Genomic DNA, 230686 nt, shown 5'->3' with positions numbered 1-230686 from the left:
CGCTCCCCCGGTGAACAGGAACCAGAATCCGTAGTCCATACGGTACAGCCACGAGCCGATCGCCAGGGCGAACAGCCGGATCCCCCAGGCCCGGTGCCGGGCGAATGCTCCGGCGCGCGCGTAGCGGATCGTCTGCACCGCGGCCAGGCCCGTGAGCAGCCCGTAGCCCGTGAAGGCTACGTCCATGAGCCACCCGCCGATCGTCCCCTTTGCCGCGATGAAGCTCAGGCCACCCAGGGCCGTCAGCAAGGCCGCCACCACGTAGACGCGCCCCAGCCAGCGGTGAGCCAACGGGTAGCGCAGCCGTATCGCCGGTACCAGCTGCACGCAACCCAGGATGAGGATGATGCCCCCCGCCGCGAAGTGCAGCCCGATACCGAAGGTCGCCGACCGGGTATTGGCATCGTACAGGCCGGGCAGTACCTCGTTCCACTGCCCCGTGTTGCCCGACAACAGCCCCACGAAGTAAAAAGCAAGGATATAGAGGCCGAAGATGACGGCGCTGCTCCAGACGGTCGCCACCAGTACCCGCCCCGCGACACGCAGGTGGCGATCGGCCAGGGTAGGGGAGTGTGGTATGGACATAGGCCTTCGTTCGTTCCCTAAGATACCGCCGGGGGGCTCATTCCCGTAGGGTGGTGACGGTCAGGCTTAGCCCCGCTTTCGCCCGCTGCCAGGGGAGCGCCCTGGATTCACGGTGGTAGAGGCCGGCGGTCAACAAACCAGCGGAAAGATGAAGGACGTCCCGTTCCCGTCTTGACCAGGTTTCGACGATCTCTACCGAGAGGAAGATGCGTTCCCGGGCGATCACTGCTTGGGACACCTGCGCCTTTATCCAGCCGTTGTCGCGGTCCGTCTGAACAAGCCACGAATGGGAAGGCTCCCTGGCAATTTCCCCCTCGGGCACCGAATACAGATTGAAGCGAAGCCGCAGGCTGTCGTAGGTAGAATGTGCAATATGAATTCCGATCTCCTTCAGCAGGTGGTCGCGGCCAGGTTTCAGGCGAATAAGCGCTCCCCGTTCCGCACCGCTCCGGGCCCGCACGGCCCAGCCGGATACGATGTTGCTCGACTCAGAAGTATTACCGTAAGTCTTCTGGTCACGGAAACGTTTGCTGGCCACCGTGACCTGTGGTACGTCGAGTGGTACGGGAAAAAGACAGGGTGCGGCAGGTGACGACTGGATTGCCTTACCTAGGGTATATTCCTCGGACGCAAACCCTACGCTGGAGATGGTGAACGCGCAGTCGTCGAGGGAATCGGCCGGTAGAGACAGGTTGAAATTTCCGAGGGAGTCCGCCACGGTGCCGAGCATCAGCGCGCGCGAATACAGATTGGCGTATGGGATGCCCGTTGTATCGCCGCAGTTTACCACCCGCCCCCGCAGGAGGGTCTGTGCGATTCCGGCTTGAGCACCCAAAAGACAGATGACTACCGGCACGACTAGCCAAAGGCTTTCCTTCGCACATCGGATGTGGTGCACTAACTGGCGGTCCGCGCCCTTGCTGATGGTTGTAGTTGGCATCGCTGCGGATTGATTCCTGTTTAAGGTACGACGCCTTGCGTCCGCTACGGATATCGGATGAGGCCTCCTACGTCGGCTCACATCCGATATCCTCCGCTGCCTCTACCGAGAGCGCAGCGACCGGCAAGAGCCGCGCGACTACAGAACTACCGAACTACAGTACTATTCCTCCCTACCACTGCTTGGCGATGTAAGGATACGTCTGCTGGTATTCCTCCTTCACCATTTCCGTGAGGCGCTGGCGCAGCTCGTTGATGTTTTCCTTGGTCTGGGCACTGACGAGCATGGCCTCCTGCCCGAACTCAGCTTTGAGGCCCTTGGCCAGGTCGCCTTCTACCTCTTCCCGGCCGGCGGCGTCGAGGTACATGTCGTAGTTGCGCTCGCGGAAGAGGTCGATCTTGTTGAAGACGAGCAGGGTGGGCTTGTCCTGGCAATTCATCTCCTTAAGCAGGCCCTGGACGGTGCGGATCTGGTCGTCGTACTGGGGGTGGGCGACGTCGACCACGTGCAGGAGGATATCGCTCTCCTTGACCTCGTCGAGGGTGGAGCGGAACGACTCGATGAGGTGGTGGGGCAGCTTGCGGATGAAACCTACCGTATCCGTCAGCAGGAAGGGAATACCCTCGTAGGCGACCTTCCGTACGGTCGTGTCCAACGTGGCGAAGAGCTTGTCCTCGGCAAAGACGTCGCTCTTCGTGAGCAGGTTCATGAGGGTAGATTTGCCCACGTTCGTGTAGCCCACCAGCGCCACCCGGACCATGGCATCGCGGCCCTTGCGGCGGGTTTCGGCCTGCTTGTCAATCTTCTCAAGGTCCTTCTTCAGCTTGGAGATTTTATCGCGCACGATCCGGCGGTCGGTCTCGATTTCCGTCTCACCGGGGCCGCGCATGCCGATACCGCCGCGCTGCCGCTCAAGGTGCGTCCAGAGGCCGCGCAGGCGGGGCAGGAGGTACTGCATCTGGGCCAGCTCCACCTGGGTCTTGGCCTGGGCCGTCTGGGCGCGGCGGGCGAAGATGTCGAGGATAAGGGTGGAGCGGTCGATGATCTTGACCTTCATCAGCGTCTCCAGGATGTTTACCTGCTTGCCGCTGAGGTCGTCGTCGAAGATGACCATCGAGACGTCCTCGTGCTGGTCCACGTAGTCGGCGATTTCCTGTGCCTTGCCGCTGCCGACGAAGGTGCGGTTATCGGGGTGATCCAGTTTTTGCACGAATCGCTTGACGGTCTTTGCACCTGCGGTCTCCGCCAGAAACTCCAGCTCGTCGAGGTGCTCGGTGACCAACTCTTCGGTCTGGTCGCGTAACACAACGCCCACCACGACGGCGTATTCCGTCTCCTGTACTAATCCATTGGCCTTCTGGCCTACGTTCCATTCATTCGCCATAGATTGAAATAACCCGACGCTTACGCGATTAGTTGCCAATACCCCCTTCCCTTGCTCTCCCAACTCTTCGAATACCACCGCAGCACCAACGACCGCGTCCTCTATGAGCTGGACAGCCACGGCCACGAACTGCCCGAACGAACCTACCCCCTCTTCTGCCACCTGCTGAACGCCCACCAGGTTTGGAACGCCCGTATCCTGCGCCGTCCTGCCTTTGGGATACGGGATATTCATACCTACGAGGACTGCGCGCAGATCAACCACGATAACTACCGGGATACCCTGGAGATCCTCAAGCAATTCTCCCCGGAAATGGAAGTCGCCTACGTGAATTCGCAGGGCGATCCGTTCGTAAATACCGTGGAGGATATCCTGCTGCACGTAGCCAACCACACCGCCCACCACCGCGGGCAGATCATCGCCGATTTCCGCGCCAGCGGCCTGGAACCCCCGAAAACCGACTATATCTTTTACCGGCGGGAATAGCATCCATCCGCATACGCCCTCAGCCATGGAACGCTCGGAAGCCTACCACCAACTCAGCTACTACACCCTCAACCACCCGCAGCCGGACCGCTTCGTGCACCAGCACAGCGTCGATGCGCAAACGGCATAGACGGCCAAGCCATACGACCGGCCCATCGGCCTGCTCTACGCCCTGGTCGGGCTCTATCTGGCCCTGGAGAAGGGCTACATCGGCCGCGAGGTGCAGCTGGCCCACGTCGAGCTCGCAAGGGACAAATCCGAATTTCCGCCCCTCGTGCTTCCCGAAGACCGTGGAGACGTTACGGCCAATGAGGTCCTCGACATCTTACCCGGCCCGGCCCGGCCCGGAGCGCGACGCCATGATCCTTCGCTGGTGCGCCGCCGTGTGGCGGACCCACGCCGTTAATCACGCCCCCACCGTCGACTACTGCAGGATGCGGCTGAGCAGCGCCGCCGCCCCGAGGCGCTCCTCCACGGTGGGCAGGAAGTTGTGCTGGTAATCGTAGCCGAGGTCGGGGAGGCCGGTTTCGCGGTCGGTACTGTCGTAGAGGGTATTGTAGATGCGCTCGCGCAGCACCACCGACTCCTCCATCCAGGTTTGCGGTGCGTCCTCGCACGCCTGGCGGGCCGCATCGTTGAGGTTCTCGTCGGCGATGTGGGCCACGATGCGGTGGCCGTGGGCGCCCCAGGCCGGGAACCGCTGAGGGAGATCGCAGGAGAAGAGCAGCAGGAGAATTTTTACAATGCCGTAAAGGCAAGGCGTCTCCGGTAGCTGGTGGAGCGAGTGCCAAGTCGGTAACCGGGGGGTATTCCTTTTTTGGTTCAGTCCCTGCACCTGCGTCCGCGCCTCATTAGGGATATACAAATCCCGTAATTTTCGTCAGTAACCCTATTTGATCGATGGCACAACTTGCAGATCGACCCGCGATCAGATACCGCGCACCTTTACGAGCGGTGTGCTGTTCGCGGTTGATGTGGCCTCCTATCCAATTGACTGACAAGTGCCGATAATCCTACTTCACACCAATATTGCTGCGCCGATTGAGGTGGTATTCGACCTAGCACGCAGTGTTGATCTGCATCAGGTGTCCACCGCCCATACTCAGGAGGAGGCCATCGCCGGCCGGACGTAGGGTTTGATTGGAGCGGGCGAGTCGGTCACCTGGCGGGCGCGCCACTTCGGCATCTACCAGACCCTGACGGCCAGGGTAACCGACTACGATCGGCCCACTTTCTTTGCGGATGAGATGGTCCAGGGGGCATTCCGCCGCTTTCGCCACGAACACCGATTCGGGAGCATAGCCACGGGTACGCTTATGACAGATGTTTTTGACTATACTGCCCCCCTGGGGGTGCTGGGTAGGCTGGCTGATTGGCTGTTTCTGGAAGCTTACATGACCCGCCTGCTTCACCGCCGGAACCTGGTAATCAGGGAATTTGCGGAGAGCGACCGGTGGCGGGAGGTGTTGCGGGAGACATAACCAGGTCCCGGGTAGCCTATATTTGGTGGTCAGCGATCCCCCCCACCATGCCGGAATTAGAGCGCATCCAAATCGAATCCACGGAAGAACTCCGCAGTTGGCTGGAGGCGAACCACGCCACCTCGGGCAGCGTATGGCTGGTCCGCTACCGCAAGCACACCGGCGAACGGCACGTCTCCTGGAGCGAGCTAGTGGACGAGCTGCTCTGCTACGGCTGGGTGGACAGCCTGCCCCGCAAGCTGGACGCCGACCGGACCATGATCCGTATCAGTCCGCGCAACCCGAAGAGCAACTGGTCCGGCATCAACAAGGAGAAGGTGGCGCGGCTCCGCGGGGAGGGGCGCATGACCCCCGCCGGCGAGGCGCTGGTGGAGATCGCCAAAGCGAACGGCTGCTGGACTTTCCTGGACGATGTCGAAGCGCTGATCGTGCCCCCCGACCTCGAGGAAGCCCTGGCGGCTACCGACAGCGCGGCCTTCTACTATGACCGTTTCCCCGCCTCTGGCAAGCGCCTCATCCTGTTCTGGATCAAGAGCGCGAAAACGGAAGCGACCCGCCGGAAGCGCATCCGGGAAACCGTGGAAAAGGCCGCGCGAAACGTGAAGGCTTACCATCCAAAGGGCCGCGACTCCGGCCCCGCCCCGCCCGACGATATCCCCTAGCGGTGACCCGGGTCAAATCCCCCGGATTTGGCTACAAGCTTCCAAGATTCGGCTACATCGGTTGGGCTCACGTCCCTGTTTGATAATCAACAAAACCAACCGAATATGGAAATCGTACTAACGGGCTCGCTCGGCCACATCGGGCAACCCCTCACTGAAAAGCTGACCCAGCGCGGTCACCAGCTGACCGTCATCACCAGTACCCCCGAGCGGGCGGGGGCCATCACCGACCTCGGCGCCACTCCCGCAATCGGCGAGGTGCAGGACGCGGCCTTTCTATCCCGCACCTTTGCGGGGGCCGACCTGGTCTATTGCATCATCCCGCCGGACTACACCGTGCCGGACATCAACGCCTACTACCGAAACATCGGCCAGCAGTACGCCGCTGCCATCCGGCAAGCGGGGGTGCCGCGGGTGGTACTGCTCAGCTCCTTCGGAGCGGAGCTCGACGCCGGCACGGGCGTCATCCTGGGCAGCCACTTCGTGGAGGAGGAACTGAAATCGCTCGACGGGGTGCAACTCACGATCGTGCGGCCCACCTACTTCTACTACAATCTGCTCAATCTGATCGGCAGTATCCGGGCCACAGGCCACATCATGACGAACTACGGCGGTGACGATCTCCTTTACCTGGTGGCCCCAAGCGACATCGCCGAGGCCGTCGTGGAAGAGATCGAGCGACCGGCGGAACCCCGGCGGGTACGGTACGTGTACAGCGACGAACGTACGGGTAACGAGATCGCTACCGTGCTCGGCCGCGCCATCGGCAAGCCCGACCTGCAGTGGCGGGTGATCCCCGACGGTGCGGTGCGTCAGGCCATGGTCGATCACGGCATGCACGCGCGTATGGCTGATGACCTGACCGCCCTCAACCGAAGCCTGCGCGACGGTCGCCTGGCCGCCGACTTCCTGCGCCACAAACCGGAGCGGGCCGGGCGGGTTAAACTGGAGGACTATGCCCCCACCTTCGCCGCCGCCTACGCCGGGAAAAAGTAATCGCCATGGCCGACACCATCCGAATACCAACCATCAGTGCCTACCACGCCATGCGCGGTCTGCCGCCACCCGATCATCCGCTCGTGAGCGTAGTACGCTTCGAGGAGATGACCGTCAACGCGTCCGAGGAATTGCTCGTCAACGACTTTTATGCCATCGGTCTGAAGCAGCACGTCGGGGCCGACGTGCGCTACGGCCGCCAGCTGATCGATTTCGACCGGGGTACGCTCTTCTGCATGGCTCCCGGGCAGGTGTACCACGTAGGGATAAAGAAATCGGCCTCCCACGGCGGTTGGTACCTGATGGTGCATCCTGACTTTCTGTGGGGCAGCGAACTGGCAAACCGGATCGGAGGGTACGAATACTTCGGCTATTCCATCCGGGAGGCATTGCACCTCAGCGCGCGGGAGGAGGAGACCGTCGTCACCGTCCTGCGTACCATCCGGCAGGAAGTCGCAGGTAACCTCGACGAGTTTAGCCAGGATATCGTCGTGACCCACCTGGCGGTACTGCTGAGTTACGCCGAGCGGTTCTACCGCCGACAGTTCCTGACGCGCAAACAATCCAATCACGAAATACTCGATCGCCTCGACCGGGTGCTCGACGAAGCCCTGCGCGAAGAGGTGCTGGCAACGACCGGGGTGCCGGCCGTGCAGGACGTCGCCCGGTCCCTCAACGTAAGCCCCAACTACCTGAGTGGTGTACTGCAGACCCTTACCGGACGCAGCACCCAGGACCATATCCACGAACGGCTCATCGCCCGGGCCAAGACGACGCTGTCCACTACCCACCATTCCGTCAGCGAAATCGCCTATGCGCTGGGTTTCCGGCACCCCCAGTCGTTCAGCAAGTTATTCCGGTCCAAAACCGGGCAAACGCCTACGGCCTTCCGCGCGGCGTTTTCGTGATGTCCGCGGCGCGAGGAGTATGCCGCGTGCAGCGACCGGGTGTTCCTCAGGCGGTACATAACCGAGCTACTCGAGCGACGCAATGCCGTGTTGAAGGAGGTGGCGGAAGATGGCCGCTGGCGCGAGGTGCTTGCCTAGGCTCAGGCCGGGTCCGGGCTTCCGGTTGTATATTGTTACGTGAATCTCCTTCTGATCATACTCTCACCCCATGAAGGCCAGTAACCGCCCACTCATGCGCTTAGCCGCGCTTCTTACCCTTATACCCGCCGTAGCCATCCTGATGGACTTGATGGGGTGGATTTACCTACCAAACTGGGCGGAGGGGGTCTGTTATTTACTGATCGCCATTTCCATGGGTGCGTCTATCTATCTGAGGCGTGACGAGCAGCGCGCCAGCCAGAGATCGTAGCCGAACCCCGGTCACCCGCCCGAAGGACCCCCTGGGCTAAACTTTCCCCCGACGCTCACCTTTACCACGGATGCAGAACCCGGACGCGTCCAAACTGGGGTGGCCGCTGTGGTTGTTCGTGACCGCGACGCTGGTCTCCAACATCGGTACCTGGCTCTTTACGGTCGGCTCGAGCTGGCTGATGACGGAGCTTGACGGTTCGGCGCTCATGGTTTCGCTGGTGCAGACGGCCACCATGGTGCCGCTCTTTCTCTTCGCGCTGCCCGCCGGCGCCCTGGGCGACGTCTTCGACCGCCGCCGCAGCCTGCTGATCACCCAGGCCTTCCTCATCGTGAGTACGGCCGTGTTCGCCTGGATCGTGATGACCGACCGGGCCACCGTCTTCCTGCTGCTGTTGTTCACCTTCTTCAACGGACTGGGCGCGGCCTTTGCCCGGCCGATGATGGCGGCCATCATCCCGCAACTGGTCAGCAAGGATCTCCTGCGCACCGCCGTCAACCTGGGCGGCATTTCCTTCAACCTCAGCCGGGCCATCGGTCCGGCCCTGGGCGGCTACCTCATCACCCGCTACACGCTCTCGCTGCCCTACTGGGTGGATGCGGTAAGCTTCCTGACGGTACTCGTCTACATCTGGTACTGGAACGACGACCGCGAGAACCTGGAGGCCGGCCGCCAGCCGCCGCTCACCCTGGCCATGGCCGATGCGGTGCGCTTCTACCGCCATTCGCCCGCGCTGCGGCACAGCACGCTGCGGGCCCTAAGTTTCTTCTTCGCCGCCAGTGCGCTGTGGGCCCTGTTGCCGCTCATCGCGCGCGACCGCTTATCCGGCGCGGCCGACCTGTACGGCTATCTCGTCGGGGCCGCGGGTGCGGGGGCCGTACTGGGCGGCCTGCTGCTCAGCAAGACCTCCTGGAACGTAGAGGCCAATCGCCTCATCTGGCTGGCCGGTGCGGTGATGGCCGCCGGCCTGGCGGTTCTTGGCTTTTCCTATTCCGTCCCCCTGAGCTTCGCGGCCGTACTGGCCTGTGGGGCATCCTGGCAGGCCGGATATACGACGCTGATGACGAGCACCCAGTACGCCCTGCCGCGGTGGTTCGGGGCGCGGGGCATGGCGTTTTACCTCATGGCCACCTCCGCCTGCCTGGCCGTGGGGTCGGCGGCATGGGGCTGGATCGCGGATCTTACCACCCTCTCCATCAGTCACTACGCTGCCGCCGGCACCCTGCTCCTGCTGTTGCTACTGGGGCGGAGGTTACAGCTGGACCAGGCCCGCGAAAGCGACCTTTCCGCCGCCCATCCGCTCTTCACGGTCGAGTACGCCTCCGGGGAACAGGAAGCGCACGTGCGTCTGCTGCGGACCACCTATACCTTCCCACCCGACCTGCGGGAACCGCTGGAGAAGCGCCTCGATGACCTCGAGGGAAGCCGTTACCGCTCGGGGGCCCTGCGCCGGCAGATCAGCCGCTATCCGGACGCGCCGCGGATTGAGGAAGACGTTTGGCTGATCCTGGACGCGCCCTACACGCCCGCCCGGCTGCAAACCACGCGCCACGACGCCGATCTGCAAGACAGTTTTGAGCACTGGCTGGCCGAGAACGGCGCGGAGTGGCGGCGCGAGGTGCTGGTGATCGAGCACGCCTGATGCCGTAGGGACCGGCTTACAAGCGAAAAACCGAAAGCGAACGGGTCGCTTCCGGTTTTTGCTCCGAAGAATCGGCAATCCGGGGGATTACTTCTTCTTGGTGTCGGGCTTCTTCATGTCGGGTTTTTTGGAACTTCCACCCTTCATGTCACCGCTTTTGGGAGCGGTCTTGCCGCCGGCGGCGGGCTTAGTGGGAGCCTTCTTCTTATCATCAGTTTGCTTAGCCATGGTACATAGTGTTTTTGATCGACGGGTAATTCCGTCTTTCGTTAGATTGTAAGGCTAAAACCTGGGGCAAAGTGAATATGTTTTACAAATCGTTCCCGCCACAAACGTAAATTTGGAATTTTTTAGTTAAAATTTTACTCTTCGTGGTCGCGGTTCGCTTCGGCGATCCGCATGGTTAGCAGGATGTCTACCCGTTTTGGGCGGACGTTCCGGCACGGATACTGCGGTGAGGTTTCGCCGGCTGGGCCGGAACGTATAGCAGGGGAAGGCACGGCCAAGGTTATAATTGTCATAAAAACAATTAATTCGTTTGCCATTGTGCCCCCGGCCTGTATCTTCCCCAGCTCAATTCATATCCGGGCAACGCGACCCCCGCACTCAGCGGCCAAACCACGATCATGCCATACCTGCGATTCTTTCTCTTCCTATTTGTACTCAGCAATTGTGCGACGGCGCAGCCACGTACTCAGGAATCTTCGGAACCCTCCTTCGACAACCCCCTCGCCGAGCAGCGCGCCGATCCCTGGGTGTACAAATCCGACGCCGGTACCTATTACCTCATCGCCACGGTACCCGAGTATGACCGCATCGTGATGCGCGCGGCCGACAGCATCAACGGCCTGAAGAACGCCGAAGAAAAGACGCTTTGGAACAAGCACGATTCCGGACCGATGAGCTACCACATCTGGGCACCCGAACTGCACCGGGTCGACGGCAAGTGGTACATCTACTTCGCCGCCGCGGAAGCCGAAGACATTTGGAAGATCCGCATGTGGGTCCTCTCCAACGACTCCGAAGATCCGCTGCAGGGGGAATGGGAGGAAGAGGGGCAGATCACCACCGACCGCGACGGCTTCGCGCTGGACGCCACCACCTTCGAGCACGGCGGTAAGCGCTACCTCATCTGGGCGGAACGCGACGGCGACGGCACCAGCCTGATCCTTTCCGAGATGAGCGACCCGACCACCCTCACCGGTCCGCAGATCGTCATCACTAAGCCCGAATACAGCTGGGAGCGCATCAAGTATAACGTGAACGAAGGGCCGGCCGTAATCAAACACGACGACCGCCTGTTCGTCACCTACTCCGCCAGCGCGACCAACGACCACTACGCCGTCGGACTTCTCTGGATAGATCAGGACGCCGACCTTATGGACCCGGCCAACTGGAGCAAGTCACCCGCCCCGGTCCTCGCTACCAACGAGGAGACCGGCCGCTACGGTCCCGGCCACAACTCCTTCACGACCACCCCCGACGGGCAGACGGTCATGATCTACCACGACCGCGACTACAAGGAAATCGAAGGCCCCGAGCTCGAGAACCCCGACCGCGGTACCCGCGCCCGCCTCGTCCGCTGGACGAAGAGCGGCTTCCCGGATTTCCACCTGGCTGAGTAAGTAAGCTTCGGCACAATCAAATCGCCACAACGGATCGCTGCGGAGGCCGGCTTAGCATCTTTGTGCTGTCCGGGTACGGCGCTACGGCGTGGCGGAATCCTGCTAGTGAGAGCCGGGCGGGCGGGTTGCGCGCGCCGCTCGTTTTAATCGAGGGGTTCGCCAGCTGAGAAGTTCCCGCGCGTCAGGCCTGGCAGTCGCTGGCGCGGGGGATAGTTTACCGTTATAGTGTCAAATAATTCTGCATGCTATTCGTTTCTGAAAGCGGTAGCGTCATGCTGTGCCGGTTTGCCGGTGGGTTGGAAAATGTAGCCAATGCGGGCACATTTTGCCGTTGAGTTTTTGCTCAGCCTTTCAGTTGAAGACCGCTCCAACCTGCAACTAGCGACCAGCAATCAGCAACTATGGAAGACAATTACTACCTGAAGAAAGAGCTTTATGAGCTGATAAAAACGGATGAAAGCATTTTTGACTTCATCCAGGAATCTTCGCTAGATGGTATGTGGTACTGGGACCTGGAGAAGCCAGACGAAGAATGGATGAGTCCCAAATTCTGGTCTGTTCTGGGCTACGACCACACCGAAATGCCGCATACTCCATCCGCCTGGCAGCATATTGTCCATCCCGAAGACCTGAAACTTGCCACCGAAAACTTCGTAAAGCACTGCGAGAATCCGGATTACCCTTACAGCCAGATGGTCAGGTATACCCACAAGGACGGGTCCATAGTATGGATCAGGTGTCGTGGTGTGGTGATCAGGAATAAAGATGGAAAACCCATAAGGATGCTGGGGGCGCACCAGGATGTTACGAGCCTTAAGAAAGGTGAATTGCTGTTCACCAAGAATTCCTCCCTGCTTCAGAGCACCCAGAAGATTGCCAAGATCGGTAGTTGGGAGCTTGATCTAAAGTCGAATGAGGTACTGTGGACGGAGGAGCTCTACAAAATGTATGGATTCGATCCTACGCTTCCTCCGCCACCCGTTGACGAACACATGAAGCTGTTCACTCCAGAGAGTTGGGAGGCGTTGGAGGCTGCCCTGGCCCTGGCTAGCGAACAGGGTATTCCCTACGAAATGGAACTAAGAACCCGCCGGGGCAACGGAGATAACGGGTGGATGTGGGTACGCGGAGAGGCGGTATTTGACGAAAACAAGAATATAGTCGGCCTCCGGGGAGTAGCACAGGATATCACCTGTAAAAAAAGAGAAGAGCTCGAAAAGGAAGAACTGTCCAAACGGTTAAACTATGCGCTAGATGCTTCGGGCGATGGTATCTGGGACTGGACTCCTGCTACCGGCAAAACGGTGTTCTCCAAGGCCTGGGTAGAAATGCTGGGCTATGAAGTTGGTGAACTTCCCTCCCTGGCGAGTGAATGGGTGGATAGGTTGCATCCCGACGACAAGGATTGGGTTTCGGCAGAAATAACTAAAGTCACCCAATCGGATAAAAACGGTGACACCTTTGGTTTCGAATACCGGTTCAGAAACAAGGAAGGAGATTACCTGTGGATATTGAATAAGGGTAAAGTTGTCGAAAGAAACGACGTGGGGGAAGCCGCGAGAGTGGTAGGCACCCATACCAATATAACCGCCAGAAAGCGAGCCGAACAGGCCCAGAAGGAGAGTGAGCTGCGCCTGAGCTTGGCCACCCAGGCCGGGGGAGTAGGCGTTTGGGACTGGGATATTGTAACGAACTCCATGATCTGGGACGATCAGATGTATTCCCTGTACGGAGTAGAGCGGGAAGCGTTTCCTGATGCGTACCAGATTTGGACCAATGGATTTCACGGACCCGACGGAGAGCAAATCAACCGGGAAATCGAGTTGGCGGTAACGGGTGAAAAGGAGTTCAATACCGAGTTCCGCATCGAACGTCCAAACGGACAGATCAGAAATATAAGGGCCCTGGCTACGGTGGTCAGGGATCGACAGGGAAATGCCATCAGGATGATCGGAACGAATTGGGATATCACCAAGGAGAAAGAAGTCCTGAAACAGATTGAAGACAGCAAGGAACAGGTAGAAAAAGCCAGCAAGGCAAAATCGGAATTCCTGGCCAATATGAGTCACGAAATTCGTACGCCCCTTAATAGTGTTATTGGCTTCACCGACCTGCTCAAAAAGACTTCGCTTTCTTCCGTTCAGCAGCAGTACGTGAACAATGCCAACGTATCAGGGCATGCACTACTCAGTATTATAAATGATATCCTCGATCTTTCGAAGATTGAAGCAGGGATGCTGGAGCTCGAAATTATCAAAACCGATATGATCGAGCTGCTGAGTAATAGCTTCGACATCATGAAGTTCAGTGCGGCCGAGAAGGGACTTGAATTGCTACTGGATGTCGACCCCACCATGCCACGCTTTGCCAACGTTGACCCTATTCGCCTGAAGCAGCTTTTGATCAACTTGTTGGGCAATGCAGTCAAATTTTCCAGAGAGGGGGAGGTGGAATTAAAGGTCCGCTATCAAGCGCTTGACAACCAGCAAGGTAAGCTTTCCATTGCGGTACGGGATACCGGTATCGGCATCAGTGACGAGCAGAAGGATAAACTCTTTAAGCCGTTTTCTCAGGGTGACAGTTCGACTACGCGCAAATTCGGTGGTACGGGTTTGGGGCTCGTCATTTCGGAAATGATTGCCAATAAGATGGGCAGTAAGATCGGTATCGACAGCACCGTAGATGTCGGAACCACTTTCTATTTTGATATGGTTACCCGTTTCGAGGAAGGAAGGAAGCTGGATACCACCCAGATTGCGGGCGTTGAGCGTTGCCTGATCATTGATGATAATGCCAGTAATCGCCTGATTCTGGAGCAGATGCTGAATGAGTGGCAGATAACGTCCGACTGCTGCGAAAACGGACTGGAGGCGCTGAAGCAGCTAGAAACCTCCGAGCCCTATGATGTAATCATCTGTGATTACAACATGCCATACATCAACGGCGTAGAAACCATAAGTATGATAAAGGACAAACTGAAGGTAGACACCGAAAGGCAACCGATCATCCTGCTGCATTCTTCACTGGACAACCTGCAACTGAGCCAGCAATGTGATGAATTGGGCGTCCGTTTCCGCCTGAATAAACCCGTAAAGAGCGATGACCTGTTTAGTTACCTCTGTAATTTACCTCAGGTAGCCGCAGCCACGCCACGGAAGGAAACCGAACCGCGGGTAAAAGAAGAGGGCACGACTCAGAAAGCAAAATTCATAATTGCGGAAGATGAGCCGTTCAATATGCTCCTCAGCAAAACCGTGCTATCGCAACTGGTGCCGGATTGCGAAATTTACGAAGCGAAGAATGGAGTGGAGGCTATCGAGCAGTACGGAAATACCCTGCCGGACTTAATTTTCATGGATATTCATATGCCGGAACTGGACGGTATCGAAGCAACCAGACAGATCAGAGAGATTGAAGTACGTACGGGAAATAAGGTTACGATCGTTGCCCTTACAGCAGGCGTGTTGAAGGAGGAAAAAGATAAGTGCCTGGCTGCGGGAATGGATGAATTTCTGACCAAGCCCCTAAAGCTGGAAAAGATTGAAGCAGTACTGGGTAAGTACTTTCATAACGCGGTAGGGTCACCTGCCGGGTGACCGCCGACCAGATGAACGTCCAGTCTCCTCTCCAAACTCTGACATGTACGGCTCGCGCGAAACTCTCCCCCATCCGCCGAACCGCATAACGCATTGGTCGATCAAAGGTGTGGCGACACGCGTCGGGGCCGAGGTTGGCGGCACAAAGTTTTTCCGCCATGCGTATCCGCAATACAGCCACCCTTGCTCTTTTGATCGCCGGCCTCGGCATTTCCGTTATCGCCCGCCTCTTTACCCTCGTCACCACCGGACCGGAGGCCGGTATAGGCGCCATCACGGGTGTCGGCCTCGGCTTGCTGTTTGCAAATCATACCGATTAAAGGATAAGTTTTACACACTATATCAATAATTATAATAATATTTAATAATACAATAAGAAGCAAGGCCTGCCCTTGGCAAGATATAATAAAGCGGGATCTTGAGAGTCATTCAAATATATAGTTTAAATATACGATAGATACATATATAGCTAGCAGGAATTTATTTTAATCAAGCCCCTGTACTCTAATTAGCCTACACATCATGTCCTCGAGTTACATCGTGCCTTATATTGTATGTGCCGGAATACTCGCGCGGCCCTACTAAACTTAACTGACTTCTTGATACGGAATGATTCGCACTTAGCCGATTTCTACGCCTACATGGCGCAATTTACGGTCTAAACGATTGACTGATGTCTGGTAATTGAGAAAAGGTTAGTTCGCCGTTAAATTGGGCAAAAGTCGGCGCCTATTTTCTGGTCATGATTCTGTATATAGAAGAAATCCAATAAAAATAAATTTACGACTAGGATCAGCAGGTTGCTGACGGCAATGTTAGACTCGGAAAACAATCTTTAGGGCCGGGGGGATAGTTTAAATTATTAAGACCGTAGTCACTTATTGTTTTACGAATTTTTTGAAAATTATCCCTTCCTTAGTTAAAAATTGAATAACGTACATGCCATTAGGTAAATTTGCCAAATTAATCACCGTGGGGAGATTATTTAGATCTCCTTCTTGAATTACCGCACCACGAATATTTCTGATGAAGAAATAGTTTGGATGAACGATTTGATTCCCCGCTATTGACACATTGAGGTGATTAGTGGATGGATTCGGATAGAGATGAATTGCTTGTTGATAATTGGCTTTGGGAGAAAGTAGACCTGTTGGATTTTCACCAAAACTCTTTACCGCGCCCAGAGTATAGTAGCCGTTAAAAAGCAAATCATTCGGTACGTTATAAGAAACGCCCTCCTCTGATACAGTCGGATTGACATCGACAACAGTAAAATTATATGGCCTCTCGCTTTCACTAAACAGTAAATAATATTCGTCATTCAGATCAGGACTGCCTGAAATGTCAAGTTCCGTATAGTTAAATAAGATTGTTGCGTCAACGGAGTTTGTTTTCTCTAGAGCCCAAACTCTACTCAGTCGACCACCTACTGAATCAGGAATATGATGTTGAGACATTCCATTTTCCTGGTTTAGATGGCCGACGAAGAGATAATCCCCGTCATCTATTGATTCAGAGTAGTCTGAAATGTGAAAACCAGAAGAGGAATTGCTGCTCAGCAGGCCGCCATTTTGGCCTCCGATGCCGGCTACAAAAAAGTCATATTCACCTTTAGATTCAGTATCGAAATGGTAAAAGTCTTGTTCAGGGACAATCCCAATATTGTACTTTGAACTTAAATAATTGTCTATTACTGTACGCCAAGCATCGTTGATTTTGATGTTTTTATAAACAATCACTTCAGCAACTTTGGTCGTACTTAGGTTGCTTCCGTTTCCCCTTTGCGCCAGATATGCACTTCGATCCGGTGAAGTGAACGGAGATGGTCTACCAAATACCGACAAAGTGTTTGAACTTGCTAATCCATTGACATACAAACTCATGTCTGATGGTTCAGATCCATATTTTCCAGAAGTGATAACAAATGGGAAATCGCCCCAATTATTCTCGTCCGCAATTGAAGTGTAGTTTGCAGCTCGGGTCTGATGCACCATAGCTTGAGATCCAAAGAAATATTCGTCATCCCAACTTCCTGGTTGAGCGATAGCCATCACGCTAGCCCCTGGTGTCGATTTTGCGTTTATTGCGACTGTAAAAAAGGACGCTGAGGTGAAATTTAATTCATTTCTTCTAACTGTTCCCATACCTCCGGCACCATCAAATGAAACAGCTGGTAGACCATTAAGCGTATCTGAACCGTACTGAATGAGGTCAGGATTTCCATTGCCTAATACTCGGAATTGAAAGCTGTTTTGGGTTTGATCTACCCAACATCCAACTTCGGCTCCGATACTCCCACCCTCCCCGCTGCATAAAACGCTTTTGGTAATTCCCTGTTGAGACGAAATCCAAATGGTAAGGCTATCAGTAGGAATTTGACCTTGAAGACCAATCATAAAGGGGGTCAGAGAAAGGGCGATGCAGAAAAAATGTTTCATCGATATTGATTTTAAAGTCACTACGACATTGCTCTCAAAAAGCAGCGACTTAAGTAAAATACCGTCTTTCGTCAAGATCACCAAGTCGATTTTATGATTTATTCCTTTTTTTCCAGACATCAGGAACTGCTCACGGTTGTTTTGCAATAAAATGTGTGATATTAACGATGAATTGTAATTGGAAAATCTAAGTTTACTTATTGTATTCTGACTAACAGCTATCAAAGCTTGGGGTAAGCAGTGCCCACTTATTATCTATGTCTGCGCTTAGTTTTCACTTTAAAATCGTCTCAAATTTTGACCATTTTTTAAAAGCGATTGATAGGTTGATGTTCGTTACGAAATGATGCGGTATAGTGAGTAGCTTGATGCTCTACCGACCGAAAGGTTGATATCAATAGTGGTCAAATGTATGTCTTCTGCCTTTTGGAATTCTTCATAAACGAAAAGGTTTCGCACCTAAATTTCTTGTAAGTTTTGTAGTCTTCGAATCGACCGTTCTTATTGGATTCCGATCGATGCTGCTTCTTCGCTTTGCATCGGGTAAGCCACGCGGATATCATTGGCTCAAACGGCTCACGTCCTGTTTTAAGACGGTTGGACGTGCTCAAGAAAGTGGACAGTGACTTCGTCACCGGACGGCCAGGCGATTGCTTGCATTTTTTGCTCGTAAGCCTGGCGTACCGTCAAGCCGCGGAGCGTTGTGTGGATTCGGTTGGTGTTGTACCAGCCCTCGATGTAGTCAAAAATTACGCTCCAGGCCTGGTGAGGGGTAGGGAACTCGTGGAGGTCGATGCACTCGGTCTTGAGGGTCTTGAAGAAGGACTCCGCCACGGCGTTGTCCCAGCAGTTACCCCGGCGCGACATGCTCTGGGTCGCCCCGATGGCCGCCAGTTCCTCGCGGAAGCTGCCGCAGCTGTACTGCACCCCACGGTCGGAGTGGAAGATCAAATCGTTCCCCGGTTTGCGGCTGGCCACGGCCCGGCGCAGCGTGGCAACCGTGGTCGACTCCGCCGACAGATCGTCGCTGATCACCCAGCTGACGATGCCGCGGTCCGCCAGGTCCAGGACGATGGTCAGGTAGCACCACTGCTGATCGACCGCGAAGTAGGTGATGTCGCTGACCCACTTGGCACCCGGACGGTCGGCGGCGAAGTTGCGCTCCAGCACGTTGTCGGCCACCGGTAGGGCATGGTCGGACTCCGTGGTGGCTATCCAGCGTTTGCGGGGACGGCAGCGTAAGCCCTGCTGACGCATGCGCCGGCCGACGGTGGCCCGGGAGACGCGCACCCCCTGCCGCCGCAGGTCGTAGTGTACGCGGGGACTGCCGTAGGTACCCCGACTGCCGGCGAATGAGGCCTGGATCAGTCCATCCAGGTGGTCGGCCCGCTGCGCGTCCTCCGCCCGTTGCTGGCACCAGCGGTAGTAGCCGCTGCGGCTGACGGCGAGTACGGCACACATCTTCTCAACGGGAAATTCCAATCGGTGATCCATTATGAATTGGAAGATTTGCCGTCGCTCTTGGAGAAGATGCCGATGGCCTTTTTTAGGATGTCGCGCTCCAGTTCGGCTTCCCGCAACTGCTTGCGCAGGCGGGCAATCTGACGCTCCTCATCCGTCAGGGCCTTGATACCCTGCCCGACGGGCTCCAGTTTGTTTTCCAGGCGGAGCTCCTGCCGCCAACGGGTAATGGTATTGGGCGCCAGACCAAACTTACGGGCGATCTGGCTGACTACGGCACCGGCCTCGAGGCTCTGCTTGACGATTTCCAGGCGTTCCTCCCGGCTGTAGCGTTTGTGAGGTTTTGACATGACGTCGGATTGAAGTATTGAAAGATACCTAACCTTTCAGGCCAAAGCCACTGTCCATTTTGGTGAGCACCTTCAGGTTCTTGTTGTTGAGCACACACACTCATGATCCTTATTCCACCTTAAATGGTAATCAAAACACCTTTGTGCTAACCACACTCCGAGCATGCCGCGGTTTTCCGGCATTGAGCCATTTTCAGAAATATCGACCGCCGGCCAGATAAACGTCCAGTCTCCTTTCCAAACTCTGACATTTACCGGTCGCGCGAAACCCTCCCCCATCCGCCGAACCGCACAAAGCATTGGTCGATCAATTATGCGGCGACACCGGTGGCGGCCGAGCTTCCCGCCACAAAGTTTTTTCGCCATGCGTGTCCGCAATACACCCACCCTTGCTCTATCGGTTGCCGGCCTCGGCATTACCGTTATCGCCCGCCTCTTTACCTTCGTCACCACTGGCCCGGAGGCCGGCATAGGCGCAATCACGGGCGTCGGCCTCGGCTTGCTGCTGGTCGGGGTCATCATCAACCGCCGCGGCATGGCCACCCCACATCACCGGTAGGCCCCGCGTTGCGCAACTGCACCGCCAGCCCGATCTTTGGACGGGACCGTACAATACCATGGCCAAGCATCGCATCTTCACTACCGCCTTCGCCGGCGTTTACCCCCACTACGTCACCAAGGCGGAAAAGAAGGGCCGCACGCGGGAGGAGGTGCATACCATCATCACCTGGCTGACGGGCTACAGCAACGAGCAGCTGGAAGGCATCCTGGCCGACCGCACCGACATCGAAACCTTCTTCTCCGGGGCGCCCCGCCTTAATCCGAACGTCGACAAAATCACGGGCGTCATCTGCGGCCACCGGGTAGAAGAGATCGAAGACCCGCTGATGCAGAAGATCCGCTACCTCGACAAACTTATCGACGAGCTCGCACGCGGCCGGTCCATGGAGAAGATCCTGCGGCAGTAGCGTGGGGGAAAGCGATCTTTGCACATCACCAGATACAAAGAAGCTCCATGCAAAAAGTGATCCTCTTCCTGCTGCTAACCGGCTGCCTGGGGAGCGGAATGGCCCAGACCAACCGCGTGTTCAACCTATTTCCCGCGGGGACGCAGCTCCACGCCGACCTGCCGTACCAGGACGATACCCTGCACAAGCACCTGCTGGACATCTACCTCCCGCCCGAAGCCGACGGCCGCCTCCCCCTCGTCATCTGGATCCACGGCGGCGCCTGGATGGTGAACGACAAGTACGCAGATATGAGCTATATGGGCGAAACCATCCGGGAGATCATCAATGCGGGCTACGCCCTGGCCTCCATCGATTACCGCTTCAGCACGGAAGCGGTCTTTCCCGCCCAGCTGCAGGACTGCAACCAGGCCATCTCCTGGCTCTACCACCACGCCGACGATTACGGACTCGACACGGCCCGCTTCGCACTCATGGGCTTTTCCGCCGGCGGCCACCTGGCGTCGTTGGTGGGACTCTCCAGCAACGCCGCCGTCCCCGAATTCTTCACCGGAGGAAGTCCCCAACGCTTCCCGCTGCGTGCCGTGGTTGACTTCTACGGCCCCGCCCAGTTAATTCTTTTCCCCGGGGCCGACGACCCGTCCTCACCGGAGAGCCTCCTCCTCGGGGCAAGCCCGCTGGAACGCCCCGACCTGGCGGAGGCGGCGAGCCCGGTCACCTACGCCGATGCGGGTGACCCACCCTTCCTGATCATCCAGGGAGAAAAGGACGAAAGCGTGGATCCCAAGCAGTCGCGCCTCCTGAGTGCCTGGCTGTCGGTGCGGGACGTGGAGAACGAACTGCACATCGTGCCGGGGGCGCCGCACTACTGTCAAATGTTCGACGCCCCGGTGGTACGGGCGAGGGTGCTGGCGTTCCTGGGCCGGCATTTGAAATGAGTGGTCGCATCGCGGCCCGGCCCGGCTCGGCCGGTCGCCATTACAGCTTTCCGAGCAACTCTCGCGCGCGCCGGCCGGCATCCCCCGCCGGATCCAGGGCGATGGCCCGTTCCCAGGCGGCAGCGGCCTCCCGGCGGTTGCCGGCCTTGCCGTACGCTTCGCCCAAGCTGGTCCAGGCAACCGCGGACTCGGGAAACAACTCCGTCGTCATGCCGAGCACGAATACGGCGGCCTCCACTTATCCCTGTCCGAGCAGGTTGTAGCCCACGCTACCGAATCTTTCCTCGAACGGATAGTAGCGGAAGTGCGGATCTTCCACGAATTTCCTCGCCTCGGTCTTCACCTGTTCCATTTTGCCCGCTTCGAAGAGCTCAGTGAGGCGGTCCATCGGATCTAGGTAGGACAGCTCGCCGTCGTACGCGAGTGCGGCTTCTAGGGCGGGGTCGACGTTGTCGCGGTAGTCCTCAAAAGACATATCCGCGGCCAGGTGGGGCGCCAGCCAGTCGTCGTTCTCCCACTGCGGCTTATCCTGCCACCAGGCGAAGGAGAGGCGGGCTACGACCGCGGTACCCTGCAGGATCGGCTGGAACAGCGTACGGATTTTATCACCTTTTTCGCCGAAGCTCCGCGACTGCATCCCAACGTGAGCAAAATCACCGGCTTGATCTGTGGGCACCGGGTGGAGAATATCGAGGATCCGCTGATGCAGAAGATTCGTTACCTGGACAAGCTGATCGACGAGTTGGCCCGGGGGAAAGCGATGGAAAAGATTCTGCGGGCGTAGCAGCCGTTAGCGGAGAAGAGACGGCCCCGCGGCGTACAAACCGGATACGGATCCTCTTCCCGGGTGCCGGCCGCCGCGAGGCTTCGGAATGCCTGCTGTTTGGTACGCCGCGGTTGCAGCATTCCGATCCGGGGCGGGTGTTCCGCACTGCGGTAAGGCCCTCAACGCTCCGTGGGGCCTGACCCGTATCTTGGCGTATGCACGATCACCTGGACTGATGCCTGGCGGCGGGGTAGGGCGGCCCATGAACTAAATATTCAAATGGCTATTTAAACCACGTACCCCCCAATAATTCACTATGAAATACCTATCTCTGTTCCTGTTCGCCCTGCTCCTGGCAGCCTGCGACAGCTCCGAATCCACCTCTGAGTCTACTACCGACGGTATGGAAGCCGGCGACACCGACACGATGGAGGCCGACAACCCCACCGCCTTGCTGCAGTCTACCCAGGAGGCCGTCCAGGCCAATGGCGGCGACATCACGGCCCTGCCCGCCGATGCGGCTGTCTCCAACATCGACAACTGGATGGACCAGCTGGACGGGATGGACGGCACCGATGCCGTCACCGGCAACCTCGAAGCCCTGAAGGCCACCCTGACCGAATCCCCCATCAACGGCCAACTCGCCGGGATGCAGCTCATCAGCCTGGCCGAGGATACTCGCAAGGCGGGCGGCAGCACCGTCTCCGCACTGGCTTCGGCCCTGCAGTCGGGAGGCGAGAAACTCACCGGATCCTCCTTCCAGGGAAGTAGCCTGCTCGACCAGACCCTGAGCGCCGCCAAGGGCAAGGCCGCCGACATCACCACCCTGCCCGTAAGCGCCGCCACCCAGAACATTGACGGCTGGATCGCGGAACTGCGCGGCATGGACGGCGCCGATGGACTGGTGGAGGACCTGGAAAGCCTGAAAACCGAACTGGGCGCGCCCAGCATCGACGGCGAGAAAGTGTCCGATCTCCTCTTCGAAATGGCCGAAAGCACCCGCTCCATGGCCGGCGACAACCAGGGCCTGGCGGTACTGGCGTACCTGCTGGAATCGGGTGGCTGGCGCCTGGAAGGTATGTCCGACGACATGAAGTAGACCTCAACCCCCACCAAACCAAGCATCGATCCGCCGGCCGCCTGCAAAGGGGCCGGCGGTCGTGTTTTTGGAAGTACACGGCACCCGCGCTCCGACGCATGATTATGCTATGTTACTTTAATAATAAAAGTTCTTTGCATTATATTTGCCGAAAGCTACCGTGCCATGTCGCTTTCGCAGTCCCTCGACGATCTTCACGCCCGCGCCCGCCGCAACCGCTGGCTTGGTCTTTTTACCCTGTTCAACCGGGTTGCCCTGGCCGCGGGCTTCCTCCCGTCCGGAATGGTGAAGGTGCTGGGCGAGCGCTTCACCGACCTGGCCGCCAACCACCCGATGGGGCACTACCTCAATGCTTTTTTCCAGACGGGGTACTACTACACCTTCGTGGGGGTATTGCAGGTGACGGCGGCCGTACTCCTGCTCATCCCGCGGACGGCCCTGCTGGGGGCGATCATCTATCTGCCCATCATCCTGAATATTCTGGTGCTGTCGCTGTCGGTCCGCTTTCAGGGGTCTTTGCTGACCGCGCCGCTGATGCTGCTGGCCAACCTGTACTTGCTGTGCTGGGATTACCACCGCTTCCGGCTCATTTTTCCGTGGAACCGGGCGGAGGCGGATGCCGCCCTACCGGTTGCCGAAGCACGTTCGTGGCGATTCCCGTTCCGCTTCGTCGGGGGAGTTATCCTGGCCGTCGGGATCGTGTTTGCTTCGGTTCTCTTCGCCATGCAGACCGCACTGATGCCCATGAACCGCATCGGTGACTGCCGTGCACGCTGCGCCGCCGGACCGGACGAAGCCGCCTGTCTGGAGTTCTGCGCATGCGTGCACACCCGCGGCGAAGCGCTCGGCGGATGCGTGGACACGTACTACGAATTGCTGGAAGGGTAGCGCGCGTTTCGTATTATATGGCCCCAAAGCCCCGGAGACTATGCGTCCTATATCCCTGTTTCTACTGCTGTTCGTGCTGGCGGCCGTACTTCCCGCGCAGGATTCGCTCACCTACGATTTTGTCGTCGACGGCTCCGGTGGCGGTGATTTCGTGCGGGTACAGGACGCCATCGATGCGGTCCCCGCCCTGCGCAAGAACCGAACGCTCATCTTCATCCGCAAGGGTACGTATAAGGAGAAACTGGTGCTGCCACCCACCGCGACGAACGTGACCTTCGTGGGGGAGGACGTAGCGGAAACGGTCCTGACCTACGATGACTACGCGCAGCGGGAGAATCGCTACGGAGAGGAGATCGGGACGTCCGGCTCCTCCGGATTTTTCGTGTTTGGTGACGGCTTCACCGCCCGCAACATCACCTTCGAGAACTCCGCCGGACCGGTCGGCCAGGCCGTTGCCGTGCGGGTAGATGGTGACCAGGTGATCTTCGAAAACTGCCGCTTTCTCGGTAACCAGGATACGCTCTACCCCCACGGGCGCGGCAGCCGGCAGTACTACCGCGACTGCTACATTGAGGGGACGGTCGACTTCATCTTCGGATGGGCCACGGCGGTATTCGATAACTGCGAGATCTATTGCAAATCCCCCGGCTACATTACGGCTGCGTCTACGGAAGAAATGGATTCGGTAGGCTTTGTCTTCCGCGACTGTACTATCACCGGTAATGCTCCGGCCGGCAGCGTATACCTCGGGCGGCCGTGGCGACCCTACGCACAGACCGTCTTCCTGGATTGTAAGCTGGGTGAGGTGGTACACCCTCTGGGCTGGCACAATTGGGGAAGCGAGGAGAAGGAGGGTACGGCGTATTATGCCGAGTACGGCAGTACCGGTCCCGGCGCGGCCACCGGGGAACGGGTCGGCTGGTCTCACCAGCTCAGTGAGGACGAGGCGCAGCGGTATCGCTCCCTGGATGCACTCTTCGGCGGGTGGGATCCCACTCGATAGCAGTCATACATCTACCAGGGCGCAGCCATGATCTCCAATAATCCCGGAGTTATACGGGGCGGTGCAGCCGCAAACCCGTGAAGTCATTCTGCGGAATCCTTGGTAAAAACCCCTTCGTCCCTTTGTCTTGATACAAAAGGACCAAAAGATCAAGCCTGTGCACCCGGCCGATTCGTCCCGGGCAACCATCGGGGGCGGAAATGCACAAACTCGCCTCCCACCTGTTCTTCCACTCCTAGGTCCACCGGCAGCCAGCGATCCATTTTCCAGTTCTAGAACCTGTGTAGGCTCAAACAGTGTGCCTTTCTATTCGCCCCCGGTGGTCCCCCGAGCCGGCCGGCTGCAAGGGCGGTTCGTCGTGACGGGCTTGATGTTATAATGACCTAGCGTGTACTGGTAGCACGGAGTAAGCTGAATCGCGGGAAAATCCGCCGCAGCGCAGCTGTGATCCGGTTACATCGCGAAGCTATGCGCGGTGGCGCAGCCACGAATCCGTGCCAAATCCGTGAAGCAAATCCGCGAAATCCGTGGTAAAAAATCAACGTCTTCTCAAACGGCGCAGCGGCAAATCCGTGTACCGCGAAGTAGCGACGAAGTCAATCCGTGATAAAACCCACGAAAAAGGGGCAACCCCAATGGAGCAGCCCCTTACATCGTAGCGGCCAAGCCGCCAGGTAGATTTACCGGTAAACCTAAGCCAGCTGAGCAGCCGTACGCTGCTGCTGCTTCACGTCAAAGCGGTCGGCGTTCATGACCTTGGTCCAGGCCTTCACGAAGTCGTTCAGGAACTTGTCGGTAGCATCGTCCGCGGCGTACACCTCGGCGAGGGCCCGCAGTTCCGAGTTGGAACCGAAGATGAGGTCGGTACGGGTACCCTTGAACTTGGTTTCCCCGGTACGGCGGTCCTTACCCTCGAAGTGGGTCTGCTCGTCGCTGGTAGCCGACCACTTCGTGCTCAGGTCCAGCACGTTGTCGAAGAAGTCCTGCGTCAGCTGTCCGGGCCGGTCGGTGAAGGTGCCGTGGTCGGAGTCGTCGTAGTTCATGCCCAGGGCACGGAAACCACCGTAGAGTACCGTCATTTCGGGAGCGGTAAGCGTCAGCAGCTGCGCGCGATCGACCAGCAGTTCTTCTCCGGTTGCGTTGATGGGATTCTTGCGGTTGATGTAATTGCGGAAACCGTCGGCGTAGGGCTCGAGGGCCTCGAAGCTCTCTACGTCGGTCTGTTCCTCCAGCGCATCCACGCGGCCGGGGATAAAGGGAAGGGTAATGCCCTTTCCGGCGGCCTTGGCTGCCTTTTCGATGGCGACGTTGCCGCCCAGTACGATCAGGTCGGCCAGGGAAACATGCTTGTTACCGGACTGCGAGTCGTTGAAGCCCTTCTGGATGTCCTCCAGTACGGAAAGCACCTTCTTCAGCTGCTGCGGCTTGTTCACTTCCCAGTTGCGCTGGGGAGCGAAGCGGATGCGGGCACCGTTGGCCCCGCCGCGCTTGTCGGAGCCGCGGAAGGTGGCGGCGCTCGACCAGGCGGTGTAGGCCAGTTCCTGGACTGTCAGATCGCTCTCGGCAATCTTCTGCTTCAGGTTGGCTTCGTCGTTGTCGTCGATCAGGTCGTAATCGCGCTCGGGCAGGGGATCCTGCCACAGCAGTTCTTCGTTGGGTACGTCCGGACCGAGGTAGCGGCTCAGCGGTCCCATATCGCGGTGGATCAACTTAAACCAGGCACGGGCGAAGGCATCCTTGAAGGCCTCGTTGTCGTCGCGGAAGCGCTTGGAGATCTTCTCGTAGGCGGGGTCCACGCGGAGGGCTATGTCCGTGGTGAACATGGACGGGTGGTGCTTCTTGTTCGCGTCGTGGGCATCGGGGATCAGGTCCGCACCCTCGCCGTTCTTCGGGCGCCACTGCCAGGCACCGGCCGGGCTCTTGTAGAGCTCCCAGTCGTACTGGAAGAGGAAGGTAAAGTAGTCGTTGCTCCACTTGGTGGGCGTACGGGTCCAGGTCACTTCCAGTCCGGAGGTGATGGTATCGGGACCGTGGCCGCTCTGGTAGCTGCTGTTCCAGCCCGTGCTCATGTCCTCAATGGGGGCACCGGCGGGCTCGGCGGCAACGTATTTCTCCGGATCGGCGGCACCGTGCGCCTTACCGAAGGTGTGACCGCCGGCAATCAGGGCCACGGTCTCCTCGTCGTTCATGGCCATGCGGCCGAAGGTCTCGCGGATGTCGCGGGCGGCCTTCATGGGGTCGGGCTCGCTGTTGGGGCCTTCGGGGTTGACGTAGATGAGTCCCATCTGCACGGCGGCCAGGGGACTCTCCAGCTGGCGGTCGCCGGTGTAGCGCTCGTCGCCGAGCCATTCGCTCTCCTTGCCCCAGTAGATGTCGCTGGCGGGTTCCCAGACGTCCTCGCGGCCGCCGGCAAAGCCGAAGGGCTCCACGCCCATGGTCTCCAGGGCGATGTTGCCGGTCAGGACTAGCAGGTCGGCCCAGCTGATCTTGCGGCCGTACTTCTTCTTGATGGGCCACAGCAACAGGCGGGCCTTGTCGAGGTTGGCGTTATCCGGCCAGCTGTTCAGGGGGGCGAAACGCTGGTCGCCCGATCCGGCGCCGCCGCGTCCGTCCTGGATGCGGTAGGTACCGGCGCTGTGCCAGGCCATGCGGATAAAAAAAGGACCGTAGTGGCCGAAGTCGGCGGGCCACCAGTCCTGGGAGTCGGTCATCAGGTCGCGCAGGTCCTGCTTCAGGGCTTCCAGGTCCAGTTTCTCAAATTCCTTGGCGTAGTCGAAAGCCGCGCCCATCGGGTCGGTCTTTTCGGAGTTCTGCCGGAGAATGGATAGGTTCAGGGCGTTGGGCCACCAGTCGCGGTTGCTGGTGCCGACGCTGGCCGTAGAGTGTGTTCCGCTTAGGAAAGGGCAGCTGCGGCTGGACTCATTTACTTCCCAGACCTTACCGTTGTCGTGATCGTTGTCCTGGTTCTGAGATTGGCCGTGGCTGTGGGCCTCCTTTTTGATTCCTGAATTATTGGTGTCTGCCATAGGTGCTGATATAATTATTGAGGCCGAAAACCGGCTCCGATTAAGGTTGAAGTATGAACTAAGAAAAGGGTTAGGCGGGGGGCTTGGTTCAATTTGAGTACCTCCAAACACGGATTCGTGTAGGTACAGGCATCGGGCGTGGACGCAGGTGCGGGGGTTCCGTCCGCGAGTAGAGTAGCAGGCTGGTTTCGTTCCGGAAGGGGAAAGCCCGTTTGCCCAGGGGGGCGGCCGGGTCGCGGTGGAGCAGCATACCCGCAGCGCTTATGCCGGTAGCACTGGCCCGCGACGACTTTCACGTATAGAAACCGACGCGGTCATTGAGGAGGTATCGGCGTGCTGCCATTGGCCCTGCACCTGCGCGCCGCCGCCTAACAGGCTGTTCGCATATTTGAGAATAATGCCTGCCGGCAGAGCACCAATGCCCCCAACAACGGTTTTAGTTACACGCCCTGCTGGGTGCGTGCCCGTCACGTCCCGGCGAACCGGCCCTGCCGGCCAGGTTAGGACACCTGATTTACCCAACTAAATCAAAACAAGTATGCCTACTTCTGCAAATGGAAACGGCTCCGCTTCCCGCAACGGCTCCGTGTCCGAAGGCGCCAAGTCGCAGTCGCTGGACGCCTTTCGTACCGACGCCACCGACCAGCCCATGACCACCAACAACGGTCTCAAGGTTAATGACGCCGGAAACTCCCTCAAGGCGGGCATCCGCGGAGGAACGCTGCTGGAAGACTTCTGGCTCCGCGAAAAGATCAACCACTTCGACCACGAGCGCATCCCCGAGCGGATCGTGCACGCCCGCGGCAGCGCCGCACACGGCGTTTTCGAGCTCTACGAAGCCATTCCCCAGTTTACCAAGGCCGGTATCTTCAACGACACCTCCCGGAAAACGCCGGTCTTCACCCGCTTCTCCACCGTAGCCGGCTCTAAGGGGTCGCCCGACCTGGCCCGTGACGTACGCGGTTTCGCCGTCAAGTTCTACACGGAAGAAGGGGTGTGGGACCTCGTCGGCAATGACATTCCCATCTTCTTCATTCAGGACGCGATGAAGTTCCCCGACCTCATCCACTCGGTGAAGCCGGAACCCGACCGCGAGATCCCCCAGGCCCAATCGGCCCACGATACCTTCTACGACTGGGTGTCGCTGACCCCCGAGGCGCTCCACAACCACATCTGGGTGATGAGCGACCGCGGCATCCCCCGCAGCCTGCGCATGATGCAGGGCTTCGGTATCCACACCTTCCGGATGATCAACGACGAGGGCGTCGCCCACTTCGTCCGCTTCCACTGGAACCCGGTGCAGGGTACCCACTCCGTGACCTGGGACGAGGCCGTAAAGATCAACGGCGCCGATCCCGATTTCCACCGCCGCGACCTCTGGGACGCCATCGACACCGGCCAGTACCCCGAGTGGGAACTGGGCCTGCAGATCATCCCCGAGGAAGACGAACATAAGTTCGACTTTGACCTGCTGGACGCCACCAAGCTCATTCCCGAGGAAATGGTGCCCCTGAAGGTCGTCGGGAAGATGACCCTCAACCGGAACCCCGATAACTTCTTCGCCGAAACCGAGCAGGTCGCCTTCCTGCCCACTCACATGGTACCGGGCCTGGACTTTTCTAACGACCCGCTGCTGCAGGGCCGCCTGTTCAGCTACCGCGATACGCAGCTGAGCCGCCTGGGCAGCGTCAACTTCGAGCAGATCCCCATCAACCGCACCCTGGCCAATGCCCACAACGACCAGCGCGACGGCCACATGCAAATGTCGATCCCCAAGGGAAAGACCGCCTACTTCCCGAATACCCTTGGCGGCGGCTGTCCCTTCCTCACCTCGATGAAGGAGGGTGCCTTCGAATCCTACACCGAGCGCATCGACGGCAACAAGATTCGCGCCCGCAGCGAGAGCTTTGTCGACTACTATAGCCAGCCCGCGCTCTTTTACCGCAGCCTCACCGACTGGGAGAAAGCGCATACGGCCGATGCCTACACCTTTGAGCTGGGCAAGTGTACCTACCAGCACGTGCAGGAGCGGATGCTCTACCAGATCAGCCAGATCGACGAGGACCTCGCGATGAAGGTAGCCGAAGGCCTCGGCCTGGAAGTACCCGACAGCGTAGACGGGCCCGTCAACCAGGCCATCAGCGCCGACGCCGACGTGGAGCAGATGCAGCCCCCTAAGAAGAAAATCTACCTCGAGAAATCCGCCGCCCTGAGCCTGACCCACCGCATGGGTAAGGGCATCGCTACCCGGCAGATCGCCATTCTGGCGGCCGACGGCTTCCACGGTGCCGACCTAAAGCCCTTCATGGAGGCGCTGAAGGCCGAAAACGCCGTGCTGAAGATCGTTGCGCCCCACGGCGGCACCATCAAGTGCGATAAAGGCGATGAGCACGAGGTATTCTCCGGTATCATGATGACGGAGAGCGTGCTCTTCGACGCCGTCTTCATCCCCGGCGGACAAAAGTCACTGGACGCCCTGATGAAGAAGGCCAAGTACAAAAAGTTCGTCGACGAGGCCTTCATGCACTGCAAGGCCATCGCCGTTGCCAACGAGGGTGTCCAGCTCCTTGAAGCCACCCACGTCGGGGAATACATGGACGACGATAAGGCCGTCTTCGTGGATGGTAAGCCCCAGGAACTCATCGACGCCATCGCCCAGCACCGGAATTACGACCGGATGGAGGTGGCCAAGATGGTCCCGGCGTAACCCAAGATCGTCAACAGGAAGTTTGAATCAGACGGGCGTCGCGGGTTATACCTGCGGCGCCCGCTTTTTATGCCTGGCAGCCTGGTGGTGGGCGCTAGTTTATGACCGCTTCAGAGCAGTCGTGAGGTCACTGGGTACTACTGTGGCGGTCCCGAGCGGTCTGGGGGAGCGACGTCGCATTTGGAAAATGCTTCGAACGGCGCGGTCGGAGACCGCATTTTACACCGCGGTTGAAAACCGCCTTTTACATCGCGGTTGGAAACCGTGTTTTAGTTGTGGGGGCGACTGGTGGCTTCGTCGGCGGTAGGGAAGTCGTTGGGGATTTCCTGGGAGACTTCCCCCGTAGCCGCCCACTCCACGCCCCGCAGGAAGGAGGTAATGAAGCCTACGCCCTCCATCGACTCGGTATCGTGACCGAGAGTAGTGTGGAAAATCCGCCCGTCCCCGTAGGTAAGCACCATCAGCATCGGCTCGTGGCGGTCGGTGGGGGCGGTCTCGGACAGGTCCTTGCCGGTGGCCAGCACGGTCAGGTTTTCGGCGGGGCCGCGCAGCATGGCGTAGCATTCGTCGGAGGTGGTCATCCAGGTTTCGGGCATGCCCCGGGTGATGGGGTGGTCCTTCTCACGAATGGTGATCGGAAACTCGTGCTGGGCACCGTGGATGCCTGCCCGGCCCGGCGTGGTGTCGCGCACCAGCTTGCCGTAGTTGTCGTAGTACAAGTAGGGGCCGTTGCTTTCGTCGCGGTCTGCCCAGCCGCCCAGGCCGATCATCTCGTTGTACGCCGCCCACTCGGGAAAGGAGTTGTCGGCGGCGTGGACAGAAACGAAGCCGCCACCCTGGCGCACGTATTGCTCGAAAGCCGCCCGCGTTGCTTCGGGCCAGGGGGCTGCCTTCCACCCGAAATTGGAGACGACGACGTCGTAGGCCGCGAAGTCGGGGCGGAAGTCCGGATCGGACTTGGGCTCATTCAGGTTCTCGGTAGCGCCCACCCCGGCCAGCGGCAAATAGTCGGCCTCCTCCTGTGCGTTCCAGGTGAAGGCGCTGCGGGCAATATCGACGGTGAAGAGCCCGGTATCCTCGAGGTACTGCTTCATCATGATGGTGGTCTTTGGCCACACCACGTGGTTGTTCTGGCCATCCACGATGAGCACCTTGGTCTGGGCGGAAGCTGCAAGGGAGAGTGCCATGATTAGAGGAAATAGGATAGTGACACGTTGCACAATCGATGATTGAACGGTCGGCGCGACGGGGCATCCGGTCCGTTGATGGTAAATGCGCTATGAAGTGATAAGGTAACTGCTTGCCGGGAAATTTGCGCCACGGGTTGAGCACCTCTGGTGCGATCCATGCGGCCAGGTCTTGGTGCCGATCGGACCGGAGGTCCTCCACCCGTGTGCCGGGTAGCCACGAGCTAATCAGTTCTGGTGCGATTTAACCACGGGTTGAGCACCTCTGGTGCGATCCATGCGGCCAGGTCTTGGTATCGATCGGACCGGAGGTCCTCCACCCGTGTGCCGGGTAGCCACGAGCTAATCACCTCCGGTGCGATTTAACCACGGGTTGAGCACCTCTGGTGCGATCCATGCGGCAAGGTTTTGGTATCGATCGGACCGGAGGTCCTCCACCCGTGTGCCGGGTAGCCACGAGCTAATCATCTCCGGTGCGATTTAACCACGGGTTGAGCACCTCTGGTGCGATCCATGCGGCCAGGTTTTGGTGCCGATCGGACCGGAGGTCCTCCACCCGTGTTCCGGGTAGCCACGAGCTAATCACCTCCGGTGCGATTCAACCACGGGTTGAGCACCTCTGGTGCGATCCATGCGGCCAGGTTTTGGTGCCGATCGGACCGGAGGTCCTCCACCCGTGTTCCGGGTAGCCACGAGCTAATCACCTCCGGTGCGATTTAACCACGGGTTGAGCACCTCTGGTGCGATCCATGCGGCCAGGTTTTGGTGCCGATCGGACCGGAGGTCCTCAACCCATGCGCGGGGTAATCACCTCTGGTGCGATCCATAACGTCAGATCAAGCGTTAACCAACCGCACCCCCTCTTCCTCACTAACGTGAATCACCCGCTCCGGCACCGTCCGGTAGCCCGCGTCCACCCCGGAGTTCTCCAGCCGGAGCACACCACGGGGACATACGGCCGCGCACACCCCGCAGCCCACGCAACTGGCCCGCACGATATCCTGTCCCTTCTGGGCGTAGGCGCGCACGTCGATGCCCATCTCGCAGTAGGTGGAGCAGTTGCCGCAGCTGATGCACTGTCCGCCGTTGGTGGTGATGCGGAAGCGGCTCTGGAAGCGCTGGACCAGGCCCAGGTAAGCGGCCAGCGGGCAGCCGAAGCGGCACCACACGCGATTGCCCATGAGCGGGTAGAAGCCGGTACCCACCACACCCGCGAAGCCCGCCCCGATCAGGAAGCCGTACCACTGCTGTACGTTGCCCGTCTGCAGACCGAGGATCTCGTTCGCCCCGGTGAAGTAGGTGTACAGCGTCATCGCCGTCATCACGATGGCCGCCACCAGTACGCCGTGGATGATCCAGCGCTCGAATTTCCAGGCCCGCAGGCTCTTGTCGCTGAGCTGCCGCCAGGGGTCGCCCATGGTTTCGGCCAGTCCGCCACAGCCGCACACCCAGCTACAGTACCACCGCTTGCCCAGGAAATGGACCATCAGCGGCACGCCCACGATGATGAGCAGGATGCCCCACACCAGCATGAAGATGCCGATGGCCCCCGCACTCTGGAACTGGTCAAGCTGCCAGCCGAAAAAGAAGTCGTAGTTGAGCGGCCAGATGTCCTTGAAGTCGTACCACGGCTTGTTGAGCGCCACCAGGATCTCGGGGATTAGGAAGGCGAAGGCCGTCTGGAAGAACATCACCGAGCCCGTCCGCAGCAGCTGGTACTTGTTGTGGCGGTACTTGGCAAACATCCGCACGCCCATCACCAGGATGATGAGGGTGTACATCAGTCCGTACAGGAACCACTGGCTCGCCTCGCCGCCACTCAGCATGCGGCTCAGCGGGTCGACCATCTCCACCCAGGCCACTACGTGTTGGTTCGCCCAGTACAGGAGGACGTAGAAGAACATGAAGTAGATCCCCGCCAGGATGCCGAAGTAGGCGCTCAGTGTATCCGGCCCGGCGTCGCGGATATTCCGCCCGCGTGATTTCTCTACGAAGAAGACCAGGCACACGATCACCGCCGTAATAAGCAGCGATACCGCCGGCCAGAACCACTGCTTGTCCATGTACCAGAAGCCGTAGACGATGATGCCGATCACCGCCCCCCACAGGAAGAGGTCGCGCCAGTCGTAGTGCAAGCCCCGCGTCAGTGAGCTGTGGTAGATGTGGTCGTTCTTGATGCCGGCGTGGCCCCGAAACTTGGGTATCATGTACAGGATGCCCCCCAGGGTACCCAGCCCGATGGTCAGGCAGAACCACAGCCAGGGGTTGCGCTCCACCGGCCCGGTAGCCGCCGCCTTGAGCCAGGTCACCCGCTGGCTCTTGAACTGCCAGTCGGGCAGCTCTACTTCCCAGCGTTGCTTGCCCTCGGGTACGCCGTTGGCGTCGATATCGGCGTTGACGATCCGCTGGGCGTCGCGGAAGGTCTCCTGCAGCGCGCTCATCCCCGAAAAGGTGGTCGCGTAGGTCTGCTCGAACAGCCCGTTTTCTTCGGCGGCCTGCCGCAGGGCTTCCTGGTGGACCTCCGAATCGAAGGGGGCCGTCAGCATCTCCGCGTCGAAGCGGTAGTTGTCGAGCCCGAGCATCGCGGTGAAGATCACCAGGCTGATCGCGAACAGTCCCAGGCCGACGTACTGCAGGACGGTCTTGTGGGTGCGTTTATCGGACATCGGGGGTCGAGATGGCGCGCGGGGCGCGGGTTTTGAAATTCAAAAAGCGCAGTACAGCGTCGAGGCCGCGTTTCTGTTTCAGCTGCAGGTTGCTACCGGTCTGCCGGTTGTACAGGGACACGATGTCCGCCTCGTACTGGGCGTAGAACTCGGGGTCGAAGTTGGCCAGACCTAGGGTCTGCAGGACAGACTCGATGTGTGCTTCCCCCCGGATCCACTTCTCGCAGACCTCCTGCCGGTAGCGCACGCCCATCAGGTTGAAGCCCCGGACCGCCCCACCGTTCTCCTCGTAGTTGATGCGGACCGACTTTTCGCCGTCCGGGTGCTCCCAGTACAGCGTGGCCAGGCCCTCGCGCCCGTGGGCGGGCACCTCACCGTACACCTGGTACTCGATGTCGATGAACTTGGCGGAGTTGAACCAGATGCCGGGGTCGTAGGCTACCGGGCGGCCCAGGATCGTGTAGGCGGCCGTTTCGCCCATCATGCGGCCGGTGTACCAGACGGCCTCGATGGCCTTGCGGCCCGGGCGGGGATTGCGGACCTCGGCGCAATCGCCGATGGCAAAGACGTTCGGGGCCGAGGTGCGCAGGTATTCGTCTACCAGGATTCCCTTGCCGATTTCCAGGCCGGGGGTATCCCGCAGGAAGTCCACGCTCGGACGTACACCCGCCGTCAGGCCTACGTACTGGCAGGCGATCTTTTCGCCGGCCGTTGTCGTGATCGCCGTGGCCGACCGCGTGTCGTCGCCGTGGATCTCGGCCAGTTCGGTGTCGTGCCGCAGGCCGATGCCGTGCCGCACGATGTGACGGCTCACCATCTCGCTCTCTTCCCGCGGCAGGGTATTGCTCCAGTAGCTACCCTCGCGGACCAGCAGGGTCACGGGGATGTGGCGGCTATGCAGCATCTCGGCCAGTTCGATACCGATGAGGCCGCCGCCCACTACCACGGCGCGCTTGATCTCGGGAGTGACTTCCTCGAGTCCCTCCAGGTCCTGAATACTTACCAGCCCCCCGACGCGGCGTAGGTCCTGCCCCGGCCACCCGAAGGTGTTCCAGCGACTGCCGGTGGCCAGCACCAGCTTATCGTAGTGCAGCGACTCGCCGCCGGTGAAGGCGAGGGTAGCGGCCGCGGGATCGATCGATTCCACGTACCCCCGCCGGAGGTCGATGCGGTTCTTTCGCCAAAAGAAGGGCTCGTAGGGCTGCAGGTCCTCCCACCGCTGGTGACCCATGTACACGTACATAAGGGCGGTACGGGAAAAGAAGAAGTTGGACTCGTCCGAGATCACGGTAATGCGGACCCCGTCGTCGAGCTTCCGAAGCCAGCGGGCGCAGGTGATGCCGGCAATTCCGTTACCGATGATGGCTACGTGCATGGTCTGTTTTTGGTGGGCGTAAGCTGGGCATTACCTTACAGCATGTCCCGAAGATACTTTGTTCAACTCGCCTACCGCGGTACGGCTTACCGGGGCTGGCAGCGACAGTCGGGTAAGGTACGTACGGTACAGGCCACTATCGAGGCGGCGCTGACGCGGGTGCGGGGCAATGCCCGTCAACCGGAAGCGGAGCAGGCTCCGGTCCGCGTGGTCGGTTGCGGCCGGACGGACGCCGGGGTCCACGCCTCCGACTACTACCTCCACTTCGATACCGAAGAGGCGCTGCGCGACGACTGGCTCTTCATAATGAACAAGGTACTGCCCGACGACATCGTTCTCTACCGCGTTTGGGAGGTGGATTCCGGCGCCCATGTCCGCTACGACGCCACGGCCCGCACCTACGATTACCACCTGCACACTGCGGCAGATCCCTTCCTCGCCCCCTTCAGCAGTTTCATCGATCTGCCCGACTTCGATACGTGGGCGGTGGAGATGTCCCTCCGCTCCCTGACCGGGCAGCACGATTTTCGCGCCTTCTGCCTCACCCCCGACCGCCACAACACCACTACCTGCGACCTGCGCGAGGCCACCCTCCATACGGAAGGGGAGGGGCGATACCGCTTCCGGTTCGTGGCGGATCGCTTCCTGCGGGGCATGATCCGGATCCTGGTCTACCAGCTCCTGCGCGTGGGCAAGGGCGAACTTCCCCCCGACGAGCTGGAGATCGCGCTGGAAACCGGCCAGCGCATTTCCGTGGGGCAGGCACCGCCACAAGGGCTGTTTCTCAGTAAAGTGGACGGCCTGAAAGGTAGGTTTGACGGGAAGCAATAGACTTCCCTGAACGCATCCATCAGCCCCTTACCCCCTCAATCCTTCACTCCATTAATCCCTACTCCCGATCCTTGGAGTCCATCCAGATTGTGACCGGTCCGTCGTTCACCAGGGATACCTGCATGTCCGCGCCGAACTCGCCCGTCTCGACCGTTCGTCCGGACACCGCGCCCAGGTAGGCCACGAAGCGTTCGTAGATCGGGTCGGCCACCCGGGGCGGGGCACTACGCGTGAAGCCCGGCCGGTTGCCCTTCTGGGTGCTGGCGAAGAGGGTGAACTGCGACACGCAGAGGATACCCCCGTCGACGTCGGTCACGCTGTGGTTCATCTTGCCCTCGTCGTCGTTGAAGATGCGCAGCCGGCTGATCTTGCCGGAGAGCCATTCGATGTCTTCCTTGCCGTCTTCTTCCTCGATACCGACGAAGAGGAGCAGTCCGTGACCGATCTCGCCGGTCACGCGGTCACCAACCCGTACCCGGGCTTCGCTTACGCGTTGAATCAATACTCGCATGCCGTGAAGATAGGCAACGCGAAAAAGCCCCCGATGCGCGAAGCAAGGGGGGCTCTGAATTTTGCAACCTTCCGGGAGTCACTCCGGTGGTATCAGTTATTTCTTGTAGGTGTCGTCGCTGACGGTCAGCTTGTAGCGACCTTTGGCGCGGCGACGGGCGAGGCACTTGCGGCCGTTCTTGGTAGACATGCGCGAGCGGAATCCGTGCTTGTTGACACGCTTACGCTTGGAGGGTTGGAAAGTCCTTTTCATGCTTTATTTATTTGTAGGCGCTCGTTACCGGGCCGGAAGTTCTGCAAAAGTCGGGCAAAGGTAAGGCTTTGCCGGTTAACCAACAAACGCAGGGTTGAATTTATTGCCGCCGCAAATGCGCCTTACCTTTCGGCTACAAGCCTTCCGCATGTTTCGTCGCGTTTTCCTCGCCGCTACCCTGTTGCTGTTCACCCTGCCCTGCGTTATTGCCCAGCACTCGCTTTCGCGGTCGGCCCTGGCGCAGGTCCCCGTGCTGGAACTGCCGCGACAAAACAACGACAGCCTCCTGGCCCGGGAACGGATCAACCGCCGCCCCGGCCGCCCCGAGACCTTCGCGGTGACCCTACCCGTCGACCTGCGGCCCGCCACCGCGGGTGCCTGGTCCGCCAGTGGCACCCTCGACCGGTGGCACCTGCGAATTCACAGCCCGGGGGCCCGCTCCCTCAACCTGGGATTCCGCCGCTTCCACCTGCCCGCGGGCGCGGCGCTGTACCTCTCCACGCCGGAGGCCCGCTACGGCCCCTTCACCGCCGACGACAACGCGGACCACGCCGAGTTCTGGTCTCCGGTGCTGGCCGGCGACGAGCTGGTGGTCGAAGTGGAGGTGCCCCGGGGGCTGCGGGACAAGCTCGACCTGGCGGTTTCCTCTGTCAATCACGACTTCGAAGGAGTGCTCGACCTGCTCAGCGCACCCTGTCACCTCGACGTGGCCTGCGGCGGCGCCGACGGCTACCCGGAGGTCGATCCCTACCGCCAGGTGATCCGCAGCGTAGCGGCCTACACCGTAGGTGGCGTGGACCGCTGTACCGGCTTCCTGGTCAACAATACCAATCAGGACGGTCGTCCCCTCTTTCTCACCGCCAACCACTGCGGCGTCGATGCGGACGACGCCGCCAGCCTCGTGGCCTACTGGAACTACGAGAACGACCGCTGCCGGACGCCGGGCAGCGACGCCAGCGGCCGGCCGGGAAACGGCAGGCTGGATGTTTTCAACACGGGCGCCCGCGTGCTCGCGGCCTCCTCGGCTACGGACATGACGTTGCTGGAGCTGGACGAGCCGGTGAACCCGCGCGCCAACGCCTACTTCGCCGGCTGGTCGGCCGAAGCCGAGCTGCCCGTCGGTAGCGTGGCCATCGTCCATCATCCCAACCTCGACGAAAAGCGCATCTCCTTCTCCGATCAGCCGGTCACGATCTCCGACGTGGCCGGGGAACCAACCGCGACCGGGGGCTTCCTGCGTGTCCCCTCCTGGACGATCGGGTCGACCGAGACGGGCTCCTCCGGCGCGCCGCTGTTCGACGCGGCGGCCCGCGTCCGCGGGCAACTCTTCGGCGGCCGCGCCCGCTGCGGCAACGAAGCCGAGGACATCTTCGGCTGGCTGGCCCGCAGCTGGACCGGCGGCGGTACCCCGGACAGCCGCCTGAGCGACTGGCTTGATCCCTGCCAGACCGGGCTGCGGGTACAGGACGGGCTTGCCGCCGCTGCGCTTGCCGGCCGCCTCGTATCCGAATCCGGTTGCGGGGTTACCTGCAGCAGCACCACCACCGAATTCCGCTTGCGCCTCGGGGAAGACTTCCCGCTCTCCACCCGTATCTCCGTCGTGGACGACGCGGGTCTTACCGTCCGGGCGCCCGCCCGCGCCGACGGGGGCAGCAGCTTTACCGTCGAAGTGGCCCCCGGGTCCGCCGCGGCCGGGACCTACACCGTACGCTTGGCCGCTGCCGGCGGGAACCTGAGCGACGTACTGGAGCTCCACCTCACGCTTGTTGCCGGAGTGCCGGCCGCGGTCACCCTGCTGCAGCCGGAAAACAACAGCGGGGGCATCGATCCCTTCCTGCAGCTAGGCTGGGCACCGCTGGAGGGGGCTACCGATTACGACCTGCAGTTTGCCCTGGCCCCTGACTTTGCCGCCCCGGTAGTGGACGTGCGGGGGCAGCCCGGCACGGAGTACGTCCCCGACTACCCCCTGGCGGGCAATACCACCTACTACTGGCGCGTCCGCGCGCGTAATGCCTGCGGCTCCGGCGACTGGTCGGCCCCCCGCACCTTCACGACCGCCGACCGGACGTGCCTCCTGCGGCGTTCGGGTAGCCTGCCGGTGCCGATCAACGAGGTCGAGCCGGGGGAATCGGTCGCGGAGGTGATCCTGACCGAGGACGTCGACCCCGCCTTCCTGGAAGTTATTGTTGGTATCGAGCACACCTTTATCGGCGACCTGCGGGTCGAGCTGGTCAATCCCGCGGGTACCGTCATTACGCTCATCGATCCCCCCGGTGGGGGTGCCTGTGCCGCGACCGACCTATACGTGGTGTTCGCCGGGGATGCCGAGCTGTCGGCAGCGAACTTCAGCGAGGGGTGTTTCGACGGCAATGCCGAAAACTATCGCCGGGTACAGCCTGTCGGTGACCTGAGCGCGTTCGCGGAATCCTCTACCCGGGGTACCTGGCAGCTGCGCGTGACCGACGAGGCTGCCGCGGACGGTGGGGCCATTACCGATTTCCGGCTGCGCATCTGCGCGGACCGGACGGATAATCGTGACCTCACCGTGGAACTGATCAGCGGTCCCATCCTGGCCTGTGCCAACGCCGGCGGCAGCGCCCGCCTGCGGCTGGGAGCCGACTACACCGACGCGGTATCCCTCCGGGTCGAGGCCGACGACCTGCCCCTCGATAATTATTCGTTCACCTTCGATGCCGACAGCCGAATGCTGGACGTCTCCTTCAGTGCCTGGACCCTCGCGGGAACGGGCCGGCACGAACTTTCGCTGGTCGCGCTCGCCAATGACGGCACCGAACGGCGGGCCGTGACCACGCTCACCGTCCTGCCGCTGCCCACGCCCGTCGTACCGCTGCCCGCCCGCGTGGCGGAGGATGTCATTGATTTTCGCTGGCAGTATTCCAGCGTTGCCGACGCGTACGCCCTGCAACTCGCGTCCACCGGGGACTTTGCAGATACGCTGATGACTATTACCACCACCGGCCGCCAAGTGACCCTGCCGCGCGCCGACCTGCCCGACTCCTTCCACTGGCGGGTGGTCGCCAGTAACTCCTGCGGTACCTTTCCCGGCCCCGCCCGCGACATCGGCCGTGATACGGTGAACGCTACCTACGTACTCGAGGCCGGCAACCGCCTGGCTATCTACCCCAATCCCACCCAGGACCTTCTGACCCTGGAATGGACCGCCGATCGGGGTGCTGCCGCCCTTCATGCTACCCTCTTCACCGCCGCGGGGCGGCAAGTGGCCGACTGGTCGGAACTGCGGGGCGGGCGGCAGCAGCTGTCGCTGGGTGCCTTTCCCGACGGCGTGTATTATTTGCGGGTAACCAGCGCCTTCGGAGGCCTGACCGAACGAATATTGCTCCTGCGGTAAGCCCCGGCACCCGCGGGCCCGCCCCATAACCTGTTGCAGCTATGTGCCTACGACTCTTCTCCCTTTTGCTCTTGTTTTCCCTGCCGGTCGCCGGCCAGCGCGCGCTGCAGCAGGTCGTGGCCGATTTTGCGGGTAAGCAGGTGCTGCGCAACGCCCAGGTGGGAGTGGATGTACGCGACGTAAGCGACGGGCGGCAACTGGCCGGGCACCGGGCCGGGCACGCCCTGATCCCCGCGTCGACACAGAAGCTGATCACGACCGGCGTGGCCATGGACGTGCTGGGGCCGGATCATCGCTTCCGTACCCGGCTGGTCGCCGGGGGGGCGGTGGAGGACGGTACCCTGCGCGGTAACCTCTACATTGTAGGTGGTGGAGATCCGACCCTCGGCAGTTCGTCCATGGACGGGGCCGAGGAGCTGGAGGACGTGGTGGCGGCGTGGGCCGCGGCCGTCCGGGCGCGCGGTATCACCCGGATCGCCGGCGCGGTGATCGGCGACGGCAGCTACTACGGCACGGACGGTACCGGCCGCGGATGGTCGTGGTCGGACCTCGGCAACTACTACGGTGCCGGCGCCTACGGCCTCAACCTGAACGAGAACAGCTACACCCTCACGTTCGCCCAGCGCACGCGGGAGGGGGATACCCCGCCGATCCTCCGGACCGATCCGGAGATCCCCGGAATCGTTTTCCGTAACGAACTGGTGAGCGGACCACGGGGTAGCGGCGACCAGGCGTATATATTTGGGGCGCCCTTCAATTACGAGCAATACGTGCGCGGGAGTATCCCGGCGGGGACGGGCAGCTTCAGTATTCGTGGCTCGATCCCCGATCCGGCCCTGTTAGCGGCCCGGCTGCTGGATACCCGGTTGCGGGCCGCCGGCGTGACGATCAGCGGCGTACCGGGCACCGACCGGACCGTCGACGCAGCCCCCGCCGACGGGCAGGTACTCGACGAGCGCTACTCGCCCTACCTGAGCGAGATCGTGGACCGGACGAATATGCGCAGCGTCAACCTTTACGCCGAGGCCCTGCTGCGGGAGATCAATAAGCGGGCGGGGCGGTCCGCGGCGGAGACGAGCGAAACGGAGGTCATCGAGGACTGGCTGGAACGCCACGGCATCGCCACCGACGGGGTGCAACTGCGGGACGGTAGCGGACTTGACGCCCGTAATTTCTTTCCACCGGAGATGCTGACGGCCTTCCTGGTAGCGCGGGCGGACGACGAGCGGTGGATCGAGAGTATCCCGCTGGCCGGCCGCAGCGGAAGCATGCGCAACGTCCTGCGCGGCACGGCAGCCGAAGCACGGGTCCGGGGCAAAAGCGGCACGATAAACGCGGTGCGGTGCTACGCCGGCTACGTAGACCGGGCCGATGGCCGGCGGCTGGCCTTCAGCATCGCCGTCAACAACCACACCCTGCGCGGCAGCCAGGTCAACACCCTCATTTACGGGCTGATGCGCGACCTGTGCACGGCGCGCCTGTGACCTGCCGTTCGGGGGGCGGAACGTATCTTGCCCGCGGCCAGAATCGATTGCATGCGCGTTTCCTTTTTCCTGTTTGTTGCCTTGCTGATTACGGCATGCGAGCAATCTGATGGCCCCAGGCCCCCCTCGGAGGACGTGTACGTCCGGCCGGGATCGGCGGAACAGGACCGCGAGCGGCACGTCTGGCAGAAGCCCGGCGTGGTGATCGACGTACTCGGGGACATCGAAGAGAAGGTCATCGCCGATATCGGTGCCGGAGAGGGGTTCTTCGCCCGCCGCCTGGCCCCCCTAGCGGACCGCGTCATTGCCGTGGAGATCGACCCCCGCTGGATCGCTTACCTGGATACCGTGCGCCGGACGGAGCTGCCGGCTTCCCTACAGCCCCGACTGCAGCCCCGGCTCGCCAAACCCGACGACCCGATGCTGGAATACCGGGAGGTGGATATCGTCCTGTTCGTCAATACGCTGTACCTCATCGATGAGCCCGAGGCCTACCTGCACAAACTTATCCCCGCCCTGCGCCCCGGTGGTCGCGTGGTCATCGTAGACTGGAAAAAACAGGACACCGCCCTCGGCCCCGACCCCTCGGAACGCATTGGCCTTTCCGACCTGGCGGCCATGCTGGAACGCGCGGGCTTCGAGATCGTCTCTACCAATAATACCGAACTGGACTACCAGTACATCATGGTGGCGGAGAAGAAATAACGCCGCCTACCGCTCCAGCCAGCGCAGGAGCAAGGGGATCAGCAGCAGGTCGCTGACGAGGGCACTCGCCAGCGTAAGGCTGATCAGCAGACCGATGGTCACGCTCGGCGGGCTGATACTGAAGAGCATGACCAGGAAGCCGAAGAAAAGCACTACAGAGGTCAGGACAATGGCCTTGCCCGTCTCCCGAAAGGTCAGGTGGATGGCTTCGGTGACGCCCAGGCCGCGGCGGCGCGCGAGCTTGTACTTGGACAGGAAGTGGATGGTATCGTCGACGGCGATGCCGAAAATGATGGCAAAGACGATGCTCACGCCGGCCTCCAGTTCGATCCCGAGGTAGCCCAGCATGGCGCCGGCGATGAGGAGCGGCAGGAGGTTGGGAATGAGGCTGATCACAAGCATCCGCCAGCTGCGGAAGAGGAGCGCCATGAGAATACAGACGATCAGAATGGCCAGGCCCAGGCCCTGGAGCAGGTTGCGGCGGATGTACTCGGCGTTTTTGTCGATAATCAGTCCCGTACCGGTGGAGCGCACCTCGACCAGGGAAGTGTCCACGTTGGCGTTGATCCAGGCGTTGGTATTGTCCAGGAAGACCTTGATGCTGTCGGCCCCGATGTCGTCGAGGCGGCTGGTGATGCGGGCCTTCTGCCGGTCGCGGCTCACCAGCAGGTTGAGGTTCACGTCGGGTACCCGCTCGGCCAGCGTGCGGTACTGCCGGTAGCGGGCCTCGGTGGCGGGCAGGACGTAGGCGTCGGCCCGGTTGTTATTGAATGCCTGGTTGATGCTGCGGTAGACCGCCGTGATGCTGGCGGTGCTCTGTACGAAGGGGAATTGCCTGACGTGATCCTCGATCTTGCCGATCTCGGTGAGTACGTCGAAGTCGGTGACGCGGCTGCTGTCGCGCGTCGTTACCGCCAGCTCGAAGGGGCGAAACCCGCTCAGCTCCCGCTCGAAGAAGCGGAAGTCTTCCGTCACCTTCCGGTTGTTGGGCAGCGTCGACTCGATGCGGTAGTTCGTGGTGATTTGCGAGATGCCGTACGCGCAGAGCGCGACGGTGGCCAGCGCCCCGACGAGGATCGCCCGTGACCGCCGCTGGGTAAACTGGTAGGTCCGCTCGAGGAGGCGATCCCAGAACGCCTGCTGGCGGCCGATCTTGACGATCTGGTCGACCGACAGGTAGCTCAGCAGCGAGGTCGTGAACAGGATCACCGTCAGGTAGGCGATCATCACCCCGATGGCGGCGTTGATGCCGAAGTCGCGGATGGGATTCACCCGGCTGGTCAGCAGGGTAGCGAAGCCCACGGCCGTGGTGAGGGAGGTCAGCAGGGTAGCCAGGCCGATCTCCTTGATCGAAATACGGATGGCTTCCTCCTTGGGGTGCCCCTTGCGCAGTTCGTCGATGTATTTCGACATGATGTGGATCACGTCGGAGGTGCCCACGATGATCATCAGTACCGGATACAGGGCGGCGATCGTGTTCAGTTCGCGCCCCAGGACGCCCAGGGTGCCCATAAAGAGCAGCAGGCCCAACGCGATACTGACCAGGGCCACCGCGATGCCGAGGGGGCGGCGGAACAGGAAGAACATCACCAGCGTGACCAGCAGGCCGGATACGATGGCCGAGACGGCGACTTCCCGGATCTGCACGTCCACCAGCTCCTTCTGAAAGTAAGCGGGCCCGAGGTAGTGGTAGGCGGGAAAGTCGTAGGTAGCCACCAGGCTGTCGAGTCCGGCAACGAGGGCGCGGCTCTGATCGAGGGTGATCAGGCTGGGGGTCTTGAGGACCGTGACGAGGGCGGTGCCGCGGCGGTTGATGAGATTGCCCACGAAGCGCTCGTCCTGCATGATCCGGGCGCTGTCCGCGGCGTACCGCCCGGGCTCGTCCAGGTGAATGGCGGGGATCGTCGTGATCGCAAAGGGCGTCTTGATCGGGTAGCCGAAGGAAGTCAGCGACTGGGCGGCCTCCACGCCGGGCACGTCACGGACGGCGATGGAAAAGTCCTGTACCTGCGCCAGGAAGCTGCTGTCGAAGACCGATGGCTCCCGCTCCAGCGCCACCAGCAGGAAGTTGTCGTCGCCCTCGAACTCCTCGATGAAGTCCAGAAAGAACTCCAAATCCTCGTCGCCCTGCGGGAAGAACTGCTGAAAGTCGAAGGAGAAGTTCAGGCGGAAGCAGCCGTAAACGGCCAGGGCGGCGTAGAGTGCAAAGAAAACGAGGACCGGTAGACGGTAGCGGCGCATGTAGGGGAGTAAGTTCCCGTAGTAAAGCCCGGTCCGCCGGGATTGTTGGACCTGGCCGGGGAATCTTTACCGCTTGCCGCCGCGCCGTCCTTTCGCGCCGGATCGGCCGCCGGATTTACCCTCCGATTTCTCCGAACGGCCCTTGCGCTTGTACACCAGGTGCATCCGGCTTTCCAGGGGGTTGGCGGTATCCTCCAGGTAGCGCGCGCGGTTCTGGTGGGTTTCCCGGGCGAGGAAGAGGGCGGCCAGGAAGGAATCGGGGCTGGCACTGTCCTGCCCGACGCGGTCGTAGGCAGTACCGTGGTCAGGAGACGTGCGGATGGCGGGCAGGCCGGCGGTGAAGTTGACCCCCTTTCCGAAGCTGAGTGCCTTGAACGGGATGAGTCCCTGATCGTGGTACATCGCCAGCACGGCGTCGAATTTCCGGAAGTTGCCGCTGCCGAAAAAGCCGTCGGCGGGGTAGGGGCCCAGGGCCATGATGCCCTCCTCCTTGGCCTGCTCCACGGCGGGCCGCACGACCTTCTCGTCTTCGGTGCCGATGCGGCCTTCGTCGCCCGCGTGGGGATTGAGGGCCAGTACACCGATGAGGGGCTTCACGATGCCGAAGTCGGCCCGCAGGCTGGCGTCCATGATCTTCAGCTTCTCGAGAATCTTGGCCTGGGTGACCTGGCCGGCCACCTCGGAGACCGGGATATGATTGGTGACCACGCCGACCCGCAGGTCGTCGGTAACGAGAAACATCAAACTTTCCCCGGCCTCTAGGCGGGTAGTAAGCATCTCCGTATGGCCGGGGTAGGGGAAGTCGTCCTGCGGCATCACCGACTTGTTGATGGGGGCCGTCACCAGCGCCTCCAGCGTGCCGTCCTTCAGGTCGCTGACGGCCCGCTCCAGGGCCCGGGCCGCGGCGCGGCCGCCTGCGGCGGTGGCCTGCCCGGGGGTCAGCTCTACCGGCGCATCCCAGCAGGTGATCAGGCTCACCGCACCCTCCTCCGCCTCCGTGGGGGTCGCAATCTCGTTGACCTGAAAGCTGCCGTCTTCGGGGAAATAAGGGGTCAGTACGTCCTCGGCACCGTAAATGATCGGGGTGAACAGGTCGGGGATACCTTGCCGCCGCAGGGCCTTTACGATCACTTCGGGCCCGATGCCGTTCACGTCGCCGACCGTTATACCAATGCGTAGGGGATCCATGCTGGGGGAGCTTGATTTGGTTGCGAAGGTAGGCTGCCCCGGGCGGGGAACGGTAAAGCCTCCGTAAGTTTGTCCGGTGAAGTCACCCCGTCCGCTCCTGCTTTCCCTGTTCCTGCTGGTCTTTGCCTGCGGCGATGAGGACCCGCTGCGTATTCAGCTGACCCCCGAGCAACGCGACGCCTACCACGCGATCGCCCTGGCCCGCATCGACTCTCTGCGTCCGATCCTGGACAGTTTATGCTCGGCCACGTTCGAGGACCGCGTCGCCATTGCTACCGACAGCATCGTGCAGCGGCGCCTGGAAGAGGAGGCCCGGCTGCGGTCGCGCATTCCCCAAATCTCCCGCCAATGAGGTGGGCGGTGCTTCTCGGGGTGTTGTGGCTGACCGCTTGCGGGCCGGAAAAGATCGATCCGGCCCAGATCATCGAGGAGCGCGCCGCTGCTCAGGTAGCGGCCATACAGGCAGGCATGCTCCGGAACTGTGAACGGGATGTTCTCGAAGCCGCGGTGATCCGCGCGGATTCCCTGCTGCTCGAGCGGGCCCGCCGGATGCGCCGCATCGCCGGTCGGCCGCCGCGGCCGGGCCGGCCGGGGGAGCCGCCCCAGCAGGAACTATCCGGACCCCTTCCCCTGCGGCCGCTGTTTCCCTTCGAAATACGCTTTGATACGTTACTGCGCGACAGCCTCTTTCGCGATAGTCTGCAACAGGACAGCCTGCTTCGCGACAGTCTGTTTAGGGATAGTTTACGGCTGCTGCCGTCCCCGGAATAACGGTTTTTGTCCCCGCGTAACGGGTATGCGATCCCCGGGTTTGTGTCACTTATACACTTACAAAAAGCATTTAGTACGCAATTTTGTAAGCGATCTGTTTTCTATCTCCCCCGTGGAACATATATTTGCGATACGTAGGCGCTCGCCTCTCGTTTGATGAAGGCTTTTGTAGCCTCCGACTCAGGAATTTTATTTTTTGCAATTTATTCGAAGCCGGGGCAGCCCGGCTTTTTTTATGCCAGGATACTGGCGGCGTAGCCGTAGTGGCGCACGCCCTCGGTCTCGTCGCGGCTATCGTGGACGTCGGCCAGGAAGAACGTTCCTTCGCCGTGTTCCGTGACGTTTTCGGGCAGGTTGCAGCGGTGCAGTTGCTCGTAGGTAGCGTAGTCGATCCGCTGGCGGTTGTCGAGGCGCAACTGCAGATCGAATTCCCCGGCCTTCTCTTTCCAGTCCTGCTGTACGGTGGCGCCGAAGACCTTGGCCTTGGACCCGCTGCCGTAGGCAAATACGAGGATCTCCCGGCCCTCCAACTGATCATCCCCCCGCAGACCGGCCTCGAGAATAGCCATCATGCTGAGGAAGACACTGCCGGAATACAGGTTGCCGACCCGCGAGCTGGCCCAGTCGCCCGGGGCCAGGTGGGTCTCCACGAAGTCTTTGTAATCGTCAGTCTTGGTGACGGCCCGCAGGAATTCGCTGCACTTGGTCAGGTACTTCTCGCGGTCGTTGTAGTCGTCGGCGCAGGGCACGTCCAGCTGATTGCGCTCGGTAAAGTCCACCCACTGCCCGGTGGCCTTCAGTTCTTCCATGTAGATCTCGGAAAACATCCGCCGCGCCTGGTAGGCGTAGGGGAGGTGGAAGGCCAGGGCGGCGTAGTCCTTGACGAGGGTGCCGGCCTTGCGCCCGTGGCGGCGGCGGTAGTCCAGCAGGGCTTCGCGGATGCGGGCCTGGTAGGCCTCGTTACTGTACGGTCCGTCGAAGACCGGGGTGTCCTTGTGTATGGTCAGGAACCGCTCGTTGCAGTCCAGAATACCGTCGACGGTGAGGCCCTGGGTCAGCTTTTCCTCGAGCTCGGCGAGCCGGAAATCCTCCGCCGACAGGTCGGGCAGTAGGTTGATGACCTCACGGATGATCTCCCGCTTGCTCACCTTGCGCTTCGGTTTGAAAAAGTCGTGGGCGGGGCGGGTGGCCACGCCGAAATCCGGATCGATCGCCAGTAGTTTCGGGTCCTGCCGCACCAGCATGGCTACCGCGCCGGCTCCCTGGGTATACTCGCCGGTGGTCGCCATCTCGTACTTGGCGCTGTCGCTGCTCACCACGATACCTACGCGGCCTTCCTTGGCGGCGGCCCACTCCAGGGTGTTCTGGAGAGCGTCCACGCCCCCGATGCATGCGAAGGTCAGGTCCACCACGTCGCAGTGAAGAAAACAGTTCGGCCCGTAGGCATCGGCGAAGTGGTCGGTCAGCATGTCGAGTACGTAGGTCGCCGTGGGCTTGGCTCCGTCGAGGGCGCTTTCGGTGCCCAGGTAGAGCCGGCCGAGGTCGCAGGGCTCCAGGTCGTTCTTGTGCATCAGGTCCAGCACGGCGTTGGCGGCCATGGTGGCGGTGTCTTCCCGGGCGTCGGCCAGGGCCATCTCCTGCAGGCCGAGACCGTGCTTAAGCTTTTCGTACGGAAGCTTCCGGTGCTCGGCCAGTTCCTCGATGGGCAGGTAAAGCTGGGGAAGGTATACGGAGAAATCGTCGATGCCGACGGTAGGGGTGGCCATGTTGCGATAGGTTGGTAGCTATCGTATCCAACGGCGGCGGGCGGCGCATGGTTTTACCCGCGGCGGCTTTCCCCCCTTACGGAGTTACGTGGCAGTGGCGCAGGTACTCGAGTACGAGGGCGGGTACGAGTTCCCCGGTGAGGCTGTGGCCGCAGTCGCGGGTGGTGATGAGGGTCGACCCCGCCCAGTTCTCGTGCATCAGGTAGGCGCTGGCGATGGGGGCCAGGTCGTCGCATTCGTCGTGAATGATCAGTCCCGGCACCTGCAGGTTGCGGGCGTAGTTGACAAAGGAGATATCGGAATAGCTTACGTCCAGTTTCCGCCGGAACTGATCGTCGATCCCCTTTTTCACCTTTTCGTGGACGCCCAGAAAATCGCAGAACTTGTCGATGAAGTGCTCCAGCTCACCCGGCACGGCCATACTCACCAGCTGGCTGGGTACGTAGCGGGCCTCCATCTCGGTCAGGTAAAGGATCGCGGCCATCCCGCCCGCCGAGTGGGCGATCCAGTAGTCGGGCGCAAACTCATGGTAGCCCAGGTAGTCGGCCAGGGCCTCGGCGTAGATGAGGGCGCTGAACCGGCTGCCGCCGCTCTTCCCGTGGGCGGGCGCGTCGAAGGCGTAGATGGAATAGCCCGCCGCCCGCAGTGGCTCGAAGAAGGCGAACCACCGTCCCGTATGGCTTTCCCAACCGTGCAGGAGCAGCACGCTCGGCCCCTTGCCCGGCCAGTGAAAGCACTGCACCTTGGTACCCGCCGCATCGATGGTGTAGCGTTGTGCCTGCTCCATAAAGGCGGTGCTCAGGGGCTCGTCGGCCGCCCGCCGCGGCTTGCTCAGCAGGTAGTATCCCAATGCACCGGCCTGGCGGCGCGACATGCGTGCCGTACCGTTGAGCAACCTGCGGATGCTCCCGATGACGAACTTTTCTTTCCTGCCGGCCATGGCGGTTCGGGCGATTTGTAGGGACAAACTTAAAATTCATTACGGGAACTTGTGCACGGAACGGGTCGTTATCTCCCTCCTTAGCCCCGCGTCATGATCCCTCTGCTGCCCCGCGTCCGCCGGTTATACGTCCGGTCCTTCTCCGGTTTGCCCCGGAAAGTATGGCTGTTGTCCCTGGTGATGGTGATCAATCGCAGCGGTGCCATGGTGATCGCCTTCCTGTCGGTCTACCTGGTCAACGCCATGGGCTACTCGGCCACCGACGCCGGCTGGGTCATGGGGGCCTTCGGCGCCGGCGGCATCGTCGGCAACTACGTCGGGGGCCTGCTCAACGACCGCTACGGTTCCTGGCACATCATGGTCTTCAGCCTGATCATTGCCGGGGGCTTGCACATCCTCATCGGGCAGGTTACTTCCTTCTGGCCGCTGTGTATTCTGGTTTTCCTCACCTCCCTGACGGCCGATGCCTTCCGCCCCGCCAACCGGGCGGCGATCGCGGTGTACGCCCCGCCCGATTCCCTCACCCAGTGCTACGGCTTGCAACGCCTGGCCGCCAACCTTGGCTTCTCGATCGGCCCCGCCCTGGGTGGCCTGCTTATCGCCGTATACGGCTACGAAAGCCTGTTCTGGGCTGACGGGCTCACTTTCTGGCTGGCGGCCGCGCTGTTCCTGGTGGCGCTTCCGGCCGACGAGACGGCGCGGCCCCTGGCATCCACCGCACCTGCGACCCCGCCGGAAGGTGCTCCGCTTGCCGAAACACGGTCCGGGATGCGGCAACCCTGGTTGATCCGCATGGTCCTGGCCAACGCCTGCGTCATCACCTGCTTTTTCCAGATCTTCAGTACGGTGCCGGTCTACCTCACCCAGCAGGGCTACACCGAGGGGCAGTTCGGCCTGCTGCTCACCATCAGCGGCGTGACCATCGTGGCCGTGGAAATGCCCATGGTATACGTGGCCGACCGACGCTACCGCCCGCTCTACGTCATGCTGGGCGGTACGGTGCTGATCCTGGCGGGCTACTTCATTCTGCCGCTGGCCGTACTCACGGGCTACGCGCTGCTAATTGTCTGGATACTCCTGATCACTTTCGGGGAGATCCTCTTCATGCCCTTTACGAGTACCTACGTCGCCAAGCACGCGCCGCCGGCCCGGCGGGGCGAGTACCTGGGGTTGCTCTCGGCCAGTTTTTCCCTCGCGTTTATCCTCACGCCCCTCCTGGGCTTCCAGTTGGCGGAATACTTCGGCTACGCCGTCTCCATCTATGCCGTTTCGGGCCTGGGCGTGGTGGGGTTGTTATACTTGCTCACGATCGACGGGGCGCGGGAGGCCCGGCAGCGGGAGCTCGCCTTCAGGTAAGTACGTCGATCACCGTCTTCAGGGTCACGAAGAAGGGCTCACGGGCCTCGGCGGAGATAGCGTTTTCTTCGTCTTCCGACAGGGTGAGGTCCTCCACGAAGGCCAGCAGCTCTTCCTCGTCGCTGGCTTCGAAGAAGGGGGTCAGCCAGTCGCGCAGGGTGGGGGCCTTGCTGGCGGCGAAGATCTCGTAGTTGCGCTCCTCGGCCTGGGAAATGGCCTCGCCGCTGACTTCGCTCAGGCCGGATCGCTCGTCGTCGACCGCCTGAAAGATGACGAGGGCCGCGAAGAGCAGCAGGTCGCGCTCGTCGTCGGTGAAGGCCTCGACGTCTTCGTTGGTCAGGTACTCCATCAGCTCCGGCTGGCTCTCCGCGAAGTCGCGGATCTGGGCCTCGTATTCCGCTCCGTCGTTTTCCAGGCGGTCGAGGGTGCGGTCAATGGTGGCTTCTGAAATCATGGGCGGGGCCGCGGGTGCGGGGTTCGGGGCTAGAGCTGCCCGATCTTTTGGTTTACGAATCCAAACCGTCCGCCGGCCTCGTCGATGATGAGGAAACAAAAGGCGTCGGGGTGCTCCTTATAGACCTTACGGAAGGGGTCGACCTTTTCCCGGTCGATCACTTGCCGGGCCACGAGCTCCTCGAGGGTGGTCACGTTGATGGTCCAGACCAGGGCCCGGGGCGTGGGAACCTCCAGCACGAAGATACCGGGCAGGCTCTCCAGGTCCTCGCCGGCGTAGGCCACGAAGATGGGATAGTTACTGACCTTTTCGTCCACAACGGTAGTGGCCGCCTCGTGGAGCGGGGCGTGGTAGGGGGTGATGTCGGTCTGTAGCTGTAGCCAGTTGGCGTCGGTCTGCATAGTCGGCAAAGTTAGGGAGCGAGGCGGACGCGCGTCCATTCGGTGCCGTCGGCGTCCGTGCGCGTGTACGCCAGGCGGTCGTGCAGGCGGCTGCTGCGCCCCTGCCAGAATTCAATGAGGTGGGGGATGACAACGTAGCCGCCCCAGTGCGCGGGTTTGGGCAGGGCCTCGGTATCGGCGAAGCGCTGCTCGATTTCCTCCTTGCGGTTATCGAGGAACTCCCGGTCGGGGATCTCGTCGCTCTGCGGGCTCGTCCAGGCTCCGATCTGGCTCTTCTTGGGCCGGCTCTGGAAGTACTCGGTGGAGGCGGCTTCGTCGAGCTTCTCGACGCGGCCCTCGATCCGGACGGACCGCTGTAGCTCGAGCCAGTTGAACACCATGGCCACGTGGGGGTGGGCGTCGATCTCGTGGCCCTTGCGGCTGTCGTAGTTGGTGTAGAAGATGAAGCCGCGGTCGGTCACTTCCTTCAGCAGGACGGTACGGGCGGCGGGGTGGCCGTCGGCGTTGACGGTCGCCACCACCACGGCGTTGGGTTCGGGGTCGTCGCTGTCCTTGGCCTCCTTGAACCACTGGTCAAACAGGGGGAAGGGGGCGTCCGGAGCGTCCTTTTCGAGGAGTACGTCGGCCTGATAGTCGACTCGCAGGTCTTGTGCGTCAATGGCCATAGGGAAGGGGTTTGCCGCCGCGGGGGCGGGTCGGGTGTACGGTGCGGCGGAGCAACGGTGCCCGCGCCGCATGTGAGACAGCGGAAGGGGCCGACACGTTCATTGTGCCGCTTAAAACCGGTGGGGGGAACGGGCTAGGCCGCCGCCTTCAGTACCTCCAGCATGCCGCCTTCCAGCTTGGACTTGGCGTAGACGGTATCGATGGTGTAGTGCTTCACGTCCTTGCGGCCGGGTAGATCGAACATGGCGTCCGTCATGATGGCTTCGCAGATGGAGCGTAGGCCCCGTGCGCCGAGCTCGTATTCGAGGGCGGTCTGGGCGATATACTCGATCACGTCGTCGCTGAAGGTAAGGTTGATGCCCTCCAGGCGGAACAGGTGCTGGTACTGCCGCAGCAGGCTGTTGCGGGGCTCGACGAGGATGCGCTTCATGGCGTCGAGGTCGAGGGGGCGCAGGAAGGAGATGATGGGCAGGCGGCCGATCAGCTCGGGGATCATCCCGTAGCGCTTCACGTCGCGGTGTGTGATGTACTGGAGCATGTCCTCCTCCCGGATCTGCTTCTTGTTGGCGTTGCCGTAGCCGATGACCTTGGTGTTGGTCCGGCGGGCGATGATCTTTTCGATACCGTCGAAAGCACCGCCGCAGATGAAGAGGATATTCTGGGTATTAACCTTGACGAGCTTTTGCTCGGGGTGCTTGCGGCCACCCTGGGGGGGTACGTTTACGTCGGTACCCTCGAGCATCTTCAGCATGGCCTGCTGTACGCCCTCGCCGCTTACGTCGCGGGTGATACTGGGGTTGTCGCTCTTGCGGGCCACCTTGTCCATCTCGTCGATGTACACGATGCCGTGCTCGGCGGCGCTCACGTTGTAGTCGCAGACCTGCAGGAGGCGGGAGAGGATACTTTCCACGTCCTCGCCTACGTAGCCGGCTTCGGTAAATACCGTGGCGTCGACGATGGCGAAGGGGACCTGCAGCAGTTTGGCGATGGTCTTTGCCAGCAGCGTCTTGCCGGTACCGGTGCGGCCGACGAGGAGAATATTGCTCTTCTCGATCTGCACCTCATCGTCGCTGGTGGAGGGGTGGGAGAGGCGTTTGTAGTGGTTGTAGACGGCGACGGAGAGGATCTTCTTGGCCTCGTCCTGGCCGATAACGTATTTGTCCAGATGCTCTTTGATCTGGCTGGGGATGATATTCTTGGGGAGCTTGAACTCGAATTTGCCCGCCTTGGCTTCCTTCGGCGGTGCGTCCTGGGCTTCGGGGTTGAGGCCGCCGTAGAGTTCCTCGGCGACGATTTCCTGGGCCTGTTCGACGCAAACCTCGCAGATGTGGGCGTCCAGCCCGGCGACCAGCACCAGGGCGTCGCTCTTGTCGCGGCCGCAGAAGGAACAGCGGAAATCTTGTTTTTTACCTCGCATCATGAAGTCGGGGGTGTGTATAAGTGGGTATAGCGTAAAAAGCGGGCGGGCCGGAAGACGTTACGTCTGTACGGCCCGCCCGGTGTGTCGTAGGGAGAAAAGGGGAGAGGTTACTTGTCCTCGGCCTTTTCCCGGTTCAGCACTTCGTCGACCAGGCCGTAGCTGACGGCCTCGGTCGCCGTCATCCAGTTGTCGCGGTCGCTGTCCTTCTCGATCTCCTCGAAGGAGCGGCCCGTATGGTTGGCCAAGATAGTGTACAGCTCCTCACGCAGCTTCGAGATCAGGCGGTAGTTGATCTCCATGTCGGAGAACTGACCCTGCATGCCACCGCTGGGCTGGTGGATCATGACGCGGGCGTGGGGCAGGATGGAGCGCTTGCCCTTTTCGCCGGCGGCGAGCAGGACGGAGCCCATCGAGGCCGCCAGTCCGGTACAGATCGTGGCCACGTCGGGGGTTACGTACTGCATGGTGTCGTACATACCCATGCCGGCGATCACGCTGCCGCCGGGGCTGTTGATGAACATCTGCACGTCACGCTTCGGATCCACCGATTCGAGGAAGAGCAGCTGGGCTTGTACTACGTTGGCTACGTAGTCGGTCACGGCTACGCCCATGAAGATGATGCGGTCCATCATCAGGCGGCTGAAGACGTCCAGGGCGGCTACGTTCATCTGCCGCTCCTCGATAACGTTGGGTGAGAAGCCCGTGACCTGCGGCGGCGCCATGCCGCCGATGGACTGGGCGTATTTCTCCAGGTGCATCGTACTCATACCCATGTGGCGGGTAGCGTACTTCATGAATTCATCCTGGGGGACTTGGGGAGTCATATCGTTCTAATTTTTAAGAGTTCTTCTCCCCGTAAACGGCACCGGGGGCGCTAGGGTTGAAGCGCCTACTCCTCCTCGGCGGCCGGCGGGGTATTGGCCTCGTTGAACGCCTTGATGGTATCGTTGAACTCTTCTACGGAGAGGGGCTGCTCTACCAGGTTCATGTCCTCGCGGATGGCGGCCATGACCTTCTTCTCCATGGCGTTGCTGCTGAGCTCCTCGCGCTGCTTCTCGTCCTTGAGCATATTCTGGATGTAGTTGTCCAGGAACTCGTCGTTGAGGAAGGCCGGACGCTGGCCGCCGAGCATCCGCATCAGCGATTCCAGGGCTTCGGCGCGGACGTCCTCGTACTGCAGCTCGATCTCTTTTTCGGTGGCGACCTTGTTGCGGATCAGCATCCACCGGACGCCCCGTTCGAAGAGCTCGAAGTTGCTTTCCTGGTCGTCCTTGCTCAGCTTGTGCATGAGGTCGATGGGCAGTTCGAAGTCGTTGCCCTCGACCAGCGCGCGCTGGATCTCGAAGTTGGCCATCGAGACGCCCTGGGCGTTGAAGCCCTTGGCATTCTCCTCGGCGAGCCGCTCTCGCAGCTCCTCCTCGTTGGTGACGTTGCCTTCGGGGTCGAACTGGATATAGAACTCCTCGTTCAGCTCGGCCGGCACGAGGCGGCTGATCTTGTTGACGGTGATAGTGAAGGACTTGCCGCTGAGGTCGGTATCCTGCTGCTCCTCGTCGAGCTCCAGCAGGTACTTGCGTACGTGGCTCTCGCTGCCGTTCTCTTCTACCTGGCTGAGGTCATCGACGGTAACGGTAGTACCGATGTTCTGGCCGGAGAGTTGCTCCTTGACGCCCTCGCGCAGGTTGTCTACATACAGCTTGGTTTCGTTGGTCAGCTCACCGTCCACTTCCTGGATGGTCACGTCGAGGATATCTTCCGCTTCGATGGGGCCTTCCTCGATCTCCTTGGTTTCGCCGCGCTGCTTGCGCAGGTTCTCGACGAGCTCGTCGAGGAATTCATCGTTGGTGTCGAGGACGTACTTCGTGAACGACTGCTCCGGCAACTGGAGCTCGAAGGTGGGCTCCAGGCCGAGGTCGTAGGCCAGGCGCAGATCCTTGATGTTGCCGGCACTGATCTGCTCGACGGGCTCACTTTCGTCGGGCAGGGGGCTGAAGATGAGTTTGAGGTCGTTCTCTTCGATGTAGGTGTAGAGCTCCTGCTGGATGCTGCGGTCGAGCAGCGGGCCGAAGACCTGGTTGCCCATCAGCTTGCGCAGGGCCGACAGGGGGGTCTTGCCCTTGCGGAAGCCCTTGATGCTGACGCGCTTGCTCTCTTTCTTAAGTTCTTCGTTGAGTTTCTTGCTCAGTTCTTCTTTCGGAAAGAAGAGTTGGATGCGACCCGTGACCGGTCCGGTCTTCTCGTACGTTACTTCAGCCATTTGCTTATACTTTATAAAGAAGGCCTACCGGGTGGCAGGCCGTCCGATTCGCCCTGAAGGGCGGAAAAGGTGTGCGGGTGAAAGGACTCGAACCTTCACGCCTTGCGGCACTAGATCCTAAATCTAGCGTGTATACCAATTTCACCACACCCGCGGAAAAAGGACCGCAAAGGTACAATCTTTGAATTTATTGCGCAAGGGGATGAAAAACGGGAGCCACCGGCCCGCTCAGCCGGGGCACGGCACGTCCGGTTCGCGGTTGCCTGCTGGCCAACTGGGGCAAGTATCCGCGTACCGCATCGGAGGAGGCCGGTGGGGAGGGATTATCCCGGCATCTCGTAGATGAAGCGCTCTTCCACAATCTGGCCGTTGTGGACCCGGTACACGCACATCTCGTGTTCCTGCACGCGGTTGCCGTCTGCGCGGGTGACATCGATGCCCATGCCCACGGTGAAGTAGTTTTCGTAGACCAGCGGCTCCGTACAGGTAAGGGCGTGCACGGTCATGCCTTCGTCGTAGGCCTCGCTCTTGGCGATCAGGTGATCAAGGCCGAATACGTCGCCACCGGGAACGCCGGGCATTTCGTGGCTACTGGCATTCTGAGCGAAAAGTTCCCGGTACGCCTGGGTGGATTGTTGCTGGCGGCAGAGTTCGACCAAACGGTCGGCAAGTTGCTGGGTAGTCATAGCAGTTGGTTGAGGCTACTAAATTAGGGTCGGCTGGAAAACGAAACAAATAATAGTTTAAACTATTTCAGTTAAATGAATTGTGTTTAATCCAAGTTGGTGGATGAACGCGCTTGGCCCCGCACCCGCGTCCCGCCGCCCTACCTTTGCCGCATGTCCGACGCCCTGCCTACTTTCTGGACCACTACCGAACGCGCCGTGCAAGACGGAGCGCTGGTCAAACTCACGCTCAGCAAGCCCCGCCGCAAGGATCCCGCCACCCCCCGGAATCTTTACGCGCGCCCCGTGGAGATCCGCGACGAGCGCCTGCTGCAGGTCACCCACCGCTACGCCGACCGGGAGGAAGCCAAGAACTACGACTACGACAGCGGACTGGCCTACCTGCGCGAGCAACTCGTCACCGTTTACTACAACGGCGACCTCTTCACCACCGACGCCAAGCTCTCCGTCATGCAGAGCCGCAAAGGCAACGCCCGCCTGCGCGGCGACGCCGTGACCCACGCGCCGCCCGTGCTGGCGCACAACCGCGACAAGCACCGCGACGTAGCCGCCGACCGCCCGTACCTGCACGCCCTGGGCATCACGACCGCGGAGGGGCGGGTGACCGCGGCCGGTCGCCGGAAGTACAAGCAGATCAACAAGTTCGTAGAGATAATCGACGGCCTCGTGCAGCAGCACCCGCTACCCGCCGGTGCCCACGTGGTGGATATGGGCTCCGGCAGCGGTTACCTCACCTTCGCGCTGTACGACCACCTCGTCAATACGCTGGGACTGGACGTGCGCGTCACCGGGGTTGAACTGCGTCCCGCGCTGGTGGAGCAATGCCGGGAGATCGCAGCCGAGAACAACTTCACCGGGCTGCACTTCGTGGAGGGCTACATCGACAGCTACCAGCCCGAGCGCCTGGATATGCTTATCGCCCTGCACGCCTGCGATACCGCTACCGACGATGCTCTCTTCCAGGGCCTGCAGGCGCAGGCGGAGATCATGATCGTCGCCCCCTGCTGCCAGAAGCAGGTGCGCCGCGACATGGAGGTACCCGCCGACCTCCGTCCCCTGCTCGACCACGGCATCCTGCTGGAGCGGCAGGCGGCCATGCTCACCGACGGCCTGCGGGCCCTCTACCTGGAGGAGCAGGGCTACGCGACCAAGGTATTCGAGTTCATTCCCCTGGAGCACACCGCCAAGAACGTCATGATCACGGCCGTAAAACAGCCCGGTGCTACCGGCGGCGGCGCGCAGGTGCAGCGGGAAGCCCTGAAGGAACGCTTTGGGGTTCGGCGCCATTACCTGGAGGAGTTGCTGGAAGGGCGTTGTTGAGTTGGTGCGTTACCCTACTGATATTTCTCGCTTGCTGCGCGCGGCCGTACGGGCAAACGCAGCAACGCAGTAATGCAGCAATTCACCAACCCCACCCACTACCGTACCTTCGCACCATGCCCATGCGCTGCCTGATCATCCTGCTACTGTTGCCCCTGGGGGGTATCCTTGCTCAGCAAAGCACCAACCGGACCGTCAATGCCCGGGCCGAACTGGCACGCAAGGAAATCACCATCGGCGACCAGATCTACCTCAGCGTCAACATTTCCGCGCCGCCGGGCACCACGGTGTACCCCCTGTCGGGCGCGGCCATCGATGACCTGCCGGGCGCCGAAGTGATCCGGGAGGAGGACCTGCGCACCGTCGCCGAAGCCCCGGAACTGCTGTTGGAGCAGCGCTTCCTGATCACCAGTTTCGATACGGGCTACGTGACCATACCCCCGCTGCCGGTCTTCTTCGAGACTGCGGCCGGCGTACGCGATACGACCTACACCGACGACCTGTTGCTGACCGTGAAGGGGGCCGTTGTTTCCGCCGAGGACGATATTCTCCCCATCAAGCCCATCATCGAGGAGCCGCGTAACCTCCTGGACTACTGGTGGGCCTTCGCCCTGCTGTTAGTCGTGCTGCTCGGGTTGGGCTACCGGGAATCGCTGCGCCGCCGGACGGCCGCCGCACCTGCGCCCCCGCCGCCGCCCGCCCCCCACGAAACGGCCCTGCGCCAACTGGACGAACTGAAAAAGCAGGAACTGTGGCAGGCGGGCCGTACCGACGCCTACTACGTGGAGCTGACCCGCATCCTGCGTACCTACCTGCAGGCCCGCTTCCACGTGCCGGCCCTGGAGATGACGACGCGGCAGATCACGACGGCCCTGGACACCCGGGCGGACTTTGACCGGGAGCAGCGCAGTGAACTGGGTGAACTGCTGCAGCTTTCCGACCTCGTGAAGTTCGCGCAGGCCACCCCGGCTGAGGAACTGCACCCCCGCAATTTGGCACGGGTACGGGAGTTTGTCGTGGAAACGAGGCCCGCCCCGGAAATCGAAACCGGGGACCTCGCCGAGGCGTCTTCCCCCAAAGACCTCTCCTGATGGGCTGGTGGAACCAATTCAATTTCGTGTATCCCTGGCTGCTGCCCCTCGCGGTGGTGCCGGTGCTGCTCTACCTCTGGAACCAGCGGCGCGCCGGCGAGCGGATCGTGAGCCTGCGCCTGCCGAGTACCCGGTCGGTGGACGGACTGACGAGCTGGCGGAGTACCCTGCGCCCCTTCCTGCCCCTGCTGCGCGTAGCTGCCCTGGTGCTGATGATCGTGGCCCTGGCCCGCCCCCGCCTCGACCTGAGCGAGGAGTCGGTCACCGCCGAGGGCATCGATATCGTGCTCACCATGGACCTGTCGACCAGCATGGGCGCCCAGGATTTTCAGCCCAACCGCCTGGAGGTGGCCAAGCAGGTGGCCCGCGACTTCGTCAGCCGCCGCGAATACGACCGCATCGGGCTGGTGGCCTACGCCGGGGAGGCCTATACGAAGGCGCCGCTGACGGTGGACAAAGAGATCATCGACCGCTTCATCGGCGAGCTGCAGATGGGCGAGATCACCGACGGCACCGCGATCGGTCTCGGTCTGGAGACGGCCATTAACCGCCTGAAGGACAGCGAGGCCGCCTCGAAGATCATCATCCTGCTCACCGACGGGGAAAACAACGCCGGCGACCGCCACAAGCCAGAAGTGGCCGCCGAGATCGCCAAGCAGTTCGGTATCCGGGTGTACACCATCGGGGTGGGCAGCGGCGAGGAGACCCTGATGCCCTCCGCGCCGATCGGGGGCGGCCGCTACCGCTTCAAGCCTACGCGCGGCACGGTAGACGACAAGTTGCTGGCCTACATCGCCGAGGAGACCGACGGCCGCTACTTCCGGGCCCGCGACACCGAAGAACTGGAAAGCATCTACGACTACATCGACGAACTGGAGAAGACCGAGATCGAGACGACCGTCTTCAAGCGCTACGAGGAGCAATTCGGCCGCTTTCTGTGGCTCGGCTTCGCGCTGCTGCTGCTGGAAACCCTCCTGCGGTATACCGTGTTACGTACGATCCCTTAACGACGTATATGAGTTCGCTTTCCTCCCCCTCTTCCGGCCCGGGCAGCGCCGCACGGCAGCAGCTCGCCGTGATCTACAACCTGATGAACATCGAAGGCAAACCCGGCTACGAGCAGGTGTCCTTCGACGAGCGCATGTTCGCGCAGCTGTCCGACCTCCTGGACCTGCTGCCCGCGGCGGGCGTCACCGAACTGCTGTTCCGGCTGAGCGAGGGCGTACCCGCGTTGAAGGTGGCGGAGCTGTACAACATCCTGATCTGGTCGGCCGACGCCCGCGGCGCCATCGACGCCGAGGAACTGCAGGAATGGTTCTACTCGAAGCAGCGCCGCCGTATCGAGATCGCCGCCCAGGTCGACCTCTTCCCCAGCAATAGCATGGACGAGAGCGAGCGGGTCGTGCAGGACCTGATGAAGCAGTTCCCGGACCTGCACCACCTGTTGCGCCCACTGCAGAAGGAGATCAAGGCGCAGGTAAAGGAGGAGCGGGCCTGGTCGGACTACCGCCGCGACACCTTCGAGATGCCGAAGGAGATGACGCCGGACATCCTGAAGATCATCAAGGACATCAAGCTGCGGTAGGGCCCTGGAAGGCTCCCCGGACAAGCCGTACCTTTAGCTTCCTTTCTACAACGATTACCCATGTTTAGAGTAGAACATCCCGATTACCTCTGGCTCCTGCTGCTGGTACCGATCGTCGTCGGGCTGTTCTTCTGGTACTGGCGACAGCGGCGGGCGGCGCTGGACCGCTTCGCCGACCGGGAACTGCTGGACTACCTGGCCCCCGGCGTAAACCGGCGGCTGCCGTGGACGAAATTTATCCTGCTCGCCATCAGCCTGCCCCTCCTGGTCATCGCCCTGGCCAATCCGCAGTGGTCGGCGCAGCGGGAAGAGATCAAGCGGCGGGGCATCGACCTGGTCGTGGCTCTCGACATCAGCAACTCCATGCGGGCCGAGGATGTGAAGCCGAGCCGGATGGACCGCGCGCGCTTTTTCACCAATACCCTCATCGACGAACTAAAGGGCAACAACATCGGCGTGGAGCTCTTTACCTGCACTGCCGTGATGGCCGCCCCGCTGACCACCGACTACGCCTTCGTGAAGAGCGTGGTGAGCACCGCCGCCCCCTACCAGATCAGCGCCCAGGGTACCAACCTGGCCGAGGCCATCACTACCGCGGAGGCCGCCTTCGACCCGGAAAGCGCCAACCACCGTGCGCTGATCATCGTCTCCGACGGCGAGGATCACGCCGGGGCCGCCGCTTCCGCCGCCGCCGCGGCCCACGAGGCCGGATTGCTGGTCTACACCGTAGGCGTAGGACAAGCCAGCGGCAGCCTGATGCCGGTGCAGCTCAATAACGGGCGCAGCGACTACATCCGCGAGCCGGGTGGCGGACCCGCCACGACCAATGCCGACGCGGCCACGCTCGAAGAGATCGCCAACAGCGGCGGGGGTGCCTATTTCGCCCTCAGCGGCGACAGCGAGAACCTGGCGCAGGCCCTGCGCGCCCAGGTGGACCGCATCGAGAAGCAGGAATTCGAGACGCAAGAGTTCAGCAGTTACGACAGCTACTTTTACTGGTTTCTGGCTCCGGCCGTGCTGCTGCTGCTGATCGATGCTACCCTGGGGCGCAAGGACCGGCGGGTAGCGGAGCGGTACGAGGTGTAGTACGATGCTGCCTCCTGGCAGCGCCGGTACAGTGCGGCCTCCGGCCGCGATGACCCGAAGCCCCCCGAGGTATCCCAAGCCAGTACACCTCCCAGATATAACGATGAAAACGTACCATACCACCTTCGGCTCCGAAGTCGACAACGACGGGTATTACCTTGAATTTCGCGATGACCCCGCGGACCCGTTCGCATTCCTGACCTTCTGGGTCGATGACGACGCCAAACTACACGCCGCCGTGGGCAAAGGGGAGAGCGCCGTCAAGCTGGGGGTAGAAGAACTGAGAACCATGATCGAAGGGGCAAGCAAGCGGTTGTCCGAGGCCAAAGCGAACTGGGATATCGCCCGACGGAAGTTCGATCGCGAATAAGTCAGCGGAAAAAAGATTAGCGCTTTCGAAGGGTCGGAAACAGCCATGCCCGAAAAATCGTTAGTTTTATACCCATGGCCGACCACACCGACAAGACCAAGCGCCAGACGACCTTCTGGCACTCAGATCCCCCGCTCATGAGCGAGCGGGTGCGCGAGATCGTGAGCCACCCGGTCAACGCCGAGCGTCTGATGGATGCGGTCCTCGCTTTGCAGCGGGGCGACCTGGAAAATGCCCGCTTTCGTACCGTGCAGTACGAGCGGGAAAACGGATTGGAGGAAGGCCAGTAACTTACGGGGATGAGCCTGGCGCTGTCTACCGTTGTTCTCTTCATCCTTCTGTTGCCTGGCATCGCATTCCGACGACTGTACTACAGCGAGGAATTTTCACAGCAATATTTTCGGGAGAATCTCTTTCTGGTCTTCACGGCTACCATCGTGCCCAGCCTGATGTTTCAATTGGTCTGGTACTGGCTCGGGCAGCTGTTTACGCCGGCACCGAGCCTTTCCGCCCTTGGCGAATTGGTTTCCGGCGACTCCGTAACCGCAGCACTGGCCGGAGTCGAAAACGACCTACGCTGGATCGTCCTCCATCAGGGTAGTCTCTGCCTGCTGGCAGGACTGACGGGTTTCGCCGCCCGCAAGGTGGTGCGCAGCCGGAAGTGGGACCGCCGCTACAAGCTCTTCCGCTACCGCAACAACTGGCACTATACCCTGAAGGGCGAATTCTTCGACTTCCCCCGGGCCGAATACAACCTGGAGCGCGACACGGTAGAGGACATCGAACTGGTCAGCGTAAATGCCGTGCAGGATACGGCGGCCGGGAGCTACCTCTACATGGGACTACTGGTTGACTACGAACTGGCCGCCGACGGTGGGTTGAAGACGATCAGCCTGAAGGCCGTCCGCCGCCGCCCGCTCACGCAGGACGCTCCGCCATCTGACCCCCACGTCGATCGCTTCTACCGGATCAAGGGTCACATGATGGTCCTGAAGTATGATGAGCTGAAGAACCTGAACCTGACCTACCTGAAACTGGTGGAGGGGGAGAATGGCTACCGCTCGCCGGTGGAGGTGTATTAGGAGGAGGTGGCTTCCGGCCGCGGGGAGCATCGCGCTCGGAGAGCTCGTCTTACTTCGCGGTTGGAAACCTCGTTCTACTGCGCTGCCGGAGGCAGCATCGTACTTCCGCTGCCGGAGGCAGCGTTGTACGGAGGCGGCTACAGCTCGCGTACGATGCGCCAGTAATTCCCGTGCTCCAGCCGCAGTACCCGCTCGGCGATCTGCTCCGGTGAGTCGTCGGGATCGAGGCGCACGGCCGCCTGGTAGATGATGCTGCCCTCGTCGTAGTTCTCGTTGACGTAGTGGATGGTGATGCCGCTCTCCGTTTCTCCGGCCTCCTTCACCGCCGCGTGTACGTGCTTGCCGTACATCCCCTTGCCGCCGTACTGGGGGAGCAGGGCGGGGTGGATGTTGACGATCCGTTTCGGGTAGGCCTGTACCAGATAGGGCGGGATCAGCCACAGAAAGCCGGCGAGTACGATCAGGTCGACCTTGTATTCCTCGAGGGCCCGGAGCAGTTCCCCGCCCGACGCCCAGTCGCTCCGCTTCACCACGAGGCTCGGCACCCCGCGCTCCGCCGCCACCGTGAGGCCGCCGGCCGAAGCCTTGTTGCTGACGAGCAGTACCGCCTGCACGCCGTCCTCGGGATACGCCTGAAAGCGGTCGATCATCACGCGGGCGTTGCTGCCCCCGCCGCTGACGAAGATGGCTATGCGTTTGCTCATGGTTGCAAGAACGGAAATTCGTTGGTGAATTGGTGCGTTGCGCATTGGTGCGTTAGCCCGCATGGCCCCACCCGATCACAGCGAGGGGTAGATGGCATGCGGGCCAACGCACCAATGCAGTAATTCAACAACGCGCCAATCAAGCGACCGCCCGAATCCGCCGCGCGGCGAACACCGCCACGATGCTCATGAGAATAGTGAAGTAGCCCAGCACTTCGTAGTGCTCCAGCTTTCCGTCGGGGCCCTCGGTGATGATGAAGCCCGCCACCGCGCTGCTGAAGAACAGCGCCAGTTCGTTGACCGACTGCCGGATGCTCATGAAGCCGCCGCGGTTCTCGGGGCGCACTACGGAGGTGACCATGGTCGTGGCGGGTACGTTGCGGCCGCTGGCCACCACGAAGAAGGAACTGGTCACCAACAGGGCGATCGGGATGGAGTCCGTATCCAGGTTGGTGATCGCGAAGATGCTGAAAAGCGCCAGTACTGAGGCGATCGTGAATACCCGCAGCCGCCCGTAGCGGTCCGCCAGCCGGCCGAAGAGCGGCAGCAGCACCACCGTCAGCAAGCCCCCGATCAGGTAGATCAGGCTCACCTGCTTGTCGGCGAAGCCCACGTTGATCTGCATGTACGGCGCAATGAAGGGGATGATCGTGAAGTGGCCCAGCATCAGGGTGAGGGTGAAAAGCAGGGCCGCACGCTGGTTGGGGTTGGTGAAGATGGCGCGGAAGGGAGCCGCGATCTTGCTGCTCACCGAGCGGGGTTGCAGGAGCTGCGCCTCGGGGTCGTCGCCGACTTCGCCCATGTCTCCCCCGGGCACGATGGTCTGCTCCACCAAATGACCGCGCATGGAGGGCACGAAGAAGAACGCAACGGTGACGAAGGCCGCCGCCAGCGCGGCCGTAGCGAGGAAGGGGGTGCTCCAGCCAAACTCCGCTGCGATCCAGATACCCGCCGGTACCCCGACGACGCTGGCCGCCGAAAAGGCCGTCATCACCCAGCCCATGGCCGAGGCACGCCGCTCCAGCGGGATCACGTCGCCCACGATGGCCAGCACCAGCGCCCCGAGCGTACCCCCGAACAGGCCGGTACCGAAGCGGGCCGCCAGCAGGAAACCGTACGTAGGCGCGAAGGCGCACGCCAGGGTACCCACCGTGAAGCAGGAGAACAGAAAAAGCAGGGCCGCGCGCCGGTCGAAGCGGTCGATCACCACCGTACTCACCAGGTTGCCGAGGAAGGCCGCCAGGGCGTATGAGCTCACCACCCAGGCAAACTGACCCGGGGCGATGGAGAATTCCCGCATGATGGTCTTGCCCAGCGGCATGACGATCATGAAGTCGATAATGTGACAGAACTGCACGGTCGCCAGGATCAGCAGCAGGCGCTTCTCGTGGATCATTCGCGGCGGGTTTGACAGATCTCGACCAGCACGCCGTTGGTGCTTTTGGGGTGGAGGAAGCAGACGAGCTTGTTGTCGGCCCCCTCGCTGGGCAGTTCCTGCAGTAGTTCGAAGCCATCGTCCTTCAGCCGCCGCATCTCCGCGGCAATATCGTCAACCTCGAAGGCCAGGTGGTGAATGCCGGGGCCGCGCTTCTCGAGATACTTCTGGATTGGACCGGCCGCCCCTTCCGGAGCGACGAGTTCGAGCTTCGCCTCCCCCGATCCGCCCGTGAAGAAGCTGGTGGTCACGGACTGCTCGGCCACGGTTTCCCGCTTGTAGCTGCCGCGGCCGAGGAGGCGCTGCAGAAGGTCTTCGCTTTCGTCGAGGTGGGTCACCGCGATGCCGATGTGTTCAAGTCGCATGGGGTTTTCGTTTGGCGGGGACGCGGGTGCGCGGGGCGTCCGTAGGGTAGGGCTTTCGGGTGGGGCAATCGGCCGCGTCGGGGTTAGCGGTACTTGTCCGGTGGACAACGTCTTTTGGGGGGTGGGGGTTGTCGGGGTGCTGGGTGCTGGTTACGGGTTAGCGGAGGTCATCGGATGCGAGCCAAGCGCAGCGAGGCCTCATCCGATGCCCGGAGTGGGGGTGTGGGTTGTCAGGTTGCTGGTTAGCTGGTTGCAGGCTGAATCCCCTATTTTTGACCGTCCAAGTAACCCGAGGAGCACCATGACCGATACCCAGACCCCTACCGATATACGCGGTGAACTGCAGCACCTGCGCGCCGCCGCCGCCCTTCTCAACCGCCTCTCCCCGGACCGCCTCAACGCCTGCCTGTGCCGGCTGGCCGATCTGGCGGAGTCAGAAATGGAGGACTTGCTGGCCGCGAACCGCGCGGACCTGTCACGAATGGACAGCAACAACCCGAAATACGACCGCCTGCTGCTCAACGAGGACCGCCTGCGGGCCATCGCCGCCGACTTGCGCCGGGTGGCCGGCCTGCCCTCGCCACTGGGCCGTACGCTCGAGGACCGTATCCTCGCCAACGGCCTGCAACTGAGCCGGGTGAGCGTACCGATCGGGGTAGTGGGCATCGTATTCGAGTCGCGGCCCAACGTCACCTTTGATGTATTCGCCCTCAACCTCAAGGCCGGCAACGCCACCGTACTCAAGGGGAGCCGCGACGCCGCCGACAGCAACCGCGCGATCAAAAAGCTCATCGACCGGGCCCTTGCCGATACCGATCTGCCGCCCGCCTGCTACCTGGCCCCCGCCGAGCGCGGGGCCCTGCAGCCCATCCTGACCGCCGACGGACTGGTCGACGTGATCATCCCCCGCGGCAGCCAGGGACTGATCGACCACGTGCGGGCCAACGCTACGGTGCCCGTCATCGAAACCGGTGCCGGTATTTGTCACACTTACGTGGATGCGCCGGCCAATCTGGACTGGGCCAAAGACATTATTACTAATGCCAAGGCGCGCCGCGTGAGCGTGTGCAATGCCCTCGACTGCTTGCTGCTGCACCAAGCGCAACTCGGTAAGCTGCCCTTCCTGCTGGAACCGCTGGGGAGTACCCACCGCTGTGAAGTGTACGCCGACTCCGATGCCTACGCGGCGCTGGAAGGCCAATACCCCGCCGACCTGCTCAAACACGCCAACGAAGATTCCTTTGGTACCGAATTCCTCCGTATGGCGATGTCCGTGAAGGTGGTGGAAGGTATCGAGGAGGCCATCGCCCACGTGGCCCGGTACGGCAGCCGCCACAGCGAGAGCATCGTGAGCGACGACGAGGTAAACCAGGAACGCTACCTCCGCGAGGTGGATGCGGCCGTGGTGTACGTGAACAGCAGCACCGCCTTCACCGACGGCGGCCAGTTCGAGCTCGGAGCCGAGATCGGCATCAGCACCCAGAAACTGCACGCCCGCGGGCCGATGGGCCTGGAGGCGCTGACCAGCTATAAGTGGCTGGTGCGGGGTGGGGGGCAGGTGCGTTAGTGCATTGGTGAATTGCTGAATTGCTGCGTTGACCCGCACCCACCCGAGCGCAGCGAGGGGTATGCACCACATAAACGCGCCAATGCAGTAATGCAGTAATGCACCAACCCACCACCTCAGTAACGCACCAACTACCTTTACCCCATGGCCCGCCGCTTTTCCGGACTGAACCTTTCCTCCAATGCCCTGGACCTGCGGCTGGCGGTCGTACTGCTCATCCTGACGATGGGGGTCGGTACGCTCGGGCTGATGCTGATCGAGGGGTACACCGCGCTGGAGGCCTTTTACATGTCGGTGATTACGATCTCGACGGTGGGCTTTGGGGAGGTGCGGCCGCTGTCGGACGCCGGGCGGCTGTTCGTCTCGGGACTGGTGGTGGTCAACATCGGCATCGTGGGCTACGTGCTGGCGGCCTTTTCCTACTACGTTTTTGACGGAAGATTATTCGAGACCATGCAGTACAACCGGATTCAGTCGAAGATCGCCAAACTTGACGGGCATACCATCGTGTGCGGCTACGGCAAGTACGGCCGCGAAATCGTGAGCCACCTGCAGCTGCACGGCGAGCCGTTCGTGATCATCGAGCAGGACCCCGAGAAGCTACAGCCCCTGCTGGAGGAAGACGACGATATCCTGTACGTTTTCGACGACGCCACCCACGACGATGCCCTCTTCGCCGCGGGCATCGAGCGGGCCGATTCCCTCATCACCGCCCTGAACGACGATAGCGACAACCTCTTCATTGTCCTGTCGTCCAAGGACCTGAATCCAAAACTCCGGATCGTGAGCCGGGCCAAGGAGGTGCGGGGGCGGCAGAAGATGATCAAGGCGGGAGCCAGCCACGTGATCATGCCGGAGCAGATTGGCGGCTTCTACATGGCCACCCTGATCTCCAAGCCCGGGGCGATCGAGTTCTTCAGCTTCATCACGAATGAGCTGTCGGCCGATATCGGCTTCGAGGAACTGCGCTACGACCAGATCCCGGACCAGTACCGGGGCAAACCCATCGCCGACCTCCACCTGCGGGCGAGCACGGGCATCAACATCATCGGCCACCGCCTGGGGGGCGGCAAATACCAGGTGAACCCGGGCCCCGAAACGGTGCTGGAACCCGGAGGAAGCTTTATCGTGGTGGGCAACCCCGAGCAGATCGGCGCCCTCCGCCAACTCTTCGACCTGCATAGCTGATGCGCGCCATGGACCCCGCCGCCCTCTTTGCCGACCTGCAATCGCCGCGCCACCGGCGGGCCCTGGGCAGGGCCATCACCCTGGTGGAGAGCAGCCGGCCCGCGGACCGTGCCGCCGCCGCCGAGCTGATCGCGCTCGCCGAGCGCCGCCCGCCCGTGCGGCCGACCTTCCGGCTCGGCATCAGCGGTACGCCAGGGGTGGGGAAGTCAACCTTCATCGAGGCCTTGGGGCTCGAGCTGCTCCGCCGGGGCCACCGGCTCGCGGTGCTGGCGATCGACCCGACCAGCAGCCTCAGCGGCGGCAGCATCCTGGGCGACAAGACCCGCATGGAACTGCTTACCCGCGAGCCACAGGCATATATACGGCCCAGCCCCAACGCCGGTGAACTGGGCGGCGTGGGCCCCGCCAGCCGGGCGGCCGTACTGCTCTGCGAGGCGGCGGGCTACGACTATGTGATCGTGGAAACCGTAGGCGTGGGCCAGGCCGAATGGCAGGTGCACGGGATGACGGATGCCTTCTTGCTGCTCGGACAGCCCGCCGCGGGCGATGACCTGCAGGGCATCAAGCGCGGCATCCTGGAACTGGCCGACCACCTGATCGTGAACAAGGCCGATGCCCTGCCGCGGGAGGCGCGGCTGGCGGCGGCCGAGCTGCGCCGGGGCCTGCACCTCGCCCCCGCCCGGCCCGACGGCTGGACGGTAGAGGTGGCGATCGCCAGCGCCCTGACGGGCGCCGGCATTCCCGAGGCGGCCGACCGGCTGGAACGGTACCGGGAACGGCTCACGCGGGAGATCGACCGCCGCCGCGCCGACCAGCGCGTACAGTGGCTGCGCGAGCAGGTGCGGCGCGAACTGCTAAGAAAGCTTGACGTTTACCTGGATGCGGGCGGGGCGGGAACCGACGAACTACGCCACCGACTCGACAAACACATCACCATTCCAGCGGCCGCCGGTGTTATACTGGCGGAGTTTTTAAAATCAGAGAAACCATGAGATCATTTACTACCCTCGCCGTTGTCGTAGGCATACTGGCCATCCTGCTCATCGCGGGCTGCAGCAGCTACAACGGCTTCGTGGACGCCGAGGAGAACGTGGAGCAGGTATGGTCCGACGTAGAGACCCAGTACCAGCGCCGTTCTGACCTGATCCCCAACCTGGTGAACACCGTCAAGGGGGCCGCCGAATTCGAGCGAGGTACGCTGGAGGCCGTGACCGAGGCCCGCGCCAAGGCCAGCTCGATCAACATCAACGCCAACGACCTCTCGCCCGAGATGCTGGAACAGTTCCAGGCCGCCCAGGCCCAGGTTTCGCAGGGGCTCGGACGCCTGCTGGCCACCGCGGAAGCCTACCCGCAACTGCAGTCCAACCAGCAATTTCAGGCCCTCCAGGACGAGCTGGCCGGTACCGAAAACCGCATCGCCGTAGCCCGCAGCCGCTTCAACGAAACCGCCACCGAGTACAACAAGCAGGTGCGGCGCTTCCCCGGTGCCGTCTTCGCTACCGTCTTCGGATTTGACCAGAAGCCGCAATTCCAGGCCGAAGCCGGCGCCCAAAACGCCCCGACGGTAGAATTTTAATGGTCCGATTTTTCAACAAGGAGGAAGAAAGCCGCATCGTCGGCGCCATTCGCGAGGCCGAGCTCGCTACTTCGGGGGAGATCCGCGTACACGTGGAAGTCGGTGCGCGCAAGCCCGCCCTCGAGGTGGCCAAGCGCCTCTTCCACGAGCTCGGGATGGACAGCACACAGGACCGCAATGGCGTCCTGATCCTGCTGGCCGTCGACCGCCGGGAATTTGCCATCCTCGGAGACGAGGGGATCAACAAGGTGGTGCCGAAGGATTTCTGGGACAGCGAGCGCGACCTCATGCAGCAGCACTTCCGGCGCGGCGACTTTGCCACCGGCATCGAGCTGGCCATCCAGCAGATCGGCCGCAACCTGAAGGAATACTTCCCCTACCAGACCGACGACGTAAACGAGCTACCCGACGAAATCAGCTATAACAAGTAGGCGCCCCGTGCCCTGCGCTACAAGTCCATCCCGTGAACCAGTACCTACGAAAAACGAATTTCAGGCTAGCCCGCTGGGCGGCCCTGCTGGTACTGGTGGTGACCTCCCTGTCGCTGCTCGCCCAGCCCAAGGTGCCGCGGAGCACGAATCAGCTGGTCAACGACTTCGCCGGCCTGATGACCTCCGCCCAGCAGGCGCAGCTGACGCAGGCGCTCAATGCCTACGCCGCGGAGACGTCTACCCAGATCGCGGTGGTGACGGAAGCCTCCCTACAGGGCCAGCCGGTCTTCGACCGCAGCCTCGCCATCGCCGAGTCCTGGGGTATCGGTGGTTCGCCGGAGAAGGACAACGGGGTGCTGATCTACGTAGCCCGCGACGACCGCAAGATCTACATCCAGACCGGCTACGGGGTGGAGGGCTTTCTGCCCGATGCCCGGGCGGGCCGCATCATCCGCAACATTATGACGCCGGCTTTCCGTCGGGGAGACTACTACGCCGGAATCTCCGGGGCCGCCCAGGCCATCATGGACGCGGGTAAGGGAGAGTATACCGCCGACGAGGTACCGGAGAACAAACCCGGTATCCCGCCGATCTTCGTATTCATTTTCATCTTCATCATCTTTATGCTGATCAGCCGCTTCGGTAACCGGCACGATGACGACGATGACGACGACGGCGGCTACTGGCGGGGCGGTCCCTACGACGGCCACAAGCGGCGGCGGCGCGGCGGCGGCTGGTTCATCCTGCCTGGCGGCTTCGGCGGCGGTGGCGGTGGTGGTGGTGGCTTCGGCGGCGGCGGCGGTGGTGGATTTGGCGGCTTCGGTGGCGGCGGCTTCGGCGGCGGCGGTGCCGGCGGTGGCTGGTAGCCGTGGCCTTAACGCTTTGTTGACAGCCCTTTGCTCCGGCAGGGCGTTAGGTATATCTTCGTCCAACCCTTTCTCTATGCGCTACCTGTTCCTTCTCAGCCTCTTCATTTCCTCCGCAGTGGGCTACGCCCAGTCCGCCCCGGCTTCCGTGTGGCAGGACCTGGCCAAGGTCAGCTTCGAAAAGAAGTACGACGAACTCCTGGGCTTCAAGGTCGACGTGCCGGTCTTCGGCAAGGACGTGCGGGCCATGGAGGGGGAGACCATCGAAATAAGTGGTTATATCGTCCCCGTGGAGGGCTATAAAAGCCACAACGAATTCGTCTTCAGTGCCTTTCCCTACAACATGTGCTTCTTCTGCGGGGGCGCGGGTCCGGAGACGGTGATGGAAGTGACCGCGTCCGAGCCGGTCAAGTACCGCACCGAGCGCATCACCCTGCGCGGCAAGCTGCACCTGAACGACGAGAACATCAACCAACTGATGTACGTTCTGACGGACGCCGAACTGGTCACCAAGTAATTCCGGGTACCCACCGACCTCCCGGGTCCGCATAAAATACTGACGTTTTGCAACGATTTTTGCTACTTCTGTGCGTGCTGATGCTGGCCGCCTGCGCCAACGATGCCAAACAGCCGATCGAGGACATGGCACCCGCGCCCCCGCCCAGGGAGGCGAAGCCGGTGCCGAAATTCGACCGCGACAGTGCCTACGCCTACGTGGAGCAGCAGGTGGCCTTCGGCCCCCGCGTCGTGAACAGCGAGGCCCACGCCCGGACCCGGAAGTGGCTGGTGGACAAGCTGGAATCCTTCGGCGCCGAAGTGCGCGAGCAGAACTTCGAGGCCGTGGCCTTTGACGGGACGCCCCTGAGTGCCACGAACATCATCGCCCGCTATTCGCCCGAACTGGAAGACCGTATCCTCCTTTCCGCCCACTGGGATACCCGCCCCTTCGCCGACAGCGACCTTGAGGACGACCCGAACGCCGTGGTCAACGGGGCCGACGACGGCGGCAGCGGGGTAGGGGTACTGCTCGAGGTAGCCCGGCAGCTGGGGATGAACAAGCCCGACATTGGCGTGGACATCGTTCTTTTCGACGCCGAGGACTACGGAAAGTCCGGGGGTGGCGGCGGCAACAGCTGGGGACTCGGTTCGCAGTACTACGCGAAAAATGTCCAGGCGCCCAAGCCCCGCTTCGGTATCCTGCTGGATATGGTGGGGGCCCGCGACGCGAACTTCGCCGTGGAAAGCTACTCCGAAAAGTACGCGCCGACCATCGTCGGCAAGGTGTGGCGGCTCGCCAACAGCATGGGGTACGGTAGCTACTACGTCAACGAACGCGGAGGAGCGGTCATCGACGACCACTATTACGTCAACACCATCGCCAACATCCCCACCATCGACATCATCAACCTCCCCAAGGACGCCGAGGGGCAGTTCGTCGACCACTGGCACACCGGTAACGACAACATGGACGTGATCGATAAGCGTACGCTGCGGGCTGCCGGGCAGGTGGTGCTGGCTACTGTGTTTCGGGAGGCTGCTGGTACGCTGTAGAGATTACTGAGGGTGGCAAAGGAGTAGGAGGTCTACCGCAGAGGGAAGGAGTACCGCCAAGGTTCGCGGAGCTATGCCTTGGTTCTGCGCACCTTAGCGTCCCTTTGTTTCTCTGCGGTGAACCTCCCTGACCTTCCTTTACCTCCGGACACTCTCTACTGAGCGGAGCGAAGTAGCGACCCCATATCCACCTTAGGCCCGATCATCCCGGCCAGGTCCTCCTTCTTCACCCGCACTTGCTCCAGCGTATCCCGGTCACGCACGGTGACGGTGCCGTCCTCGAGGCTGTCGAAATCGACGGTGATGCAGAAGGGGGTGCCCACGGCGTCCTGGCGGCGGTAGAGCTTGCCGATGGAGCCGGTATCGTCGTACTGCACTTCAAAGCGGAAGCGGAGGTCGTCGAAGATCTCTTTGGCCATGCCGACCAGCCGGTCGTCGTTGCGCTTGAGGGGCATGATGGCGGCCTTGATCGGCGCGAGCGCGGGGTGCAGGGCAAGTACGGTACGCGTGTTGTTCGGGTCGTCCTGGCCGGGTACCTGCTCGTCGCGCAGGGCGTGGGTGAGGGTGGCCAGGAAGAGGCGGTCGGCACCGATGGAAGTTTCCACGACGTAGGGCACGTAGCTCTCCTTGGTTTCGGGGTCGAAGTACTGCAGTTTCTTCCCGGAAAGCTCCTGGTGGGCGCCGAGGTCGAAGTCGGTGCGGCTGTGTATGCCCTCGAGTTCCTTGAAGCCGAAGGGGAATTCGAACTGGATATCGACGGCCGCGTCGGCGTAGTGTGCCAGGTTGTCGTGGTCGTGGAAGCGCAGCTTGTCGGCGGGGTGCAGGGCACGGTGCCACTTCATGCGGGCCTCTTTCCACTGCTCGTACCACTCCTGCTGGGTGCCGGGCTGGATGAAGAACTGCATCTCCATCTGCTCGAATTCCCGCATGCGGAAGATGAACTGGCGGGCGACGATCTCGTTGCGGAAGGCCTTGCCGATCTGGGCGATGCCGAAGGGCAGCTTCTGGCGGGTCGTCTTCTGAACGTTGGTGAAGTTGACGAAGATGCCCTGGGCGGTCTCGGGCCGGAGGTACAGCTTGCCTTCCTCGCCGGCGATGTTGCCGAGCTGGGTGGAGAACATGAGGTTGAACTGCCGCACGTCGGTCCAGTTCTTGCTGCCGGTATCGGGCTCGCTGATACTGAGGTCCTCGATGATCTGCTTTAGCTCGGCCATGTCGCCGTCGGTCATGGCGGTGGCGAGGCGCTTGGCTACGCCGTCGTACTCCTTCACGTAGCGCTGCACGTTGGGGTTGGTCGCGCGGAACTCGGCCTCGTCGAAGGCGTCGCCGAAGCGTTTTTGCCCCTTGGCGACTTCCTTGTTGATCTTGGCCTCGATCTTGTCCAGGTAGTCCTCGATAAGGACGTCGGCCCGGAAGCGCTTCTTGGAGTCCTTGTTGTCGATCAGCGGATCGTTGAAGGCGTCGACGTGGCCGGAGGCCTTCCAGGTCTTGGGGTGCATGAAGATGGCCGCGTCGATGCCCACGATATTGTCGTGCAGCTGCACCATGCTGCGCCACCAGTACTCCTTAAGGTTGTTCTTCAGCAGTACGCCATTGGGGCCGTAGTCGTAGGCGGCGGCCAGTCCGTCGTAGATCTCGCTGCTCTGGTAAATGAATCCGTTCTCCTTGGCGTGGGACGTGAGGGCTTTGAAGTCGATCTCGGTGGCCATACATGCTAAAATTTAGGGCGCGAAGATAGGCATTGGGCGGCGGGGCGCGGGTGCCGGGCCGATGGCGAAGACGGAAGCCTGGGCTGAGGGCCTCCGGCCCGGTCTGCTGAATCGGGTCGCGCGGGGCCATCGGGCCTGGAGGCCCTCAACCCGGGAGCCTAGTACGCAGGAACCGTACCGCAAAAACCCGTGAAACCGGCGCCAACGGTACTAATCACCAAAAATTCAGCCTTTTATATACTTGCCCTGCACCTGCGGCCCCGCCACCGGTTACAGCGGTGTACCTTGAGCGCCAACACGACATACCCATGGGAGAAGAGAAAGTAAACGTACCTACCCAGGAGAGCCACTCGGCCTTCACGCACCACCTTCTCCAGGACGTGCAGGCGCTGGAGTACATGCTCCGCCACGAGTGGTTCGAGACCGACACGATCCGGATCGGGGCCGAGCAGGAGATGTGCCTGGTCGACAAAAAGACGCTGAAGCCCACGCCCAAGAACATCAACGTGCTCAAGAAGCTCAAGGAGTACCCCTGGGCCACCACGGAGATCGCGCGCTTCAACCTGGAAACCAACTTCACGCCCCGCGTCTTCAAGGGCGACGCCCTGCGCAAGATGGAGGAGGAAAACATGCACCAGCTGCGCATCGTGAAGGAGGCCGCCAAGGGGCAGAACGCCCACCTGGTCCTTACCGGCATCCTGCCTACCCTGCGCAAGTTCGACCTCGCCCTCGAGAACCTCACGCCCAAGCCGCGCTACCTCGCCCTGATCGAGGCCATCAAGGCCCAGCAAAAGAACGAGCGCGGTTTCGAGCTCAACCTGCAGGGCATCGACGAGCTGCACATCCACCACGACAGCCCCCTGCTGGAGGCCTGCAACACCAGCTACCAGGTGCACCTACAGGTGACCCCGGATACCTTCGTACCGCTCTACAATATCGCTCAGGCGGTGGCTGCCCCCATCCTGGCCATCGCCGCCAACTCGCCGCTGGTCTTCGGTAAGCGGCTGTGGCACGAGTCGCGCATCGCCCTTTTCCAGCAGTCGCTTGACGTACGCACCAGCAAGGAACACATGCGGCAGAGCGAGCCGCGCGTAAGCTTCGGTACCCGCTGGCTGGAACACAGCCTCATGGAGATTTACAAGGAGGACATCGCGCGCTTCCGCGTCCTGCTCGGTACCGACATCGACGAGGACAGCCTGGAAACCATTGCCCAGCGCAAGATTCCCAAGCTGCGCGCCCTGCAGGTGCACAACGGTACCGTATACCGCTGGAACCGCCCCTGCTACGGCATCAGCGACAACGGCATGCCGCACCTGCGCATCGAGAACCGCGTACTGCCCGCCGGACCCACCGTACTCGACCAGACGGCCAACGCCGCCTTCTGGCTGGGCCTGATGATGGGTATGGCCCACAAATACAAGGACATCCGCGAGCACATGAGCTTCGCCGACGTGAAGGACAACTTCAGCAAGGCCGCCAAATTCGGTATCGATACCCAGTTTACTTGGTTCAACAACCAGAAGATCAGTTGTCGTGACCTCATCCTGCAGGAACTGCTGCCGCTGGCCTACGACGGGCTACAGGCCCAGGGCATCGACCAGGCCGACATCGAGCGGTACCTGAGCGTCATCCAGGGGCGGGCCGAAGTACACCAGAACGGCGCTCGCTGGCTGCTGAAGTCCTTTACCCACCTGACCGAGCGGGTCAACCGCGACGAGGCCGTGACCATCCTGACCTCGCATATGGTGAAGTGCCAGCTGGAGCAGGAACCGGTGCACCGGTGGCCCATCCCCAAGGTGGAAGACCTCAAGCATTACCGCCCGGTGGGGTTGCGCGTGGAGGAATTCATGGAGACCGATCTGTTTACCGTCCGGGAATCGGACCTCCTGGAACTCGTGGGCGACCTAATGGACTGGCGCAAACTGCGCTACCTGCCCGTCGAAGACGAGGACGGTCACCTCTGCGGCCTGGTGACCACCCGCAAGCTGCTGCGCTACTACATCCAGAAGGGGCGCATCAACAACAACATGAACGACTACCGGACGGTCGGCGACCTGATGATCTCGAATCCGGTGACGGTAACGCCCCAGACCACCATCAACGAAGCCATGGAGATTATGCGCGGCGGCCGGATCGGCTGCGTGCCCGTGGTCAAGGACGATGAGCTGGTAGGTATCATTACGGAGATGGACTTTCTGCGGGTGGCTGGCCGGTTGATTGAGCGGCTGAAGTAGGGGTAAGGGATTTAAAATGTAAGATTTACTAATTACCATTTGTGGGGATGCTCGCTTTGCTCGTGGAGGGGGATATACGATTTACCAATTACCATCTGCTAATTACCATTTGCGGGGATGCTCGCTTTGCTCGTTTGACGGCTCAGCTTGCTTCGCTCGTGTAAGGATGTTCGCTGCTCTCGTGGAGGGGGATATACGATTTACCAATTACCATCTACTAGTTACCATTTGCGGGGATGCTCGCTTTACTCGGTTTAGGGCTTTGCTCGTTTCGCTCGGGGGAGTAGGGTCAGCTTCGCTCGTAGGAAGAAGCTACCTAAATTGTATGGGGTCACTTACTCCCGGACCGAGTGGTGGTTTGCTTCGCCGCGGAGGAATGAGAGTCGCGAAGTCGCGCAAAGCCGGGTAGAGGGCCTCCGGCCCGATGGAGGGTTATTTCACCACAGAGGCTATAAACCCTTTGCGGCGTACCCTCCGTGGTGCAGACTTACAGCACCCGGTACCCGATAGATTTTCGGACCTTCGTACTTCCTGCCTCGCCCTTCCTAAATCATACGTCATCATGTCGCACAAGCCTCGCCTCACCCCCATGAACGAAAAGGTCACGCTGCTGTCGGTCACGACCAGCCAGTACCTGTCCGAACAGATCGCCGAGGCGTACGGTCACGAGCTGGGGCAGTTTAGGGTGGCGCGCTTCAGCGACGGGGAGATGCAGCCCATCATCGAGGAATCGGTGCGGGGGGAGTACGTATTCATCATCGGCAGCACCTTCCAGCCCAGCGATAACCTGATGGAGATGCTGCTCACCATCGATGCAGCACGGCGGGCGAGTGCCGGCTACGTCTGCGCCGTGATGCCCTACTTCGGCTATGCCCGGCAGGACCGCAAGGACCGGCCGCGGGTACCCATCAGTGCCAAGCTGATCGCCAACCTGCTGGAGGCCGCGGGGGTCGACCGCATCATGACGCTGGACTTCCACGCCGACCAGATCCAGGGCTTCTTCGATATCCCCGTGGATCACCTGCAGAGCCAGGCCATCTTCTTCCCCTACTTCAAGGAGCAGAACATGAGCAACGTCATCTTCGCCAGCCCCGACATGGGCGGGGTGAAGCGGGCGCGGGCCTACGCCAAGTACTTCGAGCGCGACATGGTGATCTGCGACAAGTACCGCAAGCGCGCCAACGAGATCGCCGGCATGACCCTGATCGGCGACGTGAGCGGAGCGGACGTAATCCTGGTCGACGACCTCATTGACACGGCGGGTACCCTCTGCCGCGCCGCCGACCTGATCATGGAAAAAGGGGCGAAGAGCGTGCGGGCCGTAGCGACCCACCCCATGCTCAGCGGCAACGCCTACGATAATATCGAGAACAGCCAGCTGACCGAGGTGATCGTCTCCGACACCATCCCCCTCAAGCGGCAGAGCGACAAGATCAAGGTGATCTCCAGCTCAAAGCTCTTCGCCACCGCGATCCAGAATACCCACGATAATGCCAGTATTTCACAGCTGTTTGTGAACTAGCGGACGCTGTGCGGCGGGCCCTTCGCCTCGCGCAGCGATAAGTAGCCATCCGACGCCCGTATTACAGGATCCGTATCTTTCACAGGTGTTAGCTACCAGGGTGAGGTTATTCTTGGTTTTCGCAGCGGCAACGGCCACAGTACTGAGCTTGGCACTATTCGCTATAAGCACGCTCGACGATGCGTATCACGTGAAGTGCGGTAGTCAGGATAATCGTGGGATAGCGTGCCTTTCAGGGTATTTCCTCTACTGGGTCCTTCCTTACTGGTGGCTTCCCCTGGCTTTGTGCAGTTTGGCGGGCGGGGGGATTGCTGCTCTGATGAGCAAGCACCGCGTACAATAAGAGATCCACTGTAGGTTTTGATTTGAAATCCGCGGGTTGAGGGCCTCCAGGCCCGATCAGTGAGTTAATTATTTCTCTGAAGCATTTTTAGGATATCCCCGGCCAATGTGGGATGCTGATACTTCCCGACCTTGGAAGGAGGCATAAAACTTAGCGCCTAATCGGGCCGGGAGGCCCTCAACCCACTACGCGCGGGTAATGGGACGGATAGGATGATCTGCGGCCGCAAAAGCGCGTATATACCTATTCGCAGGCGACCAAAATCAGACTGACAAGCAGCAGGCCCGTAAGGTGAAAGGCCCCCACCAGCGCCCCGTACCGCAGCGGCTGCGGCATATTCGGGTTGATGGCGATGTTCACCGTATTCGCCACCAGATAACCGACGCCAATCATCAGGGCAAACGCCAGGGCCGCCGCGTAGGTACGGATGCCCAGGGCCTGCATCAGCCACGCCGTCGTGACGGTGATGACCAGGGAACATACGGCCGGACCGGCCATGTAGATCGGAGAAGTATTATTCAGGGTGTCAGGGGTCTTGCCCAAGTAACTGGCGTAAGCACGTTTGAAAAACACCGTGAACCAGAGACCGCCGAGTACGGAATAGGCCAGGAAGGCCAGCAAGACGCCGAACCACTGGATGTTGGAAAGGTAGGTAAGCTTGGGGTTGTCGTTTTTGTTTCCCCAAAGGTGGAGGGGGGTGGTGACAGCCCTATGTCAGGGGTAAAATCAATTAGTGGTAGCGGTCGAAGTATTCCTGCAAGGTCATGCCGTGGGGATCGAATCGATCCTTGTGTACCCGCAGCCTGGTGATGCGGTCGAGGCGGAAAAAGCGGAATTCGACACGCAACCGGCACCACGCAATGAGCAGCCAGTTCTCGGTGCTCAACAGGGCGAATGGCTCGATCATGCGCTCGGTTAATTCTCCCGATTCATTGGTATAGTTCATCTCGACCACGAATAAATTGGTGAGCGCGTACTGTAGGGCCGAGAGGTTGTCGCTGGTGCGCGGCTGTTCGGTATTTCGTCGGTAGGTAGTGCGCTCCTGCAGCAATTAGGCCTTGGATTTGTCCTCGTACCGCAACGAAGCCCTTATCTTCTCCATCGCCGCGCCGTAATCCCTGAGTAAGGAAGCGTCTTTGGTCTTTTGCACGAGTTGTTCGGCCATAATGAGTGCGTTCGCTTCGGCCTCGGTAAACATGACGGGGGGCAGCCGGTAATGTTCCATGAGGCGGTAACCCTTTCCTTCTTGCGTACTGATCGGGACGCCCGCTCGCTCCAGGCTGCGGAAATCGCGGTAGATCGTGCGGACGCTGACCGAATACTTCGCCGCGAGTTCGCTGGCGGTCACTATGCGCTTCGTCTGCAGCTGCGTAAGGATGGCGGTAAGGCGGGATAGTCGGTTGGTTTCGGAAAATTCCATGCAAAACGGTTATTCGTACCCCACCGGTGCTGAAGCTTCCACAGCGCTTTCAAGGCACGGTATATTACGGACGAGTTGCCAGATCGCGTACTCCTTACGCCCGGCTCACGCCACCTTGGGAGAGGTTTAAGCCGGAGGCCCTCCACCCGTAGCCCCCGTATCTTCGCCGATCCAGCAACCCGCAATCAGCAACCCGCAACCCGCAATCAGCCTTGCCCACCCCCCGCCTCTACGACTATAACGCCACCTTCCGCCGGGAGCTCGCCCGACTCAACGCGCGGCAACGCGAAGCGGTGGAAGCCGTGGAAGGACCCGTCATGGTGCTCGCCGGCCCCGGCACCGGCAAGACCCACCTGTTGGCCGCCCGCATCGGTAACATCCTGCTGAAGACAGACGCCGGTGCCCAGAACATCCTGTGCCTCACCTTCACCGACGCGGGCGTGAAGGCCATGCGCGAGCGGCTGCTCGGCTTTATCGGGCCGGAGGCCCACCGGGTAAGCATCTATACCTTTCACAGTTTCTGCAGCAACGTCATCCAGCACAACCTGCATTATTTCGGCCGGCCCGGACTGGAGCCGCTATCCGAACTGGAGCGTATCCGCATCATCCGTGACCTGCTGGACGGCTTGCCGCAGACCGACCCCCTCCGGCAGGGCTACCACGAGAGCTACCACTACGAGGACCACCTGCAGGATCTCTTCGCCCAGATGAAGGCCGAAAACTGGACGGAAGACGAGATGCAGCAGCGCATCGCCACCTACGTCGACGGGCTGGAGTCCCATCCCGACTTCATCTACAAGCGCAAGTACAAGGACAAGCAGGCCGGTGACCCGAAGGAGGGACAGATCGAGGAGGAGCGGCTGTCTATGGCGCGGCTCTCGTCCGGCGTCCGCCTCTTCTCCGCCTACCAGGAAGCCCTGCGGCGGCAGCGGCGCTACGATTACGGCGATATGATCGGCTGGGTATTGCGCGCCTTCCACGACCACCCCAGCCTGCTGCGCAGCTACCAGGAGCGCTACCGCTACCTGCTCGTCGACGAGTTTCAGGACACCAACGGCAGCCAGGAGCGGATCATCCGCCACCTCACCGACTACTGGGATAACCCCAATGTCTTCATCGTCGGCGACGACGACCAGGCCATCTACGAATTCCAGGGCGCACGGCTCAACGCCATGATCGACTTCCACAACCGCTACCAGAATGACCTCACGGTGGTCACCCTGACGGATAACTACCGCAGCGTGCAGCCCATCCTCGACGGGGCCGGCAGCGTCATCGACCGCAATACCCTGCGCATCGGGGACCGCCTGCCGCACCGCGGGATCGACAAGCGCCTCAGCAGCCGGACGGGGGGTGGCGCGGACGCAGGTGCCGGGCAAGTGGCGGATTCGAAGCCGCCCGGTATCACCTATCTGAGCTTCACTGACCACCGGCAGGAGACCGGCTCCCTCATCGATCGACTGGAACGGTGGCACGGGGCCGGGGTGCCGTGGTCGGAGATGGCCGTGATCTACGCCAAGCACAGCCAGGCCGGCCTGCTGCGCCACCTGCTGGAGCGGGCCGGCATCCCCTACCGCAGCAAGCGGCGACCCAGCGTACTCGACGGCCGCCCCGTGCGGCAGCTGCGCGACCTGCTGCGCTACCTGCAGGCGGAGTACCAGCGGCCGGGGACGGGAGAGCACCTGCTGTTCCGCGTGCTGCACTACGGCTGCTTCGGCCTGCTGCCCCACGACCTGTCGCTGGTCAATCTCGGGCGCATCGAATCGGCCGACCGCAACGGAAGGTTCCCCGACTGGCGCGACTACCTGCGGCGCCCCGACCTCTATCCGGTGGGCGTGGAGAACCCCGAAGCCATCGGTCAGGTAGCCGCCTGGCTCGAAGAATCGATCGGCCAGATCGGTAATTTGCCGCTGCCCGAATACGTGGAATGGGTGCTGAATCGCTCCGGTCTCCTCGCTGGCGTACTACGGGACCCCAACCGGGCCGAACTGCTGCAGCACGTCGCCACCTTTACCGATTTTGTGCTGCGGGAGATCGCCCGCCGGCCCCGCCTCACGCTGCGCGACCTACTGGATACCCTCGACCAGATGGACGGTAACCGGATCGAGTTGCCGCTGCGCTCCCACCTCGACCAGGCGGACGCGGTGCTGTTGGTCACCGCCCACAGCGCGAAGGGGCTGGAGTTCGAGAAGGTATGGATGCTGGACTGCTCCGAAAGGAACTGGGGCGCCGGCGGCGGACGCGGCCGCAGCCGTTTTTCGCTACCCGACACCCTGACCTACGCGGGTACCGAAGACGAAGAGGAGGCGCGTCGCCGCCTCTTCTTCGTGGCCCTTACCCGGGCACGGTCGGAGGTGATCCTCTCCTGCGCCGAGCTGAGCGCCAAGGACAAACTGCAGCAGCCCGTCGCCTTCGTCGATGAGCTCATCGAGGGGGGTAGGGTGGACGTGGCGGAGGCGAGCCTCGATGCTCCCACGCTCGGCCGGCTCGCGCTCCTGCAGCTGACGCCGAAGGACCCCGGCCGCTTCCCCCTCCTCGAGCGCAGCGCCGTTGCGGAACTGCTTACCGACTTCCGGCTCAGTGTGAGTGCACTCTACGCCTACCTGGACTGCCCGCTGCGCTTCTACTACGAAAAGCTGCTGCGGGTCCCCGACCGGGAGCGGGACCGGACGGTCTACGGCTCGGCGCTTCATGAGGCGCTGCAGGACTACTTCCTGCGTATGAAACGGGACGTGGACAACGCCTTCCCCAGCCGCGAGGAACTGGTCTACAACTTCGAGATCGCCCTGGCGAAGCGGCGTGGCATGCTCACCCGCGAAGATTACGACAACCGGCTGGAACAGGGGAGGCGGGAGCTGGCGACCTACTACGATACCTTCCGCGCCGACTGGGTGCAGGACGTGGAGGTCGAGTACCTGATTCGCAACTCCGAAGTCGACGGCGTCCCCCTGACGGGCGTGATCGACCGGGTGGACATCCTCAGCGACGCCCACGTGCGGGTGGTGGACTACAAAACCAGCAGGGCAAGCAGCAATAAGTTGCGCCGCCCGACGGAACGCTATCCACACGGAGGTGACTACTGGCGGCAGCTTACCTTTTACAAGTTACTCTACGACAACCGCCCCGGAAACCTGCGCCGCGTGAAGGAGGGCCGCATCAGCTACCTGCTCACCGACCCGAGCGGACAGCAGAGCGAAGAGCGGATCGAAATTCTGCGCAAGGACGTCGACGCCCTCCGCAAGATCATCCGCGAAACCTGGGACGCCATCCAGGAGCAGCAATTCACCGGCTGCGGCAAGCCCGACTGCGACTGGTGCCGCTTTGCCTATGACCTGACGGACGAGGTGCCCGCGGAGGATACGGAGGCGGTTTTTGGGTTGGATGACTCGGCTTAGGGAGGTGTTGGGTCTGGGGGTTGTTGAGTTGTTGGGGTGGCCCGCCGGGCGCTTGTCCCTCACTTCGCTCGGGTGGGTGGGGGTCTTTTTCCCTCGCTCGGCTCGGGGCGCTTGCAGGGTACTCGCCCCTCGCTGCGCTCAAGCTACTTCGTGACGCTTCTGGCTCGCGCTGGTAAGCGGGCGTGAGGCCCGACTTGGATCAGATAAGTCTACAGGAAGGGATTTTCCCGCCGCTCTTCGCCGATGGTGGTACTGGGGCCGTGGCCGGGGTAGACGACCGTGTCGTCGGGCAGGGGCATCAGCTTGGTGAGGATGGAGCCGATGAGGGCGTTGTGGTCGCCCAGGGGCAGGTCGGTACGGCCGATGGAGCGGCGGAAGAGGACGTCACCGGCGATGACGTAGTTCTCCGCCCGGTTGTAGAAGCAGATGCTGCCGGGGGAATGGCCCGGACAGAAGAGCACCTCAAAGGTGGTATCGCCCAGGGTGACGGTATCACCCTCGTTGATGAAGTAGTCGGGCGCGGGGGAGGGCGTCATCGGCGGCATGCCGTACATCTCCACGAAGCGGGGAGCCGACTCGAGGATCTGCTGCTCCAACGGGTGAATACCGAGCTCCAGTCCGTAGGTGTTCTTCACGAAAGCATTGCCGAACACGTGGTCGAAGTGGCAGTGGGTGTTGATGAGCTTGACCGGCTTGAGGCCCAGTTGCTCGATCTTGTCCGCCAGTTCGCGTTCCTCCTGGTTGCTGAAGGCACCGGGGTCGAAGATGATGGCCTCCTTCGTGTCGTTGTCGAAGACGAGGTAGGTGTTTTCCTGGACGGGATTCTGGGTGAGGGAGACTACGGTGGTCATTATTAGTTCTGTAGTTCTGTAGGTGGGTATGCTCGCTTCGCTCGCAGTTGGCATAAGAACGATTGTAGGAAGGTGTACCTGGCCAGATAAGTTTGATGAAATGCAAGCGGGCCCGTTTCCCGAAGGAAACCGGACCCGCTTGGCGATTCGAAAGATCCTTGCACCTGCGCCCGCGCCAGAGCTGTACGCGCAGCGTCAGGCAGCCGGGCCACGCAGTAATGCACCAACCCAACAATTCAGCAATTAGCTGTTCATCGTAGCCAGGAACTCCTCGTTGCTGGTCGTATTCTTCATGTGGCGCATGAGGAACAGGAAGGCCTCTTCGGGCTTCATGTCGGCCAGGTGGTTGCGGAGGATGAACATCCGCTGGAGCATATCGCGGTCGAGCAGGAGGTCGTCGCGGCGGGTGCTGGAGCGGGTGAAGTCGATGCTGGGGTACATGCGCTTGTTGGCCAGTTGGCGGTCGAGCTGCAGTTCCATGTTGCCGGTACCCTTGAATTCCTCGAAGATGACCTGGTCCATCTTGGAGCCGGTGTCGATGAGGGCGGTAGCCAGGATGGTCAGCGAGCCGCCGCCGTCGATGTTACGGGCGGCACCGAAGAACTTCTTGGGCTTCTGCAGGGCGTTGGCCTCCACACCACCGGAGAGCACCTTGCCGGAGCTGGGCTGGACGGTGTTGTAGGCGCGGGCCAGACGGGTGATCGAGTCAAGCAGGATACAGACGTCGTGTCCGCTTTCGACCAGGCGCTTTGATTTCTCGAGGACGACGTTGGCCACGCGGACGTGGTTCTCGGCGGGCTCGTCGAAGGTGGAACTGATGACCTCGGCCTTGACGCTCCGTTTCATGTCGGTCACTTCCTCCGGGCGCTCGTCGACGAGCAGTACGATGAGGTAAGTCTCGGGGTGATTCTTGGCGATGGCGTTGGCCACGTCCTTGAGCAGGAAGGTCTTACCGGACTTGGGCTGGGCGACGATGAGTCCCCGCTGTCCCTTACCGATGGGGGCGAACAGATCGACCAGGCGCATGCCGTAGTCGCGGCCGCCGACCGAACCGGAAAGCGTGAACTTCTCGGTGGGGAACTGGGCGGTCAGGTAGTCGAAGGGTACGCGGTCGCGCACGTCCTTCGGGTCGAAGCCGTTGATCTTCTCGACGTCGAGTAGTGCGAAGTACTTCTCGCCCTCCTTGGGGGGCTTGACGGGGCCGCGCAGGGTATCACCGGTACGGAGGCCGTAGGACTTGATCTGCTGCTGGCTGACGTAGACGTCGTCCGGGCTCGTCATGTAGTTGTAGTCCGGCGAGCGCATAAAGCCGTAGCCGTCGGGCATCATTTCGAGGATACCGGTGGAGCTGATGATGCCGTCCAGTTTGAATTCCGGGTTGCGGCCACCGCGTCCGCGGTCGTTATTGTCATTGCGACTGCCCCGGCCGCGGTCGTTGTTGCTCCGGTCGTTATTTCCTCCCCGGTCGTTGTTGTTGCCGCGATCGTTGTTGTTGTTGCTCCGGTCGTTATTGCCTCCGCGGTCGTTGTTGTCGTTGCGGCTGCTGCGGCCTCGGTTGTTGTCGTCGCGCTCTTCCGTGCGTCCCCGGTTGCCGTAGCGGTCGTTGCGCTGGTCGTTGTTGTCGCCGTCGTTGTTGCGGCCCCGGCCGCGGGAGCGGCTGTTGTTGTTGTCCTGGTCGCCGCCGTCCCTGTTATTGTCCTCCGAAGAATCGGAGTTCGACTTACCGCGTCCGCGCGAATCGTCCTTCTGGCTGCTTTCCTCGCGCACGCTGCGGCGGCCCCGCTGCCGGGTACGGCCGCTGGAGCGGGTCTTGTTGCCGTCGTCGTCGTTGGAGTCGTCGCTCTTCTTTTCGGTTTTGTCGTCCGAACTGTCGTCGCTGGACCGGCCGCGGCCCCGGACGGGGCGCTTGGGCTGGTCGTCGCCGCCCTTGTCGGAGCGGCTGCTGCGGCGGCCCCGGGTACGGCCGGAGGACTTGTCCTCCTTGTCGTTGCCGGAGTCGCTGTCTTTGTCACCGTTGGCGCGGGCGGCGGCGCGGCGGTTGGGGACGCGGTCGGTGTCCGAGGCGGCGGGGGGCTCGCTGGCGTCGCCGGTTCCCTTCACGGCCTGCTGCTCGAGCAGGGAGAGGATGAGGTCTTGCTTGTTGAGCTTTTTGTAAGACTTAAGGCCTAGTTTTTCAGCGTAGTCCCGGAGTTCGGGAACCAGCATGCCCTGTAATTGCGCTATGCTAAACATCTATAGGTATGGTACGTAAAGGGAGAATGGTAGAAAACCGAGGATTGCAGGCCGGCTTCCCGAACGGAAGCATGATGGTGGGCCATATATTCGGAAAACGTGAAGGTCGACCGGAGGGGAGGGCAGAAATGCCGCTACCAGAGTCTGCACGCGGAATCGCTTGCCGCGCAAACCTACGACCAAATTTCGAAAGATGGACGAAAGGCGGCGGTAGATTTGCAACTTAGTACAAAATGAAACACATAAAAGTTCGTCCGGCGGGGACAATCGCCCCGCCACCGGTGACGGCGGGAATCCCTGTCGGTTCCGTTACCTTTGCCGGCCACTAAAAAAGACCAAGAAATATGCTACAGGTAACCACGCTGCGCAACGAGCGGGAGCGCGTTCTGGAAGGCTTGCGGAAGCGGGGCCTGGACGCGGCCGCGGACGTCGACCGCGTCGTCGAACTCGACGACCGTCGCAAGGAACTGCAGTCCCGCACCGAGGACCTGCTGGCCGAGCGCAACAGTCTCTCCCGCGAGATCGGCGACCTCTTCAAGTCGGGCCGCAAGGAGGAAGCCACCGCCAAGCGCGAGCGCGTCAATGAGATCAAGGAAGCCACCGGCCCGCTCGAGGAGCAGCTGGACGCTACCGTTCGGGAGCTGGAAGAGGCTCTCCTGCAGCTGCCCAACGTGCCCGACCACCGGGTACCCGCCGGAGCCACCGCCGAGGACAACGAGGTCTACCGCCCGCACGCCGGCGAACTACCCAAGCCCGGTGCGGAGGCGCGCCCCCACTGGGAGCTGGCCGATACCTACGGCATCTTCGACTTGGAACTGGGGGTACGGACGACCGGCAGCGGCTTTCCGGTCTTCACCGGGCAGGGCGCGCGCCTGCAGCGCGCGTTGGTCAACTTCTTCCTCGACCGCAACACCGCCGCCGGCTACACCGAGTACGCCCCGCCCCTGCTGGTCAATGAGGATACGGCCCGTGCCACGGGGCAGCTGCCCGACAAGGAGGGACAGATGTACTACGTGCAGGCCGACGATCTCTACCTCATCCCCACCGCCGAGGTACCCCTCACCAACCTGTACCGGGGCGAGCTGCTGGACGCCGACGCCCTGCCCGTAAAGCTCACCGGCTATACGCCCTGCTTCCGCCGGGAGGCCGGCAGCTACGGGGCCCACGTGCGGGGGCTCAACCGCGTCCACCAGTTCGACAAGGTCGAGATCGTGCAGCTGGCCCGCCCGGAAGAGAGCTATGCCAAGCTCGACGAGATGGTCGACCACGTCGCCGGGCTGCTCGAGGAGCTCGGCCTGCCCTACCGCGTGCTGCGCCTCTGCGGCGGCGATATGGGCTTCACCTCCGCCATGACCTACGACTTCGAGGTCTGGAGCGCCGCCCAGGAACGCTGGCTGGAGGTGAGCTCGGTAAGCAACTTCGAGACCTACCAGAGCAACCGCCTCAAGCTCCGCTACCGCACCGACCGGGGTACCGAACTGCTGCACACCCTCAACGGCAGTGCCCTGGCCCTGCCGCGGATCATTGCGGCCCTGCTGGAGAACAACCAAACGGAGGACGGGATTCTACTACCGGAAAAGCTGCACGGCTACGTCGGAAAAGAACGCCTGCTGCCCGTCCGCTAAATACTCTTCTCTATGCTCTCCGGTGGCTACGGCATCTACATTATCATCACCCTGGTCTTCGCGGGTATTGGCGGGCTGGTCAGCAACCGGCTGAAGAGCAAATTCCGCCACTACAGCCAGGTTCCCATGACCAACCGCATGAGCGGGGCGGAAGTCGCGGAGCGAATGCTGGCACACTACGGCATCCGGGACGTGAAGGTCGTCGCCGGCGAGGGCATGCTTACCGACCACTACAACCCGAGCACCAAGACGGTCAGCCTGAGTCCCGACGTATACGAGGGGCGCAGCGTTGCCGCCGCCGCCGTGGCCAGCCACGAATGCGGGCACGCCGTACAGCACGCCGAGGGGTACGCCTGGCTGCAGTTTCGCAGCAAGATGGTGCCGGTCGTGCAGGTGGCCTCCAAATTTCAGAGCATCCTGCTGATGCTTGCCGTCGGGGGCATTGCCGGTGGCTTCGGTGGGCAGACGCTTTTGCTGATTACGATTGCGGTCTTCGGGGTCACCACCCTGTTCAGCCTGCTTACCCTGCCGGTCGAATTCGACGCGAGCAACCGGGCACTGGCGTGGCTGGAGAGCAGCGGCACCGCGCGCGGCGAACTCCACAACGGTGCCAAGGACGCCCTCTGGTGGGCTGCCATGACCTACGTGGTCGCCGCGCTGTCCGCCCTGGCGATCCTGTTTTGGCTCATCCTGCGGTACATGGGCCGCCGCGACTAGGGGGCTTACCCCCATTGTGTACTTTTGCAACAAACTACTCTGTAATGGAAGATTTGCTTAGCGACCAGCTGGAAGAAACGAAGATGCTCATGGACGAATCCATCGAGCACCTCGAGCGCGAACTCGTAAAGGTGCGTACCGGCAAGGCCAGCCCCGCGATGCTCCACGGAATCAAGGTGAACTACTACGGTGCACCTACCCCCATCGCCCAGACGGCCAACGTGAGCGCCGCCGACTCCCGTACGCTTGTCATTCAGCCGTTCGACAAGTCCAACCTCCAGAACATCGAGAAGGCCATTTTCGAGGCGAACCTCGGCGTGACGCCCCAGAACGACGGACAACTCATCCGGATCAATATTCCGCCCCTAACCGAGGAGCGCCGGCGCCAACTTGCCAAGGTCGTGAAGTCCGAAGGGGAGGACGCGAAAATCTCCATCCGTAACGCACGCCGCGATGCCATGGACAGCATCCGCAAGGAAGTAAAGAACGGCTACCCCGAGGACGCCGGCAAGCGCATGGAAGAGCGCGTACAGGGCTGGACCGACGCCAGTATCAAGAAGATCGACGAGATCGTCGAGAACAAAGAGACGGAGGTAATGACCCTCTAAGGCCCTCCGGCAGCGTCCTTATTATTCTTCCCTCAAGTAGCGATACGCCCCGTCCTCTCCCGTCAGGTGGGCGGTGGGGTAGCTGTCCCGCCACTCCTCCGTGCGGTAGGGTGGGTTGGATCCGTCCACCACGATCGGCAGGTTAGCGAGCGGGGCCGGCAGCCGATCGGCCCGGTATCCGTTGCGGACGAGCACCAGGTCGGCGGCGGGCCACGCCACCGGCGCCGGGTACCGGCGGTCGCCGTCCAGTACGATCACCCGCCGGTCCAGCAGCCGCATGAGCGGGTAGGCCACGGCCGCGGCTGGCGTGAGCGTATCCGCCGCGAAGGGCAGGGCAGGGGTGAAGGCCACGCCCAGGGATTGCCGCAGCGGCATCACCTGGTAGTCCAGTTGGCTGGAAGAAACGCTGTCGCCGATCACCATGCCCCTCCGTCCGTCGTATACGTCGATCAGGCTGGCGCGCGGGAGGTGGTAGATCGTAAACTGCGGTACCGTAGGCTGAAGTACCGGCCGTAAGATCCAGTACCCGCCCAGTCCCGCCAGCAGGGCGAGGGCCACCCACCGGGCCCGGTGGCTCGGCCGGTACGCAAGGTAGGCCAGGCAGGCGACCAGGAAGAGTAGCCCCACGGCGGACGGCAGTCCGAAATCAGATAACTCGAGCGTAGCGCCGGGCAGCTGCCGGCAAAAGAAGATGAAGGCGTTCTGCACCTCCACGACCCCGTTTAGCAGCGTGCCGGTGGGCCAGAGCCAGCCGCCGGACAGTCCCACACCGGCGAGGAAGCCATGCAGCAGCCCCAGTCCCAGCACGAGGTAGGCAAAAACGATCACCAGCGTACCGCTGAGCAGGAAATAGACCGGGAACTGCCCGAAATAGTAGAGTGAAAAGGGCAGGGTGCCCAGCTGGGCGGCGGTAGACACGCTGATGGCGTCCCACCCACGGCGCAGCGGGCCGGGCAGATACACCCATTGCTGGATGGCCCGCGCGAACAGGGCAATGCCCGCCACCGCCGCGAAGGAGAGCTGAAAGCCGACCTGGAACAGCTGCTTGGGTTCCGCGACCAGCATCACCAGGGCAGCGATCGCCAGCAGGTTGAAGATGCCGTTGTTGCGGTTGAGGGCCTTGCCTATCAGCACGACCGTGACCATCAGCGCGGCCCGCTGTACCGACGGACTGAGGCCGGTGACCAGCGCGAAGAACCACACTACACCTACCGTGAGCGCCGTACGTACCGCTGCCCACCGGGACGGCAACCACCCCAAAAGCTGCAGGACGATGAGTGCCAGGATACCCACGTGTAGGCCGGATACCGCCAGCACGTGGATGGCCCCGGTATCGGCGTAGGCGGAGCGCACCTCGGCGCCCAGCAGGTCGCGCTTGCCCATGATGAGGGCGGCGGCTACAGCGAGGTTATCGCCCGACAGGTAGGGCGTCAGGCTGCCAAACCACGCCGCGCGTGCCCGGTCTCCGAGGGCGGCCGGGCCGGTCACGCGATCGGTGCCAAGGCGCGTCCATTCGTCCGCATCCGCGTACGCCCGCTGGTAGATCGACTGGCTTGCCAGGTAGGCGGCGTAGTCGAACACATCGGGGTTGAGGGGCGGCGGCACGGTTTCCGGCGCGGCCGCCAGCAGGAGCTGCTCGCCGGGCAGGAGGGAATCTCCGTCGGCGAGGTAGGTCAGCAGCCGGCCCGTGGCGGGCAGGGTGGAATCGCCGCGGAGGAGTCCCGTGACGTTAAGTTCCACGGCCGGCCGGTAGGTGCCGGGGCGTACGGCCGTGACCGTGCCCGTGACGTAGTCGCCGGGGGCGTATCGGTGCGCCACGTGATTCGCGTGGTTGAGGGGGTGGCGAACGCCGGCGTACCAGCCCCCGAAGGCGAACAGGGCCAGCAGCAGGAAGGCCGCCGCCGGAAACGCAAGCCGGGGGCGGGGCCGCAGGTGCAGGGCAAGCGCGACAACCAGGGCGCTCAGGCAGGTAATCAGGAAGTAAGCGCGGAAGCTATAGTCGAGGGCGGCCGCGAGGGCAACACCCGCGCCCAGGGCGGCAACGGGCAGCAGCAGAGGCGCCGCGGCCCAGGGTATCGGGGGCCGTTCGGGGTCGGATAGCGGAGTCACCACGGGAAAGGTAGTATTTTTGGCGTTTCCCAATCCCCAGACCGGCATGAAACCACTCCTCCTGCTACTTGCGCTCCTGCTTTGCACCTGCGCCACGGCGCAAACTACCTCCGCCCCCGGGGAGGGGGAACCGCTGACCCTCAGCGACGCCATCCAGGAGGGACTGGAGAACAACTACCAGATCCGCATCGCCGCCAACGAACTCGAGGTAGCCCGCAACAACAATGACTTCGCCCTCACCGAGAAGTACCCCCTCATCACGCTGGGCATCAATCCCGGAGTGGGGTACCGGCGGCTCAACAACCCGGCCAGCGTCGTTGTGCAGAGCGCCACGACCAACTATACCGTCGGGCCTTCGGCCAACGTCAACTGGGTGATCTTCAACGGCGGGCGGATCAAGGTGAACAAGGAGCGGCTGGAAACCCTCGCCGACCTCAGCGCCGGGCAGCTGCAACTGCAGATCGAGAATACGGTGCAGGACATCATCAACGCCTACTACAACGCCGTGGTGCAGCGCGAGCAGATCGACGTTCTCGCCCGCGTACTGACGCTGAGTCGCGACCGCATCGAGTACCAGCGGGTACGCGCGGAGTACGGGCAGGGCGGCACCTTTGACGAGCTGCAGGCCCGCGATGCCTACCTGACGGATTCCATCTCCCTCACCCAGCAACGGGTGGATTACCGCAACGCCGTTCGCGACCTGCTGCAGGTGATGGGCAGCGACGACCTGACCCGCAATGTCGAACTGACGGACGAACTCACCTACGACCCCACCAACTACGACCCCACCAACTACGATCCCGCCATCCTCGAGCAGCGCCTCCTGGTGGCCAACCGGAACCTGCAGAACCTGCTCATCAACCGCGACCTGGCCGCGCTGCAGACGCAGCTGGTCCAGACGGAATACGCGCCCACCGTAGGGATCGGTGCGGGGGTAGGGTACGATTTTGGCGTGTCGGTAGGTACCCAGACCTTCGAATTCGGGGGCGACCAGCCCGGTCGGGAGCAGGAATTGCCGGGAATTGCCTCGCGCACGCTCTCGGGTAATCTCGGCTTTACGGCCAGCTACCTCCTCTACGACGGCGGCAACCGGCGCGTGCGCGAGCAGACCGCCCGCCTGCAGGAGATCACGGCCCAGCTCGACTACCAGGCCACCCAGCAGCAACTACGGGCGGCCCTGCGCAATACCCTCGCCCTCTACGAGAACCAGGCCCGCATCATCGGCATCACCGAGGACCTGATCGCCAACGCCGAGCGCAACCTGGAGATCGCCGACGAGCGCTTCCGGGGCGGCACCATCAACAGCTTCGATTACCGGCAGATCCAGCTGAACTACGCCAATGCGGAATTCCAGCTCCTCAACGCCCTGCTCAACCTGAAGAATACGGAGACGGAGCTCTTGCGGGTGACGGGGCAGATAGTCAGGTAGTATTTTAGTTCTGTAGTTCTGTAGTTCTGTAGTTCTGTAGTTCTGTAGTTCTGCGCGCGACTACCGAACTACCGAACTACAGCACTAACCCACTATTCCCCTACTTTCGCGAAATGATCGCATACGTAAAGGGGAGACTGGCCCATAAGAATCCGTCCTTCGTAGTAGTGGAAGCAGGAGGTATCGGATACCACGTCAACATCAGCCTGTACACCTATACGCGCATCGAGGGGGCGGAGGAGGTCACGCTGCTGACGCACTTTCACGTAAAGGAGGACCAGCAGACGCTTTTCGGCTTTTACGAGGAAACGGAGCGCAACCTGTTCCGAATGTTGATCTCGGTGACGGGGGTGGGGCCGGCCACGGCGCTGGTGGTACTGTCGACCATGAATCCGGACGAGCTGCGGGCGGCCGTGATCGGGGAAGACGTGGGCTCGATCCGCAAGGTGAAGGGGATCGGACCGAAGACCGCCCAGCGAATCATCATCGACCTGAAAGACAAGATGATCAAGGAAAGTGGAGAATCGCCGACAATGCTCTCGCCACAAAGCAATACGCTACGGAGCGAGGCGTTATCTGCCTTGGTTAACCTGGGGTTCGGACGGCCCGCCGTCCAGCGCGCCCTGAACCGGGTACTGGCCGCCCATCCACAGACGGCAACGCCAGAAGATCTGATCAAGCTCGCCCTCCGGGAGTTGTCGTCTTAACCGCTTCGTTGACTGATTAATTCGCGCCCGTCACTACCGCGGGCCACAAGATTTACGCTCGCCGCTGCCCTCTCTTCGTACCGGGGTTTTGGAAGGATGACATCGTATGAACAAGACGCTACTATCACTTTGTGTTGCCCTAGTCTCGCTCAGTTTCACCTTCGCGCCCTACCGGACGGCTACCGACCGGGCCGTTAGCCACGGCGATCTTCGCCCCTACCTGCTGCCCGTCCTGACGGACACCCTGCCGCCCCTCGAGGACCGCCGCCGCGACTTCATCACCGACCCGAACCGTAACCCCGTCGACCTCCGCGACCCCGCCGGCGTGGAAAAGACCGTGGAGTACGACCCCGCCACCGGCAACTACATCGTACGCGAACGCCTGGGGCAGATCGACTTTCGCCCGCCCACCTACCTGACCTTCGACGAGTACCTCGACTACCGTCGGCAGGAAGACCAGCGGCGCTACTTCAACAACCTGGCCGGCGTGGGCAACCCCGAGGACTTCGTCAGCATCGGCGACCCCCTGGCCGACATCGAGCTCGACCCCGACCTCATCAACAACCTTTTCGGCGGCACCGAGATCAGCATCCAGCCGCAGGGTAGCGTGGACCTGAGTTTCGGTCTCAACTACCAGTACCAGGACAACCCCTTCATCGTGGAGCGCTTTCGGCGCAATACCATATTCGATTTCGATATGGACATCCAGATGAACGTCACCGGTCAGATCGGCGACAAGCTCAAGCTGAATACGAACTACAACACCGGCGCCAACTTCAACTTCGACAACCAGATCAAGCTCGATTACAACAGCGAGGCCTTCGGTGAGGACGACATCATCCGCAAGATCGAGGCCGGCGACGTGAGCCTGCCGCTGCGCGGTACCCTGATCGAGGGCGCCCAGTCGCTTTTCGGCCTAAAGACGGAGCTCCAGTTCGGTCATCTGCGCCTGACGGCCATCGCCAGCCAGCAACGGTCGCAGCGGGAGAAGCTCACCATAGAGGGGGGCAGCCAGCTGCAGGAATTTTCGGTTTACGCCGACGAATACGACGAGAACCGTCACTTCTTCCTAAGTCATTACAACCGCGAGGTCTACGAGGAGGCCCTCAGCAACCTGCCCCAGATCAAGACCCTCTTCGCGCTCGAGAATATCGAGGTGTGGATCACCAACGACCGCAACGAAGTACTGGACGTGCGCGACATCGTGGCCTTCGCCGACCTCGGAGAACCCAACCGCCTCACGAACCCCCGGGCGGTAGGTCAGTTTCCCACCCCTCGCTACCAGGAGATCTGCGACGGTCGCGCCCTGCCCGAAAACGGCGCCAACGACCTCTACAGCCGCCTGGTGGCCCAGGAGGAGAACCTGCGCGACATCGACCGTACGGTTCCGGTGCTGCAGTCGGCCCTGTTTGGCCTGGAGCAGATCCGGGACTTCGAGAAGGTCTCGGCCCGGAAGCTCGATCCCCGCGAGTACACGGTGAACCCCGAGCTCGGCTTCATCTCGCTGAACATCAACGTGCAGCCCGATCAGGTAGTGGCGGTTTCTTACCGCTACAAGTACAACGGCGAGATCTTCAAGGTGGGTGAGCTCTCGGTCAACACCGACAACACGAGCTCCGACACCACCAATTTCTCCAACCAGGTACTCATCACCAAGCTGCTGAAATCCTCGACCCAGCGGGTCACCGAGCCGGCCTGGGACCTGATGATGAAGAACGTCTACTCCATCGGCGCCTACCAGGTCAACCAGGAGGACTTCCGGCTCGACGTGCAGTATGAGAACCCCGGCTTCGGCTTCCAGCGCTTCCTGCCCGTCCCCGTGGACAACCCCACCGACGGCGGCTTCAACCCCATCCCCGGCCTGCCGCTCATCCGGGCCTTCAACCTTGACCGGTTAAATACGCAGGGCGATCCCCAGGCCGACGGCGTGTTCGACTTCGTGCCCGGCATCACCATCAATCCGCAGACGGGCCGCATCTATTTCCCCGTACTTGAGCCCTTCGGCAGCGACCTGGGCGACCTGCTGCTGCCCGAGGACGCGCCCCGCTTCGTCTACCAGGAGCTCTACGACTCCACCCTGTTCCAGGCGCGGGAGTTCCCCGAAAAGAACCGCTTCGCTATCCGCGGCTCCTACAAATCGACCGTACAGAGCGAGATCAGCCTGGGGGCCTTCAACATTCCCCCCGGCTCGGTGCGGGTGACCGCCGGCGGTGCCCTGCTGGTGGAGGGCCGCGACTATACTGTGGACTACAGCACCGGACGCGTGCGTATCCTGAACGACGCCATTCTCAGTTCCGGCGTACCGATCGACGTGAGCTTCGAGGACAATACGATCTTCAGCCTGCAGACGAAAACCATGCTCGGTTTGCGCGCCGACTACGAGGTCAACGACAACCTGGCCATCGGCGGCACCTTCATGCAGCTCTTCGAGCGGCCCTTCACGCAGAAGGTAAACATCGGGGAGGACCCCATCAACAACCGCATCTACGGCTTCGACGCCACCTTCAACCGGCCCTCCGGCTGGCTGACCCGGACGCTCGACAAGCTCCCCTTCTTCAGCACCAATGCCCCCTCCAACGTAAGCCTGACGGCGGAGACGGCTATCCTGGATCCCGGTCACAGCAAGGCGATCAATCTCAGCCGGAAGGAAAAGGGCGGCATCGTGTACCTCGACGACTTCGAGGGCACGGCCAGCCCCATCGACCTCATGACGCCGGTGCAGAAGTGGTACCTCGCCTCCGTGCCCCAGAACGACGCCAACAACAACAATAACCTGTTTCCCGAGGCAGACCAGTTTGGACTGGTCACCGGTGCCAACCGCGCGAGCCTGAACTGGTACCGGATCGACCAGAGCTCCCGCAACGCCGTCGACAACGGCAACGTCTATACCAGCATCGTGCCCCAGCAGGAGGTGTTTCCGAACTTCAGCGTCGACTTTTCGCGGCGGCAACTTTTCCAGTTCTTCACCTTCGACCTGTCCTTCTACCCGAACGAGCGCGGCCCCTATAACTTCGATACGCCGCAGGGCTACCCGGGGCTGACGGCCGGTGCGCTGGCCGACCAGGGCGACCCGCTCGTCCCGGTCAAGCTGCTCGACCCCGCCAGCCGGTGGGGCGGCATTATGCGGGAGATGACCACCACCGACTTCCAGTCCTCCAACATCGAGTTCGTGGAGTTCTGGATGCTCTCGCCCTTCCTAGATCCGCAAAACGGCAACCAGGCCGCCCTCGACGCCTCCGACAAGCAGGGAACCCTCTATTTCAACCTCGGTAACGTGAGCGAGGATATCCTCCGCGACGGCCGCAAGTTCTTCGAGAACGGCCTGCCCACCGAGGTGAACCCCCGCCGGCCGGTCGACGAGACGGTCTGGGGCCGCGTGCCCGTCGCCCAGCAGATCACCCAGGGTTTCGACAACCAGCCTAGAAGCCGGGAGCAGCAAGATGTGGGCCTCGACGGGCTCGACGACGACCGTGAACGCGTTCAGTTCGCCGACTACCTCAACCTCTTCAGCGGGCAGGCCCGGGAACGACTGGCCGAGGACGTTTCCAACGACAACTTCTACTACTTCAACGACGAGGCGCGCTACCCGGAGGATGAGAGCCTCCTGACCCGCTACAAGGGCTGGAACAACACCCAGGGTAACTCTGCCGCCAACAACAACACCAACAACAACCTCCGGCAGTCGGCCACCAACCTGCCCGATGACGAAGACCTGAACCAGGACAACACCCTCAACGAGTCGGAGAGTTACTTCCAGTACGAGATTCCCCTGGTGCAGTCGTCCACGAACCCGCGCGAGCTCGACATGGAGGCTACCCCCTTCATCACGGACCGTATCGAGGACGTTTCCTCCCCCGACCGGCCCAACGCGGGCAATACCGGCCGCATCTGGTACCGCTTCCGGATCCCGCTGAATACCGACGAAAAGACGGCCGTAGGGGGTATCCAGGATTTCCGCTCGATCCGCTTCATGCGGATGTACCTGCGCGATTTCCAGGCACCGGTGACGCTCCGCTTTGCCGAGTTCGAGCTTGTCCGCAACAGCTGGCGCCGCTACAACCGGCCCTTCCAGACCGGTCCCATCATCGGCGGGGAAGACGATACCGAGTTCTTCGTCGACGCCGTCAACATCGAGGAGAACAGCCGCCGGCAGCCCTTCAACTACGTGCTGCCCAACGGTATCCGCCGCGAACAGAGCCTGGGCCTGGTATCGACCCTGCAGAACGAGCAATCCCTGTCGCTGAAGGTCCGCAACCTGCAGCCCAGCGATAGCCGCGCGGTCTTCAAGTACACCGAAACGGACCTGCGCCTGTACGAGCAACTCAAGATGTTCGTCCACGCCGAAGCCACCGGCGAAAGCCGCATCGAACGGCCGGAGAACGGCGAGCTGCGCCTCTTCCTCCGGATGGGCTCCGATTTCGAGCAGAACTACTACGAATACGAGGTGCCGCTGGCGCTGTCGGATACCGTGGGACTGGCCGGCCTCAACCCCGACGGGGCGGCCTACGCCGATTCCGTCTGGCTGCCGCAGAACGAGGTGCAACTCCCCCTGGAACTGCTCCGCAACCTGAAGCTCGAGCGCAACAACAGCAGCGTCAGCACCGAAGCCACCTACGAGCAGACCTACTCGCCCGGCGACGGCATCAACCATACCCTGCGCATCCGCGGTAACCCGAACCTCGGCTTCGTTAAGGTCTTCATGATCGGCGTCCGGAACCAGGAGGACCTGGACAACGACGCCATCAGCGCGGAGGTGTGGGTCAACGAACTCCGCCTGGAGGGGCTCGACGAGCGCGGCGGCGTGGCGGCGATCGCCCGCGCCGACGTACAGCTGGCCGATCTGGGCAACCTGACCGCGGCGGTCAACTACAGCAGTATCGGCTTCGGCGCGCTAGACAACAGCGTCGTGGAGCGTAACCGCTTCAAGACCGCCGGCTACGACGTGGCCACTACCCTGAGCTTCAACCGCTTCCTGCCCACCCGCTGGGGCGTCAACCTGCCGGTCTACCTGCAGCACAGCCAGCAGATCAGCACGCCGGAGTATGATCCCTACGACTACGACATCCCCCTGCAGGACAAGCTCCGCGCCGCCGAGACGACCGAGATCCGCGATAGTATCCGCGAGCAGGCCCAGGAGATCGACCGGATTACGGCCGTGAACCTCAACAACATCAGCATTGCCCCCCAGACGCGGCGGGAGAAGCCCAGTCCGCTGGACCCCGCCAACTTCTCCGTGAGCTACGGCTACACCAAGAACGAACACAGCGACCCCTACATCTCCTCGGAGGTGGTCAACGACCACACGGGGGCCCTGGACTATACCTTCAGCCGGGCCAACCCGACCAGCTTCGAGCCCTTCAAGGGGCTGGAGAGCAAATACCTGCGACTGCTGAAGGAATTCAACGTGAACCCGCTGCCGAATACCATCAGCGTCACCAACGTGATCAACCGCACCTTCGCCACCACGAGCTACCGCTTTGCCGGAGTGGACGAGCAATTCAATACCTTCTATAACAAGCGCTTCATCTGGAACCGGAGCTACGACCTGCAGTGGAACCTCACGCGGAGCCTCCGCCTGGGCTTCAACGCCAACATGAATACGACGATCGACGAGGTCAACGAGAATAGTATTCTGGGACTGTCCGACGCCGAACGCAAGGATGTCCGCCGCGACAGCATTTGGCAGAGCCTGCAGAACGGCGGTCGCCCCAAGCAGTACAACCACACCATTAACGCCAGCTACCAGCTGCCGCTGCGCTACCTGCCCTTCCTCGACTTTGTCGACGTGCGCGCCCAGTACCTCGGGCAATACGCCTGGGCGGCCTCGCCCCTCCTGATCCAGGAGGAGGGCCTCGGTAACCTCGTGCAGAACAGCCAGCAACGGCAGCTCACGGCCGACCTGAACTTCGAGCGCTTCTACGACCAGATCCCCCTGCTGCGGGCCGCCAACCAGGCCGGCCGCCAGCGGAATACGCGGCGCCCCGCCCGACCGAACGACCCCGCTAACGAAGCATCGGGCAGCAAGACCTCCAATGCCCTGCTGCGCCCCCTGCTGGCGGTGCGCCGGGCCCGCTTCACCTACAGCGAGGACTTCACCACCGTGATTCCCGGCTTCCTACCGGAACCGGCCCTGTTCGGCCTGAGCAACAACTTCTCTACGCCGGGCTGGGACTTCGTGGCCGGCCTGCAACCCCGCATCCGTACCCTGCCGGTCGAGCAGCGGCAGACCGAGGCCGACTACCTAAATAATCTGGCCACCGGCGGCTACATCAGTACCAATCCCTACCTGAGCCAGGACGTCATCCAGAACTACACCAAGCAGTGGGACGCCAACGCCATCATCGAGCCCTTTGCCGACTTCCGGCTCGAGCTGACCATGGACCGCAGCTTTACGGAAAACTATACCGAAACCTTTAAGGTGCTCGAAAAGGGACCCGACGTACCCTTCACCCACAGTGTGCCGGTACGCGACGGCTCCCTCACCTTCAGTAACGGGGGTGCCCTGAGCCTCTTCAACCAGGATACGACGAACCTCAACAACCTGTTCGCCACCTTCGAGGCCAACCGGCGCATCATCAGTCAGCGGCGCGGCGGCGGCACGCCCCACGCCGACCCCGACCTGGCGGCCCAGGGCTACTCCTTCGGCTACGGCCCCAACCAGCAGGACGTGCTGCTGCCGGCTTTCCTGGCAGCCTACCGCGAGGAAGACCCGAACACCATAAGCCTCGATCCCTTCGATGCTACCGGCGCGCCGAACTGGCGACTGACGTGGAACGGCCTCGACCGGGTGGGCGATCTCGGCAACATTTTCCGGCGGGTAAACATCACCCACGGCTTCCAGTCCACCTTCACGATCTCGAGCTACGGTACGAGCCTCGACTATCTCGACGCCGTGGAGCGGCAGCTCAATCCGCAGCTGGAGGGCTACGATACCGTTTCGCTCAACTTCTTCCCGCGCATCGAGATCCCGAACCTGAGCGAGGCCAAATCTTTTGCCCCCCTGCTGAGCATCGACGCCGAGCTGGTCAACGGCCTGTCGGTCAACTTCGCCTACACGACCAACGAGACGCGCAGCATCAACGTGGTCAGTAAGCTGCTATCGGAGAGCGTAGGCAAGCAGATCGTCGGCGGCTTCGGTATCGTGCTGCAGGACGTCCAGATCGGCTTCCTGCAGGGACGGCAACGCACCCGCGAGCCCGCCACCCCGAATCCCGCCAACGGCGGACGGCCCGGCGGCGGCAACAGCCGCAGCGGCGGGCGCCTCAACGTCAGCGACCTGGACATCCAGTTCAACTTCAGCTTGCGCGACGAGAAAGCCTACGCCAGCCGCCTGCTGCCCCCCACCCGGGAAATCATCGAGGGAGCGCGCATCTTCGCCATTGCCCCCTCCGTGGAGTACCAGCTCAACCAGCGGCTGAGCCTGCGGGGTTTCTTCGATTACCGTAAAACGACCCCCTTTAACCCGCTCGGATTCCCCCAGACGACGGCCAGCGGCGGCGTTGTCGTGCGCTTCCAATTGAACTAGAAGGCCCCTTCAGTAGTACGCTTATACGGCAAGTCCCCGTCACGTCGGGTACCGCCCTACCAAACCTACTGATCTTACCCGCAATCATGAGCACTCCCCAATTTTACCCCCTACGCGTCTCCCGGATGCAACCGGAAACCGAGCAGGCGGTAAGTGTGTACTTCGAGCTTCCCCAGGCGGACCATACCGCCTTCAACTACCGTGCCGGCCAGTACCTGACCCTCAAGTTCATCATCGACGGAAAGGAGGAACGCCGTGCCTATAGCATGTGCTCCGCCCCCCACCAGGACGAGCTGGCCGTGACCGTAAAAAAGGTCGAGGGCGGCGTGGTGAGCAACTACATTGCCGACCGCCTCAAGCCCGGAGATACGGTGGAGGTGATGCCCCCCATGGGCCGCTTCCTGGCCGAAACCGACCCCGCCGCCCGCCGGCGCTACTACCTGTTCGGGGCCGGCAGCGGTATCACGCCGCTCATGTCCATCCTGCGCTCCGTCCTCGAACAGGAGCCTAAGTCGGAGGTGATCCTGCTATACGGCAACCGCGATGAGGACAATATCATCTTCCACGATCAACTGCAGGAGCTGGAAAAGAAGTACAGCGGGCAACTCACCGTGGAGCACACCCTGTCTCAACCCAAAAAGTACGCCACGGGTGGCCTGAAGGGACTCTTCAAGCGCAGCCATACCAAGTGGGAAGGCCCCAAAGGGCGCATCGACCGTAAGGCCCTGGTAGACTTCCTCCGCCGCTACCCGGCCGGGGGCCAGGAGTGCCGCTACTACGTCTGCGGACCCGGCCGGATGATCGATAACGTGGAAGCCGCCCTGCTGGGCCACGGGATCGACGAAAAGCACATTCACGTGGAGCGCTTCGTTTCCGCCAGCAACAACAGCGGCGAGGCCCGCACCAAGAGCGAAGGTGGCACCGTGAACGTGAAGCTGTCCAAGGACCTGATCACCATCGACCTCGAACCCGGACAGACGATCCTCGACGGACTGCTGCAGGCCGGCCATACGCCGCCGTACAGTTGCCTGGCCGGCGCGTGCTCCACCTGCATGGCCCGCGTGGAGAAGGGCGGGGTGAAGATGGACGTGTGCTACGCCCTCGACGATTCCGAAGTGGAAGAAGGATACGTCCTGACCTGCCAGTCCCACCCCGTCACGCCGGAGGTGGACATCGACTTCAACGTGTAGGGCAGTTGGCCCGCCGGCGGGTGCGGCGTACACCCGAAAACCGGAAAATGTACCGGTACCGGGTAACAAATTACCCGTGAACCGGATACATGGCTAGGACACTGTATCTTACAACACGCTTTCTTTCTGCTTCATGGCTACCCACCCATCGCTGCGCTACTTGCTGGTAATCGTCTGCGTGCTTTTTGCACGGGTCGGTCACGGACAGGAGCGCCTGGGCGCGGAGGGGGTGCGGGAGCGCGACCCCGTACTTTCCGCAAACGGTAACGTACTGTTCTTTACGCGACCCGACCACGTACGAAACCAGGGGACCGACGATCAGGCAGACATCTGGCTGCGACAGCGTCGCCCCGAAGGCAGCTGGGGGCGGGCGCTTAATCCCGGTTCCCCGGTCAACTCCTTCGGAGGCGACCGGCCGCTGGGCTGTAGCCTCGACGGCAACCGGCTGGCGGTGCTGCGCACCGCACCGGTCAACCGCATCGATCTGATGGAACGTGAGGGGCGCAGCTGGCGCAAGGTCGAGAGCTGGCCCCTGCCCCCGGAAGCCGGCGACCCCGAGGAGCTCGCCTTCAACGCCAACGGGCAGGAACTGATCTACAGCTATGCGCCCACCGAAGGAGGGGTGCGTGACCTTTACCTGCGCCGGGCCATCACCGGCGGTACCTGGGAGGCCCCCCGGCCGCTGGAATTCGTCAACGGACCCGGCAACGAATCCAAGCCACAACTCGGCGCCGACGGCCGCACCCTGTATTTCCGCCGCGACGGCGGGCAGTGGTACCGGCAGACCGACCGCGGAGTAGCGCCGCAGGTCGTCGATCTCCCCCGCCGCTTCCTGCAGCTGGCGGTCACCGATGAGGGTCTGGTAGCCACGACCGACGACCTGGGCCGCGACGAGCGGCTGCTTTCCCCCGGACTGCCCCCGGCCGTACTCTGCCCGCCGGGGCAGATCAGCTCCGGTGTACTCGGTAACCCGCCGGCCGCGGGACGCGCCACGGTGGACGTGCCGCTCAGTTCCGGCCGGACGCTCCCCGTACGCCCCGATGTACTGCAGCGCTACGCGGTCGTGGTCCGCGCGGGAGAAGTGGCCTTTCCGGAGAGTGCAATTCCGCCGGTCGATCAAAGCCGGCCCGCGGGGAGTCTGGCCAGCCTGCGGGAGATCGCGCGCGAGGACCGGGAAGAATCCCTCCGCGACGCCCTGGCCGCCCGGCAGCGGGAACTGGCCCGCATGGATCAGCTGCGCCAGCTGGACTACACCAACCGCGCCGTGGGCAACTACGGCATGGGACCGGATACCCTGCCCCCCACCGATACGACGGGCGCCTTCCAGGGTAAGTACGCCCGGGAACTCGCGGAACTCGAACGCATGAAGGCTAAATTCCGCCGCCAACAGGAACAAAGGATACGGGTACGGGAGCAGGCCGACTTCGTAGACCTGGAATGGGAAGACTCGACCACCACCGGTATGGATACCGCCGCACGCGTGGATACGGAAGACCTGCAGGCCCGAGTACGCTCCGATCTCTACCCCGACCAGCGCCCGTCCGCCACGGCGCGCCGGCCCTGGGAGAACGACGTGCGGCCCGAGCCTGCCCCGACCCAGACTACCGCTACCGATGACGAATACGCCCGCCAGTTACGGGAGCTCGAAGCGCTCCGAGCCCAACTACGGCAGTTGAACGGTACGGCCCCCGAATCCGCCCGGCCCGCAAACAGCGGACTTACGGGCAAATCCCCCGCACCCGCGAGCGCGCCTACAACTCCGCGAAGCTCGGCGGCCGGAGTCACCTTCATTCCCCGGACGGCCTACCCCGACGCCGCCGGCTACGACGCGCTGGATCTACTGGCCGAGCGCGTACGTCGTGCCGCGGAAATAGTGGAAGTCAGGGTGCATACCAGCGGCGACCTGTCGCCGCGCGAGGCACAATTGCTGAGTGAGGAGCGGGCTACCGCCATCCGCGACTACCTGGCCAGGGCGGGAGTGAGCGTCGCGAACTTTAGCGTGGTGGGGTACGGTAACCACGAGCCCGAAGGCGGGGAGCGGGTAGAGGTGGTGGAGTAACTCGCTACAGTTCGATGATCTTCCCCGAGTCGGCGATCTGAAAACGCCGGGCGGTACTCGCGCTGGCCTGGTAGTCAAATTTCTTGCCCTGGCCCTGGCCGCTGACCTGGTAGATCATCAGCGCCTCGGTAATCGCCGCCGTAGTCTGCGTGAGCTCCTCTCCATCGTAACTCGTGCCCGCCAGGATGACCCGGTCGATAATCTCTTCCGTTTTCGGATTGAGGGTCACCAGGGTGTAGTGGTACTGGGCCAGGTCGGCCCGCCAGTATATTAGCCCGACGTAGTTGTCCGCCTCGGGCAGTCGCAGACAGGCTACGAACTCCGTAAATTCTTCGTTGACGACGGTAGGTTCCAGCGGGACCAGGAACTGATCGACCATTCGCGAGGGCAGGGGGGGCGTCTCTTTACTGATGCGGCGGACGGTATCCTCCCCGAGGGTGATCGGGAGGGGCAATTCGGGAAACTGCTCTACGAAATGGGAGAAACGGATGCGGGGCGTGTCGGACATAGGTTCGGGCTGTAGCTAGGGTATACACGCGCCTGACGGCCATGGTTGAGCGGTCAGACGGCGGGGCGATCGATCACCAGCGCCAGGGTCTTCCAGCGGATGCAGCTGCCGCGGCGGTCCATGGGTTCTTCTAGCCAGAGGGGGTCGGTCAGGTCCGCCAGTTGCCAGCCGGTAGTGAGCAGGTGATCGAGCAGGCGAACGGGGGGATGGTACTTCTCCCACTGTTCCCGCTTCAGGAAATTAAGAGGAGAAACACAGAGCAACCGGCCGCCGGGCTTAATAACGCGCCGCCACTCGGCAAACGCCCGGAAGGGATCGGGGATGCGGTCGATGAGGAAGGTACTGAACAGCACATCCAGGGAAGCATCCGGAAAGGGTAGGGCAGCGGCGTCGGCCAGGGCGAAGTGCAGGTTGGGCAGGCGTTTACCGGAGAAGGTGTCGTGGCCGTATCCGTAGCGCAGGAGATTGGCGGATACGGTCTCCCCCAGGTTCCAGTAGTCCCTGGCCTGCCGAAGCATCTGGTAGCTGAAGTCGAGTCCGTAGCAGTCCCAGGCCGGGTGGGCGGTGGCCAGGTCCCCGATGAGCCGGCCCACGCTGCAGCCGACATCGGCGATCGCGGCCGCGGGCGAATCGGGCAGCCACCGGCCCAGGTAATCGGCCAGCGGCTGGAGGGGATAACCGCCGTGGGCTTCGTCGGCGAGGTGCAGGGCGGTCTGCCGCGCAACGAGCTCGTCGTAGCGTTCGTAGACGTCCTGACGGACCTCCTCTTCGGTCTTGTCGTAATACAGGGGAATGCCGCGGCGCTTGGCCGGCGGCGGGGGAAGCAGGGTGCCGAAAGCGGTCACGCCTAGGCACTGAAGGAGGTCCCGCAGCCGCAGGTTTCCTTGGCGTTGGGGTTGTTGAAGGTAAAGCCACGGTTCTCGAGGCCGGTGGCCCAGTCGATCTCCATGCCGAGGAGGTAAAGGGCGTGGCCGGGCTTCATGAGCACGAGCTCGTCGCCCACCGTAAACTGCTGGTCATCGTCTTCGGGCAGGTCAAAGCCGAGCTGGTACTCGAAGCCCGAACATCCGCCGCCCCGCACGCCGATGCGCAGGTGGTGCTGCGCGTCGACCCCCAGGTCGTTACGCAGGCGCTTGAGCTGCTCCATGGCGGACGGCGTAATGGAAATGGGGGAGGTTTTGGTGGTTGACTTAACTTCGGCGCTCATAACGATCAATTACTTTACTGGGCAACTAACAACGGCATTCGCCGCATGGTTGCCCGCCAACCCTAGCCCGTGGCGATGCTCAACTTTCTTTTGTGGACGGTACCGGTCCTCCTCTGCCTGGCCCTCGTCTGGCTGCTCGGTGGCGTTCTTACCCGTTTCCGTGAGGCGGTGACCGCCCTGGAGCGTAAGGTGGCGGCACCCGCCGCACCGGTGTCCGAACCGGTCGATCCCGTAGCGCTGCGCCTGCAGGCCTGTGAGCGCTTTACCCTCATGCTGGAGCGCATCGCCGTACCCAATTTGCTCCTGCGCCTGCCCCCGGACGACGAGACGCCCGTCCGGGAATACCGCGCCGAACTGCTGCTGGCCATCCGGCAGGAAGTGGAATACAACATCACCCAACAGATCTACGTGAGCGATTCCCTCTGGTCCATCATCACCCAGACGCGGGATAACGTCAGCCTCCAGATCGCGCGCGCCTCGGAGGAGGCCACCTCCGCCCGGCAGGTGGCGGAGCGGCTGCGGATGATCAGCGGACAGCAGACGGAAAATCCCGTGGCCCTCGCCCAGGGGGCGATCCGGCGGGAGGCGGCCTCGGTACTTACTACCTGATTCCCAGGCTTACGAATTCCGCATCGTCGTCGAGGATGAGCCCGTCCTGCCGCCGGCAACAGAGCGCGCTCGCCCGCGGAGTTACGAAGGTGCTGAGCTGATACCGCAGCTTCCCCCCATCGGTGGCGAAGGGTGCCAGCTCCTGGTACACCACGGGCTGCTCCCCGTAGTCCCCGCTACGCGCCGCGTCGGAGCGGCGGCCGTCCAGGCTGACCATGAGATTTTCCCCGTTGCGCCCGAAGACCGGCTTGCGCACGTAGCCGCGCCGCGGGTCGGGCAGGTCGGCCGGGTCAAAGGCCGTGGGCAGCAGCAGGGGGTGACCGGGGTGGTCCTGCCACGCGAAGGCCAGCAGGGCCTTTGATTGGAGAAGCATCGTCCAGGCCGGGTTGAGCACCCGCACGTACTGCTCGGTGATCATCTCCTCCAGCATTTCCCAGAGGGCCGATTCCTCGTGGGCGATCCAGTCCCAGGGGAAGAACTTGGTCAGGTAGTAGTAGCGTACGGTCTTGCCCGGTCGCGGGTCGGCTACCAGCCCGCCGTCGGGGTCGAAGGTGACTTCCGGCAGGGAAGCGGTGTGCACCTGCTTCCACCCTGCGGCCCGCGCCCGGTCGGCGAGGAAGCCCACGGTGAGTTCATCTTCCGGGTACCCCAGGTGGGCGAACAGGCCGTGGGTGCCCTTGCGGACCGCGCCGATTTCGCGCAGCCGCGCCTCCAGGCCGGCGATCAGGTTATTGGGGGCCGCTTTCTTTACCCCGTTTTGCCGCAGCACCTCGGGTTGCAGCAGGCCGGTTTCGGCCAGGAGGCTGCAGGTATCGGCGTTGAACTCCAGGATGCGGGGAGGCAGGCCCTCCAGCCCACCGGCGAGGTCGAAGCGGCCGAAGAGAAAGTCGTCCCAGGCATTTTCGACCGACCACTCCAGCAGGGGACGGCACCAGGCGGGAGTCCCGAGCCGGGCCAGCCGGGCGGGGTCGGCCAGGCAGCGGCGGGCGGTATCGCGCAGCAGGGAGTAGGCGGTATCGCCGGCGGCCAGTGCCGCGTCGGCCTCGCGGGGCTCCAGCAGCAGGATCTCGTCGGCCAGGTAATCGTGGTTCTCCCCGGTTGTGAAGTAGTCCAGGCCCTGCTTGCGGGCGTAGCGTTCCGGCCGCTGCGGGGCGTCGATCAGTCGCCTATCCACCGAAGGAACGCGTTGAGGTGCCACTGCTACGCCCGAAGCCGCTGCGGGCGCGGGAAGTGCGGGAGAGGCTGCTGCCCGCCGTGCCGGTAGCGCGCTGGTAGGCCGCCTGGTTAGTGTAGGCGCTGGCAGCGGGGGTACGGCCCATGCGGTTGAGCATAATGAAGCCCCAGTAGCCCAATCCGGCGGAATGGAACGGCCGCCGCACGCGGGAGCTGTCCGGCTCCGTTTGCTCGATGGCCTTCACCTCCGCGAGCGTAAAGGTGTCACGGTCCCCGCTCATCCGGTCGACGATCACCCGGCTATCGCTGATCTGGTCCACGGGGCGCTCGTCGGCGATCCTGAATTCGGTGGGGGCTACCTCACGCACGGTGGTGACGACGCCCTGGCCGGGCTCGCTTTCGCCGCTGCAGCGCAGCAGGCCGAGACCGAGGCCGGCCGTTACGGTAAGGAAGAGGAGGGGGCGGGTAGGGCGCATAGGGCAAGGCTTAAATCCCTAAGGTACTATTTCGCTTACCTTCACGGGACCCGAAGCCCCCGTCCCCCTTGTCCCTCCCCCGTACCGAGAAGTTGCTGCTCATCGTCGCCGTCTTTCTGGCCGGGCTATGCTCCATCGTTTACGAGTTGCTCATCAGTACGACAAGCGCCTATTTTCTGGGCGACAGCGTCCGGCAATTTTCCCTCACCATCGGTATCTATATGTTCGCCATGGGCGTGGGCTCCTTCCTCACCCGCTACGTGGAGGGGCGCGAACTGGAGGCCTTCGTACGCGCGGAGGTACTGCTGGGGCTGCTGGGCGGGCTGTCGGTACCGCTGCTGTACTTCCTCTTCCGTTTCCAGACCAACGACCAGTACCAGTGGACGATGCTCGCCATCGTCTTCGCCATCGGCTGCCTCACGGGCGTCGAGATCCCCCTGCTGGCCCGGGTCATGAAGACCTACTTCCCGCTCCGGGAAAATCTTGCCAACGTGCTCGGCTTCGATTACCTCGGTGCCCTGGGGGCCACGCTGTTGTTTCCCTTTCTGCTGTTGCCCTTCGTAGGGCTCTACAGTTCCAGCCTCATCTTTGGCGGGGTAAACCTGCTGCTCGGGGCGGGGGTGTGCTGGTTCTTCCGGGCCCAGCTTTCCGCCCGGCGGCGACGCAGCGTGTACCTGTGGACGGGCGGTGGCCTGCTCCTGTTCGCCTTTCTGCTGGCGCGCGCCGAGCCCTTCCTCCACGCCTGGGAGGCCGCCGCCTATCCCCACCGGGTGATTTACGAGGAAGATAGTCCCTACCAGCACATCGTGCTGACGCAAAACCGCGATGACCTCCGCCTGTACCTCGACCGCGTCATCCAGTTCTCTTCCCGCGACGAGTACCGCTACCACGAGGCGTTGGCGCGCCTGCCCGCCGCCCAGGTACCCGGATTTTCGCGGGCCCTTATTCTGGGTGGGGGAGAAGGACTGCTGGCCCGGGAACTGCTCGACTATCCGAGTCTGCAGTCGCTCACCATCGTGGATCTCGACGAGCGGGTATTCGACCTCGGCCGTCGTCACCCCCGCATCCGCCAACTCAACCGGGAGGCCCTGGCCGACCCCCGGACCCGTACGGTCGTGGAGGATGCCGCGGTCTTCCTCCGCAACGATACCGCCCGCTACGACCTTATCCTGGCCGACCTACCCGATCCCGCTACCGAGAGCGTGGCCCGCCTATACAGCACGTGGTTCTACGGATTGGTGCGCGCCCGCCTGCAACCCGCGGGCGTATTCGCCACCCAGGCAACGAGCCCCTACCACACCCGCACGGCGTACTGGAGCATCTTCCATACGCTGGCCGCGTCGGGCTTTGGCGAGCTGGTGCCCTACCACGTACCGGTGCCCAGCTTTGGGGAGTGGGGCTTCGTACTGGCGGCCAATGCCGGTCATTCCCTGCGCGCGGGCGGCCGCTTTCTCGGCGCGGACGCAGGTGCAACGAAGTTCCTGGAAGCCGCTTTGCTGCCGGCCCTGTTCACCTTTCCCTCCGATATGACCGATCCGGGCGGGGTGGCCGTCAACCGGCTGGACCGGCCCGTCCTGCTGCAGTATTTCCTGGATGAGTGGTCCGACTGGCAACGCGAAACCGTTCAGTGATGGTGGACTACCTCGGCATCCATATTCTCTTAGAGCTGCACGGCTGTCCCCCGGAGCGCCTGCGGCGCCCGGTCGACAGCGAACGCATCCTGCTTGCCGCCGCGGCGGCTATGCGCGCGCGGGTGGTGGAGTCGCGGTTCCACGCCTTTTCACCTCACGGAGTCAGCGGCGTAGTGGTTATCGCGGAAAGCCACCTGACTGTCCATACCTGGCCGGAGCACGGCTACGCAGCCGTGGACGTCTTTAGCTGCGGCCAGCTGGATTTGGAAGCCGGACTCGCCATCCTGCAGGAGGGTTACGCGGCTACCGATGCCCAACAGCGGAGATTTGGCCGCGGCCGGGTACCGACACCACCCCAGTAAAATGCTGCCTCCGGCAGCGGTAGTAAGATGCTGCCTCCGGCAGCGCAGTCCAATGCGCTCTATGAGCGCGCGGGAGAATCCCCTGCTTTTCCGATCAACGCGGCCACCCGGCACGTCAGACAGATTCCTTACTCAAACTTTGCCGCCAACTCCCGATCCAGTTGCCGCAGCGTAGCCAGTGGCTGGGCGGCGAGGTCGCGGCGCTTCAGGTACAGGTTGATCAACGGATAGATCAGCGCGGCGCGCGCCAGCACGTACAGCAGCGGAAAGAGCGAATTCGCGAACGGAATAAAGCCCACCCAGCCGTTTTCCACGGTGAGGTAGGGGAAGGGCGGGCTTGGCAGATCGGCAAGGAGGTACTCCAGGATGATGCCAAGGGTATACAAGGCGAAGAGCAGGTAAAGGACGGCCAATCGTTCCAGGACAAGGAAGCGCGGCGCCAGCAGCAGGAGCAATCCGGTAAGGGCAGCAGCAATAACATGTTCCGGGCCGTCGGTTCCGGAGAGTATCCCGAGCGCTACCACGGCGGCCAGAGCTAGGTTACCCAGAGCGGTGTAGCGCAAACCGGAGCGCGCATCGCGGTAGTCCTCGAGGGCGTAAACGGTACGGTTGCGGCGGCGCTGCTCGGCCAGTTCACGTTCGGAAGGCATAGGGCTAAACTAAAAAACGCACCCGGTGGGGACCGGATGCGTCATGGGTTGCTCCTAGAAGCGGTGTGATCTTAAACGGCGAAGCTTTCGCCGCAACCACACTCGCGCGTGGCGTTGGGGTTGTTGAAGGCGAAGCCTTTGCCGTTGAGGCCACCACTGAATTCGAGGGTGGAATTGCAGAGGTAGAGAAAGGACTTGAGGTCGCAAACTACCGTCTCGCCGTTATCCTCGAACACCTGATCCTTCGGCTGGAGCTCGTTATCGAAATCCAGCTGGTAAGACAGGCCCGAACACCCACCACTGGTGATGGATACCCGGAGGAAGTAATCTTCCGGAAGGCTCTTGGCTTCACGAATTTCGCGCAGCCGCTCCTTCGCGGTGTCGCCTACGAAAAGCATGGGATATAAGTTTAGTGGGAAGCGGCGATTGACTCAGCAGTCTGTACGCCGTTCTTGGTCTGGTAATCCTTGATGGCGCCCTTAATGGCGTCCTCGGCGAGTACCGAACAGTGGATCTTCACGGGCGGCAGAGCCAGTTCTTCCACGATAGCCATGTTATCGATGGCCAGGGCTTCATCTACAGTCTTGCCCTTCAGCCATTCTGTAGCCAGGCTGGAGCTTGCGATCGCGGAACCGCAGCCGAAGGTCTTGAACTTAGCTTCGGTGATCTTCTTCGTGATGGGGTCGACCTCGATCTGGAGCCGCATGACGTCACCACACTCGGGCGCGCCTACGAGGCCGGTGCCTACGTTGTTGCTGCCTTTGTCGAGGGTGCCTACGTTACGGGGATTCTTGAAATGGTCGAGAAGCTTTTCGCTGTATGCCATGGTCTTATAGTTTACTGGTGTGTACGGGAAGGTGCTTAAATATAACGCGGGAGCGTCGGAAAAAGTTAAGCTTTAGCAAGTAGCGGTCAGCCAGTAGGAAGTAGTGCCGTAAGCTACTGCCCCTACTAGCTGCTAACTACAAGCTAATTAATGTTCCGACCACTCGATGGCATCGATGTCGATACCTTCCTTGTACATCTCCCAGATGGGGCTGAGGTCGCGCATATGGTTGACGCCTTCGGCTACCTTGGCGATGGTCTCATCGATGTCTTCCTCGGTGGTGAAGCGGCCGAGGCTGAAGCGGAGGCTGGAGTGTGCCAAGTCGTCACCGAGGCCCAGGGCCACCAGCACATAGCTGGGCTCGAGGCTGGCGGAGGTACAGGCCGATCCGGAGGACACGGCGATGTTCTGGTTGAAGGTCATCATGAGGCCCTCGCCCTCGACGTGCTTGAAGCTGATGTTGGTGACGTGGGGCATACGGTTGTCCTGGTCGCCGTTCACGTAAGCTTCCTCCAGCATGCCGGTCAGGGCGCTCTGGAGCTTGTCGCGAAGTTTGCTCAGGCGCTCAGCGTCCTGGGCCATCTCGGCCTTGGCGATTTCGGCGGCTTTGCCGAAACCGACAATGCCGGGCACGTTCAGGGTGCCGGAGCGCATGCCGCGCTCGTGGCCGCCGCCGTCCATTTGGCTGGTCACCTTGACGCGGGGGTTCTTGCGGTTGACGAAGAGCGCGCCTACGCCCTTGGGACCGTACATCTTATGGCTGGTGAAGGCCATGAGGTGAACGCCAACGGCTTTCGGGTCGACCGGGATCTTGCCCACGGCTTGGGTAGCATCGGACATGAACAGTACGCCGTGCTTGGCGCAGATGTCGCCGATGCCCTTCATATCTTGGATCACGCCGGTCTCGTTGTTGGCCCACATGATGGAAACCAGGACGGTCTTGTCGGTGATCGCATTCTCGAGGTCTTCAAGGCTGATGCGGCCCTGACGGTCTACGTTGAGGTAAGTAACCTTACCCCCCATCTTTTCGATCTTGCCACAGGCATCGAGGACGGCCTTGTGCTCGGTCTTGGCGGTGATGATATGATTGCCCTTGCGCTGATACATCTCAAAGACGCCCTTGATAGCCAGGTTATCCGACTCGGTGGCGCCGCTGGTGAAAATGATCTCACGCTCATCTACGTTCACCAGGTCCGCGATCTGTTTGCGGGCGGTATCGACGGCCTGCTCCGCGGCCCATCCGAAGGGGTGGTTGCGGCTGGCGGCATTGCCGGGGTTATCGTAGAAAAAGGGAATCATGGCCTCCACAACCCGGGGATCGGTGGGGGTGGTGGCGTTGTTGTCGAGGTAAATAAGGCGCTGGCCCATAGGTATATATCTTAGATCTTTATCGAATCGCTCCATGCTAACACCTGGGGTAAGGTTTGGTTGCCCGTTGGATGGTTGCTTGGGTTGTTGCGGTCGCGGGTGGTGCATCCGCCCCTCGCTTCGCTCGGGTAGGCCCGCCAATTAAACTCATCATTCCAATCGTAACGCCGGAGCCACGGAGGCGCGCAGCGCATCCCTAATCTGCGAAATCGCATGTGCTGCGGGAAAAATCTGCGCTAATTCGCGATCAAGCGCAGCGAATCCACGTGCTGCCGCAGGTGGCGCAGTTAATCTGCGGTAAAAATCCTGTACTGCGTGCAAACCCACATACCGTGGGAAATCCGCAGTAAAACTTCCAAACGCCACCGAGCAAAATAAACACTCACAAAGCCCGCAATACCTCCCGCACCCGAGCATCATCCCGCCGAGAAGGCGTAAGCCCCCGGGAAGTACAGTACTGCTGGTGCCGCGGCTCCGCTCGATAAAAGGCCGCCACCACTTCCACATCGGTGGCCGGATCGAACCCACGGGCGCGTAGCGTAGCCACCATCCGGCGGGCGGTAGCCAACTGCTCGTCTTCCGACAAGGAAAAAATGGCCGAGCGGTACTGGCCGGTACCCTTGCCCCGATTGATCTCAAAGTTATGCAGTGCGAAAAACTCGGTCAGGAGCGCCTCAGTAGTGCATCGGCGTGTATCATACTGCACCGCGACCACCTCGGCGTGGCCGGTATCCTTTTTGCAGACATCGTAGTAGCCCGGGTCGATGGTATGCCCACCCGCAAATCCTACCTGGGTAGCGATTACGCCGTCCAGCTGGCGCAGGTGATACTCCCGGCCCCAGAAACAGCCGCTGCCGAGCAGCAGGGTGGCCCTTCAGGCCTCTTTGGTGTCGAGCTTGCCGTGCTCGGCCTCGTACTTCTCGCGGGGAATGAACTTGATCGACAGGCTATTCACGCAGTGACGGGTGTTCTTTTCCGTGAAGCGCTCACCGTGGAACACGTGGCCCAGGTGGCCGCCACAGTTATTGCATAGGATTTCCACCCGGCGCCCGTCGGCGTCACGAATGTGCTGTACGGCATTCGGTACTTCATCGTCGAAGCTCGGCCAGCCGCAACCGCTACTGAATTTATCGTGGCTATCGTACAGGGGGGCATCACAGCGGCGGCAGACGAATACGCCATCCTGCTTGAAGTTGTTATACTCTCCGGTGAAGGGCATCTCGGTGCCTTTGTGCTCTATGACGCGCAGCTCTTCCTTGGAGAGGGGATTCCAGTTTTCTTTCGTTTTCATGGAAGGAAAACAAACGAATTGTGGTGATGGTTGGCGGGGGGTGGTGCGTTGGTGCATGGGTGCATTACTGCATTGGTGGGTTGTGGCGGGACCGTGCCGCTTGCTGCGCTCGCGGTAGGGCGGCTAGGAGCTGCCATTTCAGCGCATGCTGCTCCTATTGCCTGGCACCTGCGCACCGCCGCCATAAAATTTTAGGCGTCCGCGTGAGCAAGGCAAGTCCTGCAGGGCAACCCAACAACGCAGTAAGCCACCAACGCATCAATCCTCCTCCTCCACCACGAAGTCGTAGCTCTCCATGATCACGTTGGCGAGCAGCTTGGAGCAGGCGGTTTCCACCTTGTCGTGGGCTTCCTGCTCGTTATCGGCGTGCAGGGCCATGGTGACGTGCTTGCCGATGCGTACGTCGGTCACGCCCTTGAGGCCGAGGTTGGGCAGGTTTTTGACGACTACCTTGCCCTGGGGGTCGAGGAGCTCGGCTTTGGGCATAATATTGATGTGGGCGAGAAACTTCATAGGGGCGGCTTGGCGGCGACGGGCGGGTAGACCAGGTTGAGTAATACGTAGACGCCGACGATGAAGGGGAAGGCCGAGGTCCACAGTAAAATGAGGAGGCAGATTGCCACGGCGGCAAAGATATAGCGCGTCTCATTCCCGGCCCACCCGAAGCCCTTCAGCTTGAAGGAGAACATCGGATGCTCGCTCACCAGCAGGTACGACATGGCCAGAATGGACGGATACAGGATCGCCGGCTGCAGCACGTGGGTGCCCCAGTTCTCGTCGGTAGCGACGATGAGCATGAGCCCCACCGCGTAGACGGTGCTCGTGGGCGTAGCGACCCCGATGAAGTTTTCCGACTGCCGCGTGTCCAGGTTGAACTTGGCCAGGCGCAGGGCGCTGAACAGGGCCACGAACAGGGCCGGGGCGGCGTACCACGACCACTGAATGGCCGCGGGATCGGACAGGTCGGGGGCCGCGGACGCAGGTGCGGTGTTGGCGCCCAACAGCAGCAAGACGTAGTAGATCATGGCCGGGACCACCCCGAAGCTGACCATGTCGGCCAGGCTGTCGAGTTCCTTGCCGTGCTCGCTGCTGACGTTGAGGGCGCGGGCGACCAGTCCGTCGGCAAAGTCGAACCAGCCGGCGGCAAACAGGAACCAGAACGCGGGGATGAACCGCAGGTCAAGTATGCAGACGATGGCCGCGCACCCGCAGAACAGGTTGAGGAGGGTGACGAAGTTTGGGATCCATGCTTTCACGGTCGGCAAGTTAAACGTTTGTTAGGGTTAGGACACTTTGCCAGCGTTCCGGGGTACGTTATGCGTCTCTAGCTATGTTACCTAATGGCTAGCTTTGAGATTATGATTCGACTTTACGCACTTGTCCTGGGCCTGCTGACCACCGCAGGGGCTTCGGCACAGCCGGCAAACGACGATTGTGCGGACGCCATCGTGCTGCCGGAAGCCATGAATTACTGCTCCGGGGCCGCGGCCTTCACCAATGTGGATGCCACCCCCTCCCTGGAGTTTGATGACTATCCTACCTGCATCGACGAGCGCGACGAGATCCGTGACGTGTGGTTCAGTTTCGTAGCCCTGCGCAATTCGGTCAGTATCCAGGTCATCGGCGACGAGCCCGGCAACAGCCGCGGTACGCTTACCGCGCCGCAGTTCGCGCTCTTTTCGGGAAGCTGCGGCAGTCCGCAGGGCGTGGCCTGCCGCTCCACCTTCGTAGCCGGGGGGAATACCCCCAACAGCGGATCGCTCATCTTCAACGAGCTGCAGCGGGGCGAGACCTACTACATCCTCGTCGGGGCCCGCGCCGACCGCTCCGGTACCTTTGAGCTCTGCGTCAATCAATTCGACGCGCCGCCGAGTCCCAGCAGCGACTGCGAAACCGCCGTCATCCTGTGCGACAAGTCCCCCTTCGCCGTCGACTTCCTCCAGGGACGGGGCAATGTACTGGATGACCTCCAGTCGGAAAATATCGATTGCCAGGGGCGCCCCGAGGAAAGTAATTCGGCCTGGTACAAGTGGACGTGCGCCGAGGCCGGTAGCCTGGAATTCGACATCACGCCCCTGGGCTCGGCCTTCAACGAGGACATCGACTTCGTCCTGTACGAACTGGACAGCGGCCTTGACGACTGCGGCGACCGGCGGCCCATCCGTCAGATGTTCTCCGGCGAGAACGGCGGGAACCCCAACAGCAGCGTCAACTGCTTCGGCGCCACCGGGCTGGGCCCCCGCGCCGAGGAGGGGCCCATCGAGAATTGCGGCTGCTCGCCCGGCGACAACAATTACGTGAGCTTCGTGGATATGGAGGCCGGCAAGTCCTACGCCCTGGTCATCATGAACTTCACCGGCTCCGGCGACGGCTTCGAGATCGAATTCGGCGGCACGGGCACCTTCCTCGGCCCCGAGCCCAACCTGACTTACAGCAGCGCGGAGGTCTGCGTGGGCGATGCGGTCACCTTCCTGGACGAATCCACCTCCGTCGACGGCATCGAGAGCTGGGACTGGGACTTCGGCCCCACCGCCACGCCGCGCTTCGCCAGTGGGGCCGGGCCGCACGACGTTACCTTCGCCGAGGCCGGTGCGCCCGCCATCACCCTGGCGATCACCAGCACCCGCAACTGCATCGAGTACATTTCCACCACCGACGTCAACGTCGTGTGCTGCAGCGAGCAGTTCACGGGCGTGGCCGAGGTGTCCGACGTTACCTGTGCCGGGGCCGGCGACGGCACCATCGCCTTCACGGGCAGCTCCACCGTGCCCGGGGCCACCCTGGCTTACGCCTGGAGCAACGGTGCCACCACGGCTACCGTTGCCGGTCTCGATCCGGGTAGCTACACCGTCACCCTGACCGACGGCTCCGGCTGTGAGGCGAGTTACGAATACACGGTGCAGGGTTCGTCCGCCTTCGTGCTTGACACCCTGATCACGCCGCCCGATTGTGGGGGCGGGACCAACGGCGTATTGGAATTCACCATCCTTTCGGGGGGCGCGCAGCCGTACGAATACAGCTTTAACGGAGGTCCGTTCGGCCCCGAAAACCGCCTGGAAAACCTGGCGGCCTCCACCGTAACGGTACGGGCCCGTGACGGCCAGGGCTGTGAGATCGTGCAGGAGATAGCGGTGGACGAGCTGCGGCTGAATATACTGGAGGGCAGCGCCGCCTTTCGCGAGCCCACCTGCAACGGCGGGGCGGATGGTCAGTTGGTCATCGAGCTGGCCAACGGACGGGCGCCCTACCGTTACGATTTCGGAGAGGGCTTGCAGGGTAGCCAGCAGCGGACGGGCTTCGCGGCCGGTACCTATCCCGTGCGGGCCGTCGACGCGGACGGTTGCACCGGCGATTTCAACGTTACGGTGACCGACCCCCCCCTGCTGGAAACCGACCTGCAGGTCGATAGCCTGAGCTGTTACGGCGTGGACGACGGCACCATCCTGGCGACCGGATTAGGCGGCCGTCCCGGCTACACCTACGCGTGGGCCGATGGCGTGGACACCAATTTACGCGCCTCCCTCGCGGCGGGTACCTACGTGCTTACCCTTACCGACAGCCTCGGCTGCAGCCGGCAGGATTCGGTCACCCTGACCAACCCCTCGGAGATCGTGGCGCGCATCGCCAATCAGCAGGACCTGGTGTGCGCCGGCGACTCCATCGGATTTTTCACGCTGGCTGCCACGGGCGGCACCCCGGAGTACGCATACAGTGCCGACGGGCTGATCTTTCAGGCCGATACCCTGCTGACCGGCTTGTCCGCCGGCGACTACACCCTGTACGTGGAGGACCGCAACGGATGCCGCGACAGCCTCAGCGGGACCCTCCGTGAGCCGATGCCGTTCGTGGTCGACCTAATGGTGGAAGATGCCCGCCTCTTCCTTGGTGAGGATACCGTACTCCAGGCGCGGGCCAATTACTTTCCCGTCACCTACGCCTGGGGGCCGGACAGCGTGACGTGCCTTACGCCCGATTGCTCCCGGGTGCGGGTGATGCCCCTGGGACCGATGAAGTACTTCGTTACCGGTACCAACGCGGTCGGCTGCGTGGATACCGCTGTCGTCGCCTTCACCGTCATCGAGGACCTGGGTACCTACGTACCCAACGCGATCTCCCCGAACGGGGACGACGCCAACGATCGCTTTACCGTGTTCGGGAACCGGGCGATCGGCTACGTTGAGCAACTGCGGGTGTACGACCGCTGGGGCGGACTGTTGTACGAGGCCCCCGAACCCTTCCCGGCCAACGATCCGGCGTACGGTTGGGACGGTACCGTCGACGGGCAGTTAGTGAACAGCGGTGTTTACGTGTACTACGTACAAGTACGCTACCTCAACGGCCGGCTGGTCGGCTACCGGGGTGACGTAACGGTTCTGTACTAATTGATTTTCCCCATGCGCATTTTCCTCTGTCTGCTAGGTATACTGATCCTCACGGGCTGCTCGCCCGATTCCCTGGGCGACCGCCTCTTCGATCTTAATTACCCGGTAGTGGATTTTACGATCCCGGCGGGGCAGCCGTCGTTTCAGACTTTCGTGGTGGCCCGCCCGCGCATGGGCACCAACTTTCGGCAGGAGATGGCCGAAAACGGATATACGGAAGACGACATCGACCTGGTGGGGGGCATCCGGGCCCGGGTGACCAGCCTGTCCGGCGAGGATTTCCGGGAGATCGAGCGAATGGAACTGCGGGTGTGCCCCGTTGACGCCATCGGGGGCTGCACCTTCATCGACCTCATGTTCAGCGTCGACGAGCTGGGTGGGCGCCGGCAACAGGTCGTGAACCTGAACCCGGGACAGAAGAATTTCCGCAACGTCTTCCTGAACAACGACGAAGTACGGATGGAGCTGGTAATCACTCCCTTTAGCATTACTTCCCAAAACATTGAGGCGCGCCTGGAGTGGACGGTAGGGGCCGTGGGGGGGCTTTAGTACACAGTAGAGTGGTGGTATAGTATGCAGTCTCGCTGTGGGCAATCCGCGGCGGACAGAAAAACGATCCTTCGCCTAGCGTTTGGTAGCAGTGAAGGCTTCCAGTTTCTTCTTCAGGTCCGAGGAGTTGAAGGGCTTGGTCAGGTAGTCGTCCATGTCGGCGGCCAGGCACCGTTCGCGGTCGCCGGACATGGCGTGGGCGGTCATTGCTATGATAGGAGTCCGCGCTGCATCCGTTTGCCGTTCGTACGTGCGGATGCGGGCGGTGGCCTCGTAGCCGTTCAGCTCGGGCATCTGGATATCCATGAGGATGGCCGCGTACGGCGTCTGCCGGGCCAGCGCCACGGCCTCGGTGCCGTTGACGGCCACGTCGTAGGGGTAGCCGAAAATGCGCAGGTACCGGCCCGCAATGATGGCGTTGGGCTCAAAGTCTTCTACGAGGAGAATGCGTAGCCGGGCGTTAGCGGATGAACCGGCATTGGCCGGCACCGGCGGGCGGGTGGCAACCGGCTGGTCGGGGTCGATCGACAGGGGGAGCTGGACCGTGAAAACAGATCCGTGGCCCGGTTCACTTTCGACCGAGATGGCACCATCCATCAGTTCCACCAGTTCGCGGGTAATGGAGAGTCCCAATCCCGTGCCGCCGAATTTTCGGTTAATGGAATTGTCGGCCTGGGTGAATTTCTGGAAGATGAAAGAAAGCTTTTCCGGCTCGATCCCGATACCGGTGTCTTCCACCCGCAGGCGAACGCGGGCGGTGCGATGGTCGGAATCGATCGCTTTCTCGACTCGGACCGTCACCCGCCCCTCGGTAGTGAACTTCAGGGCATTGCCGCAGAGATTGAGCATCACCTGGCGCAGCCGTACCGGATCGCCCACGAAGCAGTTCGGTCCCCGGTCGTGACCCACGACCCGAAATTCGAGCCCCTTTTGCCGGGCGCGCAGCGACAGCATATCGGCCACGCTATCGAGGAGATCGGCCAGCCGGAAGGGAATGCGCTCCAGCTGCACGCCCCGCGCCTCGATCTTGGACAGGTCCAGCAGGTCATTGATCAGGGACAGCAGGGAATCGGCGGAACTCTTCAGGGTGTCGACCAGCTCGGCCTGGGTATCGGTGAGGCGTTCGTGGCGACTCAGGATGTCGGAGATGCCGATGACCACGTTCATGGGCGTGCGGATTTCGTGGCTCATATTGGCCAAAAACTCCGACTTGGCGATGTTGGCAGCTTCCGCTTCGTTGCGCGCCTGAATTAACTGTCGCTCTACTTTTCGCTTGATCGCGGCATTTTTTTCGCGCTCAATGACGGTGCCGGCGGTCCGCGAAATGATTTCGAGCAACTGGATCTTTTCCCTGCTCGGGTAGGTCGGCTTGTCGTAATAAAGCGCGAAGGTCCCCAGTACCTCGCCCGCACTCGACCAGATGGGGTTAGACCAACAGGATCGCAGGTTATGACGAAGGGGGACCTCCTTAAAACTTGCCCAGGCCGGGTCGGTGTCAATGTCGTAGGCCGCATATGTCTTGCCGCTGTATGCTGCCGCACCGCAGGAACCCCGGTCCATGCCGATGGGAATACCCTCCGCCGAAGGTTTAAGAATATCGGGCAAACTCGGGGCGGCCCCGTGCAGCAGGCATTGCCGCTCTTCGTCCAGCAGCAGAATGGAGGTACGTACCCCGATGCTGGCGTTCTCCTCCAGGGTGCGGAGCAGGTGGTCCAGGATGGAGGGTAGCGGCTTACCGTGAACGGACATCTCCAGGGCAAGCTTCTGCCCTTCCGTGACGGCCTGTAGCCTGCGGGCCTGGGTGACATCGGACGCTGCGCAGTAGATCACTTCCTTATCGGGGATCGGCAGCGTATTCCAGCTCAGCCACCGGTGGTTTCCATCCTTGCAGCGGAAACGATTTTCGACGTGGTACGCATGCTCGCCCCGGGTGGCGGCCCGGATGGTTTCTTCGCTTATTTTCCGGTCTTTGGGGTCCACGAAGTCCAGGTAGGGCCGGTTGGTCATCTCGCCGGGGGTCCACCCCAGAATAGCCTCGCACGCAGGGCTTACCTCCCGCAGGCATCCGTCAAAATCAGTCTTGACCAGCAAGTCGGTAGCCACGGTGAAGAAGTGGCTGCGGTCCTGTTCGGCCCGCACCCGGGGCGTGACGTCCTCGGTAGCGTGGAGGATGCAGCTGACGGTGCCATCGTCCCCGAACAGCGGGATGTTCTTGGAATTCCAGTACCGCTCCTCGTATTCTTCTCCTTCCCCGGTACTGGTCGGCCGCTGAAGGTCGTACTTCAGTAATCCTATCTCGTGGGGCTCGCTGTGCTGCAGAACGTGTTCCAGGGACGCGCTCAGACGAGCCATCGCACCTTGCCCGGGGTCCTCAGGGAAGGCATCAAATACGCTACGTCCCTGCAGATCTTCCAGGGTCCGGCGGGTGGCTGCCAGGTAGGCATCGTTGGCGGTTAGGATAGTATAGGATGGGGCATCCGCCTTTAGGATAAGGTACATGCCGGGAGCCGATCCAAAGATGGATGCAAAATCAAGTCCGGCAGGTTGGGGAGCGGGTTTCATGAGCAGGAAAACAGAATGCGCGGAAGCAGAAAGACACGCATTTTCAGGTGTTTAGCAACAAAGATACATCCCGTAAAGTACGCTACTTGTTTGCCTAAACGCGCTCGTCTGCAAAGTTGCGCAAATTGGTAGCTGCGGGAAGGACTTCGGGAGCCGGTACCAAGAAAAATCCCGAACACCAACGCTGTCGGTGTTCGGGATTTTTCGGTTGGCCTGTTCCAGGTCTTTATCGCCTGGACATGAGCGGAAGTTGGGCGGGATCAGGGATTCTGGTCGCCGGGCCCCAGGTTGGGATTGGCATCCAGTTCCAGCTGCGGAATCTTGAATACCCAGTCCGGATTTACGGAAGGCTTCTCCACGATGTACGCGTCCTGGTAGAGGGTTTGGGAAGCGCCCGATCCACCATTGGCGGAGTGGTCGATGCCTTCGTCCCAACGGATCTTATCCTGGAACAGGAAGCCCTCGCCCCACAGCTCGACGCCACGCTGAAACTTGATGTGCTCCATCAGGCTTGCCTGGTCGTCGAATTCGGTGACGTCGTACGCGCTGTCGCGCTCTTCGCCCAGTGGCCGCAGGGCTTCCTGCGCCGCTTCGACGTTGCCCATCATGGCGTGAGCTTCGGCTTCGATGAGGTACATCTCCGAGGCCCGCATGTAAATAATGTCGTCGGGATCGGTCGTGCCGGGGGACTGCTGACGCAGCTTTACGTGCATGTACGGGTGGGTGTTGTGCGCGGACGTCCAGCCCCAAACGCTTGCCAGCCGGTCGATCTCCGCGTCAAACTCCTCTTCCGTTTCGTATTCGGGGTTGGTATTGTTCTCCCAGCCTCCGTTGCCGTTGGCGGCGGAAAGGTTGGAGTTGGGCGCATCGATCAGGAACATGTCCTTACGGTAGTCGGTGTCCGGGATGGCATCGATCAGTCTCCGGTCGGCGATCTTAGGGTTGTTCCGGACCTGGCTGCCGTTAAAGGTGTTGGAGGCCAGGTAGAAGTAAGAACGGAAGAAGGTCGTCTCCGTGGTGATAACGTTGCTGCCCCAGATCACTTCGGGCAGCAGGGTCGAGTTGAAACCGGCTTTCCAGTCGTCCTCACCCATGATGTCGTAGTCCTGGCGGGCGGCCACGGCGGATTCCGCCGCCAGCTCCCAGTCGCCCGTAGCCAGCGCCATACGGGCCTGCAGGCCGTAGGCCACGTCGATGTTCAGGTTGGCCTTGTCGGCGGCGTTGCCGCTGGGGCGGGGTGCGGCGTCCTCGAAGTTCTCAATAGCCGCCGTCAGGTCGGCGGCGATCTGATCGTAGACCTGCTGCACGGTAGCCCGCGGGCCGCTGGTGAAGGGGGCTTCGGTCGCCTCGACGATGGGCACGCCGGGGTCGCTGGACGGATTACCGATGAGGTACCCTTTTGCGTAGTGCTGTACCAGGGACATGTAAGCGTAGGCCCGGTAGGCGTAGGCCTGACCGACGATTGTTCGCAGTTCGGGGGTGTCAGGCAGGTCACCTGCCGCTACCCGGTTGATGATGGAGTTGGCGTTCGCGATCAGGTTGTAGCGGTGGTACCAGAGGATCTCCACGGTCTGGGAGGTCTCTACCGTATGTGAGTTCCACTGAGCCTCGGTCCGCCAGCCCAGGTTGTTGGCGTTAGCGCTGTGGATGAGGCCACCGGCGAGGTTGTCGCCCAGCGGTACCCAGTAGTGCTCATTGGCGCGGGCGGTGTTCGCCACCGCCGAGCCACCGGGTAGGATGGTCTGGGACTGGGAGTACATCGAGCGGTGCATACCGGCGATGATCAGCGCCATGTTCGACTCGGTGGCGAGGGCATCGGCTGCGGAGATCGCATCCGTCGGAGTGGTGTCGAGGTAGTCCTCCTTGCAGGACACCGTAAGCAGTGCCAGGAAGATCAACCCGTATTTTATATTGTTTACCATTGATAGATGGTTTTAGAAGTTAGTATTGAGGCCGAAAGTGATAAGGCGCGCGGGGTTGAAGTCATCCCCCGGGGAGGTGCCCGCCAGGTTGTACTGGGGATCCAGGCCGTCACGTTCGGTTAGCAGGAGAAGGTTTTCTCCCGTTACGGACAACTTCAGGTTGTCCAGACCGATCCGGTCCACGAAAGCATTTTCAAAGCGGTAGGAGAGGTTAACGTTCCGGAGGGACAGGAAGGAGGCATCGGTCAGGAACCGGGTGGACTGGGTCCGTACCAGGTCGACATTGCCGTTTTCAAGCCGGGGTACGTCGGTAACGTCGCCGGGCGCCCGCCAGGCGTTCAGGATGTCGGGGTGCAGGGAGGGGCCGTAAGTGCTGCTGCTCATCATGGCCGAGTAGCCGTTGTCCAGGATCTTGCCTCCGATACCGTAGGTGACCAGGACATTGAGCGAGAAGCCCTTGTAGGCGATGTTGTTGGACACGGATCCCAGGAAGTCGGGAATGGAGCTGTCGCCGGTGTAGGCCCGCTCGGTCTCCTGCCAGTCGTTGGTGGTCGCTTGCGTGCCGTCGGCTTCCATCACGGGAACGCTGTTGCCGTCCTCGTCGAATTCATACATATAGAACAACTGATCGCCGTTCGCGGGATCGACCCCGGCAGTATGGAGGAGGAAGAAATCGAAGCGCGAACGACCTACCGCCCAGCGCTTGGAGCCGTTCACGAAGGGATCCGGCAGGCTGGTAATCTCGTTGTTGAAGGTAGAGGCCGTGACACGCATGTTCCACCGGAAATCGCGGTTCGCGATGAAGTTCGCCGTTAGGCCCAGCTCAACGCCTTCGTTGTACATATCCCCGATGTTGGAGGGGACGGAGTTGTGGCCGTTACTCAGGGCGATGGGCAGGCTGTAGAGCAGGTCGGAGGAGTTGCGCTTGTAGTACTCCAGCGATCCGTCGAGGAAGCTGTTGAAGAGCGTGAATTCTAGGGCTACGTCGAAGCTCTCGATCGTTTCCCACTGCAGGGCGGCATTGCCGATGTCCGACCACCAGATGGCCGGGCTGCCGGCGTTCGAGGTGATGCTGTACCGCGGCTGCGACAGGAAGTAGTCGCCCAGGTCGTCGTTACCGACCTCACCGTAGGAGGCGCGTAGCTTAAGGCGATCGATGAAGCCAATGTTCTCGATGAAGCGCTCCTGCCCCAGTTGCCACGAACCACCAACGGAGTAGAAGGTACCCCAGCGCGTGTTCTGGCTGAAGATGGAGGATCCGTCCCGGCGGGCCGAGAGGCTGATATTGTACTTGCTGTCGAAACTGTAGTTGGCCCGGGCGAAGTAGCCCTCGATCCGCTTCACCGAGGTGTAGCCTCCGAGACTGACGGGGGTGGCGAAGTTGGCGAATTCAAAAATGCCTTCGGCGGTCTGCTCGATGGCCAACGCGTTGTTCTGGCTGTAGTTGCGGTCGAAATTTTCGTGGCCCAGCGTGATGTCGATGTTGTGTACATCCGAGATGCTTCGGTTGTAGGTCAGTAGCTGGTTGAAGTTCTCCACCTGTCTTCTGTAGCGCGTCTCGCCGTAGCGACCCGTAGGCTGCGCGTCACCGATGATGTTGTTCTCGTACTCTTTCTGGACACCTTCCTGGATGTCCCGACCGTAGTTGAGGCGCAGGGCAAGTCCGTCCATCAGCTCGAAGTCGGCAAAGAAGCGGAAGCCGTAGAAGTTGTTGCGGTTCCGCTCGTCGTTGAGCAGGAGTTCCTGCAGGGCGTGCCGGCCCTGGTTGATGGGCCGCGAGCCGATGCCGTACTGGGAGTAGCCCTCGCCCGCGTCGAAGATCGGGTTACCGGATTCGTCCAGCACGAGATTGCCGTCGCGGTCGTTCACGTATACGGGGTAGATCGAGCCGATATTCTTCGCGAATCCGAAGGGGTTCACGATGCTTCCCGTACCGGCGGAGCTGGGTCCGCGCGAGTTGGAGATGGTCACGTTGGCGCTACCGCCCATCGTCAGCCAGTTGGTGGCGTCGAAGTCGGCGTTCAGTCGGCTGGTCAGGCGATCGAACTCGGTGGTCACGACGTAGCCGCCTTCCTCCAGGTAGGAGGAGGAAAAGTAGACGCTGTGGTCTTCGCCGCCGGTGGACAGGTTGACATTGTAGTTCGTCCGCGTGCTGTTCTGCTCCAGCACGTCGTACCAGTTGAGGCTCTTGTAAATGACGTTCGCGTCGGGGTTGAGGCGGCCGTCCGTACCGACGATCTCGTCGTTGGGTACGTCAAAGGGGTTGTACCCCAGGTTGGTGAAGATGTTGTCGGTGGCAAACTGGGCATCACCGTCGGCGGCGCCCGAGTTGCGGAGGGCTTCCCACATGGTCTCGTAGTACTGGCCGGGCGTTACCTCGTCGTACAGCGGGATGGCCCGCGATACGAAGCCGTGCTGCACGGAAGCACTCACCTTCGTGCCCGCCGCGGAGCCCCGCTTGGTGGTGATGAGTACCACGCCGTTGGCGGCCCGGGAGCCGTAGAGCGAGGTGGAGGACGCATCCTTTAGGACGGTGATCGACTCGATATCTTCCTGGTTGATGCTCGTCAGCTGGCCTTCGAACTGGATACCGTCCACGATGTAGAGGGGATCGGTATCACCGTTCAGGGTACCTACGCCGCGAATAACGATGCCCGGCGAAGAGCCCGGCTGTCCGGAAGCGGAGGTGAACTGTACGCCCGTCGCGTTACCCTCAATGGCGGCAATGGGGGAGGTGACGTTCCGCGTTTCCAGTTCTTGGCTGCCCACTACGTCGGCCGATCCGGAAAAGGCCTCCTTGGTGGTGATGCCGTAAGCGGTGACGATCACCTCGTCGAGCAGTTCCGACGAGGGTTCCATCGTGATGTCAATCGTTGACCGGTTGTCAATATCCACCCGCTGGGTTGCAAAACCGGTATAGCTGAAGATGAGTATGTTGTTTTCCTCGGCGACGGACAAGTTGTAATTTCCGTCGATGTCCGTTACGGTACCGGTGGTACTGCCGTCAACGAGGATGCTGACTCCGATCAGGGTTTCGCCTTCGCTATCGGTTACCGTGCCGCTGACGGTGCGTTGCGCCACGGTGATACCCATAACAAAGAGCGTTAGTCCTAGGACTAGCGTAATTCGTCTCATTATTGAGTGGTTTAGTTGATTAGGTTTCTAAATGAGCGGACGAATGTACGTATTTAATGTGTTATTTTTTCTGTCTAAACACGATTTACGTTCTGCCTACGGGGTGTTATTGTGCGTTTAGTTTTGCTATATAGCAAATATTGGCATATTTTATATTGATTTATTATTAAATGCAGAATAAAATTATATTGGCTCTGCTATGAAAGCATAAATTTATTTATGTTCGCTTCACTGCGTGTTTTCTAATGCAATTGTCATAAAGACGACATTTGTGTACCCCGTGAAGTGAACCTTATACCTAAGCGTGCCGGTGTATATCGACGTTTTTAGGGGTTGCAATGGCATTCCGGTTGCGGCCCCCGACTAGCTTGCTGACGAAGGCGAGTGTAATTGCCCTTGTCTTTGATGTGCTATTGCAGAAAGCCCTTACCAACATTATCGGTTAGTTAATCATCGCCTTTTTTGCGCTGTTTCGCCTGGGCGCAGGTGCAGTGACCATTTCAGGACGCCCACCCCCACCGGACAAGGTGGGCAGGTTCTCCTGCCAGCGAAAGGTCGATAGGGGGGGGCAGGGTACGGACGGGAAAAACTGTTTGGTCAAACTCGTGTTGGGCAACGCAGCGTCTCCGCTTATCTCACTAATCCCACGACTCACTAGTATGGACTACCTCATCATCGCCTTACAACTCATTGTCGGCCTCAGCATCCTGAACGTCTGGCTGGTGCAGCCGAAGAAGAACACCAAATGGCGGGGCGGGAACGCGACCACGATCACGGAAGAGTTTCGGGCATACGGCCTGCCGGAATGGTCAGTCTACGTAGTTGGCTTCATCAAAGTGGTACTCGCCGTGCTGCTCATCGTGGCGATCTGGGTGCCGGGCCTGCGTTTTTACGCCGCGATCGGACTGGCGGCCATGCTTGCTGGATCGGTGCTGATGCACTTCAAGATCAGCGACCCGCTTTACAAGTCCTTTCCTGCGGCCCTGTTTCTGGTGCTGTGCCTGATCATTGCCTTCGTCCCCGGTACGCCCCTATAGCCCACTGCCGTAAGCCACCGCCAGGTACGCATTGAGCACGGCGTAAAACAGGGCGGGGGTCGCCTGGATGAGGGTGTCGCGGATGTACATGCGCACCCCAAATCCGTAAGCCATCATCAGCGCCAGACCACCGGCGGCGGCCGTGGCCAGCAACGGCGAGAAGTAGTACCCCAGGATAAGTCCGAGGCCCCCCAGGATCTGCAGGTACCCGACAAGCGGTCGCTGACGGGCATAGCCGTAGCGGATGAATTCCCGCTCCATATAGGAAGAGGTCTGGCAGCTGACCCCAAAGAAGAGGAAGGAGATACCGGAGAAAAAGGTGGCCAGGGTCAGCAACTCCATCGAAGAACGTTTAGGAGCCTGGATGTCCGATTAGCCCCCGACCTAATAGAAATCTAGCTACAATGTTGCCACTGCACGAAAATGGGATTGGCCGCACCCGCCGCCTCCTTGGTTACCTGCTCTCCCTGCTGCCCTCCCTGGCGGTGCTGGGGTCGGGTCTGACCAAGTTCCTGCCCGACGACGAAATACATGTCCTGCTACGGAATCTGGGGCTGGACGACTACGCCGTACCTATCGGAGTTGTCGAAATTGCCGTGGTTGTACTCTACTGGATCCCGCGGACCTGCAACCTGGGGTTCTTCCTTTTCTGCTCCTACGTCGGGGCCATTCTGGTGGCGGAACTGATCCTGGGCGAGGTACCGCTGCCGGCTTTGGCGATCGGGGCAATGATCTACGCAGGGACGTTGCTGCGTAAGCCTTCGCTACTGGGCTAAGTTTTTGGCATCGGATGTACCCGACATCCGAGTCGAAAATTCCCAAAACAGCAAGCCGGAAGGCGACTATCTGTCACCTCCCGGCCTGCTTGAAGTAGATGCGGCTGGACAAATCCTCCGTCCCGACCCCTAGTTGATGACCACCCGCTTGGTGTACTTTCTGCCGGAGCTGGTCTCCAGCTCGGCCAGGTACATGCCGGGCTTCATGCGGCTGACGTCCAGTTCGGCCTTCTGCGTTGCGTATTCCCGGGTAAGTACTTGCCGGCCGGTGTACCCGTAGAGTGTTAGCCGGGTAATCTGGGCATCCGGGTTGTGCAGTTCGAAGTTGACCGTGCCGAAGCTTGGTACCGGGTAGACGCTGATGCGTTCCCGTGCGGCATCGATGGCGCTGGTCGAGGTGCTGAGCTCGGCGCAGTCAAGGCCCTGTGCCGCCGCCTCGCTGAACGAAAGCACCTGCAAGTAGTCGATGTTGCCCAGGCCACTGCCCGTGGTGGCGGTGAGGGTCACCTCGTAGTTTCCGGCGGGAAGGTTGACAACGTTGGTCGCCGTAGTTGTCCAGCTGGTCCAGCTCTCCGAGGGGGGAAAGGTCACGGTCTCGTCGGTGACGATTTCGCCGATGGACATCATCGCGTCGCGCTGCCCCTGGCTGGCGTAGCGGAACAGCATCTGGTAATCTCCCGTGGCGGGGATCGTAATCGCCCAGGAAACGCCCTCTCCCACTTGATTTTCGGTGTTGGCGAAGCCGTCTCCGGTGAAGCCCTCATTATCGCTGTCGATGGTACCAAGGTTCAGGAAACCACAAAAGGCCATTTCAGACTCCTGGATGATCGTGCCCTGACCTACGGAGATCGAGCGGAGTGCAGAAGTGTCCTTCAGCCCGTCGTTGTCGGTGACGACCGCCCAGACGTCGTATATGCCGTATCCCGGATTGTCTACCTCGGCCGAGTACGGCGGGCTATCCACGGTGGCTACCTCATTTTCACCGATGTAAAAGGCGACCTGCTCGACCGTACCGTTCGGGTCCGTGGCGTCGGCGGTAAGGGTGATCATGTCGGTAATGGAGAAGACGCGGCCCGCGTCCGGGGAGGTCACCATAATGCTCGGCGCGCCCAGGTCTATCGTCAAGGAAACCGCAGTGGATTGTACCAGGGTGCTGTCGGCGGTATACGCCCACGCGATCAGGCTATAGGTGCCGCTGGGGAGGGTGTCCAGGTTCATCACGTAGGGGGCTACGGTATCGGAAGCCAGCAGCACGTCGTCGCTACTCAGGTAGACAATGGTGCCGTCATCAAATCCGTCAATGCTGACGGTCGCGTAGAGCGTGCTGCCCTGACTGTTTGTCTGCCCCACCACCGGGTTGGTAATTTGGATGGACGGCTCCCCGGTTGGCATTGCCATGGCGATGTTGGGCATCGGGGGGGCCTCCATCTCTCCGCCCAGGTAGAAACTGGGATGGGGCGGCTGGTTGTAGCCGACGTTCTGCCAGGTCAGGGCCACCCGGTACTGAGGGTCCTGTAGCAGGGTGTACAGGCTGTGGTCGGTCGGGATGGTCGTCGAATAGATCCGGAGCGCCTGGTTATCGGATGTTCTCCAGATCACTTCTTCCCGCCAGTCGCCCAGGATGTCGCCGCTCAGGGCAGGGGTTGCCTTGGTGCCGTTGTTGGACTCCACACCCTCCGGTGATAACAAGGCGGTTTCCGTGTCGGGCGTCCACTTGGTGATGGTGGTACGGTCAAGCAGTTCGCGCTGCAGGTCACCGTCCCACCAGGAGCCGAAGTTGATGGAGGGCCGTCCGCTCGTACGGTCGATCTGATTGCCGTCCGCATCGTACACCCCAAAGCCACTCGAAGCCCAGAATTCGGCGCCCTTGGTGGCAGCCGAAACGTCGGCGACCATGGCCCGGCCGATGTCGGCCTTTTCCGTCACGTCCTTTTGCCAGAGAACCGTTCCGTCCGAAGCATCCGTGAGGTAGATGGCCGGGACGGTCTCGCCGGTGACCCGGTTGGTGGAGAAGGCCGACTCACTGGGCATGAAATACTCCAGACCGGGCCGGTCGGGAAGGAAGTCACCCAGATGGGTAGCGTCGCCGTGGTTGTTGCCGGTTACATAAAGTCCTACCCCGTCGTCGTCGACGGCCATGGCACCGTACATGATCTCGTCTTTCCCGTCCTGATCGATGTCGCCCACGCTCAGGCTATGCGCCCCCTGGCCCGTGTACAGGCTGTATGCGTTTCCGTCCTTGCCCGTACCGCCGGAGTCCGTGTCGAACACCCAGCGCTGGACCAGCTCCCCGTCGACGTAGTCCCACGCGGTGAGGACCGAGCGGGTGTAGTAGCCCCGTGCCATCACCACGCTGGGCAGCCGGTCGAAATAGGCCACGCCGGCCAGGAAGCGGTCGACCCGGTTGCCGTAGGTGTCGCCCCAGTCGCCGACATTGCCCCGCACGGGGTTGAATTCAACCGTGGAGACTTCCTCGCCCGTCATACCGCTGAAAAGGGTCAGGTACTCTGGGCCTTCCAGGATGTAGCCCTCGTCGTTGCGGTAGTCCGCCGCGTCGTCGTCGTCACCGGCTATGCCGTCACTGAGGTATTCACCGGTGGCGTCGCGGGTTCCGGGGGCCGTTTTACAGACCACCTCCGCCAGGCCGTCGCCGTCCAGGTCGTACACCATGAACTGGGTGTAGTGGGCGCCCGCGCGAATGTTGATGCCCAGGTCGATGCTCCACAGCAGCGTACCGTTCATCTTGTAGGCGTGCAGGTATACCGGATCGGTGAAGCCGCTCTGGGAGTTGTCGCGGCTCTCCCGCTCGAACTTCACGACGATCTCGAAGTCCCCGTCGCCGTCGAGGTCGGCTACGGAGGCGTCGTTCGGTTGGTAGCCCTCGGGCGTTTGCAGCGGTATCTCCTTGTAGCCGTTGCCCCAGACGACCACGGCATCCGTGGTGTCCCTTACGGCAGCATCGGTGAGTACTTCCAGGTGGTAATACTGGTCGCTGGCCCCGGTCGCGTCCAGGTAGTTCGTCACCGCGGTGAGGGGAGTGGGGGTGATGAGCGAATCGTTGCGGTACAGCTGGTAGGAAATTCCCTCGGGGTCGGTAGCCAGCCGCCGCCAGCTGAGGAATACCCCGTCGTCACTCTCGAGGGCTACGAGTCCGCGGTTGAGTTTTTCCATCAACCGCTGCTGCGACAGGGCAGGAATACTTAGCAGCAGGAGCGCCGCGGTGTATAAAAATGGATTTAGGTACTTGTGTTGCATGATCGGATACACTGTTTGGGTTTTGGAAAAAAAGCATACTGCCGTAGGCGATCCGTTGCCCCGGGCAGCCTGCATCAACCCCATCCGAATCCGGAGGTACGAATCCGTAACCCCTAAAAGAGCGACAGATTTTGCAACCGGTTGCCATTTTACGGGTGAGGTCGATGGAAGATAAGTAATGTGCTCCTAAAACGATAGTTTATAATGCTTTTTTGGGTACTTGTCCTCCTTTATTTGGCGCGTATATCTATTGTTGGATAGAAGTTGTGCCGATGCCCTCTATTTCCATACTGAGAGATTCAGATACGGATTCGACTCATCGTGAGCGGATTAGATGCAAACGGTTGCAATGGCAAGCTTTAGCCAAGCGTCACTTCCGTTAGATGAGAAATTTTCAAAATTTTGGCCGGTCCGCCCTTTCGGACGCAGCCTGTTTCCGGCGGTATCACATCGCTACTCCGGGCGGCGGGGCGCAGGTGCCGTGATTAGCTACCGGCTGTAGCCACCGCTGGATGGGTAATCAGACGATGCCGCCCGTTTCGGCTAAAGCAAACGGGGTTTTGCCTAAGCGCGCTGCGGATAGCAGCCGGAACTTTGCGGTACAAACCAATACAGAATAAGATGAAAGCGGTAAGAATCCATGAATTTGGCGGACCCGAAGTGCTCAAAATTGATGAGGTGGACCGTCCCGCCCCGGCCGCCGACCAACTCCTCATAAAGGTGTACGCCAGTGGCGTCAACCCGACGGATTGGGCCATCCGGGAGGGCGGCAACGACGTGCTGCGACCTTTCCTGAAATTGCCCATGACGCTGGGTTGGGATGCCGCGGGCGTGGTGGAAGAAGTGGGTAGCGACGTGACCGGCTTCAAAAAGGGGGACGCCGTGTACGGAGAGCCCGAATTTCCCGGCGGCGGGAGCTACGCGGAGTACCTGGTCTCCCGGGCCAGTCACTTCGCCCATAAACCCGCAACGATCGACTTCACCGCAGCGGCCGCGGTGCCCCTGGCGGGGCTGACGGCCTGGACGGGCGTCTTCAAGTACGGGAAATTGCGGTCCGGTCAGCGCATTCTGGTACAGGGTGCATCGGGCGGCGTAGGCGGCTTCGCGGTACAGTTTGCCAAAGCGAAGGGGGCCTACGTGATCGGTATGGCCTCCGGCGGCAGTCTGGACTACGTCCGGCAACTGGGGGCCGACGAAGTGATCGACTACCAGACCCAGCAGTTTGAGGAATTGCTGCACGACATCGACCTGGTACTGGAGGTATCGCCGCTGCGCGACAACCGCGAACGGCTGAAGGCGGTACGAGTACTCAGGGAGGGTGGCATCTTCGTTACCGCCAACCTGGATCACCCCCTCGACGAGGAAGTAATGGAAGCCTTGGCGGCCAAACACGCTACCGGAGAAGCCTACAGCAACGAGGCCCGCGGCGAATGGCTGGAAGAAATCGCTGAATTAATTGACGCGGGTAACGTCAACGTGCCCGTAGCCCGGGTTTTCCCCCTGGAAGAAGTAGCCGAAGCCCACCGCGAGAGCGCGTCCTGGCACGTGCGCGGCAAGCTGGTGCTACAGGTTGTTGACAACGCATCTACTCATGCAGACGATTGAGACCATCAGCGCATTTCACCGGTTCCGGAAACTGCCGCCGCCCCATCATCCCCTCCTCAGCGTGATCGACGTGGCCACGGTACCCGTTCCGGACAGCAACGAGCCGGAAAGCCTGGTACTGGGCTTTTATACGATTTCCGTCAAGCGTATGCAGCACGTAAACGTCCGGTACGGGCAGCAGCCGTTCGACTTTGACGAGGGCATCCTGTCGTTCCTGGCGCCCAATCAGGTCCTTACCCAGACGTTCGATGCCGGGGCGGGGGAGGCGAAGAATTCCGGGTGGGTCATCCTGATCCACCCGGACTTTCTCTGGAACACGCCCCTGGCCGGCACCATCCACCGCTACGATTTCTGGGATTACTCCCTGCACCACGGCCTGTTCCTTTCGCCACCGGAAGAAAGCGTCGTCAACGGGGTCATTGAGAACATCCGGCGGGAGTACCTGGCCCGTACCGACAAGTTCAGCAAGCAGATCATCAGCGCGCACCTGGAGGTCCTGCTGACCTACGCCGACCGGTTCTACCAGCGGCAGTTCATTACGCGGGAAAAGTCGGGCCACGAGGTGCTGGAACGGCTGGAGCACTTGCTGCAGGACTACTTCCAACGGGACGATTTGATCGAACGGGGGCTGCCTTCGGTGCAGTACGTCGCCGACCAACTCCACCTGTCGCCCGGCTACCTGAGCAGCCTCCTGCGGGCCCTGACCGGGCGCAACACCCAGCAGCACATCCACGAGAAGCTGATCGAGCGGGCGAAGGAACGCTTATCCACCACCAACCTCACCGTGAGCGAGATCGCCTATGAGATGGGCTTCGAGCATTTGCCGTCGTTCAGCAAGCTATTCAAGGCGAAGACCAGGATGTCGCCCAGACAGTTCAGGGATGCTTTTAATTAGGCTTTCTGAAGCGTGCGGGCATCCGTCCGGTCATCCGATGAGGCCTCCTGCCGTCGGCTCGCATCGGATGACCTTTGCTGTCTAATGCTGCCGGCAGTCCTGCGGGCACCGCACCAATGCACCAACCCACCAATCTAGTCCCTAACCAACGCCAAGCGCATCCGCTTAATCCGGCCTTACCAACACACGCCGTGCGTACCAGGCCGTAAGCACGGAGTCAACCGCAATGCCCAGTCCGAATACCAGAAGGATGCTATCCAGATCAGGTGCCCAGATGCCCGTCCAGTAGAGTAGGTAGGCGATTAGGTAGACTGTCCCGTTGGTGATCAGCGACTGGAAGGCGAGATATTTGGTCCTACCCAGCCCGAGGAACAGGCTGTCCGCGATCGTATTGAGCGCCAGCAGTGCATAGGGTCCTAACAGCCAATAAAAGCAACGGGTGGCGTAAGACACGGATACCGGGTCGTTGCCGAAAAAGCGCAAGATCGGCCCGGCAAATGCCGCTACCGCCGCCCAGCCAAGAAGCACCATTCCGCCGAGGAGCAGGCTATAGCGTAGAATACCGGGCAGACGCTCCGGATGCGCTGCGTGGTTGGCAAACATGACGTTGGCGGTTTCTGCAATGGCTTTAATTGGTACAAGAAGAATGGTCCAAAAGAGGAACATGCATAGGTAATACCCGCCGATGGGCCCGGTGCCCATGGCGTTGATCAGGTTGATCACGACCGCCAGGTAGGCTACATTACGTACCGCGCTGTCCACCGCTACCCAGCCACCAACTCGTCCAAATACGGCTAGATCACCACGGAGCGGGCTCAAGAACCCGGCAAACAGGTCAGCGCCCAGACGACGGCGGAGTTCGAAGAGGGCGAAAGAAAAAGCGAGGGTTTCCACTAGCAAACTCGAGAGGGCGACACCATCCGAACCGAGCGCAAGGGAAAACTCGAAATCCCCGAAAAGGTAGCTGTCCAGCAGCACCGAGGCGATCAGGCGCACTACAAGCACCCGGAGTAGGGCACCACGCGCCCGCAGTGCTTCGAGCATGATCACCGCGCCAAGGCCAAGGGCAAGTCCCACCAGCGACAAGGCGCGCAGGCGGAGGTAACGGATCGTTTCCTGTAAAATCTCTACCGGCGTATCGATCGCTTCCACGAAGCGATCGGCGAAGAGGCCGATGGCCAGCGCGAAGGGTATGACCAGTAGGGCCATCAGCCGGAGGGTAGCAGCCGCCCGGCGTGCGGTCAGCATTGCGTTGCCGCTAAATAGCGTACTCCCCACGAAGTAAAAGATGGGAAGCACCAGGCTCTCCTGCAGAATTTCGAACAACACCTGCACGAATTGCCACTGCGACACGATCGCCAGGCCGTTCACGCCCGGGATACCGTTCCCGACGAGGTACATCCGGTAAGAGAGGTACAGGGATGGAAAGATCTGGTAGGCGAGGATGGTGGCTAATAGCTTCCAATCCCACAAGTTGTAACTTAGCTTGGTGTTCCGCAACCGTTGATCATTGCTGGTCTTGCAAATTTAACGGGATAAGCTAGTCAGAAAAGCTCCCCGGTAAACTCATTGAATGGAATACGAGCATCCTGATACTCAAAGTTCACCAATTCCGACGTTTTGAGAAATCGATGCACCGCCTGGCAGTTATCGTCTCTGCCGATGAAGAGGTTTACCCTCTCGACCTCTGCCTGTGCCAATAACTTAGTATCGTTGGGGATAATTACGCGTTTACCTACCTGTACCACACCTTTTCGGCGGGCATCGTAGCTCGCGCGACCAAACTCCGACGCCTTAGTGGCGTGATCCAGATTAAACGGCAAAATGCGAATTTTAGACAAGGCTAGAGGCAGGTGATGGATGGAATCCATTACACCGTACTCTGCCGCCACGATCGTCGACAAGTAGATGATATCGCTTTTCCTTAGAAAGAATTCTAGGTACCTCCGGAAATTAGCGTGATCCGGATCGTTCGGATCCAGCACTCGAATTAAAAAACTGGTATCGAGAAGAATTTTGCTAACCTCCATACCCCCTGATGTCGCGCAGCCAGGAATCTTTGTCGGTGACCTGTTTCCAACTGGCCGCTGCCCGCTCGATTAGCTGGTCCAAATATCCGGACACATTATCGTCTGCTTGCCCGGTTTCCACGTAATCAATCAGCTTCGCCGACCCCGGGTCGTAGTTACCGGTTCCACGGTCCTGGAGAATGCTAATCCGCAACGTGAGCGGTTTGTACAAACGGTTGGTCTGATCCTTGGCGATTTGCTCGCGGGTAGCCGCCACGATCAATTTTCCGAATCGGTCGTCATTCACGTCCAAATGGATGTTCGGGTTCTGCTTTCCTCCTACGTTCGTGACAAACCCGCGAACGTACAATTCCGCCTGAGTCCACTGCCGCTCATCGACGACAAATTCGGTTTCGGAAGTAAGGCTAGTCAATTCAAGACTACCGTTCAGGATCGAGACGGTATCGCCGTGGCTGGCCGCCAATTGCCGCAGTCCCTGGAGTGCTTCGGCCGCGTGTTCCCCTACCGCAGCGAGCCGATAGTTTCCACCGAAGGCAATCAATCGCTGGGTCAGGTAATCCTCCGGTGCCTCGGTGTAGGCGTTGCGCAACAGCAAGCTTCCCTCTTCTATGAGGATATTTAAGCTTCCCGCGTCCGGAGCTACGTCAGCTACCAGTTCCTTAGCCAGTTTGAGCGCGCGGATCAGGTAATCCACGCCCACGTTGCTAGGCTTCAAGGGTTCTCCGTCCCGCTGACCGGTTATTTTTATCTGTATGCTGGATTCCGCTCCCATGGCCGATTAAAGATACGATTTGGAGCCCGATATGGTTGTCGCCACAGCACTAAAACGCCGGCATCGTAGCGCGTAATATTTGCTTGTCTGCCACCTATTCCGCTGCTTTTCCTGCCCTGGCATATTCACTATCCGCCCGCATCATCTCGATCAAAAGCCGCTTCTGCTCCGCCTTCATCTGCTGCCGGTACGCGTGTACGTCCTCGAACTTGATGCGGCGGTGCTTACCCACTTTGGTAAAGGGGATCTTTCCCTCCTCCAACAACTTTACGAGGTGGGGGCGGGAGCAGTTCAGCAGGTCCGCCGCCGCCTGTGTAGTCATTTCCGCGGCGATGGGGTAGACGGAAACGGCTTTCCCCTGACCAAGCGACTTGAGCACGTCGCGCAGTAGCTCGAGCGCCTGTCGCGGGACGGTAATGCGTTCGCCGGTCTCTTCGATCTCGATTTCCGGCGCCTCGGTACGCAGGTGCTTCAGCGCCTCGGTCAGGGCATCGTAGGAGGTGAGGGCTAGTTCTTGATCTTGCTTGGACGGCTTGGTGAAGGAATCGTGTTTGGCGTGGTTTGTGTTAGTAACTGGCATGGTGGTATTCGCTGACATCTCAAAAGGCAAGACAAATTTAATCGAAATAAACGAAACAGGCAAAATAATCGAAACGCTTGCGGCGGCGCGCAGGTGCCGGGCCTTCCTCCAACAGCAAACCCTCCCGGTTCCCTACCTTGCCGTCCATGATTACCGGAGCCCTAAAATCCCAGGTCGACGCCATCTGGAACCACTTCGCCAACGGCGGACTCACCAACGCCCTCACCGTCATCGAGCAGTTTACCTACCTGCTGTTTCTGCGGCGGCTGGACGAACAGCAAATCGCCGCGGAGCGCAAGGCCAACCTGCTCGGCGGGGCGGTGGAGGATCCCGTCTACGGACCGCAGGAGCAGCTCCTCCGCTGGAGCCGCTTCGTGGAGCTGGACCCGAAGTCGCTGCACGAGGTCTTCACTCGCGGCGTGGACGTGCGTACCCCGGAAGAGATCGCCGCGAAGGAAACCCCGCGGCTGCTCACCGCCTTCGATAAGATGAAGACCGTCGGCAAGGCCGGCGGCGTCTTCACCGAATACATGAAGGGGGCCACCTTCATGATCGACAAGCCGCGGCTGCTGGACCAGGTCGTGCGGGACATCAACAACATCGAGATGGCCGACCGCGACACGAAGGGCGACCTCTACGAGTACATGCTGTCCAAGATCGCCAGCGCCGGCCGCAACGGGCAGTTCCGGACGCCCCGCCACATCATCCGCATGATGGTGGACATGACCCGCCCCACCCGGCAGGACACCATCTGCGACCCCGCCTGCGGCACGGCCGGATTTCTGGTGAGTGCGGGAGAGTATATGCACGAGCGGCACAAGGACTGGTTCAACGACCGCGCCTTCCGCGAACACTACAACCGGACTATGTTCACCGGGGTGGAGAACGACCCCAGCATGCTGCGCATCGCGGCCATGAACCTGCAACTGCACGGCATCGACGACCCCAACCTCTTCAACCGCGACAGCCTCAGCAACGCCAACGCCGAACTGCGGGGCCAGTACTCGCTCATCCTCGCCAACCCACCCTTCAAGGGAAGCCTGGACTACGACGCCGTAGAGCCCGGCCTGCTGCAGACGGCCAAAACCAAAAAGACCGAACTGCTCTTCCTCTCCCTTATGCTGCGGATGCTCACCACCGGGGGCCGCGCGGCCGTGATCGTGCCGGACGGCGTACTCTTCGGCAGTTCCAAGGCCCACAAGACGATCCGCAAGGAGATCATCGAGAAGCACAAGCTGGAGGCCGTGGTGTCCATGCCCGGCGGGGTCTTCAAGCCCTACGCGGGGGTGAGTACGGCCATCCTGTTCTTCACCAAGACGGGCACCGGCGGTACCGACCGGGTCTGGTTCTACGATATGCAGGCCGACGGCTACAGCCTCGACGACAAGCGCGCCCCGGTGGCCGAAAACGACATCCCCGACATCGTAGCCCGCTTCCACGACCGCGCCGCTGAGTCCGACCGCAAGCGGACGGACCAGAGCTTCTTCGTCCCTAAGGCTGAGATAGTAGGACAGGACTACGACCTGAGCATCAACCGCTACAAGGAGATCGTGTACGAGGAAGTCGATTACGACCCTCCGGCCTCCATCATCGCGCGCATCAAGGCGCTGGAGCAGGAGCGGTTCGAGGGATTGGAGGAGCTGGAAAATATGTTGGGATGAGGGAAGTGAAATTAGGTGACTACATCACATTGGCTGGTGGGGGTACACCCAGCAAAAAGAATTTAAAATATTGGAATGGCAGCATACCCTGGGCAAGCGTCAAAGATTTAAAAGAAGATTTACTCACTAGCACAGTCGACTCTATTACAGAGGAAGGTCTAGCGAACTGCCCATCGTCCTTAATTAAGGCGGGAACTGTTGTCGTTTGCACTAGAATGGCTGTCGGCAAAGCAGTAATTACCGCTATTGATACTGCGATTAATCAAGATCTCAAGGCAGTCTATACTTCGAAGGAGCTAGACAAAAAATTCTTGTTCTATTTATTTAAAGCTAACGAAGATTATTTCAATAGCGTCGCCACTGGTGCAACAGTACAAGGTATAAAGATAGAGCATCTAAAAGGACTACGGTTTGTCCTCCCCCCCCTCCCCACCCAGCGCCGCATTGCCGCCGCCCTGGACCTGGCCGACCGGCAGCGGCAGCTGCTGCGGGAGGAGATCGCGGCCTACGGGCAGTTGGGGGAGAGCTTGTTTTTGGAGATGTTTGGGGATCCTGTTGGAAACAACAAGAATTTTCCAGTGTGCAAATTATTGAGCGCTTCGGAGCAAATTACGGATGGTACGCATCATTCACCTGAACCAAAAGAATTCGGTCGACCATATGTTACGGCAAAACATATCAAACTGCACGGTCTTGATTTCAAGGCAAAACCATCGTTCATTTCGGAAGAAGCACATCGAGAAATAATTAAAAGATGCTGTCCCGTAAAGGGAGATGTTCTTTACATTAAAGATGGAGCGACGACCGGGATTGCTTGCATAAATACCTTCGAAGAGTCCATTAGTTTGCTGTCAAGCGTGGCTTTAATTAAATTAAATAAAGACAAATTAAATGGGAATTACCTTGTGGCTCTACTAAATAATCTAAATATGCAGATGAGCCTACAAGATAAATATATGTCTGGGGCTGCCATCAAAAGATACACAATAGCAAAAATCAAAAGATTTGAAATACCTCTCCCCCCGATAGCTTCCCAAGATCAATTCGCCAACCGCATCCAAAAAATAGAAGCCCTAAAAGCCAAAGCCGAAGCCGCCCTCGCCGAGGCGGACGACCTGTTCAATGCGTTGCTGCAGCGGGCATTTCGGGGGGAGCTGTTTGGGGAAGGGGATAAGGGGATAAGGGGATAAGGGGATAAGGGGATAAGGGGATAAGGGGATAAGGGGGCTGACGATACGCTGTGTACAACGGTGGGGGAGTATGGTCATTGGGGAAAGCCTGCCGGCGGTCGCAACGGGGCTGTAGTCTACGTGGCTGCTGCATTGCCCTAAACCAGCAGCAGAAAGTCCGACCAAGAGCGTGACGATAATATATCAATCAGCGCAACGATATTAGCGTTGGTGGGAAGGCGTCAGCAGTTCCGGTTGCGGATCGAATGGGTCGAACGTGGAAGGCGGCAGTTGATATTTAGAACTTCACCGTTCGCTATGTTATTCAGTGAATGAATTCACAAATGAATATGTTAGAAGGGGGCTAAGGACCAGGTTAGCTACTGTTTGTAACGGAACAATAGTGCAGGGGAAAAAAGCTTACAATCCAAGCTTCCGGCGCTTTGAATCCAGTTTGAGGCCAAGTAATTCGTAGATGCGCTGGCCGAGTAGAAAGACTTCGGTGCAACCCACTGCTGGGCTTCCGGCGTCATCCCGTTCAAAACTGTGTTCGGCGTTTTGCATGGCCTCCGATAGGTGGATGGGATGAGTTCTGGAGTCGAAACCTCCGGGTACGATCTCGTTCAGATGAGGCTTCCAGTTTTGGCTGTAGTCACAGCCTATAAACGATGGGCGCTCGGAGTGGAAGTGGTAGGCTAGCCATACCTCGAAGCAGGGATTACTCTGTACAACGAAATAATCTGAATGCTCAGCAATCAACTCGCGTAAGCGGTCGATCTTGTCCGCCCAGCGATCGGTATCGATGACGAACCAGACCTGGTCGCCTTCCCGTAGCTCCAGCTCCGCGCTACCGTTTTCCGGATGCGAGGTGATCAACCGCTGAAAGTGATGAAACAGGCCTTCGGGAGAATTATCGCCATCGGGTGAAGGCCGTACCACCTCGATCTGCACCCGGGAATCCATTTCCGCGAAGTAGCTGAAATAGTCGCCCTCACGGCGGATGCCTTCGCAAACGATGACCAATTTCGTGGCGTCCTCAGAAGGCGGCTCACGCTTGTAGGCACGATTTCTAGACAGGATCATACTCGTGCCAATTCAGTTCTTCCAGGTTGCCAGTAAAGGGAATAGCTCCATAACGGCCGTTCAGGTAGCCCCGCTGGATGTCCATGGTGTGGTGCTCCCGAAATTTGCTTAATGAGTATAGATCGGTACTACCTAGGGAATTTTTTTCCGCAAACCAGATCTCGTCGCGCCGCAGAATCGATTGGTCAAGCAGGTTTGACTCGTGGGTAGTAAATATTAGTTGGCCTTGCGTTTTCGGATCCTCGCTGAACTTAGCGATGAGTTCCTTAATGATGGCTGGATGTAAGCTGCGCTCAATCTCATCGATAAAATACACGACTGGCTTTTGCACCACCTCCTGGAAAATAGGGATTAGGTGCACCAGACGGCGCGAGCCGTCGGATTCCTGATCGAGGGTGAATAGACGCTCTTTTCCCGCCGCTGTAGCGTGTTTGGTTAGGAGATGCTGAACAAAGATTTCGTCGCTCTCTTCCACGATGGTGTATTCGTTGCCGCCTTCATTGGAGAGGGTGATGATTCCGGTACCGGCTTTTGCCAAGTGTTCCTTTATCTCATCTATTTGCTGAGTGGCATCGCGGCCGAAAAATTCCTTTAAGGGTGTTCTGGCAAGGTGGATTCCATCGATACCAAGGTTGTATGCCTTTATCATTTGGTCGGCGTAGCGGTACATGGCTGGATCGCGGCTTAAGAAGTAAGCCATGGCCCTTGCCGGGTCATCCGGAGCAATCACCTTTAGTCCCTGCAACAGCCAGTCAGCGGCTTCCTGCAGTTCGGGTAGCCGCGCCACCTTGAGTGTCGTCAAATAGCGGAGTGCGGGTTTGTCCGGTACGAGTAAGTTGTTTTCAAGTAAGTCCTGGAGTACCCGATTCTTATCATCTTGGTAAAAGGCTTCACCAAAGCGGATACTAACGCGGCCGTCGACCACGCTACGTTCGAATATTAACCGATCCTCACCATCTCCTAGACTTGATACGTACAGCTCTTCCGCGGTCAGCGTACCGTTGACAACTTGTATTGCGTAGATGAAGGCATTGGTTTCCGCCTGAAATTCAATGGCCAAAGTGGTAGGGCGGTGACGGCCCTCTTCGTCGAGTTTAAAATGCCATCCGCCCGGGCGGGCGGGGATACTTTCGTTGTATGTCAGGTAGGAAAGAAAACTCAACGCCTTGACTAGATTGGATTTTCCCGCAGCGTTAGCTCCGTAGATCGCGGCAAGTTTCAGAACGGATTGATTGCCGACGGGGTAAGTATGGTGTTCAAGTTTGCGGTACCGCTCGTTGGGTAACATATTAAACTCCCGCTCCTCCCCGAACGAAAGAAAATTATCAATAATTAGCCGGATGAGCATGGCGTGAAAATTTCACGCTAAGATACGGTAGTGTAGGGTAATGGTGCCGGCGGTTCTTAAATCGGAACAGAGAACATACTCAATCGAGATCGTAACTGATTGCTACGATTATTCGTGAACAGGGTCCCCCTGCACCCGCGCCCCGCCGCCCCTAACTCCGCCGTTCCTATATTTGAGCAGTACGCATCCCTTAGTAGTGAGCAACTTCACCTTCCTGAAATCCGAGTGGCCGGATCTTTATAATAAAGCCCGCCGCGCGGAACTACGCGCCCACCCCGAACCGGTGAGCAGCCTGAGCTACTGCCGGCTGGCGCTGGAGCAGGCGATCCACGAGCTGTACCGAATGGAGGTGCTGGAGCTACCGTACAATACCGGCCTGAACAGCCTGCTGATCGAGCCCGAGTTGGAACGGCTGCTGCCAGATGCCCTCACCGAGGGGCTGCACATCGTGCGGAAGTACGGCAACCACGCTGCCCACTACGGCCGGCGCGTCAGCAACCGGGAGGCGATCGTCGGGCTGAAGTACCTCTTCCCCTTCCTCAAGTGGCTGGCCGGAAAGTACAGCGCTGCGGAGCCCGTGCTGCCGGGGCATTTCGATGAAGGACAACTCCCGAAGGAAGGGCCCGCCCGCGCCCTGCGCAAGCAACTTTCGGAGGCGGTCGGCATGGGGCTGGACCTGGAGCAGCGCCTGCGCGACCTGCAGGCGGAGCGCGACGCGGCCCTGGAACTCGCCCAGCGCAACGAGCGCGACCTGACCGCCCTGCGGCACCAGCAGGACGCCCAACGTGCCAAGATCCACCACCGCAAGGAAGGCCGCAGCGTACCGGTAGCCACCGAGTTCAACGAGGCGGAAACCCGGGGTCACCTCATCGACGCGGCGCTGCGGGAGGCGGGCTGGGACGATCTCCGGAAAGGTTACGAACTGGAGTTTCCGGTGCAGGGCATGCCGGTGTCGACGAGTAATCCCAAGGGCAACGGCTACGTGGACTACGTGCTGTGGGATACCGATGGGCTGCCGCTCGCCCTCATCGAGGCCAAACGCACCAGCAAGGATTCCGAGGCCGGCGAGTACCAGGCCCGGCTCTACGCCGACGCGCTGGAGCAGCAGACGGGGCGGCGACCCATCATCTTCTACACCAACGGCTACCGCACCATGCTGTGGGACGACACCTTCTACGGGCAACCGCGACGGGTGTACGGCTTTTACAGCCAGTCGGAGCTGCAGTGGATGATCCGCCAGCGGGAACTGCGCCGCGACATCCGGCAGGCGGCCCCCGATGCCGAGATCGCCGGGCGTGCCTACCAGCAGGAGGCGATCCGGCGGGTGAGTGAGCAATTTTTGGCTACGTCATCAGGGGGAGGGGCCCCTGATGTAAGTCAGGTGCAAAGTCTTCGCGGCAACAAGCGCAGTGCCCTGCTCGTGATGGCCACGGGCAGCGGCAAGACCCGCACAGCTGCCGCCCTGGTGAAACTACTGGCCGAGCACGGCTGGGTCAAGCGTGTGCTCTTCCTCGCCGACCGCAACGCGCTGGTGACCCAGGCCAAGGAAAGCTTTGCGGAGCACCTGCCCGACTACAGTGCCGTAGACCTGACCCAGGCGAAAGAGAACGAAGACACCCGCCTGGTCTTCAGTACCTACCCGACGATGATGAACAAGATCGACGGGCTGCGGGAGGAGGATACCCGCTTCTACGGCGTCGGTCACTTCGACCTGATCATCGTGGACGAGGCGCACCGCAGCGTCTACAACCGCTACCGAGCAATCTTCGAGTACTTCGACGCCCTGGTGGTGGCCCTGACAGCTACGCCGAAGTCGGCCATCGACCATAATACCTACGAGCTTTTCGGCTGCTCCGACGACGACCCCACCTTCGAGTACCCGCTGGAGGCCGCCGTGCCGGTGTACCTGAAGGGCTACGAGAACTACGATGTGTCTACCCAGTTCCTGCGCGAGGGCATCCGCTACGCCGAACTGAACGAGCGGGAGAAGGCGCGCTACGAGGAGGAGTTCCGCGACGATACCACCGGGCTCTTTCCGGAGGAGATCGCCGCCAACGCCATGAATAAGTGGCTGTTCAATAAGGATACCGCCTACAAGGTGATCGACGAGCTGATGGCCCACGGCCTGCACATCGAAGGCGGGGACAAACTGGGCCGCACCATCATTTTCGCGGTAAATAAGCGGCACGCGGAGTTCATCACGACCTGCTTCCGCGAGCGGTACCCGGAGTTGCCGTCGGGCTTCGTCGCCACGGTGCACAATGGGGTGAGTCACGCGCCCGCCCTGATCAAGAGCTTCTGCGACAAGCACGTCGAGCGCGACCCCCAGGTGGCCGTCTCGGTCGATATGATGGACACCGGCGTGGACGCGCCGCGGGTACTGAACCTGGTTTTCTTCAAGGTGGTGCGGTCGTACGCCAAGTTCTGGCAGATGATCGGTCGGGGCACGCGGCTGTGCCCGGACGCCTTCGGGCCGGACCGGCCGAAGGAGGTCTTCCGCATCTTTGACGTGTGCCAGAACTTCGAGTTCTTCGACGTCAATAAGAACGGTAAGGATGCGGCCGGTCACAAGGCGATCACCCAGCAAATCTTCGAGTCGCGGCTGCAACTGAGTCAATTGCTGTTGCAGACGGGGGACGCCGACGACCGCGCGCTGGCGGCCGAGTTGCTGGACGGACTGCACGGCGAAGTGCATCACCTGGCGGGCGTGGCCCAGATGCAACGCTTTCGGGTAGCGATGCAACGGGAGCACGTCGATGCCTTTCAGGAGCGCGACCGCTGGAATAACCTGAGCAACGACGACATCCACCGCATCAACGAATACCTCTCGGCGCTGCCCGAGCCGGAGGCCGTGCACGAATCGGCCCGCCGCTTCGACCTAATGATGCTGAAGATGCAGATCGCCCGCGCCTTGCAGCTCAACCGCGACGTCGAGCGGCTGGAGAACAAACTGGTGGAGACCGCCAACGAGCTGGGAAAGAAGTTCGGGGTGCCGGAGGTGGCGGAGCGCGCCGAGCTGATCGGCCGCTTGCAGGACCCCGACTTCTACCGCGACCTAACGCAGCGCAAACTCGAGGAGATCCGGACGGAGATACGGGAGCTCTTGCAGTACCTCGAGCATCAGAAGCAGGCGATCGCCTACACGGACTTTGAGGATACGGTGCATACGACCAGTCTCCAGGATCCGGTAGCCAGTCGACCGGCGGGGGCGCTGTACCGCAAACGCGTCGAATCCTTCCTCCGCGAGAACCGCCACCACGTTACCATACGCAAACTGTCTACCAATCAGCCCATCACCCCCGCGGAGCTGACGGCCCTGGAGGACCTCCTCTTTGACGGCGGCGAGTGCGGTACGCGGGAAGATTTTGCGGCCGCCTACGGCGAGCAGCCGCTGGGCAAGTTCGTTCGCAGTTTACTCGGTCTGGACGAAGCCGCCGCCCGCGCCGCCTTTGCCGACTTCCTCCGCACCGCGCCGTTGCAGGCGGATCAGATGACGTTCATCGACAATATCATCCGCTACCTCACGCAGAACGGGACGATCGAGCCGTCCATGCTCTTTGAAGCGCCCTTTACGGACCAGCACGATCAGGGCGTATTCGGCCTGTTCGATGACGCGGCCAGCCGGCGGATCGTGGGGATCTTGCGGGAGGTTAATGGGAATGTGGGGTGAGAAAGCATCGAGGCTAAAAGAAGCGTATTGTAAAGGGGTGAATAGGAGGACCTAGCTTTGGGTCATTCAATAACCACTCAATTACTTTCGCTACGCCAAAGTCTGATAAAACCAAAGGCGATAAGTCTGCTGGATTACCCAGTAAAAAACACGGGAAAAAGTCCGGTAAAGGCCGCGATAATGTTTCGCAGACACCTGACGACAAGTGAATTTCTGGCGTCCCGTTCATTAAGAAGGGGCGCCGGTTTTCAAACTATCAAGCCATGTTCCTATTTATATGCGTTTTTCTATGCCTAATTACTGTAGCCTGCTATGCAAAGCAGGAAGTAGCACGGTGGTATAGAGTATCCATGCCCACGTTTAGAAAATGGATACAATACTTAAGCAAAAAAATAAGCTACAGTGATTGGAAGAAAAGAAGAAAGCTCTCTTGGTTGGAAATTCAGGTAATTTTTGAGGAATTTGGGGATCCTAATAGTGGGGAATGCCTAACCAAGGGGCAGATTGTCGAGTGCTGTGAATCCACTTACCGTGTTATCGCTGATATGGTGGTTAGAAAAGCAGAAGAACTCGGCTTTGGGTTGGTTGCTTACCGTGCGGTAGACATATACCCCCCCGCTGATCGCCAATCGGATGGTGGCTATACTTTGATTTGATCGTCAGCAAGCACTTAGGTATAAGCCTTATAAGAATGTAAGCCTGACTATGTATGGCCTGAGCTGCGTGTTGACCGTGTCTGCACCAAAAGTGGCTTACCAAAGGGGGCATTACATAGTTCAATTCATCAACTTTATATTTTAGGCCGCCTAAATAGAATTTGGCTTCCGAGTTTATACGCACGTAGAAACTCAGTCCCGACTTTCTAATTTAAGGGCCCAAATTAAAAAGTAAGCCAGCCGGAGATGCACTGTACCTTGAAAAAAACCCGGCACCTGCGCGCCGCCGCCCCAACCTATACACTCCTCCGATGAGGCCTCCTACCGTTAGCTCGCATCGGATGACCGCTGCCGGCGGGTGGTCCTGCGGGCAACGCAGTAATGCACCAATTCAACCACGCACCAATCTAGTCCCTGACGAGCGCCAAGCGCATCCGCTTGATCCGGTCCTCCAGTTTCTCCGAGGAGATGCGCTCCCGCAGCCGGTCCACGATGAGGGCGAAGGAGAAGGGGGTGGCCTTGGCGGGCGTCATGAATAAGATGGTCTGGGCGTTAATGCGGTCCAGGGCGGCACGCAGGCGGGCCTCCTGCAGCTGGAAGGTCATGATCTCGTCGTAGGCCTGCTGGAGGAGGAGATTGGTGGGCTCGTAGTCGCTGAAGACGTCGAAGAACAGCTGGGAGCCGCTCTGCAGGTGTTTTTCCTTCTTGTGCTTGCCAGGGTAGCCCTTGAAGATGAGCCCCGCGATGGCGGCAATGTCCCGGAAGCGCCGGCGGGCCATCTCGGTGGCGTTGATGCCGGCGTTGAGGTCGTGGTTGAGTTCGGCGACGTTGAAGAGGTCGCTGCCCAGGGCCTCCTCGATGGGGATCGGCTGATCGCTCAGGAGCTCGAAGCCGTAGTCGTTCATGGCGATGGTGAAGGTGAGGGGGGCGAACTGCGCGATGCGGTAGGCGATCAGCGAGGCCAGCCCCTCGTGGATGCCGCGGCCTTCGCAGGGGTAAACAAGCAAGTGCCAGCCCTCGCGGTCGTGGAAGTACTCGATCAGTAGCTCACCGGGGGAGGGGACGGCGCTGCGTTGTACCTGGATATCGCGCAGCGGGGCCAGTTTTAGCAGCTCGGGATCGTGGTAATCCTCCCGCTTCATCTCGCCCATCGCCAGGCGGAGAAACTCGCTCAGCTGGCTGGACAACTGCATCCGTCCGCCGCGCCAGCTCGGCACCTTACCCTTCTTGGCGTTGCTGCGCTTGACCAGGGCGTCGTTGCCCTTGACCTTGACGAACTTCAGGCTGCGCCCCGCGAACCAGAAGGTATCGCCCGGCTTCAGGCTGGAGATGAAGTATTCCTCGATGCTGCCGACGTAGCCGCCGCTCAGGTACTTGATCGTAAGGGTCGTCTCGCTCACGATGGCACCGATGCTCATGCGGTGCATGGTGGCGACGCGCTTGCTCTCGACCGTGTAGACGCCATCGTCGTTGCGGATGACCTTGTGGTATTCATCGTAGGCCCCCAGGCTGTTGCCCCCTGTAGTGATGAAGTCGAGGCACCAGGCAAACTCCTCGTCGGTGATCGAGGCGTAGCAGTAGGTGCCGCGTACCTCGCGCAGGATCTCGTTGCGCCGGAAGCCCCCGCTCACCGCCAGGGTTACCAGGTACTGCACCAGCACGTCGAAGCTGCGGATATACGGGATGCGACTTTCGATGATCCCGCCCTCCATGCACCTGCGCAGCGCCGACGCCTCCAGTAGTTCCATGCTGTGCGTAGGCACGAAGTGGATGGTCGAGGTGGCGCCCGGCTGGTGGCCGCTGCGCCCCGCCCGCTGCAGGAAGCGGGCCACGCCCTTGGGGCTGCCGATCTGGACGATGGTCTCCACGGGGCGGAAGTCCACGCCCAGGTCTAAACTGGAGGTACACACCACCGCCTTCAGCGTGCCCTCGTGGAGGGCGTCCTCTACCCAGTCGCGCAGTTCGCGGCTGATGCTGCCGTGGTGCATGGCGATGGCGCCGGACAGGTCGGGATCGGCGTCGAGCAGCCGCTGGTACCAGATCTCGCACTGGCTGCGGGTGTTGGTGAAGATGAGCGTGGAGCCGGAGGAGTAGATGATCGGGATCACCTTTTCCAGCAGTTTGATGCCGAGGTGGCCGGCCCAGGGGAAGGTCTCGATCTCGTCGGGCAGCACGGTGATCATCTCGATCTGCTTGGCGTGGCGGGCCCGGACGATGGTGCGGCCGCTGGCGAACTGCTCCGGAACGAGCACGTCCAGCGCCTCCTCCATATTACCGATGGTGGCCGAGATACCCCAGGTGCGGAAGGCGTCGCCGCGCAGGCCCCGCAGCCGGCTCAGGGCCAGTTCCACCAATACGCCGCGCTTGGTGCCGAGCAGCTCGTGCCACTCGTCGGCCACCACCACACGCAGGTCACCGAAGAACTTTTCGTAGCCCTTGCTGGCCATCAGGAGGTGCAGACTCTCGGGGGTGGTGATGAGGATCTCGGGCGGCTTGCTGCGCTGCTTGGTCCGGTCGGAACTGCTGGTGTCACCGGAGCGGATGCCCACCCGCCACTTCATGCCCAGGTCCTCGATGGCCCGCTCGGCCGCCGACTGGATCTCCCGCGTCAGCGCCCGGATGGGGGTGAGCCACACGGCGCGCAGCCCGTTGTTGGCCTTGCCGGGATCATCGGGGTGCTCCGCCAGGAACTCCAGCAGGATGGGCATGATGAGGGAGTACGTCTTGCCGCTGCCCGTGGGTGCGTTGACGAGTCCGCTCTTGCCGGCGAGGTAGGCAGCCCAGGCTTCCTGCTGGAAGGGGAAGGCCGTCCAGCCGCGGTCGGTGAACCAGGCGTCGCCGCGGCGGAGTAGGTCTTGTTGGGTGAGGGGGGCGGACACGGGAGTGGAACGGTGGAGTGGGGTGGGGGGTTCTGCCCGGGTTGAGCACCTACGGTGCGATTTGGATTCTGCAGGCTTCGGCTGAAGCATCGGACCGGAGGTCCTCAACCCGTGTTTTGTGGTGAACCCTAAAACATCAGGCCGGAGGCCCTCAACCCAAGCCCCATGCCGAACCTTACCTTGCACCACCAAAGCAATAACATGTTCTCCGCCCAGACCTACACCGACCGCCGCCAAAAACTAGCCGAAGCCATCACCGAAGGCCTCATTCTCCTGCCCGGCAACGGCGAGGCCGCCATGAACTACACCGGCAATACCTACCCCTTCAAGCAGGACAGCAACTTCCGTTACTTCGCCGGCCACAACCGGCCCGACCTGGTACTGACCGTTGATGCGAAAAGCGGCGAGAGCTATCTCTACGGCGACGATCCCACCCTCGACGATATCGTCTGGATGGGCGAGCAGCCCCTCGTGAAGGAGCTGGCCGAGCGGATCGGCGCCCGCCACGGCGGCCGGCTGGATCAGCTCGAGCCGGCGCTGTCCCGCGCCACGACCGTACACTTTTTACCGCCCTACCGCGAGGAACGCCGCCGCCAACTTCGTGCTTGGTTCGGTACCGACCGTTCCCCCAGCAAAGCCCTCATTCGGGCGGTGGTCGAGCTGCGGGCCGTGAAGAGTGAGGAGGAGATCGCCGAGATGAATGCCGCCGTCCGCACCAGTCTGCAAATGCACGAGGCCGCCCACCGCAACCTGCAGGCCGGCATGACCGAAGCCGAAGTGGCCGGGCTCATCGAGGGGCTCGCCATCAGCGCCGGCGGCCGCCTAGCGTATCCGGCCATCGTGAGCCGTGACGGCCACATCCTGCACAACCACCACCACAGTAACACCCTCCGCGACGGCGACCTGCTCCTCATCGATGCTGGCGCCGAATCCCCCTCCGGCTACGCGGGCGACATCACCCGCACCTTCCCCGTGAGCGGTGAGCTCACCGACAAGCAGCGGGCCGTCTACGACATCGTCGACCGCGCCAAAACCGAGGCCATCGCCGCCCTCGCCCCGGGCAAGCCCTACCGCGAGATCCACGACGCCTCCGCCCGTACCATTGCCGCCGGCCTGAAGGAGCTCGGACTGATGAAGGGCGACCCCGCCGCCGCCGTGGAGGCCGGCGCCCACGCCCTCTTCTACCCCCACGGACTGGGACACCTAATCGGGCTCGATGTGCACGACATGGAAGACTTAGGCGAGGACGTGGTCGGCTACGACGACGAGTTCCGGCGCAGTACGCTGTTCGGTACCCGCAACCTCCGCCTGGGCCGCCGCCTGCGCGAGAATATGGTCGTAACCGTGGAGCCAGGCATCTACTTCATCCCCTTCCTCACCGACCGCTGGCGCGAGGGGGGAAAGCACACGGACTTCATCAACTACGACGCCCTGGCGGCTTACCGCGACTTCGGCGGCATCCGGCTGGAGGATGACGTAGTGGTCGGGGCCGCGGGTGCCAGGGTCCTGGGGTAGGAGCCGGGGGGCTGGCTTGTCGGCCAGTTGGCCTTGCACCCGCGTCCGCGCCCGAAATGCGGGGCAAGCTGCACCTAATCCGGAGCCTTCGCGTTAGATTGGGAGTCGAACCCCGAAAGCTATGCCTACCCTCCTTCTCCTCTGCCTGCTGGGCCTTGCCCCCTGTCTGCTGTCCGCCCAGTCCAACCAGTTGGCCCAGCAGTACTATATGGACGGCGAGTATGAAAAGTCGGCCGAGCTGTACCGGGCACTGGCCGAGCAGAACTACAACCCCTTCTACTTCGAGCGCTACGTCAGCAGCCTCATGAACCTGCGGCGGTACGACGAGGCGGAGTCGTCCATCAAGAAGCAACTCAAGCGGACCCCCGAGGACCTGACGCTGCACGTCCGCTACGGACAGCTGCTCGAGCAGCGGATGGAGGACGACAAGGCCAAGAAGCAGTACGACGCGGCGATCGACGCGCTGCGGGGCGACAAGCTGCAAATCACCCAGTTGGCCAATGCCTTCCTCATCCTGACCAAGTATGACTACGCCATCCGCGCCTACGAGCGCGGTACCGAACTGCTGAAGGAAGACGGCGCCTTCAGCTTCAACCTCGGCGACCTCTACCGCCGCAAGGGCGACACCGAACCCATGGTCAGCAATTACCTGGACGCCCTGGTGCAGGATCCGAGGCGGGCGCGCAACGTGCAGACCTACTTCCAGCGCTACCTCGACGCCGAGGGCCTGCTGGAGGCCCAGAAGCAACTGTACGCCCGCATCCAGGCTGACAAGAAGGACAACCCGCTCTACCCCGAGATGCTGGCCTGGGTGGCCATCCAGCGCAAGGACTATAAATCGGCCCTCCGTCAGGTGCGCGCCCTGGACCGCAAACTCGGCGAGAACGGCGACCGCGTGCTCGACCTCGGCCGGCTGGCCGCCAACGCCCGGGACTACGAGACGGCCATCGGCGCCTTCGACTACATCACCGAAAATAAGCCGGAGGGCTCGCCCTTCTACCTGGACGCCAAGCGGGAGGGCCTGCTGACCCGCCGCCGCGCCATCACCGACGGCTACGACTACACGGAAAACGACCTGCGCATCCTGGAAGCCGCCTACGAGGAATTCCTGGGCCAGTTCGGCAACAACCCCGCCAGCGCCCGCATCGCCACCCAGCTCGCCGAGCTGGAGGCCCTGTACCTCAACGATTTGGACAAAGCGACGGGCATCCTGCAGCGTATCGTCGAGCTCAACGGCGTGAACGAAACCGTCCGGGCCGAAGCCAAGCTGGCGCTGGCCGACTACTACCTCATGCAGGGGGAAGTGTGGGAGTCCACCCTGCTCTACAGCCAGGTAGACAAGCAGTTCAAGGAAGACCTGCTGGGCCACGAGGCACGCTTCCGCAACGCGCGGCTGAGCTACTTTCGCGGCGACTTCGAGTGGGCGCAGTCGCAGTTCGACGTCCTGAAGGCCTCCACCTCGCGCCTGATCGCCAACGATGCCCTGGACCTGTCGGTGTTCATCATGGATAACCTCGGCCTGGATACCAGCGCCACCGCCCTGCAGACTTACGCCGACGCCGAGCTGCTTATGTTCCAGAACAAGTACGATGAGGCCTTCGCCACCCTCGACGGACTGCTGCGCGACTTCCCCGGCCACGACCTGGAAGACGACGTCGTGTACCTGCGCGGCCGCATCTACCAGAAGCTGCGCCGCTACCCCGAAGCCGCCGCCCAGTACCAGCAGGTGGTCGACACCTACCCCAAAAGTATCCGCCTCGACAACGCCCTTTTCGCCCTGGCCGGCCTCTACGAGAACCAGCTCGGTGACCGGGAGCGGGCCCAGGAACTCTACGAAACCCTCTTCATCGACTACAGCAACAGCATTCTGGCCGTGGAGGCCCGCAAGAAGTACCGGGAGCTGCGGGGGGATACGGTGCAGTAGTTGCTGGCTTGCTAGGTGGGTGAGTTATTGCGTTGCTGGCTGGTCCGCAGCGCAAGTACGAAGCTGCCTCCGGCAGCGCCAGTACAATGCGGCCTCCGGCCGCGCCATGTCCATCCGTACCACAGCGAAGCGCAGCAGGCAATTTGTGAGAAACCTACTCCGCCACAGCCCCATACCCCTCCCGACCTGCGCGGGATCGTTTGCACCTCCAACGAAAAAACCTTCTATTCCCTCCACTAAAAGCCATTCCCCCCGCATCCAATTGGCGTCCCCGCCCTAAATCCGTTATCTTTAGTCAAATACCCGGCCCAATGCGTACCCTAGGACTAACTTCCCGCTTTTTCCTCATCGGGCTTGGCCTTTCCGCCGCGCTCACCCTGCTCGCCTGGGGATTCCGTACGGCTCCGGACGCTGCCCGCGAAGAACTTCAGGCACAGATCAGCACTTCCACCGTACCTACCTCCTGCTTCCCGGCGCCGGCCGCGAAGGAAAGTACCCGGCCGTTGTTCCCCGCCTGTGGAGAGTTGCCGGACTTCAATGACCGAAGGGAGTGCTCGGACAAGGCCATGCTGCAGTATATCTACAAGCACATCCGCTACCCGAAGGAGGCCAAGGACGATAACGCTACCGGGATGGTAGTGGTCCGCTTTCCAATAGATGCCCTCGGGAATACCGGCCTGCCCGTAGTGGTCCGCAGTCCGCACCCCGCCCTCGGTGAGGCCGGCCTCAAGGTGGTGCGTCAAATGCTGAGGTACCACAACAGGTGGGAGCCCGCCCGCGCCGACGGAAAGCCGGTCGCGCAGGACTTCATGCTTCCCATCCAGTTCAAATTGGAGTAGGAAGTGTCGTACCTTACACTACTAGCAAATGGTAGAAAGGTATGCGCACGCTCGGTCTCACGTCCCGCTATTTCAGGCTCGGTATCCTGTTTACCGTACTGTTTGCCGCTGCCGGAACGGTGGGGAGGCAGGATTGTATAGCCCCTACCGAAGCTTCAGACTCGGCAAAGTTGGCGGTATCCGTCTGCGGTCCCGGAAGCGGACAACAGCTTACCGGTAGGTTCCGGTTGCCCACGGTACCGCGCTTGCGGGTGCCGGGGCCCGAGCGGCGCACGCTTCCGGTGTATCCGGGTTGTGAGGACGTTCCCGACTACGAGCAGCGGATGGTCTGCAGCTTCCGGGCGCTCAACGCCTTTATCCGACAGCAACAGCAGGACCCCACGGGTTCGCCGGCCGAAGTCCTGATGGTCAATGCTACGGTACTCGCCAGTGGAAAATTGGTCAACGCCCGTATCCGGCAGGATGCCGATCCCCGCAATAGCGAGGAAGCGCTGCGCGTGGTCCGCGTCTTGCAGGAGGGCGACGTCCGCTGGACGCCGGGCACCGTTGCGGGCCGGCCGACCGCTATGCCGGTAAAGCTGACCTTTCGCTTCCACAGGGCTGCCTGCGGCCACTAGGCGGCGGCGCGCGGGTGCGGGGAAGGCCCCGGGGAGTTATGTAGGCGTGGCGACCTTCGTCGGGGGGCATCGTCCGCAACGATACCGGCGGGGTGGTGTTATGAAGGAGCATCCATTCCCCAACTTTCCGTGCGTAAACTATTCGTCTTTCTTACCCTGGCCCTCCTCGTGGCCTGCAACACCTACCAGCCCCTCACCGGCACGGTACCGGACGATGCGGACAGCTGGAAGACGAAGGTGATCCCGCCCAGTCCGCAACCGCAGGATGGTGATCCGGTGGCGGGACTCGACTACCTCATCCACGGCGACTACATCGGCAGCGGTATCCCTCTGGAGATCATGCGGAAACAGTCGGCGAAGATGGACCTAGACAGTCTCTACCCCCGCAACGCGCTCAACGAAGGCATCCCCTATTATATGACGGCCTTCATTGCCCCGAACGGCACCGAGACGGTCAACGGCAACTGCTTCACCTGCCACGCCGGCAAGGTGGACGGTCAGCTGGTGCTGGGACTGGGCAACAGCTTTGCCGAGTGGGAAAAGAGTATGGTACCCATGGGTGCCGTGATGCGGATGGGTATGAGCCTGAAGTACAAGCGCGACGACCCGGAAACGGTGGCCTTCGAGGATTTCGGGAAGTACTTCAAGAAGATGGCCCCCACCGTCAAGCTCAACCAGCCCGGTGCCAATCCCGCCTTCCGCCTGGCCGAGGCCTGCATGATGCACCGCAACCCCGAGGACCTCACCTACGTGGAGGAGCCGGAGTTTGACATGTGGGAGTACAACATCGGTACCGATACCCCGCCGCTCTGGCACGTCGGTAAGAAGAATGCTCTCTACTACACGGGCACCGGCCGGGGCGCCATGTCCAAGTTGCTGCTGCAGGCGAGCGTCCTCGGCATACCCGACAGCAGCCAGACCCGCAAGTCCGAGATCGCCTTCCGCGACGTGTACGCCTTTCTCGCCCAACTGGAGCCGCCGGCCTACCCGGGCGCGATCGACGCGCCGCTGGCCCGCGAGGGGGAGGCAATTTTCAACGACAAGTGCTCCGGTTGCCACGGCACGTATGGTACGGAGGAGACCTACCCCAACAAGGTGGTCAACGTGAAGGTGGTGAAGACCGACCCCCTCTACGCCGACTACATCCAGCAATCGGCGATCGTCGACTGGTACAACAGCAGCTGGTTCGCCACGAGTGAGCCGCAGTCGTCCTTCTCTCCGTCGTACGGCTACGTGGCCCCGCCCCTCGACGGCATCTGGGCTTCGGCACCCTACCTGCACAACGGTTCCGTACCCACGGTGTACGAGCTGCTCAAGTCCGACGCCCGCCCCACGCGCTGGACCCGTGACGGCAAATCCACCAGCTACGACCACGAAAAGCTGGGCTGGCAGTACGACCCGGAACCGAAAAACGCCAAGTGGACCTTCGACACCACGGTACCCGGATACGGCAACGGCGGCCATACGTTCGGCGATAAGCTCAGCGAGGAAGAGCGCTGGGCGGTGGTGGAGTATCTTAAGACGTTGTGAACTGGGTGCTAGGTGCTGGCTGCCCGCGCCTCTGATGCATAGCAACCAGCAACTAGTAACCAGCCAACCAGCAACCAGCTGCAACTTACCTTCAGGCGAGCACGTTGCAAAAAGACCAAATAAAAGCTCCCTCACCATGGAATCGAAAAGACAACGGCAGGTCGCCGAAATGATCAAGCGCAACTTCAGCATCGTACTCCAGCAGGAAGGGTCATACATCTACGGTACCCAGCCCCTGGTAACGGTGATGGACGTGCAGGTGAGCCCCGACCTTAGCGTGGGCAAGGTGTACCTGAGCATCTGGAATACCGAGAACAAGCAGGCCGTCATCTTGCAGATGGACGAGGAACATATCCGCCTGAAGAGTGCCCTGGCCCACCGCCTGAAGCGCCACCTGCGCCGGCTGCCGGAGCTTTCCTACTTCATTGACGAGACGCTCGACGAGATGAACAAGGTGGACAACATCTTCGACAAACTCTACGCCGAGGACCAGATGCCCGAGGGGCAACAGTCGGCCAAAGACGAATAACCGCTACCGTCATGCTCAGCAAGCGCAACTTCGGGAACGTCATCAAGTGGCCACTGGGGCTGCTGGCGATCATGTACGTGGTCTTCATCGTTGATTATTACCTCACGGGGGGACTGCTGAGCGCGTACTACGGACTGCACACGCGGGAGTTGGCCGGCCTGCCGGGCATCATAACCGCTCCCTTTCTGCACGCCAGCTGGGGGCATCTGCTGAGTAACACCGTCCCCTTTGTATCCCTTACCGGTCTGCTGGTATTCTTCTATCCCCGGCTGTGGCCGCGGGTGCTCGCCTCCCTTTGGCTGGGCACCGGCGTACTGGTGTGGATACTGGCCCGGCAGGCTACCCACATCGGGGCCAGTGGGGTAGTGTACGCCCTGGCCTCCTTTCTGGCCTTCAGCGGCTTTTTCCGGCGCGACTTCCGTGCCGTAGTGGTGTCCCTGATTGTCTTGTTCTACTACGGCGGCATCGTGGTCGGCATCCTACCCGGCGAGCAGGGCGTAAGCTGGGAAAGTCACCTGCTCGGTCTTGTGATGGGGATCTTCGGTGCCTACGCCTACCGGGGCGAACTGGAGGAGCACGAGGTGAAAGCCCGGCGGAAGAAAGCGGCAAAAAAGCAGCAGCAGCGAGCGAAGGAGCCCTTCCTCGACGCCGACGCCTTCGCGAAAACCAAGAAAGAACGCGACAACGAAGCCTTCTGGGGAAAACTCAAACAGCTCAGCGAGCGGGAACGCCTGGAGCGGTAGTAGGATGCTGCCTCCGGCAGCGATAGCACAAGGCTGCCTCCGGCAGCGAGGGAGACAGACCGGCGCACAAAGAAAGCAATCGCTTTATAGCGAGCACGGAAAGCCGCCAAGGAACCTAGCCCACCCGAAACAGCCCCGCACTCGCGCCCCGCCGCCGCAACGCGTACCGGCCCGCTGTGCCCCAAACTTTCACAAAAAACTGAAACTCCCCCAACAACTACCCCAATCCTCACCCGTTTCCCAGGTATGAACACCGCCGAACTGCTGCAGAAGGGACTGAATCGCGAATGGCTCACCGCCGAGGAAGGCGTATGGCTGCTCGAGAACGCCGCGACCACCGAACTTATGTACGTGGCCGACCGGCTGCGCTTCGAGTCGGTGCCGGAGCGGACCGTGACCTGGATCATCGACCGCAACTCCAATACCACCAACGTCTGTATCGCCAACTGCAAGTTTTGCAACTTCTACCGTCGGCCCGGGCACGAGGAGAGCTACATCACCAGCATCGAGGAGTACAAGAAAAAGATCGAGGAGACCTTCGAATTCGGGGGCGAGCAGCTGCTGCTGCAGGGTGGCCACCACCCGGACCTGGGCCTGAAGTTTTACTGCGACCTCTTCAGTGAGCTCAAGCAACTCTACCCCCGGCTCAAGCTGCACGCCCTCGGCCCCCCCGAGATAGCCCACGTGGCCAAGCTGGAGGGCATGAGCCACTACGACGTACTGAAGGAACTGCATGCCGCCGGCCTCGACAGCCTGCCGGGTGCCGGCGCGGAAATCCTCAGCGACCGCGTACGCCGCCTCATCTCCAAGGGGAAATGCGGCGGCGAGGAGTGGCTCGACGTGATGCGCGCCGCCCACCAGCTCAACATCACCACCTCGGCGACCATGATGTTCGGCCACATCGAAACTAACTGGGAGCGGATGGACCACCTGGTCCGCATGCGGCAGGTGCAGGACGAAAAGCCCGCCGACGCCAAGGGCTTCCTGGCCTTCATTCCCTGGCCGTTCCAGGACGAGGATACCATCCTGAAGAAAATCAAGCGCGCCCGCAATACCGTCACCGGTGACGAGTACGTGCGCATGATCGCCCTGAGCCGCATCATGCTGCCCAACGTGACCAACATCCAGGCCAGCTGGCTGACGGTGGGCAAGCAGGTGGCGCAGATCTGTCTGCACGCCGGTGCCAACGACTTCGGCTCCATCATGATCGAGGAGAACGTGGTGAGCGCCGCGGGGGCCCGCTGGCGCTTCACGGCCGACGGTATCCAGGATGCGATCCGGGAAGCCGGTTTCCGGCCGCAGCTGCGCGATCAGCAGTACAATTACCGCGAGCTGCCCGCCAACGTACGGCAGCAACAGCTCGACGGCGCAGAGCTGATCGTAGATTAGCGCCATGCCCGGTACGCTTTACCTCATTCCCTCGACCCTCGGTCCGGGGGCCATCGATACGATTCCGGAACGGACCCTGCGGACGGTGCGCCCGCTGCGCCACTTCATTGTAGAGACCGGCAAGGTGGCCCGCGCCTTCCTCAAGGAGGTGGAACTGGACCACCGCCTCCAGGAATGCACCTACTACGAACTCAATAAGCATACCCGCGACGAGGAGTTGCCCGTCCTGCTGGCCCCCCTGCTCGCGGGCGAGGACGTGGGCTTGCTCTCCGACGCCGGCGCGCCGGGCGTGGCGGATCCCGGAGCCCGCCTGGTACGGCAGGCCCACGGCCACGGGCTCAGCGTGGTACCCCTCGTCGGCCCCTCCGCGATTTTGCTGAGTCTGATGGCGTCGGGGATGAACGGACAGTCCTTCACCTTTCACGGCTACCTCAGCCCCAAGCGAAACCAGTTGGCCAAGGACCTGCGCCGCCTCGAGGCCGACAGCCGGCGCCTCCGGCAGACCCAGCTCTGGATCGAGGCGCCCTACCGCAACCAGGCGTCGGTCGAGGTGGCGGTAGAGAGCCTGGCACCTTCGACCCTCTTCTGCGTGGCCGTAGATCTGACCACCGAATTGGAGTGGGTTCGCACCGCACCGATCGGGGAGTGGGGCGGGGACGCGGGTGCGGTGTTGCACAAGCGGCCGGCCATGTTCCTGCTGCTGGCCTAAATCCTGGTCGGGCCGAAGGACTCCGGGTCCGACGTATGCATGGCTCGTCCCGGGTTGGGGGCCTCCGGCCCGATTGAACCCCGTGGAGCGTCACCGCTCGCTGCACTTCACGAATGTACCGGGCTGGACATGGGTAGAGGGCCTCCGGCCCGAATCAGGCCATGTGACGGGGTCAGGCAATAAGACATATGCTGATCCTGAGTCTGAATGAGCCGGCGAGAGGACGGCATATATTTTCACCTGGTGTATTTTGATCGGGCCGGAGGCCCTCAACCCGTGTATTTCGGGTAGAGGGCCTCCGGCCCGAATCAGGCCATGTGACGGGGTCAGGCAAGAAGACATATGCTGATCCTGGACCTGAACCAAGGCGTGAAACGGCGGCCTGAATTTTCTTCTCCCCCTATGCTTTGATCGGGCCGGAGGCCCTCAACCCGTGTATTTCGGGTAGAGGGCCTCCGGCCCGAATCAGGCCATGTGACGGGGTCAAGTATTAAGACATATGTTATTCTTGGATCTGAACCGACGCGCGAAATGGCGGCCTGAATTTTCTTCTCCCCCCCCCCGTGCTTTGATCGGGCCGGAGGCCCTCAACCCGGGCAGTGAACCCGCCAATCGCGTAAAATTCACGCCATATCCACCCCCGTGCCCTACGCCGGCCCGAAGCCGTATAACCTGCCGGCCCGCGGCGACGTTATCACCCGTATCTTCCGGGAACTTCCGGCAAAACCACTACTATGGCGCTTCGCCTGACCCTTCTCTTCAGCCTGTTGTCCCTGAGCCTCTTTGGCCAGTTTGGCAGTCCTATTTCGTGGACCTTCGAGCAGCGCCACCTGGACGGTGACCGCTTCGAACTGATCGCCACGGCAACGGCGGACCCAGGCTGGTCGATCTACAGCCAGTTCACCGATGCGGGCGGACCTGTGCCGACCACCTTCTACTGGGAGGAAGGCGACCACTACGAACGCATCGGCGAGGTCAAGGAAACGGGCCACAAGAAGGAGGGGATGGACGAGCTCTTCGGCGTCAACGTGATCAAGTACCTGAGCGATCAGGCCACCGTGTTCCGACAGACCGTGCGGGTAACCGATTACGGCACCCCCATCGAAGGAGAGGTGGAATTCATGTGCTGCGACGACACCCAGTGCCTGCCGCCGACCACGGAGCCGTTTGCCTACACCCTTGCCCAACCCACCGATGGGGCCATGGGCGCCAACGGGAACCGCCCCTTGCCGGCCGCGGACCGCCCCGCCCCGGCAGTCGATGCCCCGGCGCCCGTCACGGACGGTACCGAGGTAGACAAGGAAACCGCACCACCAAAGGTCGCCAACCTGCCGGCCGAGGAAGTGCTTGCCACCTATACCGCCGCACTGCCCCTGCCGACCCAGGACGAGCCCGTAAGCTGGTCCCTCCGCGTGGAGGAACTCGACGGGAGCCGCTACCGGCTATCGATGGTCGGTACCCTGGCGGAGGGCTGGACGGTGTACAGCCAGACTATAGATCCCGAGATCGGCCCTATCCCCACCGAGATGGTCGTGGAGGAGAAAACGGGGGTATCACCCATCGGCGAGGTCACCGAAACCTCCGCAACCCTGCACAAGCTGTTCGATACCACCTGGGAGGCGGAAGTCACCAAGGTAGACGGCGGAACCGTCACCTACTCGCAGGTAGTGCGGGCGGAGCCGGGAACCGGGATTTCGGGTTACCTCACCTTTCAGACCTGCAACGACGAAATGTGCTTGCCGCCGCGGGACGTTCCCTTCACCTTTGACCCGGCCGCCAGCCTAGCTACGGTGGACGGCATCGGCGGCGGTGCGGCCGGGCTGGCTTCCGCCGACGACCGGCCGCAGGTCGGCGCCACCGCGCAGGCATACACCTTCAACGCCGAGCCCCTGGCGGCCTGCAACGTCGGGGAGGCGGTGACCCAGGGACAGAGCCTGTGGTCGATCTTCGGGCTTGGCGTCCTGGGGGGACTTTTCGCCCTGCTTATGCCCTGCATCTTCCCGATGATCCCGCTGACGGTTAGCTTCTTTACCAAGAGTGGGGAAAGCCGTACGGACGGCGTCAAGCAGGCTACGCTGTACGGCTTCTTCATCTTCCTGATCTATGTGCTGCTGAGCGTACCCTTTCACCTGATCGCGGGTATTGACCCCTCGATCCTCAACAGCATCGCCAGCAACGTGTGGCTGAACCTGCTCTTCTTCGCGGTCTTCATGTTCTTTGCCGGCAGCTTCTTCGGATTTTACGAACTGACGTTGCCGCAAAGCTGGAGCAATCGCGCCAGCGAAGCGGAAGGAACCGGCGGCGTGCTGGGCATCTTCTTCATGGCGCTTACGCTGGCCCTGGTCAGCTTCTCGTGCACGGGACCTATCCTCGGCAGCCTCCTGGTGGAGGCCGTGAGCGACGGGGCCTGGCCGCTGACCGCCGGTATGGCTGGCTTCGGAGTAGCCCTCGGGCTGCCCTTCGCCCTCTTTGCTGCTTTCCCCGGAGTGCTCAACAAGATGCCCAAGTCCGGCGGCTGGCTCAACAGCGTGAAGGTGGTGCTCGGCTTCGTGGAGGTGGCTCTGGCCTTTAAGTTCCTGAGCAACGCCGACCTCGTGGGCGACTGGAACCTGTTGCGCATCGAGCCCTTCCTGATCATCTGGATGCTCTGCTCGCTGGGTATCGCGGCCTACCTCTTCGGGTGGATCAGCTTTCCCCACGACAGCAAGAAGCGTAAGGTAGGCCCCTTAGCCGCCGTTGTGGCCGTGGCCGGCGTCCTGTTTACCGCCTACCTCGCCTTCGGCTTCACGAAGAACGAAGACACCGGCAGCTACCAGTCGCTTAACCTGCTGAGCGGTATTGCCCCCCCGGTATGCTATAGTTACCTGAACCCCTGTGACTGTCCGCAGGGCATTACCTGCTTCAAGGACCTCGACGCGGGGCTCGCCTACGCCCGGGAGGTGAATAAACCGGTGATGCTCGACTTTACCGGATACACCTGTGTGAACTGTCGCAAAATGGAGGAAAACGTCTGGAGTCAGGACCGCATCAACAATCTGCTGACCGAAGACTACGTACTCATCAGCCTCTACGTGGACGACCGCAAGGAACTGCCCGCCGAGCAATGGAAGGAGGTCAGCCGCCTCGACGGGTCCGGCCGCAGCATCACGATCGACCAGGTGGGGGAGAAGTGGCACTACTTCCAGCAGAGCGTTTTTCAGCACGCCACGCAGCCGTACTACGTACTGGTATCTCCGGACGGACAGACCCTCAATCCGCCGGTCGCCTATACCCCTAATGCCGAGGACTACGAACGCTTCCTGCGCTGCGGCCTGAACACCTTCGAAGAGTTGCAGGGAAAATAGGCCGGCAAGCTATACCTTCCTTACTTGCAGCGGGACTGCTGCGGAAGGGGTGTCACCGGGAGAATCAACCCGTTGCGTCACGCACGCCAGTTACAATGGAAACCAACGGGTTTGCTACGAAAACCTGTCGGGCCAACGCACCGAAGAAGCTGTGAGGCGGCGAACGGTTGCCGGGCGACAACAAAGCCTTCACGCCGTTGCTCACGCCGTCTTTGGAGGTGCGGGCCGGCTGACCTGACACTCCCATGGCCGACGGCGATGAAGCAAATCATAAAACCCGGCGCGGCATAGCGCTGTACCATTGAGTAGCCTGACAACGATAAGACCGGCTAAAGCGGTTATTCGTTCTTTTCCCGGACGCGATCCGCTACCAGGTCTGCAAGGAAAGAAGCGTAATCACCAAGGCGGTTTACGGACCTAAAACCGACCCCTGATCCAGTTGGTGTAGGGCGGTGAACCGGTATGGCACTCGGCCTCTACATCGGCAACTTGATTTCGATCTCTGGATGCAGGTACCTGCGGGCCTGCAAAACAGAAGGCTGGAGGGCATCCTAATCGCCTGGGTGGACAAGTTGACGGGCTTTCTGGATTCAACCCACGCCAGCTACCCGAAGACCGATGTGCAGCTTTGGCTATCGTGCATCAGGACCAACAACCGGCGAAGTATCTGGCCTGCAGGACACCCACCCTGCGGGCTTAGGGGCGGGCTGGGCGTAACACTGCAGCGATCTGAAGCTGATCTGCATCGCCACGACCCGCGACCGGTCCGACCACGCCCCAGCCACCCCGGGCATAACAGGGTAAACACTACCCAAAGATCATCGCTTTTGGGTGCAGTAATTGGGAGCAATTGACGCTGATGAACAATTACCACCCGCTGATCCGTTGCGTCGCCCGGAGCAGGTTTCTTGGGTGAAAGCTACGCGACTGACGCCATCAAGTCCTTTTGCGGATTGACCTGTGAGCGTAGCCCTCAGCGTACTTTACCAAGCCCCCCGGTCTTCTACGGGGGCTTGACCAAAGATCACTTCCGTCAGAAAATGCCGTGGCACGCTTCATGCAATGCTCGCAGGTTATTACAGCAGATCCTCCGTTTCTTACCTATCTTTCCCATTCGTAAGCCCAGCCAGATAGGCGGACTCACCGTTCTTTTCCCTTGCGCTGATCACTGTGGTTAGCTCCGTTCTTCAATTCACCTTACTTACCATCCATACACTCCCTAACCTTACCTGTTAATATTATGCATAAGGAAAATATCCTTCAGATTGTTTTCAATGTGAATGAAGGAGGCTTGCCGGGACTAGGTGCTACCATCAATTCTTTGTTGCAAAGTACTAGTCAACCGGAAAGAATCAACTTTCATATTATGTGCTCTCGGCTTTCCGAGGATCATCAGAATAACATCCATAAGTTATTTGAGTATGCTTCTTTTCCGGGCACTTATGAACTGATAAATTACGATGCCAATACGGATTTTAAGTCATTACCCGGCTTGCACAATGATTTAACCCCTTACGGTAGATTGTTGATACCACAGTATATCGATGCGGAAAAGGTTATTTATTTGGATAGCGACCTGGTCATAACCATCGATATATTTGAGTTGGATGAAGTTGACATGAGCGGTCATAGCATAGCTGCTTATACGGGAACTTTCGTTAACTACACCTTGGACCGCGAATACTTTGTCAGTCGGGGCTACAGCCAGGACATGCCCTATTTCAATTCGGGTGTGTTGATAATGAACTTGGCGGAATGGCGGCGTCGTGACCTGGATACTGCCTGGCGTGAAATCATCCTGGATCGTCCGGAAACCCTACGGTCCCACGACCAAACGATTCTAAATCGAATGTGCGATGGTGATTTCAAGCAACTCCCCAAGAAGTTTAACACCTCTTATCTGGCCGGTGCCAATAAGCCGAGCCATCCTACGGGAATATTCCATTTCTTGGGATCACCGAAACCCTGGGATCTTTTTGGGTCAATCATTCATGGGGGCTATTCTCTATGGAAACGTTTCAGCCCGCCATTCTGGGAGCGTGAGTACCAACGTATGACGATCGGGCGGCTGGACCGGGCGTGGTATATCCGGCGCAGTATCATTAGGGTGGCAAAGAAGCGTTACGCAAAGTAAACGCTAACCAGAGGCTGATGAAGGAGGGTGCGACGACCGAAAGGATCCGTCATTTTCGTCTATTCCGACTACTGGTAACTTTCAACCTCCGGGTGGAGGTGCTGTTCTCCGACTATGAAGATTTACCAGCTTATTCCTGTACTTAGCCTATTGGTGGTAGCTCTGGGTTGTCACAGTCACGACGCGGGTATCGACCCCGAGCACGCCCCCCCCTATTTACAGCACCACCCGACCGACCCCGAAACGGGCTACTACCTGACCGACAGCCTCGGATACCCCGGTAATCAGCCCTTTGATCCCGAAACCGGCGTGGTTACGCCCGAGCCGGTGCGCGAATGGGAGTATATCGATCAGACCGGACAGCCCTTTGGATCGGAGGACCTGCAGGGTAAGGTGTACGTGGTGGACTTCTTCTTTACGTCCTGCCCCACGATCTGCCCTAAGATGATGAGCCAGATGCTGCGCCTCCAGGAGCGGTTTGCGGATAATCCCGATTTCGCCCTCGTTTCCTTCACGATCGATCCCAAACGCGATACCCCGGAGCGGATGACCGAGTACGCCGGTAAGCTGGGCATCACCGACTTCAACCGCTGGCACTTTATCCAGGGCGATAAGTTCGAGATATACGACCTGGACGAGGAATACCTCAGCGTTGCGCTGGAGAATCCCGACGCGCCGGGCGGCTTCGACCACAGCGGATACATTGTATTGGTCGACCGCAACGGATACGTCCGGTCCTACGCCAGCGGTCTGGTAGAGGAAGAGGTAAATCACCTGATGGAGGACGTGGACCTGCTGCTCGACGGGCCGAAAAACGCGGGTTAGGTCAGAGATTCCGCAATTCCCTCCACAGGTTTTCGCGCGCCGGCGCTTCGTAGTGATCGCGGCCAAAAGCAGTGTGGTAGATCGCGGGGCGGTCCAGCAAAGCAGTGAGGACGCGCGTCCGGCCGTTACGAAAAACGAAGTAGGGCAACATCCAGAATTCCCTGCGCACGGCCGTAGCGTACTGGTCGTAACTGTCTGGAGCGCGTGCGAGGACGGCCAGATCCAGGTCGATAAGCAGGGCCTCGTCGCCATCGTCGGCGGGGGAGGGCAGGTGCTGTTTGGTGGACAGGATGAGCTGGCGGCAGCGGTCGATGCGTTCCGCGGAAATGGAAGTATCCTGACGGAGGTCGCGCTCCGCCGAGCGCGCGCTGCGCTCTTCGTTGTCGCTGCGGGTCGGCTTGTGGACAATGTCGTGGTACACCAGGGCCACCCCGAATACCACCGGATCCTGCGGAGCGGCGTGCTGCGGCAGGTGACCAATCATCTCGTCGAGGTGGGTGAGGTTGTGATACGCCCGACCCGCGTACGCCCGGCGCACATTTTCCCAGTTAAGGCCGGTGGGGGCCAGCTGCTGCGAAAGTTCGGTGAAATAGTCCTGAATCACGGGGTATACTTTAGGGAAAACAGCGAAGGTGTACCTTTGCGGCTGAAGACCTATCCGAACCGTCCGTCGTAACCGAAGCGGACTACCAAAGTAAACAACATGGCGGCCAAAGTAGACGAAACCCTGCGACAGCGCATCCTGCAATTTATAAATGAGGCCCTCGCGGAGGACGTTGGTCCCGGTGATTTCACCAGCGAGGCCACCATCCCCGCTGACAAACGCGATACCGCCCGGCTACTCGTCAAGGATGTCGGCGTACTGGCGGGCGTGGAGGTCGCCCGGATGATCTTCCAGGCCGTTGACCCCAAGATGGAATTCGACCAGCGGATGCAGGACGGTGACCTCATGCACGTGGGCGACGAAGCTTTCTACGTGACCTGTAATTCGCGTGCCCTCCTGCAGGCCGAGCGGCTCGTACTGAATACCATGCAGCGAATGAGCGGCATCGCCACCCTGGCCAACCGCTACGCCTTTGAAGTGGAGGACCTGCCCGTAAAGGTGCTGGACACCCGCAAAACGACTCCCAACCTTCGGTTTCTGGAGAAGTGGGCGGTACGGCTGGGCGGCGCGGAGAACTACCGCGAAGGGCTCTACGACCGGATTATGATCAAGGACAACCACGTCGATGCTGCGGGGTCGCTGACCAAAGCCATCCGGGGGGTACAGACTTTCTTCCGCGAGAACGACATGGTCCTGCCCATCACCGTGGAGGTGCGCAACCTTGTCGAGCTGATGGAAGTCCTCGAAGTAGGGCAGGTAGACCGCATCATGCTTGATAATTTCGAGATTCCCCTGCTGCGGGAGGCTGTGGCCCACGTCGGCGACCGCTTCGAAACGGAGGCCAGCGGAGGCATCACCCTGGATAGCATCCGGGAAGTAGCCGAGACCGGTGTCGACTTCATCTCCGTCGGTGCACTAACCCACTCGGCCGTTAGTCTCGACCTAAGCCTGAAGGTGGTGAGCTAACGGGGGGCACCACACGCAACAGGGCCCGCTGACCTGCCCGCCGGCGAACCGTACGGGGCAGGCGCGGGCCCTGGCGAAAACTAGGGGTGCCGGAAGCTTGCGCGGTAGCGCGCAAGCCCGGGTCAGGTTACGACGACCAGACGGATGTACCCGAAGCCGTGATGAGGTTCAGCTTGCCGTTGTCTTGGAGGACCAGCTTCACGGGCTTGTTACCGGCGTCACGGAACTTGGCATCGTAGTAGGGGTGAGTCTTCGAGCTCCACTTGGCGTCGTTGCCGGCATATACTACCAGGTTGCCGTCGGACTGCATTTCCAGGCGGGCGTTCTGGAAGCCGTATTGCATGGAACCCCACACGAAGCCGCCCTGCTTGCCGTTGTCGTAGCGGTAAACGACCAGATTGCCGTCATTGGGCTGCATGATCAGCATAAATTTGCCGTTGGCGGAAACCAGCTTTTCCCCGGCCGCGAGCGATTCTCCGGCGTTGAGGATGTTCTTGGTAGCGGCAGCGGCGGGCGCTGCATTCGGGCTGGGCCGGAAGGTCCACATAGTGCTGCCGCCCTTGATGCGGGCCTGCTCCGTCGTCGTTACGGCATTGTATCCGTTGCCGCCGGGGCGGTGGCCCGCCATATCGAGGTACCCGGCCGAGGCGTTGTTCCACTGGCCGATAAACTGAACGATACCCCCGGTTTTGACGTCGCCCTTGACCTGCCAGGTAGTGTTTTTGACGCCGTCTACGTTCTGCCAGGCGGAAACGCACAGGTAGCCCGGGCATCCGAAGTCCTTGCCGTAGCCCCGCGTACCCAGGTAAGAGCCGCGCATCCAGGGGTTCTTCAGCAGAATCATATCTCCGCTCTCCACCGGCTGGCCGGCTTGTTTGCCCGTGGCCGAAAGGATGATCCAGTCCGAGGTGTTGCCTGATTTGCGGTCGCCGGCCGTCGTGGTGGATACACAGAGGTAATTGTCCTGACAGCCCTGTCCCGCCACTTCGAGGTAGGCCCCGCGGTTCATCCAGGTGTTCTCGAGCTTGTAGGTTTGGCCGTAGACCAGTTGTTGGGCGAGGGCCCGCTGGCTGGTACCCAAAAGGGCAGAGAGGATCAGCACGAGCAGGCTCGTGCGCGTAACGCTAGTAAAGGAATGCATTTGAAAGAGGTGTGTAAGCGCCTACTTTTTTGGTAAGGGAGTTCGGCTTAAGTCCCGCAAGTCCCCATAGGAATCTTGCCGCTGCAAAACTAGGCGGAGATGAAGAAAAAGATACCACTTTGAGCCCTTGGTGTTCTGAACGGCGGGCTGGATGTGCTAAATGGTAACCTGAATCGGGAAGGAAGACCACCCCGGGCGGAGGAGCCCTCCAGCGTCTAACTTTCGGTCGTTAAGGTGGAATGCCTACGCAATTTTATCCGCGCTGCAAAGGCCGGAAAGGAAAAGACCGGCGCCCGGGCTCCCGGGGGGAGACGGACGCCGGTCGGGCCTATCCTGCTGCCGGCCAGGGGTGAAACGTGCCTGGGTTACTCTAAGTGGTTTAGTGAAAGTATGCCGGCCGCCGTCGAGGCGTACTGCGTTGCAAAAGTCCTCCGCCAACGGTCCCGGTTACGGAAAGATGGTGAAGGGGTATGCCCGATTACGTTTAAAAGGGCAGGTCTTCGGCCGGGGTGAGGGCGGGCGTTGCCGCCTTCGTACGGCGCTTGCGGGTCTTTTTCGGGGCGGGCTCCGCGGCCTGAGGCACCGGCTCGTTCACTTCGGCCTCGTCGGCAGTGGGGTAGCCGCCCGCTTCGTTGCGGTTGCCGGTAAACGTGAACTCGCTGAGGATGATATCGGTAGACGTGCGGTTCTGTCCGTGCTGGTCCGTCCACTTGCCGTAGCGGATCGTACCGGAGATCGCCAGGGCCGTCCCCTTCCGCAGGTAGCGTTCGAGGACATCCACGACCTTGCCGTAGGCCTTCACGCGGTGCCATTCCGTACGGGTGACCTTGTCGCCCTCCTTATTGCGGTAGCTGTCGTTGGTGGCAAAGCTGAACTCGATCAGGCGGCTGCCGCTGGGCAGGGTCTTGACGGTGGGGAGTTGGCCGACGTTGCCGATGAGGGTTACGCTGTTACGTACTTGCATGATAAAAAGGATTAGTAATGGCCCGTATCCGTGTGTCGCATGAATAATTGGACACGGGCATTGGTGATGGAATGTGTCCCCTCAGAGCGCGGTGTGAAGCAGTACACATCGCTTTCTTTCGGTGACGGTCCAAAGGTGAGGGCATCCCGATCCGTTAGTCGTCAATTATCCGTTTACTTTCGTTTAAATACGTTTATAAACGTTTAAATACAGATGTAGTCTTGGTATTCTACTGATTATCAGTTATTTAAGATAATAGCGGCCGCCTCAAATATTTCCCTCTTTTCTCGCCTATTTCTCTTGTTCCGCTTTTCTGCCGGCCAACTTTTTTCAGCCGGCGCGTAACGCACCGGAGCCCGCCTTGCATAGAGGTATAAATACCTGCAAGCATGAAAACGCAATTCATTTACCTTTTTCTGGCGCTGGCCGTCACCTTCTCCCAGTCGTGCGACAGCATCAACGAACTGAGCGGCGGGGCCGATGCTCCGGAAGTCACGTACGCTTCTACCACCTTTGAGGCGGACTTCTACCAGGCCGGTAACTCGTCCGTTCCCTCCATCGACTGGAACGGTGCCCAGGGCAGCGTAAGCCTTGGGTCGAGCGTCGAGGGACTGAGCGTGAATTCCACGACCGGTCAATTGCAGTGGACAAAGATGCTTCCCGTCGGCACGCACGAGGTCGAGGTCGTAATAGCTAACAGTGAGGGGCAAGTCGTCGTGCCGCTTACGGTGGAGAACCTTCCTGCCGGGACTTTCACGGGTACGGACAGCAGGGGGTTTTACTGGAGCATCACGTTCATGAAGGACGGAACGGCTACGGTACTGCTCAACAGTAAAAACGCACCCGACCCGGCGACGGCCACGTACGAACTGACGGGCATTGATTTGGAGGGTACCGTAACGTACGATGACGCAAGCAGCGTTTTCGCAATCACGGGCAGATTTATGCTATCGTCCTCCAAGGCCGTATTCGACGGGGAGTGGTACAATGGTATGCGGATTGACCCCGGCAATGTCGGCGCCACCTTTGCCCTGGAGCTCGAGTAAATCGGACCGCGCTCCAACAAACAAATCGCTCGTGCCCGCTGCTTTGCATGGCATGAGCGATTTTCCTATTCACTCGGTACTCGAACGCTGCGCCGCCGCGGTAGCCGACAAAGCTCCCGCCGCGATGTTCGGCCTGCGCGACGAGGGCTACGGCAGCCTCTATGAGCAGCTCGTCAGCAGCCTGATCAGCGTGCGGACCTACGACGAAACCAGTACGGAAGTTAGCCGTCGCCTCTTCGCCCGCGCGCGCACCCCGGAAGAGATGGTAACCCTGAACCGCGAAGAACTCATCGGCCTCATCGCCGAAGCCACCTTCGCACCCGCCAAGGCCGATAACATCATCGCCCTCAGCCAGACCATCGTCGACGATTACGGCGGAGAAACCCCGGCCGACTACGACAAGCTCATTGCCTTCCGCGGCGTCGGCCCGAAAGTCGCCAGCCTGGCCCTCGGGGTCGCTCTGAACCATCCCATCATCGCCGTCGACATCCACGTCCACCGCATCACCAACCGCTGGGGCTACGTGGCCACCTCCACGCCCGATAAGACCCGCGACGCCCTGGCCCAAAAACTTCCCCAGGACCTCTGGATCGAGATCAACCGCGTCCTCGTTCCCTTCGGAAAGCACGTCTGTACGGGTACCCGGCCGAAGTGCGGCAGCTGCCCGGTGGTTGAGGAATGTGCTAGGGTGGGGGTAGAAGTGCCTTAGTTCTGTAGTCGGGTAGTTCTGTAGTCGCCACCCTTACAGAACTACAGAACTACCGAACTACTTAATCACCACCTCCTCCAAATACTCCTCCCCGAACTCCTCGTTCAGCCGGTTCTTGATGCCTTCTCTGACCATCGTGAGTTGATTGCGCAACGGAGCGTTCGTCACGTAGACGTAGAGCTTGCGGTTGCGGACCAGGAAGTCGCGGGTATTATCGGCCGTATGCTTGCCGAAGAATTTTTCCCACACCAGCTTGGTGCGCGCCTTGAAGTAGCCGGCCTCGTTCTTATTGTTGCGGAGGAGCCGCAGGAAGGCCTGCTTGAGTTCCTGGGGCTCGGGCTTGGGCGGGACTTTCTTGTACATGGACGGCTATTCTTCCTCTAAGAACCGCTCCCACTCGGCTTCGTTGCGTGCTACGCCCTCCGCGACCAGGAATCGCTGCCAGTCGATTCCCGGTTCCCGGCTCACGAGGGCGCTGATGCGTTCCGGGTCGGTGTCCGTGATGAAGAGTTGGCCGAAGGCCGAGCCCATGACCAGTTCCAGGAGCTGCCGCACCCGCTCGTGGTCGAGCTTGTCGAAGATATCGTCGAGCAGCAGGATCGGAGTGCGGTTGGTACTCCGCTCCAGCAGGCGGTACTGGGCCAGCTTCAGGGAAAGCACGAACGACTTAAGCTGCCCCTGGCTGGCGACCCGCTTGAGGGGATGCCCGTCCTGGGTAAATACCAGCTCGTCCTTGTGGATGCCGCCGCTCGTGCGCTGCAGGATCCGGTCTTTCTCGGCGCGGCCGGCCAGCAGCTCCCCCCAGCCGCTCTCGTTCAGGTGCGAGCGGTACTCCAGGTCGACCGCCTCCCGCGCGCCGCTGATGGACGCGTAGGCCTCCCGTAGCAGCTCGGTGAAGGGGGCCGCGAAGGCCTGCCGTTGCCGGTGGATGTAGGTAGCGGGCTCCTCCATCTGGGCGTCGTACACGTCCAGCAGTCCGGTGGTGTCGCGGCGGCCGTCCAGTTCCTTCAGCTGGGCATTGCGGTTTTCCAGCAGCTTGTTATAAGCGATGAGGTAGTTGAGGTATTGGGGGTCGGTCTGGCTCAGGCTGTTGTCGAGCAGCCGGCGGCGGGTGGCGCTGCCCTCCAGCACCAGGCTGATATCGTCGGGCGTCACGATCACTACCGGGTAGCGGCCCACGTGCTCGCTGATGCGTTCGTAGGGGGTGCCGTTGCGCTCGATCACCTTGCGGCCCCGTTTGCGGAGCTTCACGACGATCTTGTCCTCCCGGTCGTCATCGAGATGAAACACTCCCTCCAGCCGCGCCACCGCGTCGCCGTGGCGGATGTTGTACTGGTCGGCCTGGCTCCCGTAGCCCTTGCTCATGCAGAGGTAGTAGATCGCCTCCAGCAGGTTGGTCTTCCCCGATCCGTTAAAGCCTACGAAACAGTTCAGTCGGGGCGAGAAGGACAGCGCCTGCCGCTCGTAGTTCTTGAACTGGGTGAGTTTGATGTTGGAGAGGTACAAGGGAATAGGGAGATATACAATTTACAAAGTACAAGGTACCATTTACCATTTCCTGCACGAGATACGCCTCTGATGCGCAGCTAATATGCGGCGGCGCGCAGGTGCCAGGTTAATGCTGAAGGCGCGGCGTTAGTTTGGTTGCGACACTTGTGTCCTGCGCGGCAGCGTGATGCGGGCCGGAGTCCTGCGGGCCAATAGTAAATTGTAGCTGGTAAATTGTAAATGGTATATCATATACCCTCAGTACCCGCAAGGAGCTATCCTCAATGATTGCACGCCAGAGTAGTGCGCGCCGGAATCCTGCGGGCCAATAGTAAATTGTAGCTGGTAAATTGTATATCCTAAACCGCCACGTCATGCTCCCGCAGTGCCGCGTTCAGGCTGGTCTTCTTATCCGTACTCTCCTTACGCTTGCCGATGATCAGGGCGCAACTGACCTGGTAGTCGCCCGCCGGGAAGGATTTGGTATAGCTGCCGGGGATCACCACCGACCGCTCGGGTACTACGCCGCGGTGAGTGACGGGCTCATCGCCGGTCACGTCTATGATGCGGGTGCTCTGGGTCAGGACCACGTTAGCACCTAGTACGGCTTCCTTGCACACGCGTACGCCCTCCACGACGATGGAGCGGGAGCCGATGAAGCAATCGTCCTCGATGATCGTGGGAGTAGCCTGCAGGGGTTCCAGGACGCCGCCGATGCCGACGCCGCCGCTGAGGTGCACGTTGCGGCCGATCTGCCCGCAGCTGCCGACGGTAGCCCAGGTATCGACCATGGTGCCGCTGCCCACCCAGGCGCCGATGTTGACGTAGCTGGGCATCATGATCACGCCCTTTTCCAGGTAGGCGCCGTAGCGGGCCACGGCGTGGGGCACGACACGGACGCCCTGGCTGGCGTAGTCGCGCTTGAGCTCCATCTTGTCGTGGAACTCGAAAGGACCGACCTCGATGGTCTCCATCTGGCGGATGGGGAAGTAGAGCACTACGGCTTTCTTCACCCAGTCGTTTACTTGCCAGTCGCCGTCGGCCCCGGGTTCGGCAACGCGGAGGCGGCCTTTGTCCAGTTCTTCGATAACGGCGTCGATGGCCTGCCGAGTGGCGGTTTCCTTAAGCAAGTCGCGGTTTTCCCAGGCGGCTTCGATGGTGGGGCGGAGGTCCTGCATACTACGGTAGTTTGGGGGGATTTGAATAGCCGGCAAAGATGCGCAAAATGGCGGGGACGGCGCGATTCTTGGGGATAGGCTATCTTAGGTGAACCACTCACGCACACTACGTCGCATGCCTCACCCCTTTGCTACCCTGCTCGGTGCGCTCCTCGTGCTGCTGGTCGGTCCGCAGCTGGCAGCGCAATCTTCCTCGCCGTCCGTTCAGGATATGTTCAATTCTGGTGCCGACCGCCAGACCCTCCTGGACTCCGCCGCCGCCTGGCGCTTCACGCGTCCGGCCGATGCCCAGTCCCTCGCCTGGGGCAGCCTGTGGCGGCGGGGCGGGGAGTCCTATACCGATACCCTGGCCGGTCACGCGCTTCACCTGCTGGGTAACCTGAACCTGGATTGCTACGCCGATTCAGTAGCCAGCAGCTACTACGAGCAGGCCGCGGAACTGCGGGATCGCCTGCCCGACGCTTCCGTGGCGGACCGCGCCCAGTCGCACGTTAACCTGGCCAGCAGCCTGCGCTACCTCCGCCGCTACGAGGAATCGGACCACCATATCCGCGAGGCACTGGAACTGCTGGAGGGACAGGAGGAGCCGACCGAGCTGTACCTCTCCGCCCTCAACGAGCTCAGTGCGCTGGCCATCGACCGGCAGGATTACCGCGTCGCCTTCAGCGCCGCCTCCCGGGCGGTTGACCTGTCGGACGAACTGCCGGACCTGAAGGTGTCCGCCCGGTACTTTACCCACTACCGCGCCGCGCGCATCATGCTGCGCCTGAACGAGATCGGCCAGGGTACCCGCTACGCCCGTCGCCTGCTCGAAATCGCAATGGGCGAGGGAGTGCCCCTCAAATTGGCCCGGGCCCACAATATGGTCGGGCTCCTGCAGTGGGAGGAGGGTGAGCTCGAAGCTGCCCGGGAAAGCTTCCTGCGGGGCGTTGCCGCGGCCGGGGACGAGGCAGACGCCGACAGTGAGCTTGGGCACCTCTACCTCAACCTAGCCAATTACTACGGAGAAAAACAGGACGAGCCGGAATTCGACCGCTATGCGGAACTGGCGCGATCTGCCTTTCTTGCCTGGGGGTGGCCATACGACTTCTACAGCAACGACCGAATTCCGCGCTACCTGCACGGCTGGGGTCGGCAGCAGGAAGCACTGGCGGCCGTTAACGAGCGGCTTACCTACCTCACCGATCTGCCGCCCGACCGCTTCCATGAGGTGGTCGCGGACAGCACCGTCACCGACCTGGTGCCGCTGATCGACCTGCTCGGCCTGCGGGCCCGGGTGTTCGCGGCCGTAGACAGTATAGACCGGGCGTTGCAGGACTACACCACGCAGTTCGCCCTGCAGGAACGCCTCCGGGAGGGCGTCAGCACCCTCGACAGCCGCAAGTACCTGAGCCAGAACCTGCGCCCCTTCTTCGATGAGGCCCTGGCGCTTTATTATCGCCGCTACCAGGACACGGGGGATCCCGAGGATCTGTGGCAAGCCCTGGAACTGAGCGAACGCGGGCGGGCCTATTCGCTCATCACCGCCCTGCAGTCGAACCGGCAGCAGCGGTCCGCGAAGGAGCGCGCGCTTTTCCGCCGGGTTGCGGACCTGGAACGGCGCGTCAGTCTCGGGGAGCAGCAATGGCAGTCCCGACTAGAGGAAGACCGGCTGCGCCTCGACCGGCTGGAGGCCCGGGAGAACCCCGACAGCATCGGCCTGCCCGCCTTCGCCCGCGGTAAACTCACCGATCACCTGGCCGCCACCGGCTGCACCCTGGTGGAGTATCACCTTTCCGAGCGGGGCAGCCTGGTGTTCGTGCTGTCCCCCGACGGCGTTCTGGAGGCGTACCCCATCCGGGAAAGCGACCGGCTGACCGAGCGCGTAACCGCCTTCCGTGCGGCCATCGAGGACAGTTACTACCGCCGCAAGAGCCTGCGCAGCGACGCCGAACAGGCCGCCCTGGACGCATCCTTCCTGACCACCGGCCTGACCCTCCGCGACCAGCTGCTGCCCCCCGCCCTGCGGAAAGCCCTGCACCAGCGGCCGCGCCTCTGCATCGTACCCGACGGGGTGCTCAATTACCTTCCTTTTGCGGGGCTTCCGCTGGCGGAAAGCGACGTACCCCTGGACTACGCCGCCCAGCGGTACCTGCACGACAGCAGCGAGCTGGCGTACGCCTACAGCGGGCAGTACTTGGTGACGGTAAGTGAGCAAGGCGACCGGCAGTACGCCCGCAACCTGCTGGCTTTCGCACCGACCTTCGGGGGAGAAGCGACCGGCAGCCCGACGCGCGGTGCCGACGAATTGCTGCGCGGCGGGGCCGGCCTGGGCGCGCTGCCCTATAACCGGGAAGAGGTGGAGCAGGTCGCGGGACTGGTAGCGAACGCGCAGACCTACTTTGGGGCCGATGCCAGCCGCGCCCGATTCCTGGAGGAGCTAAGCGGCAACCGCATCCTGCACCTCTCAAGCCACGGCAGCGTACATCCCACCGACCCTAACCTGAGCTTCGTGGCCTTCTCCCAGGGGGGCGACAGCCTGCAACGGGAAGAGTTACTCTACTTCAACGACCTGTACGGCCTACCCATCGACAACGAACTGACGGTACTCTCGGCCTGCGAGACCTCCCTAGGGCAGCTGGCGGCGGGGGAGACCACGATGAGTCTGGCGAGCGCCTTTGCCACGGCCGGCTCCCGGAGTACGCTGACGACGCTCTGGGAGGTGGACGACCGCGCGACGAAGGACCTGATCCTGGACTTCTACCGGCGCCTGGTCGGCGGAGCCAGCCGCTCGGAGGCCCTGCACGCCGCCCAGGCGGCCCTGCGGAGCGGTGAGTACGCCCATCCCTATTTTTGGTCGGCGCTTACCCTATACGGAGCCGCCGGCCCCCTGCTGCTGGAGGATGACGGGCGGGATGGTGACGCGGGGATGCCCTCCTGGAGCTATATCATGACCGCGGCAATGATCATTTCCATCCTCTCCTACTTCCTGATCGTCCTGAAACGGGCGACCGCTACCGATCAGTAGCCAGGGCGGTCAGCCGCTCGCGCAGCGCCGCCCAGTGGCGCGCCAGGAAGAACACCCGCAGCAGTTGTACCGGCCGGTGGTCGTCGGATTCCACGGTGATGCGGTCGTCGGTGACCGATACGTCCGAGATGCTGAAGAGTGGAACCTCGACCGGCGCGCGGAAGCCGGTCTTGGCGCGTAACGTGAGGTTGTCGATCCGAACCCGGAACAGGTTGCGTGTGGCGAAGGAAAGGAACACGGGCACGAGAAGCAGGGTAGCGGGGCCGAGCTCCCGACCCGTCACGCCGGCAAACACGAGGTACGCCGGCAGCCCCACGACGCTGAAGAGAAGGATGAAGAGGGAGGCATTGCGCATGGGAAAAAGCAGCCCCGCCCGGTAGTCACGCCACAGCAGCCAAAGCTCGGTAACGGTAGCCGCCAGTACGAGGGCCGCGACGATCCAGGCCAGCGTGAAGGACCAGCCGGGCATCCCGCCCGGGAAGAAACGGTAGGCCGCCAGCACGAAGGCCACCAGCAGGATACTGCCTACCGTGGCGATGAGCTGATAGGGCGGTGTCTTCATACCTCGCAGATGCGCATCCCCTCCTCGAGGGCCTTGATCTTATCGTCGTAGGTGGGCACGAACTCCTGGGCGATGTAGCCCTGGAAGCCGGTTTCGTGGATGGCCCGGACGATGGCCGGGTAGTTCAGCTCCTGGCTGTCGTTGATCTCGTGGCGACCGGGTACTCCGCCGGTGTGGTAGTGACCGATGTAGTCCTGGTACTTGCGGATGGTCGCGATCACGTCGCCCTCCATGATCTGCATGTGGTAGATGTCGTAGAGCAGCTTGAAGCGGTCCGAGCCGATCATCTCGCCCAAGCCGGCCCCCCACTGGGTACGGTCGCACATGTAGTCGGGGTGGTTCACCTTGCTATTGAGCAGTTCCATCTGCAGGGTGACGCCGGCGTCTTCGGCCAGCTTGACCATGGGGCGCAGGCCGACGGCGCAGTTGCGCATGCCGTCGTAGTCGCTCATGCCGCGGCGGTTGCCGCTCATGACGATGACGCTCGGGATGCCGTGGTCGGCGGCATCGCGGATCACCTTGGTGTACTGCTCCTGCAGCATCTCGTGGTTCTTCGGGTCGTTCCAGCCGGTGTCGATGCTGAAGTCCTTGTGGGTACCCATCGCGCACGTCAGGCCCCGTTCCTTGAGGATGGGCCACTGATCGACGGTGGTTAGCTCGATGCTCTTCAGGCCGATGTCCTTGCCGCGGTCGGCCAGCTCCTCGATCGGTACGCCCTGGAAGCACCAGAGGCAGGTGCTGTGATTGGTCTGATAAGCGGTGCCGGCGGTAGCCCGGTCGGTTGCACTGACGGCATTCGAGATGCTAAGTGCGCCTAGACCGAGGGCGGCGTTTTTCAGGGCGGAACGGCGGTTCATGGAGATTGACTTTAAGCGAAAGGAGGGCAACAAGATAACAATTTGCCGGATGTCCCAACTGCCCGACCCGGACACTTACCTATGAAAAATTGTGACTGAACACCTAAATTAGAGAGCGAAGACTGTAGCATTTCCCAACACCCACGCATAAAGCGACGAATGCCCCCGGGCATCCTTTGTTATTGCTATCACACAAACACACTTCCATGTCTTCCTTCGTCCACCGCAGCCTGCTGCTGTCTGGCTTGCTCCTGCTCCTGTCCGGCTGCGAGCCCCTTGATCCCGTTACTCCCGAGCCCTCCGACTGTAATTATGCCACCGAGGTCCTTCCCCTCAGCGCCCCGGCGGAGTGCTCGCCCAAGCTGCTGCGCTGGGAACAACTCAACGACGTACCGGACTATTCCGGCTTCGACTTTCCCGGCCTGCCGGACGACTGCACCCTTACCGGCCGCGAACGCCTGGCGGAGCTGCAGGCGGGGACCGACGGGGATTTTGTCCTCCACGTATACAAGGGGGCTAACGGACCGGTCCGCCTGCGCGTCTACGGGCAGCTTGCCTGCGGAGAGGTCGAGCCGGTCACCGAGTGCCTGACCGTGTTGCAGGTAGCGGAGCGCCTCCCGGTGACCGTGGCCGCCAATACCTACTCCTCCTTCTTCGTGCGGGTGGGCCTGTCGGGTGAGGGGGAACCCTATGCCAGCACCAACTTTGTCGCGCTGGCCGCCTACGACGACGAGGAGCCCGGCCGCGCGGGGGAGATCGTCTACAATCAGAAGGCTGCCCCCAACGGCGAAACGCTTCCCATGAACTGCGCCGGTACCGCTTTCCAGCGCCTCATCCTCAGCTCCTGTGAGAAGGATTCCAACTTGCTTAATCAGTGGATCCGGGAGCTGGGGATCGATCCGAGCGAGAAGTATTACGGGCCCTTCGGCAACGTCGTGGTCTTCGACGTGCCTCCCGGACTGGACCTGAATACGACCGGCGGGTCCGCCAGCCAGATGCGCGCCACGGCGAACGGCGGCGGCGGGACCGTGGAACCGGACTACCTCATCAACCTCTATAATCCCCGCACGCCCTCCGTCGTGGCCCCGCCCGATACCCGCATCCGCACCGTCAAGGACTATCCGCTGTTGAATGAGTTCATTCCCAACGGAGGAAAGGAATATTTCGGGGAGGTCCTGCCGCCCTACGCCTGGCCGGAATGGGGAGAGGAAACCCCCGCTCAGCTGGTGACCATCATCGATAGCGGCACCGACCTGATCTCGCGGAACCGTGACCTCTTCGAGGCCACGATCTACCGCCGGGGCCCCGATACGGAGTACGCTACTCCGGGATCCTTCGGCTACGACTTCATCGACCGGGACGACGACCCCAACGATCTCGGCCCCCACGGTTCCCTCGTCGCGGCCGCCGTGATCGGCAACTACCGCTCCCGCCAACCCCTGCAGCTCCTGCACTTCAAGACCTTCGGCGAGGAAGGCATCTCACCCTACTTCGGCGTGCTGGTAGCCATCTACGAAGCCATCGCCGCCGGTAGCGACGTCATCAACACCAGCTGGGGCATCAGCCAGCCGGATGCTCCGGAGGCCCTGGAGTGCGCGATCCGGACCGCCGCGGAGAACGATGTGTACGTGATCGCCTCGGCGGGCAACGATACCCTCAGTATCGATGATACCCCTCAGTGGCCCGCCGCCTTCGCCCGCAGCTATTCGGGCCGGGTCGTCTCCGTTGCCTCCCACTGGTACCGGGGGCGGGCCCGCGAGCGGTCGAAGGACTACCTCCAGTTGGCTCCCTATTCTAACTACGGTCGCTTCAGTGCCTCGCTGGCGGCCTACATGACCACCTTCGTGCCGGACGGTGCGGGCGGCTTCATCGAGCCGGTGGGTACCTCGTTCTCCGCGCCCGTGGTCGCCGGCGACCTGTCCACCTTCCTGGTGGAGCGGCCGGGCGCGCCGTTCGAGGAATACCTCAACCTCTGTATTCGGCAGGCGACGCAGTTCAACGATTCCCTTATCGATGCCCGCTACCTACCCCTCGGGAATGAGTCGGCTAAATTCTGATTTCTTCGGGCGGGGCCGCGGGTGCGGTGAGTACCCGTGGCTTCGCCCGCCTTTCAATTGGTTATACTATGAAACACAAGTTAACGTACCTCCCCTACAGCAGTCCGGACAGCTGCCGGCCCCGGCTCGAATACTTTCGTAAGCTTACCGCGGCGCCGCCGGAAGACGACCTTGATCTGCCGAAGGACGACGCCGTCGCCGACGGAAACTACCGGGTGCTGGGCCTCGACCCGCCGGAAACTGATCGCGTGGTAGTGCACGTGTACAAAACGACCGCCGAACCCCTGAAGGCTTGCGTCTATGGACGCTACGAAGGTGGCAAAGCCCGCTTGCTCGGACGCTGCGTGGAGATCGGACCCATAGCCTACCGGCTGCCGGTAAAGGTGGACCGGGACGGACTGATCAGCTTGGCGGTTCGTTTTTCTATCCCCGGGGATCTGGCCGAAGGAGGCAAAGGATACGTTGCCCTGGCGGCCTACGACGGCAAGGAGCCCGCTTCGGCGGGGGGCGTGCGCCGCGTGCGGCGACCGGCCTGCAATGATCCGTACCGACAAGACCGTGAAGAAGTGGAGACCGAGTATATCCCCTTCGACTGCGCGGGCGAAGCCTTCCAACGCCTGGTATTCAGCAGCTGCTCCCCGAAAGACGACCTGCGCAAGTGGGCGGATGCTTCGGGGCTGGAGACGGCCGAAACCTACTTTGGCGAGGCGGGCAGCGTAATCGTGGTGGGCGTACCGCCGGGGCTCGACCTGAACACCACCGGCGGGTCAGCCAAGGTGATGCGCGATACGCCCCACTCGGGCGACGGCACCGTGAATCCCGATTACCTGGTCAACCTCATCAACCCCAAAAAGCCGGCCACCCGGGGCAGAGGGGGAGCCCGCAACCTAGGCGAGAACGGCAAGGGGAAGCGGGGCATTGATCCCCGGTCCTACCTGGGCGAGCTTGGAGTCAGCGACGCGTGCGACCCCCAGAAGACGGACCGTAACCTGGAGCCACTGCGGGTCACCGTCATTGACAGCGGTGCCGATACCGATGTCAACCGTCACCTGTGGGAAGATACCGCGTACCGCCAGCGGAAACGGACGGAATACATCCGTCCCTGGCACCTGGGGTACGACTTCATCCGGCACGATTACGAGCCGGAGGACGAGAACGGGCACGGTACCTACGTAGCGGCTATCCTCCAGGCGCAATACCGGGCCGCTCGCCCCCTGGAGGTGATTCATATGAAGACGTTCGGGCCGGGCGGTATATCGAGTTTTTTCGGAGCCCTGGTATCCATTTACGAGGCAATAGCCGTGGGCAGCCGCGTCATTCATACCAGCTGGGGCATATACGGACAGGAGGCCCCGGAGGCCCTGACCTGCGCGGTGCGCGCGGCGGCCCGTCGCGGCATTTTCCTCGTGGCCTCCGCCGGCAACGACCATGAGGACCTCAATAAGGAAGCGCAGTGGCCGGCAGCCTACGCGGAGGGGATGTCCGAGCACGTCCTCACGGTAGCTTCTTACTGGTACGAAGATTTTTACCCGACGGCCGATGCGGAAAAGCTACGCCGGGCGCCTTTTTCCAACTACGGCGCCGGCCGGGTGTCCCTGGCGGCCTTCCTGACGGCCGGTGCCCCGCGGATAGGTACGGGCGAGCCCTATTTTCCTACCGGAACGTCGTTCTCCGCCCCCATCGTCACCGGGCTGTTACTGGACTGGCTGGCGGATAACCCGCGGGGAACGCTGGCCGAATTTCGGGATACCTACTGCCACCATTCTCCGAAGCTCGAACCCGAGATTACGGGGGGCTGGTATTTGCCACTGGACCACAGTCGCGTGTTGCTGACCTAGAGATTACGCCGGTTGAGCTCGCCTACCGCGTGGTCCACCGCACGGGCCGTGAGGGCCATATAGGTCAGGCTGGGGTTTACGCAGGCGGAACTTACCATGGCTGACCCGTCGGTAACGTAGACGTTGGGGCAGTCCCATATCTGGTTATGCGCGTTGAGTACGCTGGTCCGGGGATCGCGGCCCATGCGGGCCGATCCCATCTCGTGAATGGAGAAGCCGGGGTGAGCTTCGGTGCGGTAGATGCTGACGTTCTTGGCGCCGGCCGCCTCGAGCATTTCGGCGGCGGCCACGCCCATATCCTCGCGCATCCGCTTTTCGTTCTCCCCGAAGGCGGCGTCCATCGTGAGGGTGGGCAGGCCGTCCTTGTCGAGCAGATCGCGGTTGAGCGTGACGCGGTTGTCGGGGTCGGGGAGGCACTCGCCGAAACCGGTCATGCCGACCGACCAGCCGCCGGGTTCCAGCAGTTTCTTTTTCAATTCCGGGCCTAGGCTTATGTCCGTCTCCTTGATCAGCCGCCACCAGCCGGTACGGTTGGCGGTACCCTGGTAACCGAAGCCGCGCAGGTAGTCGCGTCCGCTGTCCTGCCCGTTCAGGTTGACGAAGCGGGGGATGTAAAAGCCGTTGGGCTTGCGGCCCTTCTCGATACGGTCCTCGTAACCCTCGAAGTTGCCGGATGCGCCGATCCGGTGGTGGTGGTCCATGATGTTGCGGCCGACCTGATCGCTGTTGTTCCCGAGTCCGTTGGGTTGGGCGTCGGAGGAACTGGCCAGCAGGATGGCGGCGGTATTGAGCGTGGAGGCGTTGAGGAAGATGACGCCCCGGCTGAAGAATTCGGTATCCTCGCCGGTCTCGGTCAGGCGCACCCGGACGCCGGTAGCCCGGCGGGTGTCGGCGTCGTAAATGACCTCCCGGACCGCGGCGTGGTTCAGCAAGGTGAGGTTACCCGTGTCGCGGGCGACGGGCAGGGTGGCGGAATTGGTGGAGAAGTAGCCGCCGTAGGGGCAACCGCGAATGCAGCGGTCGCGGTACTGGCAGTTGCCACGGGTGCCGAGGTGGACGGCCGGGTCGTAGGCGGTCAGGTGAGCTGCGCGGCCGGGAGTGACCACCCGGCCCGGAAAGGCCGCCTGTACCCGGTCACGCAGTTGGTCCTCCAGGCAGTTAAGGGGCATGGCGGGCAGGAACGGACCGTCGGGAAGCTGTGCTAGGCCTTCGGCCTGGCCGGTGACGCCGACGAAGCGGGAAACGTAGTCGTACCACGGCTTCAGATCGGCGTAGCGCACGGGCCAGTCGATGGCGATGCCGTCACGGGCGTTGGCCGTGAAGTCGAGGTCGCTGAGCCGGTAACACTGCCGGCCCCACATGAGGCTGCGGCCGCCGGTCTGATAGCCCCGCACCCAGTCGAACTTCCGCTTTTCAGAGTAGGGGTACTCGTCGTCGCGGACGAAGTAGTCGATGTTGGACTGCCGCATGATGTACTCCTTGCGGCTCAGCTTGGGGTAGTGTTCCTCGATCGTTGCGGCGGGCAGCTGATCGCGCAGGGGCAGCTCCCAGGTGTCGAGGGTGGCCGTCGGATAATCGCCGTGCTCCACGTGGCGGCCCCGTTCGATGACGAGGGTCTTCAGGCCGGCGCGGCACAGCTCCATGGCGGCCCAGCCCCCGCTGATGCCGGTGCCGACGACAATGGCGTCGTAGGTACGTTCTTCTGTTCCTTTCACGTCGGCTAAGGTAATGCACCGTTCTCCGCGTTACCACCGACCCGCGCTCGGAGCCGTAAAACACGGGGGATTTGTCGGGCGCGTGGCGCGCGGGGATTTGTCTATCTTTGCGCGCACTACGTACAAGCCCGTCAAACTATGAGCGAACAACGCGCGATTCTGCTGCTGGCAGACGGAACCACTTACGAAGGCAAGGCCGCCGGAAAGATCGGTACCACGATCGGAGAGATCTGTTTCAACACCGGCATGACGGGGTACCAGGAGATCTTCACCGACCCCAGCTATTACGGCCAGATCCTGGTGGCGACCAACGCCCACATCGGCAACTATGGCATCAAGGATACCGACGTCGAGTCGGACAGTATCAAGATCGCCGGTCTGATCTGCAAGAACTTCACCGTGCCCTACAGCCGCCACCAGGCGCAGTCTTCCATCCAGGACTACTTCGAGCGCGAGGGCCTCGTCGGCATCAGCGACGTGGATACCCGCGCCATCGTCCGGCACATCCGCAGCAAGGGAGCGATGAATGCCATCATCTCAAGCGAGAACTTCGACGTGGCAGACCTCAAGCGGCAACTCGACGCGGCCCCCGACATGGAGGGGCTGGAGCTCAGCAGCCACGTCACCACCAAGGAGGCCTACACGATGGGCGATCCCGACGCCTCCATCCGGGTGGCCGTCCTGGACCTCGGTACCAAGAAGAACATCCTGCGCAACTTCGTAAGTCGCGACTGCTTCGTCAAGGTGTTCCCGGCCCGCGCCACCATGGCGGAGATCAACGAATTTGGCGCCCACGGGCTCTTTATCAGCAACGGCCCCGGCGACCCCGGTGCCATGGACTACGCGGTCACTACCGCCCAGGCCATGCTGGAGGAGGACAAGCCGATGTTCGGCATTTGCCTGGGGCACCAGATCCTGGCGCGCGCCGTAGGCATCCCTACCTACAAGATGCACCACGGCCACCGCGGCATCAACCACCCGGTCCACAACCTGCTGACGGGCAAGAGCGAGATCACCAGCCAAAACCACGGCTTCGGGGTGAGCCCGGAAGCCATCGAGCAGAACCTGGACGTGGTGGAGGTCACCCACCGGAATTTGAACGACGACACGATCGAGGGGATCCGCGTGGTCGGCAAGCCCGCCTTCAGCGTTCAGTACCACCCCGAGGCCAGCCCGGGCCCCCACGATGCGGCCTACCTGTTTGACCAGTTCGTGGACCTGATCAAGGAACGGAACCAGCCGGCCTAGCTTACGGAAGCTTGCCCCGCACCCGCGTCCGCGCCCCCTATTAAGAATATCAACAGAAATCAACCCAACTATGAGTAGTATCCTTGACATCCGTGCCCGCCAAATTCTGGACAGCCGCGGCAACCCCACCGTAGAGGTGGAAGTAGTGACCGCCGAAGGTGCCATCGGCCGGGCCGCCGTTCCCAGCGGAGCCAGCACCGGCAAGTACGAAGCCGTAGAGCTGCGCGACGAGGACAACGACGTATACATGGGCAAGGGCGTCCTGAAGGCCGTCGCCAACGTCGAGGAGAAAATCGCCGAGGAGCTGCTGGGCGTAGACGTGACCGATCAGCGCTACATCGACGAGACGATGATCGAGCTGGACGGCACCCCCAACAAGAGCAAGCTGGGGGCCAACGCCATTCTCGGCGTCAGCCTGGCCGTGGCCAAGGCCGCCGCGCTTGAGCTGAACCAACCTCTGTACCGCTACATCGGCGGCGTGAACGCGCATACGATGCCGGTACCGATGATGAATATCCTCAACGGCGGCAGCCACGCGGACAACAGCATCGACTTCCAGGAATTCATGATCCTTCCGCTGGGTGCCGATACCTTCAGCGAAGCACTCCGGATGGGCGTGGAGACTTTCCACCACCTCAAGAAGGTGCTCAAGAGCAAGGGATACAGCACCAACGTAGGCGACGAAGGCGGCTTTGCCCCCAACATCAAGAGCAACGAGGAGGCCATCGAGATCGTCCTGAAAGCTATCGAGTCGGCCGGTTACAAGCCCGGAGACGAGATCATGATCGCCATGGACGCCGCCGCTTCGGAGTTTTACGATAGCAAGGAGGGTGCCTACAAGTTTCACAAGTCGGACGGACGGCAGATCGAGTCCGCCGGCATGGTCGACTACTGGAAGAGCTGGGTGGACAAGTACCCGATCTTCAGCATCGAAGACGGCCTCGACGAGGACGACTGGGGTGCCTGGACCGCCCTCAACAGCGCCATCGGTAACCGGTGCCAGCTGGTCGGTGACGACCTTTTCGTCACCAACACCGAGCGCCTGAGCCGCGGTATCAAGGAGCGCAGTGCCAACAGCATCCTGATCAAGGTCAACCAGATCGGATCGCTGACCGAAACCATTGACGCGGTGAGCATGGCCCACCTGGCCGGCTACACCAGCGTGATGAGCCACCGCAGCGGCGAGACCGAGGATACGACCATCGCCGACCTGGCCGTGGCCCTGAATACCGGACAGATCAAGACCGGCTCCGCCAGCCGCTCCGACCGGATCGCCAAGTACAACCAACTGCTGCGCATCGAAGAGGAACTGGGCGAGACCGCCTACTTCCCCGGACGTGACCTCCTGCGGAAGATCGGCAGAGGTAAGTAGGCACGGGTAGCGAGCCGCTAGCTTGTAGCGGGTAGCGCGCACCTTACGCCAGCGTGGTGCGTACTACCTGCTACAAGCTGGATGCTACAAGCTATCCCCCAACAAATCCTATCTTCACGCACAGACCTCGATAGTCCTCGCCATGGCCACCCGCAAACCGAAGAATCCGATCACCGCACTCTGGATGCAAGTACCCGCCTACCTGCGCAACCGGTACTTTGTGACTCTCGTACTGTTCCTGGTATTGATGGTATTCGTGGACCGGCACGACGTAGGCACCCAGTTTCGGCTGCACGCAACCGTAGACCGGTTAGAGGACGACCTGCAACGTTACGACCGCCTGACCGCCGAAGCGGAGGCCGAGAAGCTGGACATGGAGCAAAACCGGGAGCGCTTCGCCCGGGAGAATTACTACATGCAGCAGGACGACGAGGACGTATTCATCATTGTAGACAACTAGCGTTCCGCCGGCAACCGCTCAAGAACCACAAACCCTCAAAATTTCAGATGGCAGTTCTAGTCACTAAAGATTCAAACGTAATTGTACAAGGCATCACCGGCAAGGAAGGCAGCTTCCACGCCGAGCAAATGATCGAGTACGGTACTAATGTCGTCGGCGGCGTAACCCCCGGTAAGGGCGGACAGACCCACCTCGACCGTCCCGTGTTCAACACCGTGGCCGAGGCCGTCAACGAAGCCGGTGCCGACGTATCCGTCATTTTCGTGCCACCCCCCTTCGCCGCCGACGCCATCATGGAGGCGGCTGCCGCCGGTATCAAGGTGATCATCTGTATTACGGAGGGTATTCCCGTACAGGACATGGTTAAGGTGCGTTCCTACATCAATGACTACGATACCCGCCTGATCGGCCCCAACTGCCCCGGCGTGATCACGCCCGGACAGGCCAAGTGCGGTATCATGCCCGGATTTATCCACAATCCCGGCAAAATCGGGATCGTCAGCCGCTCGGGTACCCTCACCTACGAGGCCGTCGACCAGGTGACGAAGGCCGGCATGGGCCAGAGCACCTGCATCGGTATTGGCGGTGACCCCATCATCGGCACCACCACCAAGGATGCCGTGGAACTGCTGATGAACGACCCCGACACCGAGGGAATCATCATGATCGGTGAGATCGGAGGCACCATGGAAGCCGACGCCGCCCGCTACATCAAGGAGCACGGCACCAAGCCCGTAGTAGGGTTCATCGCCGGCCAGACGGCTCCGAAGGGCCGGACCATGGGTCACGCCGGTGCTATCGTAGGAGGCCACGAGGACACCGCTGAAGCCAAGATGAAGATCATGGAAGAGTGCGGCCTGCACGTGGTCAAGAGCCCCGCCGACATCGGTACCACGATGGCGAAGGCCCTCGGCCGGTAACGTACTGTCTCCGACAGCGCAAGAGCGCCGCGGCCTCCGGCCGCAACAAAAAAGGGCGTCGCGATAGTATCGCGACGCCCTTTGTCATTGGGGGAAGGCGGGCTTAGTACCAGTCCTGTTCTACCAGGTCGGCGTAGACGCGCTCGATCCCCTCGCGGAGTTCGATATCGTGCTTCCAGCCCATGCCGTGGAGCTTGTCCACGTTCATGAGTTTCCGCGGGGTACCGTCGGGCTTGCTGAGGTCCTGGGTGATCTTTCCTTCGTAGCCGACCACATCCTTGATGGTCTCAGCCAGCGAGCGGATACTGAGGTCTTCTCCGGTACCGACGTTAACGAAGCCGTAGTCACTGAAGTTTTCCATGAGGAAAACGCAGGCGTCGGCGAGGTCATCGGCGTGCAGGAACTCGCGCTGCGGGGAGCCGGTGCCCCACATGACGACTTCGTCGCTGCCCTCCTTCTTGGCCTCGTGAAACTTCCGGATCAGCGCGGGCAGCACGTGGCTGCTCTGCAGGTCGTAGTTGTCGTTGGGGCCGTAGAGGTTGGTCGGCATGACGGAGATGAAATCGCAGCCGTACTGTGAGCGGTAGGCGTCGCAGAGCTTGATGCCGGTGATCTTGGCGATTGCGTAGGGCTCGTTGGTGGATTCCAGCGGGCCGGTGAGCAGGGCGTCTTCCGTAAGGGGCTGGGGAGCCATTTTCGGATAGATGCAGGAAGATCCCAGGAATTGCAGCTTCGTAACGCCGTGCACGCGGGCCGCCTCGATAACGTTGGCCTCGATCATGAGGTTGTCGTAGAGGAACTGGCCGCGGTAGGTGTTATTGGCCAGGATACCGCCCACTTTGGCGGCGGCCAGAAAGACGTAGTCGGGCTTCTCCGCCGCAAAGAACTGGTCGACCGCGCGCTGGTCGCGGAGGTCAAGTTCCCGGCTGGTGCGCGACACGATGTTCTCGAAGCCTCCGGCCCGCAGTCTGCGGACGATGGCCGAGCCTACCATGCCGCGGTGGCCCGCGACGTAGATCTTATCGTCTGGATTCATGGTAACCGGGGCGTTACGCTTCGACCGGCTGACGGCCGATGCTATCGTAGTGGAAACCGTTTTCGCGCATGCGCTCCAGGTCGTAGAGGTTACGGCCGTCGAAGATCACGGGAGCCGAGAGAAGCTCCTTCATGCGTTCGAAGTTCGGGGTGCGGAAGACGCTCCATTCGGTAACGATGGCCAGGGCATCGGCTCCTTCCAGTGCCGTGTACTGGTCATCGCAGAAGGTGATCTTGTCGCCGTAGATGTCGCGTACGTGCTCGGTAGCTTCGGGGTCGAAGGCCCGAACCTTAGCGCCTGCCTTCAGGAGACGGTCGATGGTGTAGAGGGCCGGTGCCTCCCGGATGTCGTCGGTATTGGGCTTGAAGGCCAGTCCCCAGAGGGCAATGGTCTTGCCGCCGAGCTCATCGCCGTAGTAAGCTTCCAGCTTATCGGCGATCCGGAAACGCTGCTTGGTGTTGACGTCCATCACCGCGTTGAGGATGCGGAACTGGTAGTCATGCTGGTTGGACGTGTGGGCCAGGGCCTGAACATCCTTGGGGAAGCAGGATCCTCCGTAGCCAACGCCCGGGAAGAGGAAGCGCTTACCGATACGGGTATCGCTGCCCATGCCACGGCGAACGGCGTCGACGTCGGCGCCGGCTTTCTCACACAGGTTGGCGATCTCGTTCATGAAGGAGATGCGGGTGGCGAGGTAGGAGTTGGCGGCGTACTTGGTCATCTCGGCGGAGCGCAGGTCCATGAAGATGATGGGGTTACCGCTGCGTACGAAGGGCTCGTAGAGACGGCGGAGCTTCTCCTCGGCCTGGGCGCTATCGGTTCCGATAACGACGCGGTCGGGCTTGAGGAAATCATCGACGGCTACGCCTTCCCGCAGGAACTCCGGGTTGGAAACTACGTCGAAGAGGCTTTCGTCGAGGTTTTCGGCCAGGGCGGCGTGCACCTTCTCGGCGGTGCCGACGGGGACGGTGCTCTTATCGATGACGATCGTGTACTTGGTGATGATCTTCGAGAGGTCCTTGGCCACGCCCAGGATGTAGCGAAGATCGGCCGAGCCGTCTTCTCCGGGAGGAGTGGGAAGGGCCAGGAAGATGATGTCAGAGGCGTCGACGGCCTCTTTCAGGTCAGTGGTGAATTTGAGGCGTCCCTGCCGCTGGTTGCGTTCGAAGAGCGTCTCGAGGTCGGGCTCGTAAATAGGCACTTCGCCCTTGTTCATGCGTTCGACCTTGGCTGCGTCGATATCGACGCAGACCACGTCGTTGCCGGTTTCGGCAAAACAGGTTCCGGTGACGAGTCCAACGTAACCGGTTCCAACTACTGCAATTTTCATAGTGTAGGAAGTAAAAGGGTAATTGAGTGGGGTTAAAAACAAGGGAGCCGAACGGTATCACTTACCCTCCCATAAAAGGAGGCTAACAGCGTGAAACACGGGCCGGTCCCGGATAGATTAGCTTTTGGTTACGGCATCGGCCTTGGCTACCGTTTCCCGGAAGTACGGGAGGGTACGCCGAAGTCCTTCTTCGCGACTGATCTTCGGTGACCAGCCGAGGACTTTCCGTGCTACGGAGATATCCGGCTGACGAACCTTGGGATCGTCGGTCGGCAGGGGGCGCCGGTCGAGGTGGGCATCGGGGTTGCCGACGAGCTCCATGATCTCTTCGGCGAACTGCATGATGGTGGTTTCGTCCTGGTTTCCGATGTTCACCGGCTGGGCGTAGTCGCTCATGAGGAGACGGTAGATACCCTCGACGAGGTCATCCACGTAGCAGAAGGAGCGGGTCTGGCTACCGTCACCGAAGACCGTGAGTCCCTGGCCCCGGAGCGCCTGGCTGAAGAAGGCGGGCAGTACGCGGCCGTCGTTGAGCCGCATGCGCGGTCCGTAGGTATTAAAGATGCGGACGATACGCGTTTCCAGACCGTGGAAGGTGTGGTAGGCCATCGTCATGGCTTCCTGGAAACGCTTCGCTTCGTCGTAGACGCCGCGGGGACCAACCGGGTTGACGTTACCCCAGTAGGTTTCTTGCTGGGGGTGCTCCAGCGGATCGCCGTAAACCTCGCTGGTCGACGCAATCAGCATGCGTGCATTCTTGGCCCGGGCCAGGCCGAGCAGGTTGTGGGTGCCCAGGCTGCCGACCTTCAGGGTTTGGATCGGCATTTTAAGGTAATCGATGGGGCTGGCCGGGCTGGCGAAGTGAAGGATGTAGTCCAACTCACCGGGGACGTGTACGAATTTGCTGACGTCGTGGTAGTAGAATTCAAACTCTTTCAGCGGCATAAGATGGGCGATGTTGTCCATCGAGCCGGTGAGAAGGTTATCCATCCCCACGACACGAAACCCTTCCGCTATGAACCGGTCAGATAGGTGAGAGCCGAGAAATCCGGCGGCGCCGGTGATAAGAACTGTTCGCATAAGGGTTTGCTATTATAACTAAGCGCCGCAGAGCGCCTAAAATTTTTCGTTAACAAAGGTAGCGCGTTAATGACTTCCGTGAAAAGCAAAACCAGGGAAGCAACGGGCCTCCCTGGTCGTAGAAATTTGACAAGTGTGTGTGCTTTATGGTAAATCAGTGTCGCGCCGTTGAAGGCGGGGTTATTCAAAAACTACCTTGCGGCTGACGGTGCCGCCGGTTTCGGTGGCCAGGCGCAGGGCGTAGGTACCGGAAGGCAGGCGGCTCGGGCGGGCAAAGAGCATGTGGTCACCCTGTCCATCCACGCCGATCTCGTTAGCCAGGACGAGCCGTCCGCGCGAGTCGAAGAGGGAGTAGCGCAGGCGGTTGTAGCCCGGGCTGGATACGTTGATGTAAATCTCCTTGGTGGAGGGGTTCGGGTAGGGTTGGCCGAAGGCCCATCCGTCCTCGGTGGTCTCCTCCGTGGCGTTGGTGTTCTCATTACAGTTGCCGGCCAGGGGCAGGTACTGGAAGTTCTGGTGGAGAACCGTCTTGACCCGGGAGGTGGAGACACTGAACCAGTCTACCAGGATCGACCCGTAGACATCCCGGAAATCGAACTGCATGGGCACGCCGTCGGACTGCCCGACACTCTTGTCGATCTCAACGTTATCCCCCAGGATGCCGCCGTTTACGCAGCTACCGAAGAGGAACATAGGGCCGGCCGTACCGTGGTCGGTACCGGCACTAGCGTTGGGGCGAATGCGCCGACCGAATTCACTGAAGGTCATGCCGAGAACCTTTTCCTCCAGTTTTTGTGCCTTAAGGTCCGCTTGGAAAGCACTGATCGCCTCGCTAACCTGAGCGAGCAAATGAGCGTGCGTTCCATTGGTAGTGTCCCCGGTCACCTGGCGCGCATGGGTATCAAAGCCACCCAGGTACACCGTGTAAACTTTCGTTTGCAGCCCACCGCTGATCAAGCGCGCGACTTTTTTCAATTGAACAGCCAAGCTGTTACTGAATCCGGGGTAAGTGGCAAGGTTTTTACCCTTTGCAGCGGCGTTTTTGATGACCGCGTTGTAGCTGTTGGTCTGGTCCATCGTGGTACGGATGAAATCCAGTTCATTGCCATAGCGATCGTTGCTCAGGAAATCTTCTACCGAGTCCGGGATGGTAACGGTGTCGAGAGGATTCTCAACGGTCTGGCTGAAGTTGATCTGCGTTCCTTCGCAAGTAGGGTGAGCCGAGTTGCCGATGGAAATTGCCGGGGGATGGGGTTGCCCTTCGCTGGGATATCCGGTGGGATAGCCCGGGAACTGGTCCTCCAGGTAGCGTCCCACCCAGCCGCTGTTGACAAAGTCTTTCGAATCGGAACCGGAAGTCCAGATATCGGTGGACCGGAAATGGCTACGGTTCTGATTGGGGTAGCTTACGCTTTGTACAACCTTAAGCTTTCCGTCCTGAAACATATTGGCCATTTGACCCATCGATGGGTGCAAGGCAACTGTTTCCGTTAGTTTCTTCGTTTTCTCAGCTTTCAGGTACAACAAAGGACGAACTTCGGTCAGGCCGTCATACTGATCGAGGGGGATAACGGTATTGAGTCCGTCGTTGCCTCCGAAAAGGTGTACAATAACCAGGATTCGATCGGAATCCGGAGCGATTAAGGATGTAAAGCGGTTGCTGCTGGCTCGCATACCGGGCAGGGGCACAAAAGTGGGTATCGTAAGAGCAGCCGCAGTTTGTAAAAAATTTCTACGCTTCATGGGAATTAGGGTTTACTGCAGCTGAAATTCAGCCATGGAAAAAATATCAATCATAAGGCGGCGCATTCGTTGTAGAATGGGCTTGTAATAGGAGAGATTGGTCGGGTTGGCAAACATGTCGCTGCAGGCCATCGACCACTCGTGGTCCTCGAGCCCTCCCATAATGGTTTCCTTGAGGGCCATTGTTTGGGTGGAAGTAATCGGGCGGGGAAGGAAAATCAGGGCAACTTCACTGATCATCTCGTTGATGTCCAAGGGATTGGTCAGCCCCTTCAGAAAAGCATGGTAGTCCACCTCGAGCTGCGTGCCATTCACGTGGTAGAGACCATCCATCAATGACGTAGAGATCTGGATGCGACGTTGTAGCAGGGCAGGACTGATCCAGTGACGGTAGTATTGCGGGCTGTCGTAGTAAGCTTTCCAGCCGGAAATGGTAGGTGGTTGCACAAAATCAACTCCTAAGTCAGTCGCGAAGCCGCACATTTTCCCACCGAGTTCGTAAAGAAGTTGAAGGTCGTTCAACGCTTTATCATGCCAAAATGCCTTGAACGGACGGAGCATGCTGCCCAGGTACTCGTTCGGGCCCTTGATCACGGCACCACGCAGGGATTCGGAGTAAAAGTGCTCCGAGCCGAAGAGTGACCGAAGTACCGGTTTGATCTCGTAGTTGTTATCTATCAGCGTCTTAGCTAAGGGCGCAATTACCTGATCCTCAATGGTAGGATTAATATCGTGGAAGACGAAGAAGCGGTACAGGCGACGACAAAAGTTACGGGCGGTCGCTTCCTGCGCGAGCAGAATTTCTAAAACGACCTTGTATTCGTCGGCTCCTGCGTTCTTTATCACTACGCTGCCCAATCGGGGACTCAACTGCTTATCACCGGTATCGTGATCGTCAGCGTCGAAGTACGCCTCGATGGGCGTATCGGTTTGGCTAAAATTAAAGTCCTTGTTTTTCCAGCCGGTCAGCGCGCGGGCCAGTGCTTCGACGTCCTGCTCGGTATAGTTCGTATAGTCCCCTGGTCCAGCCAGTGGACCTTTACCCAGGGTGAAAAGCTCCATGAGCTCTCGGGCGTAATTTTCGTTGGGGTTTTTCTTGCTGTTCAGGTCACCATCAAGGCAGATGAGCATCCGGGGGTCAAGCGTTATCTCGCGTAAAATGGAACGCAGATTCCCCACGGCCATTTCCTGGTAAATGCGCAGGTGCTTGTACATGGCGCGCGGATCCGTCTCAATACTCGCGATCGCGAAGTAATTGAGCCAGAAAAACGACATACGTTCCTGAATATTGGCCGGCAAATCCGACCGCAGCATGTTGTTGTAGTACCACCCCCTCAGGGAGGCTCCACGGTAGCGGCCACTGCCGCGGTTGTTCTTGTCGACCCAGGTTTCGCCGAGTTTAAGATACTCATCGTAATCGTTCCGATACTTTACCGGAGGGGCCGGTACGGGAGCGGTAGCAAGTATAAGGTCGAGCGTACGGTCGAGGCCGTCGCGGTGAGCCTTGTTGATCTCGTCGATCCTGGGGCCGAGGGTAGTTCGGCGAAGCAGGTGCGCTGCTTTCTGGCGATCCCAGGTCCCGGAAAATGGGGTCAGGCTTGAAACCGCCGGCGCGAACCGTTTACTAGACTGGTAGGACAAATCACAGGTATTTTAACGTGTAGAACAATCAGGTGAGGCCCGTACGACTTGCGTCGTGCGGATCTAATCAAGAGAGTTATGCAAATTGGAATACCGTGAAAAAGGCTAGTCTTGGCTCAGCAGGAACTAAGCGGCAGCAAAAATACAAGTACCTACACAAAAGAGCAAACTATCGTCAGCTTTTTTCCAAAATGGTACCGAGTTTAACATCCACGGCAAGTTCATGTACCCGTCCGAAAATCCTTGCAGGCCTTGCAGGCCACTGCATTGGTACGGGGTTGTGTCGTTTAGATAACTAGCCGATGTACAGAAATATTTTCGGCTGTGCCGAACATTTCAGGAACTTTCTATTCGAACTGGTTTCGGACCTCAAATCCCTCCCGCTTCAGTAGCTGGTCACGCTCGAAAAGACCGATGTCGGCCCGGACCATCTCCGAACACATGGCGGCCAGATCGTACTCATGCTTCCAACCCAGCTTGGTCATTGCTTTGGTGGGGTCTCCGAGGAGCAGTTCTACCTCAGTAGGGCGGAAGTAGCGGGGGTCGACGGCGACTACGGCCGTGCCTACGGGCAGGGGAAACTCAGGGTTGCTGACTTCGGAAACCACACCGATTTCCGCTACGCCTTCGCCGGTGAATTCCAGTTCGACGCCTACTTCCCGGAATGACATCCGCACGAAATCACGCACGCGCGTGGTCACGCCGGTAGCCAAGACGAAATCGTCCGGGGTGTCTTGCTGGAGAATCCGCCACATCCCTTCGACGTAGTCTTTCGCGTGCCCCCAGTCGCGCTGGGCGTCCAGGTTGCCGAGGTAGAGCCGGTCTTGTAGTCCAAGAGAGATCTTGGCCACGGCGCGGGTGATCTTGCGAGTGACGAAGGTTTCGCCCCGTAGGGGACTCTCATGGTTGAAGAGAATGCCGTTGCAGGCAAACATGCCGTAGGCTTCGCGGTAGTTCACCGTGATCCAATAGGCGTAGAGCTTGGCTACCGCGTAGGGGGAGCGGGGATAGAAGGGCGTGGTTTCCGACTGGGGTACTTCCTGTACCAGGCCGTAAAGTTCGGAGGTGGACGCCTGATAAAAGCGGGTCTTCTCCGTCATGCCTAGCAGACGGATGGCTTCGAGGAGCCGGGTCGTACCAATGCCGTCGGCGTCGGCGGCGTATTCCGGCATATCAAAACTCACCTTGACGTGGCTCATGGCCGCCAGGTTGTAAATTTCGTCGGGCTCTACCTCTTTTACGATGCGCACCAGATTGGTGGAGTCGGTGAGGTCACCGTAGTGCAGGATCAGGTTGCGGTTGTCTACGTGGGGATCCTGGTAGAGGTGGTCGATGCGGTCCGTATTGAACTGGGAAGCCCGGCGCTTAATGCCGTGTACTTCGTATCCCTTGCCGAGCAAGAGTTCGGTGAGGTAGGCTCCGTCCTGTCCGGTGACGCCGGTGATGAGTGCTTTCTTTGCCATAATGGAGTGTGTGGTCTAGGGGTTGCGGGAGATTACTCCGAAGCTAGTACGCGGTTGAAAAGGTGAATATAATCGGTAATAAGGGCTTCCTCGTTGAAGTCCTTCAGACGAACGCTCGCATTCCGGCGGTGTTGCCGTTGCAGTTCTTCATCCTGTGCCAGGCGTTCCATGGCATCGGCCAGGGCCAGGCTATCGTGGTTCGGGAAAGTGAGTCCTGCGTCGCCCATGATTTCGGAAAGGGCTCCGTCGCGGGACACGATCATGTTTTTGCCGGCGGCAAGAATTTCCGACGCTACGCCTCCGAAGGGTTCTTCCCAGGTGGAGGGGAGCACGGCAATCTTGCAGCGCTTGAGTTGCTGGACCAGCCGGTCCTTGGTCAGGGTGCCGGTGAAGGTCACGTGGTCCTGCTGCCCCAGATCGCTCACCATACGTTCCAGACGTGGGCGCTCGGGGCCGTCACCGATGATGCAGAGGCGGTAGCGCCCGTCGCAGCGGCGCTGAACTTCGGCAAATGCCTTTACCAACAGGTTTACACCCTTTTCGGTCACCAGGCGGCCGAGGAAGAAGAAGTCGTACTCGTAGTTGCCATCCTCATTACGACCCGCCACGAATTTGGTGATGGGGAAAGGATTGTGGATCCGAACCTGATTGGGTAGGGGATGACGGCGCTTCATCCAGTCTGAAATGGCCACGTTTGCCGCCACGACGTGCTTGGCGAACAGGCGCAGTGCGGTCACCTTGAAAATACCGCGGAAGGTATTGCCCAGCTTGCCGTGACGGAGGTGCCACAGAAATGAGGGGACGGGACGCAGGGGAGCCAGCTTGTTGTCGTACCAGCCGGCTCCGTCGATGGCGGCCACCTGATAACCGGTATGCCGCATGACGACGGGCGTGCCGGTAGCGATGGCGTAGGGGGCCGCATACAGGCTGGCGCCGTTGGAGAAAATCAGATCTGCCTCCTTGGCCAGGCGGTAGAACTCGTTGGGGGAGGGGCGCCGGATGATAGGATAGGGCTCGTCGTCAACACCGTCGTAGGGAATTGGGGTGACCAGCGTCACCTCGTGGCCCCGGGACGTGAAGTGGAGGGCAAAGTTATTGGCCAGGGTTTCCATTCCTCCGACCATGGGCTTGAAGACCGGAGTGGAAAGTAAAATCTTCATAGGGGAAAATTAGGCGGCTACGGTCGGTAACGCCATCCACACGGAAAGATGGGGCACCGGCCGTAGCCGCGGAGGGGCGCCGTGAGGCGTACGTTATAGCGCGTTCTCTTCGCCCTTGATGGCGTTGTAAACGGTCATGACGATACAGCGAATGTCCATAAGGAGGCTCCAGTTCTCCAGGTACCATACATCGTATTCTACCCGCTTCTCCATTTTCCACACCTCATCGGTGGGGCCGCGGTAGCCGTTGATCTGGGCCAGGCCGGTTACGCCGGGCTTGACCTTGTGACGGATCATGAACTTGTCGATGAGCCGTGAGTACTCTTCCGTGTGCTTGGTCATGTGCGGGCGGGGGCCGACTACGGACATATCGCCCAGGAACACGTTAATGAACTGCGGAAACTCGTCGAGACTCGTGCGGCGAAGGAAGGCACCGACCTTGGTGATCCGGTCGTCACCGCGGGTGGCCTGCTTGTTATCCGACAGCTCGTTGATGCGCATCGACCGGAATTTCCACATCTTGAAGACGTTGTTCAGGTAACCCGTACGTTCCTGGCGGAAGAAGATGGGCCCCGGGTCCTCCCGGTAGATCGCGATCGCCACGATTGGCATCAGGATGGGAAAGATAAACAGGATAACCATACTGCTGACTACCAGGTCGAAGGTGCGCTTCAGGACCTTGTTCCGCAGGGCGGTAAGGGGCTCTTCCTTGAGCGTCAGCATCGACAGGTCCCCAAGCTGCTGGCTTTTGTAGGTCCGCGGGAAAAGCGTCGTCTCGCGGGGAGCAACCTCCACGTCGATAAACTGGGTTTCGCAGATGCGCATGATCTCCCGCTCCTCCTCGAGGGTAAGGTCGCTGTAGAAGAAGATCAGCTTGTCGATATCGGGCTGCCCCAGCAGGTATTCGCGCAGTTCACCGTAGTTACCAATGTTGGTCACATTAGCGTGGGGTGTGTTGCCGAAGCGACCTACCAACTCAGCACTTCCGGGGAAGCAGTAGTCAAACGCCTTGAACAGTTGCTGCAGGTTTTCGGCTTTGCCTCCCACCACTACGTAGCGGAACGTCTCGAAGGGGCTCTCTTCCCGTACCCGGTGGAACACCCGCCCCATCGATACGAGCACCAGAGCGAGGCCGTGGGCCAGCAGAATGAAGGGGGTATGGGGGGCCTCGCCTAGTACGTTGTAGTAAAAGAGGGACGTGAAGGCAAGCAGGAACACCAGGATCTTGAACACCTTGGAGAGCTGCTGCTCCATGCGTACCCGTTCGTACCAGCGGTAGGCGTTGAAGTAAACGCACAGCCAGCCCCAGGCGATATTTACGAAGACGACGAGGGCCAGGTTGCGGCCGGTAAGGGCGGTGCTGTAATCCAGCATGCCGTTAGTGATCAGGCTGGCAAGAAAAAACGAGAGGTTGATCAGCACGAAGTCCGTCGCGATAAGGTCGTAACGGTGCGGCGTGGACCGCAGCACCCTCGTAGCCGAGGGAGCAGTTAATTGTGAGGTGAATTCCATGTGGTGTGTTGTTTAGTGTTCTGTGTCAAAATCTGTCTAAATCCAAAAAGAATGCTACGCTTATCTAAATGCTCCTGGGCGTATTGGCGGGCACCGCGGGCATCACCGGCCCGCTCACCGGCTAAAATTTCTCGCAACCCCCGTTCAAGTGCTTCAACATTCTCGGGGTCGACCAATGTTCCAAGGTGATTACTTTTAACTACGTCGAAAAGGGTAGTACCGTTTTCCGCGGTTATTAGCGCGTGCCCACCGACGGCCAAAATATTGGTCACCTTGGAGGGCATCACCAGGTCCGCAGCGGCTTTCTTCTGCAGGACGAGATGAACATCGGCTGCGGCCAAACTGGCAGCGAGACGATTTAAAGGTTGTAAAGGTTTAAACTGCAGGTTGGTCAGTTGAAGTTGCTCGGCCTCCGCCATAAGACGGGACTTTGCTCCTCCTTCCCCGATTATCAGGAAAGTAAGCTTCGGGACGTCACGCATCCGGTCAGCAAGATAAAGAATATTTTCCAATCCTTGTTTCTCACCCAGGTTTCCGGCGTAGAGGACGAGGCGATCGTTATCGCCGAACCCCCACTCCTTCCGGGCGGATGCTTCACGGGATACCGGAAATACGAGATCTCCGTCCACCCAGTTTGGAAACATGACAATTTCTTCGGGGTTCAGTCCCTTCTGCGCAATCTTGCGTTGCATCCCGTCGCTGATGGTTGACACGGCACTGACCCGGTTGAGTAGCCACCGCTCCGATCCTTCGAGTACGCGCAGCAGTCTTTCCTGCCGGATAATGCCGAGATCGCGCGCGGCGTCTACCTGCAAATCCTGGATGTGGTTGTACACGGGCGTCTTGTGCAGCCACTTGTGGATCAGGGCCGGAAAGCCCAGGTGAAAGGGGGGGCTCACCGACAGGATGGCGTCGTACCGCCGGAAGTACCGGGGAATCCAGTAGCGCAGCGAACTGACGACGAAACTAAGCTCGTGGAGAATCCGGCGGGGACCGGTGACCTCTTGGGGCACGTAGAGCGGGCAGCGGAGTACCCTGACGCCATCCACGGTTTCCTGCCGGTACGCATTAGCGTAGCCTTCCTTGACCTTCCAGTGTGGATAGTAGGGAGGAGCGGTGATGACTTCCACCTCGTCACCCTGCGCGGCGAGATGGGCGGCCATTTCGCCGGTGTACTTGCCGATGCCGGTGAGCTCCGGGGCGTAGTTGATGCCGTAGATCAGTAGTTTCACAGTCGCGGCCCCGTGGCATTAGGCCGGGAGCTTTTCTTGACCCGCCGAAGCGGAATTACGGGTGTTCGTTTTTCTCTGCCGGTACGCTACCGGTGACTCTGTCTTTTACCACGCGCGCCGGAGACCCCATACAGACCTTGCCGGCTGGCAGGTCCTTGAAGACCGAAGAGCGGGCACCCACTAGCGTTCCCGCACCGATCGTTACCCCGGGAGCAACGTACACGTCGGTTGCTAACCAACACTGTGCTCCTACATAAATAGGTAAGCTGAATATCGGAAAGGACGGGTCTTCCGGGTCGTGGCTGCCGGTACAAAGATAGGTCTTTTGGGATACAACGGCATGGGGTCCGATGTGGATCTCTCCCAAACTGTACAGGACCACATCGTCGCCGATCCAGGCATGCTCCCCGATGCTTACCTTCCACGGAAACTGCGTGCGCACGGTGGGCCGGATAACGACCCCCGGCCCAACGGTCGCCCCGAAGGCCCGGAGGAGCCACCGCCGCCAGCCGTACAAAAACTGGGGCGAAGGGCGGAAGAGCAGCGCCTCCACTACCCACCACAGCTGGACGTACCAGCCGGGCCGCCCGCGAAAATTCTCGGGCATGGTGAACCGGCTCAGGTCCTGGTAGGGTGGGGTCATACTAAGCCGTTGCGGGTTCGCGGTTCAGGAATACGTTGACGTCGAGGTCGTACTTTTCGCGTACGACTTCCTCGAGCGGGCGGTGCTTCATTTCCTGTTTGATCTCGTAGATCGTGGAGTCTACGAGGAAGCGGAACCAGAACCCCTGCAGGAAGTGAAAGATGAGCCCTTCCTTGCCGTCCAGAAAGCCCAGTTTTATAATGTAGCGGTGGAAGAGGTACAGGAAGCTGCGCAGAAAGAGGGGCGAGCGCTGAAACACCCGGCTCTTTAGCCACCGCTTGCGCTCGATGGGGTTGCCCATGAGCTTGGCGGACACCTCGCCGGTTTCCTCCTCAGCCAGGATAGACTCGACCGCTTCGAATACGGCCCAACGGGCGTGACTCACCGTGAAGTCGCGTAAACTGCTCATCACGCCATCCTCCAGGTCGGCCCCCTTGCCCGCCTTGGCAGTGGTACCCTCGACCACAAAGTGCTGGTCGTAGACCTTGTTCTCGCAGTGACCCAGTTGGCGGCGGTACAACCGAAGATGGTAGATGGGGTGGTAGCCGCCGTACTTGATCCAGCGGCCCATGAAGATGGCGCGGCGGGCGAACATGTAGCCGCCAACCCCCTGCTGAGTGGGGTCGAAGGACTCGTTCAACCAAGTGGCCATACCCGGCGTCAGCCGTTCCCCGGCGTCTAGGTGCAGTACCCACTCCCCCTCGTAGGGGAGGTTACTTTGGGCCCAGTTGCGCTGGGCGGCGTAGTTCTTGAAGGGATGCTGCACGTAGGGTACATCGTGGGCGTCCAGTATTTCCAGCGTGCGATCCGTCGAATAGGAGTCCACCACAAAGATGGGAGCTTTCACCCCCCGGAGGGAATCCAGGCAGTTCTTGATGTTGGCCTCCTCGTTGAAGGTAAGAATAACAATCGTCAGTGAGTGGTGCATGCAATAATCTTTGCGTAAGCGTCTTCCCATTCCCCCACATTGGCGTGAATGCTGAACTCCTCCCGCGCCAGGCGCAGGGCGTTGTCGTTCATCTGCTGCAGTTGGTCGGCGGGGATGGCGTAGATTTTTTCAATAGTTTCCAGCAGGCTGTCCGGATCGTTGGGTACCCAGAAGCCCGCGTTGTGTGTCTCCAGGAGCTCCCACGGAGTACCGGTGGAAGCTACCGCCGGTGTCCCCTGCGCCAGCCCCTCCATCACGACGATCCCGAAATTTTCGGTGTGCGATGGCATAAAGGTAAACCAGGCGGCGGCCAGCAGTTCCTCCTTTTCGCGGCCGTCGCGGTGGCCGAGAAAACGGATTTTGTTGGTCAGCCCAAGTTCCTCCACCTGCCGGACCAGCCCGCGGCCATAGTCGTTGTAGTAATCGCCGACGATCTTCAGCGTAAACTCACTCGAAAGGAAGGTTTCTGACCGCGAAAGGGCCTCGATAAGGTTCTCGATGGCCTTCTTGGGGTCGATGCGGCCGATGTACATGAAGAACTTCTCCTTGGTGGTCTTGATGCGCTCCGGCAACTCCATGTAGTTGGGGATCTGGATCACCTTGGAGTCCTCTCCGAAATTATTGCGGATGTAGGTGGTTTCCGCGTCGCAGGTGGAGTGGAACCAGAGCAGGTCCTTGTCGACCAGGGTATTGATAGCCTTGATGATCGCGGCCTTCTTGCGGCGGGAGCGCAGGAGCATGGGCGGATCCAGGTCGCCACGCGACGACCACAGCATAGGTTTACGGTAGGTACGCGAGTTCAGTACCGCCATCATCAGGGATGAGGGGTAGGTGATCATCGAAAGGTGCAGCACGTCCACCTCCTTTAGCTGCGTCATCGCCTGGCGTACCACCCCCAGGGGCAGGTAGTGAATGGGGTTGCGGGTGTAGATCACCTTGCCGTAGTTGGTACTGAGCCAGCGGCCGCGGGGCATCGGCAGGCCCTGCCCCCGGTCCGTGGTGGCTATAATCGGCTGGTGGCCCCGACGACTCAGGGCCTTGGTTATCCAGTACACCGTATTGTCGGGCCCACCGGTCTGGGCCGGGTAAAAGCTGCCGGTGGGAAACAGAATCTTCAGTTTTTTCAAAGTAGCGATGAGTATAGCGCAAGGTAACGGTCGGCAACGGACCCGATGTGGTAGTCCGCCGCGTTGGCACGTCCGCGCTCGATAAGATTAGTGCGCAGGGCTTCGTCCTGCAAAATGTCCAGTATACCCGCCCGGATCGCCGCAGGGTCGTAGGGGTCGACCAGCCGCGCCCCGCCCGGCCCCGCCACTTCGCGGTGGGGCGACAGGTCGCTGGTCACTACGGGGCGCCCGGTAGCCTGGGCTTCCAGGATGGGCAGGCCGAAGCCTTCGTAGGTCGAAACGAAGGCCAGCAGGTCGCAGGAGCGGTAGCGCTGCCGTACTTCCTCGTCCGAAAGCCCCGAAGCGTAGTGAAAGTCAATGTGGTGGCTCCGCAGAATCTCCAGGTCGGCGGCGGAGGGCTCGCCGATGATTTCCAGGCGGCAGGCCAACCCCCGTAGGGCCTCGGCCAGGCCGGAGATGTTCTTGTTCGGCTTCACCCCGATCTGTAGTATGGTGGGCCGCTCGTCGTCGAAGGGCTTCTGAACGAACTCGAAAGCGGGGTCGAGAAAATTCGGGATTACGTGCAGCTTGTCGGCGGGAATACTCGTCAGCGCGAGTACTTCCTGGCGCGTTTTCTCCGAAATGACCGTGACCGCCGCGGCACGTCGGGCCGGCCGCTCGTAGATCATCCACCGGTAGAACCAGTAGCGGGGGTGCCACTTCGGGTACCGGAGCAGGGGGTTGCAATCGTGAATGGTGATGACGGTAGGGTAGGGGAGGGCCCCCACGATAGACGTGACGTCGCCGGTAATGTGGTTGACCGCCGGCGGGTTGCCGGGCGTTCGCTGCACCTGCGTACCCGCCCATTCGCTGTTGGCGCGCACGTTGGTCAGCGTATTGTTGTAGTGCGGGAGCACCAGCCGTTCCACTTCGACCCCCTTTTCGGCGAAAGTGGCGGCCAGCTGGTCGAAGAGCCGCTCGATACTGAAGGCCGTGGGGTAGGGCTTGCGGTAGAAGAGCCTAAGCCGCATGGCGGGAAGCGGTTGTCGGTTCGTTGAAACTGGCCACCAGCAGGCCGGTGGTGAAGATGGAGAAGCCGAGGGCGGTAGGTTGCGACCAGTTGGCCGTGACGATCTGTAAGAGGCCGAAACTGGTCAGGAGCCAGGGCAGGGGGCGCCGCTGGAAGAGGTAAAAGACGCTTTTGAGGCCGCAATGAATCGCCAGTAGCACCCGCGTCAGCACTACGATCAGCCCCAGCAATCCGCCCATTTCACCGATGATGCGGCCCCATTCTCCCTCGGCGACGAGAAAGGTTCGTCCGCCCGTAAGGACGGTGGCCCCCACGTTGGTGCCGATACCGAGGCCCATGCCCCAGAAGGGGAGTTCGTCCGCATCGCCCACCGCGTTGGCCATGCCTCCGAGGAAGCGTTCGCCGAGCGTGCCCTCCAGTCCGCCTTCCGAAACGGCAGCGTTGGTAAAGCGCTGGGTAAAGACCTGAATACCCTGCTGCACGAAGTCGAGCCCGCTCAGCATCAGCATGATTACCGGTACGGCAACGGCCGCGATGCCCAGCCGGCCCACCGCCCGGCCCCCCCCGACCAGGCTGCCGGCCACGAAGAACATAACGATAATGACGAGCTGAAAGAGGTAGCCGCGGCTGATGGCGAGCGGGATCGCGATGAACACCCCGAGGGTAGCGGCAACCAGGACCAAAAAGTTGACCGCCCGATCGCTCGCCTGCCAGAAGTAGGTGACGAACACGGCCGTAAGGCTGAAGAAAAGCGTCGTTCCGTTGGTGAACGAAAAGGTGCCCGGTGGGCGGAAATAACCCATGGCTCCCGAGAAGCCCGCGCTGCCCTCACCGCCGACCCCGCGGTTTACCCAGGCCGTCTGCGGGCTGTAAAACTGTAGTGCGATAAGTACCGTCATGAAGGGTGCCACCCACAACAGAAAATTGCCCACCCGCTCGACGTCCCTGCGGGTGAAGGCCTGTCCTATCACGAAGATCAGCGGGAAATGCAACATGGTGATCCGCGCGCCGTACAACGCTACCACCAGGTTCTGGTGCCCGCTGAAAAAGGTGGCAAGGAAGGAAATGATCGTGACGGTGAAGATCACGAGGGTGTACGGGTTCAGTACCCGGAGTTGCCGGTTGGCCGCCTGCAGCAAGATGAGGAGAGCGACCGGATCGCGGATGATCAGCAGCGGCGTGGCCAGCATGGGCAGGAACCACTTGCGGAGCGCACCCTCGAATAGGAGCAGGATAAGGTAAAGCCAGATCAGCTGCTTCACCACTTTAGTGTTGCCCGGCTGGGCTACGGCGGAGAATTCCGGAAGTTTGTGGCGGACGGTTCGGGTCACGATGGGCTGCTGGCTGGCGCTAGGTAGGTGCTGAGTTCACGGGCGACGGTGCCCCCGTACGCCGACCAGGTATAACCGGCGGCATGACGGCGGGCGGCCTCCGACATACGCGGCAACTCATCGCGGTGGTCGTCGAACCACTGGATGGCGTCGGCGATGGCCCGCGGCGAGCGGATGGGGACGAGAAAGCCCGTTTCATCGGGAATAACCAGGTCAGCCCCGCCCGTGTTGGGTGTGATCACCACCGGAAGGCCCTGGCTCATGGCTTCCTGCATGACCAGCGCCCGCCCCTCCACGATGGAGGGCAGGCAGAAGACGTCACAGCTCGCCATCAGCTCCAGCACGGCGGCGTGCGGACGGGTGGCCTCGTAGGTGAAGTCCGGATATTCGTTGCGGTAGAACTCCATAGGTGCCAGCAGGCTGCCGAGGACCACGAGTTCCACCCGGGGGGTGGCAAGCAGCCGCATGGCCTCGAAGAGGTCACCGAGTCCCTTGCGCTGTCCCATCGAGCCGACGAAGAGTACGCGCAATTTGCGGTCGCCCGTGGGGGCGGCGGCGCGCGCGGGTGCGGTGCCGGTCACGGGGGAGCCGAACGGGGACACGATACGCTGCTTACCGGCGGCCCAGTCCGGCAGGGAGTCCATGACGAAGGAGCCGGGGCCGACGACGATATCGGCCAGTTCGAGTTCCGCGGTTTTGCGTTCCAGCTTTTGCTCGCTGTCCTTGATGCCTCCGCCGAGGGTAGCCGCCCACTTCGGCCGGCGCTCGGCCTCTTCGCGCAGCAGGCGGCGGAGGGTCTCCCAGTAGGCGATGGGCAGGTCGTATACGCAGGTCAGGCCCCGCTCCTTGGCAGCCCGGAAGGATTCGAGGGCGCCGTCTTCGTAAGCATAGACCGCCGTGGCCTGCCGGGCCTCGCGGATGTCAGAGGCTACGTAGCGGTCCAGGGCGTGGTAGATGCGGTCGACGCTGAAGGCCCCCGTCTCGTGGGCGGTGAAGGTATCGAGTCCGGCGCGGCCGGCGGCGAGGCGGCCCAGTTCCAGCCAGGGGTGCTGCCGGGTGAAGGGCTTGAGGTGGGGCCGAAACCGGCGGCGATCGAATTCCGACAGCGGGGGAAGCTGGCCGATCTTGTCCCAAAGGTTGCCGGGGAAGGTAGCGATGGAGGTATGAAACCGCAACAGCATATCGCGGTCGTGCAGTCCGTCAAGAACGGCCCGGACATTGGAATTGCCCGTGGGGTGGGAAACAATGATCATAAATGAATCGCTTGGCCGGCGGTCAGCTGGAGAGGCCGCCGGAGGACCGATGAGTTGCCGGGGCGGACACACCCGCTCGTATCCCCAGGTCGGCCATAAAAGTACGGGCCACGCCTGCGGCAGAGATCACCGTTGTGTCAAGGTCGGTCACCGCCTGCTGCGCGGCCGCCAGGGCGTGGGGAGTAAAGGATGAGAAAGTTGCCCGGCTTAGTTTGGGGACGAAGAAGCCCTCTCCGGGCTCTGTTACGTAGGGAGCCGCCACCGGTACGCCGTGGCACAGGAAGGCCGCCACCGTACCGCTCTTCCCGAGCAAATGGTAGTCAACCGGCGTGATGCCCAGGTCGAGACCAGCTAGCGCCAGACTGAGTTCCCCGGCCGGTAAAAAGCCCGGAGCGGTGACCGCTACTTCGGGAAAGGAAGATTTTAAAATGGCCCGGGCTTCGGCGATGCGCGTAGCCCCGCCCCCGAGGAGATGAATCTCCAGTTCCCGGCCGCCGTCCGCGCGGAGCCAGCCGGTAAGGTCGTTGATGAAATGCAGGGTTCGCTCAACCTTGAGCTGACTGAAGTACCCCAGTACGAAGGGCCCACGGGGTGGAGCCGGCTCGCGGACCGCTCCCTTTACGGAGGCGATGTTGGCAAAGAGCGGCAGGGGGCGGGCGCTGACGGATAGCCGCGACAGGCGCTGCCGGTAGAGGGGTACGTGGGTATGCACGATGGCCGGTTGCAGCTGGCGGGCCAGCAACCCGACGGTCAGTGCCTGCAGGCTGGCTACGGCCCACTGTTTCGGCTGCCGCCAGCCACGGTGGGCGATCCACAGTTCGTGAAACATGATGTGCCACCGCCCCGGGAACCGCAAGCCGCCGAGCTGACGGGCGAAGCGGTACGGAATACCTACGGGGCTGAACGAGTAGGGGACGTATTGCAGGCTCACTACATCCGGGGCAAAGGAGTTAATTGTCTCCTGCAGCAACGCCTCACGCGCTTCCGCATCCGAACCGTAGGGAATCCGGAGCACCGGCACTTCCACGCCCTGTTCTGACTGGGATTCACGGGTAGGGGTGCCTACCTCCTTATCGAAGCAGGCCACGATGCTGGCCGTGACGCCGTAGGGGGCCAGCTCGGCCACCAGCCGGCGGGTGTAGTCTCCTACACCATCCTTACCGACCACCAGTGAGCCGCACAGAAAGAGAAAACGACTGCTCACAGTTACTTGATGGCCTTGTAAAACCGACTGCCAAAGCGCAGTCCGCGGCAGAGCCGGTGCATATTTTTCGCCTTTCCGCTGGTCATGGGCTGTAACTCCGAGCCGTTTACGTAATCCCAGAAGATCAGGTCCGCCTCCCGTGGCGGGCGGCCCCGGAAGAATTCACTGACGAACTTTCGCGACCAGGGCTTCGAGCCGATGGGGTGGTGCATGAGGCGCATACCGTACTCGAAGCCCATCGCTTCGGGGCCGATCAGGGAGATCGGGTGTTCCGTGATCATGGCCGCCAGGTTGAGGGAGTCCTGGTTAGTGCTGAGCACGACCGCCGTCCGGTCGTTTACCCGGAATTCGTTCATGCTGCCGCTGTGGGGGGCTAGTATGGCGAAGGCGTCGTTCCAGTCCTGAATAAATCCTTTGGTTTCCTGCGTCCAGCCCAGGAAGCCGCTGTTGTAATATTCGTCGAGCTCGTTCACCACCGGCCGGCCGGCGGCCCTGGCCAGCGCGGCCCATTTCTGCCGGATCGGGTGGTGGCGGCTGAAGGGGTAGTTGATGTCGCCGCAGATGGCCACGCCCTCCTGCACCCACTCGCCGTAGAAACTCATCCTCATGTTGATGATGATGTCGGAGTCAAAAAAGAAATACTCCGTAGCGTCCGGTGCCAGCACCTCGGTGACGTGGAGGAACCACTTCGGCTTTTCGTGGACCATGTGCAGGCTGCCGTCCAACTCTACGAATTCGACTTCAAGGCCGGAAGGGGTGTGGAAGGTCTTTCCGAATTTGGAAGGGGTGAGGGCGGGTAGCCAGCCTGGCAAGCCTTCGCGGTACCCTACGATCACCTTATCGACGTAGGTGCCGAAATGCACCGCCGAATTGAGCAGGGCGGAAAGGCCTAAAAAATACTCGCGTTCGGCGAGGGTAGTAAGGATTCTCATGTTGTGAATCAAATAAATTTGCCGGCTGTGCGCAACTGCACAGTAGTGTCAATTGGGTGAGCTGGCGCCTGCCTTTACCGATTCCTTACGGATTAGCGTGCGGTACAAAAAGTCGGCTATACGGTAACTAAGGGTGAGCAGGGCCGAATAAATAGAGAAAAGAATTACCCCGGACAGGGTAGTGTAATCTACCAGGAAGTATAATACGAACACCTGACTGAGGATGGTGAAGGCGATCATGACGTAGGGGTTGGGGATCAGGCCCCGCGAGATCGTAAGGGCGTGCAGCGACCCGCTCATGAGCGACAGGCAGCTGCTGATGGTCATGAGTACCACCTCGTACTCCAGGTTGTTGTATTTCTTGCCCAGGATCCAGAGGAAAACATCCGGGAAAAGATAGACGCCCAACACGATCAACGAGGAAATCCCCAGCAGCAGGGCGATAACCTGAAAGAACCGTACAACGACGGTTCGGGTGTCGTCGGACAGGCGGGCATAGCGGGGCGTGACCAGCAGGTCGACGAGCATGCGTACCAGGGTGAGCAGCACCATCAGCCGGCTCAGCGCACCGATCTGGGCCATACTTTCCGTATCGCTGAAGAAAGCGATCAGCCACACGGTGATCTGCCCGGAAATGCAGTAGTAAATGCTGCCGGGGAGCAGGCGTCGGACGCTTTGCATAAGTCGCTTGCGGTAGAACGGGCTGACATCCGCCTTCCAGTTCGCCTTCTTGAGCGACAGTTCCCGGAACCGGAGGTTGCCGCGGACCTGCCCGGCACCCGTTGCCAGAATCGCCACCCCCGCGAAGGGGAAAAAGAACAATGTCGGCAGGGTAGCCAAAAGGCGGACCGCATTGATCTGTACGTTGATCTTCAGCAGGGCGTTGATATTCTGGTGCAGACGGGGGACGATCTGCAACAGCGAGCCCGACAGCTGCGCCCAGAACACCGGGGTGAGGCACAGGATCAGGAGGATGGAATGCCACCATACACTGCCCTGTTCCTGTAGTAGGTAATACAGGATCGGCACGGATACCAGCAGGCTACCGATGGCAAACTGCCGGCGCATATGCATCGCCGTTGCCAGGATCTTACCCAGCTCCTCCCGGTCCTTCCACTGTTTGCCCCCCTCCGACAGCACGCCGGCGGAGATTCCCCCATCCGCGAGGATCGTCATCGTGCCGAGCATCGCATTGGCCAGGGTGTAGTAGGCATACTGCTCCGTAGTCAACATACGGATGATGAAGATGCCACTGACGAAGCCGGCGCCCTGGATCAGTGCCTGAGCACCTCCGGTTACGCTGATCAGCTTCCCCCATTTCAGAAGATTCGGCGCGCGGGCCGCAAATTTTTCGAAGGTGCGCAATACGCTTATTCGTAGTAGCCGTACCCGTACCCGTAGGAGGCTTTGGGGTTGATACCGTTAATGACGAGGTTGACGCGCGGCAGCTTGCCGGCCTCAATCATCTCGTTAATGTAACCGATGCTCTTCTTCGGCGTAACGCCAATGCGGGTGATGAACAGGGTGATGTTCACAAATTCTTTCATCAACAGGCCGTCGGTCACCACACCCACCGGGGGGGCATCCAGGATGACCACGTCGAAGTCCCGCCGCAGGTTCTCTATCAGAGTGGCCATGCGGTCCTCCATCAGCAGCTCTGCCGGATTGGGGGGCAGGGGGCCGCTGGTGATCAGGGACAGTCCCTCCTGGGCGGTAGGCCGCAAGATTTCTTCGTAGGTCGACTTGCCGATCAGGTAATTGGATAGACCGGTAGCCTTGTGATCCAGCTTTTCATCGGTCACCATTTCGGCGAGTTTAGGCTTGCGCATATCGAGGCCGACGACTACGACCCGCTTTTTGGATAGCGCCAGGGCCGCCGACAGGTTGGTAGCAATAAAACTCTTGCCCTCACCACTTACACTGGAAGTGACCATGATCACCGACGACTGCTGATCGTTCGACAACAGGAAGCCCAGGTTGGTCCGCAGCAGCCGGAAGGCTTCCGCCGCGCCGTTGCGGTTCGTCTTGGTTACGATCACCTGGTGGTGATCGGAGGTTTTGATGATACGGCCGACCACCGGGTAGGGCATGAATTTCATGATCTCCTTCTCGGTGCCGATCCGTGTGCCAAGCAGTTCGCGCAGGAAGATGACGCTGCCGGGCACGAACAGGCCCATGCCGATAGCCAGCAGGTAGATGGCGGGCCGGTTGGGAGAAATAGGCACCGAACTACTGCTGGCCCGGTCGATAATGCGCGTGTTGGGGACCTGGGCGGCAATGGTCAGGGCGGCTTCCTCACGCTTTTCCAGCAGGAACATGAACAGGTTCTGCTTTATCGTCTGCTGGCGCATGATCTGCAGCATACGTTGCTCGTTGGCGGGCATCCGGTTCATCTGGGCCTGCAGGGGGCGGATGCGTTCCTCGATCTTGGCCACCCGCTCGTTGGTTTCCCGCAGGAGCGAGCGGACGCTCCGGTCAATATTGCGCTTCAGGTCCTCCAGCTGCTCGTTGTAGGTAGCCATCATGGGGTGGTCCGGAGTGACGGACTCGAGCCGCTGCTCGCGCTCGAAAATCAGTGTGTTGTACTCGGTGATGAGCTGGGCGAGTACGCCGGAGATGATCTCCGACGAAACCGGCAGCATCTCGTAGCCATCACCTGTTTGCTCCAGGGTGTTGCTGATGTCCTGGATCAGGTCGCGCCGTATCTGGAGTTCCGCCAGCTGGGCGTCGGCCGTGTTCATCTGGGCCAGGTAGTCGGCTCCCTGCGACTGCAGGTCGACGGTCAGGTTAGCGCTTCGCTTGAAGTTGGCTACGTCGGATTCGACCTCGTACAGTTCGTCGGTCACGTAGTCAAGGCGTTCCTCGAGGAAGGCCAGCGTCTTCCCGCCGGTTTCGCTTTGCTCCTCCACGATCTGCTGCTCGTATACCGTGACCAGGGCATTTAGGATGTCTTTTGCCTTCTGAGGCACGGGATCCATAAGGGTCATGCCCACTACGCCGGACTTTCCCACCTGCGATACACCCAGCGATCCCTGGTAGCCACTGGCTACGTTGAAGGGGTTCATCACGTTGACCTGGTAAATCGCCTGGTCGTCGTACGGCACGTCGTTGGGGTCGACGGCCATGGCAAAATTCCGGTTGCCAATCTGGAACGGCTCTCCGTAGGCCACGCTGGTCGTATCGCCGCCGTAACGGATCAGCGAGAAGGTGTTGGCGTTGTCGAAGCGCACCATTACGCTGCCGTATTGGATCGATTCATCCGACCCCCCGGCTACGACGGTAGCCGCCGTGTCCAGCAGGACGAGGCCAAAGTTCTTGGGCTGGTAAATCTCTATGTCCCGGACGGAACCGAGGTGGATGTAGCTGATGTCCAGGCCCAGCAGGTTGACTACCCGCTCCATTAGGTAGTGGGACCGCAGCATGTATATCTCGTTGTCGATGACGTATGTGTTCTCGAAACCGAGTTCGGAAGCAATGACCTGCTTTGACAGCCCCCCCTGCCCGCCGGATTGCTCCTGGATGAGCATGGTGGTACGGGCCTGGTACACGGGAGTCGCATAGCGCAGGTGCAGCCACGCCGCGCCGATGCACGCAGCGATGGCCAGGACGAACCAGTACCAGTTTCGCGCCAGACGCCCCATAAGCGCACCGTAGTCCAGCTGAATGGCCGGAGCAAAGTCGTCGCGCTCAGTGCCTCCGGTCTGCCAGGGCTGGGGAGCGAATTCTTCTGGAATGTTCTTCATAACGTGCTGGTAGGGGGGGATTCAGGGCTAGTTGCCGCGGGTAGCCAGGGTGATCCCCAGGGTCACAACGGAGAGTATTGGCGCCAGGTACGAGAGCAGGCGCTGGGCCGGATCGGAAACCGTGGCCGTTCTCGCCTTGATGGGCTCGACGTATATAGCGTCATTCTGCCGGAGATAGTAGTATTCGGAGTTGAAAATTTCGTCGGTTTGCAGGTTAATGCGCTCTTTGGTGCGCACGCCGTCCTGCTCCCGGATAATAAGCACCGACGCCCGGTTGGCGTAGTCGGTCAGGTCGCCGGCCATGCCCAACGCCTCCAGGAGGGTGACGCGGGAGTTGGAAAGGTAGACCACTCCGGGTACGTTGACCTCACCGAGGATGGTCACCTTGAAGTTCAGGTACCGGACGTTCACGACCGGGTTTTTGAGGTAGGTCTTCAGCTTGCCCCGGATCAGGAACTGAAGAGACTCCAGTGTTTGCCCGGCGGCTTCGACCCGGCCCAGAAGGGGAATATCGATGTAGCCGTCGTCGTCGACCAGGTACCCCTGGAAAAGCTGGATGTTCTGTGGGCTGGCCTGGGAAGTATTGCCGCCTTCGGCACCCTGGTTGAAAGGAAGGGCCGCCTCCGGGTCCACGCTGCCGACATCGACGCGCAGCAGGTCTTTCGGCTGAATGCGCAGGTCGAGGGCGTTTTCAATTTCTTCGGTGGCACCGGACTGGTCGGGGACGTCCCGAAAGTTGACCAGCTCCTGGTAGGAAACACATCCGGAAGCAGCCGTCAGGAGACAGAAAAAAACAAGGTACCTGAAAAGGGATAGGCGCATCATACGGTCGGTCGGGAAGTTAAAGATAGGCGGTTTCGCACGCCTTCGGCGTCTATGCGTCGGAGCAACACACAGCAGGTTATATCGTTATGTTGGGGCAAACTTGCATTGTTGCTCCGTGCTGGATGGGCTCCAGCGGTGGGGTTATGTACCGTCCGCAGGCGCTGATTTGCGCGTTCGGACGGGGGGATAATCGTTTTGGGTAAGGTGAATGGTGGGCGGCTGCCCAGCCGTATACGGCCGGTGGGGCAAGCTCTGGTGCGGAATGTGTGCAGTTACCGACAAAGTTAGTTAAGTGCGATGGACGGCAAGGAGTTACACATAAAATGAACCTTGCTCCCGGGTACAACGCGAAAGCCCGGAACTCTTGTATGAACGGTTCGGTAAAATTGGTAATGGGTGAAAGATCATGGGTGGACGATAGCTGGTGAGTGGCATCATAGAGGTGGCTACTAGCACGTGGAATTCTAAATTCCGGTTCCATGATCGACCCGCCAGTACGTGGAGAGACCTACGGGCGAAACTAATAAGTTGCAAAAGTAAGGGGCTGCGAAGGAAACTGCAACCGGAAGCGCGGCGGGAACGAAAAAACGCGGGCGACGGCGGCGGCCCGGGGGCAGGTGCAGGGTGAAATCCGGTCCAGTAGTGAATAAAAGCACATAGCCCACCTCAGGTGAGTTTGAAATCCACAATTAAGTGAGCACCAAATTAGCTCGCGTTAAAGTTCCAAAAAAATTCCGCTCAGACAGTAACTTTGGCCTCGCTGAGCTCATTTAGCTAGTACATGACCACCCAAATCTGACGGTTCTCTCATACCGTCCTTCCTTAGTTGGCTCTTTTGGGCCACCCAGCTTCCACCTCAAACCCAGGGCGGCAAATGAATGCATTTGTCGGCCGCTGTGCACGATGATCACACAAACTGTTGGCTGGTAACTGTCAGAAGTTACCTTTGTCGGCGCTTAGTAACCAACGTGTAACGGCTCAATTATTGAGTTACCCGCACCCCCGACATAACGGGCGAAACCCTTTGATCGCCTTATTACGTACCTCTTATTTTTAGAGTTGCATGGTTTCGGCCGGTGCAGCTCACCCCAGAAGTGCCGAATCGTTTATTGACACGGACGACCGGTTTTGAATGAGTTTTTGAACAACACACTTTTCGGTAACCCGTGGGCACCGCCCGCGAAAACCGTTCCAGCCACGCTGTCCCGGCTGAACGGTGCCGATAAACTGACACTGATGAACAACACTTTACGGATCGCCTTCACCACTTTCTCCCTGTTTTTCTCTTTGTGGGTTTCCGCTACCGGTGCCCCCACGAATAAGCCGGGAACCACGGAGCCGTCTGCTGCTGCCTTGGTTGACTGTTCTCCGATTAGTACCCTGCCCTGTGATGAGGTGGAAGTATCGCTTCCTTTCTCACTCGGCTTCGGAGGTAATGACGGGGGACTGAAAGATGTCAACGATGCCGGAACTGGATTCACGATGGTCGACGCGCCTTCGATAACCCAGTTTCCCGTAATCTCCGCCTTTCCTTCGGTACCCGGTTACGAGCCGCAGCTCCTCAACCTCACCAACGGCCGGCTGAATATCACCACCACCCGCGGCATCCGGTACGAGCAGCCACCCGCCAGTAGCGACAACAACACGCAGGTCAACGCCCTGGGCGTAGGCTTTCAGGCACCCGGTAGCGTATTCGACCTCTCCGTCGACCTCGCTCAGCCCGATTTCAGTTCCAGCCCCACTTCCGGCAACCAGCAGGGTGGGGTATGGTACGGTCTCGACGAAAACAACTACGTCGAACTGTCCCTCGTCAAGGTTTCCGAACGGGTGCAGGCCGTCCAGTTGCTCGTCGAGCGTACTAACGCTACCGATCCTTCCAAAGTGGTCATCAATACCATTCGGTCGAGCGCTTTCGAGAGCAGCGCCGGCACCATCAGCCTGCGGCTGCGGGTCGATCCGGTCTTCGGTACCGTAAGCGGATACTATTCCGTCGACGGGGCCAGGGAACTGCAGGTCGGTACCAGTACCCAGAATTCTCTCCCGCTGCCCAAGAGCTTCGGGATCGGCCTCGACCACGACGCCAACGGCGATACGCCTAACCTGAGCTTCGGCGGCATTTTCGCTACTCACCGCCTGGCCCCCCGCGGGGAGTCGGTGGTTTTCTCGTTTGACAACTTTGGCATCGATGTTCCGGCCTTCACCCCGTCGCTGATCCTGTCGCCCGACAACGTAGAACTACAGCAGTACGCCGGAGACGCGCCCGAGGCCATTGACGTTCGCCTCCTGGTCAACGACAGCAAGACCCCGAACATTACCTTGTCCGACGATCCCGCCTCCAGCGACTGGCTGGTGCTGCCCGCCCCTTCCGACGTCAAGCCGGGCGAGCTTTTCCTCTATACCAAGCCCAACCTGCCCGAGGGTACCTACAGCACCACGCTCATCGCGATGGCTGACGGATACCAGAGTGCCGAGATGCTGGTGTGGCTGGAGGTCCTTCCGGCCAGCACCACTCCCCGGGTCATTAGCAGCGTCCCCTCCGACGGGGCTACCGGAGTCACGCTGACCACCTCGATCTCCGCCAACAACCTGTACGTGCCGAACGAGCAGGACGGAATCTACGGGGTGGATAACAGTACGATCAATAACGAGACGGTCCGCCTCTTCAACGTGACCTTTAACCGCTACGTGACCTCTACCGCCAACGGTACGGGCGGCGGCGACGGCATCAACGTAACTCCGGCTACGAGCCTGGAACCCAATACGACCTACCGCTTTGAGATCGACGGTGTACGCGACCTCACCGGCGTAGCTTTCGAACCGTATACCGCAACATTCACCACCGCCGCGGGCGGCGGTGCCGGCGCTACCGCGCTGGACGGCGTCTCCTTTACCAAAGTAGGCAACGTGGTCACCGGCAATAAGTACTCCTCCCTGGTGGTGGGCCCTGACCGCAACCTGTACGGATTGCGCCTGTCCGGAACCGTCGACCGTTGGCGGATCGAGTCGGACGGTACGCTCGTGGATCGGCAGGTGATCACCACCCTGGAAGATAAGTACGGCCCCCGTGCCGCCATCGGCATGGCCATTCCGCCCAACATCAACGCCGGCGATCCCGTGCGCGTCTTCATCAGTCACTCCGAAGGGGTGCTTAGTGGCGGTAAAGCATGGGACGGCAAGATCAGCGAACTCAGCGGTCCCGACCTGGGCACCGAGCGGTTGGTAGTAACTAACCTCCCCCGGTCGCGGCGTGACCACCTCACGAACGGTATCGCTTTCAACGAGAACGAACCGGTCGTTCTCTACTTCAACGTGGGCTCCAACAGTGCCGGCGGCGCACCCGACAAGTACTGGGGTAACCGCGAGGAGCGGCTGCTCAGCGGTGCTACCCTTCGCCTCGACCTAGACCTCCTGCCGCCAAACAAGTGGCCGCTGAATGCCAAGACCACGATGGACCAGGATGCCATCAATAACGTGGACGTCAACTCGCCCACCCTGGGCTCGGGACAGGGCACCTTCATCGAGAACGGTGAAGCCCTGCCAAACGACGGTACGTACAACCCGTACTACGTCAACGCCCCCCTCACGCTCTTCGCCACGGGCGTCCGAAACGCGTATGACTTGGCTTGGCACCCCAACGGACAGCTTTACGTGCCCACTAACGGTACGGCCGGCGGCAGCAATACCCCCGCGTCGGTCGACGGAACTCGTCGCCCCAACGGCACCTACTACGACCACAGCGATCCGAAATTTCCGATCGTTCCGGCTACGTTCGCCAACAACACCCAGCGTGACTTTCTCTTCCGGATCAACCCCAACGAGGAACCGCTGCCGTTTTTCGGCCACCCGAACCCGACCCGGGGCGAATTCGTCCTCAACCGCGGCCCCGTCGACGTCGACGGTTACCCGAATTACGTGGTCCCCGACCCCAACTACCGGGGGCTTGCCTACAACTTCGACTACAATAAATCGCCCAACGGCGTCACCGTGTACCGCAACGGTGCCCAGGGCGGCAAGATGCAGGGCGTGATCCTGGTCTGCCGCTACAGCGGGGGCAGCGACATCATCGCGCTGGTACCCAACGGTCCCAACGGCGATATCTTGACGAGTAAGATCGGCATTCCCGGTCTGACGCAGTTTCAGGATCCGCTCGACATCATCGAAGACGAATTGACGGGTAACCTGTACGTCTCCGACTATGGTACCTCCTCTATCGTGCTGGTGAAGCCCAGCGAGAACTCCCGTCCGCAGCCCAACATTACGGTTGATCCTCTGGCGGTGGTGACCGACGATGTGGCTGACGGCGTGGCCGGAAAGAGTATCCCGATTTCGGTGTTCAACACCGGAAACGCAGCGCTGATCAAGCCTTCCGTACGGCTTACGGGCCCCGATGCGAACCAGTTCTCCATCAACCTCTCTACCGTACCGAAGGAGGTGCTCGACGCCAACCGTTCGTTCACCTTCTCGCTGCTGTTTAACCCTACCAGCCCCGGTAACAAGTCGGCTACGCTGGAAATCTCGGGTGAGAACGCGGTGGTTTCCGCGGAAATCCCGCTGAACGGCCTCGGAAAGAAGGGGACGGGCGGTTCCAACGAGCCCTCGCTGCAGGAGATCGTCGATGCGTACGGCTACCCGATCAACGTGGGTGACACTGATCCGACAACCAACCCGATCGAGTTGGCGGGCGGTAGCACCGACTACAATAAGCTAATCGGAGAGGAGGTCGCCATCCAGTACTTTCAGAAGGCGGTTGATTCGCCCATCGATATCGAGGTGCTGGGCGTCTTTGGTCCCGAGGCTGACGACCCCATCACGGGCTTCGGCTGGTACGAGAGCGGCGTTGTCGCCTCGGCCTCGGAACTCTTCACGATCCGCAACACCAAGAAGGGGAACGGGCAAACGCTCGACCCGGACATCAACGGTGTCCTGCAGTTCAATCCGGGCGAAAAGGTATTCGGCTTCTACAGCCGCTGGCCCTACTTCGACGACCGCTATCTTTATTCGGAGGACGTGCTCAACCAATTTGAGAATGCCATCCCGCACCACGTACGCGTATTTGAGGTACCCGGCGAGGATAATACCTATATAGTAGCCTTCGAGGAGCACTTCAACGGCTTCGACTACCAGGACCTGGTGGTGTTGGTACGCAACGTCGAACCCGCCGACCTGGTACTTGCTCCCCAGATCACCGCGACTCCTCCCGAACTGCTATTCGAGGCTATGGAGAAAACGGATGGGCCGCAGTCGGACGTAGACGTACTTACCATTACGAATACGGGTAACGCCACGCTGACGATTACGGACGTAACACTGTCCGGTGCCCTGGCCGGCAATTTCTCGTTCGTCGGCCCCCGGCAGATCAGCCTTGCACCTGCGTCCTCGCAACAATACCGGATCACGTTTGATCCGCCCAATAACGCCGGCAACCTCGGATACCAGCCCGTGACGATGACCTTCGGCACCAACACCGATCAGGGCGACTACACCGTAGGTCTTTACGGCCTCAAGGTGCGCGGATACGGCGGTGGCAACGAGCCTCCGCTGCAGGACGTGGTCAAGACGCTAGGCTTCGATATCAACGTAGGCTGGAATACGGTAGCCGGCCCCACGGACATCGGACCCTACGGAGAGGAAGTACTGGAACCCCTGTTCCAGTCCGCCGGCCCCGGAGGGGTAACCATTACCGCCGTAGCGCGGTACTCTCCCCAGGAGCGTCTGCCTTTCGGTTGGTACCAGGTAGACGGCAACGGACTGACCGTACACAACCAGGTAGGAATCCTGAAGGACGGCGAGTCCGAGAGTCAAATGCTGTACCCGCCCCGGGAGAGTGGTGACCGCACGACGACCTTCACCCCCCGCGGTGCCTTCGGTCTATACGTATATTCGAATTCCTTTAACCGGTACAACTACACCGAAGACTCCAAGAACGACCCCGCGGACGGGCTCACCCACCGCGCTCGCGTGTACCCCGTCCGGGACCGTCAGGGCAATCCGGTACAGAACAGCTACCTGGTAGGTTTTGAGGACGCCGCGAACGGCGACTACCAGGACTACCTGTTCCTGATCACCAACGCACAGCCTTACGTTGCTCCCGAGCCTGCACTGGCCTTCGAACCGGCACAGGTACAGGTGAATGCCGTCACCGGCAGCCTTTCCACCCGCTACCCGGTGGACCTGACCTCCAATACGCCCATCGCGGACAATGCAGTGACCCTGGAAGCGAATCAGCCTTGGATTATCCTGCCCGCCAGCTACGTATTTGGCGAAACCATCGACGTGGTGGTTGATGCTTCCCAGCTTGACTTCGGCGTATACTCAGGTACCGTTACCGCCAAGGCTAACGGATACATTACGGCCACGCTCGAGGTACGCGCCACCGTCCGCAACCGGGACGTGGCGGGTACCGTCCGGATCAACTTCCAGGACGATACCTTCGATCCCCCAGCGGGCTACGTAGCCGATATCGGCGCGCCCTACGGAAAACGCGCTAACGGGCTTACCTACGGCTGGATCAACCCGGTGGACAAGACGCCCGCCGACAATACCGAGGCCGCCCGCGGTATCGAGCGGGGCATCACCCCGACCAGCTCCGACCAGGATAAGCTGCTGCGTTCATTCAACCAGCTCGACATCCCCGGTCGCGGCGCTCCCCACGACTGGGAGATCGCCCTGCCCAATGGACTGTACCGCGTGGAACTTGCCGCCGGCGACCCGTCTAACTTCACCAGCCAGCATACTCTGCGGGCAGAAGGAGTAAGCGTGATCGAAGATTTCGTACCGTCCAGCGCCAGCACTTTCCGGGTGGGAATTGACACCGTCAGGGTCAACGATGGTAAGCTTACGATCGATGACTTCGGTGCGCCCATTGACGGGAACAGCAAAATCATGTACCTGGACGTAATTCCGGTCGACAGTACCGGATTCCAGCCTCTTCTGGAGGCCGATATCGTCGGTAACCAGAACAAAGCCGGTGACTACTACGGACGTGTTACAGTGACCCTTAATGCAGCGGACCGGTCCGGCAGCGGTGGGTTGAGCGACATCTACTACACGCTGAACGGGGGGGCACCGGTGCTGTATACGGCTCCCTTTGAAGTGAGTATTCCCGCTGGAAAAACGGCACAGCCAAATCAGTTGCTTGCCACCGTCACGGATGGCCGCGGTAACGAGGCCCGGATCAATGAGTCTTTCACCCTCATTCAGAGTACCGGAGCTTTAATCCGGCTCGAAAACATGACTGCGGTGCAGGGTACTGATATTGGTATTCCGGCCGACGACTGGTTTACCTTCAACCGGCTGAAACGCAATACGAATTTCCAGGGAACCCTGGTCGTTCCGCGGACGGAGCATACCATGCGTATTCACAACGATGGAAGCAGCCCACTGATTATCACGGAGCTAACCACTACCGACACTAGCCGGTACATCGTTGCCGATACTATCGTCCCTCAGGATGGTATCGTAATTGCTGCCGGTGGGCACCTTGACGTTGTATTACGCTTCATCAACAGAGATGAGGTGTACCGGGAGTTGCTTACCGAAAAGCTGGTCATTGTTTCCAACGCCGACAACGCCTTGAGCACCGGTGCCACGTTGACCGGTATTTATATGCCTGGAGCAGAGGGTAGTAATGAGCCTAGCGCCCAGGAAATTATTGAGTCGTTCGGCTTCAAGACCGAGATGGGGCGTGATGCAAACGGCAAGATTATTACCAAGCCCGACTCTTACGTGCCTACCGATGAGCAGATCGAATCCGGCTTGGAGGGTGATATGATTCTCTCCGACTGGTTCGTGCAGGCGGATCCTACCGAGGACGTCGTCATGCTTCAATTGGCTGCTTTCCACTCCCGGGGAGCAAACAAGTCGCTGGTCTTCGTCGAAGGTGGTACCACACCGCGATTAAGTATGGACCACGCTCCGTCGTGGTTTCAGTCGGTACTGCCCTGGAACCGAAATGACCTACCCCGCCTGACCGGTGTCCGTACCCCGACCATCGACAAACGTTTCTACTTGGAGGTGACCGGGTACAGTTCGCAGGGAGGAGACTTCAAGGGCGAGAACGCTGACCAGCAACTCGGTGTCCGTATGTATAAGGTTATCGACCGGGACGGTAACGTGGTTCCGAACCGCTACATCGTGCTGCAGGACAACATTCTGTACGGTTGTTCGATCAGCGCGGGTAACTGCGACTTCCAGGATAACGTGTTGATGCTGATCAACGTACGCCCAGAGAACAAGCCCTCGGCGACTGCGATAGCTAACGTAAGCCTCGACGTACTGGAGACAAAAACGCACGACGTCTCTCCCTTCTTCGACAAGGGCTACTCGGGTAATCGCCTGACCTACCAAGCCACCCTGGAGAGCGGCCAGCCGCTGCCCAACTGGGTACGCCTGGACAGCACCACGGGTATCTTTACCCTGGTGCCTGGCGTACCTCAGGCCAACCAAACCCTGCGCGTCAGGGTGACGGGTACGGACTACAACCTGCTGACCGCCAGCTCGACCTTCACGATTTCCGTACGGTCCACGACCATCACCTGTACGGTCGATGCGAACGTCGGCGGTGTCGAAAAAGCCCTCAACTGTAACACCGGAACCGTTCGCCTGAGCGGTATGGTATCCGAAGGCGGCTACCGCTGGACGGGCCCCAACAACTTTACTTCGACCGAGCAAAACCCCGTAGTAAGCGTAGCGGGCACCTATACCCTCCGCAGCAGCGCCAACAACTGCCCGGTAGAGAGCACCGTGGAGGTGGGAGCACGGCCTACCGCCGCTTCCCTTACGGTGAACGTGCCGTTCACCTCCCTAACCTGCTCGGTTGAGGAGATTGAGCTTTCGGCCCTTTCCACCGATACCAAGGCTACCTACCGGTGGTACAATGCCTCGAATGTCGATGTCGGCACCACCACTTCACTGACCGTAACGAAGGCCGGTACTTACCGGGTGGAGGCCAGCAGCGGTAACGGATGTGTGGTAAGCCGTACCGTCCAGATCAAGCAGGACTTCTCCGCCCCCAGCGCGGGAGTGGATGGATCCATCACCGTTTGCGGCAGTGGAGAAAGCTTCAGCCTGTACAACCGGCTCTCAGCCTTTGGCGGATCTCCGCAGGCTGGGGGAACGTGGACCTACAACGGAACGGTGGTTTCGGATCAGTTCGACCCCGCCACCTTCGATGCGGGTGACTATATCTACACCGTTGGCGGTCGAAACGGTTGCGGTTACGACGCGTCGCGACTGACCGTTTCCATAACCACGCCCCAGCTCTACTTCGCGGACATCGACCGCGACGGCTACGGTGATCCCAACGCTCCCCTGTACTCCTGCGTGGTGCCTCCCGGCTACGTGACCAACGCGGCGGATAACTGCCCCACGGTCAACTCAAGCAGCCTGGCCGACGCCGATGGCGACGGTCTGGGTGACGCCTGTGATCCGGACGACGACAACGACGGGGTGCCCGACATCGACGACTGTCAGCCCTTCAACTCCCGCATCGGTCTGGCCACCGAGTACTTCGCGGATTTTGACGGCGACGGCTTCGGCGACCCCAACAACAGCTTCAAGACGTGTGCCCTCGCTCCCGAGAATTACGTCTCCAACAATTTCGATAACTGTCCCACTGTCTTTAACCCCGACCAGGTGGACAGTGACGGCGACGGCCTGGGTGACTCCTGTGACGAATCCGCGGCCGGTAGTTCCGTCTTCTGGCTGGAAGCCGAGTGTGCGGAAGTTGGCGACAACTGGTCACGCATCCGCTCGGATAGTGTCTCGGGCGGAGTCTACCTCGTGACGAACGAGGAGGCACGTCGCGACCCCCCGGCGGACGAGGCGGCCAACCTAATCACCTTCTACCTGGAAGGCGTGCAGGCCGGCAACTACACCATCGCCGGGCGCGTATTTGCTCCCGCCGCCGATGGCGACTCGTTTTGGGTGCGCATCAACGGTGGCCCGTGGTTCCGCTGGTGGCGTGCTTTTCCCCAGGGATACTGGGGATGGGCCTCCTGGCTGGACGAAGGGATACCCCTGCCCAACGGTGATGTCCGTATCGACGTGACGTTCCGTGAAGCCGGTGCACGCTTTGATAAACTGTTCCTGACCCTCGACAGCCGTATCCCCACCGGTTTCGGCGAAGAGGCATTCAACTGTTCACCCAACTTGAACCAGGCTCCCCTGGCCGTGGCAGACCTGCAGCCAAAGTACGGTATCGCACCCCTTGATGTCACCCTTGACGGATCCGGGTCGACCGACAGCGACGGTACGATCGAAAACTACCTGTGGAGCTGGGGCGGAGTCCGCGATACCTCCGGGGTAGCCCCGACCGTCACCTTCGGAGAAGGCAACTACAGTGTGACCCTCACCGTGACCGACGATAAGGGTACCACCGGTAAGGCCATTCGTCCGCTCCAGGTACTCAACCCGGATGACGATACGGACGGTGACGGCGTGTTGAATGCAGACGATGTGTGTCCGCTGGTGTCGAACCCGGAGCAGTCCCTGCTCACGTTCTACGCCGACGAGGACAATGATGGTTTCGGCGATCCCGACGTCTACGTAGAAAACTGCGAGGCTCCTCCGGGCTACGTTTCGAACTCCCTGGACAACTGTCCTACCATCACCTCTACCGACCTGACGGATACCGACGGCGACGGGATTGGTGACCTGTGTGACGACGACGACGACGGCGACGGATTCCCCGACGACCAGGACTGCGACCCGTTGAACCCGCGGGTAGGAGAGTTCACCATATACTATGCCGACATTGACGGCGACGGTTTCGGTGACCCCAACATGAGCATCACCGACTGCTCCCAGCCCGAAGGCTATGTTCTCGACAATACTGACAACTGCCCCGACGTCTACAACCCCGACCAGATGGACAGCGACGGCGACGGTATCGGTAATACCTGTGACCCCTCCGTAGTCGGCACCAGCACCTTCTGGCTGGAGGCCGAGTGTGCGGAAGTGGGTGCCAACTGGACAGTAGCGTCCGATGCCAATGCATCCCGCGGCGCGTACGCGGTATTCCCGAATGGTAACTCCTTCAACGAAGCCCCGGAAGATATTCCGGCCAACTACGTTCGCTTCCGCGTTGCCGGAGCGCAGCCGGGTACCTACCACATCTTCGCTCGCGTACTGGCCAGTGACGGATCCAACGATTCGTTCTGGTACCGGGTCAACGGCGGAGAGTGGGTACGCTGGACCCAGGGCATCGCCCCCGATCGCAATTTCCAGTGGCGTGAACTCGTGGAAAGCCCCTACGCCTTCGCGGAAGGGCCGGCCACAATCGACATCAGCTACCGGGAAGACGGAACCTACCTGGACAAACTCTACCTGAGCAAGTCGGATACGTTCCCGTCCGGTACCGGACCGCAGGCAACCAACTGCGGAGACGTCGTTAACCAAAAGCCCGTAGCCGTGGCAACCGCCTCTCCGGAGTCCGGCAACGGCCCGCTGGCCGTTCTGTTTGACGGTAGCGGATCCACCGATGCCGACGGTACCATCATTAGCTACGACTGGAAGTGGGCCAACGGAAGCGCAGTCGGTGTGAACCCGTCCGTGACGTTCCCCGACGGTACATATAACGTTACGCTTACCGTAACCGACGAGGACGGAGGTAAGGGTACGGACGTGGTTACCATCAATGCTATCCGGGACGAAACCGATACCGACGGTGACGGCATCCGCGACGTGGAGGACAACTGCCCGCTGGTACCCAATGCGGACCAGTCGCAGAATACCTACTACGCCGACTTTGACGGTGACGGCTACGGCGATCCCGCCGCAACCATCCTCGCCTGTACGCCGCCGGAAGGTTACGTGGACAACGCCCTCGATAACTGTCCGACCCGCAAGTCCTTTGACCTGACCGATACCGATGGAGACGGCCTGGGCGACGCCTGTGATCCCGACGACGACAACGATGGCGTTCTGGACGGACAGGACTGCTACCCGCTGGATTCCACGCGCAGCGTTGGCCCCACCTTCTACGCCGACCGTGATGGTGACGGCTTCGGTGATCCCAACGAATTCGTTTCCGCCTGTATCCAGCCTTCCGGGTTTGTACTGAACAATACCGACAACTGCCCCACCATACCGAACCCCGACCAGTCGGACGTAGATAACGACGGTGTCGGTGACGTTTGTGATTCCTCCACCCCGGGCATCAACGTCTTCTGGCTCGAAGCCGAATGCGCACAAGTGGGTAGCCTGTGGAAAGTCGTGGCGGATACCGCCGCTTCGGGAGGTTCCTACGTCGTTACCGAAGGCAACGGCAGCCGCACGGCTCCGGAAGATGACGCCAACAACCGCGTCCGCTTCGTGATGGACCGCGTACGTGCCGGACGGTACTATATCTTCGCCCGTATCAAGGCGCCTTCCAGTTCGGATGACTCGTTCTGGTTCCGCGTTAACAACGGTAAGTGGCAGGAATGGAATGTCGGCATCACCGTCGGCAACCAATACAACTGGAACGAACTGATCAACAACCCCTTCGAGCTCAGAGAAGGATACAACACCGTTGACTTCTCGTTCCGTGAGGATGGTACCCAACTCGACCGCCTCCACATCGACTACGAAGGTGACATACCCGTAGGCGTGGGTGGCCCCGCTACCAACTGTGGTAACACCACTCCCCAGAACGCCCCGCCCGTAGCTGTCGCTCAGGCGGACGTTACCCAGGGACCGGCACCGCTCACCGTAAACCTTGACGGAGGTGCCAGTACTGACAGTGACGGTACGATCGCCAGCTACAGGTGGAACTGGGGAGCCGGTTCCGCCAGTGGTGTGGCTCCCACCGTGACCTTTACCGACCCGGGTACCTATACGGTGACCCTTACCGTTACCGACGATGACGGTGCCCGCGATACCGACGAGGTGACCATCACCGTGGAGCAAGCCGGCAACGCCCTGCCGGTAGCAGTGGCTACGGCCGATACGCTAAGTGGCAACGCTCCGCTGGATGTCAACTTCTTCGCCAACAGTTCCTATGATACGGACGGCACGATCGTGTCGTACGCCTGGGACTGGGGATCCGGCAACGCGACCGGTGCGTCCGCTTCGGCAACCTTTGCCGCCGGCACGTACTTCGTTACGCTTACGGTGACCGATGACCTGGGAGGTACGGGAACCGATGTCCTGACAGTACAGGCGTTCGAGGTAGGCGTCGATACGGACGGCGACGGTATTCCCGATGCCGAAGACAACTGTCCGACCGTGTCCAACCCGGATCAGACCCTGACGACGTTCTACGCCGATCGCGACGGTGACCAGTTGGGTGATCCCGACGACACTATCGAAGCCTGTGAGCTTCCCGAAGGGTACGTAACCAACGCCGACGATGCCTGTCCTACGGTGGCTTCCACCGATACGACGGATACGGACGGCGACGGGACTCCCGATGCCTGCGACGACGACCAGGATGGTGACGGAATTCCCAACGCCGACGACTGTGATCCCCTGAACGACGCGATCGGTGCCAAGATCACGTACTACGCGGATGAAGACGGTGACGGGTTTGGTGACATCAACAAGCCGCTCCTGGCCTGCGCGCAGCCCGATGGCTACGTTCTCAACAACACGGATAACTGCCCCGACGTAGCCAATCCCGACCAGGTCGACAGCGATCTGGACGGCGTAGGCGACAGCTGTGAGACAGTAGATCCGGTCGGTACAACCTCTTTCACTTTGGAGGCGGAGTGTGCACAAGTAGGAGGCAACTGGAAAATCCTCGACGAGAGTGAGGCTTCAACCGGTAAGTCCGTAGCCTACTACGGTACGCGCTCATCCAAGACGGCCCCCGCCGATCTCCCGGAGAATTACATCCGCTTCATCTTTGACGATGCGCGGGCCGGAGCATTCCACCTTTTCGCCCGGGTAAAAGCGGACGATGCGAGCGACGACTCATTCTGGGTGCGTGTCAACCAGGGAGAGTGGGTCCTCTGGAACGGATACCCCACCTACGGCCGGTACTTCTGGGATGTGGTAGACGGTAACCCGATCACCCTTACCGCCGGACGTAATACCATTGACTTCGCCTACCGTGAGGCCGATGCGAAACTGGACAAGATCCACGTGGATATGGATCCTTCCCTGCCCACCGGGTTGGGGGATACCGATACCAACTGTGGCTCCTCGCCCGTCAACGTTCTGCCCATCGCCGATGGAAAAGGCAGCCAGACCAGCGGGTTTGCGCCGCTGACCATCACGCTGGACGGTTCGTTCTCGTCCGATCCTGACGGCACCATCGTATCCTACGACTGGGCCTGGGAGGGCGGCAGCGCCAGCGGTGTGATTGTAGACGCCGAGTTCCCCGACCCCGGCAGCTACTCGATCGTACTCACGGTGACGGACGATAAAGGCGGTACCGATACCGACGTCGTTTCCCTGACGGTCATTGCACCCGCCAACGTGGCCCCGACCGCAGTTGCGGCAGCGGATCCCTTGCAGGGTGAAGCTCCGCTTACCGTTCAACTGGACGGTAGCGGTTCGACCGACAGCGACGGCCAGATCGCAAGCTACGGCTGGACCTATGCAGGTGGTGCTATCTCTACCGACGCCAACGCTTCCGTTGAGCTTACTACTCCTGGCAGCTACGCAATCGTACTGACGGTCACCGATGACGACGGCGCCACGGCAGCGGATACGGTAACGGTGAACGTCTACGCCCCCAACGTCGACACCGATGGTGACGGCACGCCGGACGCAGAAGACACCTGTCCCCTCATTGCCAACCCCGACCAATCAACGACGACGTACTACGCCGACGCTGACGGTGACGGGCTGGGTGATCCGAACGATACCATTGAAGCCTGTGAGGCGCCCGATGGTTACGTGAGCAATGCGGACGACTGTGACCCCACCGACCCGAATGCCGGAGTGGTGCGTACCTACTACGCTGACGCAGATGGCGATGGATTCGGTGATCCGAATGACTTCGTGACCACCTGTGGACAGCCTGTAGGTTACGTACTCGACAATACCGACAACTGCCCGGACGTGGCCAACCCCGACCAGGCTGACGGTGACAACGATGGTGTCGGCGACGCCTGTGATTCCGATGTTGTAGGAATCAGTTCCTTCACTTTTGAAGCCGAGTGTGCTCAGGTCGGCGCACGCTGGTCGACAACGTCGAGCGCCAACGCCTCCGGAGGCAAGTACGTCGTCTACGACGGTACCAGCTCGAACAAGGTTGCGCCGGCAGACGAGGCCGCCAATTACGTTCGCTTCCAGGTCACTAATGCCAGTGCCGGACAGTACTATCTCTACGCTCGTGTCCACGGACGCGACGCAGGTCGGGATTCCTACTGGGTACGCGTCAACGGCGGCGAGTGGGTCCGGTGGAACGGTTTCAAGATCTACAACCAGTTCCTCTGGCGTGAAGTAGCCGGTAACCCGGTAACCCTTACCGCCGGCAGCAACACGATCGACTTCGCTTACCGCGAAAACGGAACCTTCCTCGACAAGATCCACCTCGACCAGGAAGCCGGCATGCCCACCGGTATGGGCGAGCAGGATCTTCAGTGTGGCAGTGCGCCGCAGAACTCCGCCCCCCTGGCCGTGGCTACCGCTACCCCCCAGAGTGGTGTAGCTCCGCTCACGGTGCAGCTCACCGGTAACCAATCCAGTGACAAAGACGGTACCATCGCCGCCTACTCTTGGAGCTACTCCGGTGGAACGATTGCGGCACGGGACGCCGAGCTTACGTTCACCGAACCGGGCGTGTACAGCATGGTGCTGACCGTTACTGACGATAAGGGAGCTACCGCTACCTCCAGCGTTAATATCACGGTGACCGAACCGGTGGTAGCCAACGTCGCCCCGACGGCGCTTGCCGCAGTAACGCCAATCAGCGGCACCGCTCCGCTGACGGTAACGATGGACGCCACGGGCTCGACCGACACCGACGGCAGCATCACGGCCTACCTGTGGAGCTACCCCGGCGGCACGTCCACCATCGCGACGGATGAGGTGACCTTCACCGAACCGGGCGCTTACGATGTGGTCCTGACCGTCACCGACGACGACGGAGCCACCGGCACGGAAACCGTTACGGTGACCGTCGCCGAGCCGGCCAACGTCGCCCCGACGGCGGTTGCCCTGGTCACCCCGACCAGTGGCGTAGCCCCGCTGAAGGTGTCCCTCGACGCCACGGGCTCGACTGACACCGACGGCAGCATCACGGCCTACCTGTGGAGCTACCCCGGCGGCACGTCCACCATCGCGACGGATGAGGTGACCTTCACCGAACCGGGCGCTTACGATGTGGTCCTGACCGTTACCGACGACGACGGAGCTGCGGGTACGGAAACCGTTACGGTGACCGTCGCCGAGCCGGCCAACGTCGCCCCGACGGCGGTTGCCCTGGTCACCCCGACCAGTGGCGTAGCCCCGCTGAAGGTGTCCCTCGACGCCACGGGCTCGACTGACA

General features: G+C 61.0%; 175 protein-coding genes, 1 tRNA gene and 2 pseudogenes (1 of these 178 cut by a window edge). 87 read left to right on the top strand and 91 right to left on the bottom strand.

The annotated features are described in order from the left end of the window. The 3 genes from DQG19_RS10725 to hflX all read right to left on the bottom strand — a co-directional run. Positions 1-585, bottom strand: the 5' portion of a protein-coding gene (locus DQG19_RS10725) for a DUF2306 domain-containing protein (RefSeq protein WP_116126254.1). 237 nt of this gene lie to the left of the window's left edge; the window shows 585 of its 822 coding nt (coding positions 1-585); its start codon is at positions 583-585; its stop codon lies beyond the left edge, outside the window. 37 nt (positions 586-622) lie between these two features. Next, positions 623-1525 (bottom strand): hypothetical protein, encoded by a 903-nt coding sequence (locus tag DQG19_RS10720; RefSeq protein WP_116126253.1) that lies wholly within the window; start codon positions 1523-1525, stop codon positions 623-625. 172 nt (positions 1526-1697) lie between these two features. Beyond that, positions 1698-2909 (bottom strand): GTPase HflX, encoded by a 1212-nt coding sequence (gene hflX / locus DQG19_RS10715; RefSeq protein ID WP_116126252.1) that lies wholly within the window; start codon positions 2907-2909, stop codon positions 1698-1700. 51 nt (positions 2910-2960) lie between these two features. Between hflX and DQG19_RS10710 the strand changes: the two genes are divergently transcribed. Beyond that, the gene (locus DQG19_RS10710; RefSeq protein WP_116126251.1) at positions 2961-3395 is read left to right on the top strand and encodes a DinB family protein; all 435 of its coding nucleotides are present in this window, start codon (positions 2961-2963) and stop codon (positions 3393-3395) included. A 424-nt stretch (positions 3396-3819) separates the two neighbouring features. Here DQG19_RS10710 and DQG19_RS10705 read toward each other — a convergent pair whose 3' ends face one another. After that, on the bottom strand, positions 3820-4260 hold the full coding sequence (locus DQG19_RS10705; RefSeq protein ID WP_116126250.1) for a hypothetical protein: 441 nt from the start codon (positions 4258-4260) through the stop codon (positions 3820-3822). A 271-nt stretch (positions 4261-4531) separates the two neighbouring features. Here DQG19_RS10705 and DQG19_RS10700 point away from each other — a divergent pair, with 271 nt between their 5' ends. The 5 genes from DQG19_RS10700 to DQG19_RS10675 all read left to right on the top strand — a co-directional run bounded on the left by DQG19_RS10700 (position 4532) and on the right by DQG19_RS10675 (position 9493). Further along, the gene (locus DQG19_RS10700) at positions 4532-4876 is read left to right on the top strand and encodes an SRPBCC family protein (protein WP_198661718.1); all 345 of its coding nucleotides are present in this window, start codon (positions 4532-4534) and stop codon (positions 4874-4876) included. A gap of 47 nt (positions 4877-4923) precedes the next feature. Then, positions 4924-5538, top strand: a complete 615-nt coding sequence (locus DQG19_RS10695; protein ID WP_116126249.1) for a YdeI/OmpD-associated family protein — start codon at positions 4924-4926, stop codon at positions 5536-5538. Between the two features lie 105 nt (positions 5539-5643). Continuing rightward, the gene (locus tag DQG19_RS10690; protein ID WP_116126248.1) at positions 5644-6534 is read left to right on the top strand and encodes an NAD(P)H-binding protein; all 891 of its coding nucleotides are present in this window, start codon (positions 5644-5646) and stop codon (positions 6532-6534) included. 5 nt (positions 6535-6539) lie between these two features. Further along, a complete protein-coding gene (locus DQG19_RS10685; RefSeq protein WP_116126247.1) occupies positions 6540-7442 on the top strand; it encodes a helix-turn-helix domain-containing protein in 903 nt (300 codons plus the stop codon). A 479-nt stretch (positions 7443-7921) separates the two neighbouring features. Then, positions 7922-9493 (top strand): MFS transporter, encoded by a 1572-nt coding sequence (locus DQG19_RS10675; protein WP_116126245.1) that lies wholly within the window; start codon positions 7922-7924, stop codon positions 9491-9493. A gap of 87 nt (positions 9494-9580) precedes the next feature. On the opposite strand, the gene DQG19_RS20870 is transcribed toward DQG19_RS10675, so the two are convergent. Beyond that, a complete protein-coding gene (locus DQG19_RS20870; RefSeq protein WP_157974447.1) occupies positions 9581-9721 on the bottom strand; it encodes a hypothetical protein in 141 nt (46 codons plus the stop codon). A gap of 398 nt (positions 9722-10119) precedes the next feature. Here DQG19_RS20870 and DQG19_RS10670 point away from each other — a divergent pair, with 398 nt between their 5' ends. The 3 genes from DQG19_RS10670 to DQG19_RS20865 all read left to right on the top strand — a co-directional run bounded on the left by DQG19_RS10670 (position 10120) and on the right by DQG19_RS20865 (position 15034). Next, positions 10120-11118: a family 43 glycosylhydrolase gene (locus tag DQG19_RS10670; RefSeq protein WP_116126244.1), complete on the top strand. Its 999-nt coding sequence runs from the start codon at positions 10120-10122 to the stop codon at positions 11116-11118. Between the two features lie 401 nt (positions 11119-11519). Then, positions 11520-14714, top strand: a complete 3195-nt coding sequence (locus DQG19_RS10665) for a PAS domain-containing hybrid sensor histidine kinase/response regulator (RefSeq protein ID WP_116126243.1) — start codon at positions 11520-11522, stop codon at positions 14712-14714. A 158-nt stretch (positions 14715-14872) separates the two neighbouring features. Beyond that, positions 14873-15034 carry a hypothetical protein gene (locus DQG19_RS20865; protein WP_157974446.1) on the top strand — a complete coding sequence of 54 codons (162 nt, stop codon included), beginning with the start codon at positions 14873-14875 and terminating at the stop codon, positions 15032-15034. Positions 15035-15592: 558 nt separating this feature from the next. On the opposite strand, the gene DQG19_RS10660 is transcribed toward DQG19_RS20865, so the two are convergent. The 3 genes from DQG19_RS10660 to DQG19_RS10650 all read right to left on the bottom strand — a co-directional run bounded on the left by DQG19_RS10660 (position 15593) and on the right by DQG19_RS10650 (position 18963). Beyond that, a complete protein-coding gene (locus tag DQG19_RS10660) occupies positions 15593-17299 on the bottom strand; it encodes a T9SS type A sorting domain-containing protein (protein ID WP_157974445.1) in 1707 nt (568 codons plus the stop codon). Positions 17300-17740: 441 nt separating this feature from the next. Beyond that, on the bottom strand, positions 17741-18646 hold the full coding sequence (locus tag DQG19_RS10655; protein ID WP_232826493.1) for an IS3 family transposase: 906 nt from the start codon (positions 18644-18646) through the stop codon (positions 17741-17743). Continuing rightward, the gene (locus DQG19_RS10650) at positions 18646-18963 is read right to left on the bottom strand and encodes a transposase (RefSeq protein ID WP_116126240.1); all 318 of its coding nucleotides are present in this window, start codon (positions 18961-18963) and stop codon (positions 18646-18648) included. Before DQG19_RS10650 ends, DQG19_RS10655 begins: the two co-directional genes overlap by 1 nt. Before the next feature lie 364 nt (positions 18964-19327). Between DQG19_RS10650 and DQG19_RS10645 the strand changes: the two genes are divergently transcribed. Genes DQG19_RS10645 through DQG19_RS10635 form a run of 3 tightly spaced genes read left to right on the top strand, consistent with a single transcriptional unit; the run spans position 19328 to position 20869 of the window. Then, positions 19328-19522 carry a hypothetical protein gene (locus DQG19_RS10645; RefSeq protein WP_116126239.1) on the top strand — a complete coding sequence of 65 codons (195 nt, stop codon included), beginning with the start codon at positions 19328-19330 and terminating at the stop codon, positions 19520-19522. Positions 19523-19580: 58 nt separating this feature from the next. Continuing rightward, positions 19581-19931 carry a DUF2200 domain-containing protein gene (locus tag DQG19_RS10640; protein ID WP_116126238.1) on the top strand — a complete coding sequence of 117 codons (351 nt, stop codon included), beginning with the start codon at positions 19581-19583 and terminating at the stop codon, positions 19929-19931. 47 nt (positions 19932-19978) lie between these two features. Continuing rightward, positions 19979-20869 (top strand): alpha/beta hydrolase, encoded by an 891-nt coding sequence (locus DQG19_RS10635; RefSeq protein ID WP_116126237.1) that lies wholly within the window; start codon positions 19979-19981, stop codon positions 20867-20869. A gap of 40 nt (positions 20870-20909) precedes the next feature. Here DQG19_RS10635 and DQG19_RS10630 read toward each other — a convergent pair whose 3' ends face one another. Both DQG19_RS10630 and DQG19_RS21355 read right to left on the bottom strand, forming a co-directional pair. Further along, positions 20910-21080: a tetratricopeptide repeat protein gene (locus DQG19_RS10630; protein WP_157974444.1), complete on the bottom strand. Its 171-nt coding sequence runs from the start codon at positions 21078-21080 to the stop codon at positions 20910-20912. A gap of 27 nt (positions 21081-21107) precedes the next feature. Next, positions 21108-21506 carry a hypothetical protein gene (locus DQG19_RS21355; protein ID WP_232826506.1) on the bottom strand — a complete coding sequence of 133 codons (399 nt, stop codon included), beginning with the start codon at positions 21504-21506 and terminating at the stop codon, positions 21108-21110. On the opposite strand from DQG19_RS21355, the pseudogene DQG19_RS10620 reads away from it, so the two are divergent. From DQG19_RS10620 to DQG19_RS10605, 4 genes and pseudogenes are all read left to right on the top strand, one after another. Next, a pseudogene (locus tag DQG19_RS10620) lies at positions 21423-21653 on the top strand (DUF2200 family protein); the annotation flags it as partial. The gene DQG19_RS21355 and the pseudogene DQG19_RS10620 overlap by 84 nt on opposite strands. 298 nt (positions 21654-21951) lie before the next feature. Next, on the top strand, positions 21952-22734 hold the full coding sequence (locus DQG19_RS10615; RefSeq protein ID WP_116126233.1) for a hypothetical protein: 783 nt from the start codon (positions 21952-21954) through the stop codon (positions 22732-22734). 165 nt (positions 22735-22899) lie between these two features. After that, the gene (locus DQG19_RS10610) at positions 22900-23622 is read left to right on the top strand and encodes a DoxX family protein (protein WP_116126232.1); all 723 of its coding nucleotides are present in this window, start codon (positions 22900-22902) and stop codon (positions 23620-23622) included. Between the two features lie 40 nt (positions 23623-23662). Further along, positions 23663-24625 carry a pectinesterase family protein gene (locus DQG19_RS10605; RefSeq protein ID WP_116126231.1) on the top strand — a complete coding sequence of 321 codons (963 nt, stop codon included), beginning with the start codon at positions 23663-23665 and terminating at the stop codon, positions 24623-24625. Positions 24626-25317: 692 nt separating this feature from the next. Here DQG19_RS10605 and katG read toward each other — a convergent pair. Further along, on the bottom strand, positions 25318-27651 hold the full coding sequence (katG, locus tag DQG19_RS10600; RefSeq protein WP_116126230.1) for a catalase/peroxidase HPI: 2334 nt from the start codon (positions 27649-27651) through the stop codon (positions 25318-25320). A gap of 538 nt (positions 27652-28189) precedes the next feature. On the opposite strand from katG, the gene DQG19_RS10595 reads away from it, so the two are divergent. After that, positions 28190-30358, top strand: coding sequence for a catalase (locus DQG19_RS10595; RefSeq protein ID WP_116126229.1), 2169 nt, complete (start codon positions 28190-28192; stop codon positions 30356-30358). A 269-nt stretch (positions 30359-30627) separates the two neighbouring features. On the opposite strand, the gene DQG19_RS10590 is transcribed toward DQG19_RS10595, so the two are convergent. The 3 genes from DQG19_RS10590 to DQG19_RS10580 all read right to left on the bottom strand — a co-directional run bounded on the left by DQG19_RS10590 (position 30628) and on the right by DQG19_RS10580 (position 35586). Continuing rightward, positions 30628-31545: a ThuA domain-containing protein gene (locus DQG19_RS10590; RefSeq protein WP_116126228.1), complete on the bottom strand. Its 918-nt coding sequence runs from the start codon at positions 31543-31545 to the stop codon at positions 30628-30630. A gap of 836 nt (positions 31546-32381) precedes the next feature. Then, positions 32382-34211, bottom strand: coding sequence for a 4Fe-4S binding protein (locus DQG19_RS10585; protein ID WP_232826492.1), 1830 nt, complete (start codon positions 34209-34211; stop codon positions 32382-32384). Continuing rightward, positions 34201-35586 carry an NAD(P)/FAD-dependent oxidoreductase gene (locus tag DQG19_RS10580; protein ID WP_116126227.1) on the bottom strand — a complete coding sequence of 462 codons (1386 nt, stop codon included), beginning with the start codon at positions 35584-35586 and terminating at the stop codon, positions 34201-34203. The genes DQG19_RS10585 and DQG19_RS10580 overlap by 11 nt, the downstream gene beginning before the upstream one ends. A gap of 42 nt (positions 35587-35628) precedes the next feature. Between DQG19_RS10580 and DQG19_RS10575 the strand changes: the two genes are divergently transcribed. Next, positions 35629-36417, top strand: a complete 789-nt coding sequence (locus DQG19_RS10575; RefSeq protein WP_116126226.1) for a tRNA pseudouridine synthase A — start codon at positions 35629-35631, stop codon at positions 36415-36417. Between the two features lie 58 nt (positions 36418-36475). On the opposite strand, the gene dtd is transcribed toward DQG19_RS10575, so the two are convergent. Both dtd and rpmH read right to left on the bottom strand, forming a co-directional pair. Then, on the bottom strand, positions 36476-36928 hold the full coding sequence (dtd, locus tag DQG19_RS10570) for a D-aminoacyl-tRNA deacylase (RefSeq protein ID WP_116126225.1): 453 nt from the start codon (positions 36926-36928) through the stop codon (positions 36476-36478). 96 nt (positions 36929-37024) lie between these two features. Beyond that, positions 37025-37180 (bottom strand): 50S ribosomal protein L34, encoded by a 156-nt coding sequence (rpmH, locus tag DQG19_RS10565; RefSeq protein ID WP_116126224.1) that lies wholly within the window; start codon positions 37178-37180, stop codon positions 37025-37027. A gap of 115 nt (positions 37181-37295) precedes the next feature. Between rpmH and DQG19_RS10560 the strand changes: the two genes are divergently transcribed. From DQG19_RS10560 to DQG19_RS10550, 3 genes are read left to right on the top strand one after another with little or no spacing between them, the layout of a single operon-like run. Next, positions 37296-40550: a proprotein convertase P-domain-containing protein gene (locus DQG19_RS10560; protein WP_116126223.1), complete on the top strand. Its 3255-nt coding sequence runs from the start codon at positions 37296-37298 to the stop codon at positions 40548-40550. A 41-nt stretch (positions 40551-40591) separates the two neighbouring features. Continuing rightward, complete coding sequence (gene dacB, locus DQG19_RS10555) at positions 40592-42034, top strand: D-alanyl-D-alanine carboxypeptidase/D-alanyl-D-alanine-endopeptidase (protein WP_116126222.1); 1443 nt, start codon at positions 40592-40594, stop codon at positions 42032-42034. 51 nt (positions 42035-42085) lie between these two features. Beyond that, positions 42086-42739, top strand: coding sequence for a class I SAM-dependent methyltransferase (locus DQG19_RS10550; RefSeq protein ID WP_116126221.1), 654 nt, complete (start codon positions 42086-42088; stop codon positions 42737-42739). Positions 42740-42745: 6 nt separating this feature from the next. Here the strand turns inward: DQG19_RS10550 and DQG19_RS10545 are convergent, their stop codons facing one another. After that, on the bottom strand, positions 42746-44980 hold the full coding sequence (locus tag DQG19_RS10545) for an efflux RND transporter permease subunit (protein WP_116126220.1): 2235 nt from the start codon (positions 44978-44980) through the stop codon (positions 42746-42748). Between the two features lie 66 nt (positions 44981-45046). Further along, positions 45047-46168, bottom strand: coding sequence for a 4-hydroxythreonine-4-phosphate dehydrogenase PdxA (gene pdxA / locus DQG19_RS10540; RefSeq protein ID WP_116126219.1), 1122 nt, complete (start codon positions 46166-46168; stop codon positions 45047-45049). Positions 46169-46244: 76 nt separating this feature from the next. Between pdxA and DQG19_RS10535 the strand changes: the two genes are divergently transcribed. Continuing rightward, the gene (locus DQG19_RS10535) at positions 46245-46520 is read left to right on the top strand and encodes a hypothetical protein (RefSeq protein ID WP_116126218.1); all 276 of its coding nucleotides are present in this window, start codon (positions 46245-46247) and stop codon (positions 46518-46520) included. Continuing rightward, positions 46517-46939 (top strand): hypothetical protein, encoded by a 423-nt coding sequence (locus tag DQG19_RS10530; RefSeq protein ID WP_116126217.1) that lies wholly within the window; start codon positions 46517-46519, stop codon positions 46937-46939. Before DQG19_RS10535 ends, DQG19_RS10530 begins: the two co-directional genes overlap by 4 nt. A 233-nt stretch (positions 46940-47172) precedes the next feature. On the opposite strand, the gene DQG19_RS10525 is transcribed toward DQG19_RS10530, so the two are convergent. Both DQG19_RS10525 and DQG19_RS10520 read right to left on the bottom strand, forming a co-directional pair. Then, on the bottom strand, positions 47173-48705 hold the full coding sequence (locus tag DQG19_RS10525; protein ID WP_116126216.1) for a hydroxymethylglutaryl-CoA synthase family protein: 1533 nt from the start codon (positions 48703-48705) through the stop codon (positions 47173-47175). A gap of 76 nt (positions 48706-48781) precedes the next feature. Further along, positions 48782-49672: an alpha/beta fold hydrolase gene (locus DQG19_RS10520; protein WP_157974443.1), complete on the bottom strand. Its 891-nt coding sequence runs from the start codon at positions 49670-49672 to the stop codon at positions 48782-48784. Positions 49673-49738: 66 nt separating this feature from the next. Here DQG19_RS10520 and DQG19_RS10515 point away from each other — a divergent pair, with 66 nt between their 5' ends. Next, entirely contained in the window at positions 49739-51001 is a 1263-nt protein-coding gene (locus tag DQG19_RS10515) for an MFS transporter (RefSeq protein ID WP_116126214.1), read from the top strand. On the opposite strand, the gene DQG19_RS10510 is transcribed toward DQG19_RS10515, so the two are convergent. The 8 genes from DQG19_RS10510 to DQG19_RS10475 all read right to left on the bottom strand — a co-directional run bounded on the left by DQG19_RS10510 (position 50994) and on the right by DQG19_RS10475 (position 56885). Further along, the gene (locus tag DQG19_RS10510; protein ID WP_116126213.1) at positions 50994-51455 is read right to left on the bottom strand and encodes a hypothetical protein; all 462 of its coding nucleotides are present in this window, start codon (positions 51453-51455) and stop codon (positions 50994-50996) included. The genes DQG19_RS10515 and DQG19_RS10510 overlap by 8 nt on opposite strands. A gap of 29 nt (positions 51456-51484) precedes the next feature. Beyond that, positions 51485-51856, bottom strand: a complete 372-nt coding sequence (locus DQG19_RS10505; RefSeq protein WP_116126212.1) for a hypothetical protein — start codon at positions 51854-51856, stop codon at positions 51485-51487. An 11-nt stretch (positions 51857-51867) separates the two neighbouring features. Then, entirely contained in the window at positions 51868-52521 is a 654-nt protein-coding gene (gene pdxH / locus DQG19_RS10500) for a pyridoxamine 5'-phosphate oxidase (RefSeq protein ID WP_116126211.1), read from the bottom strand. Positions 52522-52655: 134 nt separating this feature from the next. Next, positions 52656-53939 (bottom strand): ATP-dependent Clp protease ATP-binding subunit ClpX, encoded by a 1284-nt coding sequence (gene clpX, locus DQG19_RS10495; protein ID WP_116126451.1) that lies wholly within the window; start codon positions 53937-53939, stop codon positions 52656-52658. Between the two features lie 110 nt (positions 53940-54049). Then, positions 54050-54766, bottom strand: coding sequence for a ClpP family protease (locus DQG19_RS10490; RefSeq protein WP_116126210.1), 717 nt, complete (start codon positions 54764-54766; stop codon positions 54050-54052). A 65-nt stretch (positions 54767-54831) separates the two neighbouring features. Then, complete coding sequence (locus DQG19_RS10485; protein WP_116126209.1) at positions 54832-56199, bottom strand: trigger factor; 1368 nt, start codon at positions 56197-56199, stop codon at positions 54832-54834. Positions 56200-56271: 72 nt separating this feature from the next. After that, positions 56272-56353 (bottom strand) — tRNA-Leu (locus tag DQG19_RS10480). Positions 56354-56522: 169 nt separating this feature from the next. Beyond that, positions 56523-56885 (bottom strand): SnoaL-like domain-containing protein, encoded by a 363-nt coding sequence (locus tag DQG19_RS10475; protein ID WP_116126208.1) that lies wholly within the window; start codon positions 56883-56885, stop codon positions 56523-56525. A gap of 153 nt (positions 56886-57038) precedes the next feature. Between DQG19_RS10475 and DQG19_RS10470 the strand changes: the two genes are divergently transcribed. The 8 genes from DQG19_RS10470 to DQG19_RS10435 all read left to right on the top strand — a co-directional run bounded on the left by DQG19_RS10470 (position 57039) and on the right by DQG19_RS10435 (position 63419). Beyond that, complete coding sequence (locus DQG19_RS10470) at positions 57039-58205, top strand: class I SAM-dependent methyltransferase (RefSeq protein ID WP_116126207.1); 1167 nt, start codon at positions 57039-57041, stop codon at positions 58203-58205. Between the two features lie 116 nt (positions 58206-58321). Further along, on the top strand, positions 58322-59296 hold the full coding sequence (locus DQG19_RS10465; protein WP_116126206.1) for a hypothetical protein: 975 nt from the start codon (positions 58322-58324) through the stop codon (positions 59294-59296). Continuing rightward, on the top strand, positions 59296-60303 hold the full coding sequence (locus tag DQG19_RS10460) for a vWA domain-containing protein (protein WP_232826490.1): 1008 nt from the start codon (positions 59296-59298) through the stop codon (positions 60301-60303). The genes DQG19_RS10465 and DQG19_RS10460 overlap by 1 nt, the downstream gene beginning before the upstream one ends. A gap of 8 nt (positions 60304-60311) precedes the next feature. Beyond that, on the top strand, positions 60312-60881 hold the full coding sequence (locus DQG19_RS10455; protein ID WP_116126204.1) for a hypothetical protein: 570 nt from the start codon (positions 60312-60314) through the stop codon (positions 60879-60881). A gap of 60 nt (positions 60882-60941) precedes the next feature. Next, a complete protein-coding gene (locus DQG19_RS10450) occupies positions 60942-61967 on the top strand; it encodes a VWA domain-containing protein (protein ID WP_116126203.1) in 1026 nt (341 codons plus the stop codon). A 103-nt stretch (positions 61968-62070) separates the two neighbouring features. Then, complete coding sequence (locus DQG19_RS10445; protein WP_116126202.1) at positions 62071-62337, top strand: hypothetical protein; 267 nt, start codon at positions 62071-62073, stop codon at positions 62335-62337. A gap of 74 nt (positions 62338-62411) precedes the next feature. Beyond that, the gene (locus tag DQG19_RS10440) at positions 62412-62627 is read left to right on the top strand and encodes a hypothetical protein (RefSeq protein WP_116126201.1); all 216 of its coding nucleotides are present in this window, start codon (positions 62412-62414) and stop codon (positions 62625-62627) included. Between the two features lie 9 nt (positions 62628-62636). Continuing rightward, entirely contained in the window at positions 62637-63419 is a 783-nt protein-coding gene (locus DQG19_RS10435) for a hypothetical protein (RefSeq protein ID WP_116126200.1), read from the top strand. 137 nt (positions 63420-63556) lie between these two features. Here the strand turns inward: DQG19_RS10435 and purN are convergent, their stop codons facing one another. The 3 genes from purN to mce all read right to left on the bottom strand — a co-directional run bounded on the left by purN (position 63557) and on the right by mce (position 65923). Beyond that, complete coding sequence (purN, locus tag DQG19_RS10430; RefSeq protein ID WP_116126199.1) at positions 63557-64123, bottom strand: phosphoribosylglycinamide formyltransferase; 567 nt, start codon at positions 64121-64123, stop codon at positions 63557-63559. Between the two features lie 139 nt (positions 64124-64262). After that, positions 64263-65519, bottom strand: coding sequence for an MFS transporter (locus DQG19_RS10425; protein WP_232826489.1), 1257 nt, complete (start codon positions 65517-65519; stop codon positions 64263-64265). Continuing rightward, positions 65516-65923: a methylmalonyl-CoA epimerase gene (mce, locus tag DQG19_RS10420; RefSeq protein ID WP_116126198.1), complete on the bottom strand. Its 408-nt coding sequence runs from the start codon at positions 65921-65923 to the stop codon at positions 65516-65518. The genes DQG19_RS10425 and mce overlap by 4 nt, the downstream gene beginning before the upstream one ends. Before the next feature lie 301 nt (positions 65924-66224). Between mce and DQG19_RS10415 the strand changes: the two genes are divergently transcribed. From DQG19_RS10415 to DQG19_RS10380, 8 genes are all read left to right on the top strand, one after another. Beyond that, on the top strand, positions 66225-67490 hold the full coding sequence (locus DQG19_RS10415; RefSeq protein ID WP_116126197.1) for a glutamate-5-semialdehyde dehydrogenase: 1266 nt from the start codon (positions 66225-66227) through the stop codon (positions 67488-67490). Positions 67491-67634: 144 nt separating this feature from the next. Then, a complete protein-coding gene (locus DQG19_RS10410; protein ID WP_116126196.1) occupies positions 67635-68678 on the top strand; it encodes a potassium channel family protein in 1044 nt (347 codons plus the stop codon). An 8-nt stretch (positions 68679-68686) separates the two neighbouring features. Next, positions 68687-69670, top strand: a complete 984-nt coding sequence (gene meaB / locus DQG19_RS10405) for a methylmalonyl Co-A mutase-associated GTPase MeaB (protein WP_232826488.1) — start codon at positions 68687-68689, stop codon at positions 69668-69670. Further along, positions 69667-70254, top strand: a complete 588-nt coding sequence (locus DQG19_RS10400; protein WP_116126194.1) for a LemA family protein — start codon at positions 69667-69669, stop codon at positions 70252-70254. Before meaB ends, DQG19_RS10400 begins: the two co-directional genes overlap by 4 nt. Next, complete coding sequence (locus DQG19_RS10395; protein WP_116126193.1) at positions 70254-70685, top strand: TPM domain-containing protein; 432 nt, start codon at positions 70254-70256, stop codon at positions 70683-70685. Before DQG19_RS10400 ends, DQG19_RS10395 begins: the two co-directional genes overlap by 1 nt. A gap of 32 nt (positions 70686-70717) precedes the next feature. After that, complete coding sequence (locus tag DQG19_RS10390) at positions 70718-71551, top strand: TPM domain-containing protein (protein WP_198661716.1); 834 nt, start codon at positions 70718-70720, stop codon at positions 71549-71551. A 76-nt stretch (positions 71552-71627) separates the two neighbouring features. Beyond that, positions 71628-72068: a hypothetical protein gene (locus DQG19_RS10385; RefSeq protein ID WP_116126192.1), complete on the top strand. Its 441-nt coding sequence runs from the start codon at positions 71628-71630 to the stop codon at positions 72066-72068. A gap of 47 nt (positions 72069-72115) precedes the next feature. After that, positions 72116-73102 (top strand): M28 family peptidase, encoded by a 987-nt coding sequence (locus DQG19_RS10380; protein WP_232826487.1) that lies wholly within the window; start codon positions 72116-72118, stop codon positions 73100-73102. A 155-nt stretch (positions 73103-73257) separates the two neighbouring features. Here the strand turns inward: DQG19_RS10380 and DQG19_RS10375 are convergent, their stop codons facing one another. Next, on the bottom strand, positions 73258-74811 hold the full coding sequence (locus tag DQG19_RS10375) for a glycine--tRNA ligase (protein WP_116126190.1): 1554 nt from the start codon (positions 74809-74811) through the stop codon (positions 73258-73260). Positions 74812-75119: 308 nt separating this feature from the next. Between DQG19_RS10375 and DQG19_RS10370 the strand changes: the two genes are divergently transcribed. Together DQG19_RS10370 and DQG19_RS10365 are read left to right on the top strand one after the other, a co-directional pair. Further along, positions 75120-77045 carry a CBS domain-containing protein gene (locus tag DQG19_RS10370; protein WP_116126189.1) on the top strand — a complete coding sequence of 642 codons (1926 nt, stop codon included), beginning with the start codon at positions 75120-75122 and terminating at the stop codon, positions 77043-77045. Between the two features lie 562 nt (positions 77046-77607). Next, positions 77608-78567, top strand: a complete 960-nt coding sequence (locus DQG19_RS10365) for a ribose-phosphate pyrophosphokinase (RefSeq protein ID WP_232826486.1) — start codon at positions 77608-77610, stop codon at positions 78565-78567. Positions 78568-79153: 586 nt separating this feature from the next. On the opposite strand, the gene DQG19_RS10355 is transcribed toward DQG19_RS10365, so the two are convergent. After that, on the bottom strand, positions 79154-79531 hold the full coding sequence (locus DQG19_RS10355; protein WP_198661715.1) for a DUF1761 domain-containing protein: 378 nt from the start codon (positions 79529-79531) through the stop codon (positions 79154-79156). A gap of 109 nt (positions 79532-79640) precedes the next feature. Next, positions 79641-80330, bottom strand: a pseudogene (locus DQG19_RS21625) (helix-turn-helix transcriptional regulator). A 212-nt stretch (positions 80331-80542) separates the two neighbouring features. Here DQG19_RS21625 and DQG19_RS10345 point away from each other — a divergent pair. After that, on the top strand, positions 80543-83725 hold the full coding sequence (locus DQG19_RS10345) for an ATP-dependent helicase (protein ID WP_116126186.1): 3183 nt from the start codon (positions 80543-80545) through the stop codon (positions 83723-83725). A 209-nt stretch (positions 83726-83934) separates the two neighbouring features. Here DQG19_RS10345 and DQG19_RS10340 read toward each other — a convergent pair whose 3' ends face one another. Then, positions 83935-84576 carry an MBL fold metallo-hydrolase gene (locus tag DQG19_RS10340; protein WP_116126185.1) on the bottom strand — a complete coding sequence of 214 codons (642 nt, stop codon included), beginning with the start codon at positions 84574-84576 and terminating at the stop codon, positions 83935-83937. A gap of 243 nt (positions 84577-84819) precedes the next feature. After that, on the bottom strand, positions 84820-86808 hold the full coding sequence (gene rho / locus DQG19_RS10335; protein WP_116126184.1) for a transcription termination factor Rho: 1989 nt from the start codon (positions 86806-86808) through the stop codon (positions 84820-84822). Positions 86809-87152: 344 nt separating this feature from the next. Here rho and serS point away from each other — a divergent pair, with 344 nt between their 5' ends. The 3 genes from serS to frr are packed head-to-tail and all read left to right on the top strand — an operon-like array spanning position 87153 to position 89758. Beyond that, positions 87153-88433, top strand: a complete 1281-nt coding sequence (gene serS / locus DQG19_RS10330) for a serine--tRNA ligase (RefSeq protein WP_116126183.1) — start codon at positions 87153-87155, stop codon at positions 88431-88433. Positions 88434-88445: 12 nt separating this feature from the next. Continuing rightward, a complete protein-coding gene (locus DQG19_RS10325; protein ID WP_116126182.1) occupies positions 88446-89150 on the top strand; it encodes a zinc metallopeptidase in 705 nt (234 codons plus the stop codon). A 44-nt stretch (positions 89151-89194) separates the two neighbouring features. Next, entirely contained in the window at positions 89195-89758 is a 564-nt protein-coding gene (gene frr, locus DQG19_RS10320; protein WP_116126181.1) for a ribosome recycling factor, read from the top strand. A gap of 21 nt (positions 89759-89779) precedes the next feature. Here the strand turns inward: frr and DQG19_RS20860 are convergent, their stop codons facing one another. Beyond that, positions 89780-91867: a ComEC/Rec2 family competence protein gene (locus DQG19_RS20860; RefSeq protein WP_198661714.1), complete on the bottom strand. Its 2088-nt coding sequence runs from the start codon at positions 91865-91867 to the stop codon at positions 89780-89782. A gap of 46 nt (positions 91868-91913) precedes the next feature. Between DQG19_RS20860 and DQG19_RS10305 the strand changes: the two genes are divergently transcribed. The 5 genes from DQG19_RS10305 (at position 91914) to DQG19_RS10285 (ending at position 104777) form a co-directional block, all read left to right on the top strand. Continuing rightward, on the top strand, positions 91914-93296 hold the full coding sequence (locus tag DQG19_RS10305) for a TolC family protein (RefSeq protein ID WP_116126180.1): 1383 nt from the start codon (positions 91914-91916) through the stop codon (positions 93294-93296). 113 nt (positions 93297-93409) lie between these two features. Further along, entirely contained in the window at positions 93410-94003 is a 594-nt protein-coding gene (ruvA, locus tag DQG19_RS10300; RefSeq protein WP_116126179.1) for a Holliday junction branch migration protein RuvA, read from the top strand. 106 nt (positions 94004-94109) lie between these two features. Next, the gene (gene sprA / locus DQG19_RS10295; RefSeq protein WP_116126178.1) at positions 94110-101528 is read left to right on the top strand and encodes a cell surface protein SprA; all 7419 of its coding nucleotides are present in this window, start codon (positions 94110-94112) and stop codon (positions 101526-101528) included. Positions 101529-101614: 86 nt separating this feature from the next. Beyond that, complete coding sequence (locus tag DQG19_RS10290) at positions 101615-102718, top strand: ferredoxin--NADP reductase (RefSeq protein WP_116126177.1); 1104 nt, start codon at positions 101615-101617, stop codon at positions 102716-102718. A gap of 133 nt (positions 102719-102851) precedes the next feature. Beyond that, a complete protein-coding gene (locus tag DQG19_RS10285) occupies positions 102852-104777 on the top strand; it encodes an OmpA family protein (RefSeq protein ID WP_116126176.1) in 1926 nt (641 codons plus the stop codon). 4 nt (positions 104778-104781) lie between these two features. Here DQG19_RS10285 and DQG19_RS10280 read toward each other — a convergent pair whose 3' ends face one another. The 3 genes from DQG19_RS10280 to DQG19_RS10270 are packed head-to-tail and all read right to left on the bottom strand — an operon-like array spanning position 104782 to position 106492. Then, positions 104782-105285 carry a hypothetical protein gene (locus tag DQG19_RS10280; protein ID WP_116126175.1) on the bottom strand — a complete coding sequence of 168 codons (504 nt, stop codon included), beginning with the start codon at positions 105283-105285 and terminating at the stop codon, positions 104782-104784. A 53-nt stretch (positions 105286-105338) separates the two neighbouring features. Continuing rightward, complete coding sequence (locus DQG19_RS10275) at positions 105339-106130, bottom strand: class I SAM-dependent methyltransferase (protein WP_157974441.1); 792 nt, start codon at positions 106128-106130, stop codon at positions 105339-105341. Positions 106131-106132: 2 nt separating this feature from the next. Next, positions 106133-106492, bottom strand: coding sequence for a HesB/IscA family protein (locus DQG19_RS10270; protein WP_116126173.1), 360 nt, complete (start codon positions 106490-106492; stop codon positions 106133-106135). 75 nt (positions 106493-106567) lie between these two features. Between DQG19_RS10270 and DQG19_RS10265 the strand changes: the two genes are divergently transcribed. Next, positions 106568-107101 carry a hypothetical protein gene (locus tag DQG19_RS10265; protein WP_116126172.1) on the top strand — a complete coding sequence of 178 codons (534 nt, stop codon included), beginning with the start codon at positions 106568-106570 and terminating at the stop codon, positions 107099-107101. On the opposite strand, the gene DQG19_RS10260 is transcribed toward DQG19_RS10265, so the two are convergent. Continuing rightward, the gene (locus DQG19_RS10260) at positions 107094-108275 is read right to left on the bottom strand and encodes a glutathionylspermidine synthase family protein (RefSeq protein ID WP_157974440.1); all 1182 of its coding nucleotides are present in this window, start codon (positions 108273-108275) and stop codon (positions 107094-107096) included. The two genes, DQG19_RS10265 and DQG19_RS10260, sit on opposite strands and share 8 nt — an antisense overlap. After that, positions 108268-108750, bottom strand: coding sequence for a hypothetical protein (locus DQG19_RS20855; RefSeq protein ID WP_157974439.1), 483 nt, complete (start codon positions 108748-108750; stop codon positions 108268-108270). The genes DQG19_RS10260 and DQG19_RS20855 overlap by 8 nt, the downstream gene beginning before the upstream one ends. A gap of 68 nt (positions 108751-108818) precedes the next feature. Between DQG19_RS20855 and DQG19_RS10255 the strand changes: the two genes are divergently transcribed. Both DQG19_RS10255 and speD read left to right on the top strand, forming a co-directional pair. Further along, complete coding sequence (locus tag DQG19_RS10255; protein ID WP_232826482.1) at positions 108819-110381, top strand: polyamine aminopropyltransferase; 1563 nt, start codon at positions 108819-108821, stop codon at positions 110379-110381. Continuing rightward, complete coding sequence (speD, locus tag DQG19_RS10250) at positions 110381-110743, top strand: adenosylmethionine decarboxylase (protein WP_116126169.1); 363 nt, start codon at positions 110381-110383, stop codon at positions 110741-110743. Before DQG19_RS10255 ends, speD begins: the two co-directional genes overlap by 1 nt. Before the next feature lie 128 nt (positions 110744-110871). Here the strand turns inward: speD and DQG19_RS10245 are convergent, their stop codons facing one another. From DQG19_RS10245 to DQG19_RS10210, 8 genes are all read right to left on the bottom strand, one after another. After that, positions 110872-111393: a hypothetical protein gene (locus DQG19_RS10245; RefSeq protein WP_116126168.1), complete on the bottom strand. Its 522-nt coding sequence runs from the start codon at positions 111391-111393 to the stop codon at positions 110872-110874. Between the two features lie 71 nt (positions 111394-111464). After that, a complete protein-coding gene (locus DQG19_RS10240; RefSeq protein WP_116126167.1) occupies positions 111465-111791 on the bottom strand; it encodes a HesB/IscA family protein in 327 nt (108 codons plus the stop codon). A gap of 11 nt (positions 111792-111802) precedes the next feature. Next, positions 111803-112219 carry a Fe-S cluster assembly scaffold IscU gene (gene iscU, locus DQG19_RS10235; RefSeq protein ID WP_116126166.1) on the bottom strand — a complete coding sequence of 139 codons (417 nt, stop codon included), beginning with the start codon at positions 112217-112219 and terminating at the stop codon, positions 111803-111805. 147 nt (positions 112220-112366) lie between these two features. Then, positions 112367-113587, bottom strand: coding sequence for an IscS subfamily cysteine desulfurase (locus DQG19_RS10230; RefSeq protein ID WP_116126165.1), 1221 nt, complete (start codon positions 113585-113587; stop codon positions 112367-112369). 382 nt (positions 113588-113969) lie between these two features. Continuing rightward, positions 113970-114449 (bottom strand): peptide-methionine (S)-S-oxide reductase MsrA, encoded by a 480-nt coding sequence (locus tag DQG19_RS21620; protein WP_410503624.1) that lies wholly within the window; start codon positions 114447-114449, stop codon positions 113970-113972. A gap of 12 nt (positions 114450-114461) precedes the next feature. Further along, a complete protein-coding gene (locus DQG19_RS10220; protein WP_116126163.1) occupies positions 114462-114878 on the bottom strand; it encodes a methionine-R-sulfoxide reductase in 417 nt (138 codons plus the stop codon). Positions 114879-115136: 258 nt separating this feature from the next. Continuing rightward, positions 115137-115391: a phosphoribosylformylglycinamidine synthase subunit PurS gene (gene purS, locus DQG19_RS10215; protein ID WP_116126162.1), complete on the bottom strand. Its 255-nt coding sequence runs from the start codon at positions 115389-115391 to the stop codon at positions 115137-115139. Further along, a complete protein-coding gene (locus DQG19_RS10210; RefSeq protein WP_157974438.1) occupies positions 115388-116134 on the bottom strand; it encodes a CDP-alcohol phosphatidyltransferase family protein in 747 nt (248 codons plus the stop codon). The genes purS and DQG19_RS10210 overlap by 4 nt, the downstream gene beginning before the upstream one ends. 102 nt (positions 116135-116236) lie before the next feature. On the opposite strand from DQG19_RS10210, the gene DQG19_RS21530 reads away from it, so the two are divergent. Then, positions 116237-119260, top strand: coding sequence for a gliding motility-associated C-terminal domain-containing protein (locus DQG19_RS21530; protein WP_198661713.1), 3024 nt, complete (start codon positions 116237-116239; stop codon positions 119258-119260). A gap of 12 nt (positions 119261-119272) precedes the next feature. After that, positions 119273-119809 carry a hypothetical protein gene (locus tag DQG19_RS10200; protein WP_157974437.1) on the top strand — a complete coding sequence of 179 codons (537 nt, stop codon included), beginning with the start codon at positions 119273-119275 and terminating at the stop codon, positions 119807-119809. 75 nt (positions 119810-119884) lie between these two features. Here the strand turns inward: DQG19_RS10200 and DQG19_RS10195 are convergent, their stop codons facing one another. From DQG19_RS10195 to DQG19_RS10185, 3 genes are all read right to left on the bottom strand, one after another. Continuing rightward, a complete protein-coding gene (locus DQG19_RS10195; RefSeq protein WP_198661712.1) occupies positions 119885-122308 on the bottom strand; it encodes an ATP-binding protein in 2424 nt (807 codons plus the stop codon). Between the two features lie 323 nt (positions 122309-122631). After that, positions 122632-124293: a RagB/SusD family nutrient uptake outer membrane protein gene (locus DQG19_RS10190; protein ID WP_116126157.1), complete on the bottom strand. Its 1662-nt coding sequence runs from the start codon at positions 124291-124293 to the stop codon at positions 122632-122634. Between the two features lie 12 nt (positions 124294-124305). Further along, positions 124306-127428 carry a SusC/RagA family TonB-linked outer membrane protein gene (locus DQG19_RS10185; protein ID WP_116126156.1) on the bottom strand — a complete coding sequence of 1041 codons (3123 nt, stop codon included), beginning with the start codon at positions 127426-127428 and terminating at the stop codon, positions 124306-124308. A 659-nt stretch (positions 127429-128087) separates the two neighbouring features. Here DQG19_RS10185 and DQG19_RS10180 point away from each other — a divergent pair. Then, positions 128088-128465, top strand: coding sequence for a DoxX family protein (locus DQG19_RS10180; RefSeq protein WP_116126155.1), 378 nt, complete (start codon positions 128088-128090; stop codon positions 128463-128465). On the opposite strand, the gene DQG19_RS10175 is transcribed toward DQG19_RS10180, so the two are convergent. After that, positions 128460-128807: a DoxX family protein gene (locus DQG19_RS10175; protein WP_116126154.1), complete on the bottom strand. Its 348-nt coding sequence runs from the start codon at positions 128805-128807 to the stop codon at positions 128460-128462. The genes DQG19_RS10180 and DQG19_RS10175 overlap by 6 nt on opposite strands. 62 nt (positions 128808-128869) lie before the next feature. Between DQG19_RS10175 and DQG19_RS10170 the strand changes: the two genes are divergently transcribed. Next, positions 128870-129241: a hypothetical protein gene (locus tag DQG19_RS10170; protein ID WP_116126153.1), complete on the top strand. Its 372-nt coding sequence runs from the start codon at positions 128870-128872 to the stop codon at positions 129239-129241. Between the two features lie 129 nt (positions 129242-129370). Here DQG19_RS10170 and DQG19_RS10165 read toward each other — a convergent pair whose 3' ends face one another. After that, entirely contained in the window at positions 129371-132496 is a 3126-nt protein-coding gene (locus DQG19_RS10165; RefSeq protein WP_116126152.1) for an Ig-like domain-containing protein, read from the bottom strand. A gap of 621 nt (positions 132497-133117) precedes the next feature. Here DQG19_RS10165 and DQG19_RS10160 point away from each other — a divergent pair. Continuing rightward, positions 133118-134101: an NADP-dependent oxidoreductase gene (locus DQG19_RS10160; protein WP_116126151.1), complete on the top strand. Its 984-nt coding sequence runs from the start codon at positions 133118-133120 to the stop codon at positions 134099-134101. Beyond that, entirely contained in the window at positions 134088-134996 is a 909-nt protein-coding gene (locus DQG19_RS10155) for a helix-turn-helix domain-containing protein (RefSeq protein WP_116126150.1), read from the top strand. Before DQG19_RS10160 ends, DQG19_RS10155 begins: the two co-directional genes overlap by 14 nt. 165 nt (positions 134997-135161) lie before the next feature. Here the strand turns inward: DQG19_RS10155 and DQG19_RS10150 are convergent, their stop codons facing one another. From DQG19_RS10150 to DQG19_RS10135, 4 genes are all read right to left on the bottom strand, one after another. Beyond that, on the bottom strand, positions 135162-136469 hold the full coding sequence (locus DQG19_RS10150) for an MATE family efflux transporter (RefSeq protein WP_157974436.1): 1308 nt from the start codon (positions 136467-136469) through the stop codon (positions 135162-135164). A 71-nt stretch (positions 136470-136540) separates the two neighbouring features. Continuing rightward, positions 136541-137026, bottom strand: coding sequence for a type II toxin-antitoxin system VapC family toxin (locus DQG19_RS10145; RefSeq protein WP_116126148.1), 486 nt, complete (start codon positions 137024-137026; stop codon positions 136541-136543). Continuing rightward, positions 137016-137720, bottom strand: a complete 705-nt coding sequence (locus DQG19_RS10140) for a hypothetical protein (protein ID WP_157974435.1) — start codon at positions 137718-137720, stop codon at positions 137016-137018. The genes DQG19_RS10145 and DQG19_RS10140 overlap by 11 nt, the downstream gene beginning before the upstream one ends. Before the next feature lie 172 nt (positions 137721-137892). Beyond that, a complete protein-coding gene (locus tag DQG19_RS10135; protein ID WP_116126447.1) occupies positions 137893-138378 on the bottom strand; it encodes a helix-turn-helix domain-containing protein in 486 nt (161 codons plus the stop codon). 146 nt (positions 138379-138524) lie between these two features. Here DQG19_RS10135 and DQG19_RS10130 point away from each other — a divergent pair, with 146 nt between their 5' ends. Together DQG19_RS10130 and DQG19_RS10125 are read left to right on the top strand one after the other, a co-directional pair. Beyond that, positions 138525-140039 carry a class I SAM-dependent DNA methyltransferase gene (locus tag DQG19_RS10130; RefSeq protein ID WP_116126146.1) on the top strand — a complete coding sequence of 505 codons (1515 nt, stop codon included), beginning with the start codon at positions 138525-138527 and terminating at the stop codon, positions 140037-140039. Next, positions 140036-141229, top strand: a complete 1194-nt coding sequence (locus tag DQG19_RS10125; protein ID WP_116126145.1) for a restriction endonuclease subunit S — start codon at positions 140036-140038, stop codon at positions 141227-141229. Before DQG19_RS10130 ends, DQG19_RS10125 begins: the two co-directional genes overlap by 4 nt. Before the next feature lie 399 nt (positions 141230-141628). Here the strand turns inward: DQG19_RS10125 and DQG19_RS10120 are convergent, their stop codons facing one another. Continuing rightward, on the bottom strand, positions 141629-142291 hold the full coding sequence (locus DQG19_RS10120) for an RloB family protein (protein ID WP_116126144.1): 663 nt from the start codon (positions 142289-142291) through the stop codon (positions 141629-141631). Then, positions 142278-143639 (bottom strand): AAA family ATPase, encoded by a 1362-nt coding sequence (locus DQG19_RS10115; protein WP_116126143.1) that lies wholly within the window; start codon positions 143637-143639, stop codon positions 142278-142280. The genes DQG19_RS10120 and DQG19_RS10115 overlap by 14 nt, the downstream gene beginning before the upstream one ends. A gap of 196 nt (positions 143640-143835) precedes the next feature. Here DQG19_RS10115 and DQG19_RS10110 point away from each other — a divergent pair, with 196 nt between their 5' ends. Both DQG19_RS10110 and DQG19_RS20850 read left to right on the top strand, forming a co-directional pair. Further along, complete coding sequence (locus DQG19_RS10110; protein WP_116126142.1) at positions 143836-147309, top strand: DEAD/DEAH box helicase family protein; 3474 nt, start codon at positions 143836-143838, stop codon at positions 147307-147309. 350 nt (positions 147310-147659) lie between these two features. Further along, positions 147660-147965 (top strand): hypothetical protein, encoded by a 306-nt coding sequence (locus DQG19_RS20850; protein ID WP_157974434.1) that lies wholly within the window; start codon positions 147660-147662, stop codon positions 147963-147965. A 407-nt stretch (positions 147966-148372) separates the two neighbouring features. On the opposite strand, the gene DQG19_RS10105 is transcribed toward DQG19_RS20850, so the two are convergent. Beyond that, on the bottom strand, positions 148373-150844 hold the full coding sequence (locus tag DQG19_RS10105; protein ID WP_232826481.1) for a ligase-associated DNA damage response DEXH box helicase: 2472 nt from the start codon (positions 150842-150844) through the stop codon (positions 148373-148375). A 165-nt stretch (positions 150845-151009) separates the two neighbouring features. Here DQG19_RS10105 and DQG19_RS10100 point away from each other — a divergent pair, with 165 nt between their 5' ends. From DQG19_RS10100 to DQG19_RS10045, 12 genes are all read left to right on the top strand, one after another. After that, complete coding sequence (locus DQG19_RS10100) at positions 151010-152359, top strand: aminopeptidase P family protein (protein ID WP_232826480.1); 1350 nt, start codon at positions 151010-151012, stop codon at positions 152357-152359. Between the two features lie 121 nt (positions 152360-152480). Beyond that, the gene (locus tag DQG19_RS10095; protein ID WP_232826479.1) at positions 152481-154283 is read left to right on the top strand and encodes a tetratricopeptide repeat protein; all 1803 of its coding nucleotides are present in this window, start codon (positions 152481-152483) and stop codon (positions 154281-154283) included. 311 nt (positions 154284-154594) lie between these two features. Further along, on the top strand, positions 154595-155122 hold the full coding sequence (locus DQG19_RS10090) for an energy transducer TonB (RefSeq protein WP_116126139.1): 528 nt from the start codon (positions 154595-154597) through the stop codon (positions 155120-155122). Between the two features lie 170 nt (positions 155123-155292). Beyond that, entirely contained in the window at positions 155293-155739 is a 447-nt protein-coding gene (locus tag DQG19_RS10085) for a hypothetical protein (protein ID WP_157974433.1), read from the top strand. A gap of 129 nt (positions 155740-155868) precedes the next feature. Then, positions 155869-157269, top strand: coding sequence for a c-type cytochrome (locus tag DQG19_RS10080; RefSeq protein WP_116126137.1), 1401 nt, complete (start codon positions 155869-155871; stop codon positions 157267-157269). A gap of 136 nt (positions 157270-157405) precedes the next feature. Continuing rightward, the gene (gene rbfA, locus DQG19_RS10075; protein WP_116126136.1) at positions 157406-157798 is read left to right on the top strand and encodes a 30S ribosome-binding factor RbfA; all 393 of its coding nucleotides are present in this window, start codon (positions 157406-157408) and stop codon (positions 157796-157798) included. 11 nt (positions 157799-157809) lie between these two features. Beyond that, on the top strand, positions 157810-158541 hold the full coding sequence (locus DQG19_RS10070; protein ID WP_116126135.1) for a rhomboid family intramembrane serine protease: 732 nt from the start codon (positions 157810-157812) through the stop codon (positions 158539-158541). A 246-nt stretch (positions 158542-158787) separates the two neighbouring features. Continuing rightward, positions 158788-159930 (top strand): cyclic dehypoxanthinyl futalosine synthase, encoded by a 1143-nt coding sequence (mqnC, locus tag DQG19_RS10065; protein ID WP_116126134.1) that lies wholly within the window; start codon positions 158788-158790, stop codon positions 159928-159930. Between the two features lie 4 nt (positions 159931-159934). After that, a complete protein-coding gene (locus tag DQG19_RS10060) occupies positions 159935-160639 on the top strand; it encodes an SAM-dependent methyltransferase (protein WP_116126133.1) in 705 nt (234 codons plus the stop codon). A 734-nt stretch (positions 160640-161373) separates the two neighbouring features. After that, on the top strand, positions 161374-163983 hold the full coding sequence (locus tag DQG19_RS10055) for a protein-disulfide reductase DsbD family protein (RefSeq protein WP_198661711.1): 2610 nt from the start codon (positions 161374-161376) through the stop codon (positions 163981-163983). A gap of 1240 nt (positions 163984-165223) precedes the next feature. Further along, positions 165224-166117 carry a glycosyltransferase family 8 protein gene (locus DQG19_RS10050; protein ID WP_116126132.1) on the top strand — a complete coding sequence of 298 codons (894 nt, stop codon included), beginning with the start codon at positions 165224-165226 and terminating at the stop codon, positions 166115-166117. Positions 166118-166231: 114 nt separating this feature from the next. Further along, positions 166232-166942: an SCO family protein gene (locus DQG19_RS10045; protein WP_116126131.1), complete on the top strand. Its 711-nt coding sequence runs from the start codon at positions 166232-166234 to the stop codon at positions 166940-166942. A gap of 1 nt (position 166943) precedes the next feature. Here the strand turns inward: DQG19_RS10045 and DQG19_RS10040 are convergent, their stop codons facing one another. Next, complete coding sequence (locus DQG19_RS10040) at positions 166944-167546, bottom strand: hypothetical protein (RefSeq protein ID WP_116126130.1); 603 nt, start codon at positions 167544-167546, stop codon at positions 166944-166946. A gap of 99 nt (positions 167547-167645) precedes the next feature. Here DQG19_RS10040 and nadC point away from each other — a divergent pair, with 99 nt between their 5' ends. Then, positions 167646-168512: a carboxylating nicotinate-nucleotide diphosphorylase gene (gene nadC, locus DQG19_RS10035; protein WP_116126129.1), complete on the top strand. Its 867-nt coding sequence runs from the start codon at positions 167646-167648 to the stop codon at positions 168510-168512. 127 nt (positions 168513-168639) lie between these two features. Here the strand turns inward: nadC and DQG19_RS10030 are convergent, their stop codons facing one another. Together DQG19_RS10030 and DQG19_RS10025 are read right to left on the bottom strand one after the other, a co-directional pair. After that, positions 168640-169653, bottom strand: a complete 1014-nt coding sequence (locus tag DQG19_RS10030) for a hypothetical protein (protein ID WP_116126128.1) — start codon at positions 169651-169653, stop codon at positions 168640-168642. 484 nt (positions 169654-170137) lie between these two features. Next, complete coding sequence (locus DQG19_RS10025; RefSeq protein WP_116126127.1) at positions 170138-170617, bottom strand: single-stranded DNA-binding protein; 480 nt, start codon at positions 170615-170617, stop codon at positions 170138-170140. Between the two features lie 389 nt (positions 170618-171006). On the opposite strand from DQG19_RS10025, the gene DQG19_RS10020 reads away from it, so the two are divergent. Both DQG19_RS10020 and DQG19_RS10015 read left to right on the top strand, forming a co-directional pair. Further along, positions 171007-171663 (top strand): hypothetical protein, encoded by a 657-nt coding sequence (locus DQG19_RS10020; RefSeq protein ID WP_116126126.1) that lies wholly within the window; start codon positions 171007-171009, stop codon positions 171661-171663. A 52-nt stretch (positions 171664-171715) separates the two neighbouring features. Continuing rightward, complete coding sequence (locus DQG19_RS10015; protein ID WP_116126125.1) at positions 171716-172372, top strand: endonuclease III domain-containing protein; 657 nt, start codon at positions 171716-171718, stop codon at positions 172370-172372. Positions 172373-172429: 57 nt separating this feature from the next. On the opposite strand, the gene DQG19_RS10010 is transcribed toward DQG19_RS10015, so the two are convergent. The 3 genes from DQG19_RS10010 to DQG19_RS10000 form a co-directional block, all read right to left on the bottom strand. Further along, positions 172430-172735, bottom strand: a complete 306-nt coding sequence (locus DQG19_RS10010) for a DciA family protein (protein ID WP_116126124.1) — start codon at positions 172733-172735, stop codon at positions 172430-172432. 6 nt (positions 172736-172741) lie between these two features. Next, entirely contained in the window at positions 172742-173878 is a 1137-nt protein-coding gene (recF, locus tag DQG19_RS10005; RefSeq protein WP_116126123.1) for a DNA replication/repair protein RecF, read from the bottom strand. Between the two features lie 341 nt (positions 173879-174219). Continuing rightward, positions 174220-175038: a 2,3,4,5-tetrahydropyridine-2,6-dicarboxylate N-succinyltransferase gene (locus DQG19_RS10000; protein WP_116126122.1), complete on the bottom strand. Its 819-nt coding sequence runs from the start codon at positions 175036-175038 to the stop codon at positions 174220-174222. 115 nt (positions 175039-175153) lie between these two features. Here DQG19_RS10000 and DQG19_RS09995 point away from each other — a divergent pair, with 115 nt between their 5' ends. Next, the gene (locus DQG19_RS09995) at positions 175154-178045 is read left to right on the top strand and encodes a CHAT domain-containing protein (protein WP_116126121.1); all 2892 of its coding nucleotides are present in this window, start codon (positions 175154-175156) and stop codon (positions 178043-178045) included. Here DQG19_RS09995 and DQG19_RS09990 read toward each other — a convergent pair. Further along, the gene (locus DQG19_RS09990; protein WP_116126120.1) at positions 178032-178607 is read right to left on the bottom strand and encodes a hypothetical protein; all 576 of its coding nucleotides are present in this window, start codon (positions 178605-178607) and stop codon (positions 178032-178034) included. The genes DQG19_RS09995 and DQG19_RS09990 overlap by 14 nt on opposite strands. Then, entirely contained in the window at positions 178604-179464 is an 861-nt protein-coding gene (locus tag DQG19_RS09985) for a hydroxypyruvate isomerase family protein (protein ID WP_116126119.1), read from the bottom strand. The genes DQG19_RS09990 and DQG19_RS09985 overlap by 4 nt, the downstream gene beginning before the upstream one ends. A gap of 206 nt (positions 179465-179670) precedes the next feature. Here DQG19_RS09985 and DQG19_RS09980 point away from each other — a divergent pair, with 206 nt between their 5' ends. Further along, positions 179671-181521 (top strand): S8 family peptidase, encoded by a 1851-nt coding sequence (locus tag DQG19_RS09980; protein ID WP_116126118.1) that lies wholly within the window; start codon positions 179671-179673, stop codon positions 181519-181521. A gap of 68 nt (positions 181522-181589) precedes the next feature. Next, entirely contained in the window at positions 181590-183359 is a 1770-nt protein-coding gene (locus DQG19_RS09975; RefSeq protein ID WP_116126117.1) for a S8 family serine peptidase, read from the top strand. Here DQG19_RS09975 and DQG19_RS09970 read toward each other — a convergent pair. Further along, positions 183356-185074 (bottom strand): GMC oxidoreductase, encoded by a 1719-nt coding sequence (locus tag DQG19_RS09970; RefSeq protein WP_232826478.1) that lies wholly within the window; start codon positions 185072-185074, stop codon positions 183356-183358. The two genes, DQG19_RS09975 and DQG19_RS09970, sit on opposite strands and share 4 nt — an antisense overlap. 138 nt (positions 185075-185212) lie before the next feature. Here DQG19_RS09970 and carA point away from each other — a divergent pair, with 138 nt between their 5' ends. The 4 genes from carA to sucD all read left to right on the top strand — a co-directional run bounded on the left by carA (position 185213) and on the right by sucD (position 189074). Further along, positions 185213-186322, top strand: coding sequence for a glutamine-hydrolyzing carbamoyl-phosphate synthase small subunit (carA, locus tag DQG19_RS09965; protein WP_116126116.1), 1110 nt, complete (start codon positions 185213-185215; stop codon positions 186320-186322). 70 nt (positions 186323-186392) lie between these two features. Further along, positions 186393-187694 (top strand): phosphopyruvate hydratase, encoded by a 1302-nt coding sequence (eno, locus tag DQG19_RS09960; RefSeq protein ID WP_116126115.1) that lies wholly within the window; start codon positions 186393-186395, stop codon positions 187692-187694. Positions 187695-187836: 142 nt separating this feature from the next. Continuing rightward, entirely contained in the window at positions 187837-188154 is a 318-nt protein-coding gene (locus DQG19_RS09955) for an FtsB family cell division protein (protein WP_116126114.1), read from the top strand. A gap of 47 nt (positions 188155-188201) precedes the next feature. Continuing rightward, the gene (sucD, locus tag DQG19_RS09950; RefSeq protein WP_116126113.1) at positions 188202-189074 is read left to right on the top strand and encodes a succinate--CoA ligase subunit alpha; all 873 of its coding nucleotides are present in this window, start codon (positions 188202-188204) and stop codon (positions 189072-189074) included. 103 nt (positions 189075-189177) lie between these two features. Here sucD and DQG19_RS09945 read toward each other — a convergent pair whose 3' ends face one another. The 20 genes from DQG19_RS09945 to DQG19_RS09850 form a co-directional block, all read right to left on the bottom strand. After that, positions 189178-190110 (bottom strand): GDP-L-fucose synthase family protein, encoded by a 933-nt coding sequence (locus DQG19_RS09945; RefSeq protein WP_116126112.1) that lies wholly within the window; start codon positions 190108-190110, stop codon positions 189178-189180. Positions 190111-190123: 13 nt separating this feature from the next. Beyond that, positions 190124-191440, bottom strand: coding sequence for a UDP-glucose dehydrogenase family protein (locus DQG19_RS09940; RefSeq protein WP_116126111.1), 1317 nt, complete (start codon positions 191438-191440; stop codon positions 190124-190126). 117 nt (positions 191441-191557) lie between these two features. Beyond that, a complete protein-coding gene (locus tag DQG19_RS09935) occupies positions 191558-192520 on the bottom strand; it encodes a UDP-glucuronic acid decarboxylase family protein (protein ID WP_116126110.1) in 963 nt (320 codons plus the stop codon). 180 nt (positions 192521-192700) lie between these two features. Beyond that, positions 192701-193975, bottom strand: coding sequence for a DUF1501 domain-containing protein (locus tag DQG19_RS09930; protein ID WP_198661710.1), 1275 nt, complete (start codon positions 193973-193975; stop codon positions 192701-192703). A gap of 300 nt (positions 193976-194275) precedes the next feature. Further along, entirely contained in the window at positions 194276-195904 is a 1629-nt protein-coding gene (locus tag DQG19_RS09925; protein WP_116126108.1) for a DUF1800 family protein, read from the bottom strand. Between the two features lie 347 nt (positions 195905-196251). Next, positions 196252-197367, bottom strand: a complete 1116-nt coding sequence (gene gmd, locus DQG19_RS09920; RefSeq protein WP_116126107.1) for a GDP-mannose 4,6-dehydratase — start codon at positions 197365-197367, stop codon at positions 196252-196254. A gap of 32 nt (positions 197368-197399) precedes the next feature. After that, entirely contained in the window at positions 197400-198527 is a 1128-nt protein-coding gene (locus DQG19_RS09915; RefSeq protein WP_116126106.1) for a glycosyltransferase family 4 protein, read from the bottom strand. A gap of 93 nt (positions 198528-198620) precedes the next feature. After that, positions 198621-200039 carry an exopolysaccharide biosynthesis polyprenyl glycosylphosphotransferase gene (locus DQG19_RS09910; RefSeq protein WP_116126105.1) on the bottom strand — a complete coding sequence of 473 codons (1419 nt, stop codon included), beginning with the start codon at positions 200037-200039 and terminating at the stop codon, positions 198621-198623. After that, positions 200018-201271, bottom strand: a complete 1254-nt coding sequence (locus tag DQG19_RS09905; RefSeq protein WP_116126104.1) for a WcaI family glycosyltransferase — start codon at positions 201269-201271, stop codon at positions 200018-200020. The genes DQG19_RS09910 and DQG19_RS09905 overlap by 22 nt, the downstream gene beginning before the upstream one ends. A gap of 55 nt (positions 201272-201326) precedes the next feature. Next, the gene (locus tag DQG19_RS09900) at positions 201327-201914 is read right to left on the bottom strand and encodes a putative colanic acid biosynthesis acetyltransferase (protein ID WP_116126103.1); all 588 of its coding nucleotides are present in this window, start codon (positions 201912-201914) and stop codon (positions 201327-201329) included. 1 nt (position 201915) lies between these two features. Beyond that, positions 201916-202842: a glycosyltransferase family 2 protein gene (locus DQG19_RS09895; RefSeq protein ID WP_116126102.1), complete on the bottom strand. Its 927-nt coding sequence runs from the start codon at positions 202840-202842 to the stop codon at positions 201916-201918. Next, on the bottom strand, positions 202827-203969 hold the full coding sequence (locus DQG19_RS09890; RefSeq protein WP_116126101.1) for a glycosyltransferase family 4 protein: 1143 nt from the start codon (positions 203967-203969) through the stop codon (positions 202827-202829). Before DQG19_RS09890 ends, DQG19_RS09895 begins: the two co-directional genes overlap by 16 nt. Beyond that, positions 203966-204979, bottom strand: coding sequence for a glycosyltransferase family 4 protein (locus DQG19_RS09885; RefSeq protein WP_116126100.1), 1014 nt, complete (start codon positions 204977-204979; stop codon positions 203966-203968). Before DQG19_RS09885 ends, DQG19_RS09890 begins: the two co-directional genes overlap by 4 nt. Continuing rightward, positions 204969-206309 (bottom strand): hypothetical protein, encoded by a 1341-nt coding sequence (locus tag DQG19_RS09880; RefSeq protein WP_198661709.1) that lies wholly within the window; start codon positions 206307-206309, stop codon positions 204969-204971. Before DQG19_RS09880 ends, DQG19_RS09885 begins: the two co-directional genes overlap by 11 nt. Next, entirely contained in the window at positions 206306-207562 is a 1257-nt protein-coding gene (locus DQG19_RS09875) for a glycosyltransferase family 4 protein (protein ID WP_116126099.1), read from the bottom strand. The genes DQG19_RS09880 and DQG19_RS09875 overlap by 4 nt, the downstream gene beginning before the upstream one ends. Before the next feature lie 22 nt (positions 207563-207584). After that, on the bottom strand, positions 207585-208766 hold the full coding sequence (locus tag DQG19_RS09870; RefSeq protein WP_157974432.1) for a glycosyltransferase: 1182 nt from the start codon (positions 208764-208766) through the stop codon (positions 207585-207587). A 2-nt stretch (positions 208767-208768) separates the two neighbouring features. Then, positions 208769-209698, bottom strand: coding sequence for a hypothetical protein (locus DQG19_RS09865; RefSeq protein WP_116126097.1), 930 nt, complete (start codon positions 209696-209698; stop codon positions 208769-208771). Positions 209699-209746: 48 nt separating this feature from the next. Then, entirely contained in the window at positions 209747-211063 is a 1317-nt protein-coding gene (locus DQG19_RS09860) for a lipopolysaccharide biosynthesis protein (protein WP_157974431.1), read from the bottom strand. 5 nt (positions 211064-211068) lie between these two features. Further along, on the bottom strand, positions 211069-213441 hold the full coding sequence (locus DQG19_RS09855) for a GumC family protein (protein ID WP_116126095.1): 2373 nt from the start codon (positions 213439-213441) through the stop codon (positions 211069-211071). Positions 213442-213468: 27 nt separating this feature from the next. Next, the gene (locus tag DQG19_RS09850; protein WP_116126094.1) at positions 213469-214266 is read right to left on the bottom strand and encodes a polysaccharide biosynthesis/export family protein; all 798 of its coding nucleotides are present in this window, start codon (positions 214264-214266) and stop codon (positions 213469-213471) included. Between the two features lie 1236 nt (positions 214267-215502). Between DQG19_RS09850 and DQG19_RS09845 the strand changes: the two genes are divergently transcribed. After that, on the top strand, positions 215503-230686 hold a 15184-nt coding region (locus DQG19_RS09845; protein ID WP_157974430.1), incomplete at its 3' end, for a PKD domain-containing protein.

This window comes from Lewinella sp. IMCC34183 (assembly GCF_003390915.1).
Classification (GTDB): Bacteria; Bacteroidota; Bacteroidia; order Chitinophagales; family Saprospiraceae; genus Neolewinella.
This window is presented reverse-complemented; position numbering and strand designations above follow the sequence as displayed.

Coding starts and splice junctions, on each gene's coding strand:
- speD (WP_116126169.1), top strand. CDS start 110,381: ATGGTGGACTACCTCGGCATCCATATTCTCTTAGAGCTGCACGGCTGT.
- serS (WP_116126183.1), top strand. CDS start 87,153: ATGCTACAGGTAACCACGCTGCGCAACGAGCGGGAGCGCGTTCTGGAA.
- DQG19_RS10440 (WP_116126201.1), top strand. CDS start 62,412: ATGGCCGACCACACCGACAAGACCAAGCGCCAGACGACCTTCTGGCAC.
- carA (WP_116126116.1), top strand. CDS start 185,213: ATGAGCGAACAACGCGCGATTCTGCTGCTGGCAGACGGAACCACTTAC.
- DQG19_RS10370 (WP_116126189.1), top strand. CDS start 75,120: ATGGGAGAAGAGAAAGTAAACGTACCTACCCAGGAGAGCCACTCGGCC.
- DQG19_RS10290 (WP_116126177.1), top strand. CDS start 101,615: ATGAGCACTCCCCAATTTTACCCCCTACGCGTCTCCCGGATGCAACCG.
- DQG19_RS10020 (WP_116126126.1), top strand. CDS start 171,007: ATGAAAACGCAATTCATTTACCTTTTTCTGGCGCTGGCCGTCACCTTC.
- DQG19_RS10125 (WP_116126145.1), top strand. CDS start 140,036: ATGAGGGAAGTGAAATTAGGTGACTACATCACATTGGCTGGTGGGGGT.
- DQG19_RS10515 (WP_116126214.1), top strand. CDS start 49,739: ATGATCCCTCTGCTGCCCCGCGTCCGCCGGTTATACGTCCGGTCCTTC.
- DQG19_RS10030 (WP_116126128.1), bottom strand. CDS start 169,653: ATGCATTCCTTTACTAGCGTTACGCGCACGAGCCTGCTCGTGCTGATC.
- DQG19_RS10325 (WP_116126182.1), top strand. CDS start 88,446: ATGCTCTCCGGTGGCTACGGCATCTACATTATCATCACCCTGGTCTTC.
- DQG19_RS09995 (WP_116126121.1), top strand. CDS start 175,154: ATGCCTCACCCCTTTGCTACCCTGCTCGGTGCGCTCCTCGTGCTGCTG.
- DQG19_RS10510 (WP_116126213.1), bottom strand. CDS start 51,455: ATGATTTCAGAAGCCACCATTGACCGCACCCTCGACCGCCTGGAAAAC.
- nadC (WP_116126129.1), top strand. CDS start 167,646: ATGGCGGCCAAAGTAGACGAAACCCTGCGACAGCGCATCCTGCAATTT.
- DQG19_RS10265 (WP_116126172.1), top strand. CDS start 106,568: ATGCTCAACTTTCTTTTGTGGACGGTACCGGTCCTCCTCTGCCTGGCC.
- DQG19_RS10200 (WP_157974437.1), top strand. CDS start 119,273: ATGCGCATTTTCCTCTGTCTGCTAGGTATACTGATCCTCACGGGCTGC.
- DQG19_RS10445 (WP_116126202.1), top strand. CDS start 62,071: ATGAAAACGTACCATACCACCTTCGGCTCCGAAGTCGACAACGACGGG.
- DQG19_RS10690 (WP_116126248.1), top strand. CDS start 5,644: ATGGAAATCGTACTAACGGGCTCGCTCGGCCACATCGGGCAACCCCTC.
- DQG19_RS10190 (WP_116126157.1), bottom strand. CDS start 124,293: ATGGTAAACAATATAAAATACGGGTTGATCTTCCTGGCACTGCTTACG.
- rpmH (WP_116126224.1), bottom strand. CDS start 37,180: ATGAAAAGGACTTTCCAACCCTCCAAGCGTAAGCGTGTCAACAAGCAC.
- DQG19_RS10155 (WP_116126150.1), top strand. CDS start 134,088: ATGCAGACGATTGAGACCATCAGCGCATTTCACCGGTTCCGGAAACTG.
- DQG19_RS10580 (WP_116126227.1), bottom strand. CDS start 35,586: ATGCACGTAGCCATCATCGGTAACGGAATTGCCGGCATCACCTGCGCC.
- DQG19_RS10400 (WP_116126194.1), top strand. CDS start 69,667: ATGAGATCATTTACTACCCTCGCCGTTGTCGTAGGCATACTGGCCATC.
- DQG19_RS10000 (WP_116126122.1), bottom strand. CDS start 175,038: ATGCAGGACCTCCGCCCCACCATCGAAGCCGCCTGGGAAAACCGCGAC.
- DQG19_RS10130 (WP_116126146.1), top strand. CDS start 138,525: ATGATTACCGGAGCCCTAAAATCCCAGGTCGACGCCATCTGGAACCAC.
- DQG19_RS10055 (WP_198661711.1), top strand. CDS start 161,374: ATGGCGCTTCGCCTGACCCTTCTCTTCAGCCTGTTGTCCCTGAGCCTC.
- DQG19_RS10185 (WP_116126156.1), bottom strand. CDS start 127,428: ATGAGACGAATTACGCTAGTCCTAGGACTAACGCTCTTTGTTATGGGT.
- DQG19_RS10695 (WP_116126249.1), top strand. CDS start 4,924: ATGCCGGAATTAGAGCGCATCCAAATCGAATCCACGGAAGAACTCCGC.
- DQG19_RS10285 (WP_116126176.1), top strand. CDS start 102,852: ATGGCTACCCACCCATCGCTGCGCTACTTGCTGGTAATCGTCTGCGTG.
- DQG19_RS20855 (WP_157974439.1), bottom strand. CDS start 108,750: ATGCGCCCTACCCGCCCCCTCCTCTTCCTTACCGTAACGGCCGGCCTC.
- DQG19_RS10135 (WP_116126447.1), bottom strand. CDS start 138,378: ATGCCAGTTACTAACACAAACCACGCCAAACACGATTCCTTCACCAAG.
- purN (WP_116126199.1), bottom strand. CDS start 64,123: ATGAGCAAACGCATAGCCATCTTCGTCAGCGGCGGGGGCAGCAACGCC.
- DQG19_RS10470 (WP_116126207.1), top strand. CDS start 57,039: ATGTCCGACGCCCTGCCTACTTTCTGGACCACTACCGAACGCGCCGTG.
- DQG19_RS10525 (WP_116126216.1), bottom strand. CDS start 48,705: ATGGCCACCCCTACCGTCGGCATCGACGATTTCTCCGTATACCTTCCC.
- DQG19_RS09900 (WP_116126103.1), bottom strand. CDS start 201,914: ATGACCCCACCCTACCAGGACCTGAGCCGGTTCACCATGCCCGAGAAT.
- DQG19_RS10720 (WP_116126253.1), bottom strand. CDS start 1,525: ATGCCAACTACAACCATCAGCAAGGGCGCGGACCGCCAGTTAGTGCAC.
- DQG19_RS09980 (WP_116126118.1), top strand. CDS start 179,671: ATGTCTTCCTTCGTCCACCGCAGCCTGCTGCTGTCTGGCTTGCTCCTG.
- DQG19_RS10590 (WP_116126228.1), bottom strand. CDS start 31,545: ATGGCACTCTCCCTTGCAGCTTCCGCCCAGACCAAGGTGCTCATCGTG.
- DQG19_RS09875 (WP_116126099.1), bottom strand. CDS start 207,562: ATGATCATTGTTTCCCACCCCACGGGCAATTCCAATGTCCGGGCCGTT.
- rho (WP_116126184.1), bottom strand. CDS start 86,808: ATGTTTAGCATAGCGCAATTACAGGGCATGCTGGTTCCCGAACTCCGG.
- DQG19_RS10015 (WP_116126125.1), top strand. CDS start 171,716: ATGAGCGATTTTCCTATTCACTCGGTACTCGAACGCTGCGCCGCCGCG.
- pdxH (WP_116126211.1), bottom strand. CDS start 52,521: ATGGCCATTGACGCACAAGACCTGCGAGTCGACTATCAGGCCGACGTA.
- DQG19_RS10045 (WP_116126131.1), top strand. CDS start 166,232: ATGAAGATTTACCAGCTTATTCCTGTACTTAGCCTATTGGTGGTAGCT.
- DQG19_RS10240 (WP_116126167.1), bottom strand. CDS start 111,791: ATGCTTTTCGTAGGCGACACCGCGAAGGAGCGGCTGCGCGAAATTCGT.
- DQG19_RS09975 (WP_116126117.1), top strand. CDS start 181,590: ATGAAACACAAGTTAACGTACCTCCCCTACAGCAGTCCGGACAGCTGC.
- DQG19_RS09865 (WP_116126097.1), bottom strand. CDS start 209,698: ATGAGAATCCTTACTACCCTCGCCGAACGCGAGTATTTTTTAGGCCTT.
- DQG19_RS21355 (WP_232826506.1), bottom strand. CDS start 21,506: ATGCAGTCGCGGAGCTTCGGCGAAAAAGGTGATAAAATCCGTACGCTG.
- DQG19_RS09910 (WP_116126105.1), bottom strand. CDS start 200,039: ATGGAATTCACCTCACAATTAACTGCTCCCTCGGCTACGAGGGTGCTG.
- sucD (WP_116126113.1), top strand. CDS start 188,202: ATGGCAGTTCTAGTCACTAAAGATTCAAACGTAATTGTACAAGGCATC.
- DQG19_RS10385 (WP_116126192.1), top strand. CDS start 71,628: ATGCGCTACCTGTTCCTTCTCAGCCTCTTCATTTCCTCCGCAGTGGGC.
- DQG19_RS20870 (WP_157974447.1), bottom strand. CDS start 9,721: ATGGCTAAGCAAACTGATGATAAGAAGAAGGCTCCCACTAAGCCCGCC.
- DQG19_RS10460 (WP_232826490.1), top strand. CDS start 59,296: ATGGGCTGGTGGAACCAATTCAATTTCGTGTATCCCTGGCTGCTGCCC.
- DQG19_RS10655 (WP_232826493.1), bottom strand. CDS start 18,646: ATGGATCACCGATTGGAATTTCCCGTTGAGAAGATGTGTGCCGTACTC.
- DQG19_RS10090 (WP_116126139.1), top strand. CDS start 154,595: ATGCGTACCCTAGGACTAACTTCCCGCTTTTTCCTCATCGGGCTTGGC.
- DQG19_RS10645 (WP_116126239.1), top strand. CDS start 19,328: ATGCGTGTCCGCAATACACCCACCCTTGCTCTATCGGTTGCCGGCCTC.
- DQG19_RS10640 (WP_116126238.1), top strand. CDS start 19,581: ATGGCCAAGCATCGCATCTTCACTACCGCCTTCGCCGGCGTTTACCCC.
- DQG19_RS09930 (WP_198661710.1), bottom strand. CDS start 193,975: ATGGCCAATATGTTTCAGGACGGAAAGCTTAAGGTTGTACAAAGCGTA.
- eno (WP_116126115.1), top strand. CDS start 186,393: ATGAGTAGTATCCTTGACATCCGTGCCCGCCAAATTCTGGACAGCCGC.
- DQG19_RS10425 (WP_232826489.1), bottom strand. CDS start 65,519: ATGATCCACGAGAAGCGCCTGCTGCTGATCCTGGCGACCGTGCAGTTC.
- katG (WP_116126230.1), bottom strand. CDS start 27,651: ATGGCAGACACCAATAATTCAGGAATCAAAAAGGAGGCCCACAGCCAC.
- DQG19_RS10230 (WP_116126165.1), bottom strand. CDS start 113,587: ATGGGCCAGCGCCTTATTTACCTCGACAACAACGCCACCACCCCCACC.
- DQG19_RS20865 (WP_157974446.1), top strand. CDS start 14,873: ATGCGTATCCGCAATACAGCCACCCTTGCTCTTTTGATCGCCGGCCTC.
- DQG19_RS09855 (WP_116126095.1), bottom strand. CDS start 213,441: ATGAAGAACATTCCAGAAGAATTCGCTCCCCAGCCCTGGCAGACCGGA.
- DQG19_RS10595 (WP_116126229.1), top strand. CDS start 28,190: ATGCCTACTTCTGCAAATGGAAACGGCTCCGCTTCCCGCAACGGCTCC.
- DQG19_RS20850 (WP_157974434.1), top strand. CDS start 147,660: ATGCCCACGTTTAGAAAATGGATACAATACTTAAGCAAAAAAATAAGC.
- DQG19_RS10115 (WP_116126143.1), bottom strand. CDS start 143,639: ATGCTCATCCGGCTAATTATTGATAATTTTCTTTCGTTCGGGGAGGAG.
- DQG19_RS10245 (WP_116126168.1), bottom strand. CDS start 111,393: ATGCCTTCCGAACGTGAACTGGCCGAGCAGCGCCGCCGCAACCGTACC.
- DQG19_RS09850 (WP_116126094.1), bottom strand. CDS start 214,266: ATGATGCGCCTATCCCTTTTCAGGTACCTTGTTTTTTTCTGTCTCCTG.
- DQG19_RS09990 (WP_116126120.1), bottom strand. CDS start 178,607: ATGAAGACACCGCCCTATCAGCTCATCGCCACGGTAGGCAGTATCCTG.
- DQG19_RS10060 (WP_116126133.1), top strand. CDS start 159,935: ATGCCCGGTACGCTTTACCTCATTCCCTCGACCCTCGGTCCGGGGGCC.
- DQG19_RS09985 (WP_116126119.1), bottom strand. CDS start 179,464: ATGAACCGCCGTTCCGCCCTGAAAAACGCCGCCCTCGGTCTAGGCGCA.
- DQG19_RS10585 (WP_232826492.1), bottom strand. CDS start 34,211: ATGTCCGATAAACGCACCCACAAGACCGTCCTGCAGTACGTCGGCCTG.
- DQG19_RS10010 (WP_116126124.1), bottom strand. CDS start 172,735: ATGTACAAGAAAGTCCCGCCCAAGCCCGAGCCCCAGGAACTCAAGCAG.
- DQG19_RS10395 (WP_116126193.1), top strand. CDS start 70,254: ATGGTCCGATTTTTCAACAAGGAGGAAGAAAGCCGCATCGTCGGCGCC.
- iscU (WP_116126166.1), bottom strand. CDS start 112,219: ATGGCATACAGCGAAAAGCTTCTCGACCATTTCAAGAATCCCCGTAAC.
- DQG19_RS10530 (WP_116126217.1), top strand. CDS start 46,517: ATGAGGTGGGCGGTGCTTCTCGGGGTGTTGTGGCTGACCGCTTGCGGG.
- DQG19_RS09915 (WP_116126106.1), bottom strand. CDS start 198,527: ATGAAGATTTTACTTTCCACTCCGGTCTTCAAGCCCATGGTCGGAGGA.
- dtd (WP_116126225.1), bottom strand. CDS start 36,928: ATGCGAGTATTGATTCAACGCGTAAGCGAAGCCCGGGTACGGGTTGGT.
- DQG19_RS10375 (WP_116126190.1), bottom strand. CDS start 74,811: ATGGCCACCGAGATCGACTTCAAAGCCCTCACGTCCCACGCCAAGGAG.
- DQG19_RS10365 (WP_232826486.1), top strand. CDS start 77,608: ATGTCGCACAAGCCTCGCCTCACCCCCATGAACGAAAAGGTCACGCTG.
- dacB (WP_116126222.1), top strand. CDS start 40,592: ATGTGCCTACGACTCTTCTCCCTTTTGCTCTTGTTTTCCCTGCCGGTC.
- DQG19_RS09940 (WP_116126111.1), bottom strand. CDS start 191,440: ATGAAAATTGCAGTAGTTGGAACCGGTTACGTTGGACTCGTCACCGGA.
- DQG19_RS10605 (WP_116126231.1), top strand. CDS start 23,663: ATGCGTCCTATATCCCTGTTTCTACTGCTGTTCGTGCTGGCGGCCGTA.
- DQG19_RS10635 (WP_116126237.1), top strand. CDS start 19,979: ATGCAAAAAGTGATCCTCTTCCTGCTGCTAACCGGCTGCCTGGGGAGC.
- mce (WP_116126198.1), bottom strand. CDS start 65,923: ATGCGACTTGAACACATCGGCATCGCGGTGACCCACCTCGACGAAAGC.
- DQG19_RS10410 (WP_116126196.1), top strand. CDS start 67,635: ATGGCCCGCCGCTTTTCCGGACTGAACCTTTCCTCCAATGCCCTGGAC.
- DQG19_RS10170 (WP_116126153.1), top strand. CDS start 128,870: ATGTTGCCACTGCACGAAAATGGGATTGGCCGCACCCGCCGCCTCCTT.
- DQG19_RS10675 (WP_116126245.1), top strand. CDS start 7,922: ATGCAGAACCCGGACGCGTCCAAACTGGGGTGGCCGCTGTGGTTGTTC.
- DQG19_RS09935 (WP_116126110.1), bottom strand. CDS start 192,520: ATGCGAACAGTTCTTATCACCGGCGCCGCCGGATTTCTCGGCTCTCAC.
- DQG19_RS10610 (WP_116126232.1), top strand. CDS start 22,900: ATGTCGCTTTCGCAGTCCCTCGACGATCTTCACGCCCGCGCCCGCCGC.
- DQG19_RS10575 (WP_116126226.1), top strand. CDS start 35,629: ATGTCCCGAAGATACTTTGTTCAACTCGCCTACCGCGGTACGGCTTAC.
- DQG19_RS09945 (WP_116126112.1), bottom strand. CDS start 190,110: ATGAATCCAGACGATAAGATCTACGTCGCGGGCCACCGCGGCATGGTA.
- DQG19_RS10550 (WP_116126221.1), top strand. CDS start 42,086: ATGCGCGTTTCCTTTTTCCTGTTTGTTGCCTTGCTGATTACGGCATGC.
- DQG19_RS10050 (WP_116126132.1), top strand. CDS start 165,224: ATGCATAAGGAAAATATCCTTCAGATTGTTTTCAATGTGAATGAAGGA.
- DQG19_RS10685 (WP_116126247.1), top strand. CDS start 6,540: ATGGCCGACACCATCCGAATACCAACCATCAGTGCCTACCACGCCATG.
- DQG19_RS10415 (WP_116126197.1), top strand. CDS start 66,225: ATGACCGATACCCAGACCCCTACCGATATACGCGGTGAACTGCAGCAC.
- DQG19_RS10305 (WP_116126180.1), top strand. CDS start 91,914: ATGAAACCACTCCTCCTGCTACTTGCGCTCCTGCTTTGCACCTGCGCC.
- sprA (WP_116126178.1), top strand. CDS start 94,110: ATGAACAAGACGCTACTATCACTTTGTGTTGCCCTAGTCTCGCTCAGT.
- DQG19_RS10180 (WP_116126155.1), top strand. CDS start 128,088: ATGGACTACCTCATCATCGCCTTACAACTCATTGTCGGCCTCAGCATC.
- gmd (WP_116126107.1), bottom strand. CDS start 197,367: ATGGCAAAGAAAGCACTCATCACCGGCGTCACCGGACAGGACGGAGCC.
- DQG19_RS10505 (WP_116126212.1), bottom strand. CDS start 51,856: ATGCAGACCGACGCCAACTGGCTACAGCTACAGACCGACATCACCCCC.
- DQG19_RS10490 (WP_116126210.1), bottom strand. CDS start 54,766: ATGACTCCCCAAGTCCCCCAGGATGAATTCATGAAGTACGCTACCCGC.
- DQG19_RS10665 (WP_116126243.1), top strand. CDS start 11,520: ATGGAAGACAATTACTACCTGAAGAAAGAGCTTTATGAGCTGATAAAA.
- DQG19_RS10485 (WP_116126209.1), bottom strand. CDS start 56,199: ATGGCTGAAGTAACGTACGAGAAGACCGGACCGGTCACGGGTCGCATC.
- DQG19_RS09895 (WP_116126102.1), bottom strand. CDS start 202,842: ATGCACCACTCACTGACGATTGTTATTCTTACCTTCAACGAGGAGGCC.
- meaB (WP_232826488.1), top strand. CDS start 68,687: ATGGACCCCGCCGCCCTCTTTGCCGACCTGCAATCGCCGCGCCACCGG.
- DQG19_RS10545 (WP_116126220.1), bottom strand. CDS start 44,980: ATGCGCCGCTACCGTCTACCGGTCCTCGTTTTCTTTGCACTCTACGCC.
- DQG19_RS09955 (WP_116126114.1), top strand. CDS start 187,837: ATGGCCACCCGCAAACCGAAGAATCCGATCACCGCACTCTGGATGCAA.
- frr (WP_116126181.1), top strand. CDS start 89,195: ATGGAAGATTTGCTTAGCGACCAGCTGGAAGAAACGAAGATGCTCATG.
- DQG19_RS10280 (WP_116126175.1), bottom strand. CDS start 105,285: ATGTCCGACACGCCCCGCATCCGTTTCTCCCATTTCGTAGAGCAGTTT.
- clpX (WP_116126451.1), bottom strand. CDS start 53,939: ATGCGAGGTAAAAAACAAGATTTCCGCTGTTCCTTCTGCGGCCGCGAC.
- DQG19_RS10270 (WP_116126173.1), bottom strand. CDS start 106,492: ATGAGCGCCGAAGTTAAGTCAACCACCAAAACCTCCCCCATTTCCATT.
- DQG19_RS10165 (WP_116126152.1), bottom strand. CDS start 132,496: ATGCAACACAAGTACCTAAATCCATTTTTATACACCGCGGCGCTCCTG.
- DQG19_RS10670 (WP_116126244.1), top strand. CDS start 10,120: ATGCCATACCTGCGATTCTTTCTCTTCCTATTTGTACTCAGCAATTGT.
- DQG19_RS10630 (WP_157974444.1), bottom strand. CDS start 21,080: ATGACGACGGAGTTGTTTCCCGAGTCCGCGGTTGCCTGGACCAGCTTG.
- DQG19_RS10465 (WP_116126206.1), top strand. CDS start 58,322: ATGCCCATGCGCTGCCTGATCATCCTGCTACTGTTGCCCCTGGGGGGT.
- DQG19_RS10450 (WP_116126203.1), top strand. CDS start 60,942: ATGTTTAGAGTAGAACATCCCGATTACCTCTGGCTCCTGCTGCTGGTA.
- DQG19_RS10560 (WP_116126223.1), top strand. CDS start 37,296: ATGCGCCTTACCTTTCGGCTACAAGCCTTCCGCATGTTTCGTCGCGTT.
- DQG19_RS10175 (WP_116126154.1), bottom strand. CDS start 128,807: ATGGAGTTGCTGACCCTGGCCACCTTTTTCTCCGGTATCTCCTTCCTC.
- DQG19_RS10025 (WP_116126127.1), bottom strand. CDS start 170,617: ATGCAAGTACGTAACAGCGTAACCCTCATCGGCAACGTCGGCCAACTC.
- mqnC (WP_116126134.1), top strand. CDS start 158,788: ATGAACACCGCCGAACTGCTGCAGAAGGGACTGAATCGCGAATGGCTC.
- DQG19_RS10160 (WP_116126151.1), top strand. CDS start 133,118: ATGAAAGCGGTAAGAATCCATGAATTTGGCGGACCCGAAGTGCTCAAA.
- DQG19_RS10220 (WP_116126163.1), bottom strand. CDS start 114,878: ATGAAAACGAAAGAAAACTGGAATCCCCTCTCCAAGGAAGAGCTGCGC.
- DQG19_RS10455 (WP_116126204.1), top strand. CDS start 60,312: ATGAGTTCGCTTTCCTCCCCCTCTTCCGGCCCGGGCAGCGCCGCACGG.
- DQG19_RS10615 (WP_116126233.1), top strand. CDS start 21,952: ATGAAATACCTATCTCTGTTCCTGTTCGCCCTGCTCCTGGCAGCCTGC.
- DQG19_RS10650 (WP_116126240.1), bottom strand. CDS start 18,963: ATGTCAAAACCTCACAAACGCTACAGCCGGGAGGAACGCCTGGAAATC.
- ruvA (WP_116126179.1), top strand. CDS start 93,410: ATGATCGCATACGTAAAGGGGAGACTGGCCCATAAGAATCCGTCCTTC.
- DQG19_RS10195 (WP_198661712.1), bottom strand. CDS start 122,308: ATGTACCTTATCCTAAAGGCGGATGCCCCATCCTATACTATCCTAACC.
- DQG19_RS21530 (WP_198661713.1), top strand. CDS start 116,237: ATGATTCGACTTTACGCACTTGTCCTGGGCCTGCTGACCACCGCAGGG.
- DQG19_RS10475 (WP_116126208.1), bottom strand. CDS start 56,885: ATGACTACCCAGCAACTTGCCGACCGTTTGGTCGAACTCTGCCGCCAG.
- DQG19_RS10100 (WP_232826480.1), top strand. CDS start 151,010: ATGCCGAACCTTACCTTGCACCACCAAAGCAATAACATGTTCTCCGCC.
- DQG19_RS10070 (WP_116126135.1), top strand. CDS start 157,810: ATGCTCAGCAAGCGCAACTTCGGGAACGTCATCAAGTGGCCACTGGGG.
- DQG19_RS10095 (WP_232826479.1), top strand. CDS start 152,481: ATGCCTACCCTCCTTCTCCTCTGCCTGCTGGGCCTTGCCCCCTGTCTG.
- hflX (WP_116126252.1), bottom strand. CDS start 2,909: ATGGCGAATGAATGGAACGTAGGCCAGAAGGCCAATGGATTAGTACAG.
- DQG19_RS10340 (WP_116126185.1), bottom strand. CDS start 84,576: ATGACCACCGTAGTCTCCCTCACCCAGAATCCCGTCCAGGAAAACACC.
- DQG19_RS09885 (WP_116126100.1), bottom strand. CDS start 204,979: ATGCGGCTTAGGCTCTTCTACCGCAAGCCCTACCCCACGGCCTTCAGT.
- DQG19_RS10145 (WP_116126148.1), bottom strand. CDS start 137,026: ATGGAGGTTAGCAAAATTCTTCTCGATACCAGTTTTTTAATTCGAGTG.
- rbfA (WP_116126136.1), top strand. CDS start 157,406: ATGGAATCGAAAAGACAACGGCAGGTCGCCGAAATGATCAAGCGCAAC.
- DQG19_RS10120 (WP_116126144.1), bottom strand. CDS start 142,291: ATGATCCTGTCTAGAAATCGTGCCTACAAGCGTGAGCCGCCTTCTGAG.
- purS (WP_116126162.1), bottom strand. CDS start 115,391: ATGAAGTTTCTCGCCCACATCAATATTATGCCCAAAGCCGAGCTCCTC.
- DQG19_RS10435 (WP_116126200.1), top strand. CDS start 62,637: ATGAGCCTGGCGCTGTCTACCGTTGTTCTCTTCATCCTTCTGTTGCCT.
- pdxA (WP_116126219.1), bottom strand. CDS start 46,168: ATGGATCCCCTACGCATTGGTATAACGGTCGGCGACGTGAACGGCATC.